This window comes from Paraburkholderia sp. EG286B, from assembly GCF_040965655.1.
Classification (GTDB): Bacteria; Pseudomonadota; Gammaproteobacteria; order Burkholderiales; family Burkholderiaceae; genus Paraburkholderia.
Window position 1 is genome coordinate 1 of record NZ_JBFRCF010000002.1, and the last position, 227,780, is coordinate 227,780.

Here is a 227,780-nt window from a genome sequence, read left to right on the forward strand (position 1 = left end):
GCGTCGGGCTGCCGGATTCTCGTGACGCTGCTGCACGAAATGCAGCGCCGCGATGCGAAGCGGGGTCTCGCCTCGCTGTGCATCGGCGGCGGCATGGGCGTGGCGCTCGCGCTCGAGCGCGCTTGATGTTGACTGCCGGGGTGGGCCGCTAGCGGTCCGTCCCGGCGCTTGTGACCAGCGGGGCGACCAAAAACCGCGAGCGGTGCAGGCGAAGGCAGGGGAAGGAGCGAGGCCGGTGCCGTCGAACGGCGCAGCCGGAAAACGATAATGGAGTGTGGTTTATGTCAGAGCGTATTGCGTATGTAACGGGCGGGATGGGCGGCATCGGCACGGGCATTTGCCAGCGCCTCGCCAAGCAAGGTTTCACGGTGGTCGCCGGTTGCGGCCCGCATTCGCCGCGCCGCGTGAAGTGGCTGGAAGATCAGAAGGCGCTCGGTTTCGACTTCGTGGCCTCGGAAGGCAACGTGGGCGACTGGGATTCGACGCGCCAGGCGTTCGACAAAGTCAAGGCCGAGGTCGGTGAAATCGACGTGCTCGTGAACAACGCCGGCATTACGCGCGACGTGGTCTTCCGCAAGATGACGCGCGAAGACTGGACGGCCGTGATCGACACCAATCTCACGAGCCTCTTCAACGTCACGAAGCAGGTGATCGACGGCATGGTCGAGCGCGGCTGGGGCCGCATCATCAATATCTCGTCAGTGAACGGCCAGAAGGGCCAGTTCGGGCAGACCAACTACTCCACGGCCAAGGCCGGCATTCACGGCTTCACGATGGCGCTGGCCCAGGAAGTGGCGACCAAGGGCGTGACGGTCAACACCGTTTCGCCGGGCTATATCGGTACGGACATGGTGAAGTCGATCCGTCCCGACGTGCTGGAAAAGATCGTTGCGACGATTCCCGTGCGCCGTCTCGGCGCGCCCGAGGAAATCGCGTCGATCGTGGCGTGGCTCGCGTCCGACGAGTCAGGCTTTGCAACCGGTGCTGACTTCTCGCTGAATGGCGGGTTGCACATGGGCTGATCCCGCGCGCAGCGCGCCTGCAGGGGACGCGCGAAGCCGGGATCGAGGACGGCAGCGGGCCTGTTTGCTCACCGGGGCAGGCCGTTTCCGGGCTAGACCAACGCGCGACGGCAATGGCCGCCGCGCGTTGGCGCTAACAAGGGCGACACATGACGACTACAAAGAAAACCGCCGAACGTCTCATCAAGAAATATCCGAATCGTCGGCTGTACGACACGGAGACGAGCACGTACATCACGTTGACGGACGTGAAGCAACTCGTGCTGGAGCAGGAGGAGTTCAAGGTCATCGACGCGAAGACCAACGAGGATCTGACGCGCAGCATCCTGCTGCAGATCATTCTCGAAGAGGAAAGCGGCGGTCTGCCGATGTTCTCGTCATCGATGCTGTCGCAGATCATCCGTTTCTATGGTCATGCGATGCAGGGCATGATGGGCACCTACCTGGAAAAGAACATCCAGGCGTTCATCGACATCCAGAACAAGCTCGCGGACCAGTCGAAGAGCCTCTACGAAGGCAACGCGATGAACCCCGAGGTCTGGTCGCAGTTCATGAACATGCAGGCGCCGATGATGCAGGGCATGATGACGAGCTACATCGAGCAGTCGAAGAACATGTTCGTGCAGATGCAGGAGCAGATGCAGAACCAGGCGAAGAACATGTTCAGCAGCTTCCCGTTCAAGCCCGCGACGCCGGGCGGCGCGGCGGCGCCGGCGCAGGGCGCACCCGAAGGCGGCGAGGAAGAGAAGAAGTAAGCGGCGCGGCGCACACGGCGGGTGGCGCGCGCCGGCAAGTCGCGGCGCGCTCTCGCATATCCGGCGCGCCGTGGCGGCGCGTTGCCGCGCGAGCGCCACACTTCGCGAGGCAGCGGGCGCAATGCCGCCGTCCTCATGTGTTCTCAGGCGCTTTGCAGATCGCGCAAGGCTTCAGGGTGCGCCACGGCCACCCGCAAAAGGGCTTGCGCAGCGCCGGTCGGCTGGCGCCGGCCTTGCTCCCAGTCCTGCAGCGTGCGCGTGGAAACGCCAAGCAGTGCCGCGAACGCGCTCTGCGAGAGGCCGGCGCTCGCACGTGCGAGCGCAGCGGCGGTGGGCTTGCGGCCGGTGACGCCCAACGCGCCACTCGAGGCGCCCCGGCGCGCTTTCAACCCGCGCACCGAGTCCAGCCGTTCAGCCTGCAACGGGTCCATTTTCTCGTTCATGTTGTCGCTCTCTCCGCACAACCGGTTCAGGCTGCGTTTGAGCGTGCTCCGTGCGCACGCGGCGAAAATTATCCGGATGCGCCGTTCGCAGGCGAGCAATAGCTGAACAAAGTTTGATTCTGTCCATATTCCATCCGACCCCGGCGCCACGGGGCGCACTCACCATGCTGCGCCGCACGATACGCCAAACGGGTAAAATGGCGGATTGGCTTGACCCCGCGCGGCGCTACTTTCGCCCTGCGCCCCACATCCGGACGTACACGTGAAAAACCCTGTTGAATCAACGACCTCCCGCAATCCTGCTCCGCGCGTCGGGATGGTTTCCCTCGGCTGCCCGAAGGCGCTTGTCGACTCCGAGCAGATCATTACCCAGCTGCGCGCCGAGGGTTACGAAATCTCGGGGTCTTACGACGGTGCGGATCTCGTGGTCGTCAACACCTGCGGCTTCATCGACGAAGCCGTGCAGGAGAGTCTCGACGCCATCGGCGAAGCGCTTTCCGAGAACGGCAAGGTGATCGTCACCGGCTGTCTCGGCAAGAAGGCGAGTGCGAGCGGCTCGAACCTGATCGAGGAAGTGCACCCGAAGGTGCTCGCCGTGACGGGCCCGCACGCCGTGGGCGAGGTCATGCAGGCCGTGCACAGCCACCTGCCCAAGCCGCACGATCCGTTTGTCGACCTCGTGCCGGCTGCGGGCATCAAGCTCACGCCGCGCCATTACGCGTACCTGAAGATCTCCGAAGGCTGCAATCACCGCTGCACGTTCTGCATCATCCCGTCGATGCGCGGCGACCTCGTGTCGCGCCCGGTCGCCGAGGTCATGCTCGAAGCGGAAAACCTCTTCAAGTCCGGCGTGAAGGAACTGCTCGTCATTTCGCAGGACACGAGCGCCTACGGCGTGGACGTGAAGTACCGCACCGGCTTCTGGAACGGCAAGCCGATCAAGACGCGCATGACCGACCTCGTCGCTGCACTGGGCGAGCTGGCCGCGCAATATGGCGCCTGGGTGCGCCTGCACTACGTCTACCCGTATCCGAGCGTGGACGAAGTCATTCCGATGATGGCCGAAGGTCCGTTCAAGGGCCACGTGCTGCCGTATCTCGATGTGCCGTTCCAGCACGCGCACCCCGAAGTGCTCAAGCGCATGAAGCGTCCCGCGAACGCGGAGAAGGTCATGGAGCGTGTGAAGGCCTGGCGCGAAGTGTGCCCCGATCTCACGATCCGCAGCACGTTCATCGCCGGCTTCCCCGGCGAGACCGAAGAGCAGTTCGAAACGCTGCTCGATTTCATCCGCGAGGCCGAACTCGACCGCGTGGGCTGCTTCGCCTATTCGCCGGTCGAAGGCGCAACGGCGAACGAACTCGACGGCGCGCTGCCCGACGAAGTGCGCGAGGAGCGCCGCGCGCGCTTCATGGAAGTGGCGGAGCAGGTCTCGGCTAAACGTATCCAGCGCAAGGTGGGCAAGACCCTCAAGGTGCTGATCGACGAGATCAACGCCGATGGCGGCATTGGCCGCACCGCGGCGGACGCGCCCGAGATCGACGGCGTGGTGTATGTCGCGCCGGCGACCAAGGCGTCGAAGCGCTACAAGGTCGGCGACTTCGTGTCGGTGAAGATCACCGGCGCGGATGGCCACGATCTCTGGGGCGAGGTCTGACCGGCATGACGAGCGTCGCCCCGCAAGTCCTCGCGTATGGCGAGGCCATGGTCGAGTTCAACCAGGCGTCGAAAGACCGTCCAGAGTATTTGCAGGGCTTTGGCGGCGACACCTCGAACTTTGCCATCGCGGCGGCTCGCCAGGGCGCACGCACGGGCTTCGTCTCGGCCGTCGGCGACGATCATTTCGGACGCCTCCTGACCGACCTGTGGACGCGCGAAGGCGTCGACACCTCGACGGTGCGGGTGGACGCCATGGCGCCCACGGGCGTCTACTTCGTCTCGCATGGCCCGGCCGGCCATGCCTTCGGCTATCTGCGCAAGGGCTCGGCCGCGAGCCGTTACACGCCGCGCGATCTGCCGCTCGACATCATCGCGGCTGCGCGCGTGCTGCATCTGTCCGGCATCAGCGTGGCGATCAGCGACAGCGCCTGCGACGCGGCGCTCGCCGCCGTCGAGCATGCGCGCGCCAACGGGGTGCGCGTGAGCTTCGACACCAACCTGCGCCTGAAGCTGTGGCCGCTCGCGCGAGCCCGCGCCGTGATGAACGAGGTGCTGCGGCTTACCGATATCTGCCTGCCCAGCTGGGACGACGTGGCCGTGCTCACGGGCCTCGACGATCGCGACGCGATCCTCGACTACCTGCTCGCGCGCGGTGCCCGCGTGATCGCGTTGAAGCTGGGCAAGGACGGCGCCTATGTGGCGACGCCCGACGAGCGGCGCGTCGTGCCGGGCCATGTGGTCGCGGCGGTGGACGCCACGGGCGCGGGCGACTGCTTCGGCGGCGCGTTCGTCGCGCGGCTCGCGGCCGGCGACGATCCGTTCGCCGCCGCGCGCTACGCGAACGCGGCCGCCGCGCTTTCGACGCTGGGTTTTGGCGCGGTTGCGCCGATCCCGTATCGCGAGGACGTCGAGCGCTTGCTTGCCGGGTAGCCCGCAAGCGAAGCGCATCAATAACAAGATTCATCCCTTCAGGAAGACGAGGAGCAAGACCATGGAACGCGAAGTAGTGGTGGCAAGCGGTGTGCGCACGGCAATCGGCGACTTCGGCGGCAGCCTGAAGGACTTCTCGCCGACGGATCTCGGCGCACGCGTGGTGCGCGAAGTGCTCTCGCGCGCGAACGTGGAAGGCGACGCGGTGGGCCACGTGGTGTTCGGCAACGTCGTGCACACCGAACCGAAGGACATGTATCTTGCGCGCGTGGCCGCCATCAACGGCGGCGTTGCCCAGCACGCGCCGGCCTTGACCGTGAACCGCCTGTGCGGCTCGGGCCTGCAGGCGATCGTTTCGGCCGCGCAAACCATTCTGCTCGGCGACGCCGACATCGCGATCGGCGGCGGCGCGGAAAACATGAGCCGTGCGCCTTACTCGATGCCGGCCGCGCGTTTCGGCCAGCGCGTGGGCGACACGCAGCTCGTCGACATGATGATCGGCGCGCTGCACGACCCGTTCCAGACGATCCACATGGGCGTGACGGCGGAAAACGTCGCGAAGAAGTTCGGCATCACGCGCGAGGCGCAGGACGCGCTCGCGCTCGAATCCCATCGCCGCGCCGAGCGTGCGATCGCCGAAGGCCGCTTCAAGGATCAGATCCTGCCCATCTCGATCAAGTCGAAGAAGGGCGAAGTGCTGTTCGACGCCGACGAGCACGTGCGCCACGGCGCGACGCTCGAGGACTTCTCGAAGCTCAAGCCCGTGTTCGCGAAGGAGAACGGCACGGTCACGGCGGGCAACGCGTCGGGCATCAACGACGCCGCTGCCGCGGTGCTGCTAATGAGCGCGGACGCTGCCCGCGCGCGCGGCGTGAAGCCGCTCGCGCGCCTCGTCTCGTACGCGCATGCGGGCGTCGATCCGGCGTACATGGGCATCGGCCCCGTGCCGGCCACGCAGAAGGCGCTCGAGCGCGCGGGTCTCAAGGTCAGCGACCTCGACGTGATCGAAGCCAACGAAGCCTTCGCGGCGCAGGCCTGTGCGGTGTCGCAGGAGCTCGGGCTCGACCCGGCCAGGGTCAATCCCAACGGCTCGGGCATCTCGCTCGGCCATCCGATCGGTGCGACCGGTGCGCTCATCACCGTGAAGGCGCTTTATGAACTGCAGCGTATCGGCGGCCGCTACGCGCTCGTGACGATGTGCATCGGCGGCGGCCAGGGCATTGCGGCCATCTTCGAACGGATTTGACGCCGACTCGTGACGTGCGGCTCGCGCCAGTCCGCTGTGCAAGTGAAGGAAGGATGCAGATGGAAGTATTGACGCAAGCACAGCGGCCGCCGCGCGCGGCCGCCCGACAGGGCCGCGCCACCCGGGCGCGCGGCTGGCTCGTGGCCGTGGCCGCCGCGGCCATGGTCCTCGCGCTGCCGCTCGCGGCGAGCGCGCAGGACGCAGGCGCTGCGCCGCCGGTCAAATCCACGCTCAAGCCGAACCCCGAATTCGCGAAGCTGCCGCAATACGTCGGCACGCTCGGCCAGCGTCAGATCGTCATGCGCCTCGGCGCCAAGGCCGGCGACGACGATCCGACCGGCGTGCATGGCGAATACCAGTTCACGGACACCGGCGAGGTGATCCTGATCGCCGGCGACCGCGCGGACGCCACGCTCGAAGCCGAAGACTCGAACGACGGCACGCATATCACCGGCAACTGGGTGGGCACGTTCGCCGAGGACGGCTCGCTTTCGGGCGACCGCATGGACCCGGACGATTCCCACCCCGTGCCGTTCGATCTGAAGCGGCTCGCGGCGGGGGCCTCGGCGCCGGCCGTCACGACCGGCGCGGCAAGTGCGAGCGCGTCGACCCCGAACGGCGCGCATGCCGTGAACGGCGTGAGCAATCTCGTCATCGGGCAATAAGCGCCGCCGCGGGTGTTACTCTTCGGTATGCGGCGTCGCACGCGCCACTGCGCGAGCCGCGCGCCGCAACGCCACCGCGCCTTTATCCGAATTCGTTCCGACATGACCAAATCCGACTCCAGCCGCGCCTTGCAGACGCGCATGGTTCACCCGCAAGACGACCTCACGCCCGGCTTCGAGTCGTTTGCCGCGCCAGTCACGCGGGCTTCGACCGTGGTGTTTCCCGACCTCGCTTCGGTGCGCGCGCTCGACTGGCGCAACGACGCGCAATGGCGCTACGGCCTGCACGCCACGCCCACCTCGGCCATGCTGCAAAAGCGCATCGCCGAGATCGAGGGCGGCGAGCATGCGCTGCTGCAACCCTCGGGTCTCTCGGCCATCTCGAACGTCTACTTCGGTCTGCTGAAGACGGGCGACGACGTGCTGATCCCCGATAACGTCTATTCGCCGAACCGCGACCACGGCGACTGGCTCGCACGGGATTTCGGCCTGACGGCGCGCTATTACGATCCGATGATCGGCGCGGGCATCGCCGAGCTGATCCAGCCGAACACGAAGCTGATCTGGCTGGAAGCGCCCGGCTCGGTGACGATGGAAGTGCCCGACGTGCGCGCGATCACGACGGCGGCGCGCGCGCGCAACGTCGTGACGGCGATCGACAATACGTGGTCGGCGGGCCTCGCGTTCAAGCCGTTCGAGCACGGCATCGACATCTCGGTGCAGGCGCTCACCAAATATCAGTCGGGCGGCAGCGACGTGCTGATGGGCGCGACCATCACGGCCGACCGCGATCTCTATCTCAAGCTCAAGGCCGCGCGCATGCGCCTTGGCATCGGCGTCTCGGTCGACGACTGCTCGCTCGTGCTGCGCGGGCTGCCGAGCATGAAGGCGCGCTTCGAGGCGCACGATCGCACCGCGCTCGGACTCGCGAGCTGGCTCAAGACCCGCCCCGAAATCGCGGCGATGCTGCACCCGGCGTTTGAAGACTGCCCCGGCCACGAGTTCTACAAGCGCGACTTCACGGGCGCGGGCGGTCTCTTTTCCGTGGTGTTCGACGAGCGCTATAGCGCGGCGCAGATCGACACGTTCTGCGAGTCGCTCGAACTCTTCGCGCTGGGCTGGAGCTGGGGCGGGGCGCATAGCCTGGCAATGCCGTACGACGTCGGTTCGATGCGCACGGCTGCGAGCTGGCCGCATCGCGGCACGCTGGTGCGTTTCTACATCGGTCTCGAAGACGAAGCCGACCTGCGCGCCGATATCGAGCGCTCGCTCGCGAGGCTCGCGGAAAAAACAAGTACGCCTGAATAACCTGTACAAAGCCACAACGGCCGCTCGCGTCCACAAGGACACGAGCGGCCGTTGGCGTATCTGAGCGCCGCGAAAGCCGAATCAGAACAGACGCAGCAAGCCGTCGAGCCCGACGAAGTTGAACGCGACGCTCGCGGCCTCTCGCACCACGGGCTTCGCTCGGAATGCGACCGACAAACCGGCCGCGCCCATCATCTTGAGGTCGTTCGAGCCGTCGCCCATCGCGATTGCGCGGCGCGGGTCGATGCCGATTTCGGCACAGGTTTCGGCGAGCGTACGCGCCTTCACGTCGGCGTTGACGATCTCGCCCGTCACGCGGCCCGTGAGCTTGCCGTCGACGATTTCGAGCGTGTTCGCGCGCGTGTAGTCGAGCCCGAGCCGCGCTTTCAGGCGCTCGGTGAAGAACGTGAAGCCGCCGGAAACGAGCAGCGTCTTCAGCCCTGCGGCCTTCGCGCCCGCGAGCATGCGCTCGGCGCCCGGCGAGAGCTGCAGGCGTTCCTCGTAGACACGCTCCAGGGCGCTCGCGTCGAGCCCCTCGAGCAGCGCCACGCGGCGCGTGAGGCTCTCGTTGAAGTCCTTGATCTCGCCGCGCATCGAGGCTTCGGTGATCGCCGCGACCTCGGCCTTCAGGCCGCAGAAGTCGGCGATCTCGTCGATGCATTCGATCGTGATGAGCGTCGAGTCCATGTCCATCGCCAGCAGGCCGAAATCGGCCAGCGCGCGGCCGGCGTCGACGAACGCATAGTCGAGTTGATGCGTGCCGCAGTAGACCTCGAGATCGGCGCGCTGGGCCGGCTCGGCGTTCTCGATGCGCAGCGCATGGGCGTCGATCGGCGCGAGGCGGCTGCCGCGGGCGAGGCCGAGGAGCGGCTTGTGATGGACGGTGTCGAGCGGGGCGGGACTCTGGATGACGAGGTTCATGGCAGGACGGGCAAAGCCGACGCACGGCGTCGTCGGATCGATCGGATGAAAAAGGGCGCAGTCGCGCGTGTGCGTGCAAGACCCCGCAATGCACCCTGCAGTGCGCGGCAAAGCCCGTCATTGTAACGTCCCGCCGACCGTTGCGGTCGCCTGTGCCATCCGGCGCGCTTGCGCGCCTGGCGGATACTTCCCCGTTTTTGGCGGGCGTTTGCGAACACCTTGCAGCGACGAAAGCGGCCATTCGAGGCACAATGAAAGCTCATGCGGCGATCCGACGGGGGCGCCCGCCGCGTGTCGTCAACCGAACGTGTCGCGACTCGCGTCGCGCGACGCGTCATGTGCGCCAAGGCGCCAGGGGAACCGGTATGCAGGACGCCCGCAAGGCCCCAACCACGACATCTGCCCGAACGCCGCGCGGCGAGCGGGCCCCGACATCGGACGCCGCCGCACCGGCCACGCCTGGCGCGTCCGTGCACCGCTTGCCTCGTAGCGCCCGGCGTCGGCGCGACGACTCCGCCGACAGCGAAATCGACGGCATACGCATCACGAGCGCAAGGCGCGTCATCGATGCGGACAGCGGCACGCACAAGCTCGAACTCGTGCGCTACTACGAGCGCGCCGCGCGCTGGATCCTGCCGCATCTGCGCGATCGCCCCGTGTCGCTCGTGCGCGCACCGCGCGGCCTGAGCGGCGAGATGTTCTTCCAGCGCCACCGCGCTCGCGCGCCGCTGCCCGAACTCACCGAACACGAAGGGCTCGACCCGGGCCATCCGCCACTGCTCACGATCGATACGGCGCGAGCGCTGGTGAGCGCCGCGCAGATGGACGTCATCGAACTGCATACCTGGAACGCCTGTGTCCACGACATCGAGCGGCCCGATCGGGTCGTGTTCGACCTCGACCCCGATCCGGCGCTGGGCTGGGACCGCATGATCGAGGCGGCGCAGTCCACGCGCGCCTTGCTTGCCGAACTGCGGCTCGAATCGTTCTGCAAGACGAGCGGCGGCAAGGGGCTGCATATCGTCGTGCCGCTCACGCCGGAGGCGGGCTGGGACGACGCGAAGGCGTTCGCCCGAGCGGTTGCGCAGCATCTGGCCTCGGTCTGGCCCACGCAGATCACGGCCACCATGGGCCCCGAACACCGCAAGAAGAAGATCTTCGTCGACTATCTGCGCAATGCGCGCGGCGCGAGCACGGCGCTCGCGTATGGCGTGCGGGCGCGGCCGGGCATGGGCGTGTCCGTGCCGATCGGCTGGGACGAACTGGAGGCGACGACGGGCGGCGCGCAATGGACGCTCGCGACGATCGACGCGCGCCTCGCGCAGATCGAGCAAGCCGATCCCTGGGCGGCCTATGGGCGCGTGCGCCAGACGTTGACGGCGGAGCTGACGCTGGGTCTCGAAACCGCCGGCAAGTAGCGGCGCGAGGTGAGGGTTTGCGCGTGCCGTGTATGCACGACGAGTCGGCGATGCAGACGACGCCCGGCGCCATCCGCGCGCTGTCGCACGGCAAGCAAATTGCTGGCGATGACAAGCAGGATAAAACCTGGTCCGTTCGATGCATGTGCTCGGCGCAAGGCGGCGCGCAGCGCGCTAGACTGCTAACAGACCATCCGCCGCACGAGCGCGGAGCGTCGTACCTGGCGTTGCGCGGCTCGCCGCGTTCGTTGCGTACGCCGCTTTTCGCTTGCGGGCGCGGCCGTTCCCGCCAGGAGGTGACGCATGCCTTGCCGCAGCTCCCGCCATACTCGCCGCCGCCAAGCGGCGTTCGTCCAGTTTGTCCTCGCCGCTTCCTGCGCGCTCGCGTTGCCGGCATTCGCGGCTACGCCGATCACGGTCACCTCGAAGGCCGCAACCGACGGACCGATCCGCTATACCGTGCGGGTCGCGTCGAAGGCGTTCGGCGACGCCCAGGAGACCCGCACACTGCGCTCGGGCGATACCGACGACTTCACCTGGCGCACCACGCCGCCCGGCGGTGCGGTGGCGACGCCGCAAGGCTGCCCGGACTATGCCTCGCTGCCGCTCGACGCGAACGGCGCGATGGTCCGGCAGACCCAGGTGCGTCTCGCGCCCATCGTCGCGAGCAGCGGCACGGCCACCGTGCAGGTGAGCTTCCGCGCCCAGGCGCCGCACGGCACGCAGTCGGTGTCGAGCAACGGCGCGTCGATCACGTGCCCCGCCGTGGTCGCGCATAGCGAGGTCGCGCACCTCACGATGCCCACCAACGGCACCGCGAAGACGCTCAAGCTCAGCGACGGCACGCAAATCACGATCTCGGCGCAGCGCTAGGGCGCGCCTTGAGAGCGGGAGGGCCGGCGAGGCGCAAAGCGCACGCCGGCCGCGTACGGCGCCCAGGTCTTAAGCGCGTGCCTTGCGCTCGATGAGCCGCGCAACCAGAAAGCGATGCTGCGGCGAGAACAGGCGCCGGTACGCGAGCAGCACCGCGCCCACCGTGCCGAGCGCCGACGAAGCCGCGATCAGGAACATGATCACGATCTGATAGCGCACGGCCTGTAGCGGCGATTGCCCCGCGAGCACCTGGCCCGTCATCATGCCGGGCAGGCTCACCACGCCGACCACGGCCATCTGGTTGAGCGTCGGGATCATGCCGGCGCGCACGGCCTCGCGGGCGCTCGCCTGCGCGGCTTCCCAGCGCGTCGCGCCCAGCGCGAGCGCGCTCTCCACACGGTCGCGCCGCGCGGTCAGCTCCTGCATCATGCGCTCCACGCCGAGCGACACCCCCGTCAGCGTGTTGCCGAGAATCATGCCGAGGATCGGAATCGCATATTGCGGTTCGTACCACGGCCGGATGCGGATCACCACGAAGAGCCCGACTGCCGCGACGAGCCACGCGCTCACCCAGATCGACACGATGCTGTCCGCGCGCTGCCCGCCATAGGTGCGTGCGCCGCGCTGCGCCCCCGCAAAGCCCGCGATCAGCGTCATGAGTACCATGAGCGGCAGCACGACGTACCAGCGGTTGAACGCGAACACCCAGCCGAGCACGTAGCCGATCGCGAGCAGCTGCACGACGGTGCGCACGGCGGCCCACGCCAGCTTGCGTTCGAGGTCGAGCTTGAGCAGCACGGAGACCGCGCCGTTGACGAACACGAGCAGCGCCGCAATGGCGACGTCGCCGATGCCGAGGTTCTGCAGCACGCCCGGGCTCATTGTGCGGCTCCCTGTATGAATGCCGCGCGCGTGGCGGGTTGTTCGAGCACCCCCGCGCGCATCGTCAGATGCCGCGCGCCCACGCGCTGTGCCTGGGCGGGATCGTGCGAGACCCAGACCGTCGCGCGCGCCGTGCGCGCCTCATCGAACCAGCCGGCGACGAGCGCTTCGACGGCGCGCGCCGATTCGGGGTCGAGAGACGCGGTCGGCTCGTCGAGCAGCAGCGCTTCGGGATCGAGCTGGAGCACGCGCACGAGCGCCACGATCTGCGCTTCGCCGCCCGACAGCTCGGCAGTGTCGCGCGCGAGGAAGTCGCTGGAACGGCCGGTGGCGGCAAAGAGCGCGCCCGCGCGCGCCGGGTCGAATCGCACGTCGCGGTAGACCGCTAGCGTGTAGGGGTAGCGCAGATTGTCCTCGACGCTGCCGTCCAGCAGCGCGGGCCGCTGCCGCAGGTACGCAATATGCCGCCGATAGTGGACAATGCGCCCGCGCGTGACCGCTTCGCCATGCCAGCGCACGTCGCCGCCATCGAGCGGATCGAGCAGCGCGAGCGCGCGCAGGAACACGCTCTTGCCGGAGCCGGACGGTCCCGTCAGCACGGCGCGCTCGCCCGCCTGCAGGGCGAAATCGGTGGGATGCAGCAGCCACTGGCCGCGTTGCGCGTCGCGCCGGGCGATCTGGTGCGCCTCGACGAGCGGCGCACCATCGGCTTGGGGTGGGGGAACTGGGTTGTGCTCGAGCATCGAAAGATTGCAAACAGGGCCGGCATACAGGTCGTGCGAGGCAGTCATGCCGATGCAACCGGGCACGCTGACTGCTCTTGCGGTAGTGCAACATGGCAGGCCATACAACAACGCATAACGTGGAGTACGCATGACGTCACCGCAGCCCAAGCCTTTCCGCCTTGGCCGCACGCTCGCCAGGATCATCGCATGGCTCGTCGCGGTTGTCGTCGTGTTGATTGCCGTCCTCGTCGTCTTCATCCTGACGTTCGACTGGAACCACGCCAAGCCCTACGTGAACGAGAAGGTCACCGAGGCCATCGGGCGGCCGTTCGCGATCGAAGGCGATCTCAAGGTGGGCTGGCAGCGGCCGCCCGGCGAAACGGGCTGGCGCGCGTGGGTGCCCTGGCCGCGTTTTTCCGCCACGCAGATCCAGATCGCCAATCCCGACTGGACGAAGTCCCCGCAGTTCGCCACGCTCGACGAAATCGATTTCGAGGTGGCCGTGCTGCCGCTGCTCGCGCACGACATCGTGATTCCGGCCATCAATCTCGTGAATCCGTCCATCGACGTCGAGCGCCTCGTCGACGGGCGCAACAACTGGACCTTCAAGCTGCCCGCCTCGAGCGGACCGTCGACGTGGCGGCTCAATCTGCACGACATCATGTTCTCGAGCGGCAGGATCGCCGTGAGCGACCAGCAGACGAAAACCGACGTAAAGATCGTGGTGACCCTGCTCGGGCACGGCATCCCGATCGGCAAGGTGATGGAGGAGCAGGAAGCGGCGTCGCGCCAGGGCTCCGCGCAGGTCATTGGGCGCGCCGGGGCGAACCGGCTGACGCAGCAGGTCAACAAGGAGCAGGCTTCGGAGGCGGCGGCCGCCAGCGCGGCCAGCGAGGGGAGCGGCGCGGCGGCTTCGGGCGTGCCGGCGCCCGCGAGTGTTGCCGGCGCAACCACGGGCGCGTCGGGCGCAACAAGCGCGCCTGCAGCCGGCTCGCCGGCGCTCGCCGCGAGCGCAGCGAGCAGCGCCAGCGGCGCCGGCGCCGGCGTCGGCTCGGGCGCGGCGCCCGTGCAGCCGCCCGTGAAACAGCCGTTTTACGCGATCGGCTGGACGATCAAGGGCACCTATGGCAAGACGGCGCTTTCGGGCGACGGCAAGCTCGGCGGTGTGCTCGCCCTGCAGGACGCGAAGCGTCCGTTCCCGATCCAGGCCGACGTGCGCGTGGGCGACATGCACATCGCGCTGGTCGGCACGGTCACTGACCCGATGCATCTGGCCGCCGTCGATCTGCGCCTGTGGCTGCAGGGGCAAAGCTTGGCGCACCTTTACAACCTAACCGGCGTGACGCTGCCCGAAACGCCGCCGTATGCCACCGACGGCCGCTTCGTCGGCAATTTCAGGCGCGGCGCGAGCGTGTTCCGCTATGAGAACTTCACGGGGCGCGTGGGCGGCAGCGATCTGAACGGCACGGTGGTCTACCAGCAACGCACGCCACGGCCGCTTTTGACCGGCGAGCTGGTCTCGAACCTGCTGCAGTTCTCGGACCTCGCGCCGATCATCGGCGCCGACAGCCGTGCCAGCAAGCAAAAGCGCGGCGATACCGTGCCCCAGCCAGCCGATCGCGTGATCCCGGTCGAACAGTTCCGCACCGACCGCTGGAACGCGATCGACGCCGACGTCAAGTTCACGGGCCGGCGCATCATCAAGCAGGGCAGCCTGCCGGTTCAGGACCTCTACACGCACGTCGTGATGACCAACGGCGTGCTCGTGCTCGACCCGCTGCAGTTCGGCGTGGCAGGCGGCACGTTCGGCACGCGGCTGAACCTGGACGGCAGCGGCGCGCCGCTCAAGGCGCGCGGCACGCTGGAGGCGCGCCACCTGAAGCTCAAGCAGCTCTTCCCGAACTTCAAGACGATGCAGTCGGCGCTCGGCGAGATCAACGGCGACGCCTCGCTCACGGCGACCGGCAACTCCCCGGCGGCGCTCGCGGCGACCTCGAACGGCGAGGTGAAGCTGCTCGTCACGCAGGGCACGATCAGTATGCTGCTCATGGAGGCGGCGGGCCTGAACGTGGCCAACGTGGTCTACGAAAAGCTGTTCGGCTCGCGCGACGTGAATATCAATTGCGCGGCGGCCGACTTCGTCGCGACCAACGGCGTGCTCGATCCGCGCGTGTTCGCGCTCGACACCGACGATGCCGTGATCAATATCGACGGCCCGATCGATCTGCGCGACGAGTCGATGAACATGAAGGTCCACCCGCACACCAAGGGCTTCCGCATTTTCACGCTGCGCTCGCCGCTCTACGTGAAGGGCACCTTCAAGAACCCGCACGTGGGCGTGGATGCGACGGCGCTCGCGCTGCGCGGCGGCGCGATGATCGGGCTCGGGCTGATCAACCCGTTCGCCGCGCTGATTCCGCTCATCGCGCCGAGCAACAACAAGCCGCTGCCGTGCGACACGCTGTTCGCACAGATGCATCAGCATCCCGTGGCGCCGCCGCCGGGCCAGAAAATGCACGCGCTGCCGAGGCCCGACCTCGGCAGCGCCGGCACGGGCGCGAGCGCGGCTGCGGCGACTGACAAGGCCGGCAAGGGCGATAAAGGTGACAAGGGCGCGAAAGCGGGCCCGGCCACGCGCAACGCGCCGTCGCCGGCCTCGGCGGGCAAGCCGACCCAAGGGCAGGAGCCGCTCTACAAGGGAAGCTGATTCGGCAAGCGGACGCGAAAACCACTGCGCCGGGCCAATCGACCCGGCGCAGTGTGCAGTGAACTTCAACGGAAGCGCGACCTAGCGCAACGAACGCGGCGCCGTGTCGCCGGCGGCGTCCTGGCGGCGCGTCACGCGCCGGGTGGTCATGGTCGGACGCGCCGCGCCGAACTCGGGCAGGACCCGGCCGCGCGCGCGGCTCGCGAACACGAGGAAGCCGAAGCCGTCCGCCTCGTACCAGTAACCGCCATTCTCGAGGCCTTCGATCGGCTGCTCGAGCGCGTGAGCGATCGATTCGATGCAGCGCTTGCGCAACTCGCTCGTGCCCGGATAGGGCGGCTGCGCACCGCGCACGCTGCACAGGAGCACGTCGAGCCCCGGCAGGATATGCGCATAGAGCACGGGCTCGTCCTGCGCGCGCGCACGCGCGATCTTGGTATCCAGTTGGCCGAAAGGTTTGAAATGGCTCAGCACGGCGAGAAATGACTCATCGCCGTCTGCCTTGACGCGTTTGCGCTTTTTCGGGAAGGACATAAAAATTCGCCTGAAAAAGGTGGATTGCAGTACACGCAGCGTTCCCATGCGACCACTCCCGGACTGGTGCGCCGCACGTCGATCCTTTATAGCACACGGATTTGCAGTGTTCATGAGGATAGAGATGGGGACGGTCCGCTTTAACGGCGCGCGGACCGCCTGAAGCGATCCGGCCTGCGCGGCGCGGCTTGCTGCCCCTGTTTCAACACCCTCATCGCGTTCGCAAACGCCATGCCGGATCGCACGTCGCGCTCATGTAGATATCCCGGCGCTCTCTCGCTTGTCTCCGTCTCAATAATAGACCTGTGTGTGCGCTCGGTGTGGCGAATTGCCGCAAAAAAGCGGGTTTTCCACGACGTGAGGTGTGTGGTGTCACATACATTGTCATCCTGAAAAATCGCGCAGATAATGTTGCGGTTCTGGTGCCCGCGGTTGCCTCCGGCGCCCTCAGCCAACCGGCATGGCGAGGGCGAACGCGGCGCGAGAGCTTGCAAAACGCATTGCAAAAAGCATGGCGAAAAGCACGGCGCGCCGCCCAGACCGCCACCGAACCAGACCGACATGAAACTCTTCGCCAAGGGGCTCTTGCTGATCGCGATTCCGAGCGTCATCGAACTGGCGCTGCTCGGCGTCGTGTTCGACACGCAGGGAAAGGCCGCGCTCGCGGCCAAACGCGCCGAGAACACGCAGCAAATCCTTTGGCAAGCCAACAGTCTCGTCGACCCGTTGCTGCGCGAAGCCGCGCGCGTGCGCACCGGCATCGTGCTCGAGGACCCTTCCTTCATCGATCGCCACGCCGTCTGGACCGAGTTCTCCGACCGCATCACGCTGCTCGCGCGCATGGTCGCCGACAATCCGCGCCAGCTCGCGCGCGTCGAGCGCATGCGCGACGCCGCCTATGCATGGCGCAAGGAAGCGGGTGATATTGCCGATGCGTTGCGCACGGGCCGTAGCGCGCCGTTCGCGCGCGTGGCGGGCAACGGCATGCCGCCCGAGATCGAAACGGTGCGCGAGGTGCTGGGCGAGTTCATCGCCGAGGAGACGCGGCTCGACGAGGCCCGCGCGGCGATGCTGCGCGAGACGCGCGAGCGCCAGCAGGACGCGCTGATTTTCGCCGTGGTGGGCTCGATGCTGATCTGGGCGTTCACGGCCATGGCGTTCGCGCGCAACGTGGGCGTGCGCCTCGCCGCGCTCGGCGCGAACGCCGAGCGTCTGGGCGATGGGGCGCCGCTCGCGCCGCCGCTCTCGGGCGGCGATGAAATCGCCGCGCTCGATGCGGTGCTCCATCAGACCAGCGCGCGGCTGCGCGTGGCCGATCGCGAGCAGGCCGCGCTGAAGGCACAGCTGCAGGCGCGCGCCGCGGATCTGGCGAGCGCCAACGAGCATTTGCGCCAGGAGAGTCAGGACAACGAGATGTTCATCTACAGCGTGTCGCATGATTTGCGCTCGCCGCTCGTGAACCTGCAGGGTTTTTCGAAGGAGTTGCAAGTATCGTGCGACGACTTGCGCGCGCAGGTCGACGCGGCGGGGCTGCCCGAACACGAATATCGCACGATGGCCGTAGTGCTCGACGGCGATGTCGACGAATCGCTGAAATTCCTGCGTCAGGCGGTGGCGCGCGCGGCGGCCATCATCGACGCGCTGCTGCGCATCTCGCGCGCCGGGCGGCTCGAATACCGCTGGCAGCGCGTCAACGTCGCGCGGGTCGTCGAGCGCGTGCTCGGCGGGCTCGCCGAGGAACGCGCGAAGGCCGCGCGCATCGAAGTGGGCGAGTTGCCGCCCGCGTGGGGCGATCCGGCGGCGCTCGAGCAGATCTTCGGCAACCTCATCGAGAACGCGCTGCACCATCTCGATCCCGCGCGACCGGGCAGGGTCGAGATCGGCGCGCTGGAGGCCGGCGGCGAATCCGCCGGCGAAGCCGGTAATGGCGCGGGAAAAGACCGAGGAAAATCAGCGGCCGGAGAGCCTGGCGAACGTACGCGGACTTATTTTGTGCGCGACAATGGCGTTGGTATCGCGCAGGCGTATCTGCCCAAGCTGTTCCGCGCGTTTCAGCGGCTGCACGGCGGCGAATCGCCGGGGCAGGGCACCGGCCTCGTGCTCGCCAGGCGCATTGCGGAGCGGCATGGCGGGCGCGTCTGGGTCGAATCGACCGAGGGCGCGGGTTCGACGTTCTTCGTCGCGCTGCCCGACCAGCCGTTGCGTACCACATAGCGGGTAATCTGGCGCGCGCTGCGCGGCAAGCTTTCAACAAGCCTTAAAAAGTTCATGCAGGACGTAGGAGAGTCGAGATGACGAACGGGGAACAGGTCAGCATCGTGCTGATCGAAGACGACGACGGGCATGCCACGCTGGTCGAGCGTAACCTGCGGCGGTCGGGGATCTCGAACGGCTTTCTGCGCTTTCGCGACGGCCAGGAAGCGCTTGATTACTTTTTCGGCACGCCGGGCGATAACCCGGCTGCGCAAGCGAACTGGCCGTCACGCGACGCGCTCGGCAATTTTGTCGTGCTGCTCGACCTGCGCATGCCGCGCGTGGACGGCTTCGAGGTGCTGCGGCGCCTGAAAGCGGAGCCTGCCACGGCGTCGGTCCCGGTGATCGTGCTCACGACCACCGACGACCCGCGCGAGATCGAACGCTGCTATGAACTCGGCTGCAACGTGTACATCACGAAACCGGTCGAATATGACGCGTTCATCGAGGCCGTTCGCCGGCTCGGCTTCTTTCTCCAGGTCGTCAAGCTGCCGCCGGGACATCGCTTCGTCCAGCCGCGGCCGGCCGGCACCCAGTAACGCACTACGCATGCATCACGCATGGACTCATCACGCATTGGCAATCGAATGGAAGAACAGCGGGAAGAACGGCGGGAAGAACGGCGGCAAACCGGACCCGGGCCCGAAGGGACGCTTCGCGCATGACTGAGGAAACCACGATGCTGGACGGCGCACGCGTGCTCGTCGTCGACGACGACGAAGGCATCCTGCGCCTCGCCCGCAAATCGCTGCTGCGCGCCGGGGCACGCGTGGACACCTGCACGGGTGTCGGGGAGGCGCGCGCGCTGCTCGCCGTGCAGACGCCCGACGTGCTCGTGCTCGACTATCAGCTCGACGGCGCGGAAACGGGCCTCGACTTCTTCCGCCGCCTGCGTGCCGACGACGTGCGCGTGCCGGCCATCCTCGTGACCGGCTTCACCGACGAATCCCGCGTGATCGCCGCGTTGCGCGCGGGCGTCTCGGACGTGGTGCCGAAATCGGGCGACTATCTCGACTATCTGCCCGAAGCCGTCGCGCGTGTGCTCTCGCAGGTCGCGCTGCAGCGCGCCTCCGACGAAGCGCTGCTCCTGCGCGACCGCGAAGAGCACTACCGCACGCTCTCGGAAGCCTTGCCGCACCTCGTGCTCACCTGCGGCGCCGACGGCAATTGCGACTTCGTCTCGAAGCAGTGGCTCGACTACACGGGCCTCGACGCGGGCCAGTCGCACGGTCTCGCGTGGCTCGACGCCGTGCATGCCGACGATCGCGAGGAAATTCGCCACACCTGGCTCAAGGCCGTGAGCAGCGGCGCTGCCGATTATCGACACGAGTTGCGGATTCGCCGCCACGATGGCATTTATCGATGGTTCGATGTCCGAATCGTTCCGATGCGCGACCCGCGCGGCGGCGTGAACAAATGGTTCGGCAGTTGCACCGACATCGACGCGCAGCGCGAAGCGACCCAGGAGCGCGAGCGCCTGCTCGCCTCGGAGCAGGCCGCGCGACAGACCGCCGAAGAAGCCAACCGCGCGAAAGACCGCTTCCTCGCCATGCTTTCGCACGAGCTGCGCACGCCGCTCACGCCGGTGCTCGCGGGCACGCGTCTGCTGGAGCAGATCCCGGGCCTGCCCGAGGCGGCACGCGCGGGCGTGCTGATGATCCGCCGCAATATCGAACTCGAGGCGCGTCTGATCGACGATCTGCTCGATCTCACTCGCGTGGCCAACGGCAAGCTGAGCCTGGCGCTCGAGACGGTCGACGTGCACGAGGTGATCGAGGCCGTGCTCGAGCTCTTCCACAGCGAAATCCAGATCAAGCAGCAGGACGTCCACGTCGATCTGCGCGCGCAGCAGCACTACGTGCGCGGCGACCGTGCGCGCCTGCAGCAGATGCTCTGGAACCTCGTGCGCAACGCCGCGAAGTTCACGCCCGACGGCGGCCACATCTACGTGCGCACGCGCGACGAGCGCATGCAGGTGGAGATCGAGGTCGAGGATACGGGCATCGGCATCGCGCCCGAGCAGATCGGCAAGCTTTTTCATGCCTTCGAGCAGGGCAGCCACAATCTCACGCGCCAGTTCGGCGGGCTCGGTCTAGGCCTCGCCGTGACACGTGCGCTGACCGAGGCGCATGGCGGCAACGTGAGCGCGAGGAGCCCCGGCGCGCATTGTGGCGCGACCTTCACCATCGTGCTGCCGACTGCGGCGCGCGGCGAGGGGGCGGCCGCGACCGCCGAGCTGCGCGGGCCGCACCGGGTGGGCGCGCTGAACATCCTGTTGATCGAGGATCACGAGGACACGGCCGAGGTCATGTCGCAGCTGATGCGCACGGGCGGCCACGAGGTGGCGGTGGCGGGCAGCGTGGCCGGCGCGCTCGCGCTCACGGCCAGCATGGCCTTCGACCTCGTGGTGAGCGACATCGGCCTGCCGGATGGCTCGGGCATCGACTTCATCCGGGCGTTTCGTGCGCAATCAACGGCGCCCGCCATCGCGCTCACCGGCTTCGGCACCGACGACGACGTGCGCCGCAGCGTCGAAGCGGGTTTTACCGCGCATCTCACGAAGCCCGTCAACTTCGAGCAGCTCGAACGGCTGATCGAAGAGGCCGCCGCCGCGCGCAGCACGGCGGCCGAGCCCGATTCCGCCGCGCCTCGTTCCTGACGGATCCGGGCACAGAAAAGCCCGCGCGGCTTTGCGGCGGCGCGGGCGTTTGTCCGGGCGCTCGTGCGGGCTCAGCGCGGATTGTTCTGCAGCGAATCGCGGATCTCGCGCAGCAGCAGCACGTCTTCGGGCGTGGGCGGCGGCTCGGCGGGCGCGGCCGCTTGCGGCTGGCGCAGCTTGTTGATGAACTTCACCATCAAAAAGATGATGAACGCGAGAATGACGAAGTTGATCACCGCGGTGATGAACGAGCCATAGCCGAACACGGCCACGCCCGCGGTCTGCAGATCCTTGTACGACTCGGGGTTGCCTTTGTAGCTGGCCGGAATGTGGCCGAGCCGCACGAACATGTTCGAGAAGTCGAGGCCGCCCGTGATCACGCCGATGACCGGCATGATGAGGTCTTTCACGATCGAGTTGACAATGCTCGAAAACGCGCCGCCGATGATCACACCGACGGCGAGATCCATCACGTTGCCTTTGACGGCGAATTCCTTGAACTCCTGGACGATGCTCATGAGCGGGCTCTCCCTGAATGGCGCAGCACGGGGCTGGGGTCAATACGGCGTATTGGCGCAATCATAGCGAACGACTCCGTATCGCGGTAGCAATTTGACATTCCCTGACCTTTTGCAGGGGACCGGCGACGAAGTCCCGGCGAACGCACGCGGCGTGCCCACCGCGCGTGCGTGCCGTTAGCGCGCGAGCGAGATCTGCTGGTGGAAGTTCGCCGGGTCGGTGTTGGTGCCACACAGCAGCACGCCGACGCGTTTGCCTTGCAGCGTGTCGCGCAGCGGCCCGAGCAAGCCCGCCGTGGCGGTGGCGCAAGCGGGCTCCACGGCGAGCTTGAGCTGCTCGAAGAGCACGCGCATCGCGCTGCGCAAGGCGTCGTCGGAGACCGTGACGACGCGCTCGAGATGACGGCGGCACAGCGTGTAGCTGTATTGCTCGGCATGCGGCGACATGAGCGAGTCGGCGATCGAGTGCATGTGGGTCAGGCGCACCGTGTGGTTCGCGGCGAAGCTGCGCGCCATCACGTCCGAGCCCTCGGGCTCGACGCCATACACGCGCACGCGCGGATTCGCCAGCCGCAGCGCGGTGGCGACGCCAGCCGCGAGCCCGCCGCCGCCAATGGGCACGACGACCGCGTCGAGATCGGGCGCCTGGGTGGCCCATTCGTAGCCGAGCGTGGCCGTGCCGAGCACCGTGCGATAGCCGTTGAAGGGATGCACGAAATAGCGTCCCTCGTCGGTCTCGATGCGGCGCACGATCTCGAACGCCTCGCTGCTGTTGCCCGCCACGACGATTTCCGCGCCGAAGCGCTTGCACTGCGCGACGCGTGCCGCGCTCGCGGTGCGAAAGAGCACGACCTTCGCGCTGATGCCGAGGCGCATCGCCGCATACGCGACCGCAATGGCGTGATTGCCGCCCGACACGCAGGTGACGCCGGCGCTGCGCTGCGCGGCGTCGAGTGCGAGCAGATGCGTGAAGGCGCCGCGCACCTTGAAGCTGCCGCTCGACTGCAGCAGCTCGAACTTGAAGTTCACGAGCGTCGCTTCGAGCGTGGACAGATCGTGGCGGTCGAACACCGGCGTGCGCAGCACCCACGGCGCGAGCGCGAAATGCTGCGAGGCGATCTCGTCGAGCGTGGGGATCGCCTCACCGTCGATCGTGTGACTGGTGGGCAGCGGCGCGGCGGTGGACATGATGGTGCGCGTCCGGCGTGGTTACCGTGCCAGGGCTTCGACGGACATGCCGCGCACGAGCTTGTGCAGGAAACCTTCGCAGGCCGCGAGCTGTTCGAGCGAGACGTATTCGTTCGGCTTGTGCGCCTGCTGGATGTCGCCGGGGCCGCACACCACGCTCGGAATGCCCGCGCGGGCGAACAGGCCCGCCTCGGTGCCATAAGCCACCTTGCGGCGCGCCTGGTCGGCCGTGAGCGCGCGCACGAGCTGCGTGATCGCGGCCTGCTCTGTGGCGTCGAGGCCCGGCGCGGCGGCGATCTTCGTGAACTCGATGGCGCCCACCGCGTGCTCGCGCTGCATCTTCGGCACCAGCGTTTCGCGCGCGTACTGCTCGATGCGCGCGAAGATCGTGTCGGGGTCGAGCGTCGGCAGATTGCGGAACTCGAATGCGAAGCGGCATTCGGCCGGCACTGTGTTGATGGCGTTGCCGCCTTCGATCGTGCTCGTCTGCGCGGTCGTGAACGGCACGTCGTACAGCTCGTCGAACGGACCGTTCGCGCGGAACTCGTCGGCCATGTCGCGGATGTAGCAGATGAGGCTTGCCGCGTACTCGATCGCGTTCAGGCCGCGCGGCGTGAGCGACGAATGGGCGGCCTGGCCGCGCACGCAGCACTGGTACGCGTTGATGCCCTTGTGCGCGACGATGGGGCGCATGCTGGTGGGCTCGCCCACGATGCAGCCTTCAGGCTTGACGCCGCGCTTCACGAGTTCTTCGATCATGAGCGGCGCGCCGATGCAGCCCACTTCCTCGTCGAACGAGAGCGCGAGATGCAGGGGCTTGGCCAGTTTCGTCTGCTGGATCTCGGGCAGGAGCGTGAGCGCCGCGCCGATGAAACCCTTCATGTCACAGGTGCCGCGGCCATAGAGCACGCCGTCGCGAATCTCGGGCTTGAACGGGTCGCTGTCCCATTTCTGGCCGTCCACGGGCACCACGTCGGTGTGGCCCGAGAGCACGATGCCGCCGTTCGTCTCGCCGTCGTGCGCGGGGATCGTGGCGAACAGGTTGGCCCATTTGCCGTCGCGGCCGTAAGTGAGTGTCGACTCGATGCCGCGCGCGCGCAGATCGTCGCGCACCGTCTCGATCAGGCCGAGATTCGGATGGCGGCTGACCGTATCCATCGAAACCAGACGGGTGACCCAGGGGAGCGAGGCGGGAAGGGCGGCGGAAGGCGTGGACGACTGCGCTGTTTCAGCGGCTAGGGACATGTTGGACTCCAGCTTGCTTGTATTCTTCATCTTACCCAAAAAGAATGCGCCAAGCCAAAGCGCCTGAAGCCGGCAAGCGCAACGCTCTATTGCGCTTGCCGGTCGTTAGTCGGCGATGCCGCGCCGCAGCATCGCCCGTGCCGCGACGCCGCTGTGGCAGCGGTCAGCGCGATGCGCTAGCGCGATTGGGCGCACCGAGCGCGCGCAAGGTCTCCTTGACGGTCGCCACGCGCACCGCGAGATCGGGGCTGCGCGTTTCGATGCGCAGCTTGTCCTGTCCCGCGAGCTTGATGTGCTTGTGCTTCTGCACCATCTCGATGATGCGCATGGCGTCCACGGGCGGATTCGGCACGAACTGGAGGCCAATGACCGCTTCGCCCGCATCGATCTTCGTGATGCCGAGCGGCTTGGCCGCCAGACGCAGGCGGTGCGTTTCGATCAGCGCATGCGCCTGCGCCGGCATCTTGCCGAAGCGGTCGATCAGCTCTTCCTGAATGCCGTCGATCGAATCGTCGTGCTCGCAGTTCGCGAGCCGCTTGTAGAGCGACAGGCGCTCCTGCACGTCGCCGCAATAGTCGGCGGGCAGGATGGCGGGCGCGTGCAGGTTGATCTCGGTGGTTGCCGCGAGCGGCGCGTTCAGATCGGGCTCGCGGCCGTCTTTCAGCGCCTTCACCGCATCGTTGAGCATGTCCGTATACAACTGGAAGCCGATCTCCTGGATCTCGCCCGACTGCTTGTCGCCGAGCACCTCGCCCGTGCCGCGAATTTCCAGGTCGTGCATCGCCAGATAGAAGCCCGAACCGAGTTCCTCCATCTGCTGAATGGCTTCGAGCCGGCGTTGCGCCTGCTTCGTGAGCCCTTGCGGATCGTGCACGAGCAAATACGCGTACGCCTGGTGGTGCGAGCGCCCGACGCGGCCGCGCAACTGGTGCAGCTGCGCGAGACCGAACTTGTCGGAACGGTGGATGAGGATCGTGTTCGCCGTCGGCACGTCGATGCCCGTCTCGATGATCGTCGTACAGAGCAGCACGTTCGCGCGTTGCGCCACGAAATCGCGCATCACGGTTTCGAGTTCGCGCTCGTGCATCTGGCCGTGCGCCACGGCGATGCGCGCTTCCGGCACGAGCGCTTCGAGCATCGCACGGCGGTTCTCGATGGTCTCGACCTCGTTGTGCAGGAAGTACACCTGGCCGCCGCGCTTGAGCTCGCGCAGCATGGCCTCGCGAATCACGCTGTCTTCCTCGCGGCGCACGAAGGTCTTGATGGCGAGGCGCTTTTGCGGCGCGGTCGCGATCACGGAGAAGTCGCGCAGGCCTTCGAGCGCCATGCCGAGGGTACGCGGAATCGGCGTGGCGGTGAGCGTGAGCACGTCGACTTCCGCGCGCAATGCCTTGAGCGCCTCTTTCTGGCGCACGCCGAAGCGGTGCTCCTCGTCGATGATGACGAGCCCGAGGCGCTTGAACTGAACATCGGACGAAAGCAGCTTGTGCGTGCCGATCACGATATCGACGCTGCCGTCGTTGATCTGCTGGATCGCGCCGCTCACTTCCTTGGCGGACTTGAAGCGCGACAGCTCGGCGATGCGCACGGGCCACTCGGAAAAGCGGTCCGTGAAGGTCTGCGTGTGCTGCTCGGCGAGCAGCGTGGTGGGCGAGAGAATCGCCACCTGCTTGCCGCCCATCACGGCGATGAACGCCGCGCGCAATGCCACTTCCGTCTTGCCGAAGCCGACGTCGCCGCACACGAGACGGTCCATCGGCTTGCCGCTCGTCATGTCGCCGATCACGGCGGCGATGGCGGCGGCCTGGTCGGGCGTTTCCTCGAAGCCGAAACTCTCCGCGAACTTGACGTAGTCGCGCGGTTCGAGCGCGAACGCGTGGCCCTCGCGTGCGGCGCGGCGCGCGTAGAGGTTCAAAAGCTCGGCGGCCGTGTCGCGGATCTGCTGCGCGGCCTTGCGGCGCGCCTTTTCCCACTGGCCCGAGCCGAGCGCGTGCAGCGGCGCGCTATCGGGATCGGCGCCGCTGTAGCGCGAAATCACGTGCAGTTGCGACACCGGCACGTAGAGCTTGCTGCCGTTTGCGTATTCGAGGTGCAGGAACTCGGTATCGCCTTCGCCGAGGTCCATCGTCACCAGGCCGTGATAGCGGCCGATGCCGTGCTGCGCATGGACCACCGGATCGCCCACTTTCAGTTCGGAGAGGTCGCGCACCATCGAATCGACGTTGCTCGCCTGCTCCTGGCGGCGGCGCCCGGCGCGTCGCGCGAGCGGGCCGTACAGTTCAGTCTCGGTGATGACCGCGAGTTCCTCGCCCGGCAGCGAAAAGCCCGTGGAAAGGGGCGCGACGCCCATCGCGAAACGCTCGTCGCCGGTGAGCCAGTCCTCGAAGCTGTCCGCGCCCGCAGGGCGCAGACGGTTGTCGGCGAGCAGCTGCGCGATGGTTTCGCGCCGGCCCGCCGATTCCACCGCGAACAGCACGCGGTTCTTCGTCGTCTCGAGATACGCGCGCAGCGATGCGAGCGGGTCGTCGGCGTGGCGGTCGATCGCGAGGCTCGGCAGCGCCGTGGCCCAGCCGCCCGCGCTCGTGGCGGGCAGCACTAGGCGCGCGAACGGCTTCGCGAACGTGAAGAAGTCCTCGTCGGTCAGGAACAGGCGCTGCGGTTCCAGGATCGGCCGCTCGCGGTCGTGCGAGAGGAAGTTGTGGCGCTGCTTCGTGTCGTTCGTGAAGCGGCGGATCGACGTGTCGAGGTCGCCCGAGAACACCAGCTGGGCGTTTGCCGGCAGATAGTGGAAAAGCGTCGCCGTCTCTTCGAAAAAGAGCGGCAGGTAGTATTCGATGCCCGCCGACGGCACGCCGTTGCCCATGTCCTTGTAGATCGTCGCGCGGCTCGGGTCGCCCTCGAACACCTCGCGCCAGCGGCTGCGAAACGCCGTGCGCGCGGCTTCGTCGAACGGGAACTCGCGGCCCGGCAGCAGGCGCACGTCCTTCACGGGATAGAGGCTGCGCTGGCTGTCCGGATCGAACGCGCGGATCGAGTCGACCTGGTCGTCGAAGAGGTCGATGCGGTAGGGCAGCGGCGAGCCCATCGGAAAGAGGTCGATGAGCGAGCCGCGCACGCAGTATTCGCCCGGGCGCACCACCTGGCTCACGTGCTCGTAGCCCGCGAGCGTGAGCTGCGACTTGAGCTTCGCTTCGTCGAGGCGCTCGCCCTGCGAGAACGAGAACGTATAGGCCGCGAGAAACGAGGCGGGCGGCATGCGATAGAGCGCCGTGGTGGCCGGCACGATGAGAATGTCGCAGCGGCCTTCGCCGAGATCGTGCAGCGTCGCGAGGCGCTCGGAAACGAGGTCCTGGTGCGGCGAGAACGTGTCGTACGGCAGCGTTTCCCAGTCGGGCAGAAGCCGTACACGCGCCTCGGGCGCGAAGAACGGAATCTCCTGGGCGAGGCGCTGCGCGTCCACGGCGCTCGCGCAGATCACGGCCAGCAGCGGCGCACGGGCGGCGCTGGCGCGCGCGGCCTCGCGGTAGCGGGCGATCAGGAGCGCGTCGGACGAGCCGTGCGTGCCGTCGAACGCGTAGCGCTGCCCCGGCTTGACGACGGCAACGGGGGACGGAGATTGCGAGGAAGCGGCGATATCGGACATGGGCAACAGGGTGGCCGACGATTGTGTCGGCGCTTGTGTCGGTATGGTGGCCAGTTCAGTTCAGTTCGGGCACGGTGCAACGCCGGAATATGGGGGCCGGTTTGTGGTCTTCAAGCGAATTCGGCGCGGTTTTTCCTTAGGTTGCGCGGGCATTCCATGGCCGTTTTGCGGGCGTCCGGCGTGCGGGTAAGGGACCTATTATAAAATCCGTCCTTTACTTTGACTCATGCGGCTCGCGACACCGTGACTTCACGCCTCTTTGCCCTGATTCCGTGCGCCGGCACCGGCAGCCGTTCGGGCTCGGCCATGCCGAAACAATATCGAATCGTTGCCGGACGCGACCTCCTGCACTATACGCTTGCCGCTTTTGACGCCTGCAACGAATTCTCGCAGACGCTCGTGGTGATTTCTCCCGACGATAACCACTTCGACGCCCGGCGCTTCGGCGGCTTGCGCTTTGCGGTGCGCCGCTGCGGCGGCGCCTCGCGGCAGGCTTCGGTCTACAACGGCCTCGCCGCGCTCGCCGAATTCGGCGCAACCGACGACGACTGGGTGCTCGTGCACGACGCCGCGCGCCCCGGCATCACGCCCGCGCTGATCCGCGCGCTCGTCGAGTCGCTCACGGACGACCCCGTGGGCGGCATCATGGCGCTGCCGGTGGCCGACACGCTCAAGCGCGTCGCGCCGAAGGACCCCGCGGCGCCCGGCGCGCATATCGCGCGCACCGAATCGCGCGACGGCCTCTGGCAGGCCCAGACCCCGCAGATGTTCCGCATCGGCATGCTGCGCACGGCCATCGAGCGCGCGCAGCAGGACGGCCACGATCTCACCGACGAAGCGAGCGCGATCGAATGGCTCGGTCACGCGCCGCGGCTCGTGCAGGGCAGCCTGCGCAACTTCAAGGTGACGTACCCCGAAGATTTCGCGCTCGCCGAAGCGATCCTCAGCCGGCCCGCAGAGTAAGCGCGCCGCAATCCCTTTACCCGGAACCCCAACCATGGACATCAGAATCGGACAAGGCTACGACGTGCACGCGCTGGTGCCCGGCCGCCCGCTCGTGCTCGGCGGCGTGACGATCCCCTACGATCGCGGCCTGCTCGGCCACTCGGACGCCGACGTGCTGCTGCACGCCATCACCGACGCGCTGTTCGGCGCCGCTGCGCTCGGCGACATCGGCCGCCATTTCCCCGACACCGACAAGCAGTTCTGCGGCGCGAACAGCCGCGTGCTGCTGCGCGAATGTCTGCGCCGCGTGCAGGAGGCGGGCTTCACGCTCATGAACGTCGACACCACGGTGATCGCGCAGGCGCCCAAGCTCGCGCCGCACATCGAATCGATGCGCCAGACGATCGCCGAAGACCTGAACCTGCCGGTCGAGCGCGTCAACGTGAAGGCGAAGACCAATGAAAAGCTCGGCTATCTCGGCCGCAGCGAAGGGATCGAAGCGCAGGCGGCGGTACTGCTGCTGCGCGTGTGAGCGGTGACTACCCTCATTTTGAAGGGTTGAACGGCCCGAGCAGGGCGCGTGCCTGCTCCGAACCTGACGGCGATGATTGCAGCTGCAATCATCGCCGTTGCTTTTCTTGCCGATTAATTTCCGTTTTTTTCGTCCCATACTGAACCGGGTAACCGGAAGTGGGGAGGACGATGGCGGGAGTTGAAAGACGCGTGAAAGGCCTCGATGGCCTGCGGGCGCTGGCAGTGGTGCTCGTTTTCCTCTCGCACAAGGCCCACGTCGACGCGATCGACGCGGGCAAGATCGGCGTCTGGCTGTTCTTTCTGATCAGCGGCTATCTGATCATCGGTGAGCTGCATCGCAATCGGGTCCGCATCGAGCAGCACGGCGTGCGCACGGCCGCGCTGCTGTACGTCTTTTTCATGAAGCGCACGCTGCGCATTTTTCCCGTGTATTACCTGCTGCTCGTGGCGCTCACCATCGCGCATGCGAGCTTCTATCAGCGCGATGTCGATCTCGGGCTCGCCTGGCATTTCGTATTCCTCTCCAATTACTGGATCGGCGTGGTGCACGACGGCTGGCCCGGCACCGTGTCGCACTTCTGGAGCCTGGCGGTCGAGCAGCAGTTCTATCTCGTCGCGCCATTCGCGCTGCTATTCGTGCGCGCCTCGCGCCATCTCATGCTCTGCGCGGTGGTCATCGCGGCGGCTGCGTTCGCGCATCTCGCGCTCTATGCGGAAGGGGCGATTGCGCCGCTCATCTACGCATTCTCGCCGTGGAATTTCGCCATGCTGGCGCTCGGCGGCGCACTGGCGATTGGCGGCGCGCCCGTGCCATTGCGCCCGGGGGCGTTGAGTTCGCTGTGGTTCGTTGGGGCATGTGCGGCGATCGCCGGCTTCGCGCTGGCGCGCGCCGATTGCGCGGACTGCGCCGAAGGCGTGACGAGCGCGACGATGCTGCCGGGCTGCCTCGACATCGGGCTCGCGCTCTCGCTCGGCGCGCTGTTCCTGTGGCTCGTGCGCCGTCAGGACAGCGTGCTGGTCGCGGCGCTGGAACTGCGGCCGCTGGCGTATCTCGGCACGATCAGCTACGGCTTCTATCTGTTTCACAACCTCGTGCCGGCGCGCCTCGGCGTGGCGCCGGGACTCTATACGAGGTTCCATGTGCCCGGGCTGGCGCAGCCGGTCCTCGCGCTCGTGCTGCAGTTCGCGCTGGCCGTGCTGCTCGCGCATCTGTCGTGGCAGGTGCTGGAAAAGCGCGTGCTCGAGTGGAAGCGGCCGCTCGAAACGGCGATCCGCAACCGCCTGCCCACCCGCGCCGCCGCGAGCCAGACGTGATGCCCGCCGGCGCGAGGCCTAGAGCGTCCCGCCGCCGACTTCGCGGCCGTCCGGACACAGCTCGCCGGTCTGCAACCCGTCGAGCACGCGCAGCACTTCCTCGGCGCTGCGCCCGACGTTGAGGTTGTTCACCGTGACATGCTGGATCGTGTTGTCGGGATCGACGATGAACGTCGCGCGCAGCGCCACGCCCGCTTCCTTGTCGCGTATGCCGAGCTGATCGATGAGTTCGCCTTTCACGTCGCCGAACGAATAGTGATTGAGGCGATCGAGCGTCTTGTCCTCGCGTCGCCACGCGAGCTTCACATATTCGTTGTCGCAGCTGCCGCCCATCACGACCGTTTCGCGGTCATCGAATTCCTTGATGAGCCGTGCGAACGCGACGATCTCGGTGGGGCACACGAGCGTGAAATCCTTGGGGTAGAAGTAGATGACCTTCCACTTGTTGGCGAAGGTCTGCTCGGTGATCTCGGTGAACGCCGATTCGCCGTTTTCTTCGGGATGGTTGAAGCCGGGCTTCGCGGCCGTGACGGTAAAGGCTTCGAGTTTGTCGCCGACGGTTTTCATGGCGGAGGTCCTCAGACGAGAGACGGGCCGGGCGGCCCGCTTTGCCGCCGCGCGCGCGGTGCCAGACTCGGCCACAGGCGGCGGCGTGCCCATGAAAACCATTGTCGCAGGTGCGGGCGGCGCGTGGTGCGACGGTGCGCCGCCGCCGGGTCTCGATCAATAGGGGAGGAGGCTCAAGCGCCCTTGGCGAGCGGGAACTCGATCGTCACCTCGAGGCCGGGGCCCGGCAGCCGGTTGCGCAGGCGCAGCGCGCCGCGATAGCGGCCCACGAGGCGCTGCACGATGGCCATGCCGAGGCCCGTACCGTTGGCCTGCGTGCGGGCCGTATCGACGCGGTAAAACGGCCGCGTGACGAGCGGCAGCTGATCCTCGGGAATGCCCGGGCCTTCGTCGACCACGGAAAGCTCGACGCGCGAATGCGAGACGCGCGTTTCGAGCATGATGTGCGGAATGCCGTCGGTTTCGCTTGCGCCGTACTTGCGCGCGTTTTCGATCAGGTTGCCCACGACGCGGCGCATGTCCGTGTCGTCGGCTTCGATCATGGCCGAAGGCGCGAGCCGCGTGATGAGACGCACGCCGTCTTCGCTCGCCATGCGCGCGGCCATCTCGCCGGCGATGATCGAGAGGTCGACGCGCTCGGGCATGCGCTGGGTCGGCCGTGCGTAATCGAGGAAGCGGCCGATGATCATGTCCATCTGCTCGATGTCGTCGATCATCGCGTCCTTGGTGGCCTGATCGGATGGACTCATCTCCGTCTCGAGCCGCAGGCGCGCGAGCGGCGTGCGCAAATCGTGCGAGATGCCCGCGAGCATCAGCGCGCGGTCGGCCTCCAGCTGCTCGAGGTCGCGCACCATCTGGTTGAACGAGCGATTCGTTTCGGCCGCGACGCCCATGCCGCGCTCAGGCAAGGGCGCGGGCGGCTGCCCCGAGCCCAGCATGCGCGCCGACATGGCGAGGCGCGCGAATGGCCGGTTCACGAGACTCGTGATGAAGGCCGCCCCGAAGAGCGATAGCGCAAGCGCAGAGACACCCCATCCGACCCACTGCAAGCCTGTGACGTTGTCGAGCTGGTCGCGGTCGAGCGCGACCCAGTAGTCGTCTTCGTCGATCTTGAAGCTGATCCACACGCCCGGAATATCGTTCACGGACTGCGCGATGACGGTGTCGTCACCAAGACGCCCGCGGATGTCGTGCTCGATCAGACGATTGAGCGACTCGTCGGGCTGGAGCTTGTATTTGTCGGTGGTTTCGCGCGGGTACACGCGCACGCCCTCGTTGCTCTCGAGATCCTGCAGTAGCGCGCGGCGCAGATCGGGATCGGAGTAGAGGAGCGCCGTGCGCGTGAGCTTGACGATCGCGACGAGCTGGAGCGCCACGCGCTGCGCGCGCGGCTCCCGCTCGATCACGCGAAAGCTCTGGAACCACGCGGCGAGACTCACCGCGATGAGAAGGGCGATCAACAGGAAGGTGCGCCAGAACAGATCGCCGAACGCGAGCGTGAGCAAACGCCGGTCAATCCCCATGGGCCCTTCCCGTTTCAACAGAGGCAGTGCAGACAACGAGACACCATTCAGGATCAGGCGGCGCCGTCGGGAATGAACACGTAGCCGAGGCCCCAGACCGTTTGAATGAAACGCGGGCTGCCCGGATCAGGTTCGATGAGCTTGCGCAGGCGCGAGATCTGCACGTCGAGGCTGCGGTCGAACACTTCGTATTCACGGCCGCGCGCCAGCTCCATGAGCTTTTCGCGCGAGAGCGGCTGGCGCGGGTGACGCGCGAACACCTTGAGCACCGAGAATTCGCCCGTGGTGAGCGGAATTTCCTGGCCGGCCTTGGTGAGCGTGCGCGTGGCGAGATTCAACGCGAATTCACCGAACTCGAACACTTCGGTGGTTTCCGAGGGCGCGCCCGGCAGTTCGGACGGCGCCTGGCGGCGCAGCACCGCGTGAATGCGTGCGACGAGTTCGCGCGGGTTGAAGGGCTTGGGCAGATAGTCGTCGGCACCCATTTCGAGGCCGACGATGCGGTCCACGTCCTCGCCCTTGGCGGTGAGCATGATGATGGGCGTGCGGTCGTTGCTGCCGCGCAGACGCCGGCAGATCGACAGGCCGTCTTCGCCTGGCAGCATGAGGTCGAGCACCAGCAGGTCGAAACGCTCGCGCACCCACAGCTTGTTCATGGCGGGGGCGTTTTCGGCCACATAGACATTGAAGCCTTGCTCGCCGAGGTAGCGGCGCAGCAGGTCCCGCAGTCGGGGATCGTCATCGACAACGAGAATTTTGGACGGGTTTTTGGTTTCCATGCCTGGCATCTTAGCGCGATTGGATACTGATGCGAGTTTGCACCAATTATCAGGTTACAGTCAGTTACAAAATTTACCCGTGCTGTGCCACGACCGCAAGCACCGACAGATAGACTTCTTTACGTAAAGCGGCAGTTCGGTAGATACTTCATTCGACTTTAAAATTCATGCCCGCGCCGAGCCGGGTTCGCACATGTATTCGAGGTAGCCGTTTGCCGCGTCAAGAAGGGAACAAAACGATGGGAGGGGTCAGGCCGACAATGCGCCACACCATGCTTGCACTGGCGCTAGCCGGTGGCGTGGCGGCTGCACTGGAGTCGGTGCCGGCCCGGGCCCAGCCCTCCGCAGACCGCTACGAGAACTCTCAGTCCTCCGCTCGTTCGCCGGGCGGCAAACCGTCGATGCGGCGCGTACGCAGCGACACGATCCCGCGCCCCGCATCGGACATCAACCAGCGTCCCGCAGTTCCCCCCGATCTCGATCAGCGTCGCCGCGACGGCCATATGACGCCCGATGAGCGGCGCCTCCTGCGCCAGCATATCGAAGACGCCGTGCGCGAACTGTACAAGCGCTGATACTGCGGCGCGCGTAAATGCGGCTCTGCTGCGAAAGTGCCGCGATAACGTTTACGCAATTTTCTCTGCGCACCTCGCGCACGCCTTTCTCGCGCCTTTCATGATTTTATCGGCATCGAAGCGCGCATTCGTGCACTCGCGCCGCCGAAATGCGCTGAAAAATACCGTAGCAATTGCACCGTCAACATCCGTTTCGTCACAGCCGTTAAGCCGGTACATTTAATGATCGCGCCGGCGGATTCGTCGTGCGCCCATTCATCATGAGCGACTCCAGACGGTCGAAGCCAAACGCGCAGTCCGCCGCCGGCGCAGCGGCGCCCGACGACGGCGCGGATGCGCTGCTCGACGCCGACGACGCCCGCCATCTCCTCGTGCGCACGGGGTTCGCGCCGCGCGAGACCGAAGTCGAGCCTTATGTGGGGCTCACGCGAGAGCAGGCTGTCGCGCGGCTCGTCGGCGGCACGCGCAGCGAGGCGCTCACGCCGCTGCCCGCGTGGACCGCCGAAGTGCCGCCGAGCCGGGCACAGCGCAGCGCATGGACCCCCGAGGAACGCCAGCAGGCGCAGCGCCAGCGCGGTACGCGCTATGACGAATTGCGCGCATGGTGGCTGCGCGAGATGCTCGTCACGCCTTCGCCGCTGACCGAGCGCATGACGCTCTTCTGGCACAACCACTTCACTTCGGGGCAGGACAAAGTCGGCGAGCCGCAGTTGATGGCCGCGCAAAACGCGCTGTTGCGGCGCGATGCGCTGGGCAGTTTCGCGAGCATGCTGCACGCGCTCGCGAAGGACCCCGCGATGCTGCTTTACCTCGACGGCGCGAGCAATCGCAAGGGCCGGCCCAACGAGAATTTCGCGCGCGAAGTGATGGAACTATTCACGCTGGGCGAAGGGCAGTACTCGCAGCGCGACGTTGCCGAAGCGGCGCGCGCCTACACGGGTTGGAGTCTCGATCCCGACACCCAGGCGTTCGCCTGGCGCGCCGACTTGCATGACGACGGCGAAAAGACGGTGCTGGGTCGCAGCGGTCCGTTCGACGGTGACCAGGTGCTCGACATCCTGCTCGCGCAGCCGCAAACTGCCCGGTATGTGTCGGCCAGACTATGGCGCGAGTTCATCTCCGCAACGCCCGACGATGCGCAACTCGCAAGCGTCGCCGCTCGTTTTCACGCAAGTGGATACGAGATCGGCGCTGCGCTTCGCGCGCTCTTCGTCACTCCCGCGTTCTGGGACGAACGCAATCGGGGCGTGCTCGTGAGTTCGCCGGTGGAGTTCATCGTCGGCACGATGCGGCGCTTCGATGTGGCCTATGGCGATACGCTGCCGTTCGCGCGCCGCGCGGCCGCGTTGGGCGAGAACCTGTTCTATCCGCCGAACGTGAAGGGGTGGCCCGGCGGAGCGTCGTGGATCAACAGCTCGACGCTGCTCGCGCGCAAGCAGTTCGTCGAGCAGCTGTTTCGTGCGACGGAAGCAGGGCGGCCGCATGCTGAGGCCGCAGCGACGAAGATCGCGGCAAGCATGCCGCAGAACGCGCAGAACGCGATGCGGCGTGATGCGTTGCAAGGCGGTATGCGTTTCGATCTGGATGGCTGGCTCTCGCGCTACGGTCTCACTGCCGATGCCACGCCCGGCCTGTCCGCGCAGCTGCAAATGCAGCATGCAGTCCTGCCGCTGGCGCCTGTCGATGCGATTGCAGCTGGTAGCCGTGCGGGTTCATATCTCCAGGCACTGCTGATGGATCCGGTGTATCAGTTGAAGTGAAGCATGAATACGAATAGCCGAATCCCTGGCGGCAATGTGCGCCGCCGCACTGACGAGCGAGGCAAGCCATGAAGCGACGCGACTTTCTTGCAGCCGGTGCGACGGCAGCTGCGGTGGCGGGTACGACGCTATGGCTGCCTCGCGCTGCGCACGCGCAAGGCACGGCGCCCATGCATCCGGGCATGGCGAGCGGCTACGAGAACCTGCTGATTCTCGTCGAGCTGAAGGGCGGCAACGACGGCATCAACACCGTGGTGCCGTTTGCCGATCCGCTCTACTACAGCTACCGGCAATCGATCGCCGTGCCGCGCGCCCAGGCGATCCAGCTGGACGAGCGCACGGCGCTGCATCCGTCGCTTGCGCCGCTCATGCCGATGTGGCGCGCGCACGAGCTGGCGATCGTCCAGGGCGTGAGCTACCCGCAGCCCAATCTTTCGCACTTTCGATCGATCGAGATCTGGGACACGGCTTCGCGCTCCAACGAATATCTGCGCGAGGGCTGGCTCACGCGCGCGTTCGCACGCGAGCCGGTGCCGCCCGGCTTCGCCGCCGATGCGCTCGTGCTCGGCAGCGCCGAGATGGGGCCGATCTCGAACGGCGCGCGCGCCATCGCGCTCGTGAATCCGGCGCAGTTCGCGCGGGCGTCGCGCCTCGTCACGCCGGTCTCGCTCAAGGAGCGCAATCCCGCGCTCGCGCATATCCTCGACGTCGAGAACGACATCGTGCATGCCGCCGATGCGCTGCGGCCCCGCCCGGGCAATTACGCGCTGAAGACGGCGTTTCCGCCAGGCGCGTTCGGCACCTCGATCAAAACGGCCATGCAGGCGCTCGCCTCGAGCGACACCCCGCAAGGTACGCCGATGGCGGGGCGCGGTGTCGCGGTGATTCGTCTGACGCTGAACGGCTTCGACACGCATCAGAACCAGCCGCAGCGTCACGCCGACCTGCTGCGCCAGTTCGCGACGGGCATGGCGGCGATGCGCTCGGCGCTCGTCGAACTCGGGCGTTGGGACCGCACGCTCATCGTGACGTATGCGGAATTCGGGCGGCGCGTGCGCGAGAATCAAAGCCGCGGCACCGATCACGGCACGGCTTCGGCGCACTTCGTCGCGGGCGGGCGCGTGGCGGGCGGGCTCTTTGGTCAGGCGCCGCAACTCACACGGCTCGACGGCAACGGCAACCTGCCGGTGGGCGTCGATTTCAGGCAGATCTATGCGACCGTGTTAGGCCCCTGGTGGGGCCTCGACGCGCAGGCCGTGCTGCAGCAGCGCTTCGAGCCGCTGCCGTTGCTGCGCGCGTAGCGCGGCCGCGAGCCCTCAACCGCGCCGCGCGGCGCGCCAGGCGATCCACAGCTTGCGCACCGGCGTGAGCACGATCTGCTGATGCAGCACCTGGTAGCCTTCGCGCTCGACTTCGTCGAGCAGCGCAAGTGCGAGCGCCGCGAGCGCACGCAAGGTGCGCTGCTCACGGCGCGCCGAAGCGGGAATCGCGTCGAGCGCGGCCTGGACCGATTCGCGCGCGCGCGAGGTCTGGAACTGCATCAGCTCCGTGAACTCTGCGCTGTAGCGTCGGTTGATGAGATCGGCGGCGGTGACGTTGTAGCGCTGCAATTCGTCGATGGGCACGTAGATGCGGCCATGGCGCGCATCGTTGCCGATTTCCGGCACGAACTGCGCGAGCATCAGCGCGTTGCCAAGCGGTGCGGCCCAGCTTGCAACGTCCTGGCGGTTCTCGTCGGTGCGCACGCTGAGTTGCGCGACGAGCGACGCGAACGTGCCGCCCACGCCCTGCATATAGCGGCGCAGATTCGGCAGATCGAGATAACGCGCCTGCTCGAAGTCCATCTCGAAGCCGGCGAGCAGCGCCTGCAGATCGGGATAGACGGCGCTGGCATCGCCGAGATGCGCGGCGAGCGCCTGGGTGACCGGATGCGCGGGTTTGCCCGCGGCGAGCGCAGCCAGTTCCTTTTGCCACCAGGCGAGCTTGGTGCGGCCGACGGTGGGATCGCTCGTTTCTTTCGCGGTTTCCTCGAGCTCGCGGCGCAGCGCGAAGAGGGCGGTCAGGAGCGGCTGGCGCGCAGCGCGGGCCTGACGCAGCGCATAGTAAGTGCTCGAACCAGGGGGCGCCGCCTTTTGCAGGCAGTAGTCGTCGAAGTTCACGGCGTTCGGAGATGTGGGGCGAAGCGGCTCGAGCGGCGGCCAGAGCGCGCCGCGACGGTAGAGCCGCGATTCTAGCATCGGCGCGGCTTTCGGCCGGCCCGGCAGGGCGCGCCGGTGCATGGATCGATGCACGCGTCGATGCGGTGACGTGCCCCGTCGCGCACTGTTTTCGGAATGCAGACAAGCGCCAGTCAATCGGTTAGAATCTCGCGCTTGCGCTTTCTGACGCTTAGCTGGACGCGCGCAGCCGGCCCATAATGAAGCATCGCTGCCGGCGGGCGCAGTCAGAAAGCAGGCTGGATTGCGGGCGAGGTGGCCAACACCGCGCCCGGCGTCTCACGAGGACTCGATCAGTCGGCATGTCGCACAGGGTTGTATCGCACGCGTGGTTCGCAGCGGTCCTGCCGGGCGCAAGAAGACAAGCGCAAAGAATTCGCGTGAGTGGCGAAATTGGTAGACGCACCAGGTTTAGGTCCTGACGCCCGCAAGGGTGTGCCGGTTCGAGTCCGGCCTCACGCACCAAAGTAAAAAGGCCATGTACCTTCGGGTACGTGGCCTTTTTGTTTGTGCGCGGCTTGGGCGCGGTCTACGCGAAGCACTCGCGATGGCGGCTTGACGCTGCCCGCCATCTGTTTGGCTTATTGCCTCTGCTCGTTCGGACTGCCTTACAGTTCGCTCTGCATGGCTTCGATCACCTTGTCGAGCGCACGTGCGAGTGCGTCGCGTTCCTTGTCGTCGAGGCTCTCGAAGAGGTCGACATTCCACTTGCGCGCGATGGGCATGACCTTGCGATACAGCGCGCGTCCGTCGGTTGTGAGCGAAACGAGCACGAGGCGTCCGTCCTCCTCGCTCGTGTCGCGCTGCATGAGGCCGCGGCGCATCAGCGCCTCGGCTGCACGGCTTGCCTGGCTCTTGTCGAGATTCGCGTGACGCGCAAGCTCCATCACGGAAAACGGGCCGAACGCCCCCACAGCTGCAATGAGCCGAGCCTCCGGAAGTGTGATGCCGAGCTTCGCCTGGTAGCGTTCGCTCGCGCCACGTTCGGAGAGTTTGTTCAGGACATGCAGCCGATAGGTGAGGAATTGTTCGAGTCCGGCTTTGCTTGCCTTCATGGGAGTCCTGGTCTGGTCGCTTGGGAAGGGCGCGATCGTGTCGCGATTCCATGATTGTTGCCCCATCTTGCGCGCGGGTCAACGCATCCTAACCCTTGTCCAGCGCATCCGATGCGGTGCACGAATCTATTAATCGCTTACTGCGGAATGCGTGATGCGCAGAGGTCATGCGTCTGGCGCGATCCTGCCGCGCGGATTCCGGCAACGAGGCCGGGGCGGCGGGCCCTGGCCTCGTCTGCCCGGATCTTAGTTGGATGTACGCGCAGCGTATTTGAGGCGGGCGAGCTGCTCGGCTTCGTTGGCGAGCAGGCGTGCCGCGTCGCGAATCGCGGTTTCGAGCGTGATGGGGCCCGGCGCGGGCGAGAAGCAGCCGCTGAAGTGCGCCGCGAGCCGCGGCAGGGCGGCGGCGTCCACGGCGCCCGAGAGCAGCGTGGCCGGCACCCCCAGCGCCGCGGCGTGGCGGCAGGCAATGAACGGCGCCTTGCCGTGCAGCGTCTGGACGTCGGAGCGGCCTTCGCCGGTGATGAGCCAGTCCGCGCGATCGAGCGCTTCGTCCAGACCGATGGTGCGCGCAACGACTTCGGCGCCGGGCTCGAAGCTCGCGCCGAGCATGCGCAGCGCGAAACCCAGGCCGCCGGCCGCACCGGAACCGGCTTCGTCGCGTACGCGACGGCCCAGCGCCGCTTCGAGCAGGTCGGCGAAACGGCCGAGCGCCGCGTCGATTGGCGCCACCTGCTCGGGCGTCACGCCTTTTTGCGGGCCGAACACGGCGGTTGCGCCATGCTCGCCCGTGAGCGGATTGTCCACGTCCGACATGCCGACGAACGTTGCCTCGCCAAGCCGCGCGTCGAGCCCGGCAACGTCCACGCGCGCCACTTGCGCGAGCGCCTGCGGCGTGGGCTCGAGGGGTTTGCCGGCGGCGTCGAAGAGTTGCAGGCCGAGGCCCGCGAGCAGGCCCGCGCCGGCATCGTTGGTGCTGCTGCCGCCGAGCGCCACGTAAAAGCGCCGCACACCTTCGTCGAGCAGCGCGCGGATCGCTTCGCCCATGCCGCGCGTGCTGCGCGCGTCGACCGGCACGCCCATGCCCACGGGGTCCGTGATGCCGACGATCTCGGCGGTCTCGACGATCGCGCTGCCGTCGTGCAGCAGGCCCACGGCAGCGTCGCGCTTCGGCCCCGCTGCGCCTTCCACGTTCAGCACGCGGCGCTCGCCGCCCATCGACAGCATCGCGTCGAGCGTGCCTTCGCCGCCGTCGGCCATGGGGCGGATGCGGATGTCGGCGTCGGCGCGCACGCGGCGGATGCCCTCGGCAATCGCGGCGGCGACCCCGTCCGCGCTGAGCGAGCCTTTGAAAGAATCAGGAGCAATGACGATAACGGGAGCGTCAGTCGACGAATTCGGCATGGTGTCTCTGCTGGAAGAATTGTGTTGGGAGCGGCTGCGGCCGGCGGGGCGTCCGGCGCGAGCGTAAGCTTAACAGCCTCGCCGCGCGGGCCGGATAACGGCGTTGCGATAGCGCGGATCGGAGCGCATTTCAGGCTCGCAGCGGCTCAAAAGCAGGCCAAAACCGGGTCAAAAACAGCCACATAGCACACTCAAACGGCAATTCCAGTGGGACCGGGAAATAGTTTGCTAAAATACTTGGCTCTTTTGACGGAACCGCACCGCAAGCCGCCCGTTTCGGCGCTGTTGAGCGGCGCACGAGGCGCCTGCGTTCAGCTCCAAAGCGGGTTGCTGGACCACATCGGATCCAGGCGGACCGCGGCTCGCAAAGACCACAGATTACTGATTCGCTCGAACAATTTTAGGACGATTGAAGCCATGGCTAACGTTGTTGAAAACCTCGGCAAGCTCGAACGCCGCGTGACGATTTCCCTGCCGAAGGACGCCGTGCAGAAAGAAATCGATTCGCGCATCCGCAAACTCGCGAAGAACGTGCGCATGCCGGGCTTCCGTCCGGGCAAGGTGCCCCTCAAGATGGTCACGCAGCAGTATTCGGGCCAGGTCGAGGCCGAAGTCCTGAGCGACAAGGTCGGCAAGGAATTCTTCGACATCAGCCGCGCCGAGAACCTGCGCGTCGCCGGCCAGCCGAGCTTCGCGCCGAAGTCGGAAGCCGCTGAAGGCGACTACGCGTTCGACGCGACCTTCGAGGTCTACCCTGAAGTGAAGCTCGGCGACGTCGCGACGGCCGAAATCGAGCGCACGACCACGACCATCACCGAAGCGGAAATCGACCGCACGCTCGACATCCTGCGCAAGCAGCGCGTGCACTTCCACGCTCGCGGCGAAGCCGGCGAGCACGGTGACGGCGGCGCCGACACCGCAGCGAAGGAAGGCGACCGCGTGACGGTCGACTTCGTCGGCAAGATCGACGACGTCGCGTTCCAGGGCGGCACCGCGGAAGGCTTCGCGTTCGTGCTGGGCGAAGGCCGCATGCTGCCGGAATTCGAAAAGGCGGCAATCGGCCTGAAGAAGGGCGAGTCGCGCGAATTCGACCTCGCGTTCCCCGAGGACTACCACGGCAAGGACGTCGCCGGCAAGACGGCGAAGTTCACGATCACGATGCAGCAGATCGAGTGGCCGCACCTGCCGGAAATCGACGCTGAATTCGCCAAGTCGCTCGGCATCGCCGACGGCGACCTCGTGAAGATGCGCGCCGAAATCAAGGACAACCTCGAGCGTGAAGCGAAGCGCCGCACGCAGTCGATCGTCAAGAACCAGGTGATGGATGCACTCCTGAAGATCGCCGAACTCGACGTGCCGAACGCGCTCGTCGAGCAGGATCAGGAACGCCTCGTCGAAATGGCGCGCGCCGACCTCGCGCAGCGTGGCGTGCCCAACGCCAAGGACGCACCGATCCCGGCCGAAATGTTCAAGGAACAAGCCGAACGCCGCGTGAAGCTCGGCCTCGTGCTCGCCGAACTCGTGAAGGCCAACAGCCTCGAGGCGAAGCCGGAGCAGATCCGTGCTGAAGTCGACGAATTCGCGAAAAGCTACGAAGACCCGAAGGAGGTCGTGCGCTGGTATTATTCCAACCAGCAGCGTCTGGCCGAAATGGAAGCCTATGTCGTCGAATCGAACGTCGTCGACTTCGTGCTCGGCAAGGCCAAGGTGACGGACAAGCAGGTTAGCTTCGAAGAACTGGCAAGCGCGACGGCGCAGGCTTAAATCTGCCCGCTACGGCGTGCCGGCTGTCGGAGCGACCGACGGCCAGCACGCCGTTTTTGTATCCGCGGATTTTAGCCATGCTGTCCGTGTGGTTGATTTAGCCGGGGTCCGTCGCCATACGGGTATATAGAAGAACTTTTCCAGACAAGGATGCACCGCATGACCATTCGCGCTCAATCGCTGGATACGTTGACCTCCCACTCGTCGCGGGACTTCGACCCGCAGGCGCTCGGCCTCGTGCCGATCGTCGTCGAAACGAGCGGCCGAGGCGAACGTTCCTACGACATCTACTCGCGCCTGCTCAAGGAGCGCGTGGTGTTCCTGGTCGGCGAAGTGAACGACCAGACGGCCAACCTCGTGGTCGCCCAGCTGCTGTTCCTCGAAAGCGAAAACCCGGACAAGGACATCAGCCTGTACATCAACAGCCCGGGCGGCTCGGTGTCGGCCGGCATGGCGATTTACGACACGATGCAGTTCATCAAGCCGGACGTTTCGACCCTTTGCATGGGCCTCGCGGCCAGCATGGGCGCGTTCCTGCTGGCGTCGGGCGCCAGGGGCAAGCGTTTTGCGCTGCCGAATTCGCGCGTGATGATTCACCAGCCGCTCGGCGGCGCGCGCGGCCAGGCGTCGGACATCGAAATCCAGGCTCGTGAAATCCTGTACCTGAAGGAGCGCCTGAACCAGTTGCTCGCGCACCATACGGGTCAGCCGGTCGAGCGCATTGCGCGCGACACCGATCGCGACAACTTCATGTCGGGTGACGACGCCCAGGCCTACGGTCTCGTCGACCAGGTCCTGCACAAGCGTCCTTGATCTGCGCGAGCGGTTTTGCGCGTCCGACCCTGCGAAGTGCGCGCAAGCCGTGACAGAGGCAACGCAAAGGAACACTCGGCCCCCGTACAAAAGGGGATAGCCGACGCCGCGCAGACCTTGTGAAATAATCGGCAAACGCGCTTCGCGGCCTGCGGCCCCCAACGCCGTCACAGCAAGCGGTTCACGCACCCTCCGGCCTCGCCGGGGGAAACGGCGTATCATGTAACAGAGTGTCCGGAGGCTCATTTATCCATGGCGGACAAGAAAGGTTCTAACAGCGAGAAGCTGTTGTATTGCTCGTTCTGCGGCAAGAGCCAGCATGAGGTGAAAAAGCTCATCGCTGGTCCGTCGGTATTCATCTGCGATGAATGCATCGACTTGTGCAACGAGATCATTCGCGACGAGGCCGCCGGTGCGGGCGTCGACGCGGCGCTGTCGCGCTCGGACCTGCCGAGCCCGCAGGAGATCCGCGACATCCTCGACCAGTACGTGATCGGGCAGGAACGCGCGAAGAAGATCCTCGCAGTGGCGGTGTACAACCACTACAAGCGTCTGAAGCACCTCGACAAGAAGGACGACGTCGAACTCTCCAAGAGCAACATCCTGCTGATCGGGCCCACGGGCTCGGGCAAGACGCTGCTCGCGCAGACGCTCGCGCGCCTTCTGAACGTGCCGTTCGTGATCGCCGACGCCACCACGCTGACCGAAGCCGGTTACGTGGGCGAAGACGTCGAGAACATCATTCAGAAGCTGCTGCAGAACTGCAATTACGAGGTCGACAAGGCCCAGCGCGGCATCGTCTATATCGACGAAATCGACAAGATCAGCCGCAAGTCGGACAACCCGTCGATCACGCGCGACGTCTCCGGCGAGGGCGTGCAGCAGGCGCTGCTCAAGCTCGTCGAGGGCACGATGGCTTCGGTGCCGCCGCAGGGCGGCCGCAAGCATCCGAACCAGGATTTCATCCAGGTCGACACGACCAATATCCTGTTCATTTGCGGCGGCGCGTTCGACGGTCTGGAAAAGGTCATCACCGACCGCACGGAAAAGACCGGCATCGGCTTCGGCGCGAGCGTGAAGAGCAAGCAGGAGCGCGACACCGGCGAAGTGCTGCGCGAAACGGAACCGGAAGACCTGATCAAGTTCGGCCTGATCCCCGAACTGATCGGCCGTCTGCCCGTGGTCGCCACGCTCGGCAAGCTCGACGAAGCCGCGCTCATGAAGATTCTGGTCGAGCCGAAGAATGCGCTCGTCAAGCAGTATCACAAGCTCTTCAACATGGAGCGCGTGGAGCTGGAAATTCGCCCGGCTGCGCTGCAGGCCGTCGCCCGCAAGGCGATCCGCCGCAAGACGGGGGCTCGTGGCCTGCGCTCGATCCTGGAACAGGCATTGCTCGACGTGATGTACGAGCTGCCGGCCATGAAGGGCGTGAGCAAGGTCATCATCGACGACAACGTGATCGACGGCGACGGCAAACCGCTGCTGATCTACGAAGACGCACCGAAGGTTGCAGGGTCGAACTGATGGTGGTGATCGGCTAAAGAGTTCCGGAAAAGGGCCGTTCATACAATGGGATGAACGGCTTTTTCGTTTAATCTTGTGGTCGATGGCGCACTATTTTGGAGTCACTGAACTTTTCCCACACGCGCGAGGCTTGCAATCGGTATCTCAGGCCTCAATTACCGAACAATTGATTCCACTCATGGGGAAATGAAATGTCAGGAACCCAACTCCTCCCGCCGGAACGCACCACGCTCCCGCTGCTGCCGCTGCGAGACGTCGTAGTCTTCCCGCATATGGTGATTCCCCTTTTCGTGGGCCGACCGAAATCGATCAAGGCCCTCGAAGCGGCTATGGAAGGCGGCAAGCACATCATGCTCGTCGCGCAGAAGACCGCCGCGAAGGATGAGCCGACCGAAAAAGACATGTACGAAGTAGGGTGTGTCGCCAACATCCTGCAAATGCTCAAGCTGCCCGACGGCACCGTGAAGGTGCTCGTGGAAGGGCTGCAGCGCGCGAAGACGCTTTCCATCGAAGAGCAGGAAACGCAGTTCTCGTGCGAAGTGATGCCGCTCGAACCGGACCACGCCGACAGCGCAGAAACCGAAGCGCTGCGCCGCGCGATCGTCTCGCAGTTCGACCAGTACGTGAAGCTCAACAAGAAGATCCCGCCGGAGATCCTGACGTCGCTGTCAGGCATCGACGAGGCCGGTCGTCTTGCCGACACCATCGCCGCGCATCTGCCGCTCAAGCTTGACCAGAAGCAGCACATCCTCGAGATGTTCCCGGTCGTGGAGCGTCTGGAGCACCTGCTCGCGCAACTCGAAGCCGAAATCGACATTCTCCAGGTGGAAAAGCGCATTCGCGGCCGCGTGAAGCGCCAGATGGAAAAGAGCCAGCGCGAGTACTACCTGAACGAGCAGGTCAAGGCCATCCAGAAGGAACTGGGTGAAGGCGAAGAGGGTGCGGATCTCGAAGAACTCGAGAAGCGCATCACGGCCGCGCGCATGCCCAAGGAAGCCAAGAAGAAGGCCGACGCCGAGCTCAAGAAGCTCAAGCTGATGTCGCCGATGTCGGCGGAAGCCACCGTCGTGCGCAACTACATCGACACGCTGATCGGCCTGCCGTGGCGCAAGAAGAGCAAGGTCAACAACGACCTCTCGAACGCCGAAGCCGTGCTCGACGAAGACCACTTCGGTCTCGAGAAGGTGAAGGAACGCATTCTCGAGTATCTCGCGGTGCAACAGCGCGTGGACAAGGTCAAGGCGCCGATCCTGTGCCTCGTCGGGCCTCCGGGCGTCGGCAAGACCTCGCTCGGGCAGTCGATTGCGCGCGCAACGAACCGCAAGTTCGTGCGCATGGCGCTGGGCGGCGTGCGTGACGAAGCCGAGATCCGCGGCCACCGTCGTACGTACATCGGGTCGATGCCGGGCAAGATCCTGCAGAGCCTGGCCAAGGTCGGCGTGCGCAATCCGCTCTTCCTGCTCGACGAAGTCGACAAGATGGGCATGGATTTCCGCGGCGATCCGTCGTCGGCGCTGCTCGAAGTGCTCGATCCGGAACAGAACCACACGTTCGCCGACCACTACATCGAAGTCGATTTCGACCTCTCCGATGTGATGTTCGTCGCCACGTCGAACTCGCTGAACATCCCGCCGCCGCTGCTCGACCGGATGGAAGTCATCCGCCTGTCGGGTTACACGGAAGACGAGAAGGTCAGCATCGCCCAGCGTTATCTGCTGCCGAAGCAGAAGAAGAACAACGGGCTGAAGCCGGGCGAGATCGAGGTGACCGAAGGCGCGATCCGCGACATCATTCGCTACTACACGCGTGAAGCGGGCGTGCGTTCGCTCGAGCGCGAAGTGTCGAAGATCTGCCGCAAGGTCGTGAAGATGCTGCTGCTGAAGAAGGCCGACAAGGCCGTCACGGTGGACAGCGCCAACCTCGACACCTTCCTCGGCGTGCGCAAGTACGACTTCGGTCTGGCCGCGAAGGAAAACCAGATCGGCCAGGTCACGGGCCTCGCGTGGACGGAAGTCGGCGGCGATCTGCTGACGATCGAAGCGGCGGTCATGCCCGGCAAGGGCAACGTGATCCGCACGGGTTCGCTCGGCGACGTCATGAAGGAATCGGTCGAAGCGGCACGCTCGGTGGTGCGTTCGCGTTCGCGTCGTCTCGGCATCAAGGACGAAGCGTTCGAGAAGCAGGACATCCACATCCACGTGCCGGAAGGCGCAACGCCGAAGGACGGTCCGTCCGCAGGCGGTGCGATGACGACGGCGCTGGTGTCGGTGCTCACGGGTATTCCGGTGCGCGCCGATGTGGCGATGACGGGCGAGATCACGCTGCGCGGCGAAGTGCTGCCGATCGGCGGGCTGAAGGAGAAGCTGCTCGCGGCGCATCGCGGCGGCATCAAGCTCGTGCTGATCCCGGAAGAGAACGTCAAGGATCTCACCGAGATTCCGGACAACGTGAAGAACTCGATCGAAATCGTGCCGGTCCGCTGGATCGACAAGGTGCTCGAACTCGCGCTCGAACGTGTGCCGCAGCCGCTGCCGGAAGAAGAAGTGAAGGCCGAGGATGCCAAGGCGCCCGTGGCCGAATCGAAGGATGCCGCCGCGACGGAAGTCGTCAAGCACTAAGCCTTCGGTACACCTTCAGTACCCCTTCAACAAGCCGCGCTCCTGCGCGGCGCGTTGGACCCCAGAAAGCCCGCGGCATGCTCCGCGGGCTTTTTATTTGCGTCACGATTCTTGACGTTGTGATGACAACCAGCGGTCTTTTCCGCCATTTCCCACTTGTTCGAATACTCCCTCGACTAATCCCTCGAATCCCGCGCCGAATCAGGCTCAACCCCGCTTGACACGGCACTATCGGCCCCGTTAAATGGGCGGGCCCCGCGCTATGGCGGGGACGTCTATCCAATAAGTTGACCTTCTTTCTTACGTTTACCCAAACACATTCTCGGGGGCTGGAATGAATAAAACGGAACTGATTGACCATATTGCGCAACAAGCCGACATTTCGAAGGCGGCTGCGGGACGCGCACTCGACGCCGTGATCGGCGGCGTCAAAGGGACGCTCAAGAAGGGCGGCTCGGTTACGCTCGTCGGCTTCGGCACGTTCGCCGTCGGCAAGCGCACGGCGCGCACGGGCCGCAATCCGCGGACCGGCGACGCGATCAAGATCAAGGCGGCGAAGGTGCCCAAATTTAGGCCTGGCAAAGCGCTGAAGGATGCGCTAAACTAGCGGGCTCGCTACCTGATGGGTGGCGCAGCAGAAGTCGCAGCACTGGAAGCAGCGCAGGAAAGCATGAAGCTGGGTGCTTAGCTCAGTTGGTAGAGCGGCGCCCTTACAAGGCGTAGGTCGGGAGTTCGAGCCTCTCAGCACCCACCACAGCTTCGGTTCCGGTACGTAGCGCACCCGCACGGAGCGGTAGTTCAGTTGGTTAGAATACCGGCCTGTCACGCCGGGGGTCGCGGGTTCGAGTCCCGTCCGCTCCGCCAAGGATATCTCGACAAGAAGGCGAACTCCGGTTCGCCTTTTTTGTTGGCCGCTGTTGTAATATCGGGCGTTCCATTTTTTGGCGCCATCAACGTCTGGTCACGCATGCTCGACTTTTTCCGCAATCACAAACGCCTGATGATGTTCATGCTGCTCCTGGTCGTCTTGCCAGGGCTGGGCTTCGTCGGTATTCAAGGTTTCCGCGGCTTCTTCGATGAAAGCGCGAACGTCGCAAGCGTCAACGGGCACAAAATCACGCGTGCCGAGTACGACAACGCCGCGCGCCAGCAGCTCGACCAGGCCCGCCAGGTCCTCGGCGCCCAATTCGACGCGAGCATGTTCGACACGCCCCAGCACCGCAAGGACATCCTCGACGGTCTGATCCAGCAGCGCGTGCTCGTGGACGAAACGCAGCGCCTGCATCTCACCGCCTCGGACGACGCCGTGCGTCGCGCGCTGCTCGCCGACCCGGTGATCTCGTCGCTCAAGAATCCCGGCGGCTCGATCAATCTCGACCAGTACAAACAACTGCTCGCCATGCAGGGCATGACGCCCGAGCAGTACGACGAGCGCGTGCGCTATAGCCTCTCCATGCAGCAGCTGCCGGCGTCGATCATCAGCAGCGCGTTCACGCCGAAGGCGCTCGCGCAGCAGCTCACGGGCCTTTCGGAGCAGCAGCGCGAAGTGCAGGGCCTCGCGTTCCACGCGAGCGACTATGCGCCGAAGGTGCAGCCGACCGACGCGCAACTGCAGGCGTACTACGACGCGAACAAGAACGCTTTCGCCACGCCGGCCACGGCGCAGATCCAGTACCTCGTGCTCTCGGCGGCGACGGTTGCCGCCGGCGTGCAGCCGAGTGACGCCGATCTCAAGAAGTACTACGACGACAACATCGCGCACTATCGCACGCAGGAAGAAGTGCGTGCGAGCCACATCCTGATCACGGTGCCGAAGGACGCGAGCGCCGACGTGCGCAACGCCGCGAAGCAGAAGGCCGAATCGATCCTCGCCGAAGTGAAGGCGCATCCGGATCAGTTCGCGCAGATCGCGCAGAAGGAGTCGCAGGACCCGGGTTCGGCCTCGAAGGGCGGCGACCTCGGCTACTTCGGCCCCGGCATGATCGCGGGCGGCCAGACGTTCGACGCTGCGGTCTTCAAGCTCAAGAAGGACGAGATCAGCGACGTGATCCAGTCGGACTTCGGCTATCACATCGTCAAGGTCACGGACCTGAAGCCGGCGGTCACGAAGCCGTTCGACGACGTGAAGGCGCAGATCACGAACGACGTGAAGGCGCAGCAAGCCGCGAAGCTGCTCGCCGACGCGAGCGATGGTTTCACGTCGGTGGTCTACGAGCAGGCCAAGAGCCTGCAGCCGGCCGCGGACAAGTACAAGCTGACGATCCAGACGGCCACGGTCACGCCGAAGCCGAATGCCGCGCTGCCGCCGGATAGCCCGCTGAACAACCAGAAATTTCTCGCCGCCGTATTCGCGAGCGACTCGGTGAACCAGCACAACAACACCCAGGCGATCGACGTCGGCAACAACACGCTGATTTCGGCTCACGTGACGAACTACCAGCCGGCCGCCGTGCCCGCGTTCGCCGCGGTCAAGGATGCGGTGCGCCAGAAGGTGGTCGCGCAGCAGGCCGCCGACATGGCGCACAAGGACGGCGAGGCGAAGCTCGCGGAGCTGCAGAAGTCGAAGTCGACCGACGGCTTCTCGTCGGCGCTCAAGGTGTCGCGCAACGACGCCCAGGGGTTGCCGCCCAGCGCGCTGTCCGCCGTCTTCAAGGCCGATTCGCAGAAGCTGCCCGCTTACGTGGGCGTGGACCTCGGCAACGACGGCTACGCGATCTACCGCGTGAACAGCGTGACCAACGGTCCGGCCGCAGAAGGCCCGCGCCTGGCCGCCGCGCAGCAGCAGCTGGCCCAGGTGGACGGCCAGTCGCAGGTGCAGGCGTACCTCGACGCGCTGCGCGAGCGCGCGAAGGTGAAGCTCTACGGCTCGCTCAGTTCGGCCAGCCAGTCGGGCGACGGCGACGGCGCCCAGTAAGCCCGACCCGCATCAGCCTGCCGGCGTCGAGAGCCGGCACAAAAAAAGCCCCGCGAAACACTGCGGGGCTTTTGCGTTCTGGCGAGCACGAAATCAGAGGCAGGCGCTGATGTCGCTGGTGGCGTCTCCACCGGCGCCGCCGCCGGAGCGGAAGCCGACCCACGTCTTCGCGCTGGCGCTCCACGCCGGGCGTACCGTTGCCGCTGCGCCGTTAGGCGGCTGCTGGCCAGGGACGTAGACGTCGACAGCCTGGCCGTTGGCGAGCACGGACTGCGAGATGACTTGCTGCTGCGACTTGTCGGACCATTTTTGTGCGATGCATTGCGCAACCGTTGCAGGCGGTTGCTGGCTCGTGCCGACGGACTGCGCTCCGCTCGGCATTGGCTGATTGGCGCAGGCAGCAAGTGCTGCCGTAACGACAATGAGAGGTAAATATTTCACGCTTCTTCCCTCCAGTCAGGGTCGGTCGGATTCAGACAGCGAAGCTTCGCGGGCTCGCGTGTCTGACGCAAGCGGTGGCCAATGGCGCGACGCGGTTGCCCGCCGCCACGCTGGCTGAGAGGCTCGAGCGGCTTGAACGCGCCAAGGTTGGGGCCCTGAGAAAGGGTGCCCGGTGAGGACGCCCGCACGCTTGCCCAGCTGCCGCCTCAGCGCCGCACGCCGCTGCCGAGCAGCGGCTTGAGCGTTGGCCACACGTTGTCGAGCAGCAAAGGCTGTGCCTGCTGGGTGGGATGGATCTGGTCGGCCTGGAAGAGTTCGGGCTTGTCGGCGAGGCCAGCTAGCAGAAAGGGCACGAGCGGCACGCTCAGTTCCTTCGCAAGCCGCTCGTAGATGGCGTGGAAGTCCCGCGTATAGTCGACCCCGTAGTTGGGCGGCACGTACATGCCGATGAGCACGGGTTTCGCGCCGCCCTTGCGGATCTGCGTGACGATGGCGCGCAGATTGCTGTCGGTCGTCGTGAGCGGTACGCCGCGCAGTGCATCGTTGGCGCCCAGTTCTACGATCACGATCGCGGGCTTGATGCGCTGCATGACGAGCGGCAGGCGCGTGAGTCCGCCGCTGGTCGTGTCCCCGCTGATGCTCGCATTCGCAACGTTATAATCGATCCGCTCGCTGGTGAGCCGCTGGCGCAGCAGGGCCACCCAGCCTGTATCGCGCGGCAGGCCGTATTCGGCGGAAAGGCTGTCGCCGAGCACGACGATGTTCGGTTTTGCCGTGGCGGCGGGGTTCGTCGCCGCGTTGGCCGTGGAGACGGGCGTGGCCGCGAGCGCGGTGCCGGTCGTGCCATAGAAGGCGCCGAGCAAGACGGCAGCGGTCAAGGCGGCGATAGCGGCAAACGCGCTGAAGCGGGACCGGGCGCGGGAAAGGGTGGCGCGCCGCGCGGCGCGCTTCTGGTTCACGGCTAACCTGTGCGTCATCATGTGCGAATGAATAGCGATCCAGTCATCGAAGTACGGGGTTTGAGCAAGCGGGTCACCGACGCCACCGGCGAGCTGACGATCCTCGACGGCATCGACCTCACCGTGCAGGCCGGCGGGAGCGTGGCGATCGTCGGCGCTTCCGGTTCCGGCAAGTCGACGCTGCTCGGCCTGCTGGCCGGCCTCGACAGCGCGAGCGCGGGTTCGGTGCGCCTGCTCGGCCATGAGCTTACCGGGATGGCCGAAGACCAGCGCGCGGCGCTGCGCAACGGCTCGGTGGGCTTCGTGTTCCAGTCGTTCCAGTTGATGCCGCATCTCACCGCATTGGAGAACGTCGCGCTGCCGCTCGAACTGCAGGGTGGCATGTCGACGCGTGATGCTTTCGCCCGCGCGCGCACGCTGCTCGAGCGCGTGGGTCTTGCCGAGCGCACGGGCCACTACCCGAAGCTGCTCTCGGGCGGTGAGCAGCAGCGCGTGGCGCTCGCCCGCGCGTTCGTGACGCGCCCGGCGGTGCTGTTCGCCGACGAGCCCACCGGCAGCCTCGACGCCGCCACGGGCCACGCCGTCATCGACCTGATGTTCGAACTCAATCGCGCCAACGGCGCGACGCTCGTGCTCGTCACCCACGACGTCGATCTCGCGCAGCGCTGCGACGCCATCATCACGATCGAAGCGGGCCACCGCGTGCCCAACGCGCCGCATGGCGCGGCATCCTCTCGTAACGCGAACAATGTCGAAGCCGGGCGTTAGCGCCTGACCGGTGAACGGCGTGCACAGTGCATGCGCACGCCGGTTCCCCGCGAGTTAGCGCTTGAGCGCCGCACGGGCGCGCGCGATCAGCGCGGCCGTGGACGAATCGTGCAGCTTCACATCGGCGCTTGCGGCGTTCAGGTCGGCTTCGACCACCTTGCCGAGGATCTTGCCGAGTTCCACGCCCCACTGGTCGAACGGATTGATGTCCCACACGGAAGCCTGCACCAGCACCTTGTGCTCGTATAGCGCGATGAGCGCGCCGAGCGAGCGGGCCGTGAGCGCATCGACGAGCAACGTGGTGGTCGGGCGGTTGCCGGGGAACATGATGTGCGGCACGAGTTCGGGCTTGTCCGCGCCGGCAATCTTCTTCGCTTCTTCCTCGGTGCGGCCAAGCATCATCGCCTCGCTCTGCGCAAAGCAGTTCGCGAGCAGCTTCGGATGATGGTCGGCCAGCGGATGCTCGGGCGTGAGCACGGCGATGAAGTCGATCGGCACGATCGTCGTGCCCTGGTGCAGCATCTGGAAGAACGCGTGTTGGCCGTTCGTGCCGGGCTCGCCCCAGGTGATCGCCGAGGTCGCGTAATCGACGAACTTGCCGTCGAGGCGCGCCGACTTGCCGTTGCTCTCCATTTCGAGCTGCTGGAGATACGAAGGCAGGAAGTGCAGCGCTTCGGAGTAGGGCGCAACGAGATAGCTCTGCGAGCCGAAGAAGTTGCGATACCAGATGCCGATCATGCCGAGCAGCACGGGCAGGTTCTTTTCCAGCGGCGCTTCGCGGAAGTGCTTGTCCATGTCGTGCGCGCCGGCGAGCAGTTCGTCGAACTGCTGCGGCCCGATGGCGATCATGATCGAGAGGCCCACGGCCGACCACAGCGAATAGCGGCCGCCCACCCAGTCCCACATCTCGAACACGTTCTCTTTGGCGATGCCGAACTTCACGACTTCGGACGGATTGGCCGAGACGCCCACGAAGTGCTTCGCGAGTTCGCCTTGCGGACAGCCGTGCTTGACGAACCAGTCGCGCATCGACAGCGCGTTGGTCATGGTTTCGAGCGTCGTGAACGTCTTCGACACGATGATCGCCAGCGTTTCTTCCGGATCGATGTTTTCGATCGTGCGCCACAGGTCGGCGCCGTCGACGTTCGAGACGAAGTGCGAGGTGATCTCGGGCAGCTCGAGATGCGCGAGCGCGTGCACGACCATCTTCGGCCCGAGGTCCGAGCCGCCGATGCCGATGTTCACGACATGGCGGATGCGCTTGCCCGTGTACCCGGTCCATGCGCCGCTGCGCACGGCGTCGGCGAACTTCGCCATCTTCGCGCGCTCGGCGGCGATCTGGGCGTGGAACGGGGCGTCGGCTTCGGTGGCGCGCAAGGCGGTGTGCAGCGCCGCGCGGCCTTCAGTCGGATTGACGACTTCGCCCTTGAACATCGCATCGCGGCGCGCTTCCACGCCGGCCTCGCGAGCGAGCTGCACGAGCAGCTTGAGCGTGGCGTCGGTGATGCGGTTCTTCGAGAAGTCGGCGCCGAGACCGGCGCCTGCGAACGTGAAGCGTTCGGCGCGCGTCGGCGCAGGGTCGTTGGCGGGGGCGAACCAGTCGCGCAGCTTTTCGTCGCGGATCTGTTCGTAATGCGTCTGTAGCGCGGACCAGGCGGGGAGCGGATTCGTCATGTTCGTCTAGCGAGGGATCACGAATGGAGGGCGGCAGGTGCGGTTCGCCGGTCAGGCCGAACGCGCTTCGCGCGCCGCGGGGAAGCACGGGCCGCCTTGGGTGCAAGGCGCGTGCGGAGGATCAGTATAGCGGCCTCGCGCGACACTGCGCAGCGTTGTAATGCCTGCGGCTGTGCCGGGTGCGGGAGGTGGCGCGAGCGTCGTTGTGAAGCAAGCCGCGTGCCGCGCGAACGGACGCGCGGGATGCGGCTTCAGGCGGCATGAGACGGCGCGTAAAAGAGCCGGTTCATGAGCTTGCGCACCGCTGGCGCGAGTTCGCCGGCCGTGAGGCCCGCGGGGCCGTCGCCTTGTGCGCACAGTGTGTCGGCGGCGAGGCCGTGCAGGTAGACGCCCGCGAGCGCGGCCTCGTAGGGCGGCACGCGCTGGGCCAGCAGCGCGCCGATCATGCCGCCGAGCACGTCGCCGGTGCCGCCCGTGGCGAGGCCCGCGTTGCCGGTGGGATTGACGGCGACGCGTCCGTCGGGCGCGGCGACCACGGTGCCGCTGCCCTTGAGCACGGCAACCGCCGCGTAGCGGGCGGCAAGCGCTCGCGCCGCGGCGAGGCGATCGCGCTGCACCGCGGCGGTGTCGCAGCCGAGCAGGCGCGCTGCTTCGAGCGGATGCGGCGTGAGCACACAAGGCGCGCCGCGCGCGGGCGCCGACTGCGCGACGTGCGCCGCTAGCGCCTCGTCGCGCGCGACGAGATTGAGTGCATCGGCATCGAGGAGCACAGGGGCGGAAAGGCGCAGGATGGCGTCCACGAGCTGGCGCGCCGACGCGCTGCCGCCCATGCCGCAGCCCGCCGCGACGGCGTCCATCGCATCGAGCGCGAGCCTGGCCGCCGCGTGCAGCATGAGTTCGGGGTGCGGCGCGTCGTAGGGCGGCGCGTCGCTGCCGAGAAAGCCCACGTGAACCTTGCCCGCGCCGGTGAGCAGGGCCGCGCGCGCCGCGAGAATCGGCGCGCCGCACATGCCCGTGTCGCCGCCCACGACGGCGAGCGTGCCGAACGTGCCCTTGTGGGTGGCGAAGTCGCGAGCGGGCAGGGCGGCGGCGAAGAGCGCCGGCGCGTTCAGGCGCACGGCGCCCGGCGTGTCTTCGGTGTCGATGCCGATAGGCGCGACTGCGACGGCGCCTGCGTGGTCGCGCCCGACGCCCGTGTACAGGCCGGGCTTGGCGGCGATGAACGTCACGGTATGGGTCGCGTGCACCGCCGGGCCGCTGCCGACCACGTTGCCGGTGTCGCTGTCGAGGCCGCTCGGCACGTCGAGCGCGAGCACGTCGCCGTGGCTGCGCGCGCGTGCCGAGAGCGTTTCCGCGAGCTCGGCGAACATGCCGTCGAGCCCGCGCGCGAGACCGATGCCGAACATCCCGTCGACGAGCCAGCCGTAGGCGTCGAACGATGCGGGCGCCGACGCGGCGATGGGCACGCCCGCCGCACGCGCCTCCGCGAGCGCCCAGCGCGCGTCGTCGGGCTTGACCTCGACGGGCATGCAGACCGCCACGGCGACGCCCGCGCGATGCAGCTCCGTAGCGACGACGAGGGCGTCGCCGCCATTGTTGCCGGGCCCGGCGGCGAACCAGACCGGCTTGTCGCTCGCCGACGAGGGCGCATGCGCGAGCTGCTCGCTCAGGAAGTGCGCGGCAGCGGCGCCCGCGCGCGCCATCAGCGTGTGGGCAGGCAGGGCCGACTGCGCGGCGACTTCGGCCTTGCGCAGCTGTTCGACGGCAAGCAGCGGGACCGCACGATCGTGCGGGTAGACGAGCACCGGTTGCCCGGCGCCAGAGGAGTGGGGAGCGTGCGACATGACGATGCGGTCCTCAGAGGCGACATCGCAACGATACCCGAGCACGCCCTCGGACGGCACGCCCGAGAAGCGCGGTGACCGGCATGGCGGCGCGGCAACGCCGCCCACCGCTCAATCGCGGCCCGGCGAGAGCGCCTTGATGGTATCGGCCGGCAGGTCGGGCGCCGTGTTCGAAATCTGCTGGGCGATGAGCCTCGCCGAGCCGAGCGAAAGCGCCCAGCCTGCCGGCCCGTGGCCCGCGTTGACGTACAGGCGCGGATGGTTCACGTTGCCGACCGCGGGCAGGCCGTCGGCGGACAGCAGCTTCATGCCCTCCCAGGCAAGCGCGGCCGAAATGCGCGCGGCGCCCGGCGCCCAGTCGCGCGACGCCTCGCCCAGCAGCGCGAGGGCGTCTTCGGTGAGCGCCTCGGGCAGCGCGTCGTCGACTTCCTGCGCGCGCAGCAGCACGGCGGCGCCCGATATGCGCAGCCGATGATTCATGCGCGCGATGGCGATGCGCTTGCCGGCGTCGACGATCGTGGTCTGCGGCACGCATTCCTCGTGCGCCACCGGCGAATTGAGCGTGTGCATGCGCAGCGGATAGAACGGCATCTTGAGGCCGAGCGGCGCGAGGAGGCGCGGCGTTTGCGCGCCCGCGGCGACCACGACGGCATCGCCCGAGATCACTTCGACGTCGCGCGAGCGGCCCGCTTCGTGCGCAGGCGGCGCGAGCTCCACGGCCGCGCGCCGGTCTTCGAGGCGGATCGCATTGACCTCGCGGCTCATCTCGAACTGCACGCCGCCCTGGGCGTCGAGCACCTGCTTGAGCAGCTTCACGAAGAGCGGGCAGTTGGCCACCCGGCCGGTCTCGAAGCGCACGCCGCCCGCAAACGGCGGATCGGCGGGGATGGCATGGTCGAAAGCCACGCATTCCGCGGGCGACAGCGCGTGATGCGGCGTCTCGAAGCGGCGCAGCAGCTCGAGGGCCGGTTGCGTGAGCGACCATTCGTCGTTGCCGCGCACGAGGTAGAGCAGGCCGTCGCGCTGCTCGTAGTCGAGCTGGAAGCGCGCGTCGATGTCGGCGAGCGCCGCTTGCGCCGAATCGATGAGCGGGCGCAGCAGCGCATAGCGCCCGGCGAACGCCTCGGAGCCGTGCAGCGTGGCGAGGCGCTTGACGAAACCGTGTGCGTGGCCGCGCCAGCCCGTCTTGCTGATCACGCCACCGGACGATTGACGGCCATTGCGCAGGAAGGTGGGGCCGAACCAGACGTCGAGCGGCGTGGGCAGCGCAATGCCGCTATGCCCGTAGGTCGCGCCTTGCGCAACGGTGGCGTGGCGTTCGATTACGCAGACGCGATGCCCGGCCGCGCGCAGCTGCCAGGCGGTAGCGATGCCGGCGATTCCGCCGCCGATGACGATGACATCCATGACGATACGATCTGCAGGCAGGTGGCGCTCGCTCGGGTGAGGGCGTCCTGCCGAAGGTGGGGCGTGCGGCGCGCCGAAGCCATGCCCGGGTGCGCCGATCAGACGAAACGCGCAATCATAGCAGCGAAAGCGTGAGCATCGCCATGCGCGAGGCCGGCTTGCCACACGCGTTGCGCGTGGCCGGCGGGGCGGTCAGGACAGGCCTTCCGGGTTATAATCGCGGTCTCCCTTCGCCTGACCGTCGCCATCCCCCGCGCGACGCATCGCCACCTTGCGACGTGTTTCGCGCGAGGCGAAGCCGCGACGCAACTCTGACGCAACCTCGACGCAACGCCCCAGTCCATGGCCCACTTCTCGTGTTTCCCCGGCGCTTCGGCCCTTTCCGACTTCCGTCAGACCCGCCTGCTCGAGACGCTTCAGCGTATCGACGCCAATATCGTCGGCGTGCACGGCCAGTATCTGCACTTCGTCAATTCGGCCGCGCAGCTCTCCGCCGACGACAGCGCGAAGATCGAAGCGCTGATGCACTACGGCGCGCCGTTCGCGGCCCCGCAGGAGCGCGGCAGCGCGCTCACGTTCCTCGTCGTGCCGCGCTTCGGCACGGTGTCGCCGTGGGCGAGCAAGGCCACGGACATCGCGCACCATTGCGGCCTCGAGCAGGTGCGCCGCATCGAACGCGGCGTCGAATACACCGTGGTGCTCAAGTCGGGCCTGCTCGGCGGCAAGAAGACGCTGTCGGAAGAGGCGCATGCCGCTGTTGCCGCGGCGCTGCACGACCGCATGACGGAAAGCGTGGCGCCTTCGCGCGACGCAGCGCTGCATCTGTTCGACGAACTGCCGGCCCGCCCGATGCAGACGGTCGACGTGCTCGGCCACGGCCGTGCGGCGCTGGAAACGGCCAACGGCGAACTGGGCCTCGCGCTCGCCGACGATGAAATCGACTACCTCGTCGACAACTTCAAGAAGCTCGAGCGCAACCCGACCGACGTCGAGCTGATGATGTTCGCGCAGGCCAACAGCGAGCACTGCCGCCACAAGATCTTCAACGCGAGCTGGACGATCGACGGCCAGGATCAGGATATGTCGCTCTTCGCGATGATCCGCAACACCGAGAAGATCAGCCCGCAGGGCACGATCGTTGCCTACTCGGACAACTCGTCGATCATGGAAGGCGCGGTCGCGGAGCGCTGGTTCCCGCGCAAGAACCACGCCGACGGCACGCCGGGCGAGCAATATGGCCGCCACACCGAACTCACGCACACGCTGATGAAGGTGGAGACGCACAACCACCCCACGGCGATCTCGCCGTTCGCGGGCGCGGCCACGGGCTCGGGCGGCGAAATCCGCGACGAAGGCGCGACGGGCCGCGGCGCGCGTCCGAAGGCCGGCCTCACGGGCTTCACGGTTTCGAACCTCGACCTGCCCGATGCGCGCGAAGCATGGGAAGACGCCCGCGACGCGGCCGTGCCGGTCGCGCTGCGCAATCCCGCCGACACGCAGGGCGCCTACGGCCGCCCGGACCGCATCGCATCGCCGCTGCAGATCATGATCGACGGCCCGCTCGGCGGCGCCGCGTTCAACAACGAATTCGGCCGCCCGAACCTCGGCGGCTATTTCCGCACCTACGAGCAGAACGTGGCGGGCACCGTGCGCGGCTATCACAAGCCGATCATGATCGCGGGCGGCCTCGGCAACATCAGCGCGCAGCACACGCACAAGCACGACCTGCCGGCCGGCACGCTGCTGATCCAGATCGGCGGCCCGGGCATGCGCATCGGCATGGGCGGCGGCGCGGCCAGCTCAATGGCCACCGGCACCAACACCGCCGAACTCGACTTCGACTCGGTTCAGCGCGGCAACCCGGAAATCGAACGTCGCGCGCAGGAAGTCATCAATTCGTGCTGGCAGCTGGGCGAGCGCAACCCGATCCTGAGCATTCACGACGTGGGCGCGGGCGGCCTTTCGAACGCCTTCCCGGAACTCGTCGACGGCGCCGACAAGGGCGCGCGCTTCGAACTGCGCAAGGTGCAGCTCGAAGAGTCGGGCCTCTCGCCGCGCGAAATCTGGTCGAACGAATCGCAGGAACGCTACGTTCTCGCGATCGCGCCCGCCGATCTGGCGGAGTTCCAGGCGATCTGCGAGCGTGAGCGCTGCCCGTTCGCGGTCGTGGGCGTCGCGACCGACGCGCGCGACCTGAAGCTCATCGACACCGACGAGCAGGCGCTCGCGGCCAACGGCGGCCACCAGCCCGTCGACATGCCGATGGACATCCTGCTCGGCAAGCCGCCGCGCATGCACCGCGACGTCGAGCACGCGAGCGTGCCGCTCGCGCCGGTCGAAGTCACGGGCGTCTCGCTCGACGAAGTCGCGAAGAGCGTGCTGCGCCACCCGACCGTGGGCAGCAAGTCGTTCCTCATCACCATCGGCGACCGCTCGGTGGGCGGCACGACGGTGCGCGACCAGATGGTCGGCCCGTGGCAGGTGCCGGTGGCCGACTGCGCGATCACCGCGCTCGACTACGCGGGCTACAAGGGCGAAGCGATGACGATGGCCGAGCGCACGCCGCTCGCCGTGATCGATGCGCCCGCATCGGGCCGCATGGCCGTGGGCGAGGCGATCACCAACATCGCCAGCGCGCCGATTCTGTCGCTCGACAAGCTCAAGCTCTCCGCGAACTGGATGGCCGCGTGCGGCGCACCGGGCGAGGACGCCGCGCTCTACGACACCGTGAAGGCGATCGGCATGGAGTTGTGCCCGGCGCTGGGCATCGGCATTCCGGTGGGCAAGGATTCGCTCTCCATGCGCACGAAGTGGAACGAGGCAGGCGTGGCGAAGGAAGTGGTCGCGCCGGTTTCGCTGATCATCTCGGCGTTCGCGCCGGTCGACGACGTGCGCCGCCACCTCACGCCGCAACTGCGCCGCGTCGACGAGGCGGGCGAGTCGGTGCTGATCGCGATCGATCTGGGCCGCGGCAAGAACCGCATGGGCGGCAGCATCTTCGCGCAGGTCACGCAGCAGGTCGGCGACGCGGTGCCCGACGTGGACAGCGCCGAAGACCTCAAGCAGTTCTTCACGGCCATCCAGCAACTGAGCGCGAACGAGCAACTGCTCGCGTACCACGACCGCTCGGACGGCGGCCTGTGGGCGACGGTCTGCGAAATGGCCTTCGCGGGCCACACGGGCGTGTCGCTGAACGTGGACATGCTCACGCTCGACAACGAGCACGAGTCCGATTACGGCGACGCCAAGGACTGGGCGAAGCAGACGAGCGGCCGCCGCGAAGACCGCACGCTGCGCGCGCTCTTCTCCGAAGAACTGGGCGCCGTGATCCAGGTGCCGGCACAGCAGCGCGACGTCGTGATGGGCGTGCTGCGTCAGCATGGCCTCTCGGTGTGCTCGCACGTGATCGGCACGCTGAACAATCGCGACTCGATCGAAATCTACCGTGACGCGAAGCGTATCTACGAAGCGCCGCGTGCGGAGCTGCAACGCGTGTGGGGCGAAGTGAGCTGGCGCATCGCGCGTCTGCGCGACAACCCCGCGTGCGCCGATTCCGAATACGACGCGCTGCTCGACGCCGCCGATCCGGGCATGCAGCCGCATCTCACGTTCGATCCGGCCGAGGACATCGCTGCGCCGTTCATCGGCAAGGGTGCCCGTCCGCGTGTGGCGATCCTGCGCGAACAGGGCGTGAACTCGCACCTCGAAACCGCGTATGCGTTCGACCGCGCCGGCTTCGACGCACACGACGTCCACATGAGCGACCTGCTCGAAGGCCGCGCCACGCTCGCCGACTTCGCGGGTGCGGTGGCCTGCGGCGGCTTCTCGTACGGCGACGTGCTGGGCGCGGGCGAAGGCTGGGCCAAGACGATCCGCTTCAACGCGAAGCTCGCGGACATGTTCGCGGCGTTCTTCGCGCGTCAGGACACGTTTGCGCTCGGTATCTGCAACGGCTGCCAGATGATGTCGAGCCTCGCCTCGATGATCCCGGGCGCCGAAGCCTGGCCGAAGTTCACGCGCAACAAGTCGGAGCAGTTCGAAGCGCGCTTCTCGCTGGTGGAAGTGCAGGGCTCGCCGTCGATCTTCTTCAACGGCATGGAAGGCTCGCGCATTCCGGTGGCGGTCGCGCATGGCGAAGGTTTCGCGGACTTCTCGCAGCAGGGCGACATCTCGAAGGTCGCGGTGGCGATGCGCTATGTCGACCATCGCGCCCAGGCGACCGAGGCCTATCCGTTCAATCCGAACGGCTCGCCGCAAGGCATCACCTCGGTCACGACGCCCGATGGCCGCTTCACGGTGCTGATGCCGCACACCGAGCGCGTGCAGCGCACGGTGACGATGAGCTGGCACCCCGAAGCCTGGGGCGAGGCGAGCCCGTGGATGCGTGCGTTCCAGAACGCGCGCAAGTGGGTGGGCTAACGCGCCTCGCGAACTTCGCGGACGGTTGACGCCAGGGCAGGGCAACTCGCTCTGGTGGAAAACCCCGGTCATGCCTCGATGACGAGTGCGGGCCGGGGTTTTTCCTTTTGGGCGCCGCCCGGCGCCGTCTTGCGGTGAATAGCGACGTTAATCGCCGCACATTTTGCGGTGATTAATTTGCGCCTGCGGCGAATACGGCTCATAATCGCCGCATGAATAGCGGCGAATACACCTACATCTGGCAAGCCGGCGACTGGCCTCAGTGGCGCTTCGATCTGGCAGCGCTCGCCGAGCCCATGGCCGAGGTCAGCCGTGCCCAGGGCCTGCTGGTGGGCAGGCTGGCCGATGTCGGTCTCGCGCTGCGCGATCAGGCGAGCCTCGCGGCCCTGACGGAGGACGTGCTCAAGACCAGCGAGATCGAGGGCGAGCAACTCGACGTCGCCTCGGTGCGTTCGTCGATCGCGCGCCGCATGGGCGTGGACATCGGGGCGCTCGCGCCGGTGGACCGCCACGTGGAAGGCGTGGTGGAGATGGTGCTCGACGCGACCACCAACAGCCGCGCGCCGGTCACGCGCGAGCGCCTGTTCGGCTGGCACGCTGCGCTTTTTCCTACGGGCTACGCGGGCCTGTCGCGCATCAACGTCGGGGCATGGCGCGACGATGCGAGCGGGCCCATGCAGGTGATCTCGGGGCCGATCGGCCGTCAACGCGTGCATTTCGAGGCGCCGCCTGCGAACCGGCTGGAAGCCCAAACGCGGCGCTTTCTCGACTGGCTCAACGGTCCGGCGCAAGAGCCGCCGCTGATCAAGGCGGCCCTCGGTCACCTGTGGTTCGTCACGCTGCACCCGTTCGACGACGGCAACGGCCGCGTGGCAAGAGCCATCGGCGACCTGCTGCTCGCGCGTGCGGACGGCAGCGCGCAGCGCTTTTACAGCCTCTCCGCGCAGATTCAGCGGGAGCGCAAGGGCTATTACGACATTCTGGAGCGCACGCAGCGCGGCTCGCTGGACGTCACGCTGTGGCTCGCCTGGTTCTTCGACGCGCTGCATCGCGCGGTCGATCAGGCGCAAATCACGCTGGACGCCGTGCTCGCCAAGGCGCGCTTCTGGCGCGAGTGGGCCACGACGCCGTTCAACGAGCGCCAGGTCAAGCTCCTGAACCGCCTGCTCGACGGCTTCGACGGCAAGCTCACGAGCGGCAAGTGGGCGGCGATTGCCAAATGCTCGTCCGATACGGCGTTACGCGACATCAACGACCTGCTGACGCGCGGCGTGCTGCGCAAGGCGGAGGGGGGCGGGCGCAGCACGAGCTACGAGCTCAACGCATAGCCGCAAACAAAAACCCCGCGCCTTTGCAGGTCGCGGGGTTTTTTGCAGTACCTTTTTGCAGTACCTAAAGCGGCAAATGCGCCGCCATGCAGCCTTACTGAATCTTCGCTTGCTTGCGCAGATTCTCTTCGAACGCCTGCAGCTTTTCCTGCTGGATCTGCTGGACGATCTGCGGGCGCACCTGTTCGAGCGGCGGCGGCGTGACCGGGCGGATGTCGTCCACGCGGATGATGTGCCAGCCGAACTGCGTGTGCACCGGCGTATCGGTCATCTGGCCTTTCTGCAGATGCGTGGCCGCCGTCGCGAACTCCGGCACGTAGGCCTTCGGATCGGACCAGTCGAGGTCGCCGCCGTTCTTGGCCGAGCCCGGGTCCTTCGAGTACTGCTTCGCGAGGTCTTCGAAGCTGGCGCCGGCCTTGATTTTCGCGATCAGGTCCTTGGCCTGCTGCTCGTTGTCCACGAGGATGTGGTGCAGGTGGTATTCGCTGCCGCCCGCATCCTTGGTCAACTGGTCGTAGCGCGCCTTGACTTCGGCGTCGCTCGGCTGGTTGTTCTTCACGAAGTTCTGAATCAGCGCGCGCAGCACGACGGTCTGCTGGGCCACGGCGATTTGCGCCTTCACGTCCGGGTTGTTCGGAATGCCCTCGCGAATGGCTTCCTGCATGAGGATTTCGCGATTCACGAGTTCCTCGCGCACCGCCATTTGCAGTTGCGGCGAATCCTGCTGGCCTTGTTGGACAAGCTGCTGGACCAGCGCATCGGCGCGCGCTTTGGGAATCGGCGTGCCGTTCACGACGGCGATGTTCTGCGCAAAGGCGGGAGCCGCCGCGCACGCAGCCAGCAACACCCAGAGATGGGTCTTCTTCAAGGTCATCGGAAAGTCCTAACGGGGCGAACCAAAATGGCGAACAAAAAAACGAAATCTAACGTGGGCTAGCGGGGCAGCGCCGCGGCTTCTTCGGGCGTGAGCGCCGTGATCGCGAGGGCGTGGATGCCGCGCTGCATGGCCTCGGCCAGCGCATCATACACCATGCGATGCCTTGCCACGCGGGCTTTCCCCGCGAATGCGCCCGCAACGATCGTGACATGATAGTGACCGCCGGCAGCGGCGCCGGCGTGTCCGGCGTGTTGCGCGCTGTCGTCGCGCACCTCGATGGAAACGGGGGCGAGTGCCGCGGTGAGGCGAGTTTCGATCAGCGTCATGCGCTCGGCGGGGCTGGCGTTGAGAAAGACGTCGCTCATTCTTCTTCCTTCATGTAACGCGAAAGCCACAGGCTCTGGCCGACGATGAACACCACGAGGATGCCGGTCGCGCCGAACAGCTTGAAGTCGACCCACGCGTCGGTGGAGAAGTGGAACGCCACGAAGAGATTGAGAATGCCGAGCAGCGCGAAGAAAATCGACCAGACGAAGTTCAGTTGCGTCCAGATGCGCTGCGGCAGGGTGATCTGCTTGCCCATCATCGCTTCGATGAGGTTCTTGCCGAATGCCACCTGCGAAACGAGCAGCACGACCGAGAACGCCCAGTAGAGCACGGTGGGTTTCCACTTGATGAAGGTTTCGTCGTGCAGCATCAGCGTGGCGCCGCCGAACACGACGACGATGCCGAGCGAAAGCCACAGCATCGGGTCGACCTTGCGGTGACGGAATGCGACCCACGCGATCTGCACGAGCGTAGCTCCAATCGCCACGGCCGTAGCCGTAAAGATGCCCCACAGCTTGAAGGCGACGAAAAAGAGGATGATCGGGAACAGATCAAACAGGAATTTCATTATCGGCCTGAGAGTTGACGAATTGAGCCCAACAAAAGAGGGCGCGACGCTTTCAAGGCCCGGTTTTACCCAGCGGCGCCCCGCGCGGGGCGTGGGGCTGCCTTGCCAGCGTTCACTTGGGCTCGAATTGTAGCGCAGCCGAATTGATGCAATACCGAAGGCCCGTCGGGGCCGGACCATCCTCGAACACGTGGCCTAAGTGCGCGCCGCAGTTCTTGCAGCGCACTTCGATGCGCAGCATGCCGTGCGTGCGATCGGTTTTCTCTTCGATCACCTCGCCATTGATCGGGCGGAAGTAGCTCGGCCAGCCGCAGCCCGCGTCGAATTTCGTGTCGGACTCGAACAGCGGCGTGCCGCAACACACACAGTCATACACGCCGCGATCGAAATGATCCCAGTATTTGCCCGTGAAGGCGCGCTCGGTGGCGGCATGGCGCGTGACCTGGTACTGGCCTTCGTCAAGCTGCTCGCGCCATTGCTCGTCGGACTGGTAGCCGGGGTAGGAGGGGGAGTTGTGGTCTTCCTGGCTCATGTCGGGTTCCTGTCGGGTGGGAAACAAGGATCACGTAGATGGGGGCGCGCTCACGAAGAGCAACTGACTTCGAGCGAACTCGCCCAGTCGGGCGGCAGCCCCGCGTACGACGCGTTTTCGGGCTGCTCGTCGAATGGCCGCTCCAGCACCTTCGCGAGCCGCTCGACTTCGCTGAAGTCTTTTTGCGCGGCGCGCTCGATCGCCGTTTGCGCGAGGTGATTGCGCAGCACGTATTTCGGATTGGTGCGGTTCATTGCCTCCGCGCGCGCGGCGTCGTCGCGTGTTTCGTGCGCGAGGCGCGCGCGGTAGTCGGCGGCCCACGCGTCGAAGGCGGCGCGATCGAGAAAGAGATCGCGCACCGACGTGTCGCCGCTCGCGTCATGCTTCGAAACGAGCGCGAGATGGCGATACGTGAGCGTGAAATCGGCACGGTTGGCATGCATGATTTCGAACAGCTTGTTCGCGAGCGCGTCGTCGCCTTCGCGCGCGTGTTCGAGGCCGAGCTTTGCGCGCATGCGCGCTTCGAGCGCGGGCGCGAAGTGCCCCTTGAAGCGTTCGAGCACGCCTTGCGCGTCGGCCACCACGCGCTCGCCGCGCTTCTTGTCGTCGGCGATGTCGTAGTGCGCGCCGAACAGCGGCACGAGCGCCTGCGCGAGGCAGAAGAGATTCCAGTACCCGATCTGCGGCTGCATGCGGTACGCGTAGCGGCCCTGCGAATCCGAGTGATTGCAGATGTGGTTGGCGTCGAAGCCGTCCATGAAGCCGAACGGACCGTAGTCGATCGTGAGGCCGAGGATCGACATGTTGTCGGTATTCATCACGCCGTGGCAGAAGCCCACGGCCTGCCACTCGACCATCAGCGCCGCCGTGCTGCGCACCGCTTCGTCGAGCAGGGCGAGGTACGGGTCGTCGGCTTCGCGCAGTTGCGGATAGAAGCGCGCGATCACGTGGTCGGCGAGCGCGCGCAGCGCGTCCACGTCGTCGTGAGAATAGAAATGCTCGAAGTGGCCGAAGCGTACGAAGCTCGGCGACACGCGCGTGACGACCGCCGCCGTTTCCATCTCTTCGCGGCGCACGGGCTGGTCGGAGCCGGTCACCGTGAGGGCGCGCGTGGTCGGAATGCCGAGATGACGCATGGCTTCCGAGCACAGGAATTCGCGGATCGACGAGCGCAACACCGCGCGGCCGTCGCCCATGCGCGAGTAGGGCGTGCGGCCCGCGCCTTTGAGCTGAACCTCGTTGCGCCTGCCCTCGTGCTCGACCTCGCCGAGCGTGAGCGCGCGGCCGTCGCCGAGTTGGCCCGCCCATACGCCGAACTGGTGGCCGGAGTAGACCGTTGCGTACGACATGGCCGAAGGCGAGCGCTCGCGCGTGAAATTTCCGCTGAAGAACCCGGCGAACGCAGGGTCGGCAACGGCGGATGCATCGAGCCCGAGTTGCGCGGCCATGGCCTTCGAGAAGCCGACGACGTAAGGCGCAGGCAGCGGCGCGCCGGGCAGCCGCGTGTAAAAGCGTGCGCCGAGCGCGGCGAAGGCGTCGTCGCGCGGCACGATCAGTGCGCGTTCGAAGTCGGCGAGCGGACCGGTGGCGGGCGGGTGCGTAGCGGACGAGCCGCCTTGGGAGTCGGGAGTGCCTGGTGAAAACGACATATTGAGGGCCTGTTGAATAGTCGATATTGTAAGTCCGCACCCGCCGGCGTGCTGGGGCGCGTTCGAAGCTTGCCGGCGCGCCAGGCCGATACGCCAAAGACAACGACACCGAACGCCGATCCAACGCGAGGAGACCGCCACCGATGAGTGCGCCGCTGCTGGGACAGATGATGGATGTGCCGCTCACGCTCCCGTCGTTGATTGCGCATGCGGCGCGCCATCATGGCAGCGCGCAGATCGTCTCGCGCCGCGTCGAGGGCGATATTCATCGTTACACGTACCGCGAGTGCGAGACGCGCTCGAAGCAGCTTGCCCAGGCGCTGATGGCGCTGGGCGTGGCGCCCGGCGAGCGCGTCGGCACGCTGGCCTGGAACGGCTACCGGCATCTCGAAGCCTATTTCGGCGTGACCGGCTTCGGCGCCGTGTGCCACACCATCAATCCGCGGCTCTTTCCCGAGCAGATCGCCTGGATCGTCAATCACGCCGACGACCGCTACGTGCTGTTCGACATCACGTTCGCCGCGCTCGTCGACACGCTCGCGCCGCAATGCCCGAACGTGCGCGGCTGGATCGCGCTGTGCGACGAATCGCACCGGCCGGCCATGCGCACGGAAGTGCTCGGCTACGAAACGCTGCTCGCCGCGCAGGATGGCAGCTACGCGTGGCCCGAACTCGACGAGCGCAGCGCCTCGAACCTTTGCTACACGTCCGGCACCACGGGCAACCCGAAAGGCGCGCTCTACACGCATCGTTCGTCGGTGCTGCACGCGTATGGCGCGTCGCTGCCCGACGCCATGGGGCTTTCCGCACGCGATGCGATCTTGCCGGTCGTGCCGATGTTCCATGTGAACGCATGGGGCATTCCGCATGCGGCGCCGCTCACGGGCGCAAAGCTCGTGATGCCCGGCAAGGATCTCGACGGCAAGTCGCTCTACGAACTCATGGAAACGGAAGGCGTCACCGCCTCGGCCGGCGTGCCCACGGTCTGGCTCGGCTTGCTGGCGTATGTGCGCAGCGCGGGCGTGCGTTTTACCACGCTGCAGCGCACGGTGGTGGGCGGCTCGGCCTGTCCGCCGGCGATCCAGCGCGCCTTCGAGGATGACTACGGCGTGCAGACCATCCACGCGTGGGGCATGACGGAGATGTCGCCGCTCGGCACGCTCTCGAGGCTCAAGTGGGAGCAGTCGGAGCGCCCGCGCGAAGCGCAGCAGGCACTCCTCGAGAAGCAGGGGCGCGTGATTTTCGGCGTTGACATGAAGATCGTGGGCGAAGACGGGCGGGAGTTGCCGTGGGATGGTGTGACGTTCGGCGACCTGCACGTGCGCGGGCCATGGGTGATCGACCGTTATTTCCGCCAGGAGAGCGGCTCGCCGCTCGTGGACGGCTGGTTCCCCACGGGCGACGTCGCCACGATCGACCCCGACGGCTTCCTGCACATCACCGACCGCAGCAAGGACGTGATCAAGTCGGGCGGCGAGTGGATCAGCTCGATCGAGCTGGAAAACATCGCCGTGGCGCATCCGGCCATCGCGGAGGCCGCGTGCATTGCCTGCGCGCATCCGCGCTGGACCGAGCGGCCGCTGATCGTCGCGGTGAAGAAGCCCGGCGCCGCGATCACGCGTGAAGAACTGCTCGCTTACTTCGAAGGCAAGGTCGCGAAATGGTGGCTGCCCGACGACGCCGTGTTCGTCGACGAATTGCCCCATACGGCGACGGGCAAGCTGCAAAAGCTCAAGTTGCGCGAACAGTTCCGCGCCTACGTGCTGCCGACCGCGCTTGCCGTGGATGGCTGTCCGCTCGATCCGGTGCAAGACGCCGCGAAGCGCGGATAAGCCACCCCGAGCCCCCGCGCAGCCGCGCAAGGTTCTCCGGCGCAGCCATCTGGCTGCGTTTTTTTCTTCCGACTTTTGCCCGCCGACCCGCCGGACTCGTGCGTTCAGTACAAACCCTGGCGTCCGCAGCGCAGCAAAAAATTGAACGAACGTTCTTTTTTGGGTATTCTGCCTGCTGACCGGGAATGTCGGACAATGAAACCGACGACGCACATCGCGGCCCGCAAGCATGGAGGCAGGCAAATGGCAGTGGACTACACGACTCGCGACGGCGTCGCCGTCATCACGCTCAATAATCCGCCCGTCAACGGCCTCGGGCATTCGACCCGCGCAGGCATTGTCGAGGGTCTCGCGCGCGCCGCGAGCGATCCGGCCGTTGCGGCCGTCGTGATCACGGGCGCCGGCAAGGCGTTCTCGGGTGGCGCGGACATCACCGAATTCAACACGCCCAAGGCGATGCAGGAGCCCACGCTCCACACCGTCATCAAGGAAGTCGAAAAGAGCGCGAAGCCGGTCGTCGCCGCGATCCACAGCGTGGCCATGGGCGGCGGCCTCGAACTGGCGCTCGGCGCGCACTACCGGATCGCCGCTGCCGGCGCGCAGATCGCGCTGCCCGAAGTGAAGCTCGGCATTCTGCCGGGTGCGGGCGGCACGCAGCGTCTGCCGCGTGCGATCGGCCTTGAAGCCGCGCTCAACATGATCGTCACGGGCGCGCCGGTGATGAGCGAAAAGCTCGCGAATTCGGGGCTCTTCGACGCCATGGCGCAAGGCGATCTGCTCGAAGAGGCGATCGCCTTCGCGCGCCAGGCCGCCGACAAGCCGGGCCCGCATCCGCTCGTGCGCAACCGCAAGATCGAACACGCGAACGCCGAAGGCTTCCTGCAGTTCTCGCGCAATACCGTGGGCGCGATGGCGAAGAACTATCCCGCGCCGGTCAAGTGCGTCGACGCCATCGCGGCGGGGGTGAAGCAGGGCTTCGACAAGGGCCTCGTGTTCGAGCGCGAATGCTTCCTCGAACTCGTGCAGACGCCGGAAAGCCGCGCGCTGCGCCACGCGTTCTTCGGCGAGCGTGCCGCGAGCAAGATTCCCGACGTCCCGTCGAGCACGCCCACGCGCGACATCCAGAAGGTAGCCGTGATCGGCGCGGGCACGATGGGCGGCGGCATCACGATGAACTTCCTCAACGCGGGCGTGCCAGTCACGCTGCTGGAAACGAAGCAGGAAGCGCTCGACCGCGGCCTCGCCACGATCCGCAAGAACTACGAGGCGCAGGTCAAGAAGGGCAAGCTTACGCAGGAGAAGCTGGAAGCGCGCATGGCCCTCATCAGCCCGACGCTTTCCTACGACGACCTCAAGCAAGCCGATCTCATCATCGAAGCGGTGTTCGAAGAGCTCGGCGTGAAGGAGCAGGTGTTCAAGCGCCTCGACGAAGTCGCCAAGGCGGGCGCGATCCTCGCCTCGAACACCTCGACGCTCGACGTCGACAAGATCGCGGCGTTCACGAAGCGTCCGCAGGACGTGGTGGGTCTGCACTTCTTTAGTCCTGCCAACGTGATGAAGCTGCTCGAAGTCGTACGCGGCAAGGAAACGGCCAAGGACGTGCTCGCCACTGTCATGCAGGTCGCGAAGAAGATCCGCAAGACGGCCGTGGTGTCGGGCGTGTGCGACGGCTTCATCGGCAACCGCATGATCGAGCAGTACGTGCGTCAGGCGCTCTACATGCTCGAAGAAGGCGCGCTGCCCGCGCAGGTGGACCGGGCGATCGAGAAGTTCGGCTTCGCGATGGGCCCGTTCCGCATGAGCGATCTGGCCGGCAACGATATCGGCTGGGCCATTCGCAAGCGCCGTTATCAGGAACACCCGGACATGAAGTACTCGAAGATCGCCGACCGTCTGTGCGAGACCGGCCGCTTCGGGCAGAAGACCGGCGCGGGCTGGTACGACTACAAGGCGGGCGAGCGCAACGCGCTGCCGTCGAAACTCGTCGACGAGATGATCGTGGCGTACTCGAAGGAAGCGGGTGTGGAACGCCGCAAGATCAGCGACGACGAAATCGTCGAGCGTCTCGTGTTCTCGCTCGTCAACGAAGGCGCGAAGATTCTCGAAGAGGGCATCGCTTCGAAGGCGTCGGACATCGATATGGTCTATCTCACGGGCTACGGCTTCCCGCTGTGGCGCGGCGGCCCGATGCTGTACGCCGACACGGTCGGCCTCTACAACGTCGAGCGCGCGATTCGCCGCTATGCGCAGCAGCGCAATGGCGAGGCGTGGGAAGTTGCGCCTTCGATCGTCGAGCTGGCTGACAGTGGCGGTACGTTCAACTAAGCATCACTTACGGACGCAACAGCGGACGAACAGGCGGACGAACATCATGAGAAGCGCAGACGACGTGCTCCTGCTGATCGACCTGCAATACGACTTCATGCCCGGCGGCGCGCTTGCCGTCGCGCGTGGCGATGAAGTCGTGCCGGTCGCGAACCGGCTCGCGCAGGGCTTCAGCCACGTGGTGCTCACGCAGGACTGGCACCCGGCGCAGCACATTTCGTTTGCGGCCAATCATGCGGGACGCGCGCCGTTCGAGACGACGGCGCTGCCCTACGGCGAGCAGGTGCTGTGGCCCGTGCACTGCGTGCAGGGCACCGAAGGCGCGGCGCTGCATCGCGACCTGGACGTGCCGCATGCGCGCGCGGTGATCCGCAAGGGCCATCACGCCGACGTGGACAGCTATTCCGCATTTCTCGAAGCCGACCGCAAGACGCCCACCGGCCTCGCGGGCTATCTGCGCGACGTGGGCGTGAAGCGCGTGTACTGCTGCGGCCTCGCGACCGACTATTGCGTGGGGTGGTCCGCGCTCGACGCGCGCGCCGCGGGCTTCGAAACCGTGCTGATCGAAGACGCCTCGCGCGCCATCGACCTGAACGGCTCGCTGGCCGCCGCGTGGCAGCAGTTGCTGGCCGCCGGCGTGAAGCGCGCGCAATCGGCCGAGGTGCTGGCACTGTCCGCCTGAACGTCCAATCAAAGACATCCTCTGGATTCAATCTTCGTAGTGGGAGACATCGCATGACTGACGCCGTAATCGTATCGACCGCCCGCACGGGCCTCGCCAAATCCTGGAAGGGCGCCTTCAACATGACGCACGGCGCCACGCTCGGCGGGCACGTGACGCAAGCCGCCGTCGAGCGCGCGAAGATCGACCCCGCGCGCGTGGAAGACGTGATCATGGGCTGCGCGAACCCCGAAGGCGCCACGGGCGCGAATATCGCGCGCCAGATCGCGCTGCGCGCGGGGCTGCCCGTGAGCGTGCCGGGCATGACGGTGAACCGCTTCTGTTCGTCCGGACTCCAGACGATCGCGCTTGCAGCGCAACGCGTGATCGCGGGCGAAGGCGACGTGTTCGTCGCGGGCGGTGTGGAATCGATCTCGTGCGTGCAGAACGAGATGAACCGCCACATGGTGGCCGAAGGCTGGCTCAACCAGCACAAGCCCGAAATCTACTGGAGCATGCTGCAAACGGCCGAGAACGTCGCGAAGCGCTATGAAATCTCGAAGGATCGCCAGGACGAATACGGCGTGCAGTCGCAGCTGCGCGCGGCGGCCGCGCAGGCAGCCGGTCTCTTCAACGACGAAATCGTGCCGATGACGGTGCTCGCCGGGGTGGCCGACAAGGCCACGGGGCAACTCGTCACGAAGGAAGTGACGATCGCCGCCGACGAAGGCATTCGCGCCGACACCACGCTCGAAGGCGTTGCGAAGATCCGCACGGCGATGCCGGGCGGCGTGATCACGGCCGGCAATGCGAGCCAGTTCTCGGACGGTGCGAGCGCCTGCGTCGTGATGAACGCGAAAGTCGCGGAGCGCGAAGGCCTGCAGCCGCTCGGCATCTTCCGCGGCTTCGCCGTGGCGGGCTGCGAGCCGGACGAGATGGGCATCGGTCCCGTGTTCGCCGTGCCCAAGCTGCTCAAGCAGACGGGCCTGAAGGTCGAGGACATCGGCCTGTGGGAGCTGAACGAAGCGTTCGCGGTGCAGGTGCTGTATTGCCGCGACAAGCTCGGCATTCCCGCCGACCGCCTGAACGTGAACGGCGGCGCGATCGCCGTCGGTCACCCGTATGGCGTGTCGGGCGCGCGCCTCACGGGCCACGCGCTCATCGAAGGCAAGCGCCGCGGCGCGAAGTTCGTCGTGGTGACGATGTGCATCGGCGGCGGGCAGGGCGCTGCCGGCCTCTTCGAAGTCGTCTGACGCCAGGGCGCGGCAGTGGACATGCCTGCTGCCGCACTCACGTTTTCATCGCTTTCCCGCGGCTCTACGCGCGCCGGGCCGCCCTCGCGCCCGAGCCGCTGCGGGTATCATGACGGCTGTCGGCGCGCGCACGGTGCGGCGCCTGTTCCCATGCAGATTGAAAGAGGTGAGTTCGTGATTCGTCATATCGTGATGTGGAAGCTCAAGGAGTCGGCCGAAGGCGCGACGCGTGCCGAGAACGTCGTGAAGTTCAAGGCGCTGCTCGAAGGCTGCCGCGATCTCGTGCCGGGCACGCTGCACCTCGAAGTCGGTGTGGCCGCGCCGGGCCTCGCTTCCACATTCGACCTCGTGCTCGTCTCCGACTTCGCCGATCAGGCCGCACTCGACGGCTATCAGGACCACCCCGAGCATCTCGTCGTGAAGCAGTTCGCGAAGCTCGTGGTCGAGTCGCGTCAGTGCGTGGATTACGTGGTCTGAAGCGCATCATGACCGGTACCGCAGATCAGTCCCAGAGCGGCGGCGCGCCAAAAGGCGAAGACGCACAACCAGCGCAACCGTCGCTCACGATCATCGAGAGTCCCTTCGTCGAGCATCTCGGCGCGCAACTCGTGAGCGCGCGTGACGGCGCGAGCGAAGTCGTGCTGCCGCTCGCCGAGCGGCATCTGAATACGTGGGACGTCGCGCACGGCGGCGTCACGATGACGCTCGCCGATATCGCGCTCGCCATGGCGGCGCGCAGCGTCGCCGCCGACGGCGTGGGCGTCGTCACCGTCGAAATGAAAGTGAACTTCATGCAGCCGGGGCGCGGCGAGTTGCGCGCCACGGGCCGCGTGCTGCACCGTTCCACCACGATGGCCTATTGCGAAGGCGAGATTCGCGACAGCGAAGGCCATTTCGTCGCCAAGGCGCTCGGCACCTTCAAGTACATGCGCCGGCTTGCGGTGGGCCGCGACGTGACGCGTCAGCGTCTGCGCAGCGACCCCAGCGCGCGGCCGGGCCCGAGCGACGGTTAAACGCGCAATCGGGCGCGTGCGAGGGCTTTGCTCGTGCGCACCCGGTTGCTGTTCTCTCGCGCGGCAGGCGTGCAACGCCTCGCCGCGCCCAACGAAGCAACACGGACGCCATGACCCAGACCAATCGCCAGATCCTGCTCGCTTCGCGCCCGGAAGGCGCCGCGAGCGTCGATAACTTCCGCCTCGTCAAAACGCCGCTCGCACCGCTCGAAGAGGGTCAGCTGCGCGTGCGCAACCACTATCTCTCGCTCGATCCGTACATGCGCGGGCGCATGAACGACAGCAAGTCGTACGCGGCGCCGCAGCCGCTCGACTCGGTGATGATCGGCGGCACGGTGGGCGAGGTGGTCGAGTCGCGCAACCCGAAGTTCAAGGTCGGCGATAAAGTGGTGGGCATGTTCGGCTGGCAGGAGTTCGGCACCTCGAACGGCAGCGACCTGCATGTCGTCGATACGACGCATGTGCCGCTTTCCGCGTACCTCGGGCCGGTGGGCATGCCTGGCGTCACCGCGTGGTACGGCCTGAATCGCATCATCGAGCCGAAGGCGGGGCAAACCGTCGTCGTGAGCGCGGCGAGCGGCGCGGTGGGCAGCGTGGTCGGCCAGCTTGCGAAGCGCGCAGGTTGCCGCGCGGTGGGTATCGCAGGCGGCGCGGACAAATGCCGCTATGTCGTGGAGACGCTCGGCTTCGACGCATGCGTCGATTACAAGGCCGGCAATCTCTATCAGGACCTCAAGGCCGCGACGCCGGACGGCGTGGACGGCTACTTCGAGAACGTCGGCGGCGCGGTGCTCGACGCTACGCTCGCGCGCATGAACGCGTTCGGCCGCATCGCGCTGTGCGGGATGATCGCCGGCTACGACGGCGAGCCGATGCCGCTCAAGTATCCGCAACTGCTGCTCACGCAGCGCCTGCTGGTGCAGGGCTTCATCGTGAGCGAGCACATGGAAGTGTGGCCGCAGGCGCTCGCTGAACTGGGCACGCTGGTCGCGAAGCAGCAGCTCGCGTATCGCGAGACCGTGGCCGACGGGCTCGAGAACGCGCCCAGTGCGTTCCTCGGCATGCTCAAAGGCCAGAACTTCGGCAAGCAGCTCGTCAAGCTGATCTAACTATCTGAATGTGAATGCAAGCGCCCGGAAAGGGCGCTTCGCTTTTCCGTGCGCAGCATTCACCGCAACCTTCACCGCAGGATTCACAATGACCGAACCGTTTGAGTTCGACGGCCGCGTGGCCGTCATCACGGGCGCGGCAAGCGGCTTTGGCCGCGCGTTCGCGCAGCAGGCCGCCGCGCTCGGCATGAAGCTCGTGCTCGCCGATGTCGATCAGGCGCTGCTCGACGAAACCGTCAACGCATTGCGCGAAGGCGGCGCACAGGCCATCGGCGTGCGCACCGACGTGCGCGATGCCGCGCAGGTCGACGCCCTCGCGAAGGCCGCGCTCGACACCTATGGCAAGGTTCATCTGCTGTTCAACAACGCGGGCGTCGGCACCGGCGGCTTCGTGTGGGAAAGCAGCGCGAAGGACTGGGACTGGGTGTTCGGCGTGAACGTGATGGGCGTGGCCAATGGCGTGCGCAGCTTCACGCCAGCCATGCTCGCCCAGGGCGAGCGCGCGCATATCGTCAACACGGCTTCGGTGGCGGGGCTGCTTTCGCCGCCCGCCATGGGCGTGTACAACGCGTCCAAGCATGCCGTGGTCTCGCTCACCGAAACGCTCTATCACGACCTGAAGAACGTGACCGACAAGGTGAGCTGCTCGCTGCTCTGCCCGGCGTTCGTGTCGACCGGCATTGCCAACGCCGAGCGCAGCCGCCCCGACGATCTGCGCAATGAAGTGCCGCCCACACGCTCGCAGCAAGCCGCCGATCTGCAGTTGCAGCGCGCGGTGCGTTCCGGCAAGCTCACGCCCGACGACGTCGCGAAGGCAACGTTCGACGCTGTGCGGGAAGGGCGCTTCTATATCCTCACGCATCCGCAGATTCTTCCTTCGGTGAAGCTGCGTCATGAGGATATCGAAACATTGCGCAACCCGACCGATCCGTTCTCGCTCAAACCTGAAGTCAAGAAAGCGCCGCAATAAACGCGGCGCACGGGGTCCGTGCCATGCCACTCACCGCGAAGATCGCACTCGTGCTCGACATGGTGGCCCGCACGGGCCGCGCGCCCTACCACGAGCAGACGGCGCAGGCGGCGCGCGCCGAATACGAAAAGAGTGCGTCGGTGCTCGAAATCCCGTCTGCGCCGATGCATGGCGTGGAAGACCTGCAGGTGCCGATGCATGACGGCGCGACGATCCGCGCGCGCCTTTATCTGCCGGTCGAGCCGCACTGGGCGGAACCGCTGCCCGTGCTGGTCTACTATCACGGCGGCGGCTTCACGATCGGCAGCGTCGACACGCACGATGCGCTGTGCCGCATGTTCGCCCGCGACGCGCGCTGCGCCGTGTTTTCCGTGGATTACCGGCTCGCGCCCGAACATCGCTTCCCGACCGCGGTGCATGACGCCTTCGACGCCTATGCGTGGCTCCACGCGCACGCGGCCGAACACGCGCTCGACGCCTCGCGCTTCGCAGTGGGCGGCGACAGTGCGGGCGGCACGCTCGCCACGGTCTGCGCGGTGCTGGCGCGCGACGCGGGTATCGCGCCGGTGCTGCAGCTGCTGTTCTATCCGGCGGTGAGCGCACATCAGCAGAGCGAATCGCACCAGCGGCTTGCCGATGGCCATTTGCTGACCGCGCCGACGATCCAGTGGTTCTTCGATCACTACGTGCGCCATGACTCGGACCGCGACGACTGGCGCTTCGCGCCGCTCGACGGCACGCGCGGCGAGCCGGATTTTCGCGGCGTCGCGCCCGCGTGGATCGGCGTTGCCGAATTCGATCCGCTCGTGGACGAAGGCGAGGCCTACGCGCAAAAGCTGCGCGAAGCCGGCAACGACGTCACGCTCGTGCGTTACGACGGCATGATTCACGAGTTCATCAAGATGGGCGCATTCATCGACGAGGCGAGGCGCGCGCAGCAGCAGGCCGCCCATGCGCTGCGCGTGGCGTTCCGCACGGGCGACTGAAACGCGCTCAGCCTCGTTCGACGGTGTAGGTCTCGTGGCGCTCGAAGGCGCCCGGGCGGACGACGCGATGCGCGCCGTCGTCGTCGCTGCGCTCCAGCGCTTCCACATCCAGCAGGGTGCCGCGCAGCGTGACGCGCAGCGCCGTGGTGCCGCGCGTCCCGTAGTCGGGCGTTTCGATGAATGCCGCAGAAAGCGCGCGTTCGCGTTCCAGCGAAATGCCGGTGGCGGGCAAGTCGCGGTCGGGCGCGACCTGCGGGTCGCGCATCATGTCCACGAGCCGCGCGAGGGGGATTTGCGCGTCACCCGTCGCGAGCTGCGCGAGTTCCGCGCGCTTGCGCACGAGCTTGGGCCACGGCGTGTCGAGCACGGCATTGGAAATGCCGTGTGTGCCTTCGGGCAGCAAGGCCGGCGCACGGTCTGCGCGATTGCAGTACCACGCCAGTTCGCGCCGCGTCCAGTCGCCGACGATCAGGTTGAAGCCGTTATAGAGATCGCCCGAGCGCGCGATCTCGTCGAGATAGCCGAGCGGTGTATCGGGCAGACCTTGCGCGCCGGTGAGCCAGCGCGAGACGAGCGTGCCGCGCGTGGGCGCGTCGGGGCGCATGTCGTTCGGCGCGCGATAGTTCGTGAGCGCGGCGAAGCGGCCACTGCGCGCCATGCCAAGCCACGTGCCGCCGCCGACGAGATCGCGGCCCGCCAGCACGCCCGTGGCCGAACTGCCCGGCGACGTGACGTCGTCCGAGGCGTTCCACCAGTGCAGCGGGTCGGCGGTGCGGCGCAGGAACTCGTCGCGGTTGGCCGCGAGCGTGAAAAGTGTGCCGGCGCTCGCGCGTGGACGCCAGTCGAACACGATCAGGCACATGGAACTGGCCCTTGCAGGGTCGGGTCGGGGGCCGCGCCCACGCAACGCGAGGCGCCGGGCGCCTCACGTGCGATGGACGCGGTGCGCAGCGTCAAATTTCGGCCGGCAACGCGTACGGCAGCGGCAGCACGCGCAGCGCGGGGCCGTCGGCGGCGCCGAGATGCACGCTGCCCGTTTCGAGCGCGGCCAGCTTGATCTCGGCGAGCAGATCGACACCGCCCTCGGGCGCGGCCGCGGCGTTCACGACCATGCCGCACGGCTGGCTCGGGTCGTCCGAATGAAAAAGCTCGGCGCCCGCATGCGCGGCATCCAGACTCGCGGCTACATTGGCGAGCGCGGTGCGGCGCTTGATCGTGCCGCGATACTGGCTGCGCGCGACGATTTCCTGGCCAGGGTAGCAGCCCTTGCGGAAGTTCACGCCGCCCAGCACGTCGTAGTTGACCATCTGCGGCACGAACTGTTCGCTCACGGCCTGCGTGATGCGCGGCTCGCCCGCACGAATGTCGAGCCAGTCCCACACCGCCGGCGACACGCGCTTAAGCGTACCGTCGAGCTTCGTGAGGCGCTCCTGCACCGCTTCCTTCGGGCCGACCCACAGATAACGCAGCACGCCGGCCGCGTCGGGCACGCGAATCAGCGTGCCTGCGGGGTCGTCGACCTTCACGTGCACGCCGTCGGGCAGCGCGTCGAACACGCTCGCGAGCGCCCCACGCACGTCACCAGCGAGCCCCACCACGAGCAGCTTGTCGCTGTCGTCGGTGAGCCTGGCCTTGGCACGCAGCACGAACATCGACAGGCGTTTTTGCACCGGCGCCTGCACGTCCTTCGAGATCAGGAGACGGATCGTGTCGCCGGTCTTCCAGGTCAGGAACGAGGCGAGCAGACGGCCCTTGGGCGAGCAGTAGCCTGCGAGGCGCGCGCCGGCCACGTCGAGATGCTGGACGTCGTTGGTGAGCTGGCTGTGCAGGAAGGTCGCGGCGTCGTCGCCATTGGCGTCGATCACGCCGAACTGCGGCAGGATCGCGTAGGCGCCGCCTTTCAGAACGGCGTCGAAGTCGGCCGTGGATTCAGGAACGGCAAGCGTGGAAGCGGGATCGAGCGGTGAATTCATGGATTCGGGGAACAGTCAATCCTGACTTTAGCGAGGGCAAGCAGTTATTATATGAGGTCCCCCTGAGTCGTGTTTCCATGTCCCTTCTGAAGAAATGCCTTGTTGCCGGCGCCGCGTTAGTCGTGATTGGCGCCGCCGCGGCAGGCGGCGTATGGCGCTGGGCCACCACGCCGCTCGAACTGGCCGCCCCACAGCTCGACGTCACCATCAAGCCGCACAGCACCGTGCGCAGCGTCACGCTGCAATTGCGGCGCGGCGGCGTGCCCGTGCAGACGCAACTCTTCGTGCTCATGACGCGCGTGCTCGGCTTGCAGAGCCAGCTCAAATCGGGCAATTACGAATTCAAGGCGGGCATCACGCCCTATGAGGTGCTGCAAAAGATGGCGCTCGGCGACGTGAACGAGTCCGTCGCCACCATCATCGAAGGCTGGACCTTCAAGCACATGCGCGCCGAACTCGACGCGAACCCCGCGCTGCGCCACGACACGGCCGGCATGAGCGACGCCGAGCTGCTCGCCGCGATCGGCGCACCGCCCGCGCCGAACGGCAGCGGCGAAGGGTTGTTTTTCCCCGACACCTATCTGTTCGACAAGGGCTCGAGCGATCTCGACGTCTATCGCCGTGCGTACCACCTGATGCAGACGCGTCTGAACGAAGCCTGGAGCGCGCGTGCGCCCGGCTTGCCGCTGAAGTCGCCCTACGAGGCGTTGACGCTCGCGTCGCTCGTCGAAAAGGAGACGGGCCGCGCCGCCGACCGCGCGCTCGTGGCGGCCGTGTTCTCGAACCGCCTGAAAGTGGGCATGCCGCTGCAGACCGATCCGGCCGTGATCTACGGTCTGGGCGACACCTACGCGGGGCATCTGCGCAAGCGCGATCTGCAGTCGGACACTCTTTACAATACCTACCTGCGCCTCGGGTTGCCGCCAACGCCCATTGCGCTGCCCGGCGTCGCGGCGATCCAGGCGGCGCTCAATCCGGCATCGACGGCTGCGCTGTACTTCGTGGCGCGCGGCGACGGCAGCAGCGTCTTTTCTGACAATCTTGTCGACCACAACAAGGCCGTCGACAAATACATCCGGGGAAATTAAATGGCGCGGGGCCGATTCATCACGTTCGAGGGCATCGACGGCGCGGGCAAGACCACGCATCTCGCATGGTTTTGCGATCAGCTCGCCCAGAAACTCGCGCCGACGGGCCGTACGGTCGTCATGACGCGCGAACCCGGCGGCACGCCGCTGGGCGAGTCGATCCGGGAACTCGTGCTGCATCAGCCGATGGACCTCGAAACCGAGGCGCTCCTGATGTTCGCGGCGCGCCGCGAGCACCTCGCCAAGGTGATCGAGCCCGCGCTCGCGCGCGGCGACTGGGTGCTGTCCGACCGTTTCAGCGACGCCACCTTCGCCTACCAGGGCGGCGGCCGCGGGCTGCCGCGCGACAAGCTCGAAACGCTGGAGCGCTGGGTGCAGGGCGGGTTCCAGCCGGACCTCACGGTGCTGTTCGACCTGCCGCCCGACACGGCGAGCGAGCGGCGCGGGGCGGCGCGCGAACCCGATCGCTTCGAAAGCGAATCCGACGCGTTCTTCAAGCGCACACGCACCGAGTACCTGCGCCGCGCGGAAGAGGCGCCGTATCGTTTTGCGATCGTCGATTCGTCGCAAGGCATCGACGCGATTCGCAAAAAACTCGAGCATGTGATCGCAGCGCTTTGATTTCAAGGCGATATTTGGCGCTCTTATAGGGCTGTGCGATCTTCTTGTGAATTCTACTAAAGATCGCCTAACCGATTGATTCCGAAGATGATCTATCCCTGGCAAACCGACGACTGGCAACGCCTGCAGCAACTGCGCAGCCACTGGCCGCATGCGCTCCTGCTGCATGGCCAGGCGGGCATCGGCAAGCTCCAGTTCGCGCAGCATCTGGCGAAGGGGCTGCTCTGCGAAGCGCCGCAGGCCAATGGCGAGCCGTGCGGCGCCTGTGCGGCCTGCAACTGGTTCGTCCAGGGCAATCATCCGGACTACCGCATCGTCGTGCCCGAGGCATTGGCGGGCGAAATCGGCCCGGCGGGCGACGATGACGCCAAAGCCGACAAGGCTGACAAGGCCGACGGCGAAGAGGGCAAGAAGGGCCGCGCGCCGAGCAAGGAAATCCGCATCGAGCAGGTGCGGGCGCTGCTCGACTTCACGGGCGTGGGCTCGCATCGCGGCGGCCTGCGCGTGGTCGTGCTGTATCCGGCCGAGGCGCTCAACGTCGCCGCCGCGAACGCGCTGCTCAAGACGCTCGAAGAGCCGCCCGCGGGCATGGTGTTCCTCGTGGTGTCGGCGCGCATCGACCGCCTGCTGCCGACCATCATCAGCCGTTGCCGCCAGTGGCCCATGGGCACGCCCGCGCCCGCAGCCGCCGCGGCCTGGCTTGCGCAGCAGGGCGTGGCCGACGCGCCGGCGCTGCTCGCCGAAGCCGGCGGCGCGCCCCTCGCGGCGCTCGCGCTCGCGCACGACGAAAACCGCACGCTGCGCGACTGGACTCTGACCCAGCTCGCGGCAGGCCCCGCCTGCGACGCCTTTGCGTGCGGCGAGACGCTGCAGAAGCTGCCGGTGCCGCTCGTGCTCGGCTGGCTGCAGCGCTGGGTCTACGATCTGCTCGCCGAACGTACGGCGGGCCGCCCGCGCTACTTTCCGCAGGCCGCCGGCGGCCTCGCGCGCTGCGCCGCGAAGCTCGACGCCGCGGCGCTGGCGCGCTACCTGAAGACGGTCACGCGTCAGCGCGCCGTGGAAAACCATCCGCTGAATGCGCGCCTCGTGTTCGAAGAACTCTTTCTCGGCTATCGTGAACTGTTCGCCTGACGGGCGCTGACGTACCCGATCAGGCCCGAATCTTCCATCGCAGGATCACCCATGTTTGTCGATTCACATTGCCACATCAACTTTGAGGGCCTCGGCGACCGCCTCCCGCAGGTGCTCGAGAACATGCGCGCGAACGCCGTCACGCACGCGCTGTGCGTGTCGGTGGACCTCGAGACGCTGCCTTCGGTGCTCGACATCGCGAGCCGTTACGAGAACGTCTACGCGTCGGTCGGTGTGCATCCCGATCACGAGCACATGCGCGAGCCGACGGTGGCCGAGCTGGTCGAGCTGGCCGGGCACCCGAAAGTGGTGGCGATCGGCGAAACGGGGCTCGATTACTTTCGCCTGGGCGAGCGCACGATCGCCGACATGGAATGGCAGCGCGAGCGCTTTCGCACGCACATTCGCGCGGCGCACGCCACGGGCAAGCCGCTCATCGTCCATACGCGAGCCGCTTCGGACGACACCCTGCGCATCATGGAAGAAGAGCGCGCGGGCGAACCGGGCGGCGTGATGCATTGCTTCACGGAGCCGTGGGCGATTGCCGAGCGCGCGCTCGCGCAGAATTTTTACATCTCGCTTTCGGGCATCGTGACGTTCAAGAGTGCGACCGACGTGCAGGAAGTGTCGCGCCGCGTGCCGATCGAGCGCCTTTTGATCGAAACCGATTCGCCATACCTCGCGCCCGTGCCATTTCGTGGCAAACCCAATGAACCTGCGTACGTGAGCCATGTCGGAAGATTCATTGCGCAGCAACGCGGATTGCCGGACGCCGAACTTGGCGCTGTCACCACGCAGAATTTTTTCCGGCTCTTCAAGATCCAGCCGCAGGCCTGAATCGCGAACCGCATGCTGTCAATGGTGTTAAATATCAACGAGATAGCAGATAACGTTAAGGCTTGACATGAACTCGAAACCGCTTTCGCACGCCGCCAACCCTGTTCGCCGTACCGCCGCAGCGCTCGTGCTCGGCGTCGCCGCCACGCTGTTCGGCGCCGCGGCGCATGCCGCTCCGATCGACTCGCTCATCAAGAGCGTCAAGTTCGACGACGACAAGGGCGTGCAAAAGGCGCTCGCTCAAGGCATGGACCCGAACGCCACCGACGACCAGGGCATGCCGCTCCTCGTGCTGGCCGCGCGCGAGAAGTCCGACAAGGTCGGGGCGCTGTTGCTCGACAACCCGAAGACGAACATCGCCGCCGAAGACCGCGCAGGCGAAAACGCACTGATGCTCGCCTCGCTCAACGGCGACGTGGACTTCGTGAAGCTGCTCATCACCAAGGGCGCCGAGGTCAACAAGAAGGGCTGGACGCCGCTGCACTACGCCGCCGCGAACGGCAACGACGATGTCGCGAAGCTGCTGATCGGCTATTCGGCCGACGTCAACGCGCTGTCGCCGAACGGCACGACGCCGCTCATGATGGCCGCGCGCGGCGACCATCTCACGACGCTCCAGATGCTGCTCGAGCACGGCGCGACGCTTGGCGCGAAGAACCAGATCGGCATGACGGCGCTCGATTTCGCGCGCCAGTACAAGGCGCCGGACGCGATCAAGGACCTCACGGCGCGCATGACCCAGGCTGGCCTCTCCACGGCGAGCCCGGCAGCGCCGCAAAACAGTGCAAAATAATGGGGATAAAGACGGCCGCACTGGACCAACGCGGCCGCCCGGCGGCGCTCGATGCGCCGCTCCCCACGACAACTCAAGGAGAACCATGCTGCGGGTTCTGATCTGTGCGGGCGCGATGGCGTTGCCGCTCTCCGCTTTCGCATTCACGGCAAGCGACCTCAACCGGCTCTGCACGAAGACCGATGTGGCTTCGCGCAGCGCGTGCGCTGCCTATATCGAAGGTGCCGCGGACGGCATCTTCAACACCATCGACGCCATCGGCGGCACTACCGGGCCGCGCGTGGGTCAATACTTCTGCCTGCCGCCCGATGCGCGCTCGGCGCAACTCACCGACGCGGTGCGCAAGTACATCGCCGACAACCCGAACGTGGCCGGCTACAACGCCAGTACCGCCATTTCGCTCGGGCTCGGCAAGGCGTTTCCCTGCAAGACCGGCAACGGCAGTTGAAGCCGGCAGGTTCGAGTCGTAACCCGTAGTGGGTAGGTAGACATAGCTACAAACACGGCGCGGCACCGATCACCGCCGCGCCGATCATCATCGAGGCCGCAGCGAGGCCAGCTGTCATCCTCGCCGTGGCCGTCCGCGGGCCTGCGCCCGTGCCGTTTCCAAGAGTCGCCCTTTGCTCAGGATGCTCAGGAGGAACTGGCCGCAGATGCCGACACTCGACGATCTCTCCCGTTTCACCGACGCGCCGTTGCAGGACTGGCTCGGCACGTTGCTCGTGAGCGCGCTCGCGCTCGTTTTCGCGTTCGGCCTGCACTGGGTCGGCGGACGCGTCTTGCTGCGCGTCGCGCGCCCGTATCCGCGGGTCAGCGTGTTCCTGCGTTATATCCGCAAACCGGCGCTCGCCGTGCTCGCGATCCTCGCGATCGAATTCGTCTGGTGGCAGGCGCCTGATTCACTCCGGCATATCAGCGGTCTGCGCGAGCTGTGCGCGTTCGCGCTGATCGCGGCGATCACCTGGCTTTCGGTGCGCTGCGCGGCGGCGATCGGCGAAGCCATCATCGCTGCCCATCCGCTCGACATCGCCGACAACCTGCAGGCCCGCCGCATCCACACCCAGGCCCGCGTGCTCGCGCGCACGGTGATGGTGCTCATCATCATCGTGGGCGTGGGCGCGGCGCTCATGACCTTCCCCAACGTGAGGCAGATCGGCGCGAGCCTGCTGGCATCGGCCGGGGTTGCCGGTCTCGTTGCCGGTATCGCGGCACGCCCCGTGCTAGGGAATCTGATTGCCGGTTTGCAGATCGCGCTCTCGCAGCCGATCCGGCTCGACGACGTGGTCGTGATCCAGGGCGAGTGGGGGCGCATCGAGGAAATTACCGGCACCTATGTTTCGGTGCGGATCTGGGACCAGCGGCGGCTCATCGTGCCGCTGCAGTGGTTCATCGAGAATCCGTTCGCGAACTGGACGCGCAGCAGCTCGCAGATCATCGGCACGGTGTTCCTGTGGCTCGACTACCGCATGCCGCTCGCGCCGCTGCGCGAGGCGCTCGCGCGCATCGTCGACGGTGCGCCCGAATGGGACCGCCGCGTGCAGGTTTTACAGGTCACCGACGCCAACGAGCGCGCGATGCAGGTGCGCGTGCTGGTGAGTTCGCGCGACTCCGGCCTGAACTTCGATTTGCGCTGCCGCGTGCGCGAAGGACTGCTCGATTTCGTCAACGAGCACTATCCGCAGTTCCTGCCCCGCGCGCGCGCCGAGGTGTCGGCGGAGCTCGAAAGCAGCACCGGGGAACTGCCGTCCTTCGTGCGCCGCCCGGCGCCGCAGGCGGCGGCGAGCACGGCGGCCCATACTGAGGCGGATCCCGTGACGGGCACGCGCGTGCCGGGGCACGGCGAGGAGCTGGAGACGCACCGCCCGGCGCGCCCGGACGCGGCGACGGACGCCAAAGCGGTCGAAGCGGCGAAAGGAGCGGAGACAGCGGGAGCCACCGGCGCCCGCGAGCCTGAGACTGAAAGCCGCCGCGACAATGGTTGATAACCGCTGCTAGCGGTCGAAAGAGAAAGGAGGAGGAACAGCAAGATGGGCAGACTGATAGTCGTCTCGAACCGCGTGGCGACGCCGACGGAGACCAAGGGCTCGGCAGGCGGCCTCGCGGTCGGCGTATTCGGTGCGCTGAAGGACGCGGGCGGCGTGTGGTTCGGCTGGAGCGGCGACGTGGTGAGCGAGACGGTGGCGAACGCGGGGCCGACGCTCGTCGAAGAAGGCCACGTCACCTTTGCGACCGTCGGCCTCACGCGCAAGGACTACGATCAGTACTACCGCGGATTCTCGAACGCTACGCTCTGGCCGGTCTTCCACTACCGCAACGACCTCGCGCGCTACGAGCGCGACGAATACGCGGGCTATCGCCGCGTGAACGCGTGGCTCGCGCACAAGCTCATGAAGCTGATCCACCCGGACGACAACATCTGGGTCCACGACTACCACCTGATTCCGTTCGCCGAGGCGCTGCGCTCGGAAGGCGTGCGCAACCGCATCGGCTTCTTCCTGCATATTCCGTTTCCTTCGCCGCAGGTGCTGCAGACCATTCCGCCGCACGACGAACTCGTCAGGTCGCTGTGCTGTTACGACCTGCTGGGCTTTCAGACGCAGAACGACCAGCAGGCGTTTCACGACTACATCGCGCGCGAGGCGCGCGGCAAGGTTCGCGAGCGCGCAGAGAATCCGGAGCATGGCGAAGTCGAGGCGTATGGCCGCAAGCTTCGCACGGGGGTCTACCGCATCGGCGTGTTTCCGGACGAGATCGCCGAGCAGGCCGCGCGCTACGAAAGCCGCCAGCACGTGCTCGACCTCAAGCAAAGTCTGGAAGGGCGCAAGCTCATCATGAGCGTGGACCGGCTCGACTATTCGAAGGGTCTCGTCGAGCGTTTCCATGCGTTCGAGCAGTTGCTGGAAACGTCGCCCGAATGGCGCGGCAAGGTCACGCTCGTGCAGATCGCGCCGCCGACACGCTCGGATGTCGCGAGCTACAAGGTCATACGCGAGGAGCTGGAGCGCGAAGCCGGGCGCATCAACGGCCGCTACTCGGGGCTCGATTACACGCCGATCCGTTATCTGAGCCAACAGTACGACCGCTGGAAACTGATGTCGCTGTTTCGCGAGTCGCAGATCGGCTATGTGACGCCGCTGCACGACGGCATGAATCTCGTCGCCAAGGAGTATGTGGCCGCGCAGAATCCCAACGATCCGGGCGTGCTCGTGCTGTCGATCTTCGCGGGCGCGGCGGCCGAACTCACGGGCGCATTGCTCGTGAATCCTCACGATGCGACCGGCATGTCGGAAGCGCTGGAACGCGCGCTCTCGATGCCGCTCGACGAGCGTCAGGCGCGCTACCAGACCAACATGGAGGCGCTCAGACGCAACGATCTCGGCGTGTGGCGAGACACCTTCCTGCGCGACCTCGCGGCGGTGCCCCAGCCGCGCTGACCGATACGGGGCACAGGCGGTTCGCGCACCGGCACGATTGCGTATGATGCGTGGCTGATCGAGGCACCCGCCACGCGACTGCCATGCCACCCCGCGCACTTCCATGCTGACTACGCTCGCCATCGCCAACTACCGCTCGCTGCGCGAGCTCATCGTGCCGCTCGGTGCGCTCAACGTCGTGACCGGTCCGAACGGCAGTGGCAAGTCCAATCTCTATCGCGCGTTGCGTCTGCTCGCGCTCACGGCGCGTGGCGGCGTGATTCCGTCGCTGGCGCGCGAGGGCGGCCTGCAATCCACGCTGTGGGCGGGCCCTGAGCGCTTCTCGCGCGCCGTCGCCGCAGGGGAACACGCGGTGCAAGGCACGGTGCGCAAGGATGCGGTGAGCCTGCGCCTTGGCTTCGCGGGCGACGCGTTCGGCTATGCAATCGATCTGGGATTGCCGCTGCCTTCGTCCACTTCGCAGTTTTCGCTCGACCCGGTGATCAAGCGCGAATGCATCTGGAGCGGGCCGATCCTGCGGCCCTCGGCGTTGCTCGTGGACCGCCAGGGGCCGATGATCCGCATTCGCGACGCCGCGGGCGAGTGGACGACGCTCGCACAGCCCGTGGCGAGCTTCGACAGCATGATGACGGAGTACGCCGACCCGCGCAGCGCGCCCGAAATGATCGCCGTGCGCGAGCAGATTCGCTCGTGGCGTTTCTACGACCACTTCCGCACCGACGAGCACGCGAGCGCGCGCCAGGTGCAGATCGGCACGCATTCGCCGGTGCTCGCCGACGACGGCGCGAACCTCGCCGCCGCGCTGCAGACGATCCGCGAGATCGGCGACGGCGAGGCGCTCGATACTGCCATCGGCGACGCCTTTCCGGGCGCGCGCGTCGAAATCGTGAATCACGAAGGACGCTTCGAGGTGGCGCTGCGCCAGGAAGGGCTATTGCGGCCGCTGCGCGGCGCGGAACTGTCGGACGGCACCTTGCGCTACCTGCTGCTCGCGGCCGCGCTGCTGAGCCCGCGGCCGCCCGGCCTGCTGGTGCTCGACGAACCCGAGACGAGCCTGCATCCGGACCTGCTGCCATCGCTCGCGCGGCTCATCGCACGGGCGTCGCGGCACTCGCAGGTCATCGTCGTCTCGCACGCGGTGCGGCTCGTGGCGGCGCTGGAGCGCGAGGCCGGCAGCCAGTCGGTCGTGCTCGAACGGCGCCTCGGCGCAACCGGGTTCGCCGATCCCGACACGCTCGACGTGCCGGCCTGGAAATGGCCCGCCAGGTAGGCCGGTAGGGCAAACGCAGGGTTGTTTCGGCATGTAACACCGTATAGAAATTGAAAGACTGGCGGCGCGCGCGCCCGGCTTGCCGAATAATGGGACAACTGCTGCGTCGCCGATGGCCGCCCGGACCTGGCTTAGAATGACCGGCACCGCAAGAACGGGCAACGCGGCCCCGTTTCCTGGAGACACACGATGAGAATTGCGCAGATCGCCCCACTGACCGAATCGGTCCCGCCGAAGCTCTATGGCGGCACCGAGCGCGCCGTGTCGTATATCACCGAAGCGCTGGTCGAACTCGGGCACGACGTCACGCTGTTCGCGAGCGGCGATTCGCTCACGAGCGCGAAGCTCGAGCCCGTGTGGCCCCGTGCGCTGCGGCTCGACCCCGGCATCCGCGACCGCATTGCACCGCACATGCTGCTGATGGAAATGGTGCGCCGCCAGGCCGACCAGTTCGACGTGTTGCATTTCCATATGGACTACTACTCGTTTTCGGTGTTCAAGCGCCAGGAAACGCCGTTCGTGACGACGCTGCACGGCCGTCTCGACCTGCCCGAGCAGCAGCCGGTCTTCGATACGTTCAACACCGCGCCCGTGATCTCGATCTCGAATGCACAGCGCCAGCCGATGCCGCAGGCGCGCTGGCTGCGTACGGTCTACCACGGCCTGCCCGAGACGCTTTACACGCCGCAGCCCGTCGAGCCGCGCTATCTGGCGTTTCTCGGCCGCATTTCGCCGGAAAAACGCGTCGACACGGCGATACGGATTGCCGGGCGCTGCGGGCTGCCCATCCGCATCGCCGCGAAGGTCGACGAAGCCGACCGCGAGTATTTCGAGCGCGACATCAAGCCGTTGCTTGCGCTGCCGCACGTCGAGTACGTGGGCGAGATCAACGACGGCCAGAAGGCCGAATTCCTCTCCGGCGCCCATGCGCTGCTGTTCCCGATCGACTGGCCGGAGCCGTTCGGCCTCGTGATGATCGAGGCGATGGCGTGCGGCACGCCCGTGATCGCGTTCAATCGCGGCGCGGTGCCGGAGGTGGTGGAAGAGGGCGTGACGGGCTTTATCGTCGAGGACGAAATCGGCGCCGTGGCGGCGGTCAATCGCATCGCGCGCGTTCCGCGCGCCGGCGTGCGGCGCCGCTTCGAAGAGCGTTTCACCTCGCACCGCATGGCGCAGGAGTACGTGCAGGCGTACGAGGCGGTGATTCGCGCGAACAAGCGCTCGCGCTTCAAGGTGATCGATACGTCCGCGAGCTGAGCACGCGGACGTTCGCGGTGCGCCTAGAGGTCGAGTTTCGTGATCTTCGTGCCGCCGAGCGAGAGGTCGCCGATCAGCCCGCTGTTGGTGAGCACGAAGACCTGCACGGGCTTGGTGGCCGTGGTGGTGTCGATCGAGCCGTTCGCGCCGACCTTCACGAGCGCGACCGATGCGTCGCCGCCTGCCGACCAGCCGCTCGAATTGCGGAATTTCGCCAGCGCGTCTTCGGTCATGAAGAGATAGATGACGGACTTCGACTGCACGCCGAGCGTTGCGCCGACCGAAGCCGACGACGTGCTGTAGAAGCCGACCGTGCTGCCGCCCACGCGCAGTGCGCCGTCGCCGTGTTCGCCGCCGACGCCGATGCCAGCCTGGATCACGCGCGGAAACACGAGAATGCCGCGGGCCTTGCCGACCAGCTCGCGCGAGCCCGGCACGGTCTGATAGAGGCGCGACAGGGTGGCGTCGACGTCGGAGTTGATCGAGTCGGCGCGCGACGCGTTGGTCGCGGCGCTGGGTGCCTGGCTGCCGGTGGTGGTGCAGCCCGAGAATGCCGCGACGCCGACGGCGATTGCGACAGAAGCCTTCAAAAGCATGCGAGATGCATTCATCTTGTTCTCCGTTCTAGTTGCCGGGCGCCGCGATGTCACGGCGTCCCGTCGTTATACCCGAACGTCCCGACTCGCTCTTTGAGGCTGCGCAGCACAAGCGCTGTGCGCTGGGGCATGCACGAAACGCGCTAGCGCTCCGGCACGGGCTTGGCCGTGGGCCGCCGCAGGGCGCGCTTCACGCCGCCGATCAGCACGCCGAGCGCGAGCAGCACCGCAGCGGGCACGACCCAGTAACCGACGAACGCGTGCCACAGGTAGCCCGCGAGCGTCGTGCGCCGCACGGCGTATTCGTCGCGCGCTTCCTGGTGGCGCTGCGCGTTCGCCGCGAGCACCCCGGCGGGGCAGCCGGCCGCACGCGCGGATTCGGGCGTGCCGTGGCAGCGCAGCGGGGCGCCGGCGTCGCGCTCGGCGTCGGTGAAGGTCCAGGAGGTCAGCGCGCGCTGCAGATCCGCGCGGTTATACGCCATCTCGTCCTGAACCTCGCGCACCACGACGATCATCACCGGCACGAGCCAGAAGGTGATCACCATGAGCCAGCGGCGAAACCAGCGGTTCTTGTGTCTCCATGCCATCTGCGCCTCCGTTCGATGCCATCGGCATCAACGTCAACGCGGCAGCCCGATGGCTAATGGGTGATTGCGCGGGGAGGGGCCGCCGCTGCAGCCATCATAGGAGAAAAACGGCGCGGCCGAATGCGGGCGATGACGCAAATCCGCGCAAACCGGCACGATTTCGCCTGCGTCGACGATGATTCGCACAACCGACGACCCGGGCGCGCGCAGATCGAGAAACCGCTGCAGCGCACAAAACCGGCGCACAAAAAAACGCGCCGCAGCGTTGGCTGCGGCGCGCGGATCTTGCGGCTGCAAAAGGGTGCGGGAGGCTGCCCGGACCCGCTTCGCTCAGCTCTTCGTCGAGAGGCAGGTCTTCATGAATGCCTTGCGGTCGTCGCCCTTCTTGTCGCCGGCCTGGGTGTTGCACGCCTTCATGCGCTCTTGCTGGGTCATGGTCGGAGCGGGGGCGCCGGCAGCCGAAAGGCACTGCTTCATGAATGCCTTGCGGTCGTCGCCTTTCTTGTCGCCGGCCTGGGCGTTGCAGGCCTTCATCTTGTTCTGCTGGCTGTTCGCCGCCGGTGCGGAAGCGGGTGCGGCGGTCTGTGCGAACGCCGGCGCGGCCAGCACGCCGCCCAGCACGATTGCAGCAATGACGGATTGCATCTTCATCGTTCACTCCCTTGACTTTGGACGTTCTCAGTTGACGTGCGGCCCGCCGTGCATAGCTGGTGCGCCTTGCGCGCGCCGCCATTATGGCAAAGCCGCCATTAAAACGACGCAGCGATGTGTTCGGTTGACGCGCGCGCTGCTGCACAATGTTCGCTATCGGCCGTCGACCCCGTCCGGCGCGGCCGCAACGACACGGAGAACGCGCATGCATTACCTCTTGATGTACGAACTCGCAGACGACTACCTCGAACGCCGCCCCGAACACCGCAGCGCGCATCTGCAACTGGCATGGGCCGCCGTCGAACGCGGCGAGTTGCTGCTAGCGGGGGCGATAGCCGATCCCGTCGACAACGCGCTGCTGCTATTCCAGGGCGACAGTCCGGCCGCGGCCGAGGCGTTCGCGCGCGCCGACCCGTATGTGCTCTCGGGGCTCGTGAAGCATTGGCGCGTGCGGCCCTGGCAAACGGTGGTGGGCGAAGCGGCATCGAATCCGGTGCGATAGGGCGCGAGGGCGGCCGTTGTGACAGCGGCGGCACGACCGGCGCGCCCTAGACCGGTGCCTCGCCGTTCGCGTCGTCAGCCGCCGCTTGAGTCAGCAGTTCGCGCACGGTGTCGTCGCTGACCTGATCGAAGTCCAGATAGAACTGGCCGACGCTGTAGAACGCCTCGGGCGTGCGCGCACAGACGAATTCGTCCACGGTCCCGCCGAGCCGGTCCTGCGAGCCCGCGGGCGCGACGGGCAGCGCCGCGACGATGCGTGCGGGGCCGAGCGTGGCGAGCGCGAGCGCCGCTGCCTTGAGCGACGCGCCCGTGGCCATGCCGTCGTCGACGATGACCGCCACGCGGCCCGCCACCGCGAGCGGCGCACGCTCGCCGCGATAGCGCGCCTCGCGCCGGCCAAGCTCGATGCGTGCAAGCGCCATGGCGCTCTGCAACTGGGCCTCGCTCACGCCGGCGCTGCGCACCAGCGCGCTGTCCACGTACTGCGCGCCGTTCGACGACAGCGCGCCCATGGCGAGTTCCGGCTGCCAGGGCAGGCCGAGCTTGCACACGGGCAGGACATCGAGCGGCACCTGCAGCGCCTTCGCGACTTCGTAGGCTACCGGCACGCCGCCGCGCGGGAGCGCGAGCACGATGACGTCGCGTCTGCCCGCATAGGCCGTGAGCGGGCCGGCGAGCAAACGGCCCGCCTCGCGGCGATCGGTAAAGGGGCGTTCCATGAAGAGGTCCTCCCGTCTCGTTGCAGGCAAACAGGCCAATGGCTGCGCAACGATGCGTTCAGTTTGCCACTCGCAGCCACGCGCTGCTGGTAAAAAGGCACCCCGCCGGCTTCCACGAAGCGCCGCGCGGCGCGAGCGGGGCGTGCATGCCACCGCACGCGCGATCCAATGCGGCGCGGCGCTCATTTCAATACGCGGATTTCTCGTTTGGCGCGCGCGTGTCGCCTCGCTACGATGAAGTCGATCCCGCCACCTACGAGGTCTCGCCATGTCCGAATCCGCCTCCTTCAAGCCGCGCGTCGTCGAACCGGTCGTGCCCGATGCGCCCGACGGCCTCGGCCTCGCCGTCGAACTGTGGCTCGCGCGCCCGGTCGACGGCATCGCGGGCCGGTCGCTGCGCATTCACCTGCGTCACGGCGCGCGCATGGAGCAGGCCGAAACGCTGCGCGATCTGCTCCATGCCGTCGGCACCGCCATCGTGGTGTCCTGACGGCCCTCCGGGCGCTCAATCGAGCGGGGTGGCGAAGAGCGCGTCGAGCAGATTCGACGAGGACGTGTCGGCGAGGCGCGTGAGCGATTCGACCATGCGCACCTGGCAGTCCACGAGCGGCAGCATGCGAATGCGCCGCGACTCGCCGAATTCCGCATGCGCGATCACGCCCGCGCCCACGCCCTGCGCAATCGCCGTTTGCAAGGCCTCACGGCCATCCACGTAGAGCACGGGCTGGACCTGCAGTCCTTTACGCACGAGTTCGGCTTCGAGCAACTGCTGCGTGACCGAATGCGTTTCGCGAAACACCATGGGCTCGCGCACGAGCTCCTCGTAAGTCATGCGGCGCTTTTTCGCGGCGGGGCTCTCGGCGGGCACGACCGCGACCAGCGGTTCCTCGCGCAGCACGCGGGCCTGCAGCCGGCTGTGCACCTGACGCGCGGCCGTGATGGCGGCGTCGGCTTCGCTCGCGAGGACGCGGCGCATGCATTCGGTCGCGTTCGCGATCGACAGCTTGATCACCACCCCCGGATAGCGCCGCCTGAACGCGCCGATCAGCTTGATGGCGAGGTCGGGCGCGTCGGCGGCGAGCGCGAGTTCGCCCGATTCGAGCGCGCCTGCCGCTTCGAGCAGCCGCCGCGCGTCGCGCTCACACCCCATCATCTGACGCGTCACCGCGAAGAGTCGTCGCCCGAGTTCGGTGAGTTCCACACCGCGAGGCCCGCGCTCGAAGAGTTTGACCCCGAAATCCTGTTCGAGCCGCCGCACATGGTCCGACACGGCCGGCTGCGTGAGGGAGAGCGCCTGCGCGGCGCGTGAGAACCCGCCGTGTTCGGCGACCGCGTGAAAAGCCCGCAACTGCGCGTATTGCATGTCGAAGCGCTCCGGCGACAGGGAATAAAACAGGGGATAAGTTAAACTTATATTGGCATCGATTATATCGATTTTACCGATGGCGAGCACTGCGTTAACGTGTCGGGATCGACAGTCCCGACGCCCACTGGAGCCCGCATGACCACCCCCGCCGAGCCGTATCTCCTGACCCCCGGACCGCTGACTACCGCGGCCTCGACCAAGGCCGCGATGCAGCGCGACTGGGGCTCGTGGGACGCCGACTTCCGTGCCATGACCGCGCAATTGCGCGCCGCGCTGCTTCAGATCGCGGGCGACGAGCAGGGTGAATACGACTGCGTGCCGTTGCAGGGCAGCGGCAGCTATTGCGTCGAGGCGATGCTCGGCAGCTTCGTGCCGCGCGACGGCCACGCGCTCGTGCTCGCCAACGGCGCGTATGGCAAGCGCATCGCCACGACGCTGCGCTACCTGGGCCGCCAGCACACCGTGCACGACACCGGCGACTACCTGCCGCCGCGCGCAGAAGACGTCGAACAGCTGCTGATCGCGAACCCGGACATCACACATGTCGTCGTCGTCCATTGCGAGACCAGCTCGGGCATTCTGAACCCGATCGAAGCGATCGCGGCCGTGACGGCCCGCCAGGGGCGGCGCCTGCTGGTCGACTCGATGAGCGCGTTCGGCGCGGTGCCGCTCGACGTGCGCACGCTGCCTTGCGACGCGTTCGTCTCCTCGGCCAACAAGTGCATCGAGGGCGTGCCGGGCTTCGGCTTCGTGATCGCGAAAAAAGCAGTTCTGAACGACGCGAAGGGCGTGAGCCACTCGCTCGCGCTCGATATCTACGACCAGTGGGACGTCATGAACCGCACCGGCCAGTGGCGCTTCACGCCGCCCACGCACGCGGTGGCCGCGTTCATCGAGGCGCTGCGCCTGCACGCGCTCGAAGGCGGCCGGCCAGGGCGCCTCGCGCGCTATGCGCGCAACCGCGACGTGCTCGTCGAGGGCATGCGCGAGCTCGGTTTCGAGCCGCTGCTGACCGAAGCCTGGCGCTCGCCCATCATCGTCACGTTCTTTTCGCCGGCCGATCCCGCATTCGACTTCACGCGCTTCTACGAACTGATGAAGTCGCAGGGTTTCATCATCTATCCGGGCAAGCTGACGAGCGTGGAGAGCTTCCGCATCGGCTGCATCGGCGCGCTCGACGAGACCGTCATGCGCCGCGTCGTGGCCGCGTGCGGCGAAGCGCTGCGCACGCTCGGCGTGGCAAGTGCCGCGCCCGCGCCGGTCGACCTCGGCGCACGCGAAGCGCTCGCCGCTTGATGCGCGCATACCGTCAAGACTCCCCATCATCGATTTTTTAGCAGGACGCATGCAATGAAACACGTCAAGGCAGTAATTTTCGACTGGGCCGGCACCGTGGTCGACTACGGCTCGCGCGCGCCAATGGGCGCCTTCGTCGAGACCTTCGAGCAATTCGGCGTGCCGATCACGATCGACGAGGCGCGCGGGCCGATGGGCATGGCCAAGCGTCCGCACATCGCGGCGCTGATGGCGCTGCCGCGCGTCGCGGCGGCATGGGAAACGCGCTACGGCCACGCGCCGGGCGAAGCCGATATCGACGCCGTGTACGACGTCTTCGTGCCGAAGAACGTCGCCGTGGCCGCGCAGTACAGCGACGTGATTCCGGGCGTCGCCGCCGTGACCGCCGCGCTGCGCGCCGACGGCGTACGGATCGGCTCGACCACGGGCTACACGCGCGAAATCATCGACCAGATCGTGCCGGGCGCGAAGGCTCAGGGTTTCGATCCGGACAGCATCGTTTGCACGGGCGACACGCCCGAGGGCCGGCCTTCGCCGTACATGATCTACCGCACGCTGCCGCAGCTCGGCGTGTGGCTCGCGCGCGACGCGATCAAGGTGGACGATACCGAAGTCGGCATCGAAGAGGGCATCAACGGCGGGACGTGGGCGGTGGGTGTCGCGGTGAGCGGCAACGCGTTCGGCCTGACCGAAGAAGAAGTCCGCGCGCTCGCGCCCGAAGAATTCGCGCGCCGCCGTGCCGCGGCCGCGGAACGCCTGCGCGCGGCGGGCGCGCACTACGTGATCGACAGCGTCGCCGATCTGCTGCCCGTGGTGAACGAGATCGAAGCGCGGCTGGCCCGCGGCGAGCGGCCCTGAGGCTACCTGAAGGCAACTGAGGGCGACTGAGGGGCACGTTGAGAACAACACGCAGGCGGCCTCGCCGCTTGCGTTACCATGGGCGCCCCTGCCACCAGCCGCCGCCCATGAAGACGTTTGTGCTTTTCGTCGTGACCGCGCTCGCCGAGATCATCGGCTGCTATCTGCCTTACCGCTGGCTGCGCGAAGGCGCGAGCGCGTGGCTCCTCGTGCCCGCCGCGGCCTCGCTCGCGCTCTTCGCGTGGCTGCTCACGCTGCACCCCACGGCCGCCGGGCGCACCTATGCGGCCTACGGCGGCGTCTATGTCTGCGTGGCGATTCTCTGGCTCTGGGCCGTCGAGGCGATCCGGCCGAGCCCCTGGGACTGGGCCGGCATCGGCTTCACGCTCGCCGGCATGGCGCTCATCATGTTCCAGCCGCGCTGAGCGCACCCGGACTCAGGCGAGCGTATTGACCTGCGGAAACTTGTCACGGAAGGCCTGCGGCATCGGCACGACCTTTTTCGCTTCGTAGTCGAAGAACACGAAGCCCGATTTCGCCATGGCGATGAGCGCGCCATCGGCGGGCCGCGTGATACGGAAGATAATGTCGCCGCCGTACTTGTTGAAATCCATGATGCCCACCTCGAAGCACAGCGCGTCGCGCGCGTAGGCTTCGGCGCGATAGGTCGTGGCGAGGTCGGTGACGATGATGCTCGTGTGCGCGTCCTTCATGTCTTCGATGCCCGCGTCGAACAGAAAACGCGCGCGCGCCTCGGAAATCATCGAGATCATCGAATCGTTGGCGAGGTGATTGGCCGAATTGATGTCGGTGACGCGCACCGTGAGGTGCGTCGAGTAGTAGAACTGGTGTTCGGGAAAGTGGAGCTCGATGCGGGCCATGATGCGATGCGAAAAATTGGGGACGGGCGGCGCCATCGGGCTTGCACGGCGTGGGCGCCGGCCCGATTGTAACGGCAGGCGCGCCGCCGCCGGCGCCAGCCCGGCGCTAGAATGCGTGAGCGTTTTGCCCCAAAGCGGCCCGGCGCGTTGCCTCCACGCACTGCCACATTCCATCGATTCCTGCCATGACCGACATGCCCGGCCCCGCATCCCGAACCGCCGCCGATGCCACCCCCGCGCCGCACGACCTGCCCACGCTGAACGGCAGCACGGTCGCGCTGCACCCGTTGCGCGCGCAGGACGCGCCGCGCCTCGTCGCCGCGGCGGCGGACGGCGAACTCTGGAACCTCAAGGTGACGGTGGTGCCCGAGCCCGCGACCGTCGACGCCTGGATCGCGAGGGCGCTCGATGGCGTGCGCGCCGGCACCGTGATCCCGTTCACGATCCGCCTGCGCGAGAGCGATCGCGTGGTGGGCAGCACGCGCTTCTGGAAGGTCGACCGGGAGAACCGCAAGCTGGAGATCGGCTCCACGTGGCTCGCGGCGTCGGCGCAGCGCTCCATCGTGAACACGGAGGCGAAGTTCCTGATGCTGGGCTACGCCTTCGAAACGCTCGGCTGCGTGCGCGTGCAGTTCACGACCGACGTACTCAACGCGAAGTCGCGCGCGGCGATCCTGCGGCACGGCGCAAAAGAAGAGGGGGTGGTGCGGCGCGAACGCATCATGCCGGACGGCCGCAAGCGCGACTCCGTGCGCTTTAGCATCATCGAGGACGAATGGCCCGAGGTGAAGGCGGGCCTGTTGCGCCGCTTGCAGGCGGCCGGCTGAAGCGCTGCCGCATCCATGGCGGCGCGAGGGCGCTGGCGCTAGCCCAGGCGCTCCGGTGGCGATTCAGGCGGCGGATCGCCTTCCGGCACGGGCGGCGGCTCGGTGTCCGGCACCGGAGGAGGCGGCGGACGATGTGGATTGTCGGGCTCCTCGGTCGGCAGATGAGCCTCGGGACCGCGGCGAACACGAGCGGCGGGCAGGAAATTCGAACGCATAGACCTCTCCGGGATAGGCGAAGCGTGCGCCAGATGGGGCGCCGCAGCACCTCGGCCTCGCTTTCGCGCGAATCGATTTGCCCGGCTGGGCGCAAACGCCGTGCCCCGCGAGACAACGGGGCCTGCCCGGGCCGGTACGCGGGTTGCTGCTTGTCAAGCAGGGACCTGCGCGGGCAACTCGCTTCGACGCTGCGAGGTCCTCGCATCCGGGCTCGCAACGTACCGAAGGAGGACCGATGACCAGGCACGCCCCATCGACGAAGGGTTTCATGGCCGGCGCGCTCGCGCTGGCCCTCGTCCTGGAAGGAGCAGCGGCGGGCGGCGCGCTCGCGCAGGACAATACCGGCGCGGATCGGCCGACCACGGCGCCCGCCACGGAGTCGAGCGGGGCGAAGGCCAATGGCGTGTATCCGGCGCCCACCCAGGGCGTCGAACAGGGCGTGCCCGCCAGCAAAGGCGCACAGGCCACGCGAACGACGCATTCCTCGAAACGCAAACCGCATCACGCGAAACAACCGGTAAAGGGCGCGGCAAAAGCAACGACAAACCGCGCGGCGAGCGCGTCGGCCGCGGCGGGCGGCAGCGATGCGAGGGAGTAAGACGATGCACGAAAATCGCGCTTTTCATTTGCCGCGCCATCTGCGCGAAAGCCGCCCGGCCCAACGCGCTAGTGGCGTCGAAACTTTCCGCCTGGCCGCGCACGGCTGGGTGCCGAACAACGCCCGGCTTCCCGTCATCGTCTATCGGCGCGCGCTGGCGCCGGGTGCACAGGACCTGGCACGCGCGTTCAACGAACGCTTCGAGGCGAACGGCTGGCCGGTGCAATGGCTCGACGGCGTCTTCGACTATCACCATTTCCACTCCACGGCGCACGAGGTGCTGGGCGTGTTCGCCGGCACGGCCGAACTGATTCTCGGCGGCCCGGGCGGGCGCGTGCTGCGCGTGCATGCCGGCGACGCGCTGCTGCTGCCGGCCGGCACCGGTCATTGCCTGCTATCGCTGGCCGGCGGCTTCCGCGTGGCGGGCGGCTATCCGCGCGGGCAGCAGTGGGACATCCGCCGCGACGCGCTCACGTCGGCGGAGTTGCGCGCGATGCAGGCGCTGCCGTATCCCGCGAGCGATCCCCTCTACGGCGAACGTGGGCCGCTGATCGAGCACTGGCTCGCGCAGGCGTGAGCGACGCGCCGGGCACAGCGCTTGCATTCACGCGGTATTCGCCGTGCATTCGCACAAGGGAGAGGGGGATACCATGACGACACCATCGAATCGCCCGCTGAATTTGCCGCTGAAACTGCGCGAGCTGGTTTGCCGTCGCGCCTCTGCGCTCGTCGTCGCGTTCGGGTGCACGTTCGGCTGTGCGCTGGGCGTGCCGTCTGCCGCGTTCGCCCAGGGCGCGCCGCAATCGATCGCCGTGCAGCGCATGGCGACGGTGCAGTCGGGCACCGGCTTTCGCGCCTCGAAGCTCGTGGGCTCCGACGTCTACGACAATAGCGGCAGCAAGATCGGCGCGATCGACGACATCGTGCTCGAGTCGCCTAACCAGGGTGCCTTCGCGATTCTCTCCGTGGGCGGCTTCCTCGGTCTGGGCAAGCATCTCGTGGCCGTGCCGTTCAACGACTTGCGCATCGACAGCAAACAGATCGTGCTGCCGGCCGACAAGGACCAGCTGAAGGCCATGCCCGAGTTCAACTACGCTCACGAATGACGCGCTCGTACGCAAGTGTGATTGCCGGAGGTCAAGACGGTCAGTGCCTGAGTCTAAAGTCTTATTGCGCGCCCCTCGTCCGCGCCCCATAGTGGATGGATGCCTCGTGTGAGGCGTCTGAAGCGGGGAGCGATTCAATGGCGAAGAAAGAGGAAGTCAAGGCCGCGAGCGCAGCCGAGCCGGCAGAAAAACTCAGCGAAAAGGCCTATCAAAAGGAACTCGAGCGCCTGCATGGTGAACTCGTTCGCTTGCAGGAGTGGGTCGTCCAGAAGCGCCTCAGGGTATGCATCCTGTTCGAAGGCCGCGACGGCGCAGGCAAGGGCGGCACGATCAAGGCGCTCACCGAACGCGTGAGCCCGCGCGTGTTTCGCGTATTCGCGCTGCCCGCGCCCACGGAGCGCGAGAAGTCGCAAATGTACTTCCAGCGCTACCTGCCGCTGCTGCCCGCCGCGGGCGAAATCGTGGTGTTCGACCGCAGCTGGTACAACCGTGCGGGCGTCGAGCGCGTGATGGGCTTTTGCACACCGGAACAGGCCACGGAATTCCTGCGCGGCGTGCCGCTCATCGAGCGCGCCATCATCGACTCGGGCACGATCCTCATCAAGTTCTGGCTCGAAGTGAGCCCGAAAGAGCAGACCCGGCGCCTCGAAGGGCGCATCAACGATCCGCGCAAGATCTGGAAGCTTTCGCCCATGGACCTCCTGTCGTATAGCCGCTGGTACGACTATTCACGCGCGCGCGACGAGATGTTCGACATGACGGATACGCCGGAATCCCCATGGTTCGTTGTCCGATCCGATGACAAGAAACGCGCGCGCCTGAACGTCATCAGCCATATTCTGAACGCCATTCCGTATAAAACGCTGCCGCGCGATAAGGTCACGCTGCCCGAGCGCCAGAAGCCACAAGGCTACCGCGACCCGGACTATCCTTACCGCTACGTGCAGGAGAAGTACTGAGCGGCATCGCGTCCGATCCGGCGCAGCTTGTCGTCGCGCCGGATCAAACCACACTATCATCACGATTGAACGCTCAAGAGGGGTTAGACCATGGCCGAGCTGCTGCTGGGTAATATCGACGAACACGTCACGGACGCCGAAATCAACGAGTTTCTGGAGCGCTACGGTTTTCCGCCGTACGACGCGATTCAGCGCATCGAGGGCGCGGGCCGTCCCGGCGCGCTGCTCACCTTCCACGCCGCGAGCGAGGAGGGGCTGCGCAGGCTGCAGGGCCGCATTAACAACCTGTTCTGGCGCGAGCACACCATCAGCGCCCAGGTCATGCCGCCGGCACGCGAGGAATAGGCGCCGCGCAAAGACACAACAGGGCGCGCACCGCGGCTACGCCAGCTGCGGTGCGCGCCCTGCATTTTCAGGCGCCGTTTCGAGGCGGCCGTTCTCGGGCCGAACAGGCCGGCCTCAATAGAAGATCAGGCCCGGCCGCTGCGTGCTCAGGCGCGTGCCCGCCTTGCCCTGGGTGATCGCCACGATATCGGCCAGCGCGCCGATTACCGCATCCTTGCCGGTGTTGCGCGCGAACTCCGCGGCCGCCATGACCTTCGGTCCCATCGACCCGGCCGCGAACCCCATCTTCTCCAGCTCCTCGGGATGCGCGCTCGCAATCGCCTTTTGCGACGGCTTGCTCCAGTCGACGTACGCGGCGTTCACGTCGGTGGCGATGATGAGCATGTCGGCCTCCAGCTCCTGCGCGAGCAGGGCGGAGCACAGATCCTTGTCGATCACGGCCTCCACGCCGCCCAGCTTGTGGCCTTCGCCGTAGAGCGTCGGAATGCCGCCGCCGCCCGCGCAAATCACGATCGTGCCGCGCTCGAGCAGCCATTTCACGGGGCGGATCTCGAAGATGTGCTTCGGCCGCGGGCTCGCCACGACACGGCGGAACTTGTCGCCGTCCGGGGCGATGGCCCAGCCGCGCTCGGCGGCGAGCGTCTCCGCCTGCTCCTTCGTGTAGACCGGGCCGATCGGCTTGCTCGGATGCTGGAACGCCGGATCGTTCGCGTCCACTTCGACCTGGGTGAGGATGGTCGCGAACGGCACCTCGTACGGCAGGAGATTGCCGAGTTCCTGCTCGATCATGTAGCCGATCATGCCCTCGGTCTGCGCGCCGAGCACGTCGAGCGGGTAGCCGGGCACGTCCTTGTAGGCCTCGCCCTGCAGCGCGAGCAGGCCGACCTGCGGCCCGTTGCCGTGGGCGATCACCAGTTCGTTGCCCTGCGCGATCTGCGCGATCTGGGTGGCCGCGAGGCGCACGTTCTCGCGCTGGTTTTCCGCCGTCATCGGCTCGCCGCGACGCAGCAGCGCGTTGCCGCCAAGCGCAATCACGATTCGCATGTCTGACTCCCAAGGTGATGCGTGTCGGTGAAGCGGGGCGCATGCACCGCGTTGCCGGGTTTGCAACCCGGCCGCGCGGCGCACGCGCACCGTCGAGCGATGCGGCTCAAATGTCGGCGAGCGTCGAAACGAGAATCGCCTTGATCGTGTGCATGCGGTTTTCCGCCTGCTCGAAGGCCAGATTCAGCGGCGACTCGAACACTTCCTCCGTCACTTCGACGCCGCCCTTGAGCTCCGGATACTTGTCGGCGATCTGCTTGCCGATCACCGTCTCGCTGTTGTGGAAGGCGGGCAGGCAATGCATGAAGCGCGTATGCGGCGTGCCGCTCGCCTTCATGAGGGGCATGTTCACCTGATAGGGCAGCAGCGCCTTGATGCGTTCGCCCCACGCTTCCATGGGCTCGCCCATCGAGACCCACACGTCGGTGTGCACGAAATCCACGTCCTTGACGGCGGCCTTGGGGTCCTCGGTCAGCAGGATGCGCGCGCCGCTTTCCTCGGCGAACTTCTTGCAGTCCGCCACGAGATCGTCGTGCGGCCAAAGCGACTTCGGCGCGGCAATGCGCACGTCCATGCCGAGCTTCGCGCCAATCAGCAGCAGCGAGTTGCCCATGTTGTTGCGGGCGTCGCCCAGATACGCGTAGCTGATCTGCGTGAGCGGCTTGTCCGAATGCTCGCGCATGGTGAGCACGTCGGCGAGCATCTGCGTGGGGTGGTATTCGTCGGTGAGGCCATTGAACACCGGCACGCCCGCGAACTTCGCGAGTTCCTCGACGATATCCTGCTTGAAGCCGCGATACTCGATCGCGTCGTACATGCGGCCCAGCACGCGCGCCGTGTCCTTCATGCTTTCCTTGTGGCCGATCTGCGAGGAGTTCGGGTCGATGTAGGTGACGTTCGCGCCCTGGTCATAGGCCGCGACTTCGAATGCGCAGCGCGTGCGCGTGGAGGTCTTTTCGAAGATCAGTGCAATGTTGACGCCCTTGAGGTGCTGCTGCTCGGTCCCCGTGTACTTGGCGCGCTTGAGGTCGCGCGAGAGGTCGAGCAGGTAACGCAGCTCGCGGGTGCTGTGGTGCATCAGACTTAGCAGGCTGCGGTTGCGCAGGTTGAAAGCCATGTCATTTCTCCGTTGCGAATGCAGTGGGAATGCGGTTAAGCGGGCGACGCTCAGAGTTCGACGGCGTCGCGCACGATCGGGCAAGTCATGCAGTGGCCGCCGCCGCGCCCGCGGCCCAGTTCGCTCGCCGTGATCGTGATGACCTCCACGCCGGCCTTGCGCAGCAGCGTATTCGTATAGGTGTTGCGGTCGTAGCCGATCACGACGCCGGGCTCGACGCACACCACGTTGTTGCCGTCGTCCCATTGCTCGCGCTCGGCCGCGAACGCGTTGCCGCCGGTCTCGACGATGCGCAGGCTCTTCAAGCCCATCGCTTCGGCCACGACGTCCACGAAGGGCTTTTCCTCGCGGCGCAGGTCGAGCTTCGACGGGCTCTTGTCGTCGGGGCGAACCGAGAACGGCACGATCTCGTTGACCACTTCGGGGAAGATCGTCACGAGGTCGCGGTCGCAGAAGCTGAACACCGTGTCGAGGTGCATGGCCGCGCGCGACTTGGGCAGGCCCGCCACAACGATGCGCTTGGCACCGCCCTTGGCGAAGATGTTCTGCGCGAGACGGCCGATCGCCTGGCGGCTCGTGCGCTCGCCCATGCCGATCAGCACGACGCCGTTGCCGATCGGCATCACGTCGCCGCCTTCGAGCGTGGCCGCGCCATGGTCCTCGTCGGGGTCGCCGTACCACACCTGGAAGTCCTTGCCCGCGAACTCGGGGTGATAGCGGTAGATGGCCGTGGTGAGCAGCGTTTCCTGCCGGCGCGCGGGCCAGTACATCGGGTTCAGCGTTACGCCGCCGTAGATCCAGCAGGTCGTGTCGCGCGTGAAGGTGCTGTTGGGCAGCGGCGCGAGCACGAAGCTCGAATAGCCCAGATAGCGGCGAAACTCTTTGAGGATCTTGCTTTGTTCGGTATCCGGAATATCTTCGGCAACCACGCCGCCAATGAGGAATTCCGCGGTCTTGCGCGGCTCGAGCCCTTCGAGCCAGCTGCGCACCTCGCCGGCCAGCGACACGCCCACGGTCTCGGGGCGAACCTTGCGATCGAGGATGTACTTGAGCGCTTCGGGGTGTTGCACCGTTTCGGTGAGCAGATTGTGCATTTCGAGGACGTCCACGCCGCGCTCGCGCATCTTCGTCACGAAGTCGAAGTGGTCGCGCTTTGCCTGGCTGACCCAGATCACGTCGTCGTAAAGCAGCTCGTCGCAGTTGCTGGGGGTGAGGCGTTGATGCGCGAGACCCGGCGCGCATACCATGACCTTGCGCAGCTTGCCTGCCTCGGAATTGACGCCGAAGGCGACAGTGTCCGTACTCATCATGAGACTCCTCGAATCAGAGGGTGAGAAAGCCCTTGTACAGGCCGAAAGCCGCCAGCAATGCGCCAATCAGCACAGCGGCGAAAACGAACTTCTCGATGTTGGTGAACACGGGCTGGCCGACCTCGCGTTTTGCGCGTGCGAACAGCACGATGCCCGGCGCATAGAGCAACGCAGAGAGCAGCACGTATTTGAGGCCGCCGGCATAAATGAGCCAGACCGCATAGAGCACGGCGATGCCCGCGATGACGAGGTCCTTGTTGCGCTCGCCGCTGTCGGCCTCATACGTTTCGCCGCGCAGCGCGAGCAGGAATGCGTAGGCTGCCGACCAGAAGTAGGGCAGCAGGATCATCGAGGTCGCGAGATAGATGAGCGAGAGATAGGTGCCCTTCGAGAACAGCGTGATGACGAGGAAGATCTGCACCATGCCGTTCGTGAGCCACAGCGCGTTGGCCGGCACGTGCTTCGCGTTTTCCTTGCGCAGGAAGTTTGGCATCGTGTGGTCGCGCGCGGCCGAAAAGATGATTTCGGCGCACAGCAGCACCCACGAGAGCAGCGCGCCCGCGAGCGACACGACGAGCCCCACGCTGATCAGAATCGCACCCCAGTGGCCGACCACGTTTTCGAGCACGCCCGCCATCGAGGGGTTCTGCAGGGCCGCGAGCCTGGGCTGCGTGAGCACACCGAGCGACAGCACGTTGACGAGCACGAGCAGGAGCAGCACGCCGACGAAACCGATGACCGTGGCCTTGCCGACATCGCTGCGCTTTTCCGCGCGCGCGGAGAAAATGCTCGCGCCTTCGATGCCGATGAACACCCACACGGTCACGAGCATCATGCCGCGCACCTGGTTCGTCACGCTGCCGAGCTTGGGATTCATTTGTCCCCAGAAATCGGCCGTGAAGATGCTGGAGCGGAACGCAAACGCGCAGATGATGATAAAGAGGCACAGCGGCACCAGCTTCGCGACCGTGGTGATCTGGTTGACGATTGCGGCTTCCTTGATGCCCCGCAGCACGAGAAAGTGCAGGGCCCAGAGCAGCACCGAGGCGCAGATGATGGAGATCGGCGTGTTGCCCTCGCCGAACACCGGGAAGAAGTAGCCGAGCGTACTGAACAGGAGAACGAAGTAGCCGACGTTGCCGAGCCACGCGCTGATCCAGTAGCCCCAGGCCGAGCCGAAGCCCATGTAGTCGCCGAAGCCGGCTTTCGCGAAGGCGTAGACCCCGCCGTCGAGTTCGGGCTTGCGGATAGCCAGCGACTGGAACACGAACGCCAGCATGAGCATGCCGACCGCGGTGATCGCCCAGCCGATCAGCACCGCACCGGCGTCGGCGCTGGCCGCCATGTTTTGCGGCAGGGAGAAGATACCACCGCCCACCATCGAGCCCACGACGAGGGCGGTGAGCGCGCCGAGGCGCAGCTTGTTGGCAGAGGCCGGGGTGGCGGCGCTATCGGGCTTGGCAGCGGGGTGGGACGAAGACGTCGATTCGGACATGCGCGATCTCCTGGACGAGCCGGCTGGGTTGCAGATCTCGCGCTGCGCGCGAGCCCATCAACATGCTTGTGCCTGAATCTGCAGCGCGGACTGCATGCCGCGAGAGCGGAACCCGTGCCGCTACGCGCTCAATCTGATAGGGGGCGCGCAAAATGACAATAAGACCTTGGTCCGATAGGGAGAGGCAAACCGGCGGGAATTAGCCAAATTAAAGGCGCCAGTGGATTGCAGTTTTATGACGGGCCTTATGCCAATTGCGTACGGAACAGGCCGGTATGCCGGATTTTCCCGGTAAAAAAGGCGTTGCGCAGTGCAAGGTAAATTAGCGATTAGATCTATTTGTGCAGGACAACCCGGCATGTAAATTTCGACTTATCTTAGATTAAATCGGGGAGCAAAATATTGATCACGCGTAACTGTTCAATTACCACTTTTATTCGAAATACTGGAAATAATCACGGCGTGACATGTTATTGCGCACGACGTTAACGGACATCGTCGTCAGCCAATGCGGTTGAAAACCTTCCACTGGTTTCCCTGAATTGTTCGAGGCGCACCGGCTCCGGCACCATTAGCTCGCACGAACCCGCACGAGCCCACGCAAACCGATGAACGAAACCGCTCCCGTATTCACCCCGGCCTGGACGCCGGCACCGCAGCAGGTCGAATCAGCGCGCATCACCCGGTTCATGACGTGGCTCGGCGAGACGCGCGGTCTCGCGTTCGACGACTACGACGCGCTATGGCGCTGGTCCGTCGAGGACGTCGACGCTTTCTGGTGCGCGCTGTGGGACTGGGCGCAGATTCCCTCGCGCGCGGCGCGCGGCGTGGCGCTCGCCGATGCGGCAATGCCCGGTGCACGCTGGTTTCCGGGTGTCGAATTGAACTACGTCGAGCGGGCCTTCCAGCTCGCGAACGACGCGTGGCCTGCGATCGTTTCGCGCAGCGAGAGCGGCCCGATGGCCGGGCGCACGCGCGAATTGAGCTGGGCGGAGCTGCGCCGCCAGGTCGCGGCTTGCGCGGCCACGCTGCGGTGCATGGGCGTTGCGCGCGGCGACCGCGTGGCGGCCTTCATGCCGAACACGCCCGAAACCGTCGTGGCATTTCTCGCCACGGCGAGCGTGGGCGCGATCTGGTCGGTATGCTCGCCGGACATGGGGCCGCTCGCGGTGCTCGACCGCTTCCGGCAGATCGAACCGAAGGTGCTGTTCGCCGTGGACGGCTATCGCTACGGCGGCAAGCCGCACGACCGGCGCGAGTTGATTCACCATCTGCTGCGCGAGTTGCCGGGCGTGGCGCACCTCTTGTTGGTTCCGCAGCTCGACCCGGACGTCGACGCCAGGGCGTACCCGCAGGCCACGGCATGGCGCGACGCCATCGCTGGCAACGTCCCGCTGCAGATCGAACCCGTGCCGTTCGATCATCCGTTGTGGATCGTCTATTCGTCGGGCACGACGGGCATGCCCAAGGCCATCGTGCATTCGCACGGCGGCATCGTGGTGGAGCACGTGAAGCTCACCGCGCTGCATCTCGACCTGAACCCTGGCGACCGGTTCCACTGGTACGCCAGCACGAACTGGATCATGTGGAACTGCCAGGTAGGCGGCCTGCTCGCGGGCGCGACGCTCTGCCTCTACGACGGCAACCCCACCTATCCCGACGCGCAGGCGCTGTGGCGCTTCGTGGGCGAGAATGGCGTGACGTTCTTCGGCGCGGGGGCGGCGTATTTCCAGGGGTGCCTGAAGGCCGGGGTCGAGCCGCGAGCGGCCGCCGATCTCTCGCGCCTGCGCGCAGTTGGCTCGACCGGCTCGCCGCTGCCGCCCGAAGCGTATGCGTGGATACTCGAGCAGGTGGGGCCCGTCTGGATCGACGCGATTTCGGGCGGCACCGACTTCGCGGGCTGCTTCCTCGCCGGTGTGCCGACCTTGCCGGTCTATCTCGGCGAAATGCAGTGCCGCTGCCTCGGCGCGCGCGTCGAGGCATTCGACGAAGCCGGGCACGCGCGCATCGACGAAGTTGGCGAACTCGTGTGCACCGCGCCCATGCCCTCGATGCCGCTTTACTTCTGGCGCGACGAAGCGAACCGGCGCTACCGCGAAAGCTACTTCGACATGTTTCCTGGCATCTGGCGCCACGGCGACTGGCTGCGCATCACGCCGCGCGGCGGCGCAGTCATCTACGGCCGCTCGGACGCCACCATCAACCGCCACGGCATCCGCATGGGCACGAGCGAGCTGTATCGCGCGGTGGAGTCGGTGCCCGAGGTGCTCGACAGCCTCGTGGTCGATCTGGAGTATCTGGGGCGCAACTCGTCGATGCCGCTCTTCGTGGTGCTGCGCCCCGGTGTCGAGCTGAGCGACGCGCTCGCGCAGCGCATTCGCGCGCGCGTGCGCGAGGCGCTCTCGGCGCGCCATGTGCCCGACGAGATCCATCAGGTTCACGCCGTTCCGCGCACGCTCTCGGGCAAGAAGATGGAGGTGCCGATCAAGCGGCTTCTGCTGGGCCAACCGCTCGAGAAGGTGGCCAATCCGGACACCATGGCCAACCCGGAAAGCCTCGCGTGGTTTGCGGCGTTTGCGCGGACGAGGGGCGGGGCAGCGTGATTCTGGCCGCGCCGATTTAAAATGGCGCGCGGACCGACGCCGATGTCTGTCCGTTTACGCGGCCTTCCATCGTCAACGCATGCCATCGCCTAGCGCCACCGTTCCCATCTCGCTCGTCAACGGCTTTCTGGCCGGCGCGGGCGCCGAGCCCGCCGTGATCCGCCGCTATCTCAACGAGGCGGGCATCGCGCTGGAGCTGCTCGCCAAGCCGGGTGGCCGCGTGACGGAAGAGCAGTTCTCCACGCTCTACCAGACGCTCGCCATCGAACTCGACGACGAGATGCCCGGCATCTTCAGCCGGCCGCTGCGCAGCGGCACGCTCAAGTTTCTCTGCCTGAGCCTGCTCGATGCGCGCAACCTCGAAACGGCCCTGCATCGCTTCGACCAGTTCTTCCACATCGTGCTCGACGATTTCCGGCTCGAGTCGCGCCGCCAGGGGCTCGTGGCCCAGGTGGCATTACGCGCCAATCCGGCGTATGGCGCGATCGGGCCGCTCGGCCAGGAGCTGACGCTCAAGCTCGCGCATGGCGTGTGCTCCTGGCTGATCGGCCAGCGCATTCCGCTCCTGCAAGTCGATTTCGCCTGCGCGCAGCCGCCGCACGCGCTCGATCATCGTTACTTCTTCTCGGGGCCCGTGCGCTTTGGCTGCGAGGCCACGCTGATGCGCTTCAGCGCGGCCTATCTCGACATGCCGATCCGGCAGAGCAAGCGCAACCTGCGCGCGTTTCTCGCGCGCTCGCCGGGCGACTGGATCTTCGAGACCTTCAGCGAGCAGCTCGTGAGCCACAACGTGCGCCAGTACCTGGCCGCGCAACTGCCCGATCTGCCGACCATCGAAGCGGCGGCCGACAGCCTGCACTGTTCGGTGCGCACGCTGTGCCGGCGCCTCGCCGCGGAGGAGACCACCTTCCAGGCGCTCAAGGACGAACTGCGCCGCGACGTGGCGATCCAGCGCCTCACCGACACCCAGGACACGATCGCGGCCATCGGCGGCGATCTGGGTTTCGATGACCCCAGCGCCTTTCACCGCGCCTTTCGCCACTGGACGGGCAGCACGCCCGGCACCTACCGCCGCCGCGGCTGAGCGCCTGAGCGTCGCCTGGCTGAGCGCAGCCCGGCTGAGCGCAGCCCGGCACAAAGTGGCGATGTCCACCCACGACGGGTGGGCGCGGCCGCCGACAGCGTGGCCAGAATTGTCACCATGTGGTCCGGTTTGGACAGTGGTTTCGCGACCCATTGACGCTACGATCCGTCCTGTACTGCCGCAAGGTGGCCATCCAGGTAACCCTGGCCCGGCGGCGCATCCATTTCGACCCCTGAGTACTGGAAGGACCGATCATGAGCTACAACGCCCCCGTCAAGGACATGCTGTTCGTGCTGAAAGAGCTGGCCGGCATCGGCGCCGTCGCAACCCTGCCGGGTTTCGAAGACGCCGGTTTCGACACTGCGCAGGCCGTGCTCGACGAGTGCGCGAAGCTCTCCGGCGAAGTCATCGCGCCGCTGAACGTGGAAGGCGACCGCGCGCCCAGCAGCTGGCGCGACGGCGAGGTCACGGCGACGCCTGGCTTCGCCGGGGCGTTCCGCCAGTACGTCGAGGGCGGCTGGCAGGGTCTGCAGCATCCGTCCGAATTCGGCGGCCAGGCGCTGCCCAAGCTGATTGCGACGCCTTGCATCGAAATGCTCAACGCGGCGAACCTCTCGTTCGCGCTGTGCCCGCTGCTCACCGACGGCGCGATCGAGGCGCTGCTCACCGCGGGCAGCGACGAGCTGAAGGCGCGCTACGTGCCGAAGCTCATCTCCGGCGACTGGACCGGCACGATGAACCTGACCGAGCCGCAGGCCGGCTCCGACCTCGCACTGGTGCGCTCGCGCGCCGAACCGCAGGGCGACGGCACGTACAAGGTCTTCGGCACGAAGATCTTCATCACGTGGGGTGAGCACGACATGGCGGAGAACATCGTTCACCTCGTGCTGGCGCGCACGCCCAACGCGCCCGAAGGCGTGAAAGGCATTTCGTTGTTCGTCGTGCCGAAGTTCCTCGTCAACGAAGACGGCTCGCTCGGCGCGCGCAACGACGTGCATTGCGTCTCGATCGAACACAAGCTCGGCATCAAGGCGAGCCCGACGGCCGTGCTCCAGTACGGCGATCACGGCGGCGCGATCGGCTACCTCGTGGGCGAGGAGAATCGCGGCCTCGAATACATGTTCATCATGATGAACGCCGCGCGCTTCGGTGTGGGCATGCAGGGCGTGGGCGTGGCCGAGAGCGCGTACCAGAAGGCCGTGGCGTACGCGAAGGAGCGTGTGCAGAGCCGCCCCGTGGACGGCTCGCTCAAGCAGTCGGCGACCATCATCCATCATCCGGACGTGCGCCGCATGCTCGCCTCGATGCGTGCGATGACCGAGGGCGCACGAGCGCTCGCCTATGTCGCCGCCGCCTATAGCGACCATGCTCACTACCACGCCGACCCGGAAGTGCGCGCGCGCAATCTCGCGATCTACGAATTCCTCGTGCCGATCGTGAAGGGCTGGAGCACCGAAATGGTCAACGACGTGACGAGCCTCGGCGTCCAGGTGCATGGCGGCATGGGCTTCATCGAGGAAACGGGCGCGGCCCAGTACTACCGCGACGCGCGCATTCTCGCCATCTACGAAGGCACCACGGCGATCCAGGCGAACGACCTGGTGGGCCGCAAGACGGTGCGCGACGGCGGCGCGGTGGCGAAGGCCCTGCTCGGCGAGATCGCCCGGACTGCCGAGGAACTCGGCCAGGCGGGCGGCGCGGCGGCGGCATCGATGCGCGAGCAGCTGGAAAAGGGCGCGCGTGCACTGGCGAATGTCGTCGACTACGTGGTTGCGAACGTCAAGCGCGACCCGAACGCGGTGTTCGCGGGCAGCGTGCCGTATCTGAAGCTCGCGGGCATCGTGCTGTGCGGCTGGCAAATGGCGCGCGCGCTGCTCGTCGCGCAACGCGAACACGCGAACGATGCCGAGTTTTACGGCGCGAAGATCGCGATCGCGCAGTTCTACGCCGAGCACATTCTCGCGCAGGCAGGCGGCCTCGAGACGTCGATCGTGGCCGCAAAGGGCGACGCGGGCGTGCTCGCGCTGAGCGAAGTGCAGTTTTGATCGGGCGACCCGGAACGCCTAGTTAGCAAAGAAGGAAGAGGATATGTCGTCGATTGATCTGATTGCACAGTACGGCCCACGCGAGTCGATGGAATACGACGTGGTGATCGTCGGTGGCGGTCCCGCCGGGCTGTCCGCGGCGATCCGCCTGAAGCAGCTGGCCGCGGAAAAAGGCACTGAAATCGGCGTCTGCGTGCTGGAGAAAGGCTCGGAAATCGGGGCGCATATCCTCTCGGGCGCGGTCATGGATCCGCGCGCCCTGAACGAGCTGATGCCGGACTGGAAAGAGCAAGGCGCACCGCTGAACGTGCCCGTGACCGAGGACAAGTTCCTTTTTCTTTCCGAAACGGGGGCTAAGGCTGTGCCGAACTGGGCGCTGCCCGACAACTTCAAGAACCACGGCAACTACGTCATCAGCCTCGCCAACGTCACGCGCTGGCTGGGCCAGCAGGCCGAGGCGCTGGGCGTGGAAATCTTCCCCGGCTTTCCGGCTGCCGAAGTGCTCTACAACGACGACGGGTCGGTCAAGGGCGTCGCCACCGGCAACATGGGGGTCGGCAAGGACGGCGAGCCCACCGAGAACTTCCAGCTCGGCATGGAGCTGCACGCGAAGTACACGCTGTTCTGCGAAGGCTGCCGCGGGCATCTGGGCCGTCAGCTGAACGAGAAGTTCAAGCTCGGCAAGGATTCGGATCCGCAGGTCTACGGCATCGGCATCAAGGAACTGTGGGAGATCGATCCCTCGAAGCACCAGCCCGGCCTCGTGATCCACACCGCCGGCTGGCCGCTGGAAAGCGACACCTATGGCGGCTCGTTCCTGTACCACACCGACAACAACCAGGTGATGGTGGGCTTTGTCGTGGGTCTTGCGTATCAGAATCCGTACCTCTCGCCGTTCGAGGAGTTCCAGCGTTACAAGACGCACCCGGAAATCCGCAAGTATCTGGAAGGCGGCAAGCGCGTCTCGTATGGTGCGCGCGCGATCACGGCCGGCGGCCTGATGTCGCTGCCCAAGCTCGTGTTCCCGGGCGGTGCGCTGGTGGGCGACGACGCAGGCTTTCTGAACGCCTCGCGCATCAAGGGCAGCCACGCGGCGATCAAGACCGGCATGCTGGCTGCGGACGCCGCATTCGAAGCCGTGCAGGCGGGCCGACAGAGCGATGAACTCGCGGCCTACCCGGAAGCGTTCAAGCAGTCGTGGCTCCACACGGAGCTGTACAAGGCGCGCAACTTCAAGCAGTGGATGAGCAAGGGCCTGTACCTGGGCACGCTGATGGTGGGCATCGAGCAGAAGCTGCTCGGCGGCAATGTGCCCTGGACGCTGCATCACCAGCATCGCGACCACGAGATGCTGAAACCGGCTTCGCAGTGCAAGCCGATCGAGTATCCAAAACCCGACGGCAAGCTCACGTTCGATCGTCTGTCTTCGGTGTTCATCTCGAACACGAACCACGAAGAGAACCAGCCGGCGCATCTCACGCTCAAGGACATGACGGTGCCGGTCGGCATCAACCTCGCGACGTATGCAGGCCCCGAGGCGCGCTTCTGTCCCGCAGGCGTCTACGAGTTCGTGAAGGACGAGCAGGACGCCCATCGTCTGCAGATCAACGCGCAGAACTGCGTGCACTGCAAGACCTGCGATATCAAGGACCCGACGCAGAACATCGTATGGGTCACGCCTGAAGGTGGCGGCGGCCCGAACTATCCGAACATGTAAGCAGCGGGCGACGACATTCCGGGTTTTCCGGTGCATGCCGTCGATGCGGCTTGTGGCAGGCGGGGCGTGGTGCGCCCTCCCTGCCATTTTTTACGTCCGCGAATACCAGTACATGCCGTCGTCGCGCAGTTCGCGTTTCACTTCGCCGCGATACATCAGGTAGTTCAGGCACGCGAGGCTCTCGCCGGTTGCGAGACTCATCTGCCCGAGATCGTCTTCGCCGATGCGCCGCGCGAACAGCGCACCGAACACATCCACGGCGCGGCGCGCTTCGGCGAGCGTGGCGCGCAGGCGCGCGAGGCTTTTGTCCTGCCCCTGGCGCAAACGCTCGATGCGCGCGTGCAGCCCGTAAAAGCAGTCGTTATGCGAGGGAAGCACGAGCACGTCGTCGGGCACTTCGCGTTGCAGCTTGTCGAACGAGGCGTACCACTGCGCCATCGGGTCCGCGTCGGGCTCGATTGGATAGACCGAAACGTTCGACGAGATGCGTGGCAGCACCTGGTCGCCCGAAATGAACAGCTTCAGCGCCGGGCAGTAAAAGCACGCATGTTCCGGCGAATGCCCCATGCCGACGATCACGCGCCAGTCGTGCGCGCCGATGCGTACGACCTCGCCGTCCTGCAGGCGCCGGAAGCTTTCCGGCAGCGCGTGGATATGCTGGCCGAAGCGGCCGAAGCGCGCGCGATAGACATCGATGGCGGACTCGCTCCAGCCCGCGCGGCGATAGAAGTCGAGCGCGTCGGCGGGCGCTTCGCGGCCGGTGTCGGCGGCGGCCACGCGGCAGTTGAAGTACTCGGCGCGCGTCATCCAGAGCCGGCAGTCGAACGCGCGCGTGAGCCACCCGGCCATGCCCACATGATCGGGGTGCATGTGCGTGACCAGCACGCGTGTCACGCGGGGCGCCGTGCGTGCCTCGCCGCCCTGCGGGAAGATCGCGCGCCACACAGCCGTGGCCGCATCGGTGCGGGCGCCCGTATCGACAACGGCGCAACCTTCGGCGTCGTCGATGAGCCATGCGTTGATGTGATCGAGCGCCCAGGGCAGCGGCATACGCAGCCAGCGCACGCCCGGCGCGATCTCGAGGGTCAAGCCGGGCGCGGGCGGTTCCGGGTAGGGATAGCACAGCGCTGATCGCGCGCTATTGGATGCGGCCTCGGGCGTGCTGTCGGGGAGGGCTTCGGTGCGGTCGGTCATGCTTCGGGGCGCAAAGGGAAATGGGGAGCGCAAACTTTCGTGGATCGCGCGCAGGATAGCGTGAATGCAGCCCGCCCGCCCACGTCCATTTGGGGGCCGAGCAAGTGACGCGCATCACTGCTGCACGACGCTGCGCTGCCGCACGCCTGTTTACTTTTGTTTCCGCTTGTTGCTTCTCGTTGCCGCCTGTTTCCCTTTGTTGCCCGATGACGACGCCCGATCCCGTAGCATCGCACCTCAACGTCGATATTTATTGCGCCGCAACAAAATGATGCCTACACTGACCAGTGTCTGCCGGCTGCCTCGACGCTTTCGCAAAGGAGGGCGTGACATGACGAATCGATCAAACACTTTGCATGCATCTCTGAAGCTGCACGTCTTCGAACAGGAAGGAGGGTGGCATTGGGGTATCACCATCCCTCGCAGCGCGGGTAGCGGCTTCAAGCTCATCGCATACAGCGAAACGACCTTCAACGGCGAGAGCGAAGCGCTGCGCGATGGCAGTCGCGCGCTCGAAAATCTACCGGAAGACGCGGCACTCGCGTTCGCACCCTGAAACGGCGCGCATCACCCACAAACCCGTTCACGAAGTCTCTTTACGGCACATGCAGTAGATGAACTTCTGCGTGGCGCCACCCGGCGTGTGATGCTCCTCGCGTTCCTGTTTGAGCAGCGTGAAGGGCGCGCCAAATTCGGCGTGCAACGCATCGGCGCTATAGCGCATGACGGGTAGCCCGCTGCAATGGTCGGGGCCGTCCTCGGCAAAGGTCGCCACGATCACGATGCCGCCCGGTTTTACGGCACGCAGCACGGCGTTCACATAAGCTTCCCGGTCTTCGTGGCTCGTCAGGAAATGAAACACGGCGCGGTCGTGCCAGACGTCGTAAGCCTGCACCGGCAATTCGATTTGCGTGATGTCGCCCACGATCCACGAAACGCGGTTTGCGCGTTCGCCCACTCGCGTTGCGAGGCGCATGCGAGCGGCGGCGAGCGCGGCGTCGGAAAGGTCCAGCACCGTGACGTTGCGATAGTCGTCCGCCACGAGGTCGTCGACCAGCGTCGACGCGCCGCCGCCCACGTCGATGATGGCCGCATCCTTCGACAGACCCGCCTGACGAATGAGCGCCACCGACTGGAGCGCATGCTCCTGAAACCAGCTTACGTGGGTCGGCGTCTTTGTCGTGTAGACGCGATTCCAGTGATCCCGCGACTGCATAAAACCTCCTGCCTCGTTACTCGCAAAGCTCGATGTCCGAAAGCGTCTGCGCGCTCGTTTCCTTGAGCAGCGCGCGAGGACGCTCCCACATATTGTCGCTGAAGATGAGTCTCAGTGGCGTTCGAGACACGGCGCGCAAGTCGCGCCGTGGATGTGAGGGCATACCCGAGCCGACGTGATGGCCGCCTGCGGCGCGTTTTTAGAGTGGAGAGTTTGTTATTAAAAACACTCTATTACGATAAGAAAAGTTATCTTACCTGTGCGGTTTGATGTACACCTGGAGCACGTCGAGCGGTCTTGCGGAAATCTGTTAGCTTGCACGTCGCGGTTTTCGCGCAACGTGCAAGCGAATCCAGAGGTAGGGCGTGCGAAACCGGCGTTTGACGACTGCTATCGCACGCCTTGCGCCTTACCCCAGTTTATTGGCCTGCTCCTTCGCAAGCAGGCGTTGAGCCTGTCGATCTCCGCGGTTGGCTTCCTGCGAGGTCTGCACCGACGTTTCGGTGGCTTCGGCCAATGCGGCGCGTGCGGCATTGCTGATCGTGACGGCATAGGAAGCCGACGGCGTCGAAGCCTGGGTCGTCGTCGTACTGGACTGCGCCTGCGTCTTGCTGGCAGGTTGCGTAGCGGCAGTCGCCTGCTGGTTCTGCGCGCCGGTATTCGCTGCGGTTGCAACGGCGGGTTGGCTAGAAACTGCCTGGATTGTCATCAGAAGGTCTCCAATAAAGAGAGAAAAAACCGGGAACTGCGCCCGATTTATCGGAGTACCTTCCAGATACTTAAGAAGTATTTATTTTCGGAAAGCAAATCAACTTAAGGCTTGCATAAGCTGCGGTTCGATTTGTGCCAGCGCCATTCATAATCGCCCGACGACTGGTTTAAAAGCTGATCAGATGCGGGATTCCTTGATGCCCCGTGCCGTGGCGCTTCCACCCATGGATCTCGTTGAAAACATGTTCTGGAATGAAAGCAACTTTTATTCAGCTTAACAGGCGTACCTTTGGTATCGCGAAAATAGGGTCCGGGTCGGGAATACCGTTTAGATAAGGAGTTCATCAGAATTCAACGCTACCATCCCGCGAATCTTTCAAGTTTTCCTGGAAATCCATTGTGTTGCCCCTCACGAACGACGTAATTCACGACGACTGGTCCACGTGGATCCTCCGGCAGCGTCATGGCAACGATCGGACCCATGAGCACAATGTCCGTGCCGAGATCACAAAGTACGCGGACCGCGTGCTGGATTCCGTTCGCCTGCGCCCCGGCATGACATTGGCCGACATCGGGACGGGTGATGGTCTCGTCGGGTTTCGCGCGATTGAACGGGCCGGCGCCGCGCTCGGGGTGCTCATGACCGATATTTCGGCGCCGCTGCTGCGGCACACGGAAGAGCGGGCCCGAAGCCTGGGTGTGAGCGGGCAGTGCGCATTCATACACGGCAGCGCCGAGAATCTGGCAGGCATCGCGAACGAAGCAGTCGATGCCGCCACGATGCGCGCGGTGCTGGCGTATGTGGCAGACAAGCCCGCGGCAATGCGAGAGATTTACCGCATCCTCAAACCGGGTGGCCGCTTCGCCATCGCCGAGCCGATTTTGCGTGACGAGGCGCTCGAGGTTTGCCTGCTCAAGCAACTCGTCGATTCCCGTGCGTTCAACACGGATGATCCCTTCTTTCCCTTGCTGCTCCGGTGCCGGGCAGCGCAGTTCCCCGACACGGAGGAGAAGGCGCGCTCGCTGCCTATCACGAACTATGGTGAACGGGACCTCGTGCGCTTCGCGATCGATGCGGGCTTCACCGACATTCATCTGGAATTGCACATCGAAGTGCGAACAGAGGACAGCCTGCCTTGGGAAACGTTTCTTCGTACCTCGCCCCACCCGTTGGCGCCCAGCCTGGAAGAGGTCTTCGAAAAGGAACTTACCCGCGATGAGCGCGCGTATCTGGAGGTCAGAATGCGGGCGATTTTCGAAAGCGGAGCGCAACTCGGCGCTGAGCGCATCGCCTATCTGACGGCAAAGCGGCCGTAGAGACCGGATGCAAACGCCTGCTTAAGGATTGCATAAGCGTTAACCCTGCAGAATGCGCAGCATGCCTGCCGCAACGCCACCAACGCGTGGTGTTTGCGTTCAGGCCCATGCTCGCGCATTCATGCTGCGCGGGATTGGCTTGAGGAGTCCATTTTGTCCAGCACGCAGTCTCGCGCGATGGTTCCGCGCGTCTTTCGCTTCTACAGACCGAATCGCGCGCGCGCCACGCTCGTCGCCGTTGCATCGGGCACCTCACTGCTTGCCGGTTGCGCAAGCTACCAGGCGCAGCCACTGGCTACGGGTCCTTCGTTGACCACGCAGGATGCGCTCGCACGGGTGCAGATCGATCCCGCGAAAATGCCGTTGCCCGAGCTTGCGGCACATCGCTTCGATCCGTCGAATGGCTTGGACATCGAAGACGTCGCGATGCTGGCAGTCGCCAATAATCCCGACCTGAAACTTGCGCGAGACGATCTCGGCATTGCGCACGCGCAGGCGTTTTCAGCAGGACTCCTGCCGGATCCCCAGGTGAGTATCTCCAGCGACTATCCCGGCGCCGCTGGGTTGTCGCGCGCGTTCAGCTACGGCCTGAGCATGGACGTGATGGCGATTGTCACGCGTGGCGCGAACACGAAGTCCGCCAACGCCACGGTTCGCAAGACCGATCTCGGTCTGCTCTGGCAGGAGTGGCAGGTCGTGGCGCAGGCGAAGCAGCTGTACGTGAGAGCGCGCTTTCAGGATGAGGTGTTGCCGCTGCTCGAGCAGCAGACGGCGCTCGCCCGCACGCGTTACGAACGCACCGCCCAAGCGGCAAACGAGCACAACGTGACAGCAGACAGCGTCACCGCGTCGCTCACCGCGTACGAAGACGCCCGCAAGCCATACACCGACATGCAGCACGCGCGCGAGCAGACGCACCATGACCTCAATGCGCTGCTCGGCCTCGCGCCCGACACGACGCTTGCGCTCACAGGCGACACGGCAGTCACGCCGATGCCCGATGGTACGCTCGACGCTGCCGTTGCGAAGCTGGCGCAGCGCCGTCCCGATCTGATCGCGCTGCAGGCCGGCTACGAGGCGCAGGAGCAGAAGTACCGCGCCGCGATCCTCAACCAGTTCCCCAGTCTTTCGGTGGGCTTTACGCGGCAGCGCGACACTTCGGAAATCTACACGAGCGGCTTCGCGATCAACCTCACGCTGCCGGTCTTCAACCGCAATCGCGGCAATATCGCCATCGAGCAGGCCACGCGGCGGCGTCTCGCGGACGAATACCAGACACGCCTGAACGCGGCTTACGCCGATATCGCCCACCTGCGAGCCGACAGCGCGATTGCCGCGCATCAACTCGATCAGGATGACGCCGCGCTGCCGGCGCTCGAGCGTGCCGCCGCGCAGGCGCGCGACGCCTACGCGGCGCGCAACATCGTGCTCGGCCAGTACGTCGACGCGCAAAGCACGGCGCTCGCGCGCCGCATCGATGCCGCCACCGCGCGCGAGGCGCTAGCGGAGCAACGCATTGGCCTCCAGGCGCTGCTCGGCAGCGCGATTCCCGATCCTGATCAGACTCCGCCCGCGCGAGGCGCCACTGCTGAAAGCGCGCCCACCAATACCCTCGTTGCACGTTGATCTCCATGACTGAGCACCGCTTTCTTTCCGGCACGCGTACGCGTGTCGCCGTCTGCGCAGTTGGCGCAGCGGCCGCGCTCGCCGCCGGCGCAGCGCTTTTCGCGCCGCATGCAGCGCGCGCGGATGACGCCGGCGCTTCGGGCGGCCCGCCGGCGCCATCCGCGGCCGTGCAGGTCGTGCACGTGAAGCGCCAGCCGGTCGCCCAAACCGTCGTCGCGTATGGCGCGGTCGCGTCTGCGGCCTCGAACGCCACGACCATCAGCCTGCCGTATCTCGCACGCGTCACGCGCGTGCTCGTGCAGCCCGGCCAGACCGTTGCGCAGGGCGCTGCGCTATTCGTCGTGCAAGCCGATCCCAACGCCGTGATCGCCTATACGCAAGCGCAAAGCGCAGCGACGCTCGCGCGTGGCGAACTCGCTCGCACCGGCTCGCTCTTTCACGACGGTCTCGCCACGCAATCGCAGCTCGCCGCGGCGCAAAAAGCGCTGGATGACGCACAGCAGGCGCTCGCCGCGCAACAAGCGACGGGTATTGCGCCGGGTTCGAAAACGATCGCGGCGCCAGTGGCCGGCGTCATCGCGCAGCTTGCCGCGGTGCCGGGCGACCGGATCCAGGCGGGCACGGCACTCGCCCAGCTCGTTGCATCCAATGGCGCCGCGGGCAATGCCGCGAACATTTCGCTGGGCGTCGAACCCGCCGACGCGCTCACGCTGCGCGCCGGCGATCGTGTCGTGCTGCGCCCGCTGTCCGCCTCGCTCGGTTCGCAGCGGGCGCAAGGGCGCATCGTGCTCGTCGGCGCAGCCATCGACGCGCAGAGCCAGCTCGTGAACGTGAGTGCGAACGTGCCGCTCGCGGGCGCCGCGTTCCTGCCGGGAACGCGCGTGCGGGCCGACATCGATACGCAGGCCGGCACGTGGTGGAACGTGCCGCGCGCCGCGGTGCTGCGGGACGCGAAGGGCAGCTATGTGTTTCAGGTCGCGCCGACCAACAAGGCGCACCGCGTCGATGTGCAGGTGAAAGTCGAGCATGGCGATACGTACGGCGTGGATGGCGCGCTCGACGCCTCGCGGCCGCTCGTCGTCGTCGGCAACTACGAACTCGAAGACGGCATGGCCGTGCGCGTGGCGCAAGGCGGCGCGCGATGACGTTCAGCCAGTGGATGCAGCGCCACCGTCGTTCGCTGCTGTTCGTGATCGCGCTTGCCGCGCTTGCCGGTGCGCTCACCGCGCTGCGCCTGCCGATCTCGCTCTTTCCGAACGTGTCCTTTCCGCGCGCCGTGATTTCGCTCGACGCGGGCGACCGTCCGGCCGAACAGATGGCGACGCTCGTCACTATGCCGGTGGAGGAAGCGTTGCGGCGCGTGCCGAACGTGCGCGACGTGGAATCCCGCACGAGTCGGGGCTCAGCGGAAATCTCGCTGAATTTCGACTGGGGTACGGACATGGCGCAAGCCACGTTGCAGGCGCAGTCGGCCATTGCCGAGATTCTCGCGACGCTGCCGCCCGGCACCAGCATGCAGGTGCGCCGGATGGACCCCACGGTGTTTCCGGTGCTCGCGTACAGCCTGACGTCGTCGCGCCTGTCGCTCTCGCAGCTCTACGATCTCGCCCAGTTCCAGTTGCGTCCGCTGCTTTCCTCCGTGGCGGGCGTGGCGCGCGTTGACGTGACGGGTGGGGCGCGCGACGAGCTCGAAGTGGCCGTCGATCCCGCGCGCCTCGCGACGTACAAGCTTTCGGTCGCCGATATCTCGCGCGCGATCGGCGCGGGCAACGTGCTGATGGCCACCGGGCGCATCGAGGACCACGACAAGCTCTTTCTCGTCGTGGCGAATTCGGCTTTCAGCGGGCTCGATACGCTGAAAAACGTGGTCGTGTCGTCCGCTGGCGCGACGCAGATCCGCCTGCGCGATGTGGCCACCGTCACCCAGGGGACCGTGCCGCAATGGATCCGCGTGACCGCCGACGGCCAGGATGCGGTGCTGATCAACGTCTACCAGCAGCCCGGCGCGAACAGTGTGGCGATGGCGCAGGCGATTCGTGCGCGCCTCAAGGACTTCGGCCCGCAGATGCCGCACGGCGTGACGCTCTCGAACTGGTACGACCAGAGCGAGCTCGTGATCGCCTCGGCCACCAGCGTACGCGATGCCATCATGATTGGCGTGGTGCTCGCGGCGCTCACGCTCTTCGTATTTCTGCGCAACACGAAGATCACGCTCATCGCCGTGGCGCTCGTGCCTATCGTGATGGCGGCGACCATTCTGCTGCTCGACGTGTTCGGCATGGGCTTCAACATCATGACGCTCGGCGGGATGGCGGCGGCGGTGGGCCTCGTGATCGACGATGCCATCGTGATGATCGAGCACATCGCGCGGCGGATGCGCGAAGCGGGCGCGCATGCGTTTCATGGCCGCGTGATGAGCGCGGCGCTCGAATTTACACGGCCGCTCGCCGGCTCTTCGGCGGCAACGCTCATCATCTTCGTGCCGCTGGCGTTTCTCTCGGGCGTAACCGGCGCGTTCTTCAAGGCGCTTTCGGTGACGATGGCGAGCGCGCTCTTTATTTCGTTCCTCGTCACGTGGCTCGCCATCCCGATTCTCTGCGATCGCTGGCTCACGGCGAAGGATGCCGAGGAGCATCGCGAAACGCGTTTCGCTGCATGGCTGAACCGTGCCTACGCGCGGCTCGTCTCGCGCGTGAGCGCGCGGCCCCTGTGGGTGCTCGCGCTCGTCGTTCCGCTGGCGCTGCTTTCGGCGCTCGCGTTCACGCGGGTCGGCAGCGGCTTCATGCCGTCGATGGACGAGGGCGGTTTCGTGCTCGACTATCACACGCAGCCGGGCACGTCGATCACCGAAACCGATCGCCTGATGCAACAGATCGAAGCGATCATTCGCGCGAACCCGAATGTGGCGACATATTCCCGCCGCACCGGCGCCGGACTCGGCGGCGACCTGAACGAGCCGAACAAGGGGGACTTCTTCGTGCGCCTGAAGTCGGGCAGCCGCGAACCCATCGACACGGTGATGGAGGAGATCCGTTCGCAGATCGAAACAAACGTGCCCGGTGTGAGCGTCGAGCTGGCGCAGTTGATGGAGGACCTGATCGGCGACCTCACGGCGGTTCCGCAGCCCGTGCAGATCAAGATCTACTCGGACGACGCTCATGTGCTCGATACGACCGCCCAACGTGTGGCCGCACGCATCGGCAAGATTAGCGGCATCGTCGACGTCAACGACGGCATCAATCCTGCCGGCGACGCCATCGATCTGCGCATCCGGCCCGACGCCGCGGCTGCCGAAGGCATGGACCCGCAGGCAGTCGCGCAGCAGGTCTCGGACCTGCTGGACGGCAACGTGGCCACGCAGTTCCAGAACGGCCCGAAGACGGTCGGCGTGCGCGTGCGTGCGCAAGGCGCGCTGCAAATGACGGACACCGAACTCGCGCGCCTGCCGTTGCGTGCGGCGGACGGGCACGTGTTCGCGCTCGCACGCGTTGCCGACCCGGTGCACGTAAGCGGGCAACCCGAGATCAGTCGCGACAACCTCAAGCGCATGGTGGCGGTGACGGCACGCATCGACGGGCGCGACCTCGGCTCGACCATTGCCGACGTGCAGCGCGCGCTTGCCGATCCCGCGCTCCTGCCAACGGGCGTCTACTACGAACTGGGCGGCTTGTACCAGCAACAGCAGATCGCCTTCAAGGGGCTGCTCGCGGTGTTCGGCGCGGCCGTAGCGCTGGTGTTCGGCTTGCTGCTGTTCCTCTATGAGCGCTTTCGTGTAGCGCTCGCGGTGATGGCGATGCCGCTGCTCGCCACCGGCGCCGTTTTCATCGGGCTGTGGGCGACGGGCATCGAACTCAACATCTCCGCGATGATGGGCATGACGATGATCGTCGGCATCGTGACGGAGGTCGCGATCTTCTACGTTTCCGAGTTCCAGGGGCTCGTACGCGACGAAGGCGTGCCGCTCGAGGAGGCGTTGCAGGCCGCGGGCCGCAATCGCCTGCGGCCGATCGCGATGACGACCATCGCAGCCATTCTCGCGCTGCTGCCGCTCGCCTTCGCGCTCGGCCAGGGTTCCGCGATGCAGCAACCGCTCGCCGTCGCGATCATCTCGGGCTTGATCGTGCAGATGCCGCTCGTGCTGCTGGTGCTGCCCGTGCTGCTGCGCCTCCTGCTTCGAGTAAAAGGGGGGAGGTGAGTAGCGGCAGTTGCATTGCGTTTGCAGACCTGGCGTTGCGAAGTCGTTTCCGCCGTATCGATTTCTCTTATCGGCGACCGGGTCTGCAAGCCGGTCTGCCGGCCTCCCGCCGTGCAACGATGAATCGCGCCCAGCCTTGTCCCGCTTGGCGCTGCGCGGCTCACCGCGAGTCACGGTCTTGCGTTGCGCGCGCTTTCTTGTCCGCGGAGCGCCTCTTGCCTGCCGTTAACCCGATGTAGTTTTCCGGAAGCCCCGTTTCTATCTTGGCGAAAAACATTTCGTGCAGTACGACAGGAGGAGACGGCGATGAGCGGCAATGCAAGCGTGGGTGAGGGTGGGTATCAAGGGACGAGAGCGGCTATCGACGGCAAGCCGACGCTCGGCGCAATCTTGCGCGCCGGCATAGCCGGCGGCTTGACGGGCGCGGTGATCATCTGGATTTACGAGGCGCTCATCTGGGTCGGCGCCCAGCATCTCATGCCGCTTGCGGGCATTCCCCGCAACGCGACCGGCCTCGTGTTCGGCAAGGGCGTACAGGACTCGCTCGGCATCTGGGCGTATTTCCTCGGCACTGCCATCCATTTCTTCTTCGCCATTGCGTGGGGCGTACTGTTCGCCGCGATCTGGCCGTATTTCCGCCGCCGCGGCTACGAGGCCACGTTCGTCGCGCTCTTTTACGCGATCCTGGCCTGGATCGTCATGCATGTGGCGATCAGCATCGCGTCAGACAACCATCCCAATTACTACGACCCGGTCGTCATCATCGGCGGTTTCATGTCGCACTTTTGCTTCACTGTGCCGCTCGCCCTCGTGGTGAAGCGCATGCTCGCGACCGACCGCACAAGCTGACGCCTTCAGCGTCAGGACCAATCTATCAAGAAGTCAACAACAGGGGAAAGTGACGATGTCGTTAAATAGAGGATTCCTTAGCTTGTCGGTGATCGCTGCGGCAGTCGTCGCCAGCACGCCGGCAATGGCGCAATCGTCGGTGACGCTCTACGGCGTGCTCGACGTGTTCGCCGGCTACCAGAACACGAAAGTCGACGGCAAGACCACGTCGCTCGCCGTGCTCGGCAATAACGGCTTGATGACGAGCCGGTGGGGCTTGCGCGGCACGGAGGACATAGGCGGCGGATACCGCGTGAACTTCGCGCTGGAGAGCGGCTTCGATCCGGGTACGGGCAAGCTGCAGAACAGCTACCGGTTCTTCGATCGCCAGGCGTGGGTCGGTGTGGGCGGCGGCTTCGGCGAGGTGCGCTTCGGCCGCCAGAACACGCCGATGTTCGCCTGGAGCGGCAATATGGACGCCTTCAGCGCGGCGACCTACGCCTCGGGCTACAACAACTTTGCGAACTGGCTGGCACGCGTCGACAACGACATTGCGTGGATTTCGCCGAAGTTCGTGGGGACCCAGGTCGAACTGCATTATTCGGTGGGCGGCCAGCCGGGCACGCTCGCGGGCAATGCCGTGTATCAGGCCGGCGTGCAGACCACCCAGGGCCCGGTTTATCTCGCGCTTGCCTATTTGAACGCGGCGAATGCGACAGCCTCCAACCGTGTGCAGGAATTCATGGCGGGCGGCAATCTCGACTACGGGTGGGGGCGCATCTATGTCGGCTATTTCCGCGCCAACGACGTCATTTCCGCGACCACCGGCAATGCGCTCAGCAACCCGGCAGGCAAATACGACCCGACAGTCGGGCCGGTTGGCAATACAGCAGGCGACTGGCACAGCACGTATTCGCTTTCGGCCGACTACCGCTTCACGCCGTTCTTGAGCGTGGGCGCCGGCGCCGCCTACACCAAGGACAGCACGCATCTCGACAACGACGCCCTGCAATATGGGGCGATCGTCAACTACGATCTTTCGAAGGGGACCCGGCTATACGGCACGATTTCCGAACTGAAGAACTACGGCACCGCGCAGTTCAAGATGGCGGGCGCCAGCATTACGACGGGTTCGTTCCTGACGCCGGGACCCGGTCAGAGCGAATTCGGCGTGCAGGTCGGCATCCGCCATCTGTTCTAGTATTTGAGCGAGTGCAAGAAATCTCATGCTTAACGCATGAACCTCCACACCATCACTTCGTAGCCGTCGGACCTTGGACTACGATCATGAATGGAAGGGCGAAGTCGTCGATATTTCGGATCCATTCTCGGCGGCTCACCGCGTATCGAAATAAGCAAACCTTGCGGGGGAAGACGGACTCGCCGCGCGCCCGCTGACCGAAAGGAGGGCGCCCGGCGAGCCGGCACATTTCCGGTTGTCGATGGAGGAACCATGAAAGCACTGGTTTACAACGGTCCGGGCAAGTTCGCACTCGAAACGCGGCCAATGCCCGCCTTGCAGGGACCCGGCGACGCCGTCGTCAAGATCTCGAAGACGACGATCTGCGGCACCGATCTCCACATTCTCAAGGGCGACGTGCGGAGTTGCGAGCCGGGCCGCATTCTCGGCCACGAAGGCGTGGGCGTCGTCCACGAGATCGGCAGCGGCGTCTCGACGCTGAAAGTCGGAGATCACGTGCTCGTCTCGTGCATCTCGAGCTGCGGACAGTGCGAGTACTGCCGGCGCGGCATGTATTCGCACTGCAAGACGGGCGGCTGGATACTCGGCAATCGCATCGACGGCACGCAGGCCGAATACGTGCGTACGCCGCACGCGCAAACGAGCCTGTACCGGATTCCCGACGGCCTCGACGAGGCCGCGCTCGTGATGCTCTCGGACATCCTGCCGACGGGTTTCGAATGCGGCGTGCTCAACGGCAAGGTCGAACCCGGCAGCACGGTGGCCATCGTCGGCTCCGGGCCAATCGGGCTGGCCGCGCTCCTGACTGCGCAGTTTTATTCGCCCGCGCAGATCATCATGATCGATATGGACCCCAACCGTCTGGAATGCGCGAAGAAATTCGGCGCGACGGCGTGCATCGATCCGCGCGCGGGCGACGCCGTCGATGCGGTAATGAAGCTCACGGATGGCGTGGGCGTCGATTGCGCGATGGAGGCCGTTGGCGTGCCTGCGACGTTCGAACTGTGCCAGCAGATCGTGGCGCCGGGCGGCGTGATTGCGAACATCGGTGTGCACGGCGTGCCGGCTTCGCTTTTCCTCGACAAGCTCTGGGATCGCAACGTGGCGATCACGACGCGTCTCGTCGACACAGTGAGCACGCCCATGCTGCTCAAGACCGTGCGCGCCGGACGGATCGATCCGAACCGGCTGATCACGCACCGGTTTTCGTTCGAAGACATGCCCAAGGCGTATGAGACGTTTTCGCAGGCGGCCAGCACGCAGGCGCTGAAGGTGATTGTCGAGATGTGATGCGGTCGATACGGATGTTTGCGAACATCATAAAAACTGCGATAATTTATCTTATGTTAAATACAAAAAATCCACGGGCGGCGCCACCAGGCAAGTCTTCCCGCCCGTCGGTACCCCGGTCCCGATAGGCCGCAATCATCGGGACCGATTCTCAGCGCCGGCCGGTCACTGAACCTCCTCGAACGAAGCCCTCACGACAGCAGCCGGCTCCAGTTCGATTCGCTTCGCACCGGGTTTCGGATGCAACGCGAATGTCGATGCGACGAACCATGGCGACAGATTCCAGTGGTATGTCACTTCATGGCGCGGCCTCGAAGACTGGGTCGTATCCGTGACGACCAAATGGCACGGCAGCGGCCGCCGTCCCTGTTCGATCCACATCTCCCAGTCGGCGCCACGCTGCTGAAACGCGTAATGCGTGCACCAGCGCGTATCGACCGTCTCGACGCCGAGCACCTGCGCCGCCGTAATCGCCGCGTTGTCGTCCTTGCCGTTGCCCCAGTAGAAAAGCTCCGCGAGCGGCGCTTCGATACGCCAGCTATTCGCAAGTTCGCGTACGAGGCCATCGAGCGTCGGTGGCGCGTCATTGCGCGTGTAAAAGCCCTTCTGTTCGTTGAAGGTCATGAACTCGCGGCCGTCATAGACCAGTCCACGCACGTTGCCGTTGCCCGTGATCTCGGCGCGTAGCCGGTCGGGCCGCTTGACCTCGAGCACCGTATGACGCAGCAGCGCGGCGTTCTGGCCGTTGTCGAGCACGACGTCGGTCGACGTGTCCGCGTTGACCTCGAACCGGCGCAACGTGCGCAGATAAGCGCCCATGGCATTGAGCGCGTCGAGCGCCTGCGGATCGACGGCGGGTTGCGGCGCGTTCGCGGCGGCGGTTCCCTCGCCGTTGTCGAGATCGGTGAGCGGCGATGGCACTTTCGATTGCGCCTGCGTGTACCCCTCGCTCTGCGGATGCGCACAGCCGGAGAGCGCGATAGCGGCGCAGAGCGACAAGGCGAGCGCGGCAGGAACGCCTCCGGAAAAGACTTTCTTTTTCAAGACGTCTCCTGACTGAGCATCCGAATAAAACGACGGCGTTGTAGCACTCGGCATGCCCAGTGGCGCTCTGTGAGGCGCACCCTGCACGTCCCACTCAGTAAAAGCCCTGGTCGGTTGGCTCACCGCCTCGCAGTACTATCGAGCCATATTTTTAGAACGATGTTCTAGCAGATAGAACGAAACACACCAACGAAGCGTTCAGGAGATTCCGATGTCCAGCTTGCCAATCGGAGCGACACACGCGTCGCTCCGGGACCACGCCGCCGCGCCCGTCAGTGCGGCCGAGATCAACGCGCGCATTGACCGTCTGCCGGCCACGCGCACCATCTGGACGCTCGTGCTCCTGCTTTCGCTGGGCGGCTGGTTCGAGTTCTACGATTTGTTCTTCACGGCCTATGTCGGGCCGGGCCTCGTGAAAAGCGGCCTCTACTCGACCACCACGGCTTCGTTCTTCGGCTTCTCGGGTCTCGGCGCCTTCGTGGCGGCGTCGTTCGCGGGGCTCTTCATCGGCACGTTCTGCCTGACCAGGCTTGCCGACCGCTATGGCCGCCGCACGCTGTTCACCGCCTCCCTGCTCTGGTATTCGGTTGCGACCTGCATCATGGCGCTGCAGACGAGCGCGCCCGGCATCAACCTGTGGCGCCTCATCGCGGGCATTGGCGTGGGCGTCGAACTCGTCACCATCGACACCTACGTGAGCGAACTCGTGCCCAAGCACATGCGCGGCCGCGCATTCGCGTTCGTGCATCTGGTGCAGTACACGGCCGTGCCGGCTGTCGCCTTGCTCGCATGGTGGTTCGTGCCGCGTGCGCCGCTCGGCTTCGACGGCTGGCGCTGGGTCGTCATGTTCGGCGCGTTCGGCGCGCTCATCGCCTGGGCGATCCGTCGCCGCGTGCCCGAGAGCGCGCGCTGGCTCGCGCAGCGCGGCCGCACAGAGGAAGCCGCGCGCATTCTCGCAAGGCTCGAAGCGAAGATCGAGGCGCAGCACGGGCGCGTGCTGCCCGCGCCTGTCGTCGAATCGGCCAGCACGCAAACGCTCGCCAAGGCGCGCTTCGCCGAGATCTGGCAGCCGCCTTACCGTCGCCGCACGATCACCCTGCTCGTCTTCAACCTGTTTCAGGCCATTGGCTTCTACGGCTTCGCGTCGTGGGTGCCGACGCTGCTCATTTCCAAGGGCGTCACGGTCACGCACAGCCTGCTCTACTCGTTCGTGATCGCCGCGTCGAATCCGTTCGGCCCCCTGCTCGGCATGGCGATTGCCGACCGCATCGAGCGCAAGACGCTCGTCGTGCTCTCCGCGCTCGCCATCGCCGTCTGCGGCACGCTGTTCGCCATGCAAACCTCGGCCGGCATGCTCATGTTCCTCGGCGTGCTCATCACACTGGGCGGCACGCTGCTCTCGGTTGGCTATCACGCGTACCAGGTCGAGTTGTTCCCCACGCGCATGCGCGCCACCGCCGTTGGCTTCGTTTATTCGATGTCGCGCCTCTCCGCTATGTTCTCGGGTTTCATGATCGCGTTCGCCCTGCGCCACTTCGGTGTGCCGGGCGTTTTCGCGCTGATCACGGGCGCGATGATCGTGGTGATGGCGGCCATCGGCATCTTCGGGCCGCGCACGAAGAATCGCGCGCTCGACGACATCTCCCGCTAATTTATTCAATACGAGGCTGTCACCATGCTCCCGTTAGCCGGCGTGCGCGTCCTGGATCTGTCGAATGTGCTCGCGGGTCCGTTCTGCGCCTATCAACTCGCGCTCTTCGGCGCCGAAGTCACCAAGGTCGAGCATCCTGAAGGCGGCGATCTTGCTCGGCGCCTCGGGGCCGACAAGGACGCCGCGGCGCGCAATATGGGCGCGTCGTTCGTGGCCGTGAATGCGGGCAAGCGCTCGATCACGCTGAACCTGAAAGACCCGCGCGGCAAGGCCATTCTGCTCGATCTGGTACGCCACGCCGACGTCCTCGTCGAAAACTTCCGCCCCGGCGTGATGGACCGCCTCGAACTCGGCTACGATCAGTTATCCAAAGTGAATCCAGCGCTGGTCTACTGTGCGATTTCCGGTTTCGGCGACGAAGGCGAGCTGTCGCGCCGCCCGGCGTACGACCAGATCATTCAGGGCATGTCCGGCGTGATGAGCGTGACGGGCGACGCGCACAGCGCGCCGCTGCGCGTAGGCTATCCCGTCTCCGATACGGTGGGCGGTCTCACCGCCGCGTTCGGTGTTTGCGCGGCGCTCGTCGACGCGCGCACGAGCGGCCGCGGGCGGCGTCTCGACGTTTCGATGCTCGAAGCCACGCTCGCGACCATGGGCTGGGTCGTGTCGAACTACCTGAACGCCGGGGTCGAGCCCGCGCCGATGGGCAACGAGAATTTCACGGCCGCACCCTCAGGCACCTTCCGCACCGGCGCGGGCCTGCTCAATATCGCGGCAAACGAAACGCGCCAGTTCGAAAGCCTGTGCGAGGTGATCGGCCGCCCCGACCTGCCGCGCGACGAGCGTTTTGCCGCGCGCCATTCGCGCAAGCAGTACCGCGAAGCGCTCAAAGCCGAGATCGAAGCCGCGCTCGCCGCGGACAGCGCGGCGAACTGGGAAACGCGCCTGCTCGAGCGCGGCGTGCCCGTGGGCCGTGTGCTCTCGGTGCCCGAAATCCTCGCGCATCCGCATCTGGCCGAACGGCGCTTCATCCGCGAGTTCGAACCGGCACAGGGCGAAGCCGCGCAACGCGTGACGCGCGCGGGCCTGCGGCTCGCCGATGCCGACGCCGCGCCCGCCACGCCCGCCCCGACCCTCGGCGCCCACACGCGCGAAACGCTCGCACAACTCGGTTACGAAGCCGCCCAAATCGACGCCCTCCACCATGACGGAGTGATCTGACCATGCCGACCACGAACACGACCACGCCCGACCTCGCCGCCCTTTGCGCCGACTACTGGAGCACCTCGATCATCGACATCCACCCGGGCTCCATCAAGGTGCGCGGCTATCCGATCCAGGAGCTGATCGGCAACGTGAGTTTCCCGCAGATGATCTGGCTGATGCTGCGCGGCGAACTGCCCGGCGACGAAGAGGCCACGCTGCTCGAAGCGGCGCTCGTGGCCTCGGTCGATCACGGGCCACATGCGCCTTCGATCGCGATCTCGCGCATGGCAACGAGCTGCGGCTTGCCGATCAACGGCGCAATGGCCTCGGCGCTCAACGCACTCGACGACGTGCACGGCGGCGCCGGCCAGCAGGCGGTCGAACTCTATGCCGACATCGCCGCGCGCATCGTGGCTGGCGCCCCATTCGAAGCGGCAGTCGAAGCCGGCGTAGACGAGTTCATCGCCCATCACGGCAAGTATCTGCCGGGCTTCGGCCATCGCTTTCATCCGGTCGATCCGCGCGCCGGACGGCTGCTCGCGCTCGTCGATGCCCGTGTGGCGTCCGGCACCATCAAGGGCCGCTATGCCGCAATTGCGCGAGGCATCGAAGCCTTGCTGAAAAAGCGCAAGGACCGGCCCGTGCCGATGAACATCGACGGCGTAACCGCTGTCATCTACGCCGAACTGGGCTTTGCGCCCGAACTGGCGCGCGGCGTGTTCTGCCTCTCGCGTGCCGTGGGCATCCTCGCGCATGCGTGGGAGCAGCGCGGACGCGGCGAGCGTAACAAAGGGCCCATGCCGCGCCAGATTCCGTATGCCTATACCGGCGCGCCGGAGCGACATCTGGAGCAGTCCTGATCAACGCGCCGTGAAAGCGAGCGCGTGCAAAACGGCGTCTAGCGTCCGAAGTGTTTGCGCTAGCCGCCCGTGGCCTCAGGCGTCCTGGCGTGCGCACGCTGCGCGGCGCGCAGTGCGCGCGAGTCGCCGCCGAGCGCGTCGGTAGCGCGTATCGCGCATTCGAACAACGCGTCGAGATGGCGCTCGACGAACGCCGCGTCGATACGCGAACTCGGCCCGGCGAGCGTGAGCACGCCACGCAAGGTATCGTGAACGCCGAACACGGGCATGGAAACGCCGGCGGTTTCGCGGTCGCGCTCGCCGATCGAGATGCAGTAGAAGTCGTGGCGAATGGTCTCGAACGGCTCGCCCGGCTCGCCGCCGAATGCCAGCAGCGCGCGGCCGCCAGATCCGCTTTCGAGCGGCAGCACGTCGCCCTCACGCACATGATGGCGCACCACATGATGCGAATCGACGCGATGCAGGCACACGCGCACCGCGTTGTCGCGCACGTAGAACGAAACGCTCTCCCCGCTCGCAGCGGCCAGTTCGCGCATGAGCGGCAGCAGAATGTCGCCCATGTTGAGGCTACGCTGATAGAGCGCGCCCAGCGCGAACGTGGCGGGGCCGAGCTGGTAGCGGCCGTCGTCGAGGCGCAGCAGCAGGCGATGCTGAATCAGAGCGCCGGCCAGCCGCAGCAACGTGCTTTTATAGAGCCCCGTGCGCGCCGCGAGTTCGGCGAGCGTGAGCGCGCTGTCTCCCGGTCGAAACGCGAACAGGATGGCACACGCGCGGTCGATGACAGCGACGCCTTCTTCTTTCTTGACCGTACCAGCCGGGTCTTGCGCGGGCATGAATGGAAAACGTGGGGATTGGGAATGCGTTCGATTTTACGCGACTTGCCGCCTCACGGGTGTGGCTCCCCACCCTCACCTTCGCCTCCACCGCCGTTGCTCGATGCACGCGACGCGCGCTTTACTTCGCCCGTACCACCGAATCGCGCATCGTCACGCTCACGGGGAACGTGCGCTCGATCGGCCACTGCGTGCCGTAGCACTGGTTGATGAGCCAGCGCACCGCATTGCGCGTGAGCTCCGCGGTGGGAATGTGCACCGAGGTCAGCGCCGGCGCCATGTAGGCCGCCGAATAATCGTCGTCGTAGCCGATCACCGAAACGTCGTGGGGCACGCGCAAGCCTGCCTGCTGCAGGCGCGCGAGCGCACTCATGGCCATCGTATCGTTCGCGCAGAACAGCCCGGTGAAGCGGTGTTTGCGTTCGAGAAGCGTCCCGGCCGCCACATAGCCGCCTTCGGGCGAAAAGTCCGAGACGATATGCGGCACGGTCCGGCGCTCGATGCCGTGACGCGCCAGCTCGGCGAAAAATCCATGCAGACGCGCCGCATTGTCCGACGACGTGGACGGGCCGCCGATCACCGCAAGCTCGCGATGGCCATGCTCAATGAGCGTGCGGGCAGCCATCTCGCCGCCGTGAAAGTGATCGGCGCAAAACGATGCTTCGGGTAACTGATCGAATGAGCGGTTCAGGAAGGCCATGCGCGGGTGCATGGCGTGCAGCATCTGCAGGTCGTCGTCGTACAGGTCGTGGCTGATGACAACCACGCCGTCGCAATCGCGGCCGATCAGGAAGCGCACGGCCTCGATCGCCTGCTCGCGCGGCGAAGCTTCGCCGCAACCGGTGGCCACCACCACATGGCGCCGTACGGCGCGCAGCTGCGTATCGGTTTCCTTCAGGATGGTGCCGTAGTACGAGCCGAAAAACGTCGGCACGAAGATACCGATGATGCCGAGCGACTTCGTGGCCATCGCGCGGCCGATGGACGAAGGCCGGAAATTGAGCTGCTCGATCGCGGCCTGCACACGCGCGGCCGCCTCCGCCGACACCGGACCGTTGCCCGATATCGCCCGCGAAGCCGTCGAAAGGCCCACGCCGGCCAGCGCCGCCACGTCTTTCAGGGTCGCCACGTTCCTGGTCTCTCTGTCTTTATCGGTTGTATGCTTCAAATGCGTGCGCCGGTTTCTTCGTCGAACAGCGAAACATGCGCACCGTCGATGGAGAACGGCACCGCCGCCCCACTCGCCAGCGGCGTCTTGTCCTGATCGATCGACGCGATCTGCCCTCCCTGATGCTCGATCCACAGGACACGATGATTGCCTATGGGCTCCACGAGCGTCAAGCGGCCTTCCCACGACGCTTCGTGCGGGCGCACTGCGCCACCTGCGCGCACGTCTTCCGGACGCACGCCGAGCACGCAGGGGCGCGTCGGATCCGGCGTGCCCTTGAACGCGTAAGCCGACACATCCACGTCGAGGCCCGGCCCGCGAAAGCGCAGCCGGCCTTCGTCGGCTTCGAGCCGGCCACGCAGCAGGTTCATCGGCGGCGCGCCGAGGAAGGTCGCGACGAACAGGTTTTCGGGGCGCGCGTAGACTTCGGCCGGCGTGCCGAACTGCTGGATCGCCCCGCCCTTCATCACCGCCATGCGCGTGGCGAGCGTCATCGCCTCGACCTGGTCGTGCGTCACGTAGATCATCGTCGCGCCGAGTTGCTGGTGCAGCTGCTTCAGTTCGCGGCGCAATTCGGTGCGCAGCTTGGCGTCGAGGTTGGAGAGCGGCTCGTCGAACAGGAACACGTCCGCCTCGCGCACGAGTGCGCGCCCGATCGCCACGCGCTGGCGCTGGCCGCCCGAGAGCTGCGCGGGTTTGCGCGCAAGCAGCGGCCCGAGCTGCAGCATGTCGGCGGCGCGCTTCACGCGGCGGTCGATTTCCGCCTTCGGTGTGCCATTGATCCGCAGTGCGAACGAGAGATTGCGCTCCACGTTCATGGTCGGATAGAGCGCGTACGACTGGAACACGAGCGCGACGCCCCGATCCTTCGGGTCGGCCCATGTCATGTCCTCGCCGCCGATCTCGATGCTGCCGTCGGTCACGTCGACGAGGCCCGCGATGCTGTGCAGCAAGGTGGATTTGCCGCAGCCCGATGGCCCGAGCAGCACGACGAACTCGCCTGCGCGCACATCGAGATCGAGTTCGTCGATCACCGTGTTCGCGCCGAGGTCGATGCGCAGGTTGCGTACGGAAACGTTCGTGAGATTGCCCATGGCCTGCTCCTAGCCTTTCACCGCGCCCGAGGCGATGCCGCGCACGAACCAGCGCCCCGAAATGAAGTAGATCGCGAGCGGCACGGCCGACGTGAGGATCGTCGCGGCCATGTTGACGTTGTAGATACGCTCGCCGGTCGTCGTGTTGATGATGTTGTTCAGCTGCACCGTCATCGGCAGGTTTTTCGTGCCCGCGAACACGAGGCCAAGAACGTAGTCGTTCCAGATGCCGGTGACCTGCATGATGATCGCCACGACGATGATCGGCACCGACATCGGCAGCATGAGCTGCACGAAGATGCGCCAGAACCCGCCGCCGTCGATGCGCGCGGCCTTGAACAGCTCCTGCGGCAACGACGCATAGTAGTTGCGGAACAGGAGTGTCATGACCGGCATGCCGAAGATCGTGTGTATCACGACGATGCCCGGCAGCGAGCTGAACAGATGCACGAAGGCCAGCACGCGCACGAGCGGGTACACCATCACCTGCACGGGAATGAACGCGCCCGCGAGCAGAATGCCGAACAGCACGCCTGCGCCGCGCGGCCGCCAGAACGACAGCGCGTAGCCATTCACGGCGCCTACGGCAATGGAGATGACCGTGCTCGGCACGACGATGCGCACCGAATTCCAGAACCCCACGCGAATGCCGCCGCAGTCGAGTCCCGTGCACGCGGAGGACCACGCGTCGCGCCACGGCGCGAGCGTGAAATGCACCGGCAGCGCGAGTAGATGGCCAAGGCGGATCTCGGTCATCGGCTTCACCGAAGTCACCAGCATCACATAGAGCGGCAGCAGGAAGAACAGCGCCGCCGTGAACAGAAATGCATACACGCCGAGCCGCGCGGGCGTGAAGCGGCTGCGCGGCTTGCGCCGCTTTTGCGCCGCACGCGCGGAAGCGGGCGCGGGACGCAGCGAATCGGCCAAAGGCGTGCTCATGCCCGGTCTCCTTTGAGCGCCGCGCGGCTGCGCGCGTAGAAGAATGGCGCAAGAATCGCGAGGACGGTAGCGAGCAGCACGATCGACGCTGCCGAAGCGAGCCCGATGTTCGCGCGATTGAACAGGTAATCCATGATGAATTTCGCGGGCACCTCGCTCGCGGTGCCGGGGCCGCCCTGGGTCATCGCGACCACGGCGTCGTAGAGCTTCACGACCATCACGAAGAGCAGCACGAATGCCGTGGAAAGCGAGGTCTTGAGCATCGGCACGACGATGCTCGCGTACACGCGCCAGCGCGGAATGCCGTCGAGGCGCGCGGCCTTCCATATCTCGTCGTCGATGCCGCGCAGGCCCGCGAGCATCAGCGCCATCACGAGGCCCGAGGCCTGCCACACCGTGGCGATCACGAGCGTGTAGATCGCGAAGCGCTGCGTGACGATCCAGTCGAAGCGCGCGTGCTCGAAGCCCAAGTGCCGCAGTACGGCCTGCACGCCGAGTTCGGGGTTGAGGATCCACTGCCAGACGAGGCCCGTGGCGACGAACGACATCGCATAGGGATAGAGAAACACCGTGCGCAGCGCGCCTTCCGCCACGACGCGCTGGTCGATGAAGATCGCGAGCAGCAGCCCGATCACGAGGCACGCCGCGATGAAGCACGCGCCGTAGATCACGAGATTCTGCAGCGACAGGATCCAGCGGTCGTTCTGGAAGAGCCGCACGTACTGCGTCACGCCCGCGAAGGTGTTGGTGGGCAGCGAGCGCGAGAGGCTGAGCGAGACGCGCGCCGTCCACAGCATGGTGCCGAGATACGCGAACAGGACCGTCGCCGCCATCGGCGCGAGCGCGATCCAGGCGGCGAGCGAGAGCCGCCGCCGCGCGGGGCGCGCGCTGCGCGCTTGCCCCGTCTGGCGTTTGGCCGGGTGCAGCTTGGCGGCGTACATGGTTGCGCTCAGCTCTGGATTGCCGTGGCAAAGGCTTTCTGCGCGTCTTCGGCCGACTGGTTCTTGTTCCAGAAGTTCGTGATGACGTCCTGCAGCGCGCCCTGGACATCAGGCGGAATCAGCATTTCCGGATTCGGCAGTTGCCGCGACTTGTCCTTCATGATCGTCATGCCCTCCTTCGCGCAGATGTCGAAGCCCGAGGTGTCCACGTCGGGGCGAATCGGAATCGAGCCCTTCTTCTGGTTGAACGCGACCTGCGCGGCAGGCGACGTCATCACCGTGGCGAGCAGCTGCTGCGCCTTGAGCTGCTCGGGGTTGTCGGTCTTCGGGAACACGAACACGTCGCCGGCGATCATGTACGGCGACTTCGGGAAACCGGGGAAGCATCCGAAGTCCTTGCCCGCCACCTGGTTCGCGGCCGAAAACTCGCCCTTGGCCCAGTCGCCCATGATCTGCATGCCCGCCTTGCCGGAAATCACGAGCGCCGTGGCGTCGTTCCAGTTGCGGCCAGGCGAGCCCGGATCCACGTAATTATGCAGCCGCTTGAAGGTCGTGAGCACGTTGCGGAACGCGGGCGAATTCACGGCGTTCGCGTCGCGGTCGCGGTACACCTTCATGTAGAGATCGCGGTCCATGTCGGCGAAGATGGCGTCGAAGGTGATCTTCTCCTGCCATGCCTGGCCACCTAGTGCGAGCGGAATCAGCCCGGCCGACTTGAGCTTGTCGAGATCGGCGAAGAGTTGATCGAAATTCTGCGGTTCGCTCGTGATCCCGGCCTTGGCGAACGCGGGCTTCGAATAGAAGAACCAGTCCTGCATGTGGATGTTCACGGGCGCGGCATAGTAATGCCCTTTGACCTTGATCGCCGTGAGAATCGATTCAGGGAAGATGGCGCTCCAGTTCTCTTTCGTTGCGACCGCATCGACATTGTTCAGGAGTCCCTGGTCGATGAGATCGTGAAACTGCTTGGACGTATTGAACTGCGCAGCGGTGGGCGGATCGCCGCCCACGATGCGGTTGATTGCCGTCGCGCGCGCCTGGTCCCCACCGGCGATCGCGTTGTCCACCCACTTGCCGCCCGCCTGATCGTAGGCAAGCGCGAACTGCTTGATCGCGGCCGACTCGCCGCCCGACGTCCACCAGTGAATCACGTTGGCCTTGAGCGGCTCCGCGGCGTGCGCCGCGAGCGCGCCGGCCAGCGCGAGAGCGGCGACGATGCCGCGCAGAACGGGTGCGTTGTGCTTCATTGCGTCTCCTGTCGATCCGGAGTTGGCGCTTCAGCTGTCGCCTGGCGTCAGTGCGTTCGGCACCGGCGTCGGGCCCATGCAGGGCTCCGGTTGCTCCGGGTTGGTCTGCAAAAGCTTGTGGGTTGGAAGTTTCGTCGGCCACGGCGCGTCGTACGGCATGCCCGAGCGTCGCATGCGCTGCCGTGGTTGTCACGCTAGTTGTTGCCCTTGCTCGGTAACCCTGTCAAGTGCCCTCGATGTGCCATCAAGCGCCATCGAGCGCGCGCCGCTGCGCGATGAAATGCGCGATGAGTTCCGCGCTGCGCTTGGGCGTGCGAACCTGCGTGTCGTAATCGACATGCACGACGCCAAAGCGCCGCTCATAGCCGAACGCCCATTCGAAGTTGTCGAGCAGCGACCAGACGAAATAGCCGCGTACATCCACGCCAGCCTTGATCGCGGCGTCCACCGCGGCGAGATGGCGCTTGAGGAACGAGATGCGCTGCGTGTCGTTGACCTCGCCGTCGCGCACGCGGTCGTCCGAAGCCATGCCGTTCTCGGTGATATAGATCGGCGGCAGGTTCTCGTAGGTGCGGCCAAAACCGATCAGCAGGTCGCGCAGACCGTCGGGGTGAACCTCCCACCCCATCTGCGTGCGCTCGACGTCCTTCAGCGGCACTTCGACGAAGCCGTGCGCACCGTCGCTCTTCACGTTGGTGCGGAAATAGTAGTTGATGCCGAGAAAATCGAGCGGCGCCGAGATCGTCTTCATGTCGCCTTCGAGCACGAGCGGCTCGGTGCCCGGCCACAGCTCGAAGAGTTCGTCGGGATACGCGCCCTTGAGCAGCGGATCGAGAATCCACGCGTTGTGCTGCACTTCGAAGCGGCGCGCGGCGCGCACATCTTCCGGCGACGACGAGTCGGGCGTGCCGCGCCCCACGTTGGCGACGATGCCCTTGGTCGAGCCCGGATCGTTCGCACGCAGCACGCCGGTGGCGAGGCCGTGTCCCAGCAGCAGATGATGCATGGCCTGGGTGGCGTAGCGGCCGTTTGCGAGGCCCGGCGCGTGATGGCCGTTGCCGTAGCCGAGGTACGCCGAGCACCACGGCTCGTTGAGCGTCATCCATGCGTCGACGAGGCCGGACAGTTCGCGGCTCATGAGGTCCGCGTAGTCGGCGAAGCGATAAGCGGTGTCGCGATTGAGCCAGCCGCCGCGATCTTCCAGATGCTGCGGCAGGTCCCAGTGGTAGAGCGTGGCAAAGGTACGCACGCCCTTCTCCCGCAGGCGCTCCAGCAAGCGCTTGTAGAAGGCGATGCCTTGGGCATTGGGCCGGCCCTTCTCGTCCATCACGCGCGGCCACGCGATCGAAAAGCGATAGGCCTCGAAGTTCAGGCTCTCGAGCAGGTCGAGATCGGCCTCCCAACGGTGATAGTGGTCGCAGGCCACGGCGCCCGTGTCGCCCGCGAGCACCTTGCCCGGCGTGGCGCTGAAGGTGTCCCAGATCGACGGCAGGCGGCCGTCCTCGTGAATCGCGCCTTCGATCTGATACGAAGCCGTGGCCGCGCCCAGGAGAAAGTCGCTGCGCCACAGTGCGGAGCTGGCGGGCGGAGTGAACGGATCGTCGGCAACTGCGGCGGCGGAATGCGGCAATGCGGTGTCCTGAGTCACGAAGCCTCCTGCGCGGAAGTCACCGGCGTTCTGGGTAGCCGGATCGGGTTGAAGTGGAAGCGCTTCCACAGCGCTTGAGGCGCACAATAGCAGCGGCGAATTCCGGCGGGCAATCGGGGTTTTTCTGGACGTTTTTATGTAGCTGCTTCACACGTTTTCCGCACTACATGGCCCTTTGGCTTGTAGCATGGCTACACGGGCCTCACGCATCCGAGCGCGACTCCAGCTCGGGACGCACCGCCGCGAGCGCTTCGTGCAGCGTCGGGAAGATATTCGCACGGCCCACCACGGCCGTGATGCCGTGCCGATCCATGTCCGCAAGCAGATAGCGGTTCACGCGCCCGAAAATCACCTTCACGCCGCGCTCCGCGAGTTCCGCACAGAGGTCGATCACGGCGCGCCCCGCGGAATAATCGAGATCGGTAATCGCCCCCGCATCCACGACCACGCAGTGCACGGGCGACGGCGCCCGATCGATCAACATGCGCAGTTCGTCGACGAACAGGTGGTCGTTCGCATAGAACAGGTCAGCACCGAACCGATAGACGATCAGCCCCGGCGCCGTGAGTTGGCCCGCCTGCGCGGGTTCGGGCAGCCAGTGCCCCTCCTCGTTCGGCACGAGCACCATGGTGTGCGGTCGGTAGCTATGGCGCACGTGCCGCAGCAACGACAGGCCGATTGCGATGAGGATACCGTTCTCCACGCCGATCACGACGACGGCGAGCGCCGTCGTCACCGCGAGCCGGAATTCACCGGGACTTTCGCGGCGAATGTCGATCAGCTGGCGAATGTTGACGAGCCCCACGGCAATCGTGAAGACGATTGCGGCCAGCACGCAATGCGGCAGGTATTGCAGCAGGCGGCTGAAGAACAGCAGCACCACGAGCACGACGCCCGCGAACACGAGTTGCGCGAACTGGCTGCGCGCACCGGCCTGGTCGGCCATGGCGGTCTGCGTGAGGCTGCCGTTCACGACGAACGCGCCGCTCATCGAAGCCGCCGCGTTGGCTGCCGCGAGGCCGAGGAGATTGGTGTCCTCGTCGGTGCGCTCGCCGTAACGTTCGGCAAACGCGCGGCTCGTGGCCGCGCTCTGGGCGACGATGATGACGAAGCACGACGCCGCCACCTGCAGCAGATCGATCATCTGGAACCAGCCCACCGCGGGAAAGCTCAGGCGCGGCAAGCCGCCCTGCACCGGGCCGATCACCGCAATGCCGTGGCCCGCGAAGTTCAGCATGGCGCTCGCGGCGATGCTCCCCGCCACGGCGACGAGCGGCACCGGCCAGCGCGGCCGCAACGTCTTGAAGACCAGGATCGCGGCCACGACGACGACAGCGATGGCAAGCGTCGGCCAGTGAACCGCGCCCAGTTGGGTGACGATCTGCTTGATCTGCAGGACCGTGCGGCGTGAATCGACAGTCATGCCAAGCATGTCGCCGAGCATCGCCACCCCCACCTGCACGCCCACGCCCGTGAGAAAACCGGCGAGGACGGTGCGCGAGAGAAAATCCGCGAGAAAGCCGAGACGAAACAGGCGCGCAATCAACAACATCACGGCCGTGAGCAAGGCGGTCATGCCTGCGAGCGCGACATATTCGGCACTCGAGGGCGCCGCCATGGTCGTGAGACGGCTCGCGAAAATGGTGGCCGTGGCGGAATCGGCGGCAACCACGAGATGACGCGACGCGCCAAAGAGTGCGAACGCAACGAGCGGCAGAAAGCCCGTGTACAGACCGGTTACGGCAGGCATGCCCGCGATGCGCGCGTAGCCGAGCAGTTGCGGCACGTTCATCGAGGCAAGCTGCACACCGGCGAGCGCATCGCGCAATGCAGACGCGCGAGACAGCGGCCGCACGCCGCGAAACAGTTCAAACGCCATTACGCCATCCTTTCGAAATCCGCCTCTGCGGGCGGTGTTTTTTTAGCTGCAGGTTCACTGGCGCAGTATGTTAGCGCGCATGGGCGTTCCGGTACGTGTTCGATTGCAGCGTCGTTGCACAGGCATCAATGAAAGAGGCCAGCCCGCGGGCTGGCCTCATGACGGATACGCTCAACCGCGTTTCGCAGCGCGATGGCTATACGCGAATCGGCGGCGGCACATAACGGCATTCGTAGCGTTTTCGGACCGTGCCGTTCTCGTCCACGCTTTCGAGGAACACGTCGAATTGCCAGAGGCGCGCCATGTGGCGCAGCACTTCGTCGGTATCGCCCGAAAGGTGACGATTGTCGCTCATGAAGTGACGCAGCGTGAGACTGCGATCGCCGCGCGTGTTCACCGACCACACCTGGATATTCGGCTCGCGATGATGCATGTCGTACTGACGCGAGAGCGCCTGGCGCACGTACTGGTAGCCGCTTTCGTCGTGGATCGCCGAGACTTCGAGGGCGTCGCGCATGTCGTCGTCGAGCACCGAGAAGAGCCGCATTTCGCGGATCAGATGCGGCGACAGGTATTGCGCCACGAAGCTCTCATCCTTGAAGTTGCGCATGGCGTAGTGCAACGCCTTGAGCCACGGACTGCCGGCCAGCTCGGGGAACCACTTGCGGTCCTCCTCCGTGGGGCTTTCGCAGATGCGGCGAATGTCGCTCATCATCGAAAAGCCGAGCGCATACGGATTGATGCCGCTGTAATACGGCTTCGTCACCGGCGGCTGATAGATCACGTTGCTGTGCGAATGCAGGAACTCCATCATGAAGCCGTCTTCGAGCTTGCCCTGCGTATAAAGCGTGTTGAGCAGCGTGTAATGCCAGAACGTGGCCCAGCCTTCGTTCATGACCTGGGTTTGCCGCTGCGGGTAGAAGTATTGCCCGATCTTGCGCACGATACGGATGACTTCGCGCTCCCACGGCTCGAGCAGCGGCGAGTTCTTTTCGGCGAAATACAGCAGGTTTTCCTGTGGCTCCGGCGGAAAGCGCTCGTCGATCTCCTCGGCGACGGGCATTTGCTGCTTGGGCAGCGTGCGCCACAGCTCATTGACCTGCGACTGCAGATAAGCCTCTCGTTCCCGGCGCAATGCGGCCTCGCGTTCGAGCGAGAGCTTTTGCGGGCGTTTGTAGCGGTCCACGCCGTAATTCATGAGCGCGTGGCACGAGTCGAGCAACTCTTCCACGCGGTCGAGACCATAGCGTTCCTCGCATTCGGCGATGTAATTCTTCGCATAGACGAGGTAGTCGATGATCGCGTGCGCGTCCGTCCAGAGACGGAACAGATAGTTGCCCTTGAAGAACGAGTTGTGCCCGTACGCGGCGTGCGCGATCACGAGCGCCTGCATCGTCATGGTGTTCTCTTCCATGAGATACGCGATGCAGGGGTTGGAGTTGATGACGATCTCGTAGGCGAGACCCATCTGGCCGCGGCGATAGCTCTTTTCGGTGGAGAGAAAGTGCTTGCCGAACGACCAGTGGCGATAGTTCACCGGCATGCCGACGGACGCATAGGCGTCCATCATCTGCTCGGCGCTGATCAGTTCGAGCTGGATCGGATAGACATCCAGTTCGTATTGCTCTGCAACATGCGAGATATGAGTGTCGTACTCCTCGATGAGTTCGAAGGTCCAGTCGGAGGGGCACGGCAACGGCCGTTTGTCGGCTACGTTCATTTGCACTTCCCTTTGCTGGGCGAGCCCATGCTCCTTGTGGCGAGCAGCCCCGGCGGCATGTCCGGGCGCTTCGGCGTCTTCGTGGTGGCCGGGCTTGCGCTCGTCACCGTGTTCGCCATGATGCCCTTTTTCGTGGCCGCTCGTCTTCCGGCGCTCCGGCTGGTAGCCGCGCGCCTCATTGTGCAGGTGGCGTGTCGTCATGAGTGCTCCACCTGCTTTTCGAAAAGCTCCCGGAACACCGGGTAGATGTCCGCCGCGGTGTCGACTTTCTTCATCGCCAGATGCGGTTCGGTGAGTGCGAGCTGCGCGTATTCGAGCCAGAGGTTCTGCTCCTCCGGCGTCACCTGAATATACGCAAAATAGCGCACCTGCGGCAGTATGTCATCCGCGAGAATCTTGCGGCATTTGGGCGAATCGTCAGTCCAATTGTCGCCGTCCGAAGCCTGTGCGCCGTAGATGTTCCAGTCGCTTGGCGAATAACGGTCCTCGATCACTTTTTTCATCAGCTCCAGCGCGCTCGACACGACCGTGCCGCCGCTTTCGGTGGAATGAAAGAAGGTGTCCTCGTCCACTTCCTCGGCGCGCGTGTGGTGGCGAATGAAGACCACCTCGATCTTTTCGTAATTGCGCTTGAGGAACAGGTACAGCAGGATGAAGAAGCGCTTGGACAAGTCCTTGCGCTGCTCGTCCATCGAGCCCGACACGTCCATCAGGCAGAACATCACGGCCTGGCTCGACGGTTGCGGCTGCTTCACGCGATTCACGTAACGCAGATCGAACGGGTCGATGAACGGAATGCGCCAGATGCGCCCGCGCAAATGATGAATCTGCTCTTCGAGCAGCGCGATTTCTTCGCGCCGGTCGGCCGGGTCGGCCTTGAGCGCTTCGAGCTGCTCCTCGAGTTCGTGCAGTTCGTTGACGAGCGGCGCACCGAGCGCGATGCGACGGCCGAGCGCGCTGCGCAGCGATCTCACGACGTCGATGTTGTTCGGCGTGCCTTCGGCCGCCCAGCCCGCGCGGATGCTCTTCCACGTCGGCACGGCCATGAGATGGGTTTTGACGAGGCGCGGCAGTTCGAGGTCGTCGAAGAAGTACTGCATGAATTCTTCGCGGGAGAGTTCGAACACGAAGTCGTCCTGACCTTCGCCCTCGTTGCTCGCCTGGCTGCCGCCACCGCCCCCGCCGCCCTGTGGGCGCGGAATGCGGTCGCCGCGAATGTAGTCCTCGTTGCCTGGGTGAACCATTTCGCGCTTGCCGCCGGGGCCGTGCCGGAACGACGGCTCCGCGATGTCCTTGCGCGGAATGGTGATGCTCTGGTTGCTCTGTATGTCCCTGATGCTGCGGTCACGCACCGCTTCCGAAACGGCGTGACGAATATAGTTCTTCACGCGGCGCAAAAAGCGCTCGCGGTTAGCAATGCTCTTGTTCTTTCCGGCTAGCCTGCGGTCGATGATTTGATGAAGCACATCCAGTCTCCCGCTCCAGTTTCGAATGGGCGAGGTGCGCAGTGTTCATTGCCGCGTCTGCCATCGTGCGTGCCGCGTTCACCCGCTCATGGCCACGCCGCCTGCGCCCCGCCGGGGGTCCGCTGGCGCCGCCGCAAAGCTGCGGCAGCGCGACCGGACGATAAAGCCTCTACGTTCACGACGACTTGCGCACCCGCAGATACCAGTCGCACAGCAACCGGACCTGCTTCGGCGTATAGCCCTTCGCCACCATGCGGTTGACGAAGTCTTCGTGCTTGCGCTGCTCTTCCGCCGATCCTTTCGCATTGAACGAGATGACCGGCAAAAGTTCTTCCGTGTTCGAAAACATTTTCTTTTCGATCACCACGCGCAGCTTCTCGTAGCTGATCCAGGCCGGATTTTTGCCGGCGTTGGCCGCACGCGCGCGCAGCACGAAGTTCACGATCTCGTTGCGGAAGTCCTTCGGATTGCTGATGCCCGCGGGCTTCTCGATCTTTTCGAGCTCGGCATTCAACGCCGCGCGATCGAAGCTTTCGCCCGTATCGTGATCGCGGAACTCCTGGTCCTGAATCCAGAAGTCGGCGTAGGTGACATAGCGGTCGAAGATGTTCTGCCCGTATTCGGAATACGACTCGAGGTAAGCGGTCTGGATCTCCTTGCCGATGAACTCCGCGTAACGCGAGGCCAGCACGTCCTTCACGAACGACAGATACTTCTGCTCGGTTTCCGGCGGGAACTGCTCGCGCTCGATCTGCTGTTCGAGCACATACATGAGATGCACCGGATTCGCGGCCACTTCGGTCGAGTCGAAGTTGAACACGCGCGAAAGAATCTTGAACGCGAAGCGCGTCGAGACCCCGTTCATCCCTTCGTCCACGCCCGCGAAGTCGCGATATTCCTGGTACGACTTCGCTTTTGGATCGGTGTCCTTGAGGTTTTCGCCGTCGTACACCTGCATCTTCGAGAAGAGGCTGGAGTTCTCCGGCTCCTGCAGGCGCGTGAGCACCGACATTTGCGCCATCATCTTCAGCGTGCCCGGGGCGCACACGGCCTCGGCCAGCGACGAATTGCGCAACAGCTTCTCGTAGATCTTCATCTCTTCCGAGTAGCGCAGGCAGTACGGCACCTTCACCACGAAGATACGATCGAGCAGTGCCTCGTTGTTACGGTTGTTGCGGAACGCCTTCCACTCCGACTCGTTCGAGTGCGCGAGGATGATGCCGTTGAACGGAATCGCCCCGAATCCTTCGGTGCCCTTGAAGTTGCCTTCCTGGGTGGCCGTGAGCAGCGGATGCAGCACCTTGATCGGCGCCTTGAACATTTCGACGAATTCGAGCAGGCCCTGATTCGCGAGACACAGGCCGCCCGAGTAGCTGTATGCGTCGGCGTCGTCCTGGGCGTATTGCTCGAGCTTGCGGATGTCCACCTTGCCGACGAGCGACGAGATGTCCTGATTGTTCTCGTCGCCAGGCTCGGTCTTCGCGATGCCGATCTGGCGCAGGATGGAGGGGAAGCGGCGCACCACGCGGAACTTGCGGATGTCGCCGTTGTACTCGTGCAGGCGCTTCACCGCCCACGGGCTCAGGATGCTGCGCAGGTAACGGCGCGGGATGCCGTATTGCTCTTCGAGTATCGGACCGTCTTCGTCGTAGTCGAACAACCCGAGCGGAGACTCGTTCACGGGCGAGCCCTTGATCGAGTAGAACGGCACGCGCTCCATCAGCTGCTTCAGACGCTCGGCGATGGAGGACTTGCCGCCGCCCACCGGACCGAGCAGATAGAGAATCTGCTTCTTCTCTTCGAGTCCTTGCGCCGCATGGCGGAAATACGCGACGACCTGCTCGATCACGTCTTCCATGCCATAGAACTCGCGGAATGCGGGATACACCTTGATGACCTTGTTCGCAAAGATGCGCGACAGACGCGGATCGTTGCGGGTGTCGATCTGTTCGGGTTCGCCGATTGCCGTCAGCATGCGTTCGCCAGCCGTGGCGTACGCATTGGGATCTTCCTTGCAGAGCGCGAGATACTCCTCGAGCGAGAACTCCTCCTCTCGCGTTTTTTCGAAGCGGGTCGCGAAGCTGCTGTAGATATCCATGCTACCTCCTCGCCGAGATCTGCGACCGATGTCGTGCGCGGCGCGCTATTCGGAAACGACATCGCTCAAATTCATCCTAAACCCTTTTGAAATTTTTCGCACCGTTAAATCGCGCCTGATGTGCCCTCTAAAGCTAAGCATTATTGAGCGCTTGGAGGGCGCCAGACAACGACTTACAATGATCTTCCCCACTGGTGCAAATTTCAGACCGGGGTCACGCTCCTTCCCAAATGCTGTGCCTGCGTGTTGGCCAATTACGTCGGGCCGGGCATTCGCAGCAAGCCGCTTTTTACCTGGTGTTCGACCGGCTTTTCGCCTTGTCATCCGGCCTGACCGGCGCTACGGCATACGCAGCGCCTCTTCATCCAACGCACCAGTGCAGCGCCGGTGCACACCCATTCGTTACGATTTGTTCGCGAGCCCGCAGAGCGCGCTCGCATTGCGCACTGCCACGCCAATGTTGTGAGCACGCGTCAATGCGATTTTTTTCCCGTTTTACGCGTCGATTTCGCCATCGTCGGTGACCTGCCGCGCATTCCTGCGCGGATGCCAACCGACGCTGCCAGGCCCTGTCGGCAGTAGTGGTTTTCCCGCTCCGATCGAACGACGCGCGATGGAGATGACACCCGTGACAGGTTGCCAGGTTTACACCCATGAGCCACATAGCGCGCACAAAAAAATAAAGCCGCCGCGCAATGCGCGCGGCGGCCGTTCGTGAGAGCAAATATGACAGGTGCGACAGTTACATGATGCGCGATGCGCCCCTGGGCGACCTAGACGAACTCGACTTCGACTTCCCCCAGCCCGTCGATGTGGCCGTGCAGGAGGCCCGGTGTATCGATGCGGTGCGCACCGACATAAGTGCCGGTCGTAATGGTCCATTCGGGCTCGATCGTGATGCCCATGGCGGCGCAATGATTGACGAACCAGACCAGCAGTTCGCGCGGATCGCCAGCGGGGTTGCCCGGCGCCTCCGGCACGAGCGAGGCGCCGTCGAACGTCAGTTCGAGCTCCGGCGCGACGAAATCGAGCACGCGGGCAAGCGCCGGGTACGGCAGCGCATGACCGGTCACGAGTGCGCCATTGTTCTGTGCATCGGCGAGCTGGGCGAGCGGCGCGACGTTGGGCCATTGCGCGAAACGGCTATCGACGATCTCGATGGCCGGCAGGATCTGGCCGACGCGCGCGAGCACCTCGTCGCGCGCATAGGCTTCGGCGCGCGGGACGATCGGTTCCGAAAAACGAAAGGCGATCTCCAGTTCCACGAGCACGCGGAAGAACTGGCGGCGCTCGAAGCGCGCCGGCGAGGCGTGCACGAGCGGCGCCGGGATCGGCGCGCCCGAGGCGGGGCCGCCCGGGGCGCGCGCGCCCACCTTCCAGCCGCCCGTGGTCGTTTCGAGCCCGGCGAGCACCGCCTGCTGGATCGCGTAAGCCGTGGCCGCGTCCGGCGGCACGCGCTCAGGTTCCAGCGTTTCGATCAGATGATGATGCCGGCGCGCATTCACGAGGCGTTGCGTGAGATCGTCATGCGTCATGTCGGGTTCCTTGTTTGTGCTGTCATGCGGCGCCGGCGCTCGATGCCGGCGCAATCCGTCCTGCCTGGCGCGGTGCGCCCTCCCTTGCCCCTGCGGCGCGGGTCCTGCCCCTTGCGGCGCCACCCCGTACGGGCCGCGCTCAGGCATCGGCGCGGGCTGAACCGTCCAGCACGACGCCATGCCGCTCGCGGGCACCGCTGGGCGCCGCAGTGTAGCGCGCCGACCGGGCCCCGCAGATGACACGGCTGACAATGTACCGTAACGGCGCTCGTATGGCGCACGGCGGGGCCGCACAACGGGGTCAAAGGCGTAAAAAAAGCCGCTGCGGCGCAGCGGCTGGCACTCGCGCGCGGACGGTCCGCGCGGCGGGTCAGAGGAGTCTCAGAAGGTTTCCCAGTCGCCGCTCGAACCGGCGCCCGACGCCACCGCGCTCACCGGCACGCTCGGGGCCGCGGCGGGCCGTGCGGCCGGCTGGGCGGAGGCGGGAGCCGGAGTGCTGCGCGGCGCGCGCCTCGCCGCGGGCGCAGCAGCCCCGGTGGCCGCTGCCGGGCGCGTGACAGCCCGCGGGACGGCAGCCGTCCTGGCAGCTGCCCGCACGGGCGGCACCGGTGCCGCCCGTCCCGCCGCGTCATCCAGGTTGAACACCGCGACGGCCTCGCGCAGGCGTCCCGCCTGGTCCTCGAGCGACTGCGCCGCGGCGGCGGCCTCCTCGACGAGCGCCGCGTTCTGCTGGGTCACCTCATCCATCTGCGTGACCGCGCGCGCGACCTGGTCGATGCCGCCCGACTGCTCCTGCGAAGCCGCCGCGATCTCGCCCATGATGTCGGTCACGCGCTGCACCGCGGCGATGATCTCGGTCATCGTGCGGCCCGCCTCGTCGACCAGCGCCGACCCCGCCTGCACGCGCTCGACCGAGGTGTCGATGAGCCCCTTGATCTCCTTGGCCGCCGCCGACGAGCGCTGCGCGAGGCTGCGCACCTCGCCCGCGACCACGGCGAAGCCGCGCCCCTCCTCGCCCGCGCGCGCCGCTTCGACGGCCGCATTGAGCGCGAGGATGTTGGTCTGGAACGCGATGCCCTCGATGATCGTGATGATGTCGGCAATCTTCGCGGAGCTGTCGTTGATGTCGCCCATCGTGCCGACCACCTGACTGACGACCGAGCTGCCCTTGTTGGCGATTTCCGAGGCGTTGGCGGCGAGCGCGCTGGCCTGGCGGGCGTTGTCGGCATTCTGCTTCACGGTGCCGGTGAGCTGTTCCATGCTCGAGGCGGTCTGCTGGAGCGCCGAAGCCTGTTCTTCGGTGCGCGACGAGAGGTCGAGGTTGCCCGCGGCGATCTCGCGCGTGGCCGTGGCGATCGATTCGGTGCCCGAGCGTACCGAACGCACCGTTTCGGTGAGGCTGCGCTGCATCTGCGCGACGCCGCCCAGCAGTTCGCCCATCTCGTCGTTGCGGCGCACGACCACGGGCCGGCGCAGATCGCCGGCGGCGATCGCATGGAAAGCGCCGAGCGCTTCGCCGAGCGGCTCCGCAATGGCGCGGCGCAGCGAGAAGAACGAATAGGCGGCCGCGCCGATGCCCACGAGCAGCGCCGCGATGCACGCGATGCGCAGTTCCGAGAACGCGGCCTGGGCGTCGTCGAAGCCCTGCTGCGCTTGCGTCATCTGGAATTTGTCGAGCACGGCGTCGGCCTTCGAGAGCCCGTCGTAGGCTTCCTTGAGCGCCTTGGCGCCCGCCACGACCTTCGCCTGGTCGCCCGACTGGACGGTCGTCATGAATTGGTCCGCGATCTGGTGCAGGGCCTCGCGCCGGGCCCCGACATCCTGGGCGAGGCGCGCTTCCTCGCCGTCGTGCGGCAAGGCCATGTACTTCTTCCAGAAGTCGTCCGACACGCCGCGCAGCATATGTGCACGGTCGATCGTTGCGGCGGCGTCGGATGTACCCAGTTCGAAGGCGGCCCGGTCGAGCGCGAGACGCTCGCGCGCCGCGTAGATCTCGGCCAGGTTGACCGCGTGTGAACTCGGCATCTGGTCGGTGAAGGTCTCGCGATACGCGTCGTTCGAACGCGTGAGACCCAGCAGCCCGACCGCACTGATCGCGACGATCAACGCCGCCAGAAAGCCCATCGTGATGCCGATGCGCGCCTTGATACTGATGCCCTTGCCCATGACTCCCCCAACGCTTGTGGTGTGGTCGGGCCAGCGCCCGACATTGAGTTGTCGCTCTAACAGGCGTTTACGGCACAGGTTTTCATGGTCTTGAAATGTGTATATGGTATGAAGTATTAACGGACTGCATTCATGCGCGGGGTGAATAAGCCATGCCGCGGCCGGCCATGGCTTGTATGGCAGCGAGACGTGCGGATACGCTCAGCCCGCGAGTTCGGCGAGCGTGGGAATGGAAGGTTGAGCGCCCGCGCGCGTGACGGAAACCGACGCCGCGCGCAATGCGAAAGCGATGGCTTCGAGCGCAGGCGCACCGGCAGCCAGGCGCGCGGCCAGTCCGCCGATGAAGGTGTCGCCGGCCGCCGTCGTGTCCACCGCATTGACGCGTGGCGCGGGCAGATGGACGGCCGCGGCGCCGTCGAGCAGCGCGCATACCCCCTGCGCCCCGAGCGTCACCAGCACGTTGCGTGCGCCCGCTTCACGCAGCGCCGACGCCGCGCGCGCCGCCTCCTCGGGCGTGCTCGCGGGCAAGCCGGTGAGCGCGGCGGCCTCCAGTTCGTTCGGCACGAGATAGTCGATCAGCGGGAGCCACTGCGCGGGCAGCGGCCCCGTAGCGGGCGCTGGATTGAGGATGGTGATCTTGCCCAGGCGCCGTGCGGCGGCGAGCGCGGCTGCCACGGCGACGGTGGGCGTTTCGAGCTGGCAGACCACGACATCGGCCTGCGCGAGCACGGCTTCATGGCGCGCAATCGTTTCGGGCGTGAGTTCGCCGTTGCTGCCGGCCACGATGACGATGGCATTCTGGCTCGCGTCGTCGACGATGATCAACGCCACGCCGGTCGGCGCGCCAGGCGAGGTTTCGAGCGCGCCACAGTCGATCCCTTCTGCCATCAGCCCCGCGCGCAATACCTCGCCGTTGCTGTCGGCGCCGACCCGGCCGACCATCGCCACCTGAGCGCCCAGGCGCGCCGCGGCCACCGCCTGGTTGCCGCCCTTGCCGCCGGCCACCTGCGCAAACGCATGGCCCGCGAGCGTCTCGCCGGGAGCCGGCAAGCGCGGCGCACGCGCGACGAGATCCATGTTCAGACTGCCGACCACGGCCACGCGAGCGCGCGCGTCGGTCGGCTTTGCTGCGTCAGTCGTCACGATGCCTCCTCGATGGCTTGCGCCTTCGCCACAGCCACCCTGCCTCAGGCCGCGAGCGGCGCGTACTCCTCGGCACCGACCCAGGGCCCCGTCGATTCGCGCGCGAACAGCGCAGGCGGCATGACGCGGCGCCGCGCCCTCGCGCCTTCCTCGCGCGCGTTCGCGATGCGCTCGATCAGCGTGAGCGCCGCCATGTCGCCGAGCGCACGCGCCGGCTGGCCGACCGTCGAGAGCGCGGGCCAGGTGAAGTTGCCCAGCTCGATATCGTCGAAGCCGATGATCGAGCAATCGCCCGGCACGCGCAAGCCGCGCTCGGCGGCCGCGCGCAAGGCGCCGATGCCCATCATGTCGTTGCCGGCGAAGATCGCGGTCGGCCGCACGCTGTCGAACAGTTGCGCCGCCGCGCGGTAACCGCCCGCGCCGGAAAAGTCGCTTTCGACGATCGCCCCCGGCGCGATCTCCACGCCGCGCTCGGACATGGCGCGCAGGAAGCCGTGCATGCGCATCGCGCTCACCGCGGTCGTCACCGGCCCGGTGATGCAGCCAATGCGCGAGTGCCCGAGTTCGAGCAGATGCCGCGTGGCGAGCCAGGCGCCGCGCTCGTGGTCGATCTGCACGAGATCGGCGTCGAGCCCCTCGATGTTGCGGTCGATGACGACGATCGGCTCGCGCGTATCGGCAAGCGTCGAGGCCAGCACCGCGTCGTCACCGGCCGAGGCGACGATGAGGCCGTCGATGCGCTTTTCCTGCAGCACGCGCAGGTAGCTACGCTGCTTGGCCGGGTCGTCGTCGGAGTTGCAGAAGAACACGCAGTAGCCCTTGCGCGCGCAGGCGTCCTCGACCCCGCGCGCAAGCTCCGCGAAATACGGGTTGGTGCCGTTCGGCACGAGCAGACCCACGGTCGCCGTCGCACGCGCCTTGAGCGAGCGCGCCACCGCCGACGGCACGTAGTTCAGGTCGCGGATCGCACGCTCGACCTTGGCCCGCACGTCCGCCGACACCGGACGCGAATTGTTCACCACATGCGACACCGTCGTGAAAGATACCCCCGCCACGGCGGCCACATCCTTGATCGTCGCCATATTTATGTTGCTCCTGCTTTTTTGCTGCCCTGTTGCTGCCGGCTCTCTGCGCGCCCGTTGTTGGTTTGGTCTGGCGTCGCTTCCCCGGTCATTTCCGCCGGCCCGCGCTGCATTGCGGACCGCGCCCTCGAAAAATTGTTATGCCCTGCTGCCTCTACGACTTCGCCTGCTGCGGTACGTGTCGAGCACGACCGCCACGACGATCACCGCGCCGGTGATGATGCGCTTGGTGGGCTCGTTCGCGCCGATCTGCGCGAGCCCCGCGGCCAGCACCGAGATGATCAGCACGCCGAAGAACGTGCTGATGACCGAGCCGCGCCCGCCCATCAGGCTCGTGCCGCCGATCACCACGGCCGCGATCACCTGCAATTCCAGCCCCACGCCGGCGTTCGGATCGGCGGCTTCGAGGCGCGAAATCTGGAACAGCGCCGCGAGCCCCGAAAACGCGCCCATCAGCGCGAACACGATCACCTTGTACGGCCGCGGATCGACGCCCGCCAGGCGCACCGCTTCCTCGTTGGTACCGATACCAATCAGATACCGTCCGAACACCGTGCGCGTCAGCGTGAGCTGCGCGATCACCATCACCGCCACCGCGATCAGGAACGCCGGTGAGATGCCGAATGCGATCGGGTTCGAGAGAAAGTCGAACGCGTCGCCGATATACGCCGTGCGCGAATTCGTCATCTGGTACGCCAGCCCGCGCGCCGCTTCGAGCACGCCGAGCGAGACGATGAACGACGGGATGCGCCAGCCCACCGTCACCGCGCCCGTGAGCGTGCCGGTGGCCGCCGCGGCGACGAGGCCGAGCAGCGCCGCCGGCAGCGCGCCCCAGCCCCACTTGAGCGACGCCACGCTCACCACCGAAGCGCCGAGCGCGAGCACCGAGCCCACCGAAAGATCGATGCCCGCGATGATCAGCACGAAGGTCATGCCCACGGCCATCACCACGAGATCGGGAATCTGGTTCGCGATGGTGCTGAACGTATCGTACGTGAGGAAGTGCGAACTCAGCAGCGAGAACAACACGATCATCGCGATCAGCGCGAGCGCGAGGCCCAGATAGTTCGAAAAGCCAAAGCGCGTCCCCACGGGCTTGCCGCTCGCCTGCATGGCATGCGGCGCCGGCCCGGGCGCCGCGGCCGGCGCGATTTCGGCCGAACGGGTACGCCCACCGCTTTCGTCGCCCGGCGGCGACGGTTGCCCGCGCAACGGATCGTTCGTCATGAAGCGCTCCCTCGTGGGTCGTCGTTGCGTTCCTGCGGCTTGCGCGTTTCCAGGTGCGGCGGCACCTCGCCCATCTCCGGCAGATCGCACGCGTTCGCGACCAGCGCATCCTCGGCGCGCAGCCCCGCGAACGCGGCCGCCAGCAGCTTGTCCTGGCTCCACTCGTCGCGACCGTAGATGGCCGTCATCTTGCCCGCCGACATCACGCCGATGCGGTCGCAGATCAGCATCAGCTCGCGCAGGTCGCTCGACACCACCACGAGCGCCCGGCCTTCGCGCGCGAGCGCGCCCATCAGCGCGTAGATGTCGAACTTCGCGCCGACGTCGATGCCGCGCGTGGGCTCGTCGAACAGCACGACGCGCATCGACTGCGTGATGTCGCGGGCGAGCCAGCGGCCGATCACCACCTTCTGCTGGTTGCCGCCCGACAGCTCGCCCACCGGCTGCGCGGGTCCGGACGCGCGGATTCGCAGCGCGTCGATCTGCGTGCGCGCCAGCGTGGTCTCGCGCGCCGCGTCCACCACGCCATAGCGCGATACCGCGCCCACGTTGCCGAGCGTCACGTTCGCCGCGAGCGGCTGCGGCAGCAGCAACCCTTCGCCCTTGCGGTCCTCGGTGATGAGCGCGATGCCAAGCCGAACCGCGTCGGCGGGCGAGGCGATCTGCACCGGCTGCGGCGCCGCGCCCGGCGTGGGCGCCACCGCCACCGTGCCGCGCTCCATGCGGTCGGCGCCGTAGATGAGCCGCATCAGCTCCGTCCTGCCCGCGCCGATCAGCCCCGACACGCCGAAAATCTCGCCGGCGCGCACTTCGAACGACACGTCGCGCACGGCCTTCGCGCGCGTGAGTCCGTCCACCTTCAGGAGCGGCGCGCCGATGCGCCGCTGCCCCAGATCGATGCGCTCGCCAAGCTCGCGTCCCACCATCAGCGCGACGATGCGCGCGGGCGTGAGGTTGGCCATGGCATCGACCCGCACGAGCTTGCCGTCGCGCAGCACCGCGACGCGCTGCGCGATGCGCTCGAGTTCTTCGAGCCGGTGCGAGATGTAGACGATCGCCACGCCGCGCGCCTTCAGCCGCGCGATCTGCTCGAACAGCAGCTCGACCTCGCGGGCCGTGAGCATGGCCGTCGGCTCGTCGAGGATCAGCACGCGCATGTCGCCGCCATCGGCACCACCGACACCGGCGGCGCTGCCGATCAGGTTGCGCGCGATCTCCACGAGCTGCTGATGCCCGATACCCAGCTCCCCGACCGGCGTGTCGGGGTCGATCGCCTCGAGCCCGACCTGCGCCATCGCGGCCCGCGCGTCGTCGCGCAGCCGCCTGCGATCGATCCAGCCGAACCGCAGCGGCCCCGACTGCGGCAGGCGGTCCAGAAACAGGTTCTCCGCAACGCTCAGCGTGGGCAGCAGGTTCAGCTCCTGCATGACCATGCGCACGCCGAGCGCCTCGGCTTCGCGGCGGCTCGCCGGGGCGTAGGGCTGGCCCATCAGCTTCATGCTGCCCGCGCTCGGCGCCGTGAGGCCGCTCACGATCTTCGAGAGCGTGCTCTTGCCGGCGCCGTTTTCCCCCGTGAGCGCAAGCACTTCGCCGGCGTGCAGCGCGAGGCTGACGTCGGCGAGCACCGGCTGCTCGTAGGTCTTGCCGACGCCCGTCACCGTAAGCACGGCGGGCGCAGGCGACGCTACGTCGGGGACATTTGCTTCCATCACGATCCTGTAGTCGCGAGCCGCGCCGCCGGGTTCAACCGGTGAGTCGCGCCGCCCGGATACCGCGGGTCCGCACCGCCGCCGCACGCTCCGGTAGAGCGCGCCTCGAACGGCGCGCTGGGCAGCGATACGCCGCCCAGCGGAAGACGGCCGCCCATGCGGCCATCCCGGTACAAATAACGGCTGCGCAGCGAGATTCTTGAGCGCTTATTGCGTTGCGCACGCAAATACCGCCGCGCCACGGCGTGGCGCCTGCCGGCAGCGCTTCACTTCGTGACGAGCACCACGGGCGTTTCGACGATGCCCGACAGCTCCGACTGCTTCTTGTGCTCCTTGAGCGCCTTCAAGGCCGTGTCGATGCCGAACACGGCCTGTTTCGCCGCGAACTGGTCGGCGGTGGCGAGTACGCGGCCGTCCTTGAGCATGGGCTTGATGGCGGCGATGTTGTCGTAGCCGACCACGTACACCTTGCCCTGCTTGCCCGCCGCGCGCACGGCCGACACGGCGCCGATCGCCATGTTGTCGTTGCCACACAGCAGCGCCTTGATGTCCGGGTATTCATTGAGCATGGCGGAGGCGACGGCGTTGCCCTTGTCGATCTCCCATTCGCCCGACTGCGTCGAGACGATCTTCGCGCCCACGGCGTCCATTGCGTCCTTGAAGCCCGCGGTACGCTGCTGCGCGTTGGTCGTGGTGGACACGCCCTCGACGATGCCCACCGGGTCGCCCGACTTCAGGCGCCTGGCCAGGTAGTCGCCCACGAGGCGGGCGCCCTTGCGGTTGTCCGGGCCGACGAACGGCACGTTCAGATCCTTGGACTTGAGCACGTCGGCATCGAGCTTGTTGTCGATGTTCACGACGATGATGCCCGCGTCCACCGCCTTCTTCACGACGGGCACGAGCGCCTTGGAGTCGGCGGGCGCGAGCACGATGGCGTCGACCTTCGAGACGATCATCTGCTCGACGATCTGGATTTGCGCGGCGGTGTCGGTCTCGTTCTTGATGCCGTTGGTGATGAGATCGAACTGGTCGGCGTTGTGCTTTTGATAGTCCTTCGCGCCGGTCTCCATGGTGAGGAAGAACTCGTTGGCGAGCGACTTCATGATGAGCGCGACCTTCGGCTTGTGAGGCGCCTGGGCGCGGGCCGCGAGCGGCAAGGCGCCTGTCACGGCGGTCGTGGCGAGCGCGCTGGCGGCGAGAAGGATGCGGCGGCGAATGCGGGAGTTCATGTCTGGAAGTCTCCGGTTTGTCGGGCCCGGCTGGGCCCTGCTTTCTGGTTATGCGCAAACGTTTTCTGCCGGCCCATTCTCGGCGCAGGCGCTGAACGATGTCAACTTCGCTCTGTCGCTAGCGTCGCTGGCGGCCATGCGGCGGCGCAACAACGCCCGCCGCGACTCAGAGCCCGCTTCAGAGCCAGTTGATACGACGAAACAGGAAAAACAGGAAGATATCGAGCACGAGCATGGCCGCGAGGCAGATCTGGTAGCCAAACCTGAAATGCAGCTCCGGAATATGCTCGAAGTTCATGCCGTAGATACCCGCGATCATCGTCGGCACGGCAAACAGCGCGGCAAACGAACCGAGCCGCTTGGTCACCTCGTTCTCCGCGAGCGAGATCATGCCGAGGTTCACCTGGATGGCCGTGACGATCATTTCGCGGCGTGCGTCGATCATGTTGGACACGCGCACGAGATGGTCGTACACGTCGCGGTAGTACGCCTGCATGCCCACGCAGATCTGCGGAATGCGCCCGCCCACGAGTTTGCCGACGGCATCCACGAGCGGCGTGACGTGATGCGCGAGGATCACGAGACGGCGCTTGAGCGAGTAGAGATCCTCGATGATCGCGCGCGAGCCCGCGAGGTCGTGCTTGTCGAAGATGCGGTCCTCCAGTTCCTCGATCTCGCTGGAGAGCGTTTCGAGCACGGGCGCGTAGCGGTCGACCACGCTGTCCATCAGCGCGTAGAGCACGAACCCGGAGCCTTCGCGCAGCAATTCGGGTTCGCGCTCGCAGCGCGCGCGAACGTCGGTGAAACCCTGCTGCGCGCGGTGGCGAACCGAGAGCACGAAATTGGGGCCGGCGAATACGTTCACCTGGCCTATGATGACTTCGCCGTCGTCGTCGAGTTCGAGCGTGTGGAGCACGCTGAAGACCGTGTCGCCGTATTCTTCGATCTTCGGCCGCTGGTTGCCGTTCATCACGTCTTCGATGGCGAGCGCATGCAGGCCGAACTCCTCCTTCATCGCCGCCATTTCGCCGGCGTCGGGATCCTTGAGCGCGACCCAGACGAAACACTCGGGCTTCGCCAGATAGTCGCTGATGGCTTCGACCGTGACGTCTGCCAGTTTCTTGCCGCCTTGATACGCGACGCAGTTGATTAGCATGTTCCTTTTCTTCCGCGCGGCGGGTCGCGCCCGCGCCGCTTCGAGTTGCACCGGTTGCCAAGTGTAAGGGGTTCCGTCGACCGGCGGCGTCTGGACGGGGTGCCCGAGCGGCGCGCGCCCGCCTGACGGCGCCTGACTGGCGTTTGGGAGCACTGCCCGTGCCCGCGCGCAACGGTCGTGGCGAACGGCGGCTGGCCTACTGCGCGACGCGGCGGATGCCGATGTGGTGATCCTTGTCGAAGGTGACGCTCGCGCGGTTGGTGTAGCGCGGATCCACGAGAAAGCGCAATTCGATCACGGGATCGAACTGGGTCGTCACGGCGATGCGGTGCACGCCCGGCGTGAGGTAGAACGTGACGTGCTCGCCGTCCATGAGGTCGGTCACGGGCTCACCGTCGAGGTAGACGGGCGCGTCGCGGAATTTGACGATGACGTTGCGGGTGCGCTCGCGGCGCACGTCCACGGCCACGAGGCCCTCGCCCGGCGCGGTGTAGCCAGGCTTCAGGATGCGTTCGGCCGGCACGGGCTTGAACGGCATGGGCTGCGGCTGCTCCTCGGCACAGCCGCCGAGTGCGAACGCGGCGACCACCGTGATGGCGGCGGCGAGACTCGCAATCGACCTGCGCGACGGCAAAGGCGGCATGGGCGCTTTCCCCTCTTCTGACCTCTGGCTGCTGGTTCGCGCCCATCATATCCGCACGGGCGCCAGACCGATCATCGTTGTTATATGCTTTGGGGAATGCGCGGCAGCGCTCGCAACCGGCATCAAGAGGAGGCAACGGCCATGTGGTACTTCGCGTGGATCCTCGGCATCGGCGTTGCGCTCGGCTTTGGCATCATCAACGTGATGTGGCTCGACGCCAACGGCAAATTCCTGAACGGACACGGACCGGAGCGGACCGGCCCGGATAACGTCCCTTCGGCAGGCGCCGGCACACCACATGGCGAGGCACACCGCCCGTGACGAGTCTGGTGTTCTTCTGCGGCCACGCCGGCGCCGGCAAGACGTCGCTTGCCAAACGCCTGTTCGCCCCGCTCGCCCGCGAGACCGGCGAGCCGTTCTGCCTGCTCGACAAGGACACGCTCTACGGCAGCTATAGCGCCGCCGCAATGGGCGCGCTCACGCACGACCCGAACGATCGCGACAGCCCACTCTTCCTGCAGCATTTTCGCCAACCCGAGTACCGGGGGCTCATCGACACCGCCCGCGAAAACCTCGAGCTTGGCGTGAGCGCGCTCGTGGTCGGCCCGCTATCGCGCGAGGTGCGCGAGCGCAAGCTGTTCGACCGCGCGTGGCTCGGCGTCGGTCAGGAGGTGGGGCTCACCGTGGTGTGGGTGCATACGAGCGAGGAAACGGCGCACGCGCGCATCGTCGCGCGCGCCCATCCGATCGACGCCTACAAGCTCGCTCACTGGGACGAATACCGGCAGCGGCGCTTCATGCCGACGGGTGCGCAACTCGACGGCCTGCTGCTCTTCGACAACAGCGCGCCCGCCGCGGCCGACTACGACGCCTTGCTTGAGCGCATCGTGTCGGCAACGGCATCGACCTGAGATTTCAGGCCGCCACCTTCGCGCGGCTGTCGAGCGTCGCGCCTTCGTACACCTGACCGAAGCGGTTCGCGAGGAATTGCTGGAGCGACACCTGCTCCTGACGCACGAACCCGGCTTGCGGCAGACGCTTTTCGCGGAACAGGTCGAGCACCGCGCACATGGCGCCGGCGGTGGTGATCTGGATCGCGCTCATGGGCACGCCGCACACCGTCTTCGCGAAGATCTTGCGCGTGAACACTTCCTGCACGAGCTTGCCGTCGCGCATGCCGGTCACCGTCATGAAGATGAGCACGACGTCCTGCTCCGTGGCAGGCACCGAGCGGCGCATGATGGACTTGAGCGTGTCGCGGTCGCTGGAAAGGCGCAGGTCTTCGAGCAGGAACTGCATGAGCGCGCGATGACCTGGATAGCGCACCGACTTGTAGTCGAGCGACTCGACCTTGCCGGAAAGCGTCTCGCAGAGCGTGCCCAGGCCGCCCGAGGTGTTGAAGGCCTCATACTCCACGCCGTCGAGCGAGAAATGCTCGAGACCTTCGAGCGGCTGCACCCACTGCGTGCGGCCTTCGCGGATCGCTTCGCACGGCTGGCAATACTCGTTGATGAGACCGTCCACGCTCCACGTGAGGTTGTACTTGAGCGCGTTGGTGGGGAACTGCGGCAGCGCGCCCACGCGCATCTTGACGTCGCGGATCTCGGTGAAGCGGCTCGCGAGCGCATGCGCCGCAATGCCGATGAAGCCGGGCGCGAGACCACATTGCGGCATGAAGACATGATCGGCGCCGTCGGCCAGTGCGCGGATCGCGTGGGTCGCGCGCACGTCCTCGGTCAGGTCGAAGTAATGGACGCCCGCGCCCTTCGCTGCCGAGGCGACGTTCACCGCGAGATAATACGGCAGCGCATTGATGAGCACGTCGTAGCCATCCAGCGCGCCGCGCAGCGCGGCCGCGTCGCCGGAATCGACACGCGCGGTGGGGATGCCCTGCGCCGCAAGCGGCTCGAGCGCCTTCGCATCGCGATCGAACGCCGCGACTTCGTAGTCGCCGCTCTCGCGCAGCATGTGGGCAATGGTGTGGCCGATCAGGCCGGCGCCTGCAATCGCAACTTTCATGGGTCATCTCCTTTGGTTTTCTATGCTTGGGGATGGGCAGCGCCCGCTCAAACACAGTCTAGGGAGAGACGAATACGGTTCATAGACGCAAAACGATGCGTTTCGACCGCCATTTTCGTCATTATGACGATCAGTTTCGTCGAAATGACGAAACCATTCATTTTCGACGGCGAATACCTCGCCGTCCGGCCCGCGGCTCGGCCCGAGTTTCAGCCCGTTACCGAGCCGCGATCGACCTTGCGCGCGAGCACGATCGACGTGGTCGTGCGCTCCACGCCGGGTATGCCGCCAATCTGGTCGAGCAGGTCGTTGAGGCGGTCGGGCGAATCGGCGCGCAGCCACGCCACGTAGTCGTACTCGCCGCTCACCGCGCACAGCAGCTGCACTTCGGGCATCTTGCCGAGGCGCTTTTGCACATCGGGCCCGTGGCGTGGCGCGATGATGAGCCCGACCCACGCCTGCAGGCTCGCGTCGAGCACGTCCTGGCCGAGGCGCACGCCGTAGCCGGCGATCACCTGGGTGCGTTCGAGCCGCTCGATGCGCGCCAGCACCGTGGTGCGCGCGACGCCCAGGCGCCGTGCGAGATTCGCGACGCTTTCGCGCGCGTTTTCCTGCAGCAGCGCGACGAGGCTGCGGTCGAGGTCGTCGAGTTGATCGAGGCGCGGAGGTCTCATCGGGGGGCGGTCTGGATGGGAAGTCTGAACGGCGTCATTATCGCGCGCGGGTGAGCACGCCGGGCGGCGCTCGCGTCGCGCAAGTCATGCCCGACGGGTATTTCCACGCGTTTCGTTTGTAAGCAAGTGTCGCAGCCGGGGCGTCATGAAGCGAGAACGTGGTACTAATAACGCCTGCAGCCATTCTGGCCATGCTACCCGCTACGAAATGATTCAAGGAGTCACAATGAAGAAAGCTTTCGTCATCCTTGCCGCCTCGCTCTCGATGAGCGGAGCGTTCGCGCAAAGCGCCGCGCCGGCCGCCTCGGCAACCGCCGCGGCCGCGTCGAGCGCCGACGTGCGCGCCGCGCAGCATCAGCAGCGCGTCGAGGAGCGCATCACGTGGCTGCACACGCAGCTCAAGATCACGCCCGAGCAAGAGCCGCAATGGAAGACGTTCGCCGACACCATGCGCAGCAACGGCGAGACCATGTCGAATCTCTTCAAGCAGCGTGCGGAGAGCGAAAGCTCGCGCAACGCGCTCGACGACATGAAGCAGTACGCGCAGATCGCCCAGGCGCACGCGGACGACATGCAGAAGCTCGTCTCGGCGTTCGAGCCGCTCTACACGAGCCTCTCGCCGGAACAGAAGAAGCTCGCCGATCAGGCCTTCCGCCACGGCAATGAGCACGGCCCGTCGGGCAAGCCGGGGCATCCGAAGCACAAGGGCAAGGCGAAGCCGTCCGCAGGCGCCGCAGCCAGCGACACCGAAGCGGCCAGCACGCCGGCCGCGCAGTAAGACGGAGGAAGGCGCACCCGCGAATCGGGTCGCGCTCCCATGCGTGCGCGACGGCCCGATCCAGGGTACCCTTGCGGACCGCGCGACGGCCGGGCGAAACTGCCCGGCCGTCGCTTCTTCGAAAGCCGTTTTTTGTGAAGCCCGTCCGCTGCTGCCGCCATGATTGAACTGACCCAACTCGACCTGCGTGTCGACCCCGCCGCACAGCGCGTCGTCAAGGACGAGACCGTGAGCGTCGAGTTCGCAGCCGTAGCCGGCGAGCTAATGAGCCTCGAAGGCCCGAACCGCTACGCGCCCGGCGACGCGATCATCACTGGTTCGACCGGCGATCGCTGGGTCGTCTCGCGCGACCGGTTCGATGCGAAGTACCTGCCGGCGAGCGACACCCTTGCCCACGGCGATGCAGGCGCGTATCGCAACCACCAGGTCGTGGTGCTCGCAAGGCGCATGGACGAGCCGTTCACGCTCGTGCGTTCGGCCGGCGGCGACCGGCTCAGCGGCGTAGCCGGCGACTGGGTCATGCAATACGCGCCCGGCGACTATGGCGTCGTGCAGGCCGCACGTTTCGCCAAGGTCTACAAGCTCGCCGACTAAGTCCCAGCGCAATGCCGAACGGGCGCGCCGCGCCCGTCGCTTCAAGCAAGCGCGCTTCAAGCAAGCGCTTTACGCAAACTCTTCGTCCAGCGCGATCGTCACCTCGCGCGGCACGTCTTCGCCCTTCGCGTGCTGCTCCTCGAGCGATTCGATCGTCGCCTCCATATAGGCGCGCAACACCGCGAAGCTGCGACCGCGCAGCCGCGGCGGCAAGGCGCGATAGCGCGCGAGCGCGGCGGGCGCGATTGCCACCGTGAGCACCATGCGGCGCGCCTTCGAGCCGAAGCGCATCGCCACCCAGTGCACGACCAGTTGCGGCACGCCGTTTTCAGTCGGCTCTTCGGCAAAGCGCGTCTGCTCGGGAAAGATGTCGGCGATCACGCGGGCGAGCTCGTCGAATTCGGGGCTCGCGCATTCAAACAGATAGGCTTCCATTGACGCCAGAAAAAAGAAGTAAGACGCGCGCACTCATGCCGCGCGCGCGACGCGCCGCTGCAGGCGGCACGTCCTGAAAAGCACGACGGCGACCACCACGGCCGCCACCACATACAAACCGTCCACGGCCACGAGCGGCACGAGATGCGCCTGGTATATCGCGGCGGGCACGTCGATGAGCGCGTGCACGAGGATCGCGAGCGGCAAAATCCCCTTCCATCCCGCGCGCACGCCGCGCCACATCAGCACCGACAAGCCGATCTGGAACACGAACGCGGCCGTGCGCTCGAGCGCGAAAACGCCCGCGAACAGCGGCGAAAGGCTAGCGAGAATCAGATGGACGCGCAAGACCGAGTCCATCGTGAGATTGGACAGATGCTCGTCGAGATCGCCGCGATTCGCGAGCACCGCGAACACGATCCATTGCAGCTGCACGAGCACGCCGACGAACCACGCCTCCGCACCCGCATGGCCGATGCCGTAGCCGAACGCCGCGCCGTCAGCGGGTGCGTTGGGCTTGGCCGCGCCGCGGCGCGCGATGACGCGCATGGCGATATAGCGCCCGACCTCCTCGCACACGCCCGCGGCGAGCGCCCCGTACAGTACGAAGAACACGGGATTCGAAAGCACCGGCGCGACGGCGGCGTTGCCGTGCAGCAGGTAGTCGTTGACGGCGCGCTCGATCACAGTCGCGAACAACGCGAAGATGGCAACGCCCGTGATCGTATCGCGCCAGTCGAGCGCGAACGGCACACGCAGCCGGCGATACAGTGATACGGGCAAGGCGGCGACGAACAGCGTCGCGAGCGAAAGGCAGACGAGCGTGATCGGAGCTACGGACATGGGCTTCCTTATGACGTTCGGCACGCACGCACGCGCGCCGCAGCCCGAATGATCGCAGATATCGGCGCCTGCGCGCAGCCCAGGCTGCGCGAGAGGCCCGCAATCGCGCCGTCGTCACCCCTGCGTCGAAGCCCTCACCACCAGTTCGCCCTCGAACGCCGCAGCGCGTGCCTTGGGCGCCGCGCCTTCGATGCGCTCGTGCAGAAACTCCACCGCGCGATAGCCGATCTCGCGCGTCGGCTGGCGGATCGTCGTAATGCCGGCAAGCTCGGCCCACTCCGGATCGTCGATGGCGGCGAGCGCCACGCGCTGCGGCCACTGCGCGCCGAGGGCCGCCTTCAGATGCAAGGCGAGGCGCAGCGCCACCGGCGCGTTGGCCGCGAACAGCGCGCACCGCGCACCGCGCTCGAGCGCGTGTTCCACGTGAGTGTCGAGCGCCGCGAGCGCGGCTTGCACGGCGGCTTCGTCGTGGAGATCGAGCACGTGCGTGAGGCCGCGCGCCGCGCCCTGCGTCGTCTGCATCGACTCGCGAAACGCCGCTTCGCGCTCGCGCCGCGAACTCACCTGCTCGAACGGCTGCACGACGAACACGATGTCGTCGTAGCCGCGCGCAAGCAGATGCTCGGTGCCGAGACGCACGGCCGCCGCGTTGTCGAGGCCGACCATGTCCGCATCGAGGCCGTCGACGGTACGATCGATCAGCACCGCCGGAATGCCGCCGCTGCCCACGGGTTTCAACATCGATTCGCGCACGCCGAGTGCGTTGACGATCACGCCTTCCACGCGATACGTGGTGAGCAGTTGCAGGTAGCGCCGCTCCATGTCGATCTCGTTCGCCGCGTGGCAGATGAGCGGCATGTAGCCGAGCGCGTGGCACGCCTCCTCCACGCCCTGCAGAATCTCCACCGAATAGGGATTGGCGAGATCGGCGATCAGCAGGCCGAGCAGACGGTTGCGGCCGCGCTTGAGCCCGCGCGCCATCTGGTTGGGGCGATAGTCGAGCCGCTCGATCGCCGCCTCGATGCGCGCGCGCAGGTCGGGCGAAAGCACGCCCAGCTCGCCGTTCAGATAGCGCGAGATGCTGGTCTTGCCGGTGCCGGCTTCACGCGCCACGTCGCTGATGGTCGCGCGGCGCGGCGCCGTGGCCGCAGCGCCCGTTTCCGTCGTACCGACGTCGCGCTCTCGATCCGCGCCGCCCGCAGCCATGCTCATCGCGCGAGCACCTCGCGGTTGACGACGTTCACGTTAAGCGTGCCGGCGAGCGCCGCGACGAGGTTCTCCGCCGCGCAGCGCGCCATCGCGTGACGCGTCTCGTGCGTGGCCGAGCCGATGTGCGGCAGCGCCACCACGTTCGGCATGCGCAGCAGCGGCGACGCGGGATCGATCGGCTCGCGCTCGAATACGTCGAGGCCCGCGCCGTGGATCGTGCCCGCTTCGAGCGCCGCGATCAGCGCGTTTTCGTCGACGGTCGCGCCGCGCGAGGCGTTGATGAGAATCGCGCCCTTCTTCATCTTCTTCAACTGTTCCGCGCCGATCAGATGGCGCGTGGCGTCGGTGAGCGGCACCTGCAGGCACACGAAGTCCGCGCTGGCGAGCAGTTCGTCGAATTCGACACGGCGCGCGCCATAGTTGCGCTCGGCCGCTTCGTTCCGACTGCGGTTCGTGTACAGCACCTTCATGTTGAAGCCGAGCGCGGCACGGCGCGCCACGGCGCCGCCGATGCGCCCGAGCCCCACGATGCCGAGCGTCTTGCCCTGCACGTCCACGCCGAATTGCGCCGGGCCGATGCTGCCCTTCCAGTGGCCCGCCTTGACCCAGTCGGCCAGTTCGACCACGCGGCGCGCGCTCGCGAGGATCAGCGAGAAGACGGTATCGGCCGTCGATTCGGTCAGCACGTCGGGCGTGTGGGCGAGCACGATGCCGCGCTTCGTGAGATCGGCCACGTCGAACTGGTCGTAGCCCACGGAGATCGTGGAGAGCGCCTTCACGCGCGAACCGTCCAGCATCGCCGCTGTGATCTTCACGCTCGCGCCGATCGCGCCGTCGGCGTCCTTTAGCGCGGCGGCGAGTGCGCCGGGCTGGTCGGCATCGACGTCGACGAGTTCGGCGTGCTCGCGCAGATAGTCGGCGACGTCGGCGGGCAAGGCTTTGTAGACAACGATTTTCGGCTTCATAAGTGCGCTAGAAAAGAGAGGTTATTTTCCGTGAGCCGGCGATGCATAAGCACGGGCGGCGGCGCGCTGCGGCTTGACGGCGAGCGTGAGGCCCACCGAAACGAGCAGCGCCGCGCTCATGAACGCATAGGATGCCGCAGGCGAGCCCGTCGCGCCATTCAGATACCCGACCACATAGGAGCCGACGAACGAGCCGAGCGCGCCCATGCTGTTGATCAGCGCCATCGCGCCGCCGGCCACGTTCTTCGGCAGCAGTTCCGGCACGATCGCGAAGAACGGGCCATACGGCGCGTACATCGCCGCGCCCGCCACCACGAGCAGCGCGTAGGAGATCCAGAAGTGCGTCGAGCCGAGCGCGTAGGAGAGCGCGAAGGCCAGCGCGCCGACCAGCAGGAACGGCCACACGAAGGCGCGGCGATTGTCGAGCTTGTCCGACGCCCACGAGGCGGCGAGCATCGCGATGGTCGCCGCGAGATACGGCACGGCGGAAAGCCAGCCCGTTTCGACCATGCCGAGCGCCGAGCCGTTCTTCACGATCGAGGGCAGCCACAGCACGAAACCGTACACGCCGATGCTCCAGCAGAAGTACTGCGCCGAGAGCAGCATCACGGCAGGCGTGCGGAACGCCTCGGCATAGTTGCGCACCGGCTTGATGGCGGCCTGCTCGGCGCGCATCGCGGCGTCGAGCGCGCGCTTTTCGTCGTCGGAGAGCCAGTCGACCTGCGCGGGCTTGTCGCGCACGAGCAGCCACCAGCACACGGCCCACACGACAGCCGGCACGCCCTCGGCGATGAACATGTGGCGCCAGCCGAAGGCATGGACGAGATAGCCCGAGACGACCGACATCCACAGCACCGTGACCGGATTGCCGAGGATCAGGAACGTGTTGGCGCGCGAGCGCTCCTTCTTCGTGAACCAGTTGCTGATGAAGATGAGCATGGCCGGCATCACGGCCGCCTCGACCACGCCGAGCACGAAACGGATCGCCATCAGCGACGGAATGTTCGTGACGACGCCCGTGAGTGCGGCGCAGCCGCCCCACAGCACGAGGCTCGCGAACACGAGCGTGCGCACGCTGCGGCGCTCCGCATACACGGCGCCCGGCAGCTGGAAGAAGAAGTAGCCGAGGAAGAACAGCGCGCCGATCAGCGACGAAAGCCCCGGGCTGATGCCGAGATCGCGGTTGATGCCGGCCGCCGAGGCGAAGCCGTAGTTGGCGCGGTCGAGATAGGCGAGGCTGTACGTGATGAACACGATCGGCATGATTGCCCACCAGCGGCGCGGTGCGAGCGAGGTTGAGGTCATCGGTGTCTCCAGTTGAATGGGGCTCGGTACCTGACAGTGCCGCCCTCTGGTCTCATGTCGTTTGGCGCGCCGCACTTGGCGTTGCGCCGCCTGTTCCGCTATGCGGCTGCCTGCGTTTGCGCCGCTTCGAGCGCATCGAGCTGCGCGCGCGTGGGCAACCCTTCCGAGTCGCCGATCACCTGGACGGCCAGCGCGCCGATGCGGTTGCCGCGAGCCACGGCCGCCGCAAGCTCACGCCCTTCGAGCAGCGCGCTCACCACGCCCACCGCGAAGCCGTCGCCGGCACCCACGGTATCGACCACGCGCTCCACGCGCTGCGCCGCGACGCGGCCCTGCTCGCCTTCGGCCGTGGCGTAGTACGCGCCCTCTGCGCCGAGCTTCACGATCACGCCGCGTGCGCCGCGCGCAAGATAGAACTGCGCGATGGCTTCCGGGTCGTCCGAGCCCGTCAGCACGCGGCCTTCACCGACGCCGGGCAGCACCCAGTCGGCGAAGCTCGCGAGTTCGTTGAGCGTGCCCACCATTTCGGCTTGCGAGCCCCAGAGCGTGGGGCGCAGATTTGGGTCGAACGAGATCGTGCGGCCCGCGGCGCGCATCTCGTGGGCCAGCTTGAACGCCAGTTCGCGCGACGAGGAAGAGATGGCGGGCGCCACGCCGCTCAGGTGCAGATGGCGCGCGCCGAGCACATAGTCGGCCTGATAGTCGCGAGCCGAGAGCTTGCTCGCCGCCGAGCCGCGGCGGAAATACTCGACAGCGGGATCGCTGCCGTCGTCGTTCCTCGACTTGAGCTGGAAGCCGGTCGGAAAGCGCGTGTCGGTGCTCACGCAACGCGCGTCGATGCCTTCGTGCGTGAGCACGTCGCGCACGAACTGGCCGAACGAGTCGGCCCCCACGCGGCTCATCCAACCGACCTTGAAACCGAGGCGCGCGAGGCCGGTCGCGACATTGAGCTCCGCACCCGCCGCGCGCTTCGTGAAATGCGCGACCTGGGCGAGCGGACCCGGCTCCGCGGCGACGAACATCGCCATCGCTTCGCCGTAGGTGATGACATCGAGTGCTTCGGTCATGAGATGCGTTCCTGATGAATCGTATGGAGTCTGGTGCGCGGTTTCGAGGCTTCGCGCGGCGCTCAAGCAGCCGCGAGCCATTCGACGTAATGCGCGGCGTCTGCGTGCACGCGCGCCGGATCGAACGGAAATTCGATGCCGCGCGGCACGTGGGTCGGCAGCAGCGCGAGCGCGGCGCGGCACAGCGTGTCGTCGTCGTCCGGCGCGACGGCGAAGCGGCGCGCGCCCTCGCCCACCACGGCCTTGCAATGGATGTATTCGACGTACGGCGCGAGCGCGGCGGCGGCGAGCAGCGGCGGCTCGCCCGGCCATTGCCAGTTGCCGATGTCGAAGGTCATGCCGATCACACCCGGCGCGCCGCCGTCGCGCAGCGCGTTGAAGAGGCCGATGAACTGGTCGAGCTTGCCGCCCTGCTCGAGCTGGCCGTTCTCGACGACGACGCGCGGGCCGGTGCTCGCGGCAACGGTGTCGCCGGTACGTGCGCCCAGTGCTTCGAGCAGGCGCGCGAGGCGCGCCGCGCTGGCGTCACCTGCGAAACCGCCCAGCTGCAGCTTCACGAAACGCGCACCGAGTGCCCGTCCCGCGGCGACTGCGCCGCATAGTGCCGCCTCGTCGAGCGCGCCATCCTCGCCATACAGCGTGTCCGGGGTGGACCACACGCGCCACAAACCCTCGTCCGCAAGCGCCGTTCCGAGCGCGCGCAGCGCTTCGGGCTGCGCGTCGGCATCGTGCATCAGCTCGCGCCGCACCTCGAACGCCTGCGCGCCCGCGCGCCGCGCCGGCCGGCTCCACGCCGCGTGACCGTCACGGCAGATTGCCTGCGCGCCGAACGCGCTCGCCACGATTGCTACTTCCGCCATTGCCGTCTTCCTGTTGCCTGCCGTCGCACACTTCGCATTTCTTGGAACCGGTTCCAAATCCAGCCCGAAAAAAAGCGCCTGCGCGCCGGTTGATTAGGGCGGATAGTGCGCGTTAGCCGCTCAGGCCGCCATTCTGGATTGCCCTGGGTCAGAGGGCTCAGACGCCCGGAACATCGGCGAGACACAGTTCCAGGAAGCGCTGCGCAACGCGCGAAGCCGCGCCCGCGTGCGGCACCAGGATCGAGAAGCGCCGCGCAAGCGGCTCGGGCCCAAGGCGGATCTGCCGCAAGGCGCCGTTCTCGTGATGCATCGACATCGCCGAGACGAAGCCGATGCCCATACCGGCCCGCACTGCCTCCTTCACGCCCTCCACGCCCGCGATCTCCAGCGCCACCCGCATGGGCACGCCGGCGCGAGCGAACGCGCGCTCGACCACCTGGCGCACGCCCGAGCCATCCTCGCGCAGGACCAGCGGCCACTGCGCGAGCGCTTCCACCGTGATGGCCGGCATCGGAGCGGCCGTCTCCCCTTGCGCGTCGAGCTGCGACGCCAGCGTATGCGAGCGCGGCACGATCGCGACGATTTCGTCCTCGTGCCAGGCATGCACAGCGGTATCCGGCGGCAACTGCTCGCCCACCGGCCCCTCGATCAGCGCGATATCGACCGCGCCGAGCATGCCCACGACGTCCGTCGAATTTCCGCTCGACGTTTCGAGCTTGACCTGCGGATAGGAGCCGTGGAACTGCGCCACCAGATACGGCAGCCGGTAGCTCGCGGGCGTGGTGGTCGCGCCGATGCGCAGCGTACCGCGCTCGAGGCCGCGCAACGCGTCGCGGTAGCTGAGGGCGTCGCGCCAGGTGTCGCGCAGGCGCACTGCGTAGCCCGCAAGCTGCTCGCCCGTGGGCGTGAGGCGAACCCCGCGGCCGTCGCGCTGGTACAGCGGCTCGCCGATCTCCTCCTGCAGCAGCCGCAACTGGCCCGAGACGGCCGGTTGCGACAAATGCAGTGCCAGCGCAGCTCGACTGATATTGAGATGCTCGGCGACGGCAGCGAAAGTTATCAGTTGTTCCGGGGTCATCGTGGAAAACCATCGTGTTGTCCTATATATTACGTCACAAATCACGATTTTTCATATCGATATATCTAAATTAGGATTAGGCCATTCGATAGCGACCTGTTCGCTACCCCATTTTTCGACCGGATTGCCCGGTAGAGAGGCCGTCATGTCTACACCCAGTCTTGCGCACGCATCATCGCCGTCCACCCGCGGGCAGCTCAACGGCGTCCTGTTCGTCGCGCTGTTCGCGGCCGCCGTCACCAGCGTCGCGTCGCTGCCCGCCATCGCCGGGCTCGGCATGAGCCCGCTGATCGTCGGCATCGTCGCGGGGGCGATCTACGGCAATGCGCTGCGCGACGGCATGCCCGAAAGCTGGGCCGCCGGTGTGAACTTCTCCGCGCGCAAGCTGCTGCGCATTGCCGTGGCGTTCTTCGGACTGCGCGTGAGCCTGCAGGAAATCGCCCAGGTCGGCGTGCCGGGGCTCGTCGAATCGGTCGTGATCGTCGTGAGCACGCTCGTGATCGGCACCTGGGTCGGCATGAAGCTCCTCAAGCTCGACCGCGACACCGCCATTCTCACGGCGGCCGGCAGCGCGATCTGCGGCGCGGCGGCCGTGCTCGCCTTCGAATCCACGCTGCAATCGAAGCCGCACAAGAGCGCCATGGCCGTGGGCAGCGTGGTGCTGTTCGGCACGCTTTCGATGTTCCTCTACCCGGTGCTGTTCCGCGCGGGCTGGCTGCATCTCGATACGCTCGGCGCCGGGCTCTTCTTCGGCGGCACGATCCACGAGGTCGCGCAGGTGGTGGGCGCGGCGAGCAACGTAAGCCCGGAGGCCACGCACATCGCCACCATCGTCAAGATGACGCGCGTGATGCTGCTCGTGCCGGTGCTGCTCGTGCTCGGCGTGTGGCTCAACCGCGCGGCGCGCAGCAAGGCAATGGCCGACGGCCACGCCAGCCACGGCGGCGCGCGCAAGCTCGCGGTGCCCTGGTTCGCGCTCGGCTTCCTCGCGCTCGTGATCGTCAATTCGCTCCACGTGCTGCCCGAAACGGCCACCCACGCGGTCAACACGCTCGACACCTTCGCGCTCACCATGGCGATGACCGCGCTCGGCATCGAGACGCGTGTCTCGCAAATCCGCCAGGCCGGCCCGCGGGCACTGACCGCCGGTTTCATCATCTACCTCTGGCTGGTCGGCGGCGGTCTCGCGATCACCTGGGGTGTGCAGCGCCTGTTCGGATGACCCGGCGCCCGAGGGCCGCGCGCCCCGACCCGATCCCCTGTGCGCCGGTGCTCCCGGCCACCGGCCCCGCCTGCGGCGGGGCTTTTTGCGTTTCTGCGCATGGCGCCCTTGCGCCATCTCGCGCGCGCACGCCACGCGCGAACCAGGCGCGGGCGTTGCGAGCGATACTGTGCGTTGCTGCCGGTTGCGTGGGCAGCGGCCGCGCAGGCCGTGGCGAGCACGGCCATGAACGCAAGGGGACGACCGATGGCATACGAGCTCTATTACTGGGACGGTCTGCAGGGCCGGGGCGAATTCGTGCGGCTCGCGCTGGAAGAAGCGCAGGCGCCCTACGTGGACGTGGCGCGCGGCGAGAAGAAGGACGGCCACGGCATCGGCGCGATGATGGGCGAACTGGAGAGCGACGAGCCGTATCCGCCTTACGCCCCGCCCTTCCTCAAGGACGGCGACCTGATCGTGCCGCAAACCGCCAATATCCTTTTCTATCTCGGCCCGAAGCTCAAGCTCGCGCCGCGCGACGAGGGCTTGCGCATCGTTGCGAACGGCCTGCAGCTGACGATCGCGGACCTCGTGACCGAAGCGCACGACACCCATCATCCGATCGCCAGCGGGCTCTACTACGAGGACCAGAAGGATGCCGCGAAGGCGCGCTCGGCGGATTTCATCGCGCATCGCATTCCGAAATTCATGAGCTATTTCGAACGCGTGCTCGCGCAGAATCCGGACGGCCCGCGCCACATGGTGGGCAACGCGCTCAGCTATGTCGATCTGTCGATGTTTCAGATCGTCGAGGGCCTGCGCTACGCGTTTCCAAAGGCGACGAAGCACTTCGGGGATCACTATCCGCAGGTCGTCGCGTTGCGCGACGCCGTGGCCAAACGCCCGCATATCGCCGCCTATCTCGACTCGGAGCGGCGGCTGCCGTTCAACGAAACGGGCATCTTCCGGCACTACCCCGAACTCGACCGGGCCGTGCGCTGAATGCGCGCGGGCCGTGGAAGGCATCCGCCGCCGCCCGGTTTCATGCACGCGGCGCGCACTTGTCGCCGCGCACCCGTTATGCTTCCCGCCGCACGTCGCGCACTGCGCACGCGCGGCTTTCTTTCACCCGTAACCTGACCCGCCCGCCGTGCTGTCATTCCTGCTGAAACTGCGCACCCGCGCCCGCGATCTCTTTCGCCTGTCCGACGCCCATACGATGCTGATCTGGTCGGTCATCGTCGGCGTGGCGGGCGCGTTTGCGACCGTGATCTTTCGCGAGGGCATCGCGCACGTGCAAATGCTTTTCACGGGCAGCGAAGGCAGCCTTGTCGAGATGGCGCGCCACCTGCCGTGGCACCGGCGCATCTGGATGCCGGCCGCCGGCGGCTTCATCGCGGGATGCCTGCTGCTGCTCGCGCGGCGCAAGGCGCCTGGCAGCAGCGGCAAGGCGATGCACGCCGACTACATCGAGGCGGTGGCGATCGGCGACGGCGTCATGCCCGTCGGCACGAGCATCTGGCGCAGCCTCTCGTCGCTCTTCACGATCGCGAGCGGCGGCTCGATCGGCCGTGAAGGCCCGATGCTGCAGCTCGCCGCCCTCGCCGCTTCGCTGATCGGCCGCTGGGTCCACTTCGATCCGCCGCGGCTGCGCCTGCTCGTCGCGTGCGGCGCAGCGGCCGGTATCACCTCGGCGTACAACGCGCCCATCGCCGGCGCCTTCTTCGTGACCGAAATCGTGCTCGGCTCCATCGTCATGGAAAGCTTCGGGCCGATCGTGGTCTCCTCGGTCGTCGCCAACATCACCATGCGCGAGTTCGCGGGCTACAAGCCGCCGTACGAGATGCCCGTGTTCCCGCCGGTGACGGGCGTCGAGGTGCTGCTCTTCGTGGGGCTCGGCCTCCTGTGCGGCGCGCTCGCCCCGCAGTTCCTCATGATGATGGCCACCGCGAAAAAGGGCTTTGGCCGCATTAACGCGCCGCTGCCCGTGCGGCTCGCGCTCGGCGGTCTCGTGGTCGGCATTCTTTCGGTGTGGACGCCCGAGGTGTGGGGCAACGGCTATAGCGTCGTGAACTCCATCCTCCATTCGCCGTGGACCTGGACCGCGCTCGCCACGGTGCTCGTTTTCAAGCTCATCGCGACGGCCGCGACGGTCGGCTCGGGCGCCGTGGGCGGCGTGTTCACGCCGACGCTCTTCATGGGCGCCGTGCTCGGCTGCCTGTTCGGCCAGGGCATGCACGCGCTCTGGCCCGACGGCACCTCGGCGTCGTACGCCTACGCGATGGTGGGCATGGGCGCGTTCCTCGCGGGCGCGACCCAGGCGCCGCTCATGGCGATTCTGATGATCTTCGAGATGACGCTGAGCTACCAGGTGGTGCTGCCGCTCATGCTCTCGTGCGTCGTTGCGTATTTCGTCGCGCGCGCGATCGGCAAGGCGTCGATGTACGAAATCACGCTGCATCGCAATCGCGAGGAAGCCGAACGCATGCGCCTGCGCATGACGCAGATGCGCGAGCTGGTGCGCCCCGCGCAGACTGTCGTTCTGGAGAGCGCCACGGTGCAGGAGATGACGCGCGTGTTCCTCGAATATCCGGTCAAGTACCTCTACGTGACCGACGAGACGGGGCGCTTTCTCGGCGCGGTTGCGCTCGCCGACATCACCTCGGACCTGCTGCAAAAGCGCGATACCGCGCACAAGCACGCCCGCGACTACCTGAAGCCGACGTTCGACGTGCTCACGCCCGACATGCCGCTCGCCGTCGGCCTGCAGCACTTCATGTCGTTCCAGGGCGAGCGCCTGCCCGTGGTCGAAAGCACGCGCGAGCCGACGCTCGCGGGCGTGGTGTACAAGACGTCGCTACTCGACGCCTATCAGCGCATGAACGCGGAGCGGTAGCTTCGCCAGCCCACGAGCCCCGTGGCAAAGCGCAGCGGATTTTCTAGAATCTAGAGGGAAACGCGCTACGCGGCCCGCCCTGTGCGTCCGCGCACCGACGTGCGCGCAGCGGGCAGCGATAATCGACGCGGGGATGACCGGAGCGAAGATGAGCGAACCCTCACTCGAAGCCGTACGCCGCGACCACGCGGGCTGGATATTCGTGCACTTGCAGGGCGAGCCTTACGACCGCGGCGAGCAGCACGGCAAATTGCTCGCCAACGAAATCCGCAATGCGATCTGCACCGCGCGCTACCTCGCGAAGTGGGACACGGGCGAGGACTTCGACACCTTCATCAACGCGGCGATCGTGCAGTTCGCGCCGCGCCTCGACACCGAATTCGCCGACGAGATCCAGGGTATCGCCGACGGCGCCGGTCTCAAATTCGCCGAAGTGCTCGCCTGGAACGGCTACATGGACCTGCTGCAGAGCTGGTGGCCGGTTCATGTTGCGACACAGCAAGCGCAGCCGGCGGTGCGCCCCTGGCGCGGGCGGCGCGGCCACCATTGCAGCGCCTTCATCGCGACGGGCAGCGCGACGCGCGACGGCCGCATCGTCATGGCGCACAACTCGTGGGACCGCTACGCGGCCGGCGATGCCTTCAATATCGTGTTCGACATCGTGCCCGACTCGGGGCACCGTATCCTCATGCAGGGCCTGCCCGGCTGCATCTCGAGCCTCACCGACTTCTGGATCAACGGCGCGGGCCTGATGGTGACGGAGACGACCATCTCGAACTTCATCGGCTACCGTGCGAACGGCGCCCCCGAGTTCTATCGCTCGCGCCGCGCGACGCAGTATGCGTCGAGCATCGCGCAGTGGTGCGAGATGTTCGCGCAGGCGAACAACGCGGGCTATGTGAACAGCTGGCTGCTCGGCGACACCAAAACGGGCGAGATCGCGCGCTACGAACTGGGCCTGCAGCACGCGGGCTTCGAGAGCACGAAAGACGGCTTCTACAGCGGCTTCAACGCGGCCACGGACCTCAAGATCCGCAACCAGGAATGCACCGGCGAAGCCGACGACTACACCGACGTGCGCCGCAACGGCGCGCGCCGCCTGCGCTTCATGCAACTCGCGCAGGAGCACCGCGGGGCGATCGACGCCGAACTCGCCAAGGCGATGATCGCGGACCACCACGACGTCTACCTCGAGCGTAGCGACAACCCGTGCTCGCGCACGATCTGCGGCCATCTCGAACTCGACGACGCGCGCTTCGGCGGCGCCGACCACGGGCCGTTCAACCCATGGGGCGCGAACGACGGCAAGGTGGTCGACAGCGAAATGGCGCGCGATCTGTCGTTCTGGGCGCGCTGGGGCCATCCCTGCGGCCGTCCGTTCGACGCCCAGGCGTTCATGCAGCGCCACCCACAATGGAACTGGCTCAACGGCTATATGCGCGACCGCCCGTCGTGGCCCTGGACGCGTTTCGAGGCGCTGCGCAGGCCCTCGCTTTAATCCCGCGTAACGGCGGCGCCGACAAAAAAGCACGCGCGTTCGAGACGTGTCGGCGCATTTCCTGCCATCATGGTATTTCCGTATGCGCCTCGCGCACATGAGCCGTCCAGGTGGCTCGTTGCGCCTTCGCGTAGCGGCGCGCCGGGCCGCCCCGGCTGGCGCGGCTGCCTGCGCCGCCACCCACGCTGGCGGATGCGGTACGGCGCTTGCTGCGACCTATGGGCCGCATGAGAAAGGAGGTCGAGCGATGAAAACCTCGACACTGATGACCACCGTGCTGTTGTCGGCGTCGTGCTTCGCCGCTCCGGTACGCACCGCCCAGGACTCACCGGTCGCCCAGGCCAGCGCGCACATTCCGCTCGCAAGTGGACAGTCCCACGCCTACGACGCCCCCGTGGCGCCCCCCGCCCCCAACGTGCCCGTGACCGCCAACGGTCCGCAACACTGGGAGTACCTCACGCTGCCCAGGTCGCATCGGCTGGACAAGACGCTAAGCCCGGACCTGCACGAGCAGACCTGAGCCTGGCCGGTACTCTCGTTTGCGAACAAGCGGCAAAGAAAAGTGGCGCATGAGCGGCAAATGAGCAGCGCGTGCGCACGCCGCGAGGGCGTGCGAGGAGGATTGTGTATGCTTGAGGCGCGGCGCTAGCGCTGCGCGCTGCAATGCAAACAAAGCGCGAACAAAGTCTGAACAAAATCCGCACAACAAACGAGACGACGACGCGGACCGCCAATGCCGGCCGCCCGCGCAAAGGACGCCACGCATGTCAGCCTCTCGCATTCCCGACGAACCCATCGACCTGCAATTCGCCGACGTGCTGCGCGAAGTGCGCTGGCCTGCCAACAAGGACGAACTCGTCGACGCCGCGCGCGAGGCCGGCGCCAGCAACGAGGTGCTCGGCATCCTCGACGGCATGCCCGAGCAGGATTACCAGGACGTCGCGTCGGTTACGCGGCTGATCGGCAGCAACTACGGCCCTGGCCTCGGCTCCTGACGCGCGCGCGTGGCGGGCTGCGTGCACGCCGGGCTCACGCGTCGCGGCCGAACACCACGCGTGCGAAAAAAGTCCCCAGCACGGTTTCGACGACCGGCGGCGTGACATGCTGCGGATCGGCCGTGGCGAGAAACTGCACCCCGTCGCACAGCCCCATCAGCCCGAGCGCGAGCAATTCCGGATCGAGCGGCACCGGCATGCCCACGCGCGCCGCAAATTCCTCGATGTACACGGCAAGACTTTCGCGTTTTTCCTTCATGAAGGCGTTGTAGCGCGTGCGAAAGCGCGCGTCGCGCGCGGCCAGCAGCCTGGCTTCCACCCACAGCAGGAAGACCTTGTTGTCCTGCGGCATACGGCTGTAGTAGGAGAGCACGCGCGCCTCCATCTGCTCGCGCGAGACCTCGGTCTCGAAGATGGCGCGCAGGTCGGTCTGCATGGCTTCGTGATCGCGCCGCAGCAGTTCCACGAGCAGGTCCGACTTGCCCGAAAAGTTCGAGTAGAACGCGCCGCGCGTGTACCCCGCCGCGTGCGCGATGTCCTCGACGCTCGCGCCCACGAACCCTTTTTTCATGAACACGGCCTGCGCGGCGTCGAGCAGGCGCTCGCGCGTCTGGTCGCGGCTTTGTTCGCGGGTGAGTCGAATGCGCTTCATGGCGTGGGGCGTCGTTATGTATCGCGGATGGACGCGAGTCTAGCACTGAAACATTCCTCGGATTCAGTTTCGCACTCAGATACAAGGTTGTATTAGAATCCGGCTCATCATCCCAGGTCCGGGCCGGTGCGCGAGCCGCGCCGCGCCCGCGACTCAATGGCGGCGCAGCCGGTCCGGCGGCATTGCGGTCTGCGTGCGCACCCAGCCTATCGAGGTCCAGGTGAATCGTCGCGGTCGTGGCGCATCGAGCAGGATGCGCAGTGGTACCGGTAAGTTCAGTGCACCGTGGCGGCATGCCGCGAATGTGCTTCTCGTGTTCGGCGTCGTCACGCTGGCTGCCTGCGGCAAGGAAAAGGAAGCCCCGCCGCAGCCGCGCACGGTCGTCTCGATGACCGTGCACCCCGACGGCGGCGGCGTGAGCCCCGCCTATCCAGGCGATATCGAGGCGCGCAACGCCACGCCGCTTTCGTTTCGCGTGAACGGCAAGATCATCGAGCGCAGCGTGCGCCTGGGCGACAGCGTCAAGCCCGGCCAGACGCTCGCGCGGCTCGATCCTGCGGACTTCGAAAAGAACGCGGCCAGCGCGCAGGCCCAACTCGACGCCGCGCAGCATCGCCTCGTCTTCGCGAAGCAGCAGCTCGATCGCGACACGGCCCAGTCGGCGGCCAATCTCATCGCCCGCGCGCAGCTCGAACAGACGCAGGATGCCTACGCATCGGCCGCGGCCCAGCGCGATCAGGCGCAGCAGCAGCTCGCGCTGGCAAAGAACCAGTTGCGCTACACGCAGATCGTAGCGGACCACGCGGGCGTCATCACCGCCGAAAACGCCGACACCGGCCAGAACGTGCAGGCCGGCCAGGCGGTCTACCAGCTCGCGTGGAGCGGCGACGTCGACGTGGTGTGCGACCTGCCCGAGCGCGCCGTGGCCGCGCTGCACACCGGCGACACCGCGCAGGTCACGCTCGGTGCCCTGCCCGGCCGCCACTACACGGCGCGCCTGCGCGAACTCGCCGCCGCTGCGGACCCGCAAAGCCGCACGTGGCGCGCGCGGCTCACGCTCGAACATCCCGACGCCGACGTGCGCCTCGGCATGACCGCCAACGTGGCGTTCGCGGCCCCGAGCGAGGCCAGCGCGCCGGCCGCGTTTACCGTGCCGGCCACCGCGCTCTTCCACGACGGCGAGGCGCCCGCCATCTGGGTCGTCCACGCGCCCGACAACGTGCTGCAGTTGCGGCGCGTAAGCATCGCGCGCTACGACGCGCGCACGATCACCGTGGCAAGCGGATTGCAGGACGGCGAGCGCATCGTGCTGCAAGGCGTCCATACGGTGCACGCGGGCGAGCGGGTACGGCCGGTCGCGCCGCTGCATCCCGAGGACTTCGCGTCATGAGCCAGACGACGGACCCGGGTCCCGGCGCCGATCACGAAGAGGGCCGCTTCAACCTGTCGGCGTGGGCGCTGCGGCATCGGGCGCTCGTCACCTTTCTCGTTGTGCTGGCAACGATATTCGGCGCGCTCGCCTATACGCGTCTTGCGCAATCGGAAGACCCTCCCTTCACGTTCCGCGTGATGGTCATCCAGACCTTCTGGCCCGGCGCGAGCGCGCGCCAGGTCGAGGACCAGGTGACGACCCGTATCGGCCGCAAGCTGCAGGAAACGCCTTATATCGACTTTCTGCGCAGCTATTCGCGGCCCGGCGAATCGCTCGTGTTCTTCACGATGAAGGACTCCGCGCCCGTGAGCGAAGTGCGCGAGACCTGGTACCAGGTGCGCAAGAAGGTCGGCGACATCGCGTACACGCTGCCCCAGGGCGTGCAAGGACCGTTCTTCAACGACGAGTTCGGCGACGTCTACACCAACATCTACGCACTGGAGGGCGACGGCTTTTCGCCCGCGCAACTGCACGATTACGCAGACAAGCTGCGCGAGCAGCTGCTGCGCGTGCCCGACGTCGGCAAGGTCGATTATTTCGGCGATCCGCAGCAGCGCATCTACATCGAGATTCCGAACACGCAGCTCACACGCCTCGGCATCTCGCCCACGCAGCTCGGCCAGGTGATCGGCGCGCAGAACAGCGTCTCCGCCGCGGGCACGCTCACGACCGCCGACGACCGCGTGTTCGTGCGCCCGAGCGGCCAGTACGAGGACCTCAAGGTGCTCGCCGATACGCTGATCCGCGTGAACGACCGCACGTTTCGGCTGGGCGACATCGCCACGATCCGGCGCGGCTACGACGAGCCGCTCGCCACGCAGATGCGCTTTCAGAACCAGGCGGTGCTCGGCATCGGCCTCACGATGCAGCCGGGCGGCGACGTGATCCGCCTCGGCAAGGCGCTCGATGCGCGCGTCGAGCAGTTGCGCGCGCAACTTCCCGCTGGGCTGAAGCTCGTGGAGGTGTCGAGCATGCCCGATGCGGTCGCGCGCTCGGTGGACGACTTCGTCGAAGCCGTCGCCGAGGCCGTGGGCATCGTGCTGCTCGTGAGCCTCGTTTCGCTCGGCGTGCGCACGGGCATGGTGGTGGTCATCACCATTCCGATCGTGCTCGCTGTCACCTCGCTCGCGATGTACCTCTTCGGCATCGGTCTGCACAAGGTGTCGCTCGGCACGCTCGTGCTCGCGCTCGGCCTGCTCGTCGACGACGCCATCATTTCCGTCGAGATGATGGCAGTGAAGCTCGCGCAGGGCTGGAACCTCACGCGCGCCGCTGCATTCGCCTACACCAGCACCGCGTTCCCGATGCTGACCGGCACGCTCGTCACCGTTTCGGGTTTCCTGCCCATCGTGCTCGCGAGGTCGAGCACCGGCGAGTACACGCGCTCGATCTTCCAGGTGTCCGCCATCGCGCTGATCGCCTCGTGGTTTGCGGCCGTCGTGCTGATCCCGCTGCTGGGCTACCGGCTGTTGCCGGAGCGCAAGCCCGATCCGGATGCGGCGCACGCCGCCCATGGCGACGATCACGAGCACGAGATCTACGACACGCGTTTCTATCGGCGGCTGCGTGGCTGGATCGGCTGGTGCATCGAGCGCCATGCCATCGTGCTCGTGCTGACCATCGCGCTGTTCGTGGCCGCGCTCGCGTGCTTCAAGCTCGTGCCGCAGCAGTTCTTCCCGAGTTCCGACCGGCCCGAGTTGCTCGTGGACGTGCGCCTGCCCGAAAGCGCCTCGATCGATGCGACGCTGCGCCAGACGAAGCGCCTCGAAGCGGCGATCAAGGGCCGCCCCGAGATCGACCATTTCATCGATTTCGTCGGCACCGGCGCGCCGCGCTTCTATCTGCCGCTCGATCAGCAGTTGCAGCAGCCCAATTTTGCGCAGTTCGTGATCACGGCGAAGTCGGTCGAAGACCGCGAGAAGCTCGCCAGATGGCTCGAACCGATGCTGCGCGACAAGTTCCCGGCCATCCGCACGCGTCTCTCGCGCCTCGAGAACGGGCCGCCGGTCGGCTACCCCGTGCAGTTCCGCGTGAGCGGCGACGACATCCCGAGCGTGCGCGACATCGCGAACAAGGTGGCGGCGACGATGCGCGCCGATCCGCGTACCGACAACGTCAGTTTCGACTGGGACGAACCGGCGGGACGCTCGCTGCACTTCCAGATCGACCAGCAAAAGGCGCGCGCGCTCAATGTCTCGTCGCAGGACATCGCCAATTTCCTGCAGTTGACGTACTCGGGCTATACCGTCACGCAATTTCGCGAGCGCGACAAGCTCATCAGCGTCGATCTGCGTTCGCCCGCCGCCGAACGCGTCGATCCCGCGCGTCTGCTCTCGCTCGCCATGCCCACACCGAACGGCCCGGTGCCGCTCGGTGCGCTCGGGCATCTCGCCAACGATCTGGAGTACGGCGTGATCTGGTCGCGCGACCGGCAGCCCACGATCACCGTGCAGTCCGACGTGCGTGCGGGCGCGCAAGGCATCGACGTCACGCATGCGCTCGACGGCAAACTGGAATCGATCAAGCGCGCGCTGCCGCCCGGCTACCACATCGAGGTGGGCGGCTCCGTGGAGGAAAGCGCGAAGGGCCAGGCGTCCATCTTCGCGCAGTTGCCGGTCCTCGCCATTGCCGTGCTCACGCTGCTCATGATCCAGCTGCAAAGCATCACGCGCGTGCTGATGGTCGTGCTGACCGCGCCGCTCGGTCTGATCGGCGTGGTGATCGCCCTGCTCGTGTTCGGGCAGCCGTTCGGCTTCGTGGCCATGCTGGGCGTGATCGCCATGTTCGGGATCATCATGCGCAACTCGGTGATTCTCGTGGACCAGATCGAAACGGACATCCGCGCCGGGCACAAGCGCTTCGACGCCGTGGTGGGCGCCACGGTGCGCCGCTTCCGGCCAATCATGCTGACGGCAGCGGCCGCCGTGCTCGCGCTCATTCCGCTCTTGCGCTCGAACTTCTTCGGACCGATGGCGACGGCGCTGATGGGCGGCATCACGATTGCGACCGTGCTCACGCTGTTCTTCCTGCCCGCGGCGTACGCGGCCGCGTTCCGCGTGCGCAGCAGCGAGACTGACGAGACCGGCAAGACGCCGGAACAGGCATCATGAAAACGGATTCTTCGACATTGGCGTCGGGCCCGCATGAAACGGCGCGTTTGCCCGCAACACGTTTTCCGCACGCGCCCGGCTTGCTCGCCGCATGCGCCGCGCTCGCGCTGGCAGGCTGCGCGCTGGGCCCGACCGGTGAGCCGCCCGCCATGCCGCAGCCCGAGCACTACGGTGCGCAGGCGCAACCGGCACAGACGGTCGCCGCCCAGGGCGTCCCGCAGCAGTTCGTGACGGACGCGGAACCGGTGCCGCAATGGTGGACGCTCTACGGCTGCGACGCGCTCGATGCGCTCGTCAACGAGGGGCTCGCCAACAGCCCGAACCTCGCCGCCGCCGACCACAACCTGCAGGCCGCGCGCGAGCAGTTGCGCGGCCAGATCGGCAGCTCGCTGCTGCCGACCGTCGACGCCATCGGCATCGCGCAACGCCAGCAGCAACCCGCGATCCCGCAGTTCGGCATCGACCAGCTGCAATACGCGATTTTTGCGGGCTTGATCGACGTGCGCTACACCTTCGACGTGTTCGGCGCGACCCGCCTGAACAACGCGGCGCTCGCCTCGCGCGTGAACGTGCAGGCGTTCCAGTTCGAGGCCGCGCAGCGCGCGCTCGCAGCGAACATCGTGGCGAGCGCGCTCGGCGCGGCAACGCTGCATGCGCAGATCGACACGACCGAGCAGCTGATCGCGCTCGCCAATGCGCAGGCCGACGACGTGCAAAAGCGCTACGCACTCGGCTCGGCCTCGCACACCGATCTGCTCAGCGCGCAGCAGAGCGCGGCGTCGCTCGCGGCGAGTCTGCCGGGGCTGCGTCAGCAATGGATCGCACAGCGCCATGCGCTCGCCGTGCTGATCGGCCGTACGCCTGACCAGGCGCCGCCCGACCTCGATCTCGCCAGCCTGACCTTGCCCGCGCAGGTGCCCGTGGTCATCCCTTCAGAACTCCTGAGAACCCGTCCCGACATCGAAGCCGCCGAAGCCACGCTCAAGGCGGCCGCCGCCGGCGTCGGCGCCGCCACCGCGCAGATGTACCCGAGCATCACGCTTTCGGCGGCGCTCGGCCAGGGCGGCTTCAGCTGGCCGGTGGTGACCTCCGGCGCGGGCGCGCTGTGGGCGATCGGCGCTTCGCTTTCGCAGCCGATCTTCCACGGCGGCGCACTCGTCGCCCAGCGGCGCGCGGCGTTGCAGTCCTACGAGGCAGCCAACGACACCTATAAGCAAACGGTGCTCACGGCGTTCCAGGACGTCGCCGACCGCCTCGCCGCGCTCGATCACGACGCCCAGGCCCTCGACGCAGCCAGTACCTCGGCACGCACGGCCCAGGGCGTCTACGAGGACACCAACGCGCGCTACAAGCTCGGCGCGGTGCCGTGGTACGCGGTGCGCCAAAGCGAGCAGCAATGGCGTAACGCACGGCTCGACGAAATCCGCTATCGCGGCACGCGGTTTGCCGACACGGCCGCCCTCTTCCAGGCGATGGGCAATCCGCCGGTCAACCCGGCGACGCTCGGCAGTGGCCGTGGGGCGGACACGGCCGCTGCCGCGCACGCATCGGACGCTGGGGCCGCCGCGCAAGGCAAGTAACACGCGCGATTGTCCGGGCGTCTCGGCGTACCATGATCGCAAGCGCCGCGCACGCCGGCGCAACCGCTTCATGGAGACGACAGCATGCCCCGTCCATCGCTCGACTTCTGGTTCGACCTCGCCAGCAACTACAGCTATCTGAGCGTGATGCGCATCGACGCACTCGCGGCGCGAAATGGCGTGGATGTTCACTGGCGGCCCTTCCTCCTCGGCCCCATTCTCGACGCACTCGGCTGGGAAGGTCCGCCCTTCGTCGTGCAGAAGGAAAAGGGCGCCTATGTGTGGCAGGACATGCGCCGGCAGTGCCGCAAATACGCGCTGCCGTGGCAGCAGCCCAGCGAGTTTCCCCGCCGCACCGTGCTCGCGACGCGCATCGCCGTGCTCGCCGCCGACGAGCCGTGGCTGCCCGACTGGTGCCGCGCCGTCATGACGCGCAACTATGGCGACGACCGCGAAGTCGATTCACCCGAGGCGGTTGCACACCTGCTCGACACGCTCGGATTGCCGGCACAGCGGCTCATCGAGGAAGCCGGCAGCGAAGCGAACCGGCTGCGCCTGCGCGAGCGCACCCAGGCGGCTCGCGATCTCGGCATCTTCGGCGCACCGACGTTTTTTGTCGGCGAGGCAATGTTCTGGGGCAACGACCGGCTGGAAGACGCGATCGAAACGGCGCTCTGCGCGCCGCGGAACCGGGACACTGCGTAGTCCTGCTCTCCGCGCTTCACTAGCGTGGAGTCGTTCGTATTCCTGCCTGTTCAGGCCGTCACGTATTCGCGCGGTTCGCACAGCCAAACCTTCGGACTGCGTTCTGACGATGTGTTTCGAGGCGCGATGCCTCATACCGCTTGCCTGTGCACAAAGCCTTTGGCGTCAGCCAGTTAGCTTCGATATCCCAGGGTTATGAACAGGGGCTTCAACAAAAACTGTGGAAAACTCAGCGCGAGAGTTACTCACAGATTTCGTTGACAGCCCTGTGGAAAAGCCCTGGAAAGCTCGACCAACTCCTTGGCCCACAAGGAAATTCTGCTCACCAAACAAAACACGGCGCGCCGTTGCCGACGCGCCGTGTTTATCCTGCAGAACTCATCGAACCAGCATCAAGGCTTGTTCGATTCGAACAGATCCATGATCTGCTTCTTCTCCGTCGTGGTCACGCTCGGCGGGGTCATGCCGCCCGGACCCATGCTGCCGGTCGCGCCGCTCGCATCGCTCGCCGCACCCGCCGGGTTCGCCGAGTCCAGACCGATGCTCGCCACGAAGCCGCTACCCGGCGTCATGTCCGAGAAGAACAGTTCGTCGTTGATCGTCGTGAGGCCCTCGGGCATCGCCGGCTCTTCCTGCGGCACGCCGCGCAGCGCACGCTGCATGTACTCCACCCAGATCGGCAACGCGAGCTGCGCGCCGAATTCGCGGCTGCCTAGACTCTTCGGCTGGTCGTAGCCCATCCACGCCACGGCAACCAGCGTGCGCTGATAACCCGCGAACCAGCCGTCCTTGGCGTCGTTGGTCGTACCGGTCTTGCCTTGCAGGTCGTTGCGATGGAGCACGTTGGTGCCGGCGCCGGTACCCGCCGTCGCCACCGAGTGCAGCAGGCTGTTCATCACGAACGCGTTGCGCGGCGAGAGCGTTTGCGGCGCATTCTGGCCCGCCACCAGCGGCTGCGCGCGCAGGATCGGCTGGCCGCGCGCGTCGTCCACTTCGGCGATCAGGTACGGGTTGATGCGATAGCCGCCGTTCGCGAACACGCTATACGCGCCCGCCGACTGCAGCGGCGTGACGAGGCCCGCGCCGAGCGCCATCGGCAGGTACGGCGGGGTCTTGTCCGCGTCGAAGCCGAAGCGCTGCGTCACGTAGTCCTGCGCGTACTTCGTGCCGATGTACGAGAGGATGCGGATCGACACGAGGTTCTTCGACTTCTGCAGCGCGAGGCGCATCGACATCGGCCCTTCGGGCTGGTCGTCGTCCTTCGGCTCCCACGCGTCGCCGCCCGGCGAGCTGGGGGGGAAGTACAGCGGCGCGTCGTTGATGATCGTCGCCGGTCCGAGGCCCTTTTCGAGCGAAGCCGAGTAGATGAACGGCTTAAAGCTCGAGCCCGGCTGACGCCATGCCTGCGTGATGTGGTTGAACTTGTTCTTGTTGAAGTCGAAGCCGCCGATCAGCGCACGGATCGCACCGTCCTGCGGCGTGAGCGAGACGAGCGCGCCTTCGACCTGCGGCAGCTGCGTGATCTGCCAGTTGCCCTTCGCGTCTTCCATCAGGCGCACGATCGAGCCGGGGCGAATGCGCAGCGCCTGCGACGCGCGCGGCGAGAGCGCGGCCGCGACGAAGCGCAGGCCCTCGCCCGTCACCGTCACCGAGGTGCCGTCGAGCTGTTGCGCCGTCACCGACTTCGGGCCCGCGTCGGTCACGACCGCCGAGACGAGGTCGCCGTTGTCCGGGTGATCGGTGAGCGCGTCTTCGATGGCCTGCTCGCGGTCGTCGCCGTCGGCGGGCAGTTGCACGAAGCCTTCCGGTCCGCGATAGCCGTGGCGGCGCTCATAGTCCATCACGCCCTTGCGCACGGCCGCGTACGCGGCGTCCTGGTCGGCCGAATCGATCGTCGTCGTCACCGTGAGGCCGCGCGTATAGGTCTCGTCCTTGTACTGCGCGTACATCATCTGGCGCACCATTTCCGCGACGTATTCGGCGTGCACGTTGTACTCGGTGCCGGCCGTCTTCGTCTGCAGCGGCTCCTTGATCGCCACGTCGTACTGCGCCTGGGTGATGTAGCCGAGGTCGAGCATGCGCTTGAGGATGTACTCCTGGCGAATCTTCGCGCGGTGCGGATTGACGATCGGGTTATACGCCGAAGGCGCCTTCGGCAGGCCCGCGAGCATCGCCGCCTGAGCGACCGTGATGTCCTTCAGGTCCTTGCCGAAGTACACGCGCGCCGCCGCCGAAAAACCGTAGGCGCGCTGACCCAGATAAATCTGGTTCATGTACAGCTCGAGAATCTGGTCCTTCGTCAGTGCGCGCTCGATCTTGTAGGCGAGCAGCATCTCGTAGACCTTACGCGTGTAGGTCTTCTCGCTCGACAGGAAGAAGTTGCGCGCGACCTGCATCGTGATCGTGCTCGCGCCCTGCGAGGCGCCGCCGTGCATGAGGTCCGCCACGCCCGCGCGCAGGATGCCGACGAAGTCCACGCCGCCGTGCTCGTAGAACCGGTAGTCCTCGATGGCGAGCACGGCCTTCTTCTGGATGTCAGGAATATCCTGGAAGCGCACGAGCTGACGGCGCTCTTCGCCGAACTCGCCGATCAGCACGTGATCGGCGGTATAGATGCGCAGCGGCACCTTGGGCTGATAGTTGGTGAGAGCGTCGAGCGACGGCAGTTGCGGTCCCATCACGACGAGCGCGTAGCCCAAGAGCAGCGCACCGACCACGCAGAGCGTGCCGATCAGGCCGACGAACCAGAGCGCGAGCGTAGTGCCGATGGAGCGCCGCTTCGGGCTCCCGTCGCGCGGCCCGTTGCCGCCGGACCCGCCGCCCGATTCAGGCCGGCGAGGCGGCTGGCGCCCGTTGTTGAAGGAGGGTTCCCGATCTTCGTTCGGGTACTGCGGTGAAGGCGGTCGTTTGATGATAGGCATGACTGGAATGATGGACGCGTCTCGCGCGCGCCGGCTGCGCGCAACTCGCGCGCATGGATCTCGACCACGGCGTCATGGCGCCAATGCGGCATACGACGTCGCCGGCTCAATCCCGGCGACGCGGCGCGACCGGCAACGCCCCCGTCCGGCCGCGCGGCGCGCACTATGGCACGCCACATGCGAATACCCGCCCGATCAGGCGCCATCCGCGAAATGTAACAGCGCATTCTAAAGAAATCGCGGGCGCCGGGTCGCGCTTTTTTTGTAAGAGTTTCTTGGGAAACGCTTCCCGCCCGATTTTTTGGCAGCCTAGGCGCTGGCTTGCGCCGATCATGGCTTTATGCGCGAAAAGTTTCGTAACCATCTTCCTGTCGTGCGACAAATTAGACATTGTGCCGTTGTTGACGGCAGATTCTTGCAGGCAGGGTTGTTCCTGGTCGCGCACCTTCCAATTGCGCATCGGCGCACTCGTCTTATCATGAAAGATCTGCTACACGCCCCTGTCTGCGCCCAGGCGAGCACGCATTCATTCTTACAAAAAGCTGTTGCGCAGGCAGGCAAACCGACGTCATACGAAGCCGACCCAACGGCCCGTCGATCATGAACAAGCCCAGCGAACGCATCGTCGTCTTCGTTACGCCCGCGCAAAAGCGCGCGATCTCCGCCACCGCCGACGAGCTCGGCATCAGCATCAGCGAACTCATGCGCCGCGCCGTGATCGCATTCAGCGCTACGAGCGATCAGGTGAAGGCCGCGAGCATCGTCGACCGGCTGAACGCGCCGCGTCAACCCGACGCCCTCGCCCAGGTGCTGCAAAAGGCCGCGAGGCCGCTGCGCGTGGGCCGTGCGGGCGCGATCCGGCCACCCGCAGGCGCGGCGGCGGCCATCGGTGCGACCGACGCGACTGCCAACGCGCAAAAGGATACCGAAGCAGCTGCGGCCATTCATGATGACGCCCCCCACGAGGCAACGCCTCAAGCGCCAAACGCCCCCCTGCCCGCCGCACACACCGACGAGGCGGACGTGAGCCATGCCGCGCGCGAAATCGCCCAGGCTGTCGCCCGGCTGAGCGCCGAAGCGGCCGCCGCAGCGGAAAGCGCCGCGCTCGACACGGCCGCGGCGCAGTCGCTCGACGTCGAACCACTGCAGCCGCTGAGCTCGGCGCCCTTCGCGCGCTCGCGGCGCGACGCAAGCGATCCACGCGACGAAGCCCGCAGCGACGACGCTGCGCCCGAAGGCGGCAAATACGCCTGACACGGGCCGCATCCGCTTCGCCCTACGCACGAGTCACGATCGGCTTAACGCCCGCTTACACGCGCGCCCGCGAGCGCCGCGCGGGCCCGATTCCTTTAAGTCCCTTTTAAGACGGGCCGTGGTGTAATATCCGCGATCGATGACGGCGCCCGGCCTGCAGCGGTGCTTCGCGCCGTGCAACCAGGCCTCGTCCTGACGAACATACGCGTGCAAGAAAACACCTTCACGCTATTGCAATTGCCGCACTCGCCCCGATTTGCGCCGTGCATGCGCGCCAGGCGTAAAGCGGCGTAAGCTGGCAGATGGATCCGCCCTCTGCCAGCCGGCTGGCGCGTGTGGCCAACCGCGTACACGCACCTCGGCCCACCATGGCCGATCTCATTTCACTGGAGGAATTCATGTCGCTTTTCGACTCCATCTCCCGCACCGTCAAGGGCCTGCTCAACGACGCCGCCGACTCGGTGCAGGATCCGTCGCGCGACGCGCGCCAGATCGTGCGTGAGCTCGACGACAGCATCGGCCGCGCGGAGAACTCGCTCGTCGAGATCCAGGCGCAGGTCGCGACGCAGCAAAGCAAGCGCGACGTGGCCGCCGACAAGGCGAAGAAGTACGAAGACGGCGCGAAGCGCGCGCTGCAATCGGGCGACGAAGCGCTCGCACGCGAAGCGCTCGGCGCGCAGCAAACCGCCGAAGCCGAACGCGATGCACTCGCGGGCGAACTCGCGAAGCTCGAACCGTCGGTCGATCAACTGAAGCAGCAGATCGACGACATGCGCCAACGCCGCAACGATCTGAACGCGCGCTCGAACATCCTGCAGGCGAAGCAGCAGATCGCCCAGGCGAAGGATGTCGCGGCCACGGCGCTGGGCGGCATCGGCGGCAAGAATCTCGATGGCGATTTCCAGAAGCTGGAAGAGAAGGTCGCGCTGTCGAACGCGCGCTCGGACGCCCGCCTGAATTCGTCCGACCAGTCGAGCGGCAAGGCGCTCGACGACAAGCTCGCGGCGCTCAACAAGGGCCCGTCGGTCGACGAGCGCCTCGAGGCGCTCAAGAAGCAGATGAACACGCCGGCACAGTAAGCGCCTGCGTGCTGGATGCGGCGCGGCATGGTCCGTGCGGCCGATGCAGTCGGCAGGCGCCCGATGGCGCCGCATCCCCGTATCGAATGCCATGGAGACGGGCGTCAATCCGCCCGGCCTGCAACATGAAAAAGTTTCTTGCCGCTGCCAGCATCGCCGTTGCGTCGCTCGCCTTCACGGGCGGCGTTGCGTTCGCCGTGCCTAGCGTGCAGCAGATCGAATCCGCGATGTCCCAAGGCGACTGGCAGCGCGCCGACTCCGGCCTGACTGAAGTCCTGCAGGCGCATCCGGACAACGCTCGCGCGCACTACCTCTACGCCCAGGTGCTCGACCGCGAAGGCCGTTACAGCGACGCGCTTACGCAGGTCGAGCAGGCGAAGTCGCTCGATCCGCAAATCCGCTTCACCCAGCCGCAGCGTTTCGCGCAGGTCGAAGCGAAGATTCGTTCCGACGCCTCGCGCGCCGGCAGTGTCAACACGAACAGCACGGGCAACCCGTTCACGCAGCAGCAGCTGGCCGCGCCCGCGCCACAGAAGCGAGGTCCTGGTATGGGCATGTGGATCGGTATCGCCATTTTGCTGGTTGGCATTGCGCTCGTGCTGCGCTGGACCCTGCGCCGCGCGAAGTCCACCGAAGACGCCAAGGCCGGCGACGACCGCCGCGATCAACTCAAGCGCGCCACCGAGCTGCTCAACGGCGTGCGCTCGCTCAAGCTCGACGTGAAGCTCTCGACTGCGCCCGGCCACGAAGCGCTCGAAAAGGAAGTCGAAGGACTCGAAGCGCAGTTGCGCAGCCTCGTCGAAACGCTTTCGAACAGCGCGAATCCGCGGCCACCGTATGAGATCGAGGATCTCGAGCGCCAGTTCGCGAGCCTCAAGGCGCGCGCCGAAGGCCGCCCCGATCCGAATGCGCAGCCTGCGGCGCCGGACTACGGCAGCAACTCCAGCTACGCGCGAGAAGCCGACGCCGCTTTCGGACGTCAGCCGCAGTATCCGCCTGCGCCGCCGCAGCAACCGCCGCAGGTCATCGTGCAGCAAGGCGGCGGTGGCATGGGCGGCATGGGTGGCCTGCTCACGGGCGTGCTGCTCGGCGAAGCCCTGAACCATGGCCGTGACCGCGTGATCGAGCGCGATGTGTATGTCGACGACGAAGGCCGCCGCGTTCAGCGCGACGGCAACAATAGCGGCGGCCTCGACTTCGGCCAGGGCTCGAACGACTGGGACGACGGCTCGGGCGGCGGCGGTGTCGATATGGGCAGCAACGACAGTCCGGACGACTGGAACAACTCCTGAACGCCTGCGGCTTCCCCAGCGCACACTGCTAAAACAACGACGGGCTCCTTCATGGAGCCCGTTTTGCATCGGCGCACAACACGACACATCACACATGACGGCGGACGCACACATGGCCAAAGAAGCGCTCGGCAACGGGGGCGCGCTGCGCATCGCCATCATCGGCAGCGGCTTTTCCGGCATCGGCATGGCGATCCGGCTGCGTCGCATGCGCGTGGATTCGTTCACGATCTATGAGGCCGCCGAAGGCCTCGGCGGCACCTGGCGCGACAACGCCTATCCGGGCGCCGCCTGCGATATTCCTTCGCACCTCTATTCGTTTTCGTTCGAGCTGAATCCGGCGTGGACGCGCACCTTCGCGCCGCAGCACGAAATCCTCGACTACCTGCGCCATTGCGCGCACAAGTACGACGTCGAGCGCTTCATCGAATACCGTTCGCGCGTGCGCGCGGCGCGCTTCCTGGAGGCGCGCGGCGTCTGGCAGGTGGAGATCGAACGCGACGGCGCGCTCGCGACGATCGAAGCCGATATCGTGATCGCCGCGAACGGTCCGCTCTCGCGCCCGGCGCTGCCGCATATCGCGGGCATCGAGCGCTTCGAAGGCAAGCTGTTCCACTCGGCGCGCTGGGACCACGACTACGCGCTCGAAGGCAAGCGCATCGCCGTGATCGGCACCGGTGCGAGCGCGATCCAGTTCGTGCCGCGTATCCAGCCGCGTGCGGCGCAACTCACGGTGTTTCAGCGCACGCCGCCGTGGATCATGCCGCGGCCCGACCGCGCCATCAGCGAGCGCTGGCGCTGGATTTATCGGCACCTGCCCTTGGCGCAACGCGTGGCTCGCGCCAGGATTTACTGGCAGCACGAATCGCGTGCGCTCGGCTTCGCGGTGGAGCCGCGCCTGCTCAAGGCGCCGACGAAGTTCGCGCTGAGCTACCTCGCGCACAAGGTGAAAGACCCCGACCTGCGTGCGCGCCTCACGCCCGACTATCTGCTGGGCTGCAAGCGCGTGCTGCTCTCGAGCGACTACTACCCTGCCCTCGCGCAGCCTAACGTCGAGCTGGTGACCGACGCGATCCGCGAGGTCGTCGCCGATGGCATCGTCACCGCCGACGGCACGCATCGGCCTTTCGACGCGATCGTCTGCGGTACGGGCTTTCAGGTCAACGATGTGGATGCGCCTTTCCAGGTGACGGGCGCAGGCGGCCAGGACCTCGGCGAGACATGGCGGCGCGACGGCCCCGAGGCCTACCTCGGCGCGAGCGTCGCGGGCTTCCCGAATCTCTTCTTCGTGATCGGGCCGAATACGGCGCTCGGGCACAACTCGATGATCTACATGATCGAGTCGCATATCGCCTATATCGCGGCCTGCATCCGAGCGCTGCAGCGCTCGGGCGCCCGCACGATGGAGGTTCGCGCCGAGGCGCAGCAAAGCTGGAACGCGCGCGTGCAGGCGCGTTTCGCGCGCACCGTGTGGCAGTCGGGCTGCCGCAGCTACTACCTGACGCGGGCGGGCAAGAACACCGCCCTTTGGCCCGGCTTCACGTTCATGTTCCGCCGCAAAACGCGCCGCGTGCGCACCGCCGACTACGCGTTCGGGCGCTAGACACGCTGCGGATGCCCCGCGTACACGCGCGTCTCGTACGCGAAGTTCACGGTGCCGTCCTTTTGTGTCGCCTCGAACAGCTCGCGCAGCGCCGCGAGCATTGGCTCGTGGCGTTCGTCGCCCGCGCGCGGCGCGTACGACGACGACATCAGCCGTCCGCGCAGGCCATCGAAGTCGAGCAGTTGCGCATTCGGGAACACCGTCTGATGCTCGAAGCCGTCGCCGAACCAGTCGGCCATCGCAGCCGAGTCGGGATAGGTTTCGGCCACCCGCGCGTAGTCGGGGCAAAACCGCTGCAGCAGCGCCTCGTAGCCCGCCAAAAACGCCGAGCCTTCGAGCAGGCGGCTGTTCCAGAACAGCACGATTTTGCCGCGCGGCTTGAGGATGCGCGCGAATTCGCGCTGCGTGTCGGTCTTGTGGAACCAGTGGAACGCCTGCGCGGCGCTCACGAGATCCACGCTCGCGGCTTCGAGCGTCGTCGCCTCCGCCGTACCCGCCACGCTGCGATAGCCTTGATAGCCGCCCAGCAGCTCGTCCGCCGCGGCGCGCATGGCCGCGTTCGGCTCGACGGCCGTGACCGGATGGCCCGCGTCGAGAAAGAGTTTCGTGGAGAGGCCCGTGCCCGCACCGATGTCGGCCACGGGCGCGCCCGGCGCGATGCCGCACTCCACATGCACGAAGGTCGCCACTTCGCGCGGATAGGTCGGCCGGAATTTCACGTAGTCTGCGACCCGGTCGGTGAAACGCCGGGTGGAATCGTCGATCATCGTCTGCCCTTTCGTCGTTCAACCGCCCCCGCCGAGGAGCTTCACCAGCTCCCAGAGGAAGCGCAACACCATCACGATCAGCTCCCAGAGCTGGATCAGCTGCTGCCAGAGCGCGAGCGGCGCGCTCCCGCCGAAAATCGCTTCTATCATCTTGCTCCCGTCGCGACGCCCCTTTGCTCCCCATTGCCGGCTTTCGAAGCGCCCGAGTTCCCGATCATAGCGCCAGGCGCCACCCCTGCGCTCAAGTCGCCGTGTTACACGCCGTAAACAAGTTCAGAAAGCCCGGCGATCGGACCTGCCGGCGACCGGGCACGCAGCTTTGGGCAGTTTTGTCCGCAGCTTTCATGGCGCACCGGGAAAGGAGACACCCGATGGCACGTTTGCGTTTGCTGGGTCTGCGCGGCCGCCGCCGCGCGGGAAAATCCGCCGGCGTGGTCGGCGACATTGCCGCATATGCCGGCCGGCTCGGTATCGAGATCTGCGACGTGGCGGGCCATGTCGACGAAGTGGCCGCGCGCGTGCAGCGTCAGACCGACGTCTGCCACGCCCTGCGCGAATCGGCGGCCCACACCCTCGCCGGCAACCATAAGATCGCCACCGCCGCACGCGCCATGCGCGAACTGAGCACCGGCACCGCCGCCACCGTGCAGCAGTCGCAGCAGACCATCGAGGAGTCGCTAGCCGACATTCACGGTCTCGTGGAAAGCGTCACCGTCATCGAGACGCAGATCCGGGCGCTCAAAGGTGCGCTCGCGCATGTCTCTAAGGTCTCCGAGGAAATCTCCCTGATCGCGCGGCAAACCCAGCTTCTCGCGCTCAACGCGGCCATCGAGGCGGCGCGCGCGGGCGAGTCCGGCAAGAGCTTCGCCGTGGTCGCGGCCGAGGTGAAGAACCTCTCCGCCAAGACTGCACAGGCCACCGGCCAGATCGAGCAAACCCTCGGCCAACTCACGCAGCAGACCGAGCAGCTCATCGCCGAGGGCACCGCCAACACCGAACGCGCGCATCGCGTGCGCGAGGGCACGCACACGATCGGCGAGGCTGTGCACAGCACCGGCCAGGCAATCATGCAGCTCGACGAGCACGCCGGCCAGATCGCCCAGCTCACGGGCGAGATCGAGACGAAGTGCGACGGGCTCGAGAGCCAGGTGGGCGAGATGGTCGCGGGCGTCGAAGATTCGGGGCGCAACTTCGTGCAGGCGAAGGATCAGCTCGGCAAGCTGCTCGAGGTCTCCGAAACGCTCATCGAGCTTTCCGCCGCAACCGGCGTGGAAACCGACGACACCCGCTTCATCGAGACGGTGCAGCGCGCCGCCGCCCAGGTGAGCAAGTTGTTCGAAGGCGCGCTCGCGCGTGGCGAGATCGGCGAAGCGGATCTGTTCGACAGCGTCTACACCCCTGTGCCGAACACGAACCCGCAGCAGCATTTGACGCGCTTCACGGCCTTCACCGATCGTATGCTGCCCCCGATCCTCGAACCGCTGCTCGCGTTCGACGAACGCGTCGCCTTCTGTGTCGCGATCGATCCGCGCGGCTACATACCGACCCACAATCGCAAGTTCTCGCATCCGCAGGGCGCCGACCCGGTGTGGAATGCCGCGAACTGCCGCAATCATCGAATTTTCAACGACCGCGCGGGCCGCGCCGCCGGTTCGCACACCAAGCCCTTCCTGCTGCAGACCTATCGCCGCGACATGGGCGGCGGCACGTTCGTGATGATGAAGGACGCCTCCGCGCCGATTTTCGTGAACGGTCGGCACTGGGGAGGATTTCGCATGGGATACCGGCTGTAGCGACTGCGCCGCAAAAAGCAAACGGCTCGCGGACATCACTGCCCACGAGCCGTTTTTAACATGCGTTTCGAAGCGCGGCGGCGCTCAGACGGCCATCGCCATCCGCTTGCGCTCTGCGCGCTGCATGAAGTAGTTGCCGGCGATCACACCCACCGTCACGACCGCGATGAAGAGCGTCGCGAGCGCATTCATCTCCGGGTTCAGGCCAAGGCGCACGCGCGAAAACACCACGAGCGGCAACGTGGTCGAGCCCGGGCCCGAAAGAAACGCCGAGAGCACCAGATCGTCGATCGACAGCGTGAACGACAGCAGCCAGCCTGCCGCAAGCGCCTGCGAGATGAGCGGCAGCGTGATCTGGAAGAACACCTTGAACGGCGTTGCGCCAAGGTCCAGCGCCGCTTCTTCTAGCGACGGGTTCAGCTCGCGCACGCGCGACTGCACGATGATGGCGACGTACGAAATGCACAGCATGACGTGGCCGATCCAGATCGTGAACACGCCGCGCCCCGCGGGCCAGCCAATCAGCTTGCCCATTTCCACGAACAGCAGCAGCAGCGAAATGCCCTGGATCACTTCGGGAATCACGAGCGGCGCGTTGATCATGCCCGAGAAGAGCGTGAAGCCGCGAAAGCGCCCCATGCGCGCGAGCACGAAGCCCGCCCACGTGCCGATGAACACCGAGGCGAACGCCGTCATCAGCGCGATGCGCAGCGAGAGCCATGCAGCCGTGATCAACTCGTCGTCGGTGATGAGCGCCTGATACCAGCGCGTGGAAAAGCGCGTCCACACCGTCACGAGTTGCGACTCGTTGAACGAGTAGACGACCAGGCTCAGGATCGGAATATAGAGGAACGCGAAGCCGAGGCCGAGCGCGATGAACTGCAGAACGCGATTCGGTTTCATTTGCCGCGGCCCTCCAGTTCCTTCGCCTGGTAGTGCTGGAACAGCGCCATCGGCACGAGCAGCAGCAGCACCATCGCGCAGGTCACCGCGGAGGCCATCGGCCAGTCGGCATTGTCGAAGAACTCGTTCCACATGACGCGGCCGATCATCAGCGTGTTCGCGCCGCCGAGCAGCTCAGGAATTACGTACTCGCCCACCGCCGGAATGAACACGAGCAGGCAGCCGGCGATGATGCCGTTCTTCGAGAGCGGCAGCGTGATCTCCACGAACGCGCGCCACGGCTTCGCGCCGAGGTCGTAGGCGGCTTCGAGCAGCGTGAGGTCCATCTTCACGAGGTGCGCGTAGAGCGGCATCACGAGAAACGGCAGATACGAATACACCATGCCGATATAGACCGCCGTGTTCGTGTGATAGAGCTCGATGGGCGAATGAATGATGCCGATCGACATCAGGAAATTGTTCAGCAGTCCGTTGTTCTTCAGGATGCCGATCCATGCGTACACGCGGATCAGGAACGAGGTCCAGAACGGCAGCATCACGGCCATCATGAGGATGTTGCGCGAGGCCGGATTCGAGCGCGCGATGTAATACGCCATCGGATAGCCGATGATGAGGCACAGCAGCGTCGAAATCGCCGCCACCACGACCGAATTCACGTAGGTCGCGAAGTACAGGCTGTCCTGGAACAGGAACGCGTAGTGCGAAAGGTCGAGCGAGATATGCCAGATGCCATCCGCGAATGACGTCAGCTCCGTGTACGGCGGAATGCCGAGCTGCTGGTCGGCGAAGCTGATCTTCACCACCAGGATGAACGGCACGAGGAAGAACAGCAGCAGCCAGATGAACGGGCCCGCCACGACGGCCGTGCGCCCGGTCAGGTTGAAGCGTTTCGCCGGCCAGTTCAGGATGCTGCGGAAAGTCGTCGCGCTCATGACGTCAGCACCACACCGGCCGACGCGCTCCAGCGCACGTAGACTTCGTCTTCCCAGGTGGGCGAGTCGATCTCGGAGAGCGCGAGGCTCGACATGTTTGCGATCACCGTCTTGCCCGAGTCGAGCTTGACGTGGTACAGCGAGTAGCCGCCCATGTAGGCGATGTTCTTGACCACGCCCTTGCCCCAGTTGAACACGCCCTCGGGCGGCTTGCGCGTGAGCGAGATGCGCTCCGGGCGGACCGAGATCGTCACGGGCATGCCGAGCGGCCCGGTAATGCCGTGGTTCACATAGAGACGCACCGGCAACTCGGCGCACTCGACGAACACGTGATCGGGCTCGTCCTCGACCACGTTGCCATCGAAAAGATTGGTCGAGCCGATGAATTCCGCCGAGAAGCGGCTGTTCGGGAACTCGTAGACCTGGTTGGGCGTGCCGAGCTGGACGATCTCGCCTTCGCTCATCACCGCGAGGCGCCCCGCCATCGTCATCGCTTCTTCCTGGTCGTGCGTGACCATGATGCAGGTGACGCCGACCTTGTCGAGGATGTTGACGAGTTCGATTTGCGTGCGCTGGCGAATCTGCTTGTCGAGCGCCGACATCGGCTCGTCGAGCAGGAGCAGCTTCGGGCGCTTCACGAGCGAGCGCGCAAGCGCCACGCGTTGCTGCTGGCCGCCCGAGAGCTGATGCGGCTTGCGCCTGGCGAAGCGCGTCATCTGCACGAGTTCGAGCGCGTTGGCTACTCGATCCTTCAGTTCGCCCTTCTTCACCCCTTCCTGGCGCAGCCCGAAGCCGACGTTCGACTCCACCGTAATGTGCGGAAAGAGCGCGTACGACTGGAACATCATGTTGACCGGGCGGCGGTACGGCGGCATCGACGCGAGATCCTCGCCGTCGATCAGGATCTTGCCCGACGTCACGGTCTCGAGACCCGCGAGCATGCGCAACAAGGTGGACTTGCCGCAGCCCGAGCTGCCGAGCAGCGCGAACAGCTCGCCCTTCTTCACCGACAGATTGACGCCCTTGACGGCTGTCGTCTCGCCGAACTTCTTGACGACATCGACGATCTGCACGAAGTTGTCCGCGGCCGAATCTGCCGCGGTGAAGCCCGAAGGCAGCGAACCGGCGGATGCCGGCGCGCTCGACTGGTCACTCATGATTCTCTCTGCCCTGCCTGTTTCTGCGTGAATGCTGGACGGGGTTGACGAACAAAGCCCCCGGCATCGTGCCGAGGGCTCGGGGTAAAACGGGATCGAATTTCAACCGCGGCTGTGACCGCGTCAGCGGCCCGACTTGAACTCGGTCCACAGACGCGTCTGCAGGCGCTGGATCTCAGGCGGCAGCGGCTTGAGCAGGAACAGCGTCTTCAGGACTTCGGGCGGCGGGTACACGGCCGGGTCGTTGGCGATGTCCTTGTCCACGTACTTGCGCGCTTCCGCGTTCGCGCTCGGGTAGTAGACCGCGTTCGTGATCGCTGCGTGGACCTGCGGCGTCTCGATATAGTTGATCCACTCGTGCGCGGCTTCCTTGTGCTGCGCATCCTTCGGGATGGTCATCACGTCAAACCAGATCGGCGCGCCGCCCTTCGGGATGTAGTACTCGATCTTGTAGGGCTTCTTCGCGTCGATGGCGCGGTGCTTGGCGATCACGACGTCGCCCGACCAGCCGTACGCGAAGCAGATGTCGCCGCCCACGAGGTCGTTGATGTAGCCCGACGAGTTGAACTGCGTGATGTACGGGCGGATCTTCTTCATCATCGCGAGCGCGGCGCGATAGTCGTCCGGATTCGTCGAGAGCGGGTCCTTGCCGATGTAGTGGAGCGCGGCCGCGAACATCTGGTCCGGCGCGTCGAGCACGGACACGCCGCAGGCCTTCAGCTTCGAGATGTTCTCGGGCTTGAAGAGGATGTCCCAGTTGTCGAGCGGCACGTTCTTGCCCAGGATCTGCTGCGCCTTCGTGACGTTATAGGCGAGACCCGTCGTGCCGTACGCCCAGGGCACCGCGTACTTGTTGCCCGGATCCGCGCCGGCGACGAGCGCCATCAGCTGCGGATCGAGGTACTTGAGGTTGGGGATCTTCGACTTGTCGAGCGGCGCGAAAATGCCGGCGGCGATCTGCTTGCCCGCGTAATTGCTGGTCGGCACGACGATGTCGTAGCCCGAATTGCCAGCGAGCAGCTTGGCCTGGAGCGTGTCGTCGCTGTCGTAGTTGTCGTACTTGACCTGAACGCCGGTCTGCTTGGTGAAGTTCGGAATCGTGTCCTTGGCGATGTAATCGGACCAGTTGTACACGTTCAGCTGCGTGTCCTTCGCCACCGACGTCATCCACGGCGCCGCGCACAGTGCGAGCGCGGCCAGTTGCGCCACAACCCCTTTCTTCATCCCGTTCTCCGATCCTGACCGGCTCCGGCCGGCCGCCTGCCTCGCTTCGTGCCGTGCTTCGTGTCGCTTGTGCACGGCTCCCCTGACTTTCCCAGAACCTACCATCAAACCCGCCCGGCAAGAAATAAAACGCGGGCGTGTCGCGCAAACGGAACATGGGCCGTGGAAACACGGCAAGCCGCGCGCGGACGGTAAATCGCGCGCAATTTTAGCCGTTTCACGGGCCGTGTCCACAAAAAACCGCTTCGATGGCGCATGCGCGCGACGCCCGGCTACTGGCGGGGCGCGGCACCGCCCTCCACCTTGCTATCGCCTTGCAGCGGCCCGGCCGATTCATCGCGCATCGCGCGTCGCCACGGCTCGCCGGGAGGTGCAGGCGGCCGCCCCGCGCCGTATCGGTTAACATAGCGTCGTTTCGTACCGAAGCCGGCGCGCGCGACGCCCGGCCACGCCCCAAGGCTCTTCAATGGCATCCAATCTCCACGACCTCCCCGACAGCCCGTGCATCGGTGTGTGCTCGACACTCTTCGACGACGTCTGCAAAGGCTGCGGACGCACCGCCGTGGAAGTCTCCAACTGGGTTTTTCTGAGCGATGAAGAAAAGCGCGCCGTGTGGGAGCGCATCGAGCGCGACGGCACCGCCATGCGCTTCCAGAAGGACCGCGCCTGAACGCGCATAAAAAACGCCGGTCAAGCCGGCGTTAGAAGAAGCGGTGGTCAGGCGATCGATCAGAACTTCATGCCGACGCCCAGACCCACCACGAGCGGATCGATATGCAACGTGCCGAGCGACGTGCCGGCCAGCGACGCATCCGTGTGCATCCAGATCTTCTTGATATCCGCGTTCACGAAGATGCGCTTCGTCACCTGGAAGTCGATACCGAACTGCAGCGCCGGACCCCAGCTGTGATTGTCGATCGAAACCGACTGGCCGCCTGCGTGCAGACCGTTGTTGTAGAACAGCGTGTAGTTGATACCCGCGCCCACGTACGGCCGCACCCTGCCCGCGTTGTTGAAGTGATACTGCAGCAGCAGCGTAGGCGGAAGCACGCCCACGCCGCCGAGTGCACCGATATTCGACGTCACCTGGTTGCGCGACGTGCCGAGAATCAGCTCGACGCCGATGTTGTTGGTCGCCATGTAGGTGAAGTCGAGCTCGGGCACGATGGCGTTGTTCACGTCGGCACCAAGCGCACCGAGCGTACCGCTGCCGCGCGCGTCGGGTGCGATTTCGATCGCGCGCAAGCGCACCAGCCAGTCGCCTGCGTAAATGCCCGAGTCGGGAGAACCGGCCGCGCTGGCCGGCACTGCGAGGAAGGCCGCGCCCATGGTGAGCGCGGCAGTTGCTGCTGCCTTTCTAATTGCTTTATACATCGTTAATCCCCGTGTCTGTAGGTCTAGCCTTGAAGGCCTACAAATTGTCAGAGACGGGGTCTCGCGCCGTTTTGATACGTATCAAGCCAGTGCGAACGCTGCGCGTTGTGCGACCGCGGGTCGCGCAACGCCGGTCAGCAGCAACTCCAGCAGGTCGCGGACACTGCGGATCGCATTGCCGAACGGCAACGCTTCACGGCCGCGGAAAAACAGGCCGTTTGCAACGTCGCCACGCAACGCCGCAGCGAGGCGCGTGTCGATGCAGAAGTGGCCAAACTTCTCGATGCCGTCGCGCAGCCCGCAGGCCGAAAGACATTCGAGACCGGTTGGGCAAGCAAGCTTCAGCGAGCCGATCTTGGTGCGAATGCGTGACTCGTTGCGCAAGTAACGTTCGAGCCACGGCGTTTTCACGGCGCGTGCGGGGAGGCCCGTTACGCTCACGAACTCGACGATGTCTTCAGGCTTCGCGTCGGCGAGCACGCGCTTGAACTCGGGGTGCGCGTCGCCCTCCTCGGTCACCGCGAACGGCGTGCCGACCTGTACACCGTTCGCGCCCGCCTCGAGCCATTTGCGCACGGCCTCGTGGCTGTTCACGCCGCCCGCCACGACGAGTGGCACGTCGCGCCGCGAAATGCCGAGCGTGGCGTAGACGCCTTCGAGTTCCTCGAAGATCTGCGTGAAGGCGAAGCGCTCGTTGCCCATGTCGGCGATGTCGGTCACGCCGAGGTGGCCGCCCGCGTAGGCAGGATGCTCGATCACGATGGCGTCGGGCAGGCGGCCCTTCTTCATCCACTTCTTGAGCACGAGCGCGACGCCGCGTGCGTCGGACAGGATCGGCACGAGCGCGATGTCCACGCCCGCCGTGAGGTCGGGCAGATCGAGCGGCAAGCCGGCGCCCATGACGATGGCGTCGGCGCCGTGCTCACAGGCAGTGCGCACGTAGTCGGCATGGGCGTTCACCGCCTTCATGACGTTCACGGCGATCATGCCGTTGCCGCCCGCAAGCTTGCGTGCCGCCGCGATCTCGCGGCCGAGCGCGATCAGGTTGGCGCGCGCGAGCGTTTCGTGCCGCGGGTCCGCGCGGCACATGTCCATGAGATCGCTGTGATGATGGCGCAGGTCGATGCTCGCGATCGTGCCGAGCGCGCCTTCACGCGCCACACTGCCAGCCAGCCGGTGTGCCGAAATGCCGACACCCATGCCGCCCTGCACGACGGGCAGGAGTTGACGACCGCGAATCTGGAGCGGAGCGAAGGAGTGTCCAGGAAACATGTTGTGCTCTGTCGATGACAAAGCGCCTATGGTCGCGCGTACCCCACATAAGACATTGACGTGCATCAAACAAAAACGCGGACTTCTGTAAAGAAACCCGCGTTTATGATTTGCATCAACACGTCGCATTAAAAGATTTGCGATAGCGCGCGACGAGATGCCTCATCAGCCCTTCGGCACCTTGAACTGCATCGACTTGTATTCCAGGTACTCCTCAAGGCCGTATGCGCCGTTTTCGCGGCCGTGTCCCGACTGCTTGAAGCCGCCGAAGGGCGCGGCCATGTTCCAGGCGCCGCCGTTGATGTCGATCTGACCCGTACGGATGCGGCGCGCCACGCGCATCGCGCGCTCGTCGCTGCCGGCCCAGACCGCGCCGCCGAGGCCATAGAGCGAATCGTTGGCGATCGCCACGGCGTCGTCTTCGTCCTTCGCCGTGAGGATCGTCAGCACCGGGCCGAAGATCTCTTCCTGCGCGATGGCCGCGTCGCGCGGCACGCGGCCGAACACGGTCGGTTTCACGAAGAAGCCCTGCGTCACACCTTCCGGCATGCCGGGGCCGCCCGTCACGAGCTCGGCGCCGTCGGCCATGCCGCGCTCGATGTAGTGCAGCACGCGCTCCTGCTGCACTTTCGAGGCGAGCGGGCCGAGCTTCGCTTTCTCGTCGCGCGGATCGCCGACCCTGAACGCCTCCGCGGCCTGCTTCGCGAGGTCGCGCGCTTCTTCGTAGCGCGACTCCGGCACGATCATGCGCGTGTGGGCCGAGCAGGTCTGCCCCGAGTTGAGGAAGCACGCGCCCACCGTGCCTTTCACGGCGGCCGCGAAGTCGGCGTCGTCGAGCACGACGGCGGCCGACTTGCCGCCCAGCTCCAGCGCGACGCGCTTGACCGTGGCTGACGCCACTTCGGACACGCGCTTGCCCGCGCGCGTCGAGCCGGTAAACGACACCATGTCGACGTCCGGATGCCGCGCGAGCAGCTCGCCCACCACGGGACCGTAGCCCGTCACGAGATTGAACACGCCCGCGGGCAGGCCGGCGTCGTGGATAGCCTCGGCGAGCACGAATGCGTTCAGCGGCGCGACCTCGGAAGGCTTGAGCACGACGGTGCAGCCGGCGGCGAGCGCGGCGGCGACTTTGAGCGTGATCTGGTTGAGCGGATAGTTCCACGGCGTGATGGCCGCGACGACGCCCACCGGTTCGCGCACGACGAGCGAGTTGCCCACGCGCTCCTCGTACTGGAACTCGCTGGCGAGCTGCGCGTAAGCGCCCCAGTTGTAGACCGGGCCGCCCACCTGAATGGCGCGCGCGAGCTTGAGCGGCATGCCGACTTCGCCTGCGATCAGCTGCGCGAGTTCGTCGGTGCGGGCCTTGAGGTTGTCGGCGATTTTCTGCAGATACGCCCCACGCTCCGCGGCGGGCGTCGCGGCCCAGCCGTCGAAGGCGGCGCGCGCGGCGGCGACGGCGGCTTCGGCGTCCGCTTCGACGCCCTCGGGGATGCGGCCCATCACGGCTTCGGTGCCCGAATCGAATACATCGATCGTCCCTTTGCCGTGCGGCGCGACCCATTGGCCATTGATGTAGAACTGCGTGTAGTCGTTCATCTACTTGTCTCCTGTCTGTGGATGGCAGTTTGCGCTTCGGCGCTTAACTGCCATCCCATGCAAAGCTCTGTGTGTCTTGTCCACGCGTATTCGCGGCGCGTTGCGCCGCGGCGATTCCGCATTCTAGCGTGGTTGACGCAAACGTAAAGCGAAGCTGCAGCGGCCAAAAACAAAACGGGCGACGCTCACGCGCCGCCCGTTTTCATTTCATGCTTCGATCAGCGATCGAAACTCACTGGAGCCCCTGGCTCGCCAGGAAGTCCTCGTAGTTGCCGCTGTAGTCCTTGACCGTGCCATCGGTTTTCACCTCGATGATGCGGTTGGCCAGACCGTTCACGAACTCGCGGTCGTGCGACACGAAAACGAGCGTGCCTTCGAACTTTTCGAGCGCGATCTGCAGCGACTCGATCGACTCCATGTCCATGTGGTTCGTGGGCTCGTCCATGAGCAGCACGTTGTGGCGGCCGAGCATCAGCTTGCCCCAGATCATGCGGCCCTTCTCGCCGCCCGACAGCACCTTGACCGACTTCTTGATGTCGTCCGCATTGAAGAGCAGACGCCCCAGCGTGCCGCGCACCGACTGCTCGTCATCGCCCTCCTGGCGGTACTGGTCGATCCAGTCCATCAGCGTGACGTCGGCCGGGAACTCTTCGTACGTGTCCTGCGGCATGTAGCCCACGTTCGCGTTCTCCGCCCACTTCACCGAGCCGTTATCGACGGCCAGGTTGCCGAGCAGCGAGCGCAGCAGCGTGGTCTTGCCCGCGCCGTTCTCGCCGATGATCGCGATGCGCTCGCCCGGCTGCACGCTGATGCTGAGCTTGTTGAAGATGCGGCGCTCGTACGTCTTCGTGATCTCTTCCGCGACCACGACGATGTTGTGCAGCTTCTTCTCGAACTCGAAGCGGATGAACGGGTTCTGACGTGACGAGGGCTTGAAGTCCTCGATCTTGATCTTGTCGATCATCTTCAGGCGGCTGGTGGCCTGGCGTGCCTTCGACTTGTTCGCCGAGAAGCGGCGCACGAAGTCCTGCAGGTCGGCCACGCGCTCCTTCGCCTTCTGGTTCGCGGCCTGCTGACGCTCGCGCGCCTGCGTCGACGCCAGCATGTAGTCGTCGTAGTTGCCCGGCCAGACCTTCAGCGTGCCGTAGTCCATGTCCGCCATGTGCGTGCAGACCTGGTTCAGGAAGTGTCGATCGTGGGAGATGATGATCATGGTCGAGTTGTACTCGTTCAGAACATCCTCCAGCCAACGGATCGAGTTGATGTCGAGGTTGTTGGTCGGTTCGTCGAGCAGCAGCACGTCCGGCTTCGAGAACAGCGCCTGCGCGAGCAGCACGCGCAGCTTCCAGCCCGGCGCCACGCCGCTCATCGGGCCGCTGTGGAACTCCGTGCCGATGCCGATGCCGAGCAGCAGTTCGCCCGCGCGCGCTTCGGCCGTGTAGCCGTCGTACTCGGCGAACTTCGCTTCGAGTTCGGCGGCGTGCATGTAGTCGTCGTCGGTGGCTTCGGGGTTCGCGTAGATCGCGTCGCGCTCGGTCATCGCGGCCCACATTTCGGTGTGGCCCATCATGACGACGTCGAGTACGCGCACGTCTTCGTACGCGAACTGGTCCTGGCGCAGCTTGCCCAGACGCACGTTCGGCTCGAGGATGACGTTGCCCGAACTCTGCTCGAGATCCCCACCGAGGATCTTCATGAACGTGGATTTGCCGCAACCGTTCGCGCCGATCAGGCCATAGCGGTTGCCTTCGCCGAATTTGACCGAGATGTTCTCGAACAAGGGCTTCGGCCCGAATTGCATGGTGATGTTGGCGGTAGAGAGCACAGCGCGTCCCGGAAAGTAGATCGACGAAAAACCTGTAATTTTAGCAGGTTATGCCACTTCGCGCGCGAGTTCCAGCCGCGCGGACAGTCCTGCTCCGCGCAGCATGACACGGCAAGAAGTGAGCAATGTGAAGGCCGCCATGCACGCCGGTTACAACGGGGCCGCATCGCCCGCGCGGCCTGCGCGTGCCCGATCAGCTCAGGCTGCGCCGGTGCGCGGCGTGTGCAGCACGTCGATGAAGCCCGAAAAATCGGCCTGCGCGAGGCCCATGGCTGCCGCCAGACGCAGCAATTGCTGGAGACCGTGCCCGAGACGGGCATCGGCGTGCCGGTCTGCTCGGCCGCTGCGGCGATCGTGTCCACGTCTTTCTGGAACGTCTTGAGCGCGCCGATGGATTCGAGCCCGTCTTGCGTCATGCGCGGCACGAAGGTGCGCAGCAGCGTCGAATCGGCCCAGCCGCCCGCGAGCGCTTCGGGCAGTTTGGCCGCGTCGATGCCGCTGCGCCGCGCGAGGCTCACCGCTTCGGCAATCGCGGCCACCGTGGCCGTGACGATGGCCTGATTGCACAGCTTGGTGGTCTGACCCGCACCCACGCCACCCATATGGGTCACGCGCGCCGCGTAGGCGCCGAGGATCGGCCTGATGGCCTCGACGTCGGCCGTGGCGCCGCCCGCCATGATCGCCAGCGTGCCGTTGTGCGCGCCCGCCACGCCGCCCGAAACCGGCGCGTCGACCCAACCCACGCCGAACGCCGCGGCGCGCACCGCGAGCCTGCGTGTCGCGTCGGGACGAATGCTCGAATGATCGACGATGCAGCGCACGCGCACGCTCGCGCCGGGCGCTCCGGCCAGAAGCCCGTGCTCGCCGAATACCACCTGCTCGACCGCCGCCGCATCGGCAACGCACAGCAACGCACAGCAGCGCGACGTCGGCCTCGCGGGCCAGTTCATCAGGCGTCGCGGCCACTTGCGCGCCGTCGGCGATCAGCGCCTGCGCCTTCGCCGGCGAGCGGTTCCACACGCGCACGGCGTGCCCGGCGCGCAGCAAATGACGGATCATCGGCGCGCCCATCAGCCCTGGTCCACAAAAACCCAATACCTGCCCGTCCATTTTCTCCGTCTCCTGTCGTTCGCCGTTGCGCTTTCACGCCCGCAAAACGGGCACGTTGAATGCTCGTTTTCGCACGAGGCGCCATGATAACTGGCGCCGGGCTTCTCTCATCTTTGCCCTTGCGCCCCGGTCCGTTACCTATACTCGATTGACGCGCCGACGCTGCGCGACCCACGAGGAGACACTGCCATGAACGACCACGTTTACAAGCAGATCGAACTTACCGGCTCATCCAAGGTGTCCAGCGACGACGCCATTCGTTGCGCCATCGCGCGGGCATCGAAGACGCTGCGTTTCCTGCACTGGTTCGAGGTCGTGGAAACGCGCGGCCTGATCGAAAACGATCAGGTCTCGCACTGGCAGGTCACGATCAAGGTCGGCATACGCATCGACGACTGACGCGGCGCTGCGTTGCACTGCCAGAAAGTCAAACGGCTGCGCGCGCCTCTCAGCGCTACACGCAGCCGTTTCACGTACGCACGTCGGAATCGTACGAGAATGCACGCGCCCCCGCGCCGTATAAGTCGGCGCGAGCGCCCGGTTCATGCCTACTTCGGCAGCGAGCCGTCCACGCCCTCGACGTACCAGTTCAGGCGTTGCAGCTCCGGGTCGGTCAGCGTCTTGCCGGCCGGAATCTTGACCGCGCCCGTCTGATCCTTGATCGGGCCCGTGAAGACGTCCCACTTGCCGCTCGCGATCTGTTCGCGCTTCGCGGCGACGGCCTTTTGCGCGTCGGCCGAAAGCTCGGACGTGTTGACGTCGCCGAGATCGACGGCCTTTTGCGGAATGCCCCACCACACGGGGTCGTTCTTCCACTTGCCATCGAGTACCTGCTGGATCGCCGCGACGTAGTACACGCCCCAGTTCGCCTCGACCGAGCCCAGGTGCGCGTGCGGGCCGAACTTCTTCATGTTCGAATCCCAGCCGAACGCGTGGACCTTCTTCTCTTCGGCGGTGGCGAGTGTGGCGCTCGAATCGGTGTTTTGCAGCAGCACGTCGGCGCCCTGGCCGATCAGCGTTTCGGCGGCCTGCTTCTCCTTGCCCGGATCGAACCAGCTGTTGATCCAGATGACTTTGGTGTGCACCTTCGGATTCACCGAGCGCGCGCCGAGCGTGTACGCGTTGATGTTGCGCACGACCTCGGGAATCGGTACAGAGGCGACGAAACCGAGCGTGTTGGTCTTCGTCGCGTAACCCGCGGCGACACCCGCGAGATACGCGCCCTGATACATGCGCACGTCATAGGTTCCGAAGTTCGGCCCCTTCTTGTAGCCCGTCGCGTGCAGGAACACGGTGTCCGGGAAATCCTTCGCCACCTTGAGCTGGAAGTCCTGATAACCGAAGCTCGTGCCGAAGATGATCTTGTTGCCCTTGTTCGCGAGATCGCGGAACACGCGCTCCGAGTCGGCCGATTCCGGCACGTTTTCCACGCGCGTGATCTTGATCTTGTTGCCGAACTTCTGCTCGGCGACCTTCGAGCCCTGATCGTGCGCGAAGGTCCAGCCGGCATCGCCCGGATTGCCGAGATAGACGAACGCGACGCCCGGCGCGTCGGCGGCGTGGGCCGCGGGCGCGAGGGCCGCCGTGCCGCACGTGGCGGCGACGGCGAAAGCGGTCAGGATGGTTTTTTTCATCGTGGATCTCCTGTCGTGAATGGGGAACTGCGAGCGTTCAAGGCGTGTTGGTTAGCATTCCGGATAAATGGCGCTGCCTGGGCGGCCCCACCTAGGCGGCCCCAAAGAACGGCTTGCCGAGCGAAGCCGGCGCGTTCAGGCGGATCGTGTTCGGGTTGCGCGAAATGAGTACGAGCACGACGATTGTCGCGACGTACGGCAGCATGGCGAGGAACTGCGTGGGCACCGGCACGCCAACGGCCTGCGCATAGAACTGCGCGCCCGTAACCGCGCCGAAGAGCAGCGCGCCGATCAGGAGGCGGCCCGGGCGCCACGTCGCGAACACGACGAGTGCGAGCGCGATCCAGCCGCGCCCTGCCGTGATCTGCTCCTGCCACAAGTGCAACTGCACCACCGAGTAGTAGCTGCCCGCGAGGCCCGCCATCGCGCCGCCGAAGGCCGTCGCGCCATAGCGCACGCCGATCACGGGAAAGCCCACCGAATGCGCGACCTGCGGCGACTCGCCGACCGAGCGCAGCACGAGCCCGGCGCGCGTGCGATAGAGGAACCAGCCGACTACGACGAACATGATGAACGCGAGGTAGTCGACAGGCGTGAGGCTGAAGAACGCCTGCCCGACCACGGGCAGTTGCGACAGCCCCGGAATCGGCCAGGTCGCGATGGTCGCCGAGGTGGCGGCCGAGGTGTACGGCTTGCCCACATACGCCGAGAGCCCAACACCGAAGATTGTGAGCGAGAGGCCCGTGGCGACCTGGTTGGCGAGCATGGTGAGCACGAGATAGCCGAACAGCAACGACATCACGATGCCGGCGGCCATGCCCGCCACGAGGCCGAGCCATGGGCTGCCGGTAATGGTCGTGACCGCATAGCCCGTGACGGCGCCCATCAGCATCATGCCTTCCACGCCGAGGTTGAGCACGCCCGACTTCTCGGTGACGAGTTCGCCCACGCCCGCGAACATCAGCGGAATAGCGGCGGTGACGGCGCTCGAGGCGAGCGAGCTGGCTTGCTGGATATCCATGTCGTGTGGCCCGTTTGATTGTTCTCTGGATTGCGCTGGTCAGTTCGCAACCGCGACCGGATGACGGCGGCGCACGCGATAGTTCACGAAGAGGTCCGCGCCGAGCAGGCAGAACAGCAGCAGCCCCTGGAACACGCCGGACAGCGCCTGCGGCAATTGCAGCGATGTCTGCACGGCTTCGCCGCCCAGGTAGAGCAGCGCCATCAAGAGGCTCGCGAGCACGATGCCGACCGGATGCAGACGCCCCACGAACACGACGATGATCGCCGTGAAGCCGTAGCCCGGCGACCAGGTCGCCTGCAGCTGACCGATGGGACCGGCAATCTCGCCCATGCCCGCGAGGCCGGCGAGGCCGCCGGAAAGCAGCAGCGAGGTCCAGATCGTCTTCTTCTCGGAGAAGCCCGCATAGCGCGCGGCGAGCGGCGCGAGACCGCCCACGCTCATGCGATAGCCCGCGAAGCTGCGGCGCATGAAGAGCCAGACGAGCGGAATGGCCGCGAGCGTCAGGAAGATCGATGCGTTCAAACGCGTGCCGCGCAGCCAGTGGATGCGCCAGTCGCCGCCGAAGGTCGGATAGAGCGCGTCGCCGCTGAACATTTCGGAGAGCGGAAAGTTCATGCCCTGCGGGTCGCGCCACGGACCGCTCACGAGCCAGATCAGCAACTGCGTGGCGACATAGGTGAGCATCAGGCTCGTGAGGATCTCGTTGGTATTGAAGCGGCTCTTGAGCCACGCGGGAATCGCCGCCCACGCCATGCCGCCCAGCACGCCCGCGAACATCATCAGGAAGAGGATCCACCAGCCGGTGGATTGATCGAAATAGATCGCCACGCCGCTCGCCGCGATGCCGCCCAGCACCATTTGCCCTTCCGCGCCGATGTTCCACACGTTGGCGCGATATCCCGCCGCGAGACCGAGCGCGATCAGGCAAAGCGGCGAGGCCTTGAGCAAAAGCTCGGACCAGCCGTTGACGCTCGACAGCGGTTCGATGAAGAACGCGTGCATCGCCTGCAAGGGATCGCGGCCCACGAGGCCGAAGATCAGGAAGCCGATGGCGAGCGTGAGCAGCGCCGCGATGAGCGGCACGGCGATGCGCACCGTGCGCGACGGCGTCGTGCGGGCTTCGAGTCGGTACGGGAAGATCATGGTCGTGAAGTCGTTGGTCGGACTCGGGTGGTCGATGTGCTTATGCGTGTTGTTATGTGTCGCCGGTCATGCGTTCGCGACGGTCTGCGCGGGCGGCTCGCCGTCGGGCCGGCCGCCGCCGTCGCCGCGATCCGCGCGCTCGCCGAAGAGCCCCGCCATCCAGCGGCCGATTTCCTCGGCGTTCGTCTCGCCCGTCAAACGCGCGGGCGAAAGGCGTCCGCCCGCGAGCACGGCAATGCGGTCGCAGATGTCGAAAAGCTCTTCCAGTTCTTCCGAGATCACGAGTATCGCCACGCCGCGCGCCGAAAGATCGAGCAACTGCTGACGGATGAATGCGGCCGCGCCCACGTCCACGCCCCAGGTGGGCTGCGCGACCACGAGCACCTTCGGCGCCTGGAGAATCTCGCGCCCCACGATGTACTTCTGCAGATTGCCGCCCGAGAGGCTTTGCGCGAGCGCATCCGGCCCGCCGCAGCGCACATCGAACGCGCCGATGCAGCGCTCGGCGAACGCGCGCATTGCGCCGGTCTTCAGCCAGCCCGAGCGCACCATGCCTTCGCGGTGTGCCGTGAGCAAGGCGTTCTCGGCAAGCGACATGGCCGGGACCGCGCCGCGCCCCAGCCGCTCCTCCGGCACGAACGCGAAGCCGAGCTTGCGGCGCGCGCCAGCAGAAAGGCGTCCTGCGGGCTTGCCGCAAATCCTGACGGCATCGGCGCTCACTCCATGACGGGCCGCTTGCGCCTCGCCCGAGAGCGCGGCGAGCAGTTCCGCCTGGCCGTTGCCCGAGACGCCGGCGATGCCGAGTATCTCGCCCGCATGCACGCTGAACGATACGTCGTTGAGCGAGGTGCCGAACGGATCGTCGCTCGGCATCGACAGATGCTGCGCTTCGAGCAGCACGTCGCCGGGCGCGTGCGCGCGCCGCGTGTAGTCGGGCAGCTCGCGCCCGACCATCAGCCGCGCGAGCGACGCATGCGTTTCTTCGCGCGGAATGACGCGGCCCGTGACCTTGCCGCCGCGCAGCACGGTGGCCGTGTCGCAAAGCTCCTGGATTTCGTCGAGCTTGTGGCTGATATAGAGAATGCTGCAGCCTTCGGAAGCGAGACGCCGCAGCGTGCCGAACAGCTTGCGCACCGCTTGCGGCGTGAGCACCGAAGTCGGTTCGTCCATGATTAGCAGACGCGGATTCTGCAGCAGGCAGCGCACGATCTCCACGCGCTGACGCTCGCCCACCGTGAGGCTATGCACATGGCGCTGCGGATCGACGTCGAGGCCGTATTGCGCCGACACCTCGCGAATGCGTTTGCCGAGCGTTTTCAGGTCGAACGGTTCGTCGAGCGAGAGCGCGATGTTTTCGCCGACGGTAAGCGTTTCGAACAACGAAAAATGCTGGAACACCATGCCGATGCCGAGCTTGCGCGCCGCGGCCGGACTCGCGATTTCGACGGCCTGGCCTTCCCAGCGGATCTCGCCCGCGTCGGGCCGCACCGCGCCGTAGACGATCTTCATGAGCGTGCTCTTGCCCGCGCCGTTCTCGCCGAGCAAGGCGTGGATTTCGCCGGGCGCGACCGAGAGCGTGACGTCGTCGTTCGCGCGCACCGCCGGGTACTGCTTCGTGATGCCGGCAAGCGCGAGGCGCGGCACGCCGCTGCCGTTTTGCGCAAGCGTTGCCTGACGTGAAGAAGAATCACCCATGGAGGTTCCGCCGTTGTACGTTATTGCTGTCCGATAACCGTTTGACGCTGGCCGCCGCGCGCCGCCGTGCGGGGGTGACGATACCTGTTAGCCCTGCGAAGGTCGAGCCGCCAAAATTCGCTGTTGCCTCGCTGCACGGCCGATTCCGCGCGGGCCTCGGGGTAAGCCTCGCTTGACGCCACTTTTTGTCCATATTAAAAACGATATACCCCCAAGCCTCATCGATCAGCCAGAACATATAATTCGGAGAATTCATGAGTCAGCAACGCGAGGCGATCGACACGTACCTCTTGCGCGTCTTGCACACGCTTCTGATGGAGCGCAGCGTGACACGCGCGGCCGTCAAGCTCAATCAGTCCCAGCCCGCAATCAGCGCGGCGCTTCGGCGTCTGCGCGACATCACCGGTGACCCGCTCCTCGTGCGCGGCAAGTCCGGCATGGTGCCGACCGAGTACGGCCTGCGCCTGCTCGAGCCCGTGCAGAACGCGCTGCGCGAGATCGAGCGCATCCGCTTCCAGCAGCACAATTTCGATCCGGCCACGTCCATCCGCTGCTATCGGATTGGCTGTCCTGACTATCTGAACGTCCTGTTCGTGCCGACCGTAGTCGAGCGCTTTCGCCTGGCCGCGCCCAACGCCACGCTCGAGTTTCACTCGCTCGGGCCCGCGTTCGACTACGAACTCGCGCTCGAGGAAGGCAAGCTCGATATCGTCATCGGCAACTGGCCCGAGCCGCCCGAACAACTGCACCTGTCGAACCTGTTCGTCGACCAGATCGTCTGCCTGATGAGCAACTCGCACCCGTTCGCCAAGCGCGGCGGGCTCACGCTCGACCAGTATCTGAACGCGCCGCATCTCGCGCCCACGCCCTACTCCGTGGGCCAGCGCGGCGCCATCGACGTGCACCTCGCGCGCGAGCGCCTCAAGCGCCACGTGGTCGTCACGCTGCCCTACTTCAATCTCGCGCCCTACGTGCTCGTGAAGTCGGACCTGGTCTTTACGACCACGCGCCTGTTCGCCGACCACTATGCGCGTTTCCTGCCGCTCACGGTCGTACCCGCGCCGCTCGACTTCCCGCCGATGCAGTACTACCAGTTGTGGCACGAACGCTGTCACTACTCGGACGAAGTACGCTGGTTACGCAGCCTCATCGCCGAAGCGACGAAGACGCTGATCGACAAGCCTTGAGCAACACGGCCGCACGCTGCTGCGGCCGCCCGACCTTTCAAACCATCGATGCGTGGCGCGCGTGCCTGCCTCAGCGCGCCATCTGCACGAGTTGCGCCGCGAGCCGGTTGTGCCGCTCGATGACCGGCCCGAGCTCCACCGTCTGCAACACGCCCTCCTTCACGACCACGCGCCCGCCGATCACGCTCAGCGCGACCTCTGAGGGTGCGCAGAAGACGAGCGCCGCGACCGGATCGTGCAGCGCGCCCGCGAAAAGCGGCTGGCGCAGGTCGAACGCCACGAAGTCGGCCGCCATGCCGGGTGCGAGCGCGCCAATGTCGTCGCGGCCCAGCACCTGCGCGCCGCCCAGCGTCGCGATTTCGAGCGCTTCGCGTGCGGTCATGGCATCCGGTCCAAAGCCCACGCGCGCGAGCAGCATGGCCTGGCGCGCCTCGGCCACCATCTGCGCACCGTCGTTCGACGCCGAGCCATCCACGCCGAGCCCAACCGGCACGCCGGCGAGCCGCATCTTCTTCACGGGCGCGATGCCTGAGGCGAGCCGCATGTTCGAGCACGGGCAATGCGCGACGCCGGTGCCGGTCCGGCCGAACAAACCGATGCCGTGATCGTCGAGTTGTACGCAGTGCGCATGCCAGACGTCGGGGCCCACCCAGCCGAGGTCCTCGGCGTATTCGGCGGGCGTCATGCCGAACTTTTCGCGGCTGTAAGCAATGTCGTTGACGTTCTCGGCGAGATGCGTGTGCATCGACACGCCGTAATGGCGCGCGAGCACCGCCGATTCGCGCATCAGGTCGCGGCTCACCGAGAACGGCGAGCACGGCGCCACGACGAGGCGCAGCATCGCGTACCGGCCCTCGTTGTGATACGTCTCGATGAGGCGCTGCGTGTCGGCGAGAATCGCGTCCTCGCGCTCGACCACGGCATCGGGCGGCAAGCCGCCGTCCCTCTGGCCGACGCTCATGCTGCCGCGGCTCGCGTGAAAGCGCATGCCGATGCGTTGCGCCGCGCGGATGCTGTCGTCGAGGCGGCTGCCGTTCGGATAGATGTACAGATGATCGCTGGACGTCGTGCAGCCCGAGAGCAGCAGTTCCGCCATCGCGGTGAGCGTGGAGACCTCGATCATCTCGGGCGTGAGGTTCGCCCATACCTTGTAGAGACTCGTGAGCCAGCCGAACAGTTCGGCGTCCTGCGCGGCCGGCGCGGCGCGCGTGAGGCTCTGGTACATGTGGTGGTGCGTATTGACGAGCCCCGGCGTCACGAGGTGGCCGCTCGCGTCGATCACCTCGTCGGCCGTGGCGGGCAGTTCCGCCGTCGGCCCGACCGCGACGATGCGGTTGCCTTCGACGTAGAGCCCGCCGCCGCGAATCTCGCGGCGCGCGCCGTCCATCGTCACCAGCATGTCGGCGTTTTTCACCAGCAATGTCCTGCCGGGCTTTTGCGGGTCTTGCGGGTTTTGCCGCTGTGCGAGAGTGGGTTCCATCGTCCTTGTTCGCTCCGTTGTCGTGCCGCCACGAGCCCTGGCTTTTCGTTCGGACTCGCGCACGGCGTGTGAACCAGACGCCCTCGCCTCACCCGCCGGCCTCGCCGGTCGCCCAGGCGCCCGGTGCCGACGCGTCCCGACGAGGACGCCGCTGGCCCGGTTACCCGGCGTCCAGCGCCGTCTTCGGGACGCGCAGCACGCGCTGCGCATGGCCTCTACGATCCGCAACCAAAATAGTCGTGGCAATTCGCGCCGCTGCGATACCCAAATTTACGCCACGCATATAAAGGTCGATTTTTGGCGTCGCTACGATGCCAACAAGGGACGCTTGAATCCAGGGCGCAATGAGCGACGGCACCCAGGCGGAACCCAGGGCTCACCCTCATGCGCGTAGCTTTATCTTTCCTATCGCTCGCGCGCGCCGGGGGCGATCGTTTTTAAAATGCGTACACGGCGCTCGCTTCGATCCGCCGACGGGTATGTAGCCACTGACGTGGAGCCTCGATCCGCCGCAATGCATCATGCATGGGATCGAGAGCTGCCGCTGAAACCTCGCAATCGCACCAGGCACTCACAAGGAAAACTGCGAATGGGCAAGCTGACTACCCACGTGCTCGACACCGCGAACGGCCGTCCCGGCGCGGGCATCAAGGTCGAGCTCTTTGCGCTCTCGGGCGACGCTCGCCGCGCGCTCAAGACCTTCACCACCAATGACGACGGCCGCTGCGACGCGCCGCTGCTCGAGGGCGAGGCACTCGCCAAAGGTGAATACGAACTCGTGTTCCACGCCGGCGACTATTTCGCCGCGCTCGGCACGAAGGTGCCCGAGCCGCGCTTCGTCGACCGCGTCGTGCTGCGCTTCGGCATCGCCGACGCGGGCTCGCACTACCACGTGCCGCTACTCGTTTCGCCGTGGTCGTATAGCACCTATCGGGGCAGCTGAGCGAACCCCGAGCGGCCACCGCAACACCTATTCACAGGGCATTCCGGGCGAACTTCTAGCCCGGGTCATCAAGCCCGAGATCATACGAACAACAACGGCAGCGCGGCAGCGCAAGGGTCGCCCAGCGGCCCCGACGCCAGGCAGCGCGCTCATACCCCGCAGTTAGCGCGTGCGTTCAGACGCGCGCGCAATGCATCAGGACTGGAGACGTTTCATGGAAGGCTTTATTACCGATTGGCTGAACCTCGCACTGCGCTGGTTCCACGTCATCGCGGCGATCGCCTGGATTGGCGAGTCGTTCTATTTCGTCGCGCTCGACAACAGCCTCAAACCGCCCACGGACCCGAACCAGCGCCGTCGCGGCGTGTTCGGCGAGCTGTGGCACGTGCACGGCGGCGGCTTCTACAACATGCAGAAGTACACCGTGGCGCCGCCTGAAATGCCCGACGACCTTCACTGGTCGAAGTGGCCGTCGTACACCACGTGGCTCTCGGGCGCGTCGCTCTTCACGGTGCTGTATCTGATGGCGCCGAACACGTATCTGATCGACAAGAACGTGCTCGACATGGGTCCGGTCGTCGCGATCTTCTCGGCGCTCGGTTTCCTCGCCGCGGGCTGGATCGTCTATGACTCACTGTGCCGCGTGCTCGGCACGAAGGACAAGCTGCTGGGCGTGTGCGTGGGCCTCTATGTCGTGATCGCCGCCTACCTCGCCTGCCACATTTTCTCGGGCCGCGCCGCGTACCTCATCATGGGCGCGATGCTCGCGACGATCATGTCGGCGAACGTGTTCTTCGTCATCATCCCGGGTCAGCGCAAGATGGTCGCCGCGATGCTCAAGGGCGAAGTGCCGAACCCGATCTACGGCAAGCGCGGCAAGCAGCGCTCGGTGCACAACACCTATTTCACGCTGCCCGTGGTGTTCGCGATGCTCTCGAACCACTACGCGATGACCTACGCCCACGCCTACAACTGGGCTGTGCTCGTGGTGATCATGCTGGCCGGCGCGCTGATTCGCCAGTTCTTCGTGATGCGTCACCGCGGTCAGCAGCTCTGGTACCTGCCGATCGGCGGCGTCGCGCTGATGTTCGTCGCGCTGGTGTGGACGCTGCCGCGCCCGGTCGTGCCGCAGGCCGAAGCCGCGAACGCGCCGGCGCTGAAGGTTTCCGACATCCAGCCGATCCTGCAGCAGCGCTGTGCGGCCTGTCACTCGGCGCACCCGACATTGATGGGCGCGGCGCCGGCCGGCGTGATGCTCGATACGCCCGACGAGATTTCGCAGAACGCGCAGCGGCTCTATCAGCAGGCCGTGACGCTCAAGGCGATGCCGCTTGGCAACGTCACACACATGACCGACGACGAGCGGCAGAAGATCGCCGCCTGGTTCCAGGGCGGTGCGAAACAATGATGTAGTTGGCAGCGCGAGTGGTTGGTCTCGCTACGTGAGCTGTGACTAGAAGGACCCGAGGCGCGACGCGCTTCGGGTCCTTTTTCCTTTGGCACGGTCATGGCTGAGGGGGTCGCGCGTTGAACTGCGAGCGATGCGCGGGATATCGCGAATCGGCGTCAGGCATTCGACGAATGCCCGGAGCGCGCGTGCAAGATGCAACGAGAGCACGAACGCTGCTCAACCATTCGCGCTGGCGACGGCAGGTGCATCACGCAATCGGGCGCCCGCTGAACGTCTGGAACGTGTATGACCGCCCCTCACCACCTTGCACGATCAAAGCATCGAAGATGCAGCGTGCACAGGCAGGCATGACTCGCCATGCTTCACCGCGTCTTGAGCTGCCGGCTCGACCTGGGTCCACCACCCTGCTTCATCCGCCAAACGCAAAAAAGCCACGGTCTCGACCGTGGCTTTTCCGTGCTGATACGGACTGCCTGATAATTCCGCGAATCAGCGCATCGCAGCCTTCATCGCTTCTTCCGTCAACCAGAACGACTCCGGCAGATCCTGCTCGTTGAGATTGAGCCCGTCTCCGCCGCGATCGACGACGACGAAGTCGCTCACCTCGCCCAACGCGATCAGCGGATGATGCCAGACGCCCTTCGCATAATTCACGCCCTGCCAGCCGTGCGAAACGAACGCGCGAATCCGGGTGACGTTCAGCTCGCCCGCCGGCGCGACCACCACGAGATACGGCTTGTCGTTGAGCGGCACGAATGCCTGACTGCCCAGCGGATGCCGTTCGAGCATCTTCACTTCGAACGGCAGCTCGCGCGGCTGCCCGCGAAAGAGATTCACGAGCGTGCGGCCGCCTTCGTCGGTCACATCCACTTTCGCGAGATCGTGAAAGCGGATGGTCGTGCCCAGATTGATTGGAATCTGCTTCGCGCCCGCGAGTTCGATCACATCGCCGAAGGGCGCGAATGCTTCGGGCGTGAGCGGCTCGATCGTCAGCGTCGTCCTTGTTTCACTCATGATGGCCTCGTCAGCGTATCAGGCGAGCGTGCCCCAGAGGCGTACACGCGAAACGCCGCCGTCCGGGATGATATTGAAGCGCACGTGCGTAACCGGGCCAAGCGCCGCGAGTTCGCTTTCGTAGTAGTGCTGCTTGTCCATCTGCAGCTTCTGCTCGCCGAGCAGCACCGGCCAGAACATGGCCTGGGTCACGAGCGAGCTGTCCGTGCCGCCCACCACGCGCGCGGCCTGGAACGAGCAGCGATCGGGGTAGTTGCCCTTGAAGTGCGCCGTATCGACTTCGATCTTCTTGATGATGCCCGGCTGCGCAAGCGCGATGATTGCCCAGTCGTTGCCCGGCTCCCGGCGGCGGCGCGTTTCCCAGCCGTCGCCCATATTCACGCCGCGGCCCGGCATGAGCAGCGTGGAGGCCATGCCAAAGTGCTGGTTGTTCGCGCTAACGAGGTACGCGCCGTTTTCCATCGCGGCGAGGTCGAACAGTTCGGTACGGCTCGCGCCCGCCCAGTCCACCTGCGGCTGGCCGTAGACGCGCAGACGCGCGATGCCGCCATCAGGATAGATATTCACGCGCAGGTGCGTGTAAGGCTTGTCGCTCGACACTTCCACATAATGGTGGCTATTGCCGTTCAACGAGGTCGAGGGAACGATCTCCGTCCATTGAGTCGTGGCAATGGGTGCGCCATCGGTCACATACGCGCCCTCCACCGACGCCGCCGGCGGGTAGTTGCCCGTGAAGTGGCTCGTATCGATATCGAGGCCCTTGATGACGCCGGGACGCGCGAGCTTCACGATGCACCAGTCGTAGCCGGTCGTGCGCTTGCGGCGCGTTTCCCAGCCGTCCATCCACTTGCCGTGTTCGTCGTACTTGCCCGGAATAAAGACGGCCGGCTCCGGACTGAGCATGCGATCCTTCGGCGCGAAGAAGTCGTCGCTCGCCTCGAGCGCCTGCGCGCCCAGGCGCGGGTCCGCGAGATTCACGAAGCGGCGCGTGAAATCGGGGGCGTTGGGGTCGAGAGTCGGGAGTGCCATCGTTGTCTTCCTTCGTGTCTGTTCTGTAGATCAAAACGGCGCTGCGCCCCCTCCGCGAAAAGCCGGGGGGCGCATCGCCACGTTACGCGTCGATCAGCTCGTCCAGCCTGAAGCGCGCAATGCGGTAAATCTGGTCGAGGCTCGCGCGCATTTCATCGGCGCGGCTGTTGTTCACGCGCGCCTCGAAGTTCGCGATGATGCCGTGGCGGTCATAGCCGCGCACCGCGAGAATGAATGGGAATCCGAACTTCTCGCGATACGCGCCGTTGAGCGCGAGCAGCTTGTCGAACTCTTCCTGCGTGCACTGGTTCAGACCCGCACCGCTTTGCTCGCGCGTGGATTCGGCGGTCAGTTCGCCGCGCACGGCGGCCTTGCCCGCAAGCTCCGGGTGGGCGTTGATGAGCGCAAGCTGCTGCGCCTCTCCCGAGGTTTCTACGGCCTGCGACATGGTGCGATGCAGCGCGTCGATGCTCGCAAACGGGCGCTGCTGCGCGGCCGCGGCAGCGACCCAGGGCGAGTGCTCGAAGATGCCCGAAAGCGCCGCCACGAAGGCGTCGACCGAGGCTTGATTCAGCTGTTCGAGGGTGTAGTGCATTGCCTTCATGCGGCGGCCCCGCGGTGGTCGTTCTGCTGCGGTTGATAGGGATGATGCTCGCGCCAGTGGCGCGCGATGTCCACGCGGCGCGTGACCCATACGCGCTCGTGTCTTTCGATGTGGTCGAGAAAGCGCTGCAGCGCGCGAAGACGCCCGGGGCGCCCGAGCAGCCGGCAGTGCATGCCGATCGAGAGCATCTTCGGCGCTTCGTCGCCTTCTTCGTAGAGCACGTCGAATGCGTCGCGCAAATAGGTGAAGAAGTGGTCCGCCGTGTTGAAGCCCTGCGGCGACGCGAAGCGCATGTCGTTGGTGTCGAGCGTGTAAGGCACGATCAGTTGCGGCAGCGACTTGCCGCCCGTGACCTCCACGTCCATCCAGAACGGCAGGTCGTCGCCGTAGTAATCGGAGTCGTAGAGGAAGCCGCCATACTCGGCCACGAGGCGATGCGTGTTCGGGCTGTCGCGTCCCGTGTACCAGCCGAGCGGGCGCACGCCCGTCACGCGCTCGATCGCTTCCATACCGAGCTTCATATGCTCGGCCTCTTTAGCGGGCGAGACGTCCTGGTAGTGAATCCAGCGATACCCGTGGCATGCGATCTCGTGGCCCAGCTCGACGAACGCACGCGCGACTTCTGGATGACGCTCGATCGCCATGCCCACACCGAACACGGTGAGCGGCAGGCCGCGCTTTTCGAATTCGCGCAGGATGCGCCACACGCCCGCGCGCGAGCCATATTCGTAAATCGACTCCATGCTCATATGGCGCGCGGGATACGTCGCGGCGCCCACGATTTCGGAGAGGAACTGCTCGGAGCCGGGGTCGCCGTGCAGCACGCAGTTTTCGCCGCCCTCTTCGTAGTTGAGCACGAACTGCACCGCGACGCGCGCCTGGCCGGGCCAGTTGGCCTGCACCGGATACCGGCCATAACCGATCAGATCGCGGGGATATTGGGGATCGAGTGGCATGCTGGTCGAATCAATCGAATAGAGAGAATGAAACGCAATATCCGCACAACGGCGAGGCACCGTGAAGCGGCCGCTGGCGCTGCTTTGCAGGGCCTCGCGGACGGTCCGCGCAACCTGCTTACAGGACCGGACCAGTGTAGCGAAATCACCTCTACGCGCCCATACGCACGCTCAGATAGTACGGGTCAAGCGAGGTGTATGTGGCCGCCCGATATGACGTGATCCGGGCGGCCATCTGCGCTTGCGCGCGCTGCGCGTTTACCCGTAGCGCAGCGGCCGCACGGGCGGCGGCGTTTCCGTGACCGGCGCGGGATTGGCCGGGCTGAAACGCGCGAATTCGCCGTCGTAACGCTTGGCGAGCGGCCGCGCGAAGTCGCCGCGCTTGGCGGTCGTGAGGCGCAGCGCGACGAGCGCCTCCACCCACTTCACGGCTGCCGTCACGCCGTCGACCACCGGGACGCCGAGCGCGTCTTCCACCTGCGCGCATAAGCTCGTCATGCCCGCGCAACCGAGCACGATCGCGTCCGCGCCATCTTCTTCGAGCGCGCGACGGCACTCGTCGACGATCGCGCGGCGCGCGGCCGATCCCGGTTCATCGAGTTCGAGCACGGCCACGTCGATCGCGCGCACGTTGCGGCAGAAACGCGTCATGCCATAGCGTTCGGCAAGGTGCCAGGCCATGGCGCGCGTGCGCGAGAGCGTCGTCACGACCGAGAAGCCCGGCGCGAGCACGCTCGCCGCATGCATCGCGGCTTCCGCGATGCCCACGACGGGCCCGCGCGCCAACTCGCGCGCCGCGTATAGGCCCGGGTCGCCAAAGCACGCGATGACGTAGCCGTCGAAGCCTTCGCGCTCGCCCGCCTCCACTTCGGCGAGCAGGCCAGGGGTGGCGAGCGCCTCGTCGTAATAGCCTTCGATCGACGGCGGGCCCATCGTCGGGCTCACCGCCACCACCTCCGTGCCCGGCGCGATCACGGCGCGCGCGCACTGCTCCATCGCGGCGGTCATACGCTGCGTGGTGTTCGGATTGATCAGTTTGATGCGCATTTCGATTCCTTCGTCGATGCCCGGTTTTGCGCGCAGCTCATGCGTTTGCGCGAGCGCGTTCGCCCATCGTGAGCGCGCGGTAGAACAACGCGCTGAGCGCGGCGCCGATGAACCACGAGAAGTTCGCCGCGCCGCCGAGCGAAGGCACCATCACGCAGAGAATCGCGATCACCGCGGCGGGCAGCAAGGCCGACACCGCGCGCCAGTTCACGCCGTTGCGATACCAGTACGCCCCCTTCGGCGACACCGAGTAGAGATCGTCCACGGCAAGACGTCCGCGCTTCACGAGATAAAAGTCAACGATCAGGACACCGTACAAAGGCCCGATGAAGGCGCCGAGTATGTCGAGCGTGTAGTGAATCACAGCCGGGTTGTTGAAGAGGTTCCACGGCGTGATGAAGATCGAGGCCACGGCGGCGAGCATGCCACCCGCGCGCCAGCTGATGAGCCGCGGCGCGACGTTGGAAAAATCGAACGCGGGCGAAACGAAGTTCGCGACGATGTTGATGCCGATGGTCGCGATCGTGAACGTGAGCGCGCCGAGAATCACTGCGGTCGGATGATCGATGCGGCCGACCGTATCGACGGGATCGGTAATCAGTTCTCCGAACACAGGCAGCGTTGCCGACGTCGTGATGACCGTGACGAGAGAGAAGGCGAGGAAGTTGACCGGCAACCCCCAGAAGTTGCCCTTGTGCACGCTCTTGAGCGACTTGCCATAGCGCGAGAAGTCGCCGAAATTGAGCATCGGCCCCGAGAAATACGACACCACGAGCGAGATCGCAGTGATCATCACGGGAATCACTTCGGTACCGTGATACTTCACGCCGCCGAGATTCAGGCCGATGTTGTGCCAGCCCGCGCGATACACCATGTAGCCCGCGAGCGCGAACATCACGACATAAACAGCGGGCCCCGCGAAGTCGATGAACTTCTTGATGGTCTCCATGCCGTTCCAGAACACGAACGCCTGCAGCACCCAGAGCGTCATGAAGCCGGCCCAGCCGACCGCGGAAAGCCCGAGCAAGCCGTGCCTGTGCACGTCGGCGTATGGCATGAGTTGCGGAACGAACTTGAGCACGACGATCACGAGCGCGCTCGAAGCGAGATAGGTCTGGATGCCGTACCACGCCACGGCGATGAGGCCGCGAATCACGGCAGGAATGTTGGCGCCGAGCACGCCGAAAGTGCCGCGACACGCCACCGGGTACGGCACCCCGTGACGCTGGCTCGGCCGCGCGATCAGGTTGCAGAGCACATTGACGATGGAGATGCCGACGATCAGCGCGACGAGCACTTGCCAGCTCGTGAGGCCGAGCGCGAAGAGGCTCCCCGCGAACACATAGCCGCCGACGCTATGCACGTCGGACATCCAGAACGCGAAGATGTTGTACGCGCCCCAGGTCTGCTCCTTGAGGGGAGCCAGGTCGTGGTTGTAGAGCCGCTCGCTGTAGCCGGCCGGCAAGCGCAGATTGTCTGCGGACTCGCTGCTTTCGCCAGATTCGAAGTTGGGCACTGCCGGACTGCCAGGTGACGCGCTGAACTGAGCCATGATCCGCTCCTTGGATGGATTTGCCGACGGAAAAAAGACGCCTGAACGCCTCGAAACGCGTGCGTACCGCCGCTGGACGCGGCCGCCGCGATATCCCCGAATGGTCTGGCCTTCGCGGGCACTACGCCGGTCGCCGCCTGCTGGCGCCCTGTAACGCTGTGCCTGTTCTTGCCGTACGCATGCGCTGCATGCGCCCCACTCCATCCTGTTCAGCCGCGGTGGCCACCGTTCGGAGTGGTCCGCCGCGCTTTACTGCAATCCGTTTCAGGGCCGCCTTAGCAGCGCATCAGCGTGCAAGCGAGGTCGCCTCGCGCGCGCTGAACACTTCCTGCAAGTCGACCGATGCGCCCGCCGGCCGGTCGAGCATCCTGAGTTCGACACCCTGCAAATGGCGCACCATCAGATCGACGGCTTCTTTCTCGTTTCCGGCCTCGAGCGCCGCGAGAATCGCCTCGTGATCGTCGAACGAACACGGACTGCGTCCCGGCGATTCGTAGAGCGCTGAAATCAGCGTCGAGCGCGCCACCAGCCCGCCGAGGCAATCGCACAGCACCGTATTACCGGTGAGCGTGGCGAGCGACGTATGGAACTCGCCCGAAAGCCGGATCCACGTCGGGAAGTCGCGCCCCTCGAAGGCCTTGCGCTCGCGCCGGATCGTCTCGCCGATGGTCTTCAGCCGACGGTTGCCGTGCTGCGCACTGCAAATGCGCCCCACTACGGCCAACTCGATGATCCGCCGCATCTCGAACACCTCGTGCACCTCCTGGAGCGATGGGCTTGCGACGAACGCGCCACGATTGGGCTCCAGATCCACGAGATGGTCCTTCGCGAGCAGCGCGAGCGCCTGGCGGATCGGGCCGCGCTTCACGCCGAATACTTCGCACAACTGTGCTTCAGTCAACTTCGCGCCGGGCGGCAGCCGGTGCTCGAGAATCGCTGCGCGGATTCGCGCGGCGATTGCCTCGGGCTTCATGCCGGTTGCTTCGGCGTCGATATCGGTCTTTCGCATGGCTCGGTTCTCTATGTTGGGTATCCTAGGTTGGACATAAATATTGTCAACAATTTTGTGGGCGAACCTGGGGAAGATCCCCACGTCCGCGCTGCCTGCCGCATGCCTCTTATCGGTGAAAGGTGCTTTATTTCGGGGAATTCAGCACCTGCATGGTGATTCACTGCCCCAATCCGGTCGGATTTTTTGTCAACAATTTAGGAAACAAGCGTTGGCGTGAACATGGTCTGGCGCCACGCGGAGTTGGCCGTTAGTTGCATAAGACTCCGTGAAAAAAGCGCCCGAAAGCGCTTCTGTGTCAGCAGGAAATCAACTCAGATGCGGATACCCGCTCACGATCAGCTCGAAACCATGTGCGGTGGTGGTCAGTTGCGCCGGCGCGCCCATCGGCAGCGTGACCATATCCGGAATATGGCCGAACGGCAGGCCCGTCACCACCGGAATGCCAACCAAGGCACGCACCTGCTCCACCATTTCGCGCAGATCGTAGCCGTTGTCGTAATCGAACTGCTTGTGGCCGGTGAAGTCGCCCAGCACCAGGGCTTGCTGCCGAGCAAGAATGCCGGTCAAGTGCAACTGATAAATCATGCGTTCGATGCGGAACGGCTGCTCGTTCACGTCTTCGACGAACAGGATGCCGCCCTCGACCGGCGGCAGATAAGGCGTGCCGATCAGCGAAGTCAGCACGGCCAGATTGCCGCCCCAGAGCGTGCCCGAAACACTCGTCGCCTGGGCCTGCGGCGCATTCACCTTGAGCGTGTAGTTCGGTTTCGAGAGCGCGTCCCAGAAGTGATGCATCGTGAAGCTGCTGAGACTCTCGGCGCCGAAATCGCTGCAGAGCATCGGGCCGCCGAACGTCGTGAGCCCGGCGCGTGCGAGCAGCGCGAGCTGGATGGCGGTGAAATCGCTATGCCCCACGAACGCGATGGGCTGATCTGTCAAACGCCGCTGCAGTCCGTCGTAATCGAGACCGTGCAGAATGCGCACCGCGCCGTAGCCGCCACGCACGGCGAGTACGATGTCCGGCAGGTCGCGCGACGGGTCGGCGAGGCGATTCAGTTCGGCCGCGCGCTGGCCATCCGTGCCGGCAAAGCGCTGATAGCGCCGCTCGGTCGCCTGCACGCCGTTGACGTGATGGCCTTGCGCCCGCAATCGGGCAAGCGCACGGTGCACCGCTTCCGCATCATGCGGATAACCGGACGGAGCAACCAGCTCGATGGTGCGATGAATGGTCATGTCGAATTCGATTCAACCGTGAGATTCAACCCGCGGATTCGTCCGGACCGGCTACGCCAGCCCCTCCCTGCGCCTGCTCAGCCTGCTCCCGAGCCTTGCGGCGCGCTTCCCGGCTCGCGCGGCGCCGGTCGGCGAAGAACGCGCGCAGCGCCTCGCCGCACTCATCCGCCAGCACGCCTCCGGACACGCTCGTGTGATGATTGAGCTGCTCGTTGGCGAAGGCGTCGACCACGCTGCCGCACGCGCCGGTTTTCGGGTCATGCGCACCGAACACCACACGTGCGATGCGCGCGTGCATGATCGCGCCGGCACACATCAGGCACGGTTCAAGGGTCACATAGAGTTCGCAGCCGGGCAAGCGGTAGTTACCCAGCGCGTGCGCGCCCGCGCGCAAGGCCGCCATTTCGGCGTGCGCGGAGGGATCGTGTGCGCCGATCGGGTGATTGAAGCCCGAGGCGATCACTTCGTCGCCACGCACGAGCACCGCGCCCACGGGCACTTCGCCGGCGGCGCGCGCCGCTTCGGCGGCGGCCTGCGCGAGGCGCATGAAATGCCGGTCGCGCTCGGAGACGGAATCGGGTTGGAGGTCGGAGTCAGGCGCGGCGGCGGACGCCGTCACGACCGGATCGGCGGGAACCGATCCTGCAGGCGAAGTAACCACCGGGTGCGCCTCTTCGCGTTCGCCGCCGGGGGCGTCTGGCTGGACGGGGGAGCCCGTCACGCCGCCCCCGCCGGGAGCCCCGGGAGGCCGGGCTCGCTGCCCGCTGCGCGTTCGGACAAACGCTCCGCGATGCGGCGGCGATATTCGTGCGGCACGACCATCGGTCCGCCGCGCAAGGATTCGAGCGCCATGTCGAGCGCCAGCATGCGCGCGCGCAGACGGCATTGCGCGGCCTTGTCGCCCACCGTGGCGAGCTCGTCCTCGAGGTCGCGCAAGGCCCGCAGCTGTTCGACTGCGGGCGGCACGAAGCCCGCGTTCTTCAGGATGCGGTGGGCTATGCGCACTTCTTCGGGCACGAGCAGGTCGTCGTCGAGCGTCTGCGCCGCACCGGCGCCGGGCAGGTCGTCGAAGTCACCGCGCGCGGCCGCGGCGGCAATCCGTTGTTCGACGAGGGCATCAAGCAATTTCATCAGCAATCCACTACGTTGCGGCTCACGCATTCTATCAGGGTAAGACCTGGAAGACCGTGCGCGGCCGGCATGTGTGCCATCTACCGCCTGCAGCTTGACAGACCGGCGGTTTGATGCGGATGAACTGACACTGGCGACGAAATCGGGAATCGCCTGATGGCAGGCGGCGTTGCCGGTGGATGCGGCATGCGGTTCTGGGGGCTGGACGCGAAAACGCCGCTGGCGTGTCCGGCTCATACCGGCACACCAGCGGCGCTGGAAACATCCAGGGGCACTCTGCCCCGCCCTTCCCTTAGTCCTTCATCACCTTGCCGACCGCGTCGACCACCACGCTCACGTTCTTCTCGTTCAGGCCTGCCACGCACATGCGGCCCGAGCGCAGGATGTACACGCCGAATTCCTCTTTCAGGCGCTCGACCTGCTTCTCGCTCAAGCCAGTGTACGTGAACATGCCGCGCTGCTTCACGTAGCGCGCGAGCGCCGCTTCGCTAGCATGCGAGCGCAGGCCGTCGTGAATCGCCACGCGCATGCGCGCAATGCGCTCGCACATCGCCGCCAGTTCCTGCTCCCACGACGCCTTCAGTTCCGGCGTGCCCAGCACGCGCGTGACGATCTTCGCGCCGTGCGTCGGCGGATTGCTGTAGTTCGCGCGCACCGAGCCCGTGAGCTGGCCGAGCACGCGGTCGGCGGCCGCCGCGTCTTCGCAGATCACGTGCAGCCCGCCGCAACGCTCGCCGTAGAGCGAGAAGTTCTTCGAGAACGAATTCGCCACGAGCGCCGGCACGCCGCGGCGCGCAAGTTCGCGCACCGCGAACGCGTCGTCCTCGAGGCCCGCGCCGAAGCCCTGATACGCCATATCGACGAACGGCAGCAGCTCGCGCTTTTGCAACACGTCGATCACTTGCTCCCATTGCGCGCGATCCAGATCGACGCCCGTCGGGTTGTGGCAGCACGCGTGCAGCAGCACGACGCTCTTCGCCGGCAGCGCGGCGATGGCCGAGAGCATCGCCTCGAACTTCAGGCCGCCCGTCACCTCGTCGTAGTACGGGTACGTGTTCACCGTGAAGCCCGCGCGCTCGAAGATGAAGCGATGGTTCTCCCACGTCGGATCGCTCACCCACACCTGGCTGGTCGCAAAGTAGCGCTTGATGAAATCGGCGCCCACCTTCAGCGCGCCCGAGCCGCCCAGCGTCTGCACGGTCGCGATGCGGCCGGCCGCCCGCGACGGGCAGTCGGCGCCGAACACCAGTGCCTGCACG

The 227,780-nt window shown here is 66.1% G+C and carries 198 protein-coding genes, 3 tRNA genes and 4 pseudogenes (1 of these 205 running past the window's edge); 101 read left to right on the forward strand and 104 right to left on the reverse strand.

The window, feature by feature from the left end:
- The 3 genes and pseudogenes from AB4Y42_RS03380 to phaR form a co-directional block, all read left to right on the forward strand.
- Positions 1-126, forward strand: a pseudogene (locus AB4Y42_RS03380) (acetyl-CoA C-acetyltransferase); the annotation flags it as partial.
- Positions 127-281: 155 nt separating this feature from the next.
- Complete coding sequence (locus AB4Y42_RS03385; protein ID WP_028206947.1) at positions 282-1,022, forward strand: 3-ketoacyl-ACP reductase; 741 nt, start codon at positions 282-284, stop codon at positions 1,020-1,022.
- Between the two features lie 149 nt (positions 1,023-1,171).
- Positions 1,172-1,777 (forward strand): polyhydroxyalkanoate synthesis repressor PhaR, encoded by a 606-nt coding sequence (gene phaR / locus AB4Y42_RS03390; RefSeq protein ID WP_342923883.1) that lies wholly within the window; start codon positions 1,172-1,174, stop codon positions 1,775-1,777.
- A gap of 143 nt (positions 1,778-1,920) precedes the next feature.
- Here the strand turns inward: phaR and AB4Y42_RS03395 are convergent, their stop codons facing one another.
- Positions 1,921-2,220 carry a helix-turn-helix domain-containing protein gene (locus AB4Y42_RS03395; protein WP_368693409.1) on the reverse strand — a complete coding sequence of 100 codons (300 nt, stop codon included), beginning with the start codon at positions 2,218-2,220 and terminating at the stop codon, positions 1,921-1,923.
- A 316-nt stretch (positions 2,221-2,536) separates the two neighbouring features.
- Here AB4Y42_RS03395 and rimO point away from each other — a divergent pair, with 316 nt between their 5' ends.
- From rimO to AB4Y42_RS03420, 5 genes are all read left to right on the forward strand, one after another.
- On the forward strand, positions 2,537-3,874 hold the full coding sequence (rimO, locus tag AB4Y42_RS03400) for a 30S ribosomal protein S12 methylthiotransferase RimO (RefSeq protein WP_368693410.1): 1,338 nt from the start codon (positions 2,537-2,539) through the stop codon (positions 3,872-3,874).
- Positions 3,875-3,879: 5 nt separating this feature from the next.
- Positions 3,880-4,806, forward strand: a complete 927-nt coding sequence (locus AB4Y42_RS03405) for a sugar kinase (RefSeq protein ID WP_368693411.1) — start codon at positions 3,880-3,882, stop codon at positions 4,804-4,806.
- Between the two features lie 61 nt (positions 4,807-4,867).
- Positions 4,868-6,052 carry a beta-ketothiolase BktB gene (gene bktB, locus AB4Y42_RS03410; protein WP_368693412.1) on the forward strand — a complete coding sequence of 395 codons (1,185 nt, stop codon included), beginning with the start codon at positions 4,868-4,870 and terminating at the stop codon, positions 6,050-6,052.
- A 59-nt stretch (positions 6,053-6,111) separates the two neighbouring features.
- Positions 6,112-6,717, forward strand: a complete 606-nt coding sequence (locus tag AB4Y42_RS03415) for a hypothetical protein (protein ID WP_368685963.1) — start codon at positions 6,112-6,114, stop codon at positions 6,715-6,717.
- Positions 6,718-6,819: 102 nt separating this feature from the next.
- The gene (locus AB4Y42_RS03420) at positions 6,820-8,025 is read left to right on the forward strand and encodes a cystathionine beta-lyase (protein WP_368685964.1); all 1,206 of its coding nucleotides are present in this window, start codon (positions 6,820-6,822) and stop codon (positions 8,023-8,025) included.
- An 81-nt stretch (positions 8,026-8,106) separates the two neighbouring features.
- On the opposite strand, the gene serB is transcribed toward AB4Y42_RS03420, so the two are convergent.
- On the reverse strand, positions 8,107-8,946 hold the full coding sequence (serB, locus tag AB4Y42_RS03425; protein ID WP_368685965.1) for a phosphoserine phosphatase SerB: 840 nt from the start codon (positions 8,944-8,946) through the stop codon (positions 8,107-8,109).
- Positions 8,947-9,416: 470 nt separating this feature from the next.
- Here serB and ligD point away from each other — a divergent pair, with 470 nt between their 5' ends.
- Positions 9,417-10,364 (forward strand): non-homologous end-joining DNA ligase, encoded by a 948-nt coding sequence (ligD, locus tag AB4Y42_RS03430; RefSeq protein WP_368693413.1) that lies wholly within the window; start codon positions 9,417-9,419, stop codon positions 10,362-10,364.
- A gap of 303 nt (positions 10,365-10,667) precedes the next feature.
- Positions 10,668-11,237: a DUF6013 family protein gene (locus AB4Y42_RS03435; RefSeq protein ID WP_368685967.1), complete on the forward strand. Its 570-nt coding sequence runs from the start codon at positions 10,668-10,670 to the stop codon at positions 11,235-11,237.
- Between the two features lie 69 nt (positions 11,238-11,306).
- On the opposite strand, the gene fetB is transcribed toward AB4Y42_RS03435, so the two are convergent.
- Both fetB and AB4Y42_RS03445 read right to left on the reverse strand, forming a co-directional pair.
- The gene (gene fetB, locus AB4Y42_RS03440) at positions 11,307-12,119 is read right to left on the reverse strand and encodes an iron export ABC transporter permease subunit FetB (RefSeq protein ID WP_324159704.1); all 813 of its coding nucleotides are present in this window, start codon (positions 12,117-12,119) and stop codon (positions 11,307-11,309) included.
- Positions 12,116-12,862: an ATP-binding cassette domain-containing protein gene (locus tag AB4Y42_RS03445; protein WP_368693649.1), complete on the reverse strand. Its 747-nt coding sequence runs from the start codon at positions 12,860-12,862 to the stop codon at positions 12,116-12,118. Before AB4Y42_RS03445 ends, fetB begins: the two co-directional genes overlap by 4 nt.
- 130 nt (positions 12,863-12,992) lie before the next feature.
- Here AB4Y42_RS03445 and AB4Y42_RS03450 point away from each other — a divergent pair, with 130 nt between their 5' ends.
- Entirely contained in the window at positions 12,993-15,551 is a 2,559-nt protein-coding gene (locus tag AB4Y42_RS03450; RefSeq protein ID WP_368693414.1) for an AsmA family protein, read from the forward strand.
- Positions 15,552-15,632: 81 nt separating this feature from the next.
- On the opposite strand, the gene AB4Y42_RS03455 is transcribed toward AB4Y42_RS03450, so the two are convergent.
- Entirely contained in the window at positions 15,633-16,133 is a 501-nt protein-coding gene (locus AB4Y42_RS03455; RefSeq protein ID WP_028206958.1) for a hypothetical protein, read from the reverse strand.
- Between the two features lie 513 nt (positions 16,134-16,646).
- Here AB4Y42_RS03455 and AB4Y42_RS03460 point away from each other — a divergent pair.
- From AB4Y42_RS03460 to AB4Y42_RS03470, 3 genes are all read left to right on the forward strand, one after another.
- Positions 16,647-18,299: an ATP-binding protein gene (locus AB4Y42_RS03460; RefSeq protein WP_368685970.1), complete on the forward strand. Its 1,653-nt coding sequence runs from the start codon at positions 16,647-16,649 to the stop codon at positions 18,297-18,299.
- 77 nt (positions 18,300-18,376) lie between these two features.
- On the forward strand, positions 18,377-18,877 hold the full coding sequence (locus AB4Y42_RS03465) for a response regulator (protein ID WP_368685971.1): 501 nt from the start codon (positions 18,377-18,379) through the stop codon (positions 18,875-18,877).
- Between the two features lie 122 nt (positions 18,878-18,999).
- On the forward strand, positions 19,000-20,997 hold the full coding sequence (locus AB4Y42_RS03470) for a response regulator (protein WP_368685972.1): 1,998 nt from the start codon (positions 19,000-19,002) through the stop codon (positions 20,995-20,997).
- A gap of 71 nt (positions 20,998-21,068) precedes the next feature.
- Here AB4Y42_RS03470 and mscL read toward each other — a convergent pair whose 3' ends face one another.
- From mscL to mfd, 4 genes are all read right to left on the reverse strand, one after another.
- Positions 21,069-21,515, reverse strand: a complete 447-nt coding sequence (mscL, locus tag AB4Y42_RS03475) for a large conductance mechanosensitive channel protein MscL (protein ID WP_069268109.1) — start codon at positions 21,513-21,515, stop codon at positions 21,069-21,071.
- A gap of 177 nt (positions 21,516-21,692) precedes the next feature.
- Positions 21,693-22,703 (reverse strand): threonine/serine dehydratase, encoded by a 1,011-nt coding sequence (locus AB4Y42_RS03480; RefSeq protein ID WP_368685973.1) that lies wholly within the window; start codon positions 22,701-22,703, stop codon positions 21,693-21,695.
- Positions 22,704-22,724: 21 nt separating this feature from the next.
- A complete protein-coding gene (argE, locus tag AB4Y42_RS03485; protein WP_368693415.1) occupies positions 22,725-23,948 on the reverse strand; it encodes an acetylornithine deacetylase in 1,224 nt (407 codons plus the stop codon).
- A 163-nt stretch (positions 23,949-24,111) separates the two neighbouring features.
- Positions 24,112-27,591 carry a transcription-repair coupling factor gene (gene mfd / locus AB4Y42_RS03490; RefSeq protein ID WP_368693416.1) on the reverse strand — a complete coding sequence of 1,160 codons (3,480 nt, stop codon included), beginning with the start codon at positions 27,589-27,591 and terminating at the stop codon, positions 24,112-24,114.
- 243 nt (positions 27,592-27,834) lie between these two features.
- Between mfd and ispD the strand changes: the two genes are divergently transcribed.
- The 3 genes from ispD (at position 27,835) to AB4Y42_RS03505 (ending at position 30,384) form a co-directional block, all read left to right on the forward strand.
- The gene (gene ispD / locus AB4Y42_RS03495; RefSeq protein WP_368693417.1) at positions 27,835-28,554 is read left to right on the forward strand and encodes a 2-C-methyl-D-erythritol 4-phosphate cytidylyltransferase; all 720 of its coding nucleotides are present in this window, start codon (positions 27,835-27,837) and stop codon (positions 28,552-28,554) included.
- A gap of 34 nt (positions 28,555-28,588) precedes the next feature.
- A complete protein-coding gene (ispF, locus tag AB4Y42_RS03500; RefSeq protein WP_368693418.1) occupies positions 28,589-29,068 on the forward strand; it encodes a 2-C-methyl-D-erythritol 2,4-cyclodiphosphate synthase in 480 nt (159 codons plus the stop codon).
- 191 nt (positions 29,069-29,259) lie between these two features.
- Positions 29,260-30,384: an acyltransferase family protein gene (locus tag AB4Y42_RS03505; RefSeq protein WP_368693419.1), complete on the forward strand. Its 1,125-nt coding sequence runs from the start codon at positions 29,260-29,262 to the stop codon at positions 30,382-30,384.
- An 18-nt stretch (positions 30,385-30,402) separates the two neighbouring features.
- On the opposite strand, the gene AB4Y42_RS03510 is transcribed toward AB4Y42_RS03505, so the two are convergent.
- The 3 genes from AB4Y42_RS03510 to ompR form a co-directional block, all read right to left on the reverse strand.
- On the reverse strand, positions 30,403-30,951 hold the full coding sequence (locus tag AB4Y42_RS03510; protein WP_069268103.1) for a peroxiredoxin: 549 nt from the start codon (positions 30,949-30,951) through the stop codon (positions 30,403-30,405).
- Between the two features lie 173 nt (positions 30,952-31,124).
- On the reverse strand, positions 31,125-32,474 hold the full coding sequence (locus tag AB4Y42_RS03515) for an ATP-binding protein (RefSeq protein ID WP_368693420.1): 1,350 nt from the start codon (positions 32,472-32,474) through the stop codon (positions 31,125-31,127).
- A 53-nt stretch (positions 32,475-32,527) separates the two neighbouring features.
- Positions 32,528-33,253 (reverse strand): two-component system response regulator OmpR, encoded by a 726-nt coding sequence (ompR, locus tag AB4Y42_RS03520; protein WP_035514479.1) that lies wholly within the window; start codon positions 33,251-33,253, stop codon positions 32,528-32,530.
- Between the two features lie 260 nt (positions 33,254-33,513).
- Here ompR and AB4Y42_RS03525 point away from each other — a divergent pair, with 260 nt between their 5' ends.
- The 3 genes from AB4Y42_RS03525 to AB4Y42_RS03535 all read left to right on the forward strand — a co-directional run bounded on the left by AB4Y42_RS03525 (position 33,514) and on the right by AB4Y42_RS03535 (position 36,889).
- Positions 33,514-33,828: a hypothetical protein gene (locus tag AB4Y42_RS03525; RefSeq protein WP_324151198.1), complete on the forward strand. Its 315-nt coding sequence runs from the start codon at positions 33,514-33,516 to the stop codon at positions 33,826-33,828.
- 260 nt (positions 33,829-34,088) lie between these two features.
- Positions 34,089-35,588 carry a DUF1800 family protein gene (locus AB4Y42_RS03530; RefSeq protein WP_368686333.1) on the forward strand — a complete coding sequence of 500 codons (1,500 nt, stop codon included), beginning with the start codon at positions 34,089-34,091 and terminating at the stop codon, positions 35,586-35,588.
- Between the two features lie 68 nt (positions 35,589-35,656).
- Positions 35,657-36,889, forward strand: a complete 1,233-nt coding sequence (locus AB4Y42_RS03535; protein ID WP_368693421.1) for a DUF1501 domain-containing protein — start codon at positions 35,657-35,659, stop codon at positions 36,887-36,889.
- Between the two features lie 15 nt (positions 36,890-36,904).
- On the opposite strand, the gene AB4Y42_RS03540 is transcribed toward AB4Y42_RS03535, so the two are convergent.
- Positions 36,905-37,747 (reverse strand): squalene/phytoene synthase family protein, encoded by an 843-nt coding sequence (locus AB4Y42_RS03540; protein ID WP_368693650.1) that lies wholly within the window; start codon positions 37,745-37,747, stop codon positions 36,905-36,907.
- Between the two features lie 435 nt (positions 37,748-38,182).
- Here AB4Y42_RS03540 and AB4Y42_RS03545 point away from each other — a divergent pair.
- Positions 38,183-38,269, forward strand: a tRNA-Leu gene (locus AB4Y42_RS03545).
- Positions 38,270-38,412: 143 nt separating this feature from the next.
- On the opposite strand, the gene AB4Y42_RS03550 is transcribed toward AB4Y42_RS03545, so the two are convergent.
- Together AB4Y42_RS03550 and AB4Y42_RS03555 are read right to left on the reverse strand one after the other, a co-directional pair.
- Positions 38,413-38,859: a MarR family winged helix-turn-helix transcriptional regulator gene (locus tag AB4Y42_RS03550; protein WP_368685979.1), complete on the reverse strand. Its 447-nt coding sequence runs from the start codon at positions 38,857-38,859 to the stop codon at positions 38,413-38,415.
- Between the two features lie 246 nt (positions 38,860-39,105).
- Complete coding sequence (locus tag AB4Y42_RS03555) at positions 39,106-40,263, reverse strand: glycerate kinase (protein WP_368693422.1); 1,158 nt, start codon at positions 40,261-40,263, stop codon at positions 39,106-39,108.
- Between the two features lie 417 nt (positions 40,264-40,680).
- On the opposite strand from AB4Y42_RS03555, the gene tig reads away from it, so the two are divergent.
- From tig to AB4Y42_RS03595, 8 genes and pseudogenes are all read left to right on the forward strand, one after another.
- Positions 40,681-42,027, forward strand: coding sequence for a trigger factor (gene tig, locus AB4Y42_RS03560; protein ID WP_368693423.1), 1,347 nt, complete (start codon positions 40,681-40,683; stop codon positions 42,025-42,027).
- A gap of 159 nt (positions 42,028-42,186) precedes the next feature.
- Complete coding sequence (gene clpP, locus AB4Y42_RS03565) at positions 42,187-42,840, forward strand: ATP-dependent Clp endopeptidase proteolytic subunit ClpP (protein WP_042269587.1); 654 nt, start codon at positions 42,187-42,189, stop codon at positions 42,838-42,840.
- Positions 42,841-43,092: 252 nt separating this feature from the next.
- On the forward strand, positions 43,093-44,364 hold the full coding sequence (clpX, locus tag AB4Y42_RS03570; protein ID WP_028216418.1) for an ATP-dependent Clp protease ATP-binding subunit ClpX: 1,272 nt from the start codon (positions 43,093-43,095) through the stop codon (positions 44,362-44,364).
- A gap of 191 nt (positions 44,365-44,555) precedes the next feature.
- The gene (lon, locus tag AB4Y42_RS03575) at positions 44,556-46,982 is read left to right on the forward strand and encodes an endopeptidase La (RefSeq protein ID WP_368693424.1); all 2,427 of its coding nucleotides are present in this window, start codon (positions 44,556-44,558) and stop codon (positions 46,980-46,982) included.
- Positions 46,983-47,298: 316 nt separating this feature from the next.
- A pseudogene (locus tag AB4Y42_RS03580) lies at positions 47,299-47,589 on the forward strand (HU family DNA-binding protein); the annotation flags it as partial.
- A gap of 71 nt (positions 47,590-47,660) precedes the next feature.
- A tRNA-Val gene (locus tag AB4Y42_RS03585) sits at positions 47,661-47,736 on the forward strand.
- A 33-nt stretch (positions 47,737-47,769) separates the two neighbouring features.
- Positions 47,770-47,846 (forward strand) — tRNA-Asp (locus AB4Y42_RS03590).
- A gap of 103 nt (positions 47,847-47,949) precedes the next feature.
- The gene (locus AB4Y42_RS03595; protein WP_368693425.1) at positions 47,950-49,896 is read left to right on the forward strand and encodes a SurA N-terminal domain-containing protein; all 1,947 of its coding nucleotides are present in this window, start codon (positions 47,950-47,952) and stop codon (positions 49,894-49,896) included.
- Between the two features lie 93 nt (positions 49,897-49,989).
- On the opposite strand, the gene AB4Y42_RS03600 is transcribed toward AB4Y42_RS03595, so the two are convergent.
- Both AB4Y42_RS03600 and AB4Y42_RS03605 read right to left on the reverse strand, forming a co-directional pair.
- The gene (locus AB4Y42_RS03600; protein WP_368685984.1) at positions 49,990-50,337 is read right to left on the reverse strand and encodes a hypothetical protein; all 348 of its coding nucleotides are present in this window, start codon (positions 50,335-50,337) and stop codon (positions 49,990-49,992) included.
- 206 nt (positions 50,338-50,543) lie between these two features.
- On the reverse strand, positions 50,544-51,296 hold the full coding sequence (locus AB4Y42_RS03605) for an arylesterase (RefSeq protein WP_368693426.1): 753 nt from the start codon (positions 51,294-51,296) through the stop codon (positions 50,544-50,546).
- 21 nt (positions 51,297-51,317) lie between these two features.
- Here AB4Y42_RS03605 and AB4Y42_RS03610 point away from each other — a divergent pair, with 21 nt between their 5' ends.
- Complete coding sequence (locus AB4Y42_RS03610) at positions 51,318-52,064, forward strand: ABC transporter ATP-binding protein (protein ID WP_368685986.1); 747 nt, start codon at positions 51,318-51,320, stop codon at positions 52,062-52,064.
- A 54-nt stretch (positions 52,065-52,118) separates the two neighbouring features.
- Here AB4Y42_RS03610 and pgi read toward each other — a convergent pair whose 3' ends face one another.
- The 3 genes from pgi to AB4Y42_RS03625 form a co-directional block, all read right to left on the reverse strand.
- Positions 52,119-53,738, reverse strand: a complete 1,620-nt coding sequence (pgi, locus tag AB4Y42_RS03615; protein WP_368693427.1) for a glucose-6-phosphate isomerase — start codon at positions 53,736-53,738, stop codon at positions 52,119-52,121.
- 251 nt (positions 53,739-53,989) lie between these two features.
- Positions 53,990-55,582 (reverse strand): NAD(P)H-hydrate dehydratase, encoded by a 1,593-nt coding sequence (locus tag AB4Y42_RS03620; RefSeq protein ID WP_368685988.1) that lies wholly within the window; start codon positions 55,580-55,582, stop codon positions 53,990-53,992.
- Between the two features lie 111 nt (positions 55,583-55,693).
- Positions 55,694-56,989 carry an FAD-dependent oxidoreductase gene (locus tag AB4Y42_RS03625; protein WP_368685989.1) on the reverse strand — a complete coding sequence of 432 codons (1,296 nt, stop codon included), beginning with the start codon at positions 56,987-56,989 and terminating at the stop codon, positions 55,694-55,696.
- A gap of 342 nt (positions 56,990-57,331) precedes the next feature.
- Between AB4Y42_RS03625 and purL the strand changes: the two genes are divergently transcribed.
- Together purL and AB4Y42_RS03635 are read left to right on the forward strand one after the other, a co-directional pair.
- The gene (purL, locus tag AB4Y42_RS03630) at positions 57,332-61,408 is read left to right on the forward strand and encodes a phosphoribosylformylglycinamidine synthase (RefSeq protein WP_368693428.1); all 4,077 of its coding nucleotides are present in this window, start codon (positions 57,332-57,334) and stop codon (positions 61,406-61,408) included.
- A gap of 212 nt (positions 61,409-61,620) precedes the next feature.
- Positions 61,621-62,736 carry a Fic family protein gene (locus AB4Y42_RS03635; protein WP_368693429.1) on the forward strand — a complete coding sequence of 372 codons (1,116 nt, stop codon included), beginning with the start codon at positions 61,621-61,623 and terminating at the stop codon, positions 62,734-62,736.
- Between the two features lie 94 nt (positions 62,737-62,830).
- On the opposite strand, the gene AB4Y42_RS03640 is transcribed toward AB4Y42_RS03635, so the two are convergent.
- The 5 genes from AB4Y42_RS03640 to AB4Y42_RS03660 form a co-directional block, all read right to left on the reverse strand.
- A complete protein-coding gene (locus AB4Y42_RS03640; RefSeq protein WP_028206990.1) occupies positions 62,831-63,610 on the reverse strand; it encodes a peptidylprolyl isomerase in 780 nt (259 codons plus the stop codon).
- Between the two features lie 59 nt (positions 63,611-63,669).
- Complete coding sequence (locus AB4Y42_RS03645; protein ID WP_368685992.1) at positions 63,670-63,978, reverse strand: BolA family protein; 309 nt, start codon at positions 63,976-63,978, stop codon at positions 63,670-63,672.
- On the reverse strand, positions 63,975-64,508 hold the full coding sequence (locus AB4Y42_RS03650) for a septation protein A (protein ID WP_201696976.1): 534 nt from the start codon (positions 64,506-64,508) through the stop codon (positions 63,975-63,977). The genes AB4Y42_RS03645 and AB4Y42_RS03650 overlap by 4 nt, the downstream gene beginning before the upstream one ends.
- 112 nt (positions 64,509-64,620) lie before the next feature.
- Positions 64,621-65,040, reverse strand: a complete 420-nt coding sequence (gene msrB, locus AB4Y42_RS03655) for a peptide-methionine (R)-S-oxide reductase MsrB (RefSeq protein WP_368685993.1) — start codon at positions 65,038-65,040, stop codon at positions 64,621-64,623.
- A gap of 50 nt (positions 65,041-65,090) precedes the next feature.
- A complete protein-coding gene (locus AB4Y42_RS03660; protein WP_368693430.1) occupies positions 65,091-66,689 on the reverse strand; it encodes a YdiU family protein in 1,599 nt (532 codons plus the stop codon).
- Between the two features lie 143 nt (positions 66,690-66,832).
- Here AB4Y42_RS03660 and AB4Y42_RS03665 point away from each other — a divergent pair, with 143 nt between their 5' ends.
- From AB4Y42_RS03665 to AB4Y42_RS03705, 9 genes are all read left to right on the forward strand, one after another.
- Complete coding sequence (locus tag AB4Y42_RS03665; RefSeq protein ID WP_368693431.1) at positions 66,833-68,521, forward strand: 3-(methylthio)propionyl-CoA ligase; 1,689 nt, start codon at positions 66,833-66,835, stop codon at positions 68,519-68,521.
- A gap of 243 nt (positions 68,522-68,764) precedes the next feature.
- On the forward strand, positions 68,765-70,846 hold the full coding sequence (locus AB4Y42_RS03670) for a 3-hydroxyacyl-CoA dehydrogenase NAD-binding domain-containing protein (RefSeq protein WP_368693432.1): 2,082 nt from the start codon (positions 68,765-68,767) through the stop codon (positions 70,844-70,846).
- A gap of 46 nt (positions 70,847-70,892) precedes the next feature.
- Entirely contained in the window at positions 70,893-71,528 is a 636-nt protein-coding gene (pncA, locus tag AB4Y42_RS03675; RefSeq protein WP_368693433.1) for a bifunctional nicotinamidase/pyrazinamidase, read from the forward strand.
- 53 nt (positions 71,529-71,581) lie between these two features.
- A complete protein-coding gene (locus tag AB4Y42_RS03680) occupies positions 71,582-72,760 on the forward strand; it encodes an acetyl-CoA C-acyltransferase (RefSeq protein ID WP_342945731.1) in 1,179 nt (392 codons plus the stop codon).
- Between the two features lie 174 nt (positions 72,761-72,934).
- Complete coding sequence (locus AB4Y42_RS03685) at positions 72,935-73,237, forward strand: Dabb family protein (RefSeq protein WP_133186141.1); 303 nt, start codon at positions 72,935-72,937, stop codon at positions 73,235-73,237.
- An 8-nt stretch (positions 73,238-73,245) separates the two neighbouring features.
- A complete protein-coding gene (locus tag AB4Y42_RS03690) occupies positions 73,246-73,773 on the forward strand; it encodes a PaaI family thioesterase (RefSeq protein ID WP_368685998.1) in 528 nt (175 codons plus the stop codon).
- A 110-nt stretch (positions 73,774-73,883) separates the two neighbouring features.
- The gene (locus AB4Y42_RS03695) at positions 73,884-74,882 is read left to right on the forward strand and encodes an NADP-dependent oxidoreductase (RefSeq protein WP_368685999.1); all 999 of its coding nucleotides are present in this window, start codon (positions 73,884-73,886) and stop codon (positions 74,880-74,882) included.
- Between the two features lie 88 nt (positions 74,883-74,970).
- A complete protein-coding gene (locus AB4Y42_RS03700; RefSeq protein ID WP_368693434.1) occupies positions 74,971-75,852 on the forward strand; it encodes an SDR family oxidoreductase in 882 nt (293 codons plus the stop codon).
- Between the two features lie 23 nt (positions 75,853-75,875).
- Positions 75,876-76,838, forward strand: a complete 963-nt coding sequence (locus AB4Y42_RS03705) for an alpha/beta hydrolase (RefSeq protein WP_368693435.1) — start codon at positions 75,876-75,878, stop codon at positions 76,836-76,838.
- 7 nt (positions 76,839-76,845) lie between these two features.
- On the opposite strand, the gene AB4Y42_RS03710 is transcribed toward AB4Y42_RS03705, so the two are convergent.
- On the reverse strand, positions 76,846-77,700 hold the full coding sequence (locus AB4Y42_RS03710) for an NRDE family protein (protein ID WP_368693436.1): 855 nt from the start codon (positions 77,698-77,700) through the stop codon (positions 76,846-76,848).
- 91 nt (positions 77,701-77,791) lie between these two features.
- On the reverse strand, positions 77,792-78,811 hold the full coding sequence (locus AB4Y42_RS03715) for a folate-binding protein YgfZ (protein ID WP_368686003.1): 1,020 nt from the start codon (positions 78,809-78,811) through the stop codon (positions 77,792-77,794).
- Between the two features lie 77 nt (positions 78,812-78,888).
- Here AB4Y42_RS03715 and mltG point away from each other — a divergent pair, with 77 nt between their 5' ends.
- The 10 genes and pseudogenes from mltG (at position 78,889) to AB4Y42_RS03765 (ending at position 89,242) form a co-directional block, all read left to right on the forward strand.
- Positions 78,889-79,899 (forward strand): endolytic transglycosylase MltG, encoded by a 1,011-nt coding sequence (mltG, locus tag AB4Y42_RS03720; protein WP_368686004.1) that lies wholly within the window; start codon positions 78,889-78,891, stop codon positions 79,897-79,899.
- Entirely contained in the window at positions 79,900-80,520 is a 621-nt protein-coding gene (tmk, locus tag AB4Y42_RS03725; RefSeq protein ID WP_028207007.1) for a dTMP kinase, read from the forward strand. It abuts the gene before it with no gap.
- 87 nt (positions 80,521-80,607) lie between these two features.
- A complete protein-coding gene (locus AB4Y42_RS03730; protein WP_368686005.1) occupies positions 80,608-81,651 on the forward strand; it encodes a DNA polymerase III subunit delta' in 1,044 nt (347 codons plus the stop codon).
- Positions 81,652-81,702: 51 nt separating this feature from the next.
- Complete coding sequence (locus tag AB4Y42_RS03735) at positions 81,703-82,488, forward strand: TatD family hydrolase (RefSeq protein WP_368686006.1); 786 nt, start codon at positions 81,703-81,705, stop codon at positions 82,486-82,488.
- Between the two features lie 67 nt (positions 82,489-82,555).
- A complete protein-coding gene (locus tag AB4Y42_RS03740; protein WP_368686007.1) occupies positions 82,556-83,281 on the forward strand; it encodes an ankyrin repeat domain-containing protein in 726 nt (241 codons plus the stop codon).
- Between the two features lie 85 nt (positions 83,282-83,366).
- Complete coding sequence (locus AB4Y42_RS03745; protein ID WP_028207010.1) at positions 83,367-83,729, forward strand: Rap1a/Tai family immunity protein; 363 nt, start codon at positions 83,367-83,369, stop codon at positions 83,727-83,729.
- A gap of 205 nt (positions 83,730-83,934) precedes the next feature.
- Positions 83,935-85,098 (forward strand): annotated as a pseudogene (locus AB4Y42_RS03750) (mechanosensitive ion channel family protein); the annotation flags it as partial.
- A 210-nt stretch (positions 85,099-85,308) separates the two neighbouring features.
- Positions 85,309-86,715, forward strand: a complete 1,407-nt coding sequence (gene otsA, locus AB4Y42_RS03755) for an alpha,alpha-trehalose-phosphate synthase (UDP-forming) (RefSeq protein ID WP_368686008.1) — start codon at positions 85,309-85,311, stop codon at positions 86,713-86,715.
- Between the two features lie 103 nt (positions 86,716-86,818).
- Positions 86,819-87,985, forward strand: a complete 1,167-nt coding sequence (locus AB4Y42_RS03760) for an AAA family ATPase (RefSeq protein ID WP_368693437.1) — start codon at positions 86,819-86,821, stop codon at positions 87,983-87,985.
- Positions 87,986-88,174: 189 nt separating this feature from the next.
- Entirely contained in the window at positions 88,175-89,242 is a 1,068-nt protein-coding gene (locus AB4Y42_RS03765; protein WP_368686010.1) for a glycosyltransferase family 4 protein, read from the forward strand.
- A gap of 23 nt (positions 89,243-89,265) precedes the next feature.
- Here the strand turns inward: AB4Y42_RS03765 and AB4Y42_RS03770 are convergent, their stop codons facing one another.
- The 4 genes from AB4Y42_RS03770 to AB4Y42_RS03785 all read right to left on the reverse strand — a co-directional run bounded on the left by AB4Y42_RS03770 (position 89,266) and on the right by AB4Y42_RS03785 (position 91,076).
- Positions 89,266-89,853: a YSC84-related protein gene (locus tag AB4Y42_RS03770; RefSeq protein ID WP_368693438.1), complete on the reverse strand. Its 588-nt coding sequence runs from the start codon at positions 89,851-89,853 to the stop codon at positions 89,266-89,268.
- A 128-nt stretch (positions 89,854-89,981) separates the two neighbouring features.
- A complete protein-coding gene (locus tag AB4Y42_RS03775; protein WP_368693439.1) occupies positions 89,982-90,425 on the reverse strand; it encodes a hypothetical protein in 444 nt (147 codons plus the stop codon).
- A gap of 33 nt (positions 90,426-90,458) precedes the next feature.
- On the reverse strand, positions 90,459-90,722 hold the full coding sequence (locus tag AB4Y42_RS03780) for a hypothetical protein (RefSeq protein ID WP_368693440.1): 264 nt from the start codon (positions 90,720-90,722) through the stop codon (positions 90,459-90,461).
- 33 nt (positions 90,723-90,755) lie between these two features.
- Complete coding sequence (locus tag AB4Y42_RS03785) at positions 90,756-91,076, reverse strand: PsiF family protein (RefSeq protein ID WP_342923935.1); 321 nt, start codon at positions 91,074-91,076, stop codon at positions 90,756-90,758.
- A gap of 205 nt (positions 91,077-91,281) precedes the next feature.
- Between AB4Y42_RS03785 and AB4Y42_RS03790 the strand changes: the two genes are divergently transcribed.
- Positions 91,282-91,578: a YciI-like protein gene (locus AB4Y42_RS03790; RefSeq protein WP_342923936.1), complete on the forward strand. Its 297-nt coding sequence runs from the start codon at positions 91,282-91,284 to the stop codon at positions 91,576-91,578.
- A 46-nt stretch (positions 91,579-91,624) separates the two neighbouring features.
- Here AB4Y42_RS03790 and AB4Y42_RS03795 read toward each other — a convergent pair whose 3' ends face one another.
- On the reverse strand, positions 91,625-92,296 hold the full coding sequence (locus AB4Y42_RS03795; RefSeq protein ID WP_368686014.1) for a phosphoribosyltransferase: 672 nt from the start codon (positions 92,294-92,296) through the stop codon (positions 91,625-91,627).
- Between the two features lie 268 nt (positions 92,297-92,564).
- Here AB4Y42_RS03795 and AB4Y42_RS03800 point away from each other — a divergent pair, with 268 nt between their 5' ends.
- A complete protein-coding gene (locus tag AB4Y42_RS03800) occupies positions 92,565-92,786 on the forward strand; it encodes a hypothetical protein (protein WP_368686015.1) in 222 nt (73 codons plus the stop codon).
- Positions 92,787-92,801: 15 nt separating this feature from the next.
- On the opposite strand, the gene AB4Y42_RS03805 is transcribed toward AB4Y42_RS03800, so the two are convergent.
- Positions 92,802-93,659, reverse strand: a complete 858-nt coding sequence (locus AB4Y42_RS03805; protein ID WP_368693441.1) for a LysR substrate-binding domain-containing protein — start codon at positions 93,657-93,659, stop codon at positions 92,802-92,804.
- 138 nt (positions 93,660-93,797) lie between these two features.
- Here AB4Y42_RS03805 and AB4Y42_RS03810 point away from each other — a divergent pair, with 138 nt between their 5' ends.
- From AB4Y42_RS03810 to AB4Y42_RS03820, 3 genes are all read left to right on the forward strand, one after another.
- Positions 93,798-94,958, forward strand: coding sequence for a 2-aminoethylphosphonate--pyruvate transaminase (locus AB4Y42_RS03810; protein ID WP_368693442.1), 1,161 nt, complete (start codon positions 93,798-93,800; stop codon positions 94,956-94,958).
- A 54-nt stretch (positions 94,959-95,012) separates the two neighbouring features.
- A complete protein-coding gene (phnX, locus tag AB4Y42_RS03815) occupies positions 95,013-95,816 on the forward strand; it encodes a phosphonoacetaldehyde hydrolase (RefSeq protein WP_368686018.1) in 804 nt (267 codons plus the stop codon).
- 107 nt (positions 95,817-95,923) lie between these two features.
- Positions 95,924-96,241 carry a YnfA family protein gene (locus AB4Y42_RS03820; protein ID WP_368686019.1) on the forward strand — a complete coding sequence of 106 codons (318 nt, stop codon included), beginning with the start codon at positions 95,924-95,926 and terminating at the stop codon, positions 96,239-96,241.
- 12 nt (positions 96,242-96,253) lie between these two features.
- On the opposite strand, the gene AB4Y42_RS03825 is transcribed toward AB4Y42_RS03820, so the two are convergent.
- Entirely contained in the window at positions 96,254-96,697 is a 444-nt protein-coding gene (locus AB4Y42_RS03825) for a thioesterase family protein (protein ID WP_368686020.1), read from the reverse strand.
- A gap of 194 nt (positions 96,698-96,891) precedes the next feature.
- Between AB4Y42_RS03825 and AB4Y42_RS03830 the strand changes: the two genes are divergently transcribed.
- Positions 96,892-97,524: a GNAT family N-acetyltransferase gene (locus AB4Y42_RS03830; RefSeq protein ID WP_368693651.1), complete on the forward strand. Its 633-nt coding sequence runs from the start codon at positions 96,892-96,894 to the stop codon at positions 97,522-97,524.
- 38 nt (positions 97,525-97,562) lie between these two features.
- On the opposite strand, the gene AB4Y42_RS03835 is transcribed toward AB4Y42_RS03830, so the two are convergent.
- Positions 97,563-97,739, reverse strand: coding sequence for a hypothetical protein (locus AB4Y42_RS03835; RefSeq protein ID WP_368686021.1), 177 nt, complete (start codon positions 97,737-97,739; stop codon positions 97,563-97,565).
- Between the two features lie 236 nt (positions 97,740-97,975).
- On the opposite strand from AB4Y42_RS03835, the gene AB4Y42_RS03840 reads away from it, so the two are divergent.
- From AB4Y42_RS03840 to AB4Y42_RS03860, 5 genes are all read left to right on the forward strand, one after another.
- The gene (locus AB4Y42_RS03840; protein ID WP_368693443.1) at positions 97,976-98,338 is read left to right on the forward strand and encodes a hypothetical protein; all 363 of its coding nucleotides are present in this window, start codon (positions 97,976-97,978) and stop codon (positions 98,336-98,338) included.
- Positions 98,339-98,342: 4 nt separating this feature from the next.
- On the forward strand, positions 98,343-98,915 hold the full coding sequence (locus AB4Y42_RS03845) for a cupin (RefSeq protein ID WP_368686023.1): 573 nt from the start codon (positions 98,343-98,345) through the stop codon (positions 98,913-98,915).
- 73 nt (positions 98,916-98,988) lie between these two features.
- Positions 98,989-99,444: a PRC-barrel domain-containing protein gene (locus AB4Y42_RS03850; RefSeq protein WP_368693444.1), complete on the forward strand. Its 456-nt coding sequence runs from the start codon at positions 98,989-98,991 to the stop codon at positions 99,442-99,444.
- A 137-nt stretch (positions 99,445-99,581) separates the two neighbouring features.
- Entirely contained in the window at positions 99,582-100,403 is an 822-nt protein-coding gene (ppk2, locus tag AB4Y42_RS03855) for a polyphosphate kinase 2 (RefSeq protein ID WP_368686025.1), read from the forward strand.
- A 90-nt stretch (positions 100,404-100,493) separates the two neighbouring features.
- The gene (locus tag AB4Y42_RS03860) at positions 100,494-100,748 is read left to right on the forward strand and encodes an RNA-binding protein (RefSeq protein ID WP_254313976.1); all 255 of its coding nucleotides are present in this window, start codon (positions 100,494-100,496) and stop codon (positions 100,746-100,748) included.
- 114 nt (positions 100,749-100,862) lie between these two features.
- On the opposite strand, the gene arcC is transcribed toward AB4Y42_RS03860, so the two are convergent.
- The 4 genes from arcC to arcD form a co-directional block, all read right to left on the reverse strand.
- Positions 100,863-101,792 carry a carbamate kinase gene (gene arcC, locus AB4Y42_RS03865; RefSeq protein WP_368693445.1) on the reverse strand — a complete coding sequence of 310 codons (930 nt, stop codon included), beginning with the start codon at positions 101,790-101,792 and terminating at the stop codon, positions 100,863-100,865.
- A 106-nt stretch (positions 101,793-101,898) separates the two neighbouring features.
- A complete protein-coding gene (locus tag AB4Y42_RS03870) occupies positions 101,899-102,909 on the reverse strand; it encodes an ornithine carbamoyltransferase (RefSeq protein ID WP_368686027.1) in 1,011 nt (336 codons plus the stop codon).
- A 50-nt stretch (positions 102,910-102,959) separates the two neighbouring features.
- The gene (gene arcA, locus AB4Y42_RS03875) at positions 102,960-104,216 is read right to left on the reverse strand and encodes an arginine deiminase (RefSeq protein WP_342923959.1); all 1,257 of its coding nucleotides are present in this window, start codon (positions 104,214-104,216) and stop codon (positions 102,960-102,962) included.
- A 16-nt stretch (positions 104,217-104,232) separates the two neighbouring features.
- Positions 104,233-105,600, reverse strand: a complete 1,368-nt coding sequence (gene arcD, locus AB4Y42_RS03880; RefSeq protein WP_368693652.1) for an arginine-ornithine antiporter — start codon at positions 105,598-105,600, stop codon at positions 104,233-104,235.
- Between the two features lie 722 nt (positions 105,601-106,322).
- Between arcD and AB4Y42_RS03885 the strand changes: the two genes are divergently transcribed.
- From AB4Y42_RS03885 to AB4Y42_RS03900, 4 genes are all read left to right on the forward strand, one after another.
- A complete protein-coding gene (locus AB4Y42_RS03885) occupies positions 106,323-108,317 on the forward strand; it encodes an acetoacetate--CoA ligase (protein WP_368693446.1) in 1,995 nt (664 codons plus the stop codon).
- Between the two features lie 79 nt (positions 108,318-108,396).
- Positions 108,397-109,401 (forward strand): AraC family transcriptional regulator, encoded by a 1,005-nt coding sequence (locus tag AB4Y42_RS03890; RefSeq protein WP_368686029.1) that lies wholly within the window; start codon positions 108,397-108,399, stop codon positions 109,399-109,401.
- Between the two features lie 254 nt (positions 109,402-109,655).
- On the forward strand, positions 109,656-111,446 hold the full coding sequence (locus AB4Y42_RS03895; protein ID WP_368693447.1) for an acyl-CoA dehydrogenase: 1,791 nt from the start codon (positions 109,656-109,658) through the stop codon (positions 111,444-111,446).
- 43 nt (positions 111,447-111,489) lie between these two features.
- The gene (locus AB4Y42_RS03900; RefSeq protein WP_368693448.1) at positions 111,490-113,163 is read left to right on the forward strand and encodes an electron transfer flavoprotein-ubiquinone oxidoreductase; all 1,674 of its coding nucleotides are present in this window, start codon (positions 111,490-111,492) and stop codon (positions 113,161-113,163) included.
- 90 nt (positions 113,164-113,253) lie between these two features.
- Here the strand turns inward: AB4Y42_RS03900 and AB4Y42_RS03905 are convergent, their stop codons facing one another.
- Positions 113,254-114,357, reverse strand: coding sequence for an MBL fold metallo-hydrolase (locus tag AB4Y42_RS03905; protein WP_368693449.1), 1,104 nt, complete (start codon positions 114,355-114,357; stop codon positions 113,254-113,256).
- 331 nt (positions 114,358-114,688) lie between these two features.
- Here AB4Y42_RS03905 and AB4Y42_RS03910 point away from each other — a divergent pair, with 331 nt between their 5' ends.
- Complete coding sequence (locus tag AB4Y42_RS03910; protein ID WP_069265725.1) at positions 114,689-114,913, forward strand: hypothetical protein; 225 nt, start codon at positions 114,689-114,691, stop codon at positions 114,911-114,913.
- A 27-nt stretch (positions 114,914-114,940) separates the two neighbouring features.
- Here AB4Y42_RS03910 and AB4Y42_RS03915 read toward each other — a convergent pair whose 3' ends face one another.
- Together AB4Y42_RS03915 and AB4Y42_RS03920 are read right to left on the reverse strand one after the other, a co-directional pair.
- Positions 114,941-115,573, reverse strand: a complete 633-nt coding sequence (locus tag AB4Y42_RS03915) for a class I SAM-dependent methyltransferase (protein ID WP_368686033.1) — start codon at positions 115,571-115,573, stop codon at positions 114,941-114,943.
- A gap of 409 nt (positions 115,574-115,982) precedes the next feature.
- Positions 115,983-116,282, reverse strand: coding sequence for a hypothetical protein (locus AB4Y42_RS03920; protein WP_368693450.1), 300 nt, complete (start codon positions 116,280-116,282; stop codon positions 115,983-115,985).
- 404 nt (positions 116,283-116,686) lie between these two features.
- Between AB4Y42_RS03920 and AB4Y42_RS03925 the strand changes: the two genes are divergently transcribed.
- The 7 genes from AB4Y42_RS03925 (at position 116,687) to AB4Y42_RS03955 (ending at position 126,741) form a co-directional block, all read left to right on the forward strand.
- A complete protein-coding gene (locus tag AB4Y42_RS03925) occupies positions 116,687-117,601 on the forward strand; it encodes a class I SAM-dependent methyltransferase (protein ID WP_368693451.1) in 915 nt (304 codons plus the stop codon).
- 177 nt (positions 117,602-117,778) lie between these two features.
- Positions 117,779-119,227 (forward strand): TolC family protein, encoded by a 1,449-nt coding sequence (locus AB4Y42_RS03930; protein ID WP_368693452.1) that lies wholly within the window; start codon positions 117,779-117,781, stop codon positions 119,225-119,227.
- 5 nt (positions 119,228-119,232) lie between these two features.
- Complete coding sequence (locus tag AB4Y42_RS03935; RefSeq protein ID WP_368693453.1) at positions 119,233-120,372, forward strand: efflux RND transporter periplasmic adaptor subunit; 1,140 nt, start codon at positions 119,233-119,235, stop codon at positions 120,370-120,372.
- A complete protein-coding gene (locus tag AB4Y42_RS03940) occupies positions 120,369-123,422 on the forward strand; it encodes an efflux RND transporter permease subunit (RefSeq protein WP_368693454.1) in 3,054 nt (1,017 codons plus the stop codon). The genes AB4Y42_RS03935 and AB4Y42_RS03940 overlap by 4 nt, the downstream gene beginning before the upstream one ends.
- Positions 123,423-123,728: 306 nt before the next feature.
- Positions 123,729-124,271 carry a hypothetical protein gene (locus tag AB4Y42_RS03945; RefSeq protein ID WP_368686039.1) on the forward strand — a complete coding sequence of 181 codons (543 nt, stop codon included), beginning with the start codon at positions 123,729-123,731 and terminating at the stop codon, positions 124,269-124,271.
- Between the two features lie 88 nt (positions 124,272-124,359).
- Complete coding sequence (locus tag AB4Y42_RS03950) at positions 124,360-125,451, forward strand: porin (RefSeq protein WP_368693653.1); 1,092 nt, start codon at positions 124,360-124,362, stop codon at positions 125,449-125,451.
- 252 nt (positions 125,452-125,703) lie between these two features.
- The gene (locus tag AB4Y42_RS03955; RefSeq protein WP_368693455.1) at positions 125,704-126,741 is read left to right on the forward strand and encodes a zinc-dependent alcohol dehydrogenase family protein; all 1,038 of its coding nucleotides are present in this window, start codon (positions 125,704-125,706) and stop codon (positions 126,739-126,741) included.
- Positions 126,742-126,906: 165 nt separating this feature from the next.
- On the opposite strand, the gene AB4Y42_RS03960 is transcribed toward AB4Y42_RS03955, so the two are convergent.
- Positions 126,907-127,785, reverse strand: coding sequence for a DUF2092 domain-containing protein (locus AB4Y42_RS03960; protein WP_368693456.1), 879 nt, complete (start codon positions 127,783-127,785; stop codon positions 126,907-126,909).
- A gap of 211 nt (positions 127,786-127,996) precedes the next feature.
- Here AB4Y42_RS03960 and AB4Y42_RS03965 point away from each other — a divergent pair, with 211 nt between their 5' ends.
- Genes AB4Y42_RS03965 through AB4Y42_RS03975 form a run of 3 tightly spaced genes read left to right on the forward strand, consistent with a single transcriptional unit; the run spans position 127,997 to position 131,502 of the window.
- Positions 127,997-129,436, forward strand: a complete 1,440-nt coding sequence (locus AB4Y42_RS03965) for an MFS transporter (RefSeq protein WP_368686042.1) — start codon at positions 127,997-127,999, stop codon at positions 129,434-129,436.
- 24 nt (positions 129,437-129,460) lie between these two features.
- The gene (locus tag AB4Y42_RS03970) at positions 129,461-130,657 is read left to right on the forward strand and encodes a CaiB/BaiF CoA transferase family protein (protein ID WP_368686043.1); all 1,197 of its coding nucleotides are present in this window, start codon (positions 129,461-129,463) and stop codon (positions 130,655-130,657) included.
- A gap of 2 nt (positions 130,658-130,659) precedes the next feature.
- Positions 130,660-131,502, forward strand: a complete 843-nt coding sequence (locus AB4Y42_RS03975; RefSeq protein ID WP_368686044.1) for a citryl-CoA lyase — start codon at positions 130,660-130,662, stop codon at positions 131,500-131,502.
- Positions 131,503-131,561: 59 nt separating this feature from the next.
- Here AB4Y42_RS03975 and AB4Y42_RS03980 read toward each other — a convergent pair whose 3' ends face one another.
- From AB4Y42_RS03980 to AB4Y42_RS04080, 21 genes are all read right to left on the reverse strand, one after another.
- Entirely contained in the window at positions 131,562-132,335 is a 774-nt protein-coding gene (locus AB4Y42_RS03980; RefSeq protein ID WP_368693457.1) for an IclR family transcriptional regulator, read from the reverse strand.
- A gap of 121 nt (positions 132,336-132,456) precedes the next feature.
- Complete coding sequence (locus tag AB4Y42_RS03985) at positions 132,457-133,464, reverse strand: substrate-binding domain-containing protein (RefSeq protein ID WP_368686046.1); 1,008 nt, start codon at positions 133,462-133,464, stop codon at positions 132,457-132,459.
- Between the two features lie 35 nt (positions 133,465-133,499).
- Positions 133,500-134,597 carry an ABC transporter ATP-binding protein gene (locus AB4Y42_RS03990; RefSeq protein WP_368693458.1) on the reverse strand — a complete coding sequence of 366 codons (1,098 nt, stop codon included), beginning with the start codon at positions 134,595-134,597 and terminating at the stop codon, positions 133,500-133,502.
- Positions 134,598-134,606: 9 nt separating this feature from the next.
- Positions 134,607-135,536, reverse strand: a complete 930-nt coding sequence (locus tag AB4Y42_RS03995; protein ID WP_368686048.1) for a carbohydrate ABC transporter permease — start codon at positions 135,534-135,536, stop codon at positions 134,607-134,609.
- Positions 135,533-136,477, reverse strand: coding sequence for a carbohydrate ABC transporter permease (locus AB4Y42_RS04000; protein ID WP_368693459.1), 945 nt, complete (start codon positions 136,475-136,477; stop codon positions 135,533-135,535). Before AB4Y42_RS04000 ends, AB4Y42_RS03995 begins: the two co-directional genes overlap by 4 nt.
- 8 nt (positions 136,478-136,485) lie before the next feature.
- Positions 136,486-137,724 (reverse strand): ABC transporter substrate-binding protein, encoded by a 1,239-nt coding sequence (locus AB4Y42_RS04005; RefSeq protein ID WP_368693460.1) that lies wholly within the window; start codon positions 137,722-137,724, stop codon positions 136,486-136,488.
- Between the two features lie 244 nt (positions 137,725-137,968).
- On the reverse strand, positions 137,969-139,372 hold the full coding sequence (locus tag AB4Y42_RS04010; protein ID WP_368686050.1) for a GH1 family beta-glucosidase: 1,404 nt from the start codon (positions 139,370-139,372) through the stop codon (positions 137,969-137,971).
- Positions 139,373-139,574: 202 nt separating this feature from the next.
- The gene (locus tag AB4Y42_RS04015; RefSeq protein WP_368693461.1) at positions 139,575-141,251 is read right to left on the reverse strand and encodes a SulP family inorganic anion transporter; all 1,677 of its coding nucleotides are present in this window, start codon (positions 141,249-141,251) and stop codon (positions 139,575-139,577) included.
- 196 nt (positions 141,252-141,447) lie between these two features.
- Positions 141,448-143,172, reverse strand: coding sequence for a SpoVR family protein (locus tag AB4Y42_RS04020; RefSeq protein ID WP_368693462.1), 1,725 nt, complete (start codon positions 143,170-143,172; stop codon positions 141,448-141,450).
- On the reverse strand, positions 143,169-144,437 hold the full coding sequence (locus AB4Y42_RS04025; RefSeq protein WP_342921284.1) for a YeaH/YhbH family protein: 1,269 nt from the start codon (positions 144,435-144,437) through the stop codon (positions 143,169-143,171). The genes AB4Y42_RS04020 and AB4Y42_RS04025 overlap by 4 nt, the downstream gene beginning before the upstream one ends.
- 175 nt (positions 144,438-144,612) lie before the next feature.
- A complete protein-coding gene (locus AB4Y42_RS04030; protein ID WP_069265701.1) occupies positions 144,613-146,535 on the reverse strand; it encodes a PrkA family serine protein kinase in 1,923 nt (640 codons plus the stop codon).
- Positions 146,536-147,308: 773 nt separating this feature from the next.
- On the reverse strand, positions 147,309-148,070 hold the full coding sequence (locus AB4Y42_RS04035) for a 2-keto-4-pentenoate hydratase (protein ID WP_368686053.1): 762 nt from the start codon (positions 148,068-148,070) through the stop codon (positions 147,309-147,311).
- 381 nt (positions 148,071-148,451) lie between these two features.
- Positions 148,452-150,236, reverse strand: coding sequence for a methyl-accepting chemotaxis protein (locus tag AB4Y42_RS04040; protein ID WP_368693463.1), 1,785 nt, complete (start codon positions 150,234-150,236; stop codon positions 148,452-148,454).
- A 201-nt stretch (positions 150,237-150,437) separates the two neighbouring features.
- Positions 150,438-151,379, reverse strand: a complete 942-nt coding sequence (rbsK, locus tag AB4Y42_RS04045) for a ribokinase (protein ID WP_368693464.1) — start codon at positions 151,377-151,379, stop codon at positions 150,438-150,440.
- 44 nt (positions 151,380-151,423) lie between these two features.
- Positions 151,424-152,461 carry a LacI family DNA-binding transcriptional regulator gene (locus AB4Y42_RS04050; RefSeq protein ID WP_368693465.1) on the reverse strand — a complete coding sequence of 346 codons (1,038 nt, stop codon included), beginning with the start codon at positions 152,459-152,461 and terminating at the stop codon, positions 151,424-151,426.
- Positions 152,462-152,599: 138 nt separating this feature from the next.
- The gene (locus AB4Y42_RS04055; protein ID WP_368693466.1) at positions 152,600-153,688 is read right to left on the reverse strand and encodes an ABC transporter permease; all 1,089 of its coding nucleotides are present in this window, start codon (positions 153,686-153,688) and stop codon (positions 152,600-152,602) included.
- The gene (locus AB4Y42_RS04060; protein ID WP_368693467.1) at positions 153,685-155,397 is read right to left on the reverse strand and encodes a sugar ABC transporter ATP-binding protein; all 1,713 of its coding nucleotides are present in this window, start codon (positions 155,395-155,397) and stop codon (positions 153,685-153,687) included. The genes AB4Y42_RS04055 and AB4Y42_RS04060 overlap by 4 nt, the downstream gene beginning before the upstream one ends.
- The gene (locus AB4Y42_RS04065; RefSeq protein ID WP_368693468.1) at positions 155,397-155,555 is read right to left on the reverse strand and encodes a hypothetical protein; all 159 of its coding nucleotides are present in this window, start codon (positions 155,553-155,555) and stop codon (positions 155,397-155,399) included. Before AB4Y42_RS04065 ends, AB4Y42_RS04060 begins: the two co-directional genes overlap by 1 nt.
- Before the next feature lie 108 nt (positions 155,556-155,663).
- Positions 155,664-156,626 (reverse strand): sugar ABC transporter substrate-binding protein, encoded by a 963-nt coding sequence (locus AB4Y42_RS04070; RefSeq protein ID WP_368693469.1) that lies wholly within the window; start codon positions 156,624-156,626, stop codon positions 155,664-155,666.
- Positions 156,627-156,804: 178 nt separating this feature from the next.
- On the reverse strand, positions 156,805-157,782 hold the full coding sequence (corA, locus tag AB4Y42_RS04075) for a magnesium/cobalt transporter CorA (protein WP_368686061.1): 978 nt from the start codon (positions 157,780-157,782) through the stop codon (positions 156,805-156,807).
- 196 nt (positions 157,783-157,978) lie between these two features.
- Positions 157,979-158,425, reverse strand: coding sequence for a hypothetical protein (locus AB4Y42_RS04080; protein WP_368686062.1), 447 nt, complete (start codon positions 158,423-158,425; stop codon positions 157,979-157,981).
- 141 nt (positions 158,426-158,566) lie between these two features.
- Between AB4Y42_RS04080 and cydX the strand changes: the two genes are divergently transcribed.
- Positions 158,567-158,746: a cytochrome bd-I oxidase subunit CydX gene (gene cydX / locus AB4Y42_RS04085; RefSeq protein WP_368686063.1), complete on the forward strand. Its 180-nt coding sequence runs from the start codon at positions 158,567-158,569 to the stop codon at positions 158,744-158,746.
- Positions 158,743-159,336: an AAA family ATPase gene (locus tag AB4Y42_RS04090; RefSeq protein WP_368686064.1), complete on the forward strand. Its 594-nt coding sequence runs from the start codon at positions 158,743-158,745 to the stop codon at positions 159,334-159,336. Before cydX ends, AB4Y42_RS04090 begins: the two co-directional genes overlap by 4 nt.
- Before the next feature lie 4 nt (positions 159,337-159,340).
- Here AB4Y42_RS04090 and AB4Y42_RS04095 read toward each other — a convergent pair whose 3' ends face one another.
- Both AB4Y42_RS04095 and AB4Y42_RS04100 read right to left on the reverse strand, forming a co-directional pair.
- Positions 159,341-160,444 (reverse strand): saccharopine dehydrogenase C-terminal domain-containing protein, encoded by a 1,104-nt coding sequence (locus AB4Y42_RS04095; RefSeq protein WP_368686065.1) that lies wholly within the window; start codon positions 160,442-160,444, stop codon positions 159,341-159,343.
- 209 nt (positions 160,445-160,653) lie between these two features.
- Positions 160,654-161,118 carry an Lrp/AsnC family transcriptional regulator gene (locus AB4Y42_RS04100; RefSeq protein WP_042265707.1) on the reverse strand — a complete coding sequence of 155 codons (465 nt, stop codon included), beginning with the start codon at positions 161,116-161,118 and terminating at the stop codon, positions 160,654-160,656.
- A 226-nt stretch (positions 161,119-161,344) separates the two neighbouring features.
- On the opposite strand from AB4Y42_RS04100, the gene AB4Y42_RS04105 reads away from it, so the two are divergent.
- Both AB4Y42_RS04105 and AB4Y42_RS04110 read left to right on the forward strand, forming a co-directional pair.
- The gene (locus AB4Y42_RS04105; RefSeq protein WP_368693470.1) at positions 161,345-161,896 is read left to right on the forward strand and encodes a Spy/CpxP family protein refolding chaperone; all 552 of its coding nucleotides are present in this window, start codon (positions 161,345-161,347) and stop codon (positions 161,894-161,896) included.
- Between the two features lie 159 nt (positions 161,897-162,055).
- Positions 162,056-162,490 (forward strand): PGDYG domain-containing protein, encoded by a 435-nt coding sequence (locus AB4Y42_RS04110; protein ID WP_342921300.1) that lies wholly within the window; start codon positions 162,056-162,058, stop codon positions 162,488-162,490.
- 69 nt (positions 162,491-162,559) lie between these two features.
- Here the strand turns inward: AB4Y42_RS04110 and AB4Y42_RS04115 are convergent, their stop codons facing one another.
- The 8 genes from AB4Y42_RS04115 to AB4Y42_RS04150 form a co-directional block, all read right to left on the reverse strand.
- On the reverse strand, positions 162,560-162,925 hold the full coding sequence (locus tag AB4Y42_RS04115; protein ID WP_368693471.1) for a DUF3022 domain-containing protein: 366 nt from the start codon (positions 162,923-162,925) through the stop codon (positions 162,560-162,562).
- A gap of 33 nt (positions 162,926-162,958) precedes the next feature.
- A complete protein-coding gene (locus AB4Y42_RS04120) occupies positions 162,959-163,768 on the reverse strand; it encodes a YhfC family intramembrane metalloprotease (protein WP_368693472.1) in 810 nt (269 codons plus the stop codon).
- A gap of 114 nt (positions 163,769-163,882) precedes the next feature.
- Positions 163,883-164,980: a LacI family DNA-binding transcriptional regulator gene (locus AB4Y42_RS04125; protein WP_368693473.1), complete on the reverse strand. Its 1,098-nt coding sequence runs from the start codon at positions 164,978-164,980 to the stop codon at positions 163,883-163,885.
- Positions 164,977-165,942, reverse strand: coding sequence for a 2-hydroxyacid dehydrogenase (locus AB4Y42_RS04130; protein WP_368693474.1), 966 nt, complete (start codon positions 165,940-165,942; stop codon positions 164,977-164,979). Before AB4Y42_RS04130 ends, AB4Y42_RS04125 begins: the two co-directional genes overlap by 4 nt.
- Positions 165,943-165,963: 21 nt before the next feature.
- Positions 165,964-167,247 (reverse strand): MFS transporter, encoded by a 1,284-nt coding sequence (locus AB4Y42_RS04135; RefSeq protein WP_368686071.1) that lies wholly within the window; start codon positions 167,245-167,247, stop codon positions 165,964-165,966.
- Positions 167,248-167,345: 98 nt separating this feature from the next.
- On the reverse strand, positions 167,346-168,314 hold the full coding sequence (locus tag AB4Y42_RS04140) for a sugar kinase (protein WP_368693475.1): 969 nt from the start codon (positions 168,312-168,314) through the stop codon (positions 167,346-167,348).
- A gap of 62 nt (positions 168,315-168,376) precedes the next feature.
- Positions 168,377-169,174, reverse strand: coding sequence for a TIM barrel protein (locus tag AB4Y42_RS04145; protein WP_368693476.1), 798 nt, complete (start codon positions 169,172-169,174; stop codon positions 168,377-168,379).
- A gap of 157 nt (positions 169,175-169,331) precedes the next feature.
- Positions 169,332-170,252, reverse strand: a complete 921-nt coding sequence (locus AB4Y42_RS04150) for a LysR family transcriptional regulator (RefSeq protein WP_368686074.1) — start codon at positions 170,250-170,252, stop codon at positions 169,332-169,334.
- Positions 170,253-170,397: 145 nt separating this feature from the next.
- Here AB4Y42_RS04150 and AB4Y42_RS04155 point away from each other — a divergent pair, with 145 nt between their 5' ends.
- The 6 genes from AB4Y42_RS04155 to AB4Y42_RS04180 all read left to right on the forward strand — a co-directional run bounded on the left by AB4Y42_RS04155 (position 170,398) and on the right by AB4Y42_RS04180 (position 176,842).
- Entirely contained in the window at positions 170,398-171,474 is a 1,077-nt protein-coding gene (locus AB4Y42_RS04155; protein ID WP_368686075.1) for a YeiH family protein, read from the forward strand.
- Between the two features lie 246 nt (positions 171,475-171,720).
- Complete coding sequence (locus AB4Y42_RS04160) at positions 171,721-172,455, forward strand: glutathione S-transferase (RefSeq protein ID WP_368693477.1); 735 nt, start codon at positions 171,721-171,723, stop codon at positions 172,453-172,455.
- A gap of 148 nt (positions 172,456-172,603) precedes the next feature.
- Entirely contained in the window at positions 172,604-174,349 is a 1,746-nt protein-coding gene (locus AB4Y42_RS04165) for a ClcB-like voltage-gated chloride channel protein (RefSeq protein WP_368693478.1), read from the forward strand.
- A gap of 148 nt (positions 174,350-174,497) precedes the next feature.
- Positions 174,498-175,847: a C45 family autoproteolytic acyltransferase/hydolase gene (locus tag AB4Y42_RS04170; RefSeq protein WP_368693479.1), complete on the forward strand. Its 1,350-nt coding sequence runs from the start codon at positions 174,498-174,500 to the stop codon at positions 175,845-175,847.
- Positions 175,848-176,094: 247 nt separating this feature from the next.
- Positions 176,095-176,367 carry a hypothetical protein gene (locus AB4Y42_RS04175; RefSeq protein ID WP_368686079.1) on the forward strand — a complete coding sequence of 91 codons (273 nt, stop codon included), beginning with the start codon at positions 176,095-176,097 and terminating at the stop codon, positions 176,365-176,367.
- Positions 176,368-176,611: 244 nt separating this feature from the next.
- Positions 176,612-176,842 (forward strand): DUF2795 domain-containing protein, encoded by a 231-nt coding sequence (locus tag AB4Y42_RS04180; protein ID WP_069265678.1) that lies wholly within the window; start codon positions 176,612-176,614, stop codon positions 176,840-176,842.
- Between the two features lie 34 nt (positions 176,843-176,876).
- Here AB4Y42_RS04180 and AB4Y42_RS04185 read toward each other — a convergent pair whose 3' ends face one another.
- A complete protein-coding gene (locus AB4Y42_RS04185) occupies positions 176,877-177,494 on the reverse strand; it encodes a TetR/AcrR family transcriptional regulator (RefSeq protein WP_368686080.1) in 618 nt (205 codons plus the stop codon).
- A gap of 253 nt (positions 177,495-177,747) precedes the next feature.
- Here AB4Y42_RS04185 and AB4Y42_RS04190 point away from each other — a divergent pair, with 253 nt between their 5' ends.
- The 4 genes from AB4Y42_RS04190 to AB4Y42_RS04205 all read left to right on the forward strand — a co-directional run bounded on the left by AB4Y42_RS04190 (position 177,748) and on the right by AB4Y42_RS04205 (position 184,321).
- The gene (locus tag AB4Y42_RS04190; RefSeq protein ID WP_368693480.1) at positions 177,748-178,884 is read left to right on the forward strand and encodes an efflux RND transporter periplasmic adaptor subunit; all 1,137 of its coding nucleotides are present in this window, start codon (positions 177,748-177,750) and stop codon (positions 178,882-178,884) included.
- Positions 178,881-182,036, forward strand: coding sequence for an efflux RND transporter permease subunit (locus tag AB4Y42_RS04195; protein ID WP_368693481.1), 3,156 nt, complete (start codon positions 178,881-178,883; stop codon positions 182,034-182,036). The genes AB4Y42_RS04190 and AB4Y42_RS04195 overlap by 4 nt, the downstream gene beginning before the upstream one ends.
- Positions 182,033-183,616, forward strand: coding sequence for an efflux transporter outer membrane subunit (locus AB4Y42_RS04200; RefSeq protein ID WP_368693482.1), 1,584 nt, complete (start codon positions 182,033-182,035; stop codon positions 183,614-183,616). Before AB4Y42_RS04195 ends, AB4Y42_RS04200 begins: the two co-directional genes overlap by 4 nt.
- Positions 183,617-183,700: 84 nt before the next feature.
- Positions 183,701-184,321, forward strand: a complete 621-nt coding sequence (locus AB4Y42_RS04205; protein ID WP_368693483.1) for a 2-hydroxychromene-2-carboxylate isomerase — start codon at positions 183,701-183,703, stop codon at positions 184,319-184,321.
- A gap of 392 nt (positions 184,322-184,713) precedes the next feature.
- On the opposite strand, the gene AB4Y42_RS04210 is transcribed toward AB4Y42_RS04205, so the two are convergent.
- Both AB4Y42_RS04210 and AB4Y42_RS04215 read right to left on the reverse strand, forming a co-directional pair.
- A complete protein-coding gene (locus tag AB4Y42_RS04210) occupies positions 184,714-187,242 on the reverse strand; it encodes a penicillin-binding protein 1A (protein ID WP_368686085.1) in 2,529 nt (842 codons plus the stop codon).
- A gap of 163 nt (positions 187,243-187,405) precedes the next feature.
- Positions 187,406-187,702, reverse strand: coding sequence for a hypothetical protein (locus AB4Y42_RS04215; protein ID WP_368686086.1), 297 nt, complete (start codon positions 187,700-187,702; stop codon positions 187,406-187,408).
- A 140-nt stretch (positions 187,703-187,842) separates the two neighbouring features.
- On the opposite strand from AB4Y42_RS04215, the gene AB4Y42_RS04220 reads away from it, so the two are divergent.
- From AB4Y42_RS04220 to AB4Y42_RS04235, 4 genes are all read left to right on the forward strand, one after another.
- Positions 187,843-188,496, forward strand: a complete 654-nt coding sequence (locus AB4Y42_RS04220; protein WP_368693484.1) for a hypothetical protein — start codon at positions 187,843-187,845, stop codon at positions 188,494-188,496.
- Positions 188,497-188,894: 398 nt separating this feature from the next.
- On the forward strand, positions 188,895-189,575 hold the full coding sequence (locus tag AB4Y42_RS04225) for a PspA/IM30 family protein (protein WP_069265671.1): 681 nt from the start codon (positions 188,895-188,897) through the stop codon (positions 189,573-189,575).
- 125 nt (positions 189,576-189,700) lie between these two features.
- On the forward strand, positions 189,701-190,867 hold the full coding sequence (locus AB4Y42_RS04230) for a tetratricopeptide repeat protein (RefSeq protein ID WP_368693485.1): 1,167 nt from the start codon (positions 189,701-189,703) through the stop codon (positions 190,865-190,867).
- A 112-nt stretch (positions 190,868-190,979) separates the two neighbouring features.
- The gene (locus tag AB4Y42_RS04235) at positions 190,980-192,470 is read left to right on the forward strand and encodes a flavin-containing monooxygenase (RefSeq protein WP_368693486.1); all 1,491 of its coding nucleotides are present in this window, start codon (positions 190,980-190,982) and stop codon (positions 192,468-192,470) included.
- Here AB4Y42_RS04235 and AB4Y42_RS04240 read toward each other — a convergent pair.
- Entirely contained in the window at positions 192,467-193,237 is a 771-nt protein-coding gene (locus AB4Y42_RS04240; RefSeq protein ID WP_368693487.1) for a class I SAM-dependent methyltransferase, read from the reverse strand. The genes AB4Y42_RS04235 and AB4Y42_RS04240 overlap by 4 nt on opposite strands.
- An 18-nt stretch (positions 193,238-193,255) precedes the next feature.
- Complete coding sequence (locus tag AB4Y42_RS04245; protein WP_256094777.1) at positions 193,256-193,387, reverse strand: hypothetical protein; 132 nt, start codon at positions 193,385-193,387, stop codon at positions 193,256-193,258.
- 221 nt (positions 193,388-193,608) lie between these two features.
- Between AB4Y42_RS04245 and AB4Y42_RS04250 the strand changes: the two genes are divergently transcribed.
- Positions 193,609-195,030, forward strand: a complete 1,422-nt coding sequence (locus AB4Y42_RS04250) for a methyl-accepting chemotaxis protein (RefSeq protein ID WP_368693488.1) — start codon at positions 193,609-193,611, stop codon at positions 195,028-195,030.
- A gap of 84 nt (positions 195,031-195,114) precedes the next feature.
- On the opposite strand, the gene AB4Y42_RS04255 is transcribed toward AB4Y42_RS04250, so the two are convergent.
- From AB4Y42_RS04255 to AB4Y42_RS04270, 4 genes are all read right to left on the reverse strand, one after another.
- Positions 195,115-195,933 carry an ABC transporter permease subunit gene (locus tag AB4Y42_RS04255; RefSeq protein ID WP_069265666.1) on the reverse strand — a complete coding sequence of 273 codons (819 nt, stop codon included), beginning with the start codon at positions 195,931-195,933 and terminating at the stop codon, positions 195,115-195,117.
- Positions 195,930-196,865, reverse strand: coding sequence for an ABC transporter permease subunit (locus AB4Y42_RS04260; protein ID WP_368686092.1), 936 nt, complete (start codon positions 196,863-196,865; stop codon positions 195,930-195,932). Before AB4Y42_RS04260 ends, AB4Y42_RS04255 begins: the two co-directional genes overlap by 4 nt.
- Positions 196,862-198,025, reverse strand: coding sequence for an ABC transporter ATP-binding protein (locus AB4Y42_RS04265; protein ID WP_368693654.1), 1,164 nt, complete (start codon positions 198,023-198,025; stop codon positions 196,862-196,864). The genes AB4Y42_RS04260 and AB4Y42_RS04265 overlap by 4 nt, the downstream gene beginning before the upstream one ends.
- 120 nt (positions 198,026-198,145) lie before the next feature.
- Entirely contained in the window at positions 198,146-199,246 is a 1,101-nt protein-coding gene (locus AB4Y42_RS04270; RefSeq protein ID WP_133186742.1) for a polyamine ABC transporter substrate-binding protein, read from the reverse strand.
- Positions 199,247-199,712: 466 nt separating this feature from the next.
- Here AB4Y42_RS04270 and AB4Y42_RS04275 point away from each other — a divergent pair, with 466 nt between their 5' ends.
- Positions 199,713-199,916 carry a DUF1289 domain-containing protein gene (locus AB4Y42_RS04275; RefSeq protein ID WP_069265662.1) on the forward strand — a complete coding sequence of 68 codons (204 nt, stop codon included), beginning with the start codon at positions 199,713-199,715 and terminating at the stop codon, positions 199,914-199,916.
- A gap of 59 nt (positions 199,917-199,975) precedes the next feature.
- On the opposite strand, the gene AB4Y42_RS04280 is transcribed toward AB4Y42_RS04275, so the two are convergent.
- The 5 genes and pseudogenes from AB4Y42_RS04280 to AB4Y42_RS04300 all read right to left on the reverse strand — a co-directional run bounded on the left by AB4Y42_RS04280 (position 199,976) and on the right by AB4Y42_RS04300 (position 206,426).
- Positions 199,976-200,575: an OmpW family protein gene (locus AB4Y42_RS04280; protein ID WP_368693655.1), complete on the reverse strand. Its 600-nt coding sequence runs from the start codon at positions 200,573-200,575 to the stop codon at positions 199,976-199,978.
- A 126-nt stretch (positions 200,576-200,701) separates the two neighbouring features.
- Positions 200,702-201,892 (reverse strand): NAD(P)H-dependent flavin oxidoreductase, encoded by a 1,191-nt coding sequence (locus tag AB4Y42_RS04285; RefSeq protein ID WP_368693489.1) that lies wholly within the window; start codon positions 201,890-201,892, stop codon positions 200,702-200,704.
- Between the two features lie 165 nt (positions 201,893-202,057).
- Complete coding sequence (locus tag AB4Y42_RS04290) at positions 202,058-203,491, reverse strand: aldehyde dehydrogenase family protein (RefSeq protein WP_368686094.1); 1,434 nt, start codon at positions 203,489-203,491, stop codon at positions 202,058-202,060.
- 232 nt (positions 203,492-203,723) lie between these two features.
- Positions 203,724-205,316 carry an ABC-F family ATPase gene (locus AB4Y42_RS04295; RefSeq protein ID WP_368693490.1) on the reverse strand — a complete coding sequence of 531 codons (1,593 nt, stop codon included), beginning with the start codon at positions 205,314-205,316 and terminating at the stop codon, positions 203,724-203,726.
- Positions 205,317-205,514: 198 nt separating this feature from the next.
- Positions 205,515-206,426, reverse strand: a pseudogene (locus AB4Y42_RS04300) (NAD(P)-dependent oxidoreductase).
- Positions 206,427-206,615: 189 nt separating this feature from the next.
- On the opposite strand from AB4Y42_RS04300, the gene AB4Y42_RS04305 reads away from it, so the two are divergent.
- The gene (locus AB4Y42_RS04305) at positions 206,616-206,825 is read left to right on the forward strand and encodes a dodecin (protein ID WP_133186728.1); all 210 of its coding nucleotides are present in this window, start codon (positions 206,616-206,618) and stop codon (positions 206,823-206,825) included.
- A 149-nt stretch (positions 206,826-206,974) separates the two neighbouring features.
- Here AB4Y42_RS04305 and AB4Y42_RS04310 read toward each other — a convergent pair whose 3' ends face one another.
- The 4 genes from AB4Y42_RS04310 to AB4Y42_RS04325 form a co-directional block, all read right to left on the reverse strand.
- Positions 206,975-208,060: a BMP family ABC transporter substrate-binding protein gene (locus AB4Y42_RS04310; RefSeq protein ID WP_368686097.1), complete on the reverse strand. Its 1,086-nt coding sequence runs from the start codon at positions 208,058-208,060 to the stop codon at positions 206,975-206,977.
- 91 nt (positions 208,061-208,151) lie between these two features.
- Entirely contained in the window at positions 208,152-209,081 is a 930-nt protein-coding gene (locus AB4Y42_RS04315) for an ABC transporter permease (RefSeq protein WP_368693491.1), read from the reverse strand.
- A gap of 39 nt (positions 209,082-209,120) precedes the next feature.
- On the reverse strand, positions 209,121-210,227 hold the full coding sequence (locus AB4Y42_RS04320; protein WP_368693492.1) for an ABC transporter permease: 1,107 nt from the start codon (positions 210,225-210,227) through the stop codon (positions 209,121-209,123).
- A 66-nt stretch (positions 210,228-210,293) separates the two neighbouring features.
- Positions 210,294-211,922, reverse strand: a complete 1,629-nt coding sequence (locus AB4Y42_RS04325) for an ABC transporter ATP-binding protein (protein ID WP_368693493.1) — start codon at positions 211,920-211,922, stop codon at positions 210,294-210,296.
- Between the two features lie 254 nt (positions 211,923-212,176).
- On the opposite strand from AB4Y42_RS04325, the gene AB4Y42_RS04330 reads away from it, so the two are divergent.
- On the forward strand, positions 212,177-213,109 hold the full coding sequence (locus AB4Y42_RS04330) for a LysR substrate-binding domain-containing protein (protein WP_069265652.1): 933 nt from the start codon (positions 212,177-212,179) through the stop codon (positions 213,107-213,109).
- Positions 213,110-213,179: 70 nt separating this feature from the next.
- Here the strand turns inward: AB4Y42_RS04330 and AB4Y42_RS04335 are convergent, their stop codons facing one another.
- On the reverse strand, positions 213,180-214,589 hold the full coding sequence (locus AB4Y42_RS04335; RefSeq protein ID WP_368693494.1) for an 8-oxoguanine deaminase: 1,410 nt from the start codon (positions 214,587-214,589) through the stop codon (positions 213,180-213,182).
- A gap of 589 nt (positions 214,590-215,178) precedes the next feature.
- Between AB4Y42_RS04335 and uraH the strand changes: the two genes are divergently transcribed.
- Positions 215,179-215,532: a hydroxyisourate hydrolase gene (gene uraH, locus AB4Y42_RS04340; RefSeq protein ID WP_368693495.1), complete on the forward strand. Its 354-nt coding sequence runs from the start codon at positions 215,179-215,181 to the stop codon at positions 215,530-215,532.
- A gap of 214 nt (positions 215,533-215,746) precedes the next feature.
- Positions 215,747-216,940: a urate hydroxylase PuuD gene (locus AB4Y42_RS04345; protein ID WP_368693496.1), complete on the forward strand. Its 1,194-nt coding sequence runs from the start codon at positions 215,747-215,749 to the stop codon at positions 216,938-216,940.
- Between the two features lie 492 nt (positions 216,941-217,432).
- On the opposite strand, the gene AB4Y42_RS04350 is transcribed toward AB4Y42_RS04345, so the two are convergent.
- The 11 genes from AB4Y42_RS04350 to AB4Y42_RS04400 all read right to left on the reverse strand — a co-directional run.
- Positions 217,433-217,957: an ureidoglycolate lyase gene (locus AB4Y42_RS04350; RefSeq protein ID WP_368693497.1), complete on the reverse strand. Its 525-nt coding sequence runs from the start codon at positions 217,955-217,957 to the stop codon at positions 217,433-217,435.
- A gap of 18 nt (positions 217,958-217,975) precedes the next feature.
- The gene (gene alc, locus AB4Y42_RS04355) at positions 217,976-218,986 is read right to left on the reverse strand and encodes an allantoicase (protein ID WP_368686105.1); all 1,011 of its coding nucleotides are present in this window, start codon (positions 218,984-218,986) and stop codon (positions 217,976-217,978) included.
- Positions 218,987-219,068: 82 nt separating this feature from the next.
- A complete protein-coding gene (gene uraD, locus AB4Y42_RS04360; protein WP_368686106.1) occupies positions 219,069-219,590 on the reverse strand; it encodes a 2-oxo-4-hydroxy-4-carboxy-5-ureidoimidazoline decarboxylase in 522 nt (173 codons plus the stop codon).
- A complete protein-coding gene (puuE, locus tag AB4Y42_RS04365) occupies positions 219,587-220,546 on the reverse strand; it encodes an allantoinase PuuE (RefSeq protein WP_368693498.1) in 960 nt (319 codons plus the stop codon). Before puuE ends, uraD begins: the two co-directional genes overlap by 4 nt.
- A gap of 258 nt (positions 220,547-220,804) precedes the next feature.
- Positions 220,805-221,593: an aspartate/glutamate racemase family protein gene (locus AB4Y42_RS04370; RefSeq protein ID WP_368693499.1), complete on the reverse strand. Its 789-nt coding sequence runs from the start codon at positions 221,591-221,593 to the stop codon at positions 220,805-220,807.
- A 37-nt stretch (positions 221,594-221,630) separates the two neighbouring features.
- On the reverse strand, positions 221,631-223,145 hold the full coding sequence (locus AB4Y42_RS04375; RefSeq protein WP_368693500.1) for an NCS1 family nucleobase:cation symporter-1: 1,515 nt from the start codon (positions 223,143-223,145) through the stop codon (positions 221,631-221,633).
- 286 nt (positions 223,146-223,431) lie between these two features.
- Complete coding sequence (locus tag AB4Y42_RS04380) at positions 223,432-224,154, reverse strand: GntR family transcriptional regulator (protein WP_368686109.1); 723 nt, start codon at positions 224,152-224,154, stop codon at positions 223,432-223,434.
- Positions 224,155-224,463: 309 nt separating this feature from the next.
- Positions 224,464-225,390 carry a muramoyltetrapeptide carboxypeptidase gene (gene ldcA / locus AB4Y42_RS04385; RefSeq protein WP_368686110.1) on the reverse strand — a complete coding sequence of 309 codons (927 nt, stop codon included), beginning with the start codon at positions 225,388-225,390 and terminating at the stop codon, positions 224,464-224,466.
- Positions 225,391-225,415: 25 nt separating this feature from the next.
- Positions 225,416-226,009, reverse strand: coding sequence for a tRNA adenosine(34) deaminase TadA (gene tadA / locus AB4Y42_RS04390; RefSeq protein ID WP_368686340.1), 594 nt, complete (start codon positions 226,007-226,009; stop codon positions 225,416-225,418).
- Positions 226,010-226,107: 98 nt separating this feature from the next.
- Positions 226,108-226,521 (reverse strand): DnaJ family domain-containing protein, encoded by a 414-nt coding sequence (locus AB4Y42_RS04395; protein WP_368686111.1) that lies wholly within the window; start codon positions 226,519-226,521, stop codon positions 226,108-226,110.
- 292 nt (positions 226,522-226,813) lie between these two features.
- A protein-coding gene (locus AB4Y42_RS04400) for an amino acid aminotransferase (protein ID WP_368693501.1) crosses the window boundary here: on the reverse strand, positions 226,814-227,780 show its 3' portion. The gene runs 230 nt beyond the window's last position; 967 of the gene's 1,197 nt are visible here — the last part of the coding sequence; its start codon lies beyond the right edge, outside the window; its stop codon occupies positions 226,814-226,816.

What these genes read in the sequence shown, in the direction of transcription:
- AB4Y42_RS04315 (WP_368693491.1), bottom strand. Translation starts at nt 209,081, where the DNA reads ATGGATATCCAGCAAGCCAGCTCGCTCGCCTCGAGCGCCGTCACCGCC.
- AB4Y42_RS04015 (WP_368693461.1), bottom strand. Translation starts at nt 141,251, where the DNA reads ATGGCGTTTGAACTGTTTCGCGGCGTGCGGCCGCTGTCTCGCGCGTCT.
- AB4Y42_RS03935 (WP_368693453.1), top strand. Translation starts at nt 119,233, where the DNA reads ATGACTGAGCACCGCTTTCTTTCCGGCACGCGTACGCGTGTCGCCGTC.
- AB4Y42_RS03660 (WP_368693430.1), bottom strand. Translation starts at nt 66,689, where the DNA reads ATGTCGTTTTCACCAGGCACTCCCGACTCCCAAGGCGGCTCGTCCGCT.
- AB4Y42_RS04040 (WP_368693463.1), bottom strand. Translation starts at nt 150,236, where the DNA reads ATGGGCAAGGGCATCAGTATCAAGGCGCGCATCGGCATCACGATGGGC.
- AB4Y42_RS04180 (WP_069265678.1), top strand. Translation starts at nt 176,612, where the DNA reads ATGTCAGCCTCTCGCATTCCCGACGAACCCATCGACCTGCAATTCGCC.
- AB4Y42_RS03820 (WP_368686019.1), top strand. Translation starts at nt 95,924, where the DNA reads ATGAAGACGTTTGTGCTTTTCGTCGTGACCGCGCTCGCCGAGATCATC.
- AB4Y42_RS03975 (WP_368686044.1), top strand. Translation starts at nt 130,660, where the DNA reads ATGCCGACCACGAACACGACCACGCCCGACCTCGCCGCCCTTTGCGCC.
- AB4Y42_RS04375 (WP_368693500.1), bottom strand. Translation starts at nt 223,145, where the DNA reads ATGGCTCAGTTCAGCGCGTCACCTGGCAGTCCGGCAGTGCCCAACTTC.
- AB4Y42_RS03970 (WP_368686043.1), top strand. Translation starts at nt 129,461, where the DNA reads ATGCTCCCGTTAGCCGGCGTGCGCGTCCTGGATCTGTCGAATGTGCTC.
- AB4Y42_RS04000 (WP_368693459.1), bottom strand. Translation starts at nt 136,477, where the DNA reads ATGTACGCCGCCAAGCTGCACCCGGCCAAACGCCAGACGGGGCAAGCG.
- AB4Y42_RS04060 (WP_368693467.1), bottom strand. Translation starts at nt 155,397, where the DNA reads ATGGAAGCAAATGTCCCCGACGTAGCGTCGCCTGCGCCCGCCGTGCTT.
- arcC (WP_368693445.1), bottom strand. Translation starts at nt 101,792, where the DNA reads ATGCGAATCGTGATTGCGCTTGGCGGCAACGCGCTGCTGCGTCGCGGC.
- AB4Y42_RS03800 (WP_368686015.1), top strand. Translation starts at nt 92,565, where the DNA reads ATGTCCGAATCCGCCTCCTTCAAGCCGCGCGTCGTCGAACCGGTCGTG.
- AB4Y42_RS04020 (WP_368693462.1), bottom strand. Translation starts at nt 143,172, where the DNA reads ATGACGACACGCCACCTGCACAATGAGGCGCGCGGCTACCAGCCGGAG.
- AB4Y42_RS03765 (WP_368686010.1), top strand. Translation starts at nt 88,175, where the DNA reads ATGAGAATTGCGCAGATCGCCCCACTGACCGAATCGGTCCCGCCGAAG.
- AB4Y42_RS03530 (WP_368686333.1), top strand. Translation starts at nt 34,089, where the DNA reads ATGAGCGACTCCAGACGGTCGAAGCCAAACGCGCAGTCCGCCGCCGGC.
- AB4Y42_RS04065 (WP_368693468.1), bottom strand. Translation starts at nt 155,555, where the DNA reads ATGGGCGGCCGTCTTCCGCTGGGCGGCGTATCGCTGCCCAGCGCGCCG.
- AB4Y42_RS04130 (WP_368693474.1), bottom strand. Translation starts at nt 165,942, where the DNA reads ATGAAGCCGAAAATCGTTGTCTACAAAGCCTTGCCCGCCGACGTCGCC.
- mltG (WP_368686004.1), top strand. Translation starts at nt 78,889, where the DNA reads ATGTCCCTTCTGAAGAAATGCCTTGTTGCCGGCGCCGCGTTAGTCGTG.
- AB4Y42_RS03710 (WP_368693436.1), bottom strand. Translation starts at nt 77,700, where the DNA reads ATGTGCCTGATCGTGTTCGACTGGCGTCCACGCGCGAGCGCCGGCACA.
- AB4Y42_RS03860 (WP_254313976.1), top strand. Translation starts at nt 100,494, where the DNA reads ATGGCCGAGCTGCTGCTGGGTAATATCGACGAACACGTCACGGACGCC.
- AB4Y42_RS03650 (WP_201696976.1), bottom strand. Translation starts at nt 64,508, where the DNA reads ATGAAATTCCTGTTTGATCTGTTCCCGATCATCCTCTTTTTCGTCGCC.
- AB4Y42_RS03480 (WP_368685973.1), bottom strand. Translation starts at nt 22,703, where the DNA reads ATGTCCACCGCCGCGCCGCTGCCCACCAGTCACACGATCGACGGTGAG.
- AB4Y42_RS03470 (WP_368685972.1), top strand. Translation starts at nt 19,000, where the DNA reads ATGACTGAGGAAACCACGATGCTGGACGGCGCACGCGTGCTCGTCGTC.
- ispF (WP_368693418.1), top strand. Translation starts at nt 28,589, where the DNA reads ATGGACATCAGAATCGGACAAGGCTACGACGTGCACGCGCTGGTGCCC.
- AB4Y42_RS04275 (WP_069265662.1), top strand. Translation starts at nt 199,713, where the DNA reads ATGGCATCCAATCTCCACGACCTCCCCGACAGCCCGTGCATCGGTGTG.
- cydX (WP_368686063.1), top strand. Translation starts at nt 158,567, where the DNA reads ATGTGGTACTTCGCGTGGATCCTCGGCATCGGCGTTGCGCTCGGCTTT.
- AB4Y42_RS03625 (WP_368685989.1), bottom strand. Translation starts at nt 56,989, where the DNA reads ATGGATGTCATCGTCATCGGCGGCGGAATCGCCGGCATCGCTACCGCC.
- AB4Y42_RS04210 (WP_368686085.1), bottom strand. Translation starts at nt 187,242, where the DNA reads ATGCCTATCATCAAACGACCGCCTTCACCGCAGTACCCGAACGAAGAT.
- phnX (WP_368686018.1), top strand. Translation starts at nt 95,013, where the DNA reads ATGAAACACGTCAAGGCAGTAATTTTCGACTGGGCCGGCACCGTGGTC.
- mfd (WP_368693416.1), bottom strand. Translation starts at nt 27,591, where the DNA reads ATGTCCGATATCGCCGCTTCCTCGCAATCTCCGTCCCCCGTTGCCGTC.
- AB4Y42_RS03665 (WP_368693431.1), top strand. Translation starts at nt 66,833, where the DNA reads ATGAGTGCGCCGCTGCTGGGACAGATGATGGATGTGCCGCTCACGCTC.
- AB4Y42_RS03550 (WP_368685979.1), bottom strand. Translation starts at nt 38,859, where the DNA reads ATGAAGGCAAGCAAAGCCGGACTCGAACAATTCCTCACCTATCGGCTG.
- AB4Y42_RS04125 (WP_368693473.1), bottom strand. Translation starts at nt 164,980, where the DNA reads ATGAGCATGGCTGCGGGCGGCGCGGATCGAGAGCGCGACGTCGGTACG.
- AB4Y42_RS03515 (WP_368693420.1), bottom strand. Translation starts at nt 32,474, where the DNA reads ATGGGGATTGACCGGCGTTTGCTCACGCTCGCGTTCGGCGATCTGTTC.
- AB4Y42_RS03930 (WP_368693452.1), top strand. Translation starts at nt 117,779, where the DNA reads ATGGTTCCGCGCGTCTTTCGCTTCTACAGACCGAATCGCGCGCGCGCC.
- uraH (WP_368693495.1), top strand. Translation starts at nt 215,179, where the DNA reads ATGGGCAAGCTGACTACCCACGTGCTCGACACCGCGAACGGCCGTCCC.
- AB4Y42_RS03555 (WP_368693422.1), bottom strand. Translation starts at nt 40,263, where the DNA reads ATGCCGAATTCGTCGACTGACGCTCCCGTTATCGTCATTGCTCCTGAT.
- AB4Y42_RS03690 (WP_368685998.1), top strand. Translation starts at nt 73,246, where the DNA reads ATGACCGGTACCGCAGATCAGTCCCAGAGCGGCGGCGCGCCAAAAGGC.
- AB4Y42_RS04110 (WP_342921300.1), top strand. Translation starts at nt 162,056, where the DNA reads ATGATTGAACTGACCCAACTCGACCTGCGTGTCGACCCCGCCGCACAG.
- AB4Y42_RS03830 (WP_368693651.1), top strand. Translation starts at nt 96,892, where the DNA reads ATGCCCGGCCCCGCATCCCGAACCGCCGCCGATGCCACCCCCGCGCCG.
- msrB (WP_368685993.1), bottom strand. Translation starts at nt 65,040, where the DNA reads ATGAGCCAGGAAGACCACAACTCCCCCTCCTACCCCGGCTACCAGTCC.
- AB4Y42_RS03990 (WP_368693458.1), bottom strand. Translation starts at nt 134,597, where the DNA reads ATGGGCAATCTCACGAACGTTTCCGTACGCAACCTGCGCATCGACCTC.
- AB4Y42_RS04290 (WP_368686094.1), bottom strand. Translation starts at nt 203,491, where the DNA reads ATGAACGACTACACGCAGTTCTACATCAATGGCCAATGGGTCGCGCCG.
- AB4Y42_RS03735 (WP_368686006.1), top strand. Translation starts at nt 81,703, where the DNA reads ATGTTTGTCGATTCACATTGCCACATCAACTTTGAGGGCCTCGGCGAC.
- AB4Y42_RS03445 (WP_368693649.1), bottom strand. Translation starts at nt 12,862, where the DNA reads ATGCTCGAGCACAACCCAGTTCCCCCACCCCAAGCCGATGGTGCGCCG.
- argE (WP_368693415.1), bottom strand. Translation starts at nt 23,948, where the DNA reads ATGTCCCTAGCCGCTGAAACAGCGCAGTCGTCCACGCCTTCCGCCGCC.
- AB4Y42_RS04220 (WP_368693484.1), top strand. Translation starts at nt 187,843, where the DNA reads ATGAACAAGCCCAGCGAACGCATCGTCGTCTTCGTTACGCCCGCGCAA.
- pgi (WP_368693427.1), bottom strand. Translation starts at nt 53,738, where the DNA reads ATGACGAATCCGCTCCCCGCCTGGTCCGCGCTACAGACGCATTACGAA.
- arcA (WP_342923959.1), bottom strand. Translation starts at nt 104,216, where the DNA reads ATGAGTACGGACACTGTCGCCTTCGGCGTCAATTCCGAGGCAGGCAAG.
- AB4Y42_RS04095 (WP_368686065.1), bottom strand. Translation starts at nt 160,444, where the DNA reads ATGAAAGTTGCGATTGCAGGCGCCGGCCTGATCGGCCACACCATTGCC.
- AB4Y42_RS03900 (WP_368693448.1), top strand. Translation starts at nt 111,490, where the DNA reads ATGTCGTCGATTGATCTGATTGCACAGTACGGCCCACGCGAGTCGATG.
- AB4Y42_RS03510 (WP_069268103.1), bottom strand. Translation starts at nt 30,951, where the DNA reads ATGAAAACCGTCGGCGACAAACTCGAAGCCTTTACCGTCACGGCCGCG.
- AB4Y42_RS03620 (WP_368685988.1), bottom strand. Translation starts at nt 55,582, where the DNA reads ATGTCGCACGCTCCCCACTCCTCTGGCGCCGGGCAACCGGTGCTCGTC.
- AB4Y42_RS04005 (WP_368693460.1), bottom strand. Translation starts at nt 137,724, where the DNA reads ATGAAGCACAACGCACCCGTTCTGCGCGGCATCGTCGCCGCTCTCGCG.
- AB4Y42_RS04335 (WP_368693494.1), bottom strand. Translation starts at nt 214,589, where the DNA reads ATGGAACCCACTCTCGCACAGCGGCAAAACCCGCAAGACCCGCAAAAG.
- AB4Y42_RS04135 (WP_368686071.1), bottom strand. Translation starts at nt 167,247, where the DNA reads ATGACCTCAACCTCGCTCGCACCGCGCCGCTGGTGGGCAATCATGCCG.
- AB4Y42_RS03415 (WP_368685963.1), top strand. Translation starts at nt 6,112, where the DNA reads ATGGAAGTATTGACGCAAGCACAGCGGCCGCCGCGCGCGGCCGCCCGA.
- AB4Y42_RS03895 (WP_368693447.1), top strand. Translation starts at nt 109,656, where the DNA reads ATGAGCTACAACGCCCCCGTCAAGGACATGCTGTTCGTGCTGAAAGAG.
- AB4Y42_RS03910 (WP_069265725.1), top strand. Translation starts at nt 114,689, where the DNA reads ATGACGAATCGATCAAACACTTTGCATGCATCTCTGAAGCTGCACGTC.
- AB4Y42_RS03455 (WP_028206958.1), bottom strand. Translation starts at nt 16,133, where the DNA reads ATGGGAACGCTGCGTGTACTGCAATCCACCTTTTTCAGGCGAATTTTT.
- AB4Y42_RS04225 (WP_069265671.1), top strand. Translation starts at nt 188,895, where the DNA reads ATGTCGCTTTTCGACTCCATCTCCCGCACCGTCAAGGGCCTGCTCAAC.
- AB4Y42_RS03680 (WP_342945731.1), top strand. Translation starts at nt 71,582, where the DNA reads ATGACTGACGCCGTAATCGTATCGACCGCCCGCACGGGCCTCGCCAAA.
- AB4Y42_RS04350 (WP_368693497.1), bottom strand. Translation starts at nt 217,957, where the DNA reads ATGAGTGAAACAAGGACGACGCTGACGATCGAGCCGCTCACGCCCGAA.
- ldcA (WP_368686110.1), bottom strand. Translation starts at nt 225,390, where the DNA reads ATGACCATTCATCGCACCATCGAGCTGGTTGCTCCGTCCGGTTATCCG.
- AB4Y42_RS03825 (WP_368686020.1), bottom strand. Translation starts at nt 96,697, where the DNA reads ATGGCCCGCATCGAGCTCCACTTTCCCGAACACCAGTTCTACTACTCG.
- tig (WP_368693423.1), top strand. Translation starts at nt 40,681, where the DNA reads ATGGCTAACGTTGTTGAAAACCTCGGCAAGCTCGAACGCCGCGTGACG.
- AB4Y42_RS04175 (WP_368686079.1), top strand. Translation starts at nt 176,095, where the DNA reads ATGAAAACCTCGACACTGATGACCACCGTGCTGTTGTCGGCGTCGTGC.
- AB4Y42_RS03730 (WP_368686005.1), top strand. Translation starts at nt 80,608, where the DNA reads ATGATCTATCCCTGGCAAACCGACGACTGGCAACGCCTGCAGCAACTG.
- AB4Y42_RS03405 (WP_368693411.1), top strand. Translation starts at nt 3,880, where the DNA reads ATGACGAGCGTCGCCCCGCAAGTCCTCGCGTATGGCGAGGCCATGGTC.
- corA (WP_368686061.1), bottom strand. Translation starts at nt 157,782, where the DNA reads ATGCTAATCAACTGCGTCGCGTATCAAGGCGGCAAGAAACTGGCAGAC.
- AB4Y42_RS03740 (WP_368686007.1), top strand. Translation starts at nt 82,556, where the DNA reads ATGAACTCGAAACCGCTTTCGCACGCCGCCAACCCTGTTCGCCGTACC.
- AB4Y42_RS04160 (WP_368693477.1), top strand. Translation starts at nt 171,721, where the DNA reads ATGGCATACGAGCTCTATTACTGGGACGGTCTGCAGGGCCGGGGCGAA.
- AB4Y42_RS03535 (WP_368693421.1), top strand. Translation starts at nt 35,657, where the DNA reads ATGAAGCGACGCGACTTTCTTGCAGCCGGTGCGACGGCAGCTGCGGTG.
- mscL (WP_069268109.1), bottom strand. Translation starts at nt 21,515, where the DNA reads ATGAGCATCGTCCAGGAGTTCAAGGAATTCGCCGTCAAAGGCAACGTG.
- AB4Y42_RS03840 (WP_368693443.1), top strand. Translation starts at nt 97,976, where the DNA reads ATGACCAGGCACGCCCCATCGACGAAGGGTTTCATGGCCGGCGCGCTC.
- AB4Y42_RS03805 (WP_368693441.1), bottom strand. Translation starts at nt 93,659, where the DNA reads ATGCAATACGCGCAGTTGCGGGCTTTTCACGCGGTCGCCGAACACGGC.
- AB4Y42_RS04055 (WP_368693466.1), bottom strand. Translation starts at nt 153,688, where the DNA reads ATGACGAACGATCCGTTGCGCGGGCAACCGTCGCCGCCGGGCGACGAA.
- AB4Y42_RS04150 (WP_368686074.1), bottom strand. Translation starts at nt 170,252, where the DNA reads ATGACCCCGGAACAACTGATAACTTTCGCTGCCGTCGCCGAGCATCTC.
- uraD (WP_368686106.1), bottom strand. Translation starts at nt 219,590, where the DNA reads ATGAAGGCAATGCACTACACCCTCGAACAGCTGAATCAAGCCTCGGTC.
- AB4Y42_RS04280 (WP_368693655.1), bottom strand. Translation starts at nt 200,575, where the DNA reads ATGGGCGCGGCCTTCCTCGCAGTGCCGGCCAGCGCGGCCGGTTCTCCC.
- AB4Y42_RS03890 (WP_368686029.1), top strand. Translation starts at nt 108,397, where the DNA reads ATGCCATCGCCTAGCGCCACCGTTCCCATCTCGCTCGTCAACGGCTTT.
- AB4Y42_RS03465 (WP_368685971.1), top strand. Translation starts at nt 18,377, where the DNA reads ATGACGAACGGGGAACAGGTCAGCATCGTGCTGATCGAAGACGACGAC.
- puuE (WP_368693498.1), bottom strand. Translation starts at nt 220,546, where the DNA reads ATGCCACTCGATCCCCAATATCCCCGCGATCTGATCGGTTATGGCCGG.
- AB4Y42_RS03435 (WP_368685967.1), top strand. Translation starts at nt 10,668, where the DNA reads ATGCCTTGCCGCAGCTCCCGCCATACTCGCCGCCGCCAAGCGGCGTTC.
- ppk2 (WP_368686025.1), top strand. Translation starts at nt 99,582, where the DNA reads ATGGCGAAGAAAGAGGAAGTCAAGGCCGCGAGCGCAGCCGAGCCGGCA.
- AB4Y42_RS03905 (WP_368693449.1), bottom strand. Translation starts at nt 114,357, where the DNA reads ATGACCGACCGCACCGAAGCCCTCCCCGACAGCACGCCCGAGGCCGCA.
- AB4Y42_RS03640 (WP_028206990.1), bottom strand. Translation starts at nt 63,610, where the DNA reads ATGACCTTGAAGAAGACCCATCTCTGGGTGTTGCTGGCTGCGTGCGCG.
- tmk (WP_028207007.1), top strand. Translation starts at nt 79,900, where the DNA reads ATGGCGCGGGGCCGATTCATCACGTTCGAGGGCATCGACGGCGCGGGC.
- AB4Y42_RS04115 (WP_368693471.1), bottom strand. Translation starts at nt 162,925, where the DNA reads ATGGAAGCCTATCTGTTTGAATGCGCGAGCCCCGAATTCGACGAGCTC.
- lon (WP_368693424.1), top strand. Translation starts at nt 44,556, where the DNA reads ATGTCAGGAACCCAACTCCTCCCGCCGGAACGCACCACGCTCCCGCTG.
- AB4Y42_RS03745 (WP_028207010.1), top strand. Translation starts at nt 83,367, where the DNA reads ATGCTGCGGGTTCTGATCTGTGCGGGCGCGATGGCGTTGCCGCTCTCC.
- AB4Y42_RS04050 (WP_368693465.1), bottom strand. Translation starts at nt 152,461, where the DNA reads ATGGCGACGATCAAGGATGTGGCCGCCGTGGCGGGGGTATCTTTCACG.
- AB4Y42_RS04155 (WP_368686075.1), top strand. Translation starts at nt 170,398, where the DNA reads ATGTCTACACCCAGTCTTGCGCACGCATCATCGCCGTCCACCCGCGGG.
- AB4Y42_RS04235 (WP_368693486.1), top strand. Translation starts at nt 190,980, where the DNA reads ATGGCCAAAGAAGCGCTCGGCAACGGGGGCGCGCTGCGCATCGCCATC.
- AB4Y42_RS04325 (WP_368693493.1), bottom strand. Translation starts at nt 211,922, where the DNA reads ATGGGTGATTCTTCTTCACGTCAGGCAACGCTTGCGCAAAACGGCAGC.
- AB4Y42_RS04190 (WP_368693480.1), top strand. Translation starts at nt 177,748, where the DNA reads ATGCGCAGTGGTACCGGTAAGTTCAGTGCACCGTGGCGGCATGCCGCG.
- AB4Y42_RS04145 (WP_368693476.1), bottom strand. Translation starts at nt 169,174, where the DNA reads ATGGCGGAAGTAGCAATCGTGGCGAGCGCGTTCGGCGCGCAGGCAATC.
- AB4Y42_RS04380 (WP_368686109.1), bottom strand. Translation starts at nt 224,154, where the DNA reads ATGCGAAAGACCGATATCGACGCCGAAGCAACCGGCATGAAGCCCGAG.
- AB4Y42_RS03995 (WP_368686048.1), bottom strand. Translation starts at nt 135,536, where the DNA reads ATGAGCACGCCTTTGGCCGATTCGCTGCGTCCCGCGCCCGCTTCCGCG.
- AB4Y42_RS03770 (WP_368693438.1), bottom strand. Translation starts at nt 89,853, where the DNA reads ATGAATGCATCTCGCATGCTTTTGAAGGCTTCTGTCGCAATCGCCGTC.
- AB4Y42_RS04305 (WP_133186728.1), top strand. Translation starts at nt 206,616, where the DNA reads ATGAACGACCACGTTTACAAGCAGATCGAACTTACCGGCTCATCCAAG.
- AB4Y42_RS04200 (WP_368693482.1), top strand. Translation starts at nt 182,033, where the DNA reads ATGAAAACGGATTCTTCGACATTGGCGTCGGGCCCGCATGAAACGGCG.
- AB4Y42_RS04105 (WP_368693470.1), top strand. Translation starts at nt 161,345, where the DNA reads ATGAAGAAAGCTTTCGTCATCCTTGCCGCCTCGCTCTCGATGAGCGGA.
- AB4Y42_RS03420 (WP_368685964.1), top strand. Translation starts at nt 6,820, where the DNA reads ATGACCAAATCCGACTCCAGCCGCGCCTTGCAGACGCGCATGGTTCAC.
- rimO (WP_368693410.1), top strand. Translation starts at nt 2,537, where the DNA reads ATGGTTTCCCTCGGCTGCCCGAAGGCGCTTGTCGACTCCGAGCAGATC.
- bktB (WP_368693412.1), top strand. Translation starts at nt 4,868, where the DNA reads ATGGAACGCGAAGTAGTGGTGGCAAGCGGTGTGCGCACGGCAATCGGC.
- AB4Y42_RS04395 (WP_368686111.1), bottom strand. Translation starts at nt 226,521, where the DNA reads ATGAAATTGCTTGATGCCCTCGTCGAACAACGGATTGCCGCCGCGGCC.
- phaR (WP_342923883.1), top strand. Translation starts at nt 1,172, where the DNA reads ATGACGACTACAAAGAAAACCGCCGAACGTCTCATCAAGAAATATCCG.
- AB4Y42_RS03525 (WP_324151198.1), top strand. Translation starts at nt 33,514, where the DNA reads ATGCGCCACACCATGCTTGCACTGGCGCTAGCCGGTGGCGTGGCGGCT.
- AB4Y42_RS04330 (WP_069265652.1), top strand. Translation starts at nt 212,177, where the DNA reads ATGAGTCAGCAACGCGAGGCGATCGACACGTACCTCTTGCGCGTCTTG.
- AB4Y42_RS04260 (WP_368686092.1), bottom strand. Translation starts at nt 196,865, where the DNA reads ATGAGCGCGACGACTTTCCGCAGCATCCTGAACTGGCCGGCGAAACGC.
- AB4Y42_RS04100 (WP_042265707.1), bottom strand. Translation starts at nt 161,118, where the DNA reads ATGAGACCTCCGCGCCTCGATCAACTCGACGACCTCGACCGCAGCCTC.
- pncA (WP_368693433.1), top strand. Translation starts at nt 70,893, where the DNA reads ATGAGAAGCGCAGACGACGTGCTCCTGCTGATCGACCTGCAATACGAC.
- AB4Y42_RS04370 (WP_368693499.1), bottom strand. Translation starts at nt 221,593, where the DNA reads ATGCGCATCAAACTGATCAATCCGAACACCACGCAGCGTATGACCGCC.
- alc (WP_368686105.1), bottom strand. Translation starts at nt 218,986, where the DNA reads ATGGCACTCCCGACTCTCGACCCCAACGCCCCCGATTTCACGCGCCGC.
- AB4Y42_RS03945 (WP_368686039.1), top strand. Translation starts at nt 123,729, where the DNA reads ATGAGCGGCAATGCAAGCGTGGGTGAGGGTGGGTATCAAGGGACGAGA.
- AB4Y42_RS03915 (WP_368686033.1), bottom strand. Translation starts at nt 115,573, where the DNA reads ATGCAGTCGCGGGATCACTGGAATCGCGTCTACACGACAAAGACGCCG.
- AB4Y42_RS04080 (WP_368686062.1), bottom strand. Translation starts at nt 158,425, where the DNA reads ATGCCGCCTTTGCCGTCGCGCAGGTCGATTGCGAGTCTCGCCGCCGCC.
- AB4Y42_RS04070 (WP_368693469.1), bottom strand. Translation starts at nt 156,626, where the DNA reads ATGAACTCCCGCATTCGCCGCCGCATCCTTCTCGCCGCCAGCGCGCTC.
- AB4Y42_RS03965 (WP_368686042.1), top strand. Translation starts at nt 127,997, where the DNA reads ATGTCCAGCTTGCCAATCGGAGCGACACACGCGTCGCTCCGGGACCAC.
- AB4Y42_RS03845 (WP_368686023.1), top strand. Translation starts at nt 98,343, where the DNA reads ATGCACGAAAATCGCGCTTTTCATTTGCCGCGCCATCTGCGCGAAAGC.
- AB4Y42_RS04345 (WP_368693496.1), top strand. Translation starts at nt 215,747, where the DNA reads ATGGAAGGCTTTATTACCGATTGGCTGAACCTCGCACTGCGCTGGTTC.
- AB4Y42_RS03940 (WP_368693454.1), top strand. Translation starts at nt 120,369, where the DNA reads ATGACGTTCAGCCAGTGGATGCAGCGCCACCGTCGTTCGCTGCTGTTC.
- purL (WP_368693428.1), top strand. Translation starts at nt 57,332, where the DNA reads ATGGCCCACTTCTCGTGTTTCCCCGGCGCTTCGGCCCTTTCCGACTTC.
- AB4Y42_RS04140 (WP_368693475.1), bottom strand. Translation starts at nt 168,314, where the DNA reads ATGACCGAAGCACTCGATGTCATCACCTACGGCGAAGCGATGGCGATG.
- AB4Y42_RS04120 (WP_368693472.1), bottom strand. Translation starts at nt 163,768, where the DNA reads ATGTCCGTAGCTCCGATCACGCTCGTCTGCCTTTCGCTCGCGACGCTG.
- AB4Y42_RS04320 (WP_368693492.1), bottom strand. Translation starts at nt 210,227, where the DNA reads ATGATCTTCCCGTACCGACTCGAAGCCCGCACGACGCCGTCGCGCACG.
- AB4Y42_RS03385 (WP_028206947.1), top strand. Translation starts at nt 282, where the DNA reads ATGTCAGAGCGTATTGCGTATGTAACGGGCGGGATGGGCGGCATCGGC.
- AB4Y42_RS03695 (WP_368685999.1), top strand. Translation starts at nt 73,884, where the DNA reads ATGACCCAGACCAATCGCCAGATCCTGCTCGCTTCGCGCCCGGAAGGC.
- AB4Y42_RS04255 (WP_069265666.1), bottom strand. Translation starts at nt 195,933, where the DNA reads ATGAAACCGAATCGCGTTCTGCAGTTCATCGCGCTCGGCCTCGGCTTC.
- AB4Y42_RS03395 (WP_368693409.1), bottom strand. Translation starts at nt 2,220, where the DNA reads ATGAACGAGAAAATGGACCCGTTGCAGGCTGAACGGCTGGACTCGGTG.
- AB4Y42_RS03705 (WP_368693435.1), top strand. Translation starts at nt 75,876, where the DNA reads ATGCCACTCACCGCGAAGATCGCACTCGTGCTCGACATGGTGGCCCGC.
- AB4Y42_RS04195 (WP_368693481.1), top strand. Translation starts at nt 178,881, where the DNA reads ATGAGCCAGACGACGGACCCGGGTCCCGGCGCCGATCACGAAGAGGGC.
- fetB (WP_324159704.1), bottom strand. Translation starts at nt 12,119, where the DNA reads ATGAGCCCGGGCGTGCTGCAGAACCTCGGCATCGGCGACGTCGCCATT.
- AB4Y42_RS03795 (WP_368686014.1), bottom strand. Translation starts at nt 92,296, where the DNA reads ATGGAACGCCCCTTTACCGATCGCCGCGAGGCGGGCCGTTTGCTCGCC.
- AB4Y42_RS03760 (WP_368693437.1), top strand. Translation starts at nt 86,819, where the DNA reads ATGCTGACTACGCTCGCCATCGCCAACTACCGCTCGCTGCGCGAGCTC.
- AB4Y42_RS04215 (WP_368686086.1), bottom strand. Translation starts at nt 187,702, where the DNA reads ATGCGCAATTGGAAGGTGCGCGACCAGGAACAACCCTGCCTGCAAGAA.
- AB4Y42_RS03835 (WP_368686021.1), bottom strand. Translation starts at nt 97,739, where the DNA reads ATGCGTTCGAATTTCCTGCCCGCCGCTCGTGTTCGCCGCGGTCCCGAG.
- AB4Y42_RS03595 (WP_368693425.1), top strand. Translation starts at nt 47,950, where the DNA reads ATGCTCGACTTTTTCCGCAATCACAAACGCCTGATGATGTTCATGCTG.
- ompR (WP_035514479.1), bottom strand. Translation starts at nt 33,253, where the DNA reads ATGGAAACCAAAAACCCGTCCAAAATTCTCGTTGTCGATGACGATCCC.
- AB4Y42_RS03460 (WP_368685970.1), top strand. Translation starts at nt 16,647, where the DNA reads ATGAAACTCTTCGCCAAGGGGCTCTTGCTGATCGCGATTCCGAGCGTC.
- AB4Y42_RS04245 (WP_256094777.1), bottom strand. Translation starts at nt 193,387, where the DNA reads ATGATAGAAGCGATTTTCGGCGGGAGCGCGCCGCTCGCGCTCTGGCAG.
- AB4Y42_RS03635 (WP_368693429.1), top strand. Translation starts at nt 61,621, where the DNA reads ATGAATAGCGGCGAATACACCTACATCTGGCAAGCCGGCGACTGGCCT.
- AB4Y42_RS04250 (WP_368693488.1), top strand. Translation starts at nt 193,609, where the DNA reads ATGGCACGTTTGCGTTTGCTGGGTCTGCGCGGCCGCCGCCGCGCGGGA.
- AB4Y42_RS03700 (WP_368693434.1), top strand. Translation starts at nt 74,971, where the DNA reads ATGACCGAACCGTTTGAGTTCGACGGCCGCGTGGCCGTCATCACGGGC.
- AB4Y42_RS03850 (WP_368693444.1), top strand. Translation starts at nt 98,989, where the DNA reads ATGACGACACCATCGAATCGCCCGCTGAATTTGCCGCTGAAACTGCGC.
- arcD (WP_368693652.1), bottom strand. Translation starts at nt 105,600, where the DNA reads ATGGTGGGCGGTGGTATCTTCTCCCTGCCGCAAAACATGGCGGCCAGC.
- AB4Y42_RS03785 (WP_342923935.1), bottom strand. Translation starts at nt 91,076, where the DNA reads ATGAAGATGCAATCCGTCATTGCTGCAATCGTGCTGGGCGGCGTGCTG.
- AB4Y42_RS03885 (WP_368693446.1), top strand. Translation starts at nt 106,323, where the DNA reads ATGAACGAAACCGCTCCCGTATTCACCCCGGCCTGGACGCCGGCACCG.
- AB4Y42_RS04310 (WP_368686097.1), bottom strand. Translation starts at nt 208,060, where the DNA reads ATGAAAAAAACCATCCTGACCGCTTTCGCCGTCGCCGCCACGTGCGGC.
- AB4Y42_RS04205 (WP_368693483.1), top strand. Translation starts at nt 183,701, where the DNA reads ATGCCCCGTCCATCGCTCGACTTCTGGTTCGACCTCGCCAGCAACTAC.
- AB4Y42_RS03450 (WP_368693414.1), top strand. Translation starts at nt 12,993, where the DNA reads ATGACGTCACCGCAGCCCAAGCCTTTCCGCCTTGGCCGCACGCTCGCC.
- AB4Y42_RS04270 (WP_133186742.1), bottom strand. Translation starts at nt 199,246, where the DNA reads ATGAAGAAAGGGGTTGTGGCGCAACTGGCCGCGCTCGCACTGTGCGCG.
- AB4Y42_RS04030 (WP_069265701.1), bottom strand. Translation starts at nt 146,535, where the DNA reads ATGGATATCTACAGCAGCTTCGCGACCCGCTTCGAAAAAACGCGAGAG.
- AB4Y42_RS03920 (WP_368693450.1), bottom strand. Translation starts at nt 116,282, where the DNA reads ATGACAATCCAGGCAGTTTCTAGCCAACCCGCCGTTGCAACCGCAGCG.
- AB4Y42_RS04285 (WP_368693489.1), bottom strand. Translation starts at nt 201,892, where the DNA reads ATGTTTCCTGGACACTCCTTCGCTCCGCTCCAGATTCGCGGTCGTCAA.
- AB4Y42_RS04230 (WP_368693485.1), top strand. Translation starts at nt 189,701, where the DNA reads ATGAAAAAGTTTCTTGCCGCTGCCAGCATCGCCGTTGCGTCGCTCGCC.
- AB4Y42_RS03775 (WP_368693439.1), bottom strand. Translation starts at nt 90,425, where the DNA reads ATGGCATGGAGACACAAGAACCGCTGGTTTCGCCGCTGGCTCATGGTG.
- AB4Y42_RS03670 (WP_368693432.1), top strand. Translation starts at nt 68,765, where the DNA reads ATGGCAGTGGACTACACGACTCGCGACGGCGTCGCCGTCATCACGCTC.
- clpP (WP_042269587.1), top strand. Translation starts at nt 42,187, where the DNA reads ATGACCATTCGCGCTCAATCGCTGGATACGTTGACCTCCCACTCGTCG.
- AB4Y42_RS03810 (WP_368693442.1), top strand. Translation starts at nt 93,798, where the DNA reads ATGACCACCCCCGCCGAGCCGTATCTCCTGACCCCCGGACCGCTGACT.
- AB4Y42_RS03955 (WP_368693455.1), top strand. Translation starts at nt 125,704, where the DNA reads ATGAAAGCACTGGTTTACAACGGTCCGGGCAAGTTCGCACTCGAAACG.
- AB4Y42_RS03980 (WP_368693457.1), bottom strand. Translation starts at nt 132,335, where the DNA reads ATGCCCGCGCAAGACCCGGCTGGTACGGTCAAGAAAGAAGAAGGCGTC.
- AB4Y42_RS04170 (WP_368693479.1), top strand. Translation starts at nt 174,498, where the DNA reads ATGAGCGAACCCTCACTCGAAGCCGTACGCCGCGACCACGCGGGCTGG.
- clpX (WP_028216418.1), top strand. Translation starts at nt 43,093, where the DNA reads ATGGCGGACAAGAAAGGTTCTAACAGCGAGAAGCTGTTGTATTGCTCG.
- AB4Y42_RS04185 (WP_368686080.1), bottom strand. Translation starts at nt 177,494, where the DNA reads ATGAAGCGCATTCGACTCACCCGCGAACAAAGCCGCGACCAGACGCGC.
- AB4Y42_RS03870 (WP_368686027.1), bottom strand. Translation starts at nt 102,909, where the DNA reads ATGGCTTTCAACCTGCGCAACCGCAGCCTGCTAAGTCTGATGCACCAC.
- AB4Y42_RS03715 (WP_368686003.1), bottom strand. Translation starts at nt 78,811, where the DNA reads ATGAATTCACCGCTCGATCCCGCTTCCACGCTTGCCGTTCCTGAATCC.
- serB (WP_368685965.1), bottom strand. Translation starts at nt 8,946, where the DNA reads ATGAACCTCGTCATCCAGAGTCCCGCCCCGCTCGACACCGTCCATCAC.
- AB4Y42_RS03790 (WP_342923936.1), top strand. Translation starts at nt 91,282, where the DNA reads ATGCATTACCTCTTGATGTACGAACTCGCAGACGACTACCTCGAACGC.
- AB4Y42_RS04035 (WP_368686053.1), bottom strand. Translation starts at nt 148,070, where the DNA reads ATGACGCATGACGATCTCACGCAACGCCTCGTGAATGCGCGCCGGCAT.
- otsA (WP_368686008.1), top strand. Translation starts at nt 85,309, where the DNA reads ATGGGCAGACTGATAGTCGTCTCGAACCGCGTGGCGACGCCGACGGAG.
- AB4Y42_RS03645 (WP_368685992.1), bottom strand. Translation starts at nt 63,978, where the DNA reads ATGAGCGACGTCTTTCTCAACGCCAGCCCCGCCGAGCGCATGACGCTG.
- AB4Y42_RS04240 (WP_368693487.1), bottom strand. Translation starts at nt 193,237, where the DNA reads ATGATCGACGATTCCACCCGGCGTTTCACCGACCGGGTCGCAGACTAC.